This window comes from Methylobacterium sp. CM6246, from assembly GCF_054818005.1.
The window spans coordinates 2391037-2614269 of sequence record NZ_JBTXKY010000001.1 but is presented as its reverse complement, the minus strand read 5'-3'; the positions used below and the strand labels follow the sequence as shown (position 1 = coordinate 2614269).

218 protein-coding genes and 4 tRNA genes (2 of these 222 cut by a window edge) are annotated in these 223233 nt (G+C 69.6%); 116 read left to right on the top strand and 106 right to left on the bottom strand.

Annotation, left to right across the window (positions count from 1 at the left end; translation table 11 throughout):
- A protein-coding gene (locus ACYQPG_RS12835; RefSeq protein ID WP_147905822.1) for a DNA topoisomerase IB crosses the window boundary here: on the top strand, positions 1–106 show its final stretch. It extends 1118 nt beyond the left edge of the window; the window shows 106 of its 1224 coding nt (coding positions 1119–1224); its start codon lies off the left edge, out of view; the stop codon is at positions 104–106.
- Positions 107–410: 304 nt separating this feature from the next.
- Here the strand turns inward: ACYQPG_RS12835 and ACYQPG_RS12830 are convergent, their stop codons facing one another.
- Together ACYQPG_RS12830 and ACYQPG_RS12825 are read right to left on the bottom strand one after the other, a co-directional pair.
- A complete protein-coding gene (locus ACYQPG_RS12830; protein WP_147905795.1) occupies positions 411–1079 on the bottom strand; it encodes a LuxR C-terminal-related transcriptional regulator in 669 nt (222 codons plus the stop codon).
- A 214-nt stretch (positions 1080–1293) separates the two neighbouring features.
- The gene (locus ACYQPG_RS12825) at positions 1294–2190 is read right to left on the bottom strand and encodes a GGDEF domain-containing protein (protein WP_147938116.1); all 897 of its coding nucleotides are present in this window, start codon (positions 2188–2190) and stop codon (positions 1294–1296) included.
- A gap of 78 nt (positions 2191–2268) precedes the next feature.
- Here ACYQPG_RS12825 and ACYQPG_RS12820 point away from each other — a divergent pair, with 78 nt between their 5' ends.
- Positions 2269–2625, top strand: a complete 357-nt coding sequence (locus tag ACYQPG_RS12820; RefSeq protein ID WP_419829566.1) for a hypothetical protein — start codon at positions 2269–2271, stop codon at positions 2623–2625.
- On the opposite strand, the gene ACYQPG_RS12815 is transcribed toward ACYQPG_RS12820, so the two are convergent.
- Complete coding sequence (locus ACYQPG_RS12815; RefSeq protein WP_461231088.1) at positions 2597–2929, bottom strand: hypothetical protein; 333 nt, start codon at positions 2927–2929, stop codon at positions 2597–2599. The genes ACYQPG_RS12820 and ACYQPG_RS12815 overlap by 29 nt on opposite strands.
- A 110-nt stretch (positions 2930–3039) precedes the next feature.
- Positions 3040–3279, bottom strand: coding sequence for a hypothetical protein (locus ACYQPG_RS12810; RefSeq protein WP_419829565.1), 240 nt, complete (start codon positions 3277–3279; stop codon positions 3040–3042).
- Between the two features lie 269 nt (positions 3280–3548).
- Between ACYQPG_RS12810 and ruvB the strand changes: the two genes are divergently transcribed.
- The 3 genes from ruvB (at position 3549) to ybgC (ending at position 6279) form a co-directional block, all read left to right on the top strand.
- A complete protein-coding gene (gene ruvB, locus ACYQPG_RS12805) occupies positions 3549–4598 on the top strand; it encodes a Holliday junction branch migration DNA helicase RuvB (RefSeq protein ID WP_147854170.1) in 1050 nt (349 codons plus the stop codon).
- Between the two features lie 365 nt (positions 4599–4963).
- Positions 4964–5689: a DUF4142 domain-containing protein gene (locus ACYQPG_RS12800; RefSeq protein WP_147905790.1), complete on the top strand. Its 726-nt coding sequence runs from the start codon at positions 4964–4966 to the stop codon at positions 5687–5689.
- 143 nt (positions 5690–5832) lie between these two features.
- Positions 5833–6279, top strand: coding sequence for a tol-pal system-associated acyl-CoA thioesterase (gene ybgC / locus ACYQPG_RS12795; protein ID WP_461231087.1), 447 nt, complete (start codon positions 5833–5835; stop codon positions 6277–6279).
- A gap of 9 nt (positions 6280–6288) precedes the next feature.
- Here ybgC and ACYQPG_RS12790 read toward each other — a convergent pair whose 3' ends face one another.
- On the bottom strand, positions 6289–7077 hold the full coding sequence (locus ACYQPG_RS12790) for an HpcH/HpaI aldolase family protein (protein WP_147905788.1): 789 nt from the start codon (positions 7075–7077) through the stop codon (positions 6289–6291).
- Positions 7078–7405: 328 nt separating this feature from the next.
- Here ACYQPG_RS12790 and tolQ point away from each other — a divergent pair, with 328 nt between their 5' ends.
- The 4 genes from tolQ to tolB all read left to right on the top strand — a co-directional run bounded on the left by tolQ (position 7406) and on the right by tolB (position 11358).
- The gene (gene tolQ / locus ACYQPG_RS12785) at positions 7406–8122 is read left to right on the top strand and encodes a protein TolQ (RefSeq protein WP_147905787.1); all 717 of its coding nucleotides are present in this window, start codon (positions 7406–7408) and stop codon (positions 8120–8122) included.
- 25 nt (positions 8123–8147) lie between these two features.
- On the top strand, positions 8148–8594 hold the full coding sequence (locus tag ACYQPG_RS12780; protein WP_147905786.1) for an ExbD/TolR family protein: 447 nt from the start codon (positions 8148–8150) through the stop codon (positions 8592–8594).
- A 10-nt stretch (positions 8595–8604) separates the two neighbouring features.
- Entirely contained in the window at positions 8605–9918 is a 1314-nt protein-coding gene (gene tolA, locus ACYQPG_RS12775) for a cell envelope integrity protein TolA (protein ID WP_461231086.1), read from the top strand.
- Between the two features lie 81 nt (positions 9919–9999).
- Positions 10000–11358 carry a Tol-Pal system beta propeller repeat protein TolB gene (gene tolB / locus ACYQPG_RS12770; RefSeq protein ID WP_246692246.1) on the top strand — a complete coding sequence of 453 codons (1359 nt, stop codon included), beginning with the start codon at positions 10000–10002 and terminating at the stop codon, positions 11356–11358.
- Between the two features lie 24 nt (positions 11359–11382).
- Here tolB and ACYQPG_RS12765 read toward each other — a convergent pair whose 3' ends face one another.
- From ACYQPG_RS12765 to secA, 7 genes are all read right to left on the bottom strand, one after another.
- Positions 11383–12441 (bottom strand): GSU2403 family nucleotidyltransferase fold protein, encoded by a 1059-nt coding sequence (locus ACYQPG_RS12765; RefSeq protein ID WP_461231085.1) that lies wholly within the window; start codon positions 12439–12441, stop codon positions 11383–11385.
- A 131-nt stretch (positions 12442–12572) separates the two neighbouring features.
- The gene (locus tag ACYQPG_RS12760; RefSeq protein ID WP_147905783.1) at positions 12573–13805 is read right to left on the bottom strand and encodes an MFS transporter; all 1233 of its coding nucleotides are present in this window, start codon (positions 13803–13805) and stop codon (positions 12573–12575) included.
- A 294-nt stretch (positions 13806–14099) separates the two neighbouring features.
- Positions 14100–16649: a sensor histidine kinase gene (locus ACYQPG_RS12755; protein ID WP_461231084.1), complete on the bottom strand. Its 2550-nt coding sequence runs from the start codon at positions 16647–16649 to the stop codon at positions 14100–14102.
- 395 nt (positions 16650–17044) lie between these two features.
- Positions 17045–18445: an adenosylhomocysteinase gene (gene ahcY, locus ACYQPG_RS12750; protein ID WP_419829562.1), complete on the bottom strand. Its 1401-nt coding sequence runs from the start codon at positions 18443–18445 to the stop codon at positions 17045–17047.
- Between the two features lie 140 nt (positions 18446–18585).
- Positions 18586–20535 (bottom strand): potassium transporter Kup, encoded by a 1950-nt coding sequence (locus ACYQPG_RS12745; protein ID WP_147905780.1) that lies wholly within the window; start codon positions 20533–20535, stop codon positions 18586–18588.
- Between the two features lie 271 nt (positions 20536–20806).
- A complete protein-coding gene (gene bioD / locus ACYQPG_RS12740) occupies positions 20807–21478 on the bottom strand; it encodes a dethiobiotin synthase (protein ID WP_147938108.1) in 672 nt (223 codons plus the stop codon).
- 13 nt (positions 21479–21491) lie between these two features.
- Positions 21492–24389 (bottom strand): preprotein translocase subunit SecA, encoded by a 2898-nt coding sequence (gene secA / locus ACYQPG_RS12735; protein WP_461231083.1) that lies wholly within the window; start codon positions 24387–24389, stop codon positions 21492–21494.
- A 249-nt stretch (positions 24390–24638) separates the two neighbouring features.
- Between secA and ACYQPG_RS12730 the strand changes: the two genes are divergently transcribed.
- A complete protein-coding gene (locus ACYQPG_RS12730; RefSeq protein ID WP_147905777.1) occupies positions 24639–25553 on the top strand; it encodes a peptidylprolyl isomerase in 915 nt (304 codons plus the stop codon).
- Between the two features lie 245 nt (positions 25554–25798).
- On the opposite strand, the gene ACYQPG_RS12725 is transcribed toward ACYQPG_RS12730, so the two are convergent.
- Together ACYQPG_RS12725 and hemH are read right to left on the bottom strand one after the other, a co-directional pair.
- Entirely contained in the window at positions 25799–25957 is a 159-nt protein-coding gene (locus tag ACYQPG_RS12725; protein WP_461231082.1) for a hypothetical protein, read from the bottom strand.
- Between the two features lie 94 nt (positions 25958–26051).
- A complete protein-coding gene (gene hemH / locus ACYQPG_RS12720) occupies positions 26052–27134 on the bottom strand; it encodes a ferrochelatase (RefSeq protein ID WP_147938107.1) in 1083 nt (360 codons plus the stop codon).
- A 241-nt stretch (positions 27135–27375) separates the two neighbouring features.
- Here hemH and ACYQPG_RS12715 point away from each other — a divergent pair, with 241 nt between their 5' ends.
- Positions 27376–28065 carry a uracil-DNA glycosylase gene (locus tag ACYQPG_RS12715; RefSeq protein ID WP_147938106.1) on the top strand — a complete coding sequence of 230 codons (690 nt, stop codon included), beginning with the start codon at positions 27376–27378 and terminating at the stop codon, positions 28063–28065.
- Between the two features lie 4 nt (positions 28066–28069).
- Here the strand turns inward: ACYQPG_RS12715 and ACYQPG_RS12710 are convergent, their stop codons facing one another.
- On the bottom strand, positions 28070–28525 hold the full coding sequence (locus ACYQPG_RS12710) for a hypothetical protein (protein ID WP_187278328.1): 456 nt from the start codon (positions 28523–28525) through the stop codon (positions 28070–28072).
- A gap of 273 nt (positions 28526–28798) precedes the next feature.
- On the opposite strand from ACYQPG_RS12710, the gene ACYQPG_RS12705 reads away from it, so the two are divergent.
- Positions 28799–29281: an AMP-dependent synthetase gene (locus tag ACYQPG_RS12705; protein ID WP_147938105.1), complete on the top strand. Its 483-nt coding sequence runs from the start codon at positions 28799–28801 to the stop codon at positions 29279–29281.
- Between the two features lie 284 nt (positions 29282–29565).
- Entirely contained in the window at positions 29566–30030 is a 465-nt protein-coding gene (locus tag ACYQPG_RS12700) for a hypothetical protein (protein ID WP_419829559.1), read from the top strand.
- Positions 30031–30063: 33 nt separating this feature from the next.
- On the opposite strand, the gene ACYQPG_RS12695 is transcribed toward ACYQPG_RS12700, so the two are convergent.
- Positions 30064–30279, bottom strand: a complete 216-nt coding sequence (locus ACYQPG_RS12695; RefSeq protein WP_419829558.1) for a hypothetical protein — start codon at positions 30277–30279, stop codon at positions 30064–30066.
- A gap of 114 nt (positions 30280–30393) precedes the next feature.
- Between ACYQPG_RS12695 and ACYQPG_RS12690 the strand changes: the two genes are divergently transcribed.
- The 3 genes from ACYQPG_RS12690 (at position 30394) to ACYQPG_RS12680 (ending at position 33138) form a co-directional block, all read left to right on the top strand.
- Entirely contained in the window at positions 30394–31200 is an 807-nt protein-coding gene (locus tag ACYQPG_RS12690; protein WP_147938101.1) for an enoyl-CoA hydratase, read from the top strand.
- Between the two features lie 120 nt (positions 31201–31320).
- Positions 31321–31635: a hypothetical protein gene (locus tag ACYQPG_RS12685; protein ID WP_147905768.1), complete on the top strand. Its 315-nt coding sequence runs from the start codon at positions 31321–31323 to the stop codon at positions 31633–31635.
- 66 nt (positions 31636–31701) lie between these two features.
- Positions 31702–33138, top strand: coding sequence for a phospholipase D-like domain-containing protein (locus ACYQPG_RS12680; protein WP_461231081.1), 1437 nt, complete (start codon positions 31702–31704; stop codon positions 33136–33138).
- Here the strand turns inward: ACYQPG_RS12680 and ACYQPG_RS12675 are convergent.
- Positions 33056–33835: an endonuclease/exonuclease/phosphatase family protein gene (locus tag ACYQPG_RS12675; protein ID WP_246692489.1), complete on the bottom strand. Its 780-nt coding sequence runs from the start codon at positions 33833–33835 to the stop codon at positions 33056–33058. The genes ACYQPG_RS12680 and ACYQPG_RS12675 overlap by 83 nt on opposite strands.
- A gap of 438 nt (positions 33836–34273) precedes the next feature.
- On the opposite strand from ACYQPG_RS12675, the gene katG reads away from it, so the two are divergent.
- From katG to ACYQPG_RS12655, 4 genes are all read left to right on the top strand, one after another.
- Positions 34274–36595: a catalase/peroxidase HPI gene (gene katG, locus ACYQPG_RS12670; RefSeq protein ID WP_147938098.1), complete on the top strand. Its 2322-nt coding sequence runs from the start codon at positions 34274–34276 to the stop codon at positions 36593–36595.
- Between the two features lie 368 nt (positions 36596–36963).
- On the top strand, positions 36964–37983 hold the full coding sequence (locus ACYQPG_RS12665) for a helix-turn-helix domain-containing protein (protein WP_147938097.1): 1020 nt from the start codon (positions 36964–36966) through the stop codon (positions 37981–37983).
- A gap of 311 nt (positions 37984–38294) precedes the next feature.
- Positions 38295–39533, top strand: a complete 1239-nt coding sequence (locus tag ACYQPG_RS12660) for a metallophosphoesterase family protein (RefSeq protein WP_419829556.1) — start codon at positions 38295–38297, stop codon at positions 39531–39533.
- 10 nt (positions 39534–39543) lie between these two features.
- Positions 39544–43020: an ATP-binding protein gene (locus ACYQPG_RS12655; RefSeq protein ID WP_461231079.1), complete on the top strand. Its 3477-nt coding sequence runs from the start codon at positions 39544–39546 to the stop codon at positions 43018–43020.
- Positions 43021–43326: 306 nt separating this feature from the next.
- Here the strand turns inward: ACYQPG_RS12655 and ACYQPG_RS12650 are convergent, their stop codons facing one another.
- The 5 genes from ACYQPG_RS12650 to ACYQPG_RS12630 form a co-directional block, all read right to left on the bottom strand.
- On the bottom strand, positions 43327–44817 hold the full coding sequence (locus tag ACYQPG_RS12650) for a carboxypeptidase M32 (protein WP_461231078.1): 1491 nt from the start codon (positions 44815–44817) through the stop codon (positions 43327–43329).
- Positions 44818–44922: 105 nt separating this feature from the next.
- Positions 44923–46725: an ATP-binding cassette domain-containing protein gene (locus tag ACYQPG_RS12645; protein WP_147905761.1), complete on the bottom strand. Its 1803-nt coding sequence runs from the start codon at positions 46723–46725 to the stop codon at positions 44923–44925.
- Between the two features lie 71 nt (positions 46726–46796).
- Positions 46797–47033 carry a hypothetical protein gene (locus ACYQPG_RS12640; protein WP_147854970.1) on the bottom strand — a complete coding sequence of 79 codons (237 nt, stop codon included), beginning with the start codon at positions 47031–47033 and terminating at the stop codon, positions 46797–46799.
- Positions 47034–47114: 81 nt separating this feature from the next.
- Positions 47115–47429, bottom strand: a complete 315-nt coding sequence (locus tag ACYQPG_RS12635) for a polyhydroxyalkanoic acid system family protein (protein WP_147854969.1) — start codon at positions 47427–47429, stop codon at positions 47115–47117.
- Positions 47430–47548: 119 nt separating this feature from the next.
- Positions 47549–47899 (bottom strand): septal ring lytic transglycosylase RlpA family protein, encoded by a 351-nt coding sequence (locus tag ACYQPG_RS12630; protein ID WP_147896292.1) that lies wholly within the window; start codon positions 47897–47899, stop codon positions 47549–47551.
- Positions 47900–48557: 658 nt separating this feature from the next.
- Here ACYQPG_RS12630 and ACYQPG_RS12625 point away from each other — a divergent pair.
- Positions 48558–49664: a DNA methyltransferase gene (locus ACYQPG_RS12625; RefSeq protein WP_461231077.1), complete on the top strand. Its 1107-nt coding sequence runs from the start codon at positions 48558–48560 to the stop codon at positions 49662–49664.
- A gap of 66 nt (positions 49665–49730) precedes the next feature.
- Here the strand turns inward: ACYQPG_RS12625 and mutY are convergent, their stop codons facing one another.
- The gene (mutY, locus tag ACYQPG_RS12620; RefSeq protein WP_461231076.1) at positions 49731–51071 is read right to left on the bottom strand and encodes an A/G-specific adenine glycosylase; all 1341 of its coding nucleotides are present in this window, start codon (positions 51069–51071) and stop codon (positions 49731–49733) included.
- Between the two features lie 127 nt (positions 51072–51198).
- Here mutY and ACYQPG_RS12615 point away from each other — a divergent pair, with 127 nt between their 5' ends.
- The 7 genes from ACYQPG_RS12615 to ACYQPG_RS12585 all read left to right on the top strand — a co-directional run bounded on the left by ACYQPG_RS12615 (position 51199) and on the right by ACYQPG_RS12585 (position 55398).
- Positions 51199–51681, top strand: a complete 483-nt coding sequence (locus ACYQPG_RS12615) for a DUF721 domain-containing protein (protein ID WP_147905819.1) — start codon at positions 51199–51201, stop codon at positions 51679–51681.
- A 115-nt stretch (positions 51682–51796) separates the two neighbouring features.
- A complete protein-coding gene (locus ACYQPG_RS12610; RefSeq protein ID WP_147938092.1) occupies positions 51797–52441 on the top strand; it encodes a DsbA family protein in 645 nt (214 codons plus the stop codon).
- A 188-nt stretch (positions 52442–52629) separates the two neighbouring features.
- Complete coding sequence (locus ACYQPG_RS12605; protein WP_147938091.1) at positions 52630–53004, top strand: AtpZ/AtpI family protein; 375 nt, start codon at positions 52630–52632, stop codon at positions 53002–53004.
- A gap of 73 nt (positions 53005–53077) precedes the next feature.
- Complete coding sequence (locus ACYQPG_RS12600; RefSeq protein ID WP_147905754.1) at positions 53078–53833, top strand: F0F1 ATP synthase subunit A; 756 nt, start codon at positions 53078–53080, stop codon at positions 53831–53833.
- A 107-nt stretch (positions 53834–53940) separates the two neighbouring features.
- Positions 53941–54168, top strand: coding sequence for a F0F1 ATP synthase subunit C (locus ACYQPG_RS12595; protein WP_007566773.1), 228 nt, complete (start codon positions 53941–53943; stop codon positions 54166–54168).
- Between the two features lie 149 nt (positions 54169–54317).
- Positions 54318–54896, top strand: coding sequence for a F0F1 ATP synthase subunit B family protein (locus ACYQPG_RS12590; RefSeq protein WP_147938090.1), 579 nt, complete (start codon positions 54318–54320; stop codon positions 54894–54896).
- A gap of 16 nt (positions 54897–54912) precedes the next feature.
- A complete protein-coding gene (locus tag ACYQPG_RS12585; RefSeq protein ID WP_187193699.1) occupies positions 54913–55398 on the top strand; it encodes a F0F1 ATP synthase subunit B family protein in 486 nt (161 codons plus the stop codon).
- A 114-nt stretch (positions 55399–55512) separates the two neighbouring features.
- On the opposite strand, the gene ACYQPG_RS12580 is transcribed toward ACYQPG_RS12585, so the two are convergent.
- Positions 55513–55842: a hypothetical protein gene (locus tag ACYQPG_RS12580; protein WP_419829551.1), complete on the bottom strand. Its 330-nt coding sequence runs from the start codon at positions 55840–55842 to the stop codon at positions 55513–55515.
- Between the two features lie 17 nt (positions 55843–55859).
- Positions 55860–57782: a Hint domain-containing protein gene (locus tag ACYQPG_RS12575; RefSeq protein WP_461231075.1), complete on the bottom strand. Its 1923-nt coding sequence runs from the start codon at positions 57780–57782 to the stop codon at positions 55860–55862.
- A gap of 365 nt (positions 57783–58147) precedes the next feature.
- On the opposite strand from ACYQPG_RS12575, the gene ACYQPG_RS12570 reads away from it, so the two are divergent.
- On the top strand, positions 58148–59428 hold the full coding sequence (locus ACYQPG_RS12570; RefSeq protein WP_419829549.1) for an NAD(P)/FAD-dependent oxidoreductase: 1281 nt from the start codon (positions 58148–58150) through the stop codon (positions 59426–59428).
- Between the two features lie 53 nt (positions 59429–59481).
- On the opposite strand, the gene ACYQPG_RS12565 is transcribed toward ACYQPG_RS12570, so the two are convergent.
- Positions 59482–60351 (bottom strand): formate/nitrite transporter family protein, encoded by an 870-nt coding sequence (locus ACYQPG_RS12565; RefSeq protein WP_419829548.1) that lies wholly within the window; start codon positions 60349–60351, stop codon positions 59482–59484.
- Between the two features lie 41 nt (positions 60352–60392).
- Positions 60393–61133, bottom strand: a complete 741-nt coding sequence (locus tag ACYQPG_RS12560; protein ID WP_147938086.1) for a competence/damage-inducible protein A — start codon at positions 61131–61133, stop codon at positions 60393–60395.
- Between the two features lie 165 nt (positions 61134–61298).
- On the opposite strand from ACYQPG_RS12560, the gene sfsA reads away from it, so the two are divergent.
- Entirely contained in the window at positions 61299–62012 is a 714-nt protein-coding gene (sfsA, locus tag ACYQPG_RS12555; RefSeq protein ID WP_461231073.1) for a DNA/RNA nuclease SfsA, read from the top strand.
- On the opposite strand, the gene ACYQPG_RS12550 is transcribed toward sfsA, so the two are convergent.
- The gene (locus ACYQPG_RS12550) at positions 61999–62844 is read right to left on the bottom strand and encodes an FkbM family methyltransferase (RefSeq protein WP_419829546.1); all 846 of its coding nucleotides are present in this window, start codon (positions 62842–62844) and stop codon (positions 61999–62001) included. The two genes, sfsA and ACYQPG_RS12550, sit on opposite strands and share 14 nt — an antisense overlap.
- A gap of 116 nt (positions 62845–62960) precedes the next feature.
- Here ACYQPG_RS12550 and ACYQPG_RS12545 point away from each other — a divergent pair, with 116 nt between their 5' ends.
- Positions 62961–63725: an alpha/beta fold hydrolase gene (locus tag ACYQPG_RS12545; RefSeq protein ID WP_147938084.1), complete on the top strand. Its 765-nt coding sequence runs from the start codon at positions 62961–62963 to the stop codon at positions 63723–63725.
- Between the two features lie 3 nt (positions 63726–63728).
- Here ACYQPG_RS12545 and ACYQPG_RS12540 read toward each other — a convergent pair whose 3' ends face one another.
- From ACYQPG_RS12540 to ACYQPG_RS12490, 11 genes are all read right to left on the bottom strand, one after another.
- Positions 63729–64490 carry an ABC transporter permease gene (locus ACYQPG_RS12540; RefSeq protein ID WP_147905818.1) on the bottom strand — a complete coding sequence of 254 codons (762 nt, stop codon included), beginning with the start codon at positions 64488–64490 and terminating at the stop codon, positions 63729–63731.
- A gap of 14 nt (positions 64491–64504) precedes the next feature.
- Complete coding sequence (locus ACYQPG_RS12535) at positions 64505–65437, bottom strand: ABC transporter ATP-binding protein (protein WP_147905817.1); 933 nt, start codon at positions 65435–65437, stop codon at positions 64505–64507.
- Positions 65438–65628: 191 nt separating this feature from the next.
- A complete protein-coding gene (locus ACYQPG_RS12530) occupies positions 65629–65883 on the bottom strand; it encodes a hypothetical protein (RefSeq protein WP_147905743.1) in 255 nt (84 codons plus the stop codon).
- Positions 65884–66239: 356 nt separating this feature from the next.
- A complete protein-coding gene (locus tag ACYQPG_RS12525; RefSeq protein ID WP_147852898.1) occupies positions 66240–66551 on the bottom strand; it encodes a hypothetical protein in 312 nt (103 codons plus the stop codon).
- A 313-nt stretch (positions 66552–66864) separates the two neighbouring features.
- The gene (locus tag ACYQPG_RS12520) at positions 66865–67206 is read right to left on the bottom strand and encodes a hypothetical protein (protein WP_461231071.1); all 342 of its coding nucleotides are present in this window, start codon (positions 67204–67206) and stop codon (positions 66865–66867) included.
- A gap of 391 nt (positions 67207–67597) precedes the next feature.
- Positions 67598–67981 (bottom strand): SUF system Fe-S cluster assembly protein, encoded by a 384-nt coding sequence (locus ACYQPG_RS12515; protein ID WP_147852895.1) that lies wholly within the window; start codon positions 67979–67981, stop codon positions 67598–67600.
- A 92-nt stretch (positions 67982–68073) separates the two neighbouring features.
- Entirely contained in the window at positions 68074–69318 is a 1245-nt protein-coding gene (locus tag ACYQPG_RS12510; RefSeq protein WP_461231070.1) for a cysteine desulfurase, read from the bottom strand.
- Between the two features lie 177 nt (positions 69319–69495).
- Positions 69496–70818, bottom strand: a complete 1323-nt coding sequence (locus tag ACYQPG_RS12505) for a SufB/SufD family protein (RefSeq protein ID WP_147905739.1) — start codon at positions 70816–70818, stop codon at positions 69496–69498.
- 4 nt (positions 70819–70822) lie between these two features.
- Positions 70823–71575, bottom strand: coding sequence for a Fe-S cluster assembly ATPase SufC (gene sufC / locus ACYQPG_RS12500; RefSeq protein ID WP_461231069.1), 753 nt, complete (start codon positions 71573–71575; stop codon positions 70823–70825).
- 194 nt (positions 71576–71769) lie between these two features.
- Entirely contained in the window at positions 71770–73239 is a 1470-nt protein-coding gene (gene sufB / locus ACYQPG_RS12495) for a Fe-S cluster assembly protein SufB (protein WP_147905738.1), read from the bottom strand.
- A 70-nt stretch (positions 73240–73309) separates the two neighbouring features.
- On the bottom strand, positions 73310–74479 hold the full coding sequence (locus ACYQPG_RS12490) for a cysteine desulfurase family protein (protein ID WP_419829542.1): 1170 nt from the start codon (positions 74477–74479) through the stop codon (positions 73310–73312).
- A gap of 274 nt (positions 74480–74753) precedes the next feature.
- Between ACYQPG_RS12490 and ACYQPG_RS12485 the strand changes: the two genes are divergently transcribed.
- From ACYQPG_RS12485 to ACYQPG_RS12475, 3 genes are all read left to right on the top strand, one after another.
- The gene (locus tag ACYQPG_RS12485; protein ID WP_092045953.1) at positions 74754–75410 is read left to right on the top strand and encodes an alpha/beta hydrolase; all 657 of its coding nucleotides are present in this window, start codon (positions 74754–74756) and stop codon (positions 75408–75410) included.
- Between the two features lie 86 nt (positions 75411–75496).
- Entirely contained in the window at positions 75497–75883 is a 387-nt protein-coding gene (locus tag ACYQPG_RS12480; RefSeq protein WP_147852889.1) for a response regulator, read from the top strand.
- 58 nt (positions 75884–75941) lie between these two features.
- Positions 75942–77234 carry an O-acetylhomoserine aminocarboxypropyltransferase/cysteine synthase family protein gene (locus ACYQPG_RS12475; protein WP_419829541.1) on the top strand — a complete coding sequence of 431 codons (1293 nt, stop codon included), beginning with the start codon at positions 75942–75944 and terminating at the stop codon, positions 77232–77234.
- Positions 77235–77280: 46 nt separating this feature from the next.
- Here ACYQPG_RS12475 and ACYQPG_RS12470 read toward each other — a convergent pair whose 3' ends face one another.
- The 6 genes from ACYQPG_RS12470 to ACYQPG_RS12445 all read right to left on the bottom strand — a co-directional run bounded on the left by ACYQPG_RS12470 (position 77281) and on the right by ACYQPG_RS12445 (position 83106).
- A complete protein-coding gene (locus tag ACYQPG_RS12470; RefSeq protein ID WP_147938079.1) occupies positions 77281–78450 on the bottom strand; it encodes an acetyl-CoA acetyltransferase in 1170 nt (389 codons plus the stop codon).
- A gap of 69 nt (positions 78451–78519) precedes the next feature.
- Complete coding sequence (locus ACYQPG_RS12465; RefSeq protein ID WP_461231068.1) at positions 78520–80238, bottom strand: IlvD/Edd family dehydratase; 1719 nt, start codon at positions 80236–80238, stop codon at positions 78520–78522.
- A gap of 114 nt (positions 80239–80352) precedes the next feature.
- Positions 80353–80922, bottom strand: a complete 570-nt coding sequence (locus ACYQPG_RS12460; RefSeq protein ID WP_147905733.1) for an NUDIX domain-containing protein — start codon at positions 80920–80922, stop codon at positions 80353–80355.
- Positions 80923–81099: 177 nt separating this feature from the next.
- A tRNA-Thr gene (locus ACYQPG_RS12455) sits at positions 81100–81174 on the bottom strand.
- A 157-nt stretch (positions 81175–81331) separates the two neighbouring features.
- Positions 81332–82477 carry a 3-dehydroquinate synthase gene (aroB, locus tag ACYQPG_RS12450; RefSeq protein ID WP_419829539.1) on the bottom strand — a complete coding sequence of 382 codons (1146 nt, stop codon included), beginning with the start codon at positions 82475–82477 and terminating at the stop codon, positions 81332–81334.
- A gap of 29 nt (positions 82478–82506) precedes the next feature.
- Positions 82507–83106: a shikimate kinase gene (locus ACYQPG_RS12445; protein WP_246692242.1), complete on the bottom strand. Its 600-nt coding sequence runs from the start codon at positions 83104–83106 to the stop codon at positions 82507–82509.
- A gap of 256 nt (positions 83107–83362) precedes the next feature.
- On the opposite strand from ACYQPG_RS12445, the gene ACYQPG_RS12440 reads away from it, so the two are divergent.
- From ACYQPG_RS12440 to ACYQPG_RS12430, 3 genes are all read left to right on the top strand, one after another.
- Positions 83363–83515 (top strand): histidine kinase, encoded by a 153-nt coding sequence (locus ACYQPG_RS12440; RefSeq protein WP_147896272.1) that lies wholly within the window; start codon positions 83363–83365, stop codon positions 83513–83515.
- Entirely contained in the window at positions 83512–84453 is a 942-nt protein-coding gene (locus ACYQPG_RS12435; RefSeq protein WP_147896271.1) for a site-specific tyrosine recombinase XerD, read from the top strand. Before ACYQPG_RS12440 ends, ACYQPG_RS12435 begins: the two co-directional genes overlap by 4 nt.
- A gap of 124 nt (positions 84454–84577) precedes the next feature.
- A complete protein-coding gene (locus tag ACYQPG_RS12430; protein WP_187193579.1) occupies positions 84578–85099 on the top strand; it encodes a MarR family winged helix-turn-helix transcriptional regulator in 522 nt (173 codons plus the stop codon).
- Positions 85100–85208: 109 nt separating this feature from the next.
- On the opposite strand, the gene ACYQPG_RS12425 is transcribed toward ACYQPG_RS12430, so the two are convergent.
- Positions 85209–85574 (bottom strand): c-type cytochrome, encoded by a 366-nt coding sequence (locus tag ACYQPG_RS12425; RefSeq protein ID WP_147905729.1) that lies wholly within the window; start codon positions 85572–85574, stop codon positions 85209–85211.
- 305 nt (positions 85575–85879) lie between these two features.
- Between ACYQPG_RS12425 and ACYQPG_RS12420 the strand changes: the two genes are divergently transcribed.
- Positions 85880–86101 (top strand): hypothetical protein, encoded by a 222-nt coding sequence (locus tag ACYQPG_RS12420; RefSeq protein ID WP_147905728.1) that lies wholly within the window; start codon positions 85880–85882, stop codon positions 86099–86101.
- A gap of 16 nt (positions 86102–86117) precedes the next feature.
- Here ACYQPG_RS12420 and ACYQPG_RS12415 read toward each other — a convergent pair whose 3' ends face one another.
- Entirely contained in the window at positions 86118–87134 is a 1017-nt protein-coding gene (locus ACYQPG_RS12415; protein WP_147905727.1) for an NAD-dependent epimerase, read from the bottom strand.
- A 136-nt stretch (positions 87135–87270) separates the two neighbouring features.
- Between ACYQPG_RS12415 and ACYQPG_RS12410 the strand changes: the two genes are divergently transcribed.
- The 9 genes from ACYQPG_RS12410 to xseA all read left to right on the top strand — a co-directional run bounded on the left by ACYQPG_RS12410 (position 87271) and on the right by xseA (position 93958).
- Positions 87271–87504 carry a hypothetical protein gene (locus tag ACYQPG_RS12410; RefSeq protein ID WP_147938073.1) on the top strand — a complete coding sequence of 78 codons (234 nt, stop codon included), beginning with the start codon at positions 87271–87273 and terminating at the stop codon, positions 87502–87504.
- A gap of 165 nt (positions 87505–87669) precedes the next feature.
- A complete protein-coding gene (locus ACYQPG_RS12405; RefSeq protein ID WP_147905725.1) occupies positions 87670–87933 on the top strand; it encodes a hypothetical protein in 264 nt (87 codons plus the stop codon).
- 84 nt (positions 87934–88017) lie between these two features.
- Positions 88018–88275 carry a DUF6894 family protein gene (locus tag ACYQPG_RS12400; RefSeq protein WP_147852874.1) on the top strand — a complete coding sequence of 86 codons (258 nt, stop codon included), beginning with the start codon at positions 88018–88020 and terminating at the stop codon, positions 88273–88275.
- 58 nt (positions 88276–88333) lie between these two features.
- A complete protein-coding gene (locus tag ACYQPG_RS12395; protein ID WP_147852873.1) occupies positions 88334–88543 on the top strand; it encodes an Rmf/CrpP family protein in 210 nt (69 codons plus the stop codon).
- Entirely contained in the window at positions 88543–89862 is a 1320-nt protein-coding gene (locus ACYQPG_RS12390; RefSeq protein ID WP_461231067.1) for an MFS transporter, read from the top strand. The genes ACYQPG_RS12395 and ACYQPG_RS12390 overlap by 1 nt, the downstream gene beginning before the upstream one ends.
- Before the next feature lie 97 nt (positions 89863–89959).
- A complete protein-coding gene (locus ACYQPG_RS12385; protein WP_147938071.1) occupies positions 89960–91432 on the top strand; it encodes an MDR family MFS transporter in 1473 nt (490 codons plus the stop codon).
- 146 nt (positions 91433–91578) lie between these two features.
- A complete protein-coding gene (locus ACYQPG_RS12380; RefSeq protein WP_147905722.1) occupies positions 91579–91860 on the top strand; it encodes a type II toxin-antitoxin system ParD family antitoxin in 282 nt (93 codons plus the stop codon).
- A complete protein-coding gene (locus ACYQPG_RS12375; RefSeq protein ID WP_147852869.1) occupies positions 91857–92159 on the top strand; it encodes a type II toxin-antitoxin system RelE/ParE family toxin in 303 nt (100 codons plus the stop codon). The genes ACYQPG_RS12380 and ACYQPG_RS12375 overlap by 4 nt, the downstream gene beginning before the upstream one ends.
- Positions 92160–92272: 113 nt before the next feature.
- Positions 92273–93958 (top strand): exodeoxyribonuclease VII large subunit, encoded by a 1686-nt coding sequence (xseA, locus tag ACYQPG_RS12370; RefSeq protein ID WP_461231066.1) that lies wholly within the window; start codon positions 92273–92275, stop codon positions 93956–93958.
- A gap of 7 nt (positions 93959–93965) precedes the next feature.
- Here the strand turns inward: xseA and ACYQPG_RS12365 are convergent, their stop codons facing one another.
- On the bottom strand, positions 93966–94730 hold the full coding sequence (locus tag ACYQPG_RS12365; RefSeq protein ID WP_147905720.1) for a GNAT family N-acetyltransferase: 765 nt from the start codon (positions 94728–94730) through the stop codon (positions 93966–93968).
- A 120-nt stretch (positions 94731–94850) separates the two neighbouring features.
- Here ACYQPG_RS12365 and ACYQPG_RS12360 point away from each other — a divergent pair, with 120 nt between their 5' ends.
- Both ACYQPG_RS12360 and ACYQPG_RS12355 read left to right on the top strand, forming a co-directional pair.
- Complete coding sequence (locus tag ACYQPG_RS12360; protein WP_461231065.1) at positions 94851–96275, top strand: alpha/beta hydrolase; 1425 nt, start codon at positions 94851–94853, stop codon at positions 96273–96275.
- Entirely contained in the window at positions 96272–97819 is a 1548-nt protein-coding gene (locus ACYQPG_RS12355; RefSeq protein ID WP_461231064.1) for a GMC family oxidoreductase, read from the top strand. The genes ACYQPG_RS12360 and ACYQPG_RS12355 overlap by 4 nt, the downstream gene beginning before the upstream one ends.
- Positions 97820–97824: 5 nt before the next feature.
- Here the strand turns inward: ACYQPG_RS12355 and ACYQPG_RS12350 are convergent, their stop codons facing one another.
- Both ACYQPG_RS12350 and ACYQPG_RS12345 read right to left on the bottom strand, forming a co-directional pair.
- Positions 97825–98544 (bottom strand): GNAT family N-acetyltransferase, encoded by a 720-nt coding sequence (locus ACYQPG_RS12350; RefSeq protein WP_461231063.1) that lies wholly within the window; start codon positions 98542–98544, stop codon positions 97825–97827.
- A complete protein-coding gene (locus ACYQPG_RS12345) occupies positions 98541–99167 on the bottom strand; it encodes an FMN-binding negative transcriptional regulator (RefSeq protein WP_147905716.1) in 627 nt (208 codons plus the stop codon). The genes ACYQPG_RS12350 and ACYQPG_RS12345 overlap by 4 nt, the downstream gene beginning before the upstream one ends.
- A gap of 93 nt (positions 99168–99260) precedes the next feature.
- Here ACYQPG_RS12345 and pdxR point away from each other — a divergent pair, with 93 nt between their 5' ends.
- A complete protein-coding gene (gene pdxR / locus ACYQPG_RS12340) occupies positions 99261–100742 on the top strand; it encodes a MocR-like pyridoxine biosynthesis transcription factor PdxR (protein ID WP_461231062.1) in 1482 nt (493 codons plus the stop codon).
- A gap of 22 nt (positions 100743–100764) precedes the next feature.
- Here pdxR and ACYQPG_RS12335 read toward each other — a convergent pair whose 3' ends face one another.
- The 11 genes from ACYQPG_RS12335 to ACYQPG_RS12285 all read right to left on the bottom strand — a co-directional run bounded on the left by ACYQPG_RS12335 (position 100765) and on the right by ACYQPG_RS12285 (position 111294).
- On the bottom strand, positions 100765–101397 hold the full coding sequence (locus tag ACYQPG_RS12335; protein WP_461231061.1) for a hypothetical protein: 633 nt from the start codon (positions 101395–101397) through the stop codon (positions 100765–100767).
- Between the two features lie 13 nt (positions 101398–101410).
- Positions 101411–102658, bottom strand: a complete 1248-nt coding sequence (locus tag ACYQPG_RS12330) for a hypothetical protein (RefSeq protein WP_461231060.1) — start codon at positions 102656–102658, stop codon at positions 101411–101413.
- Positions 102659–102754: 96 nt separating this feature from the next.
- Complete coding sequence (locus ACYQPG_RS12325; protein ID WP_187193578.1) at positions 102755–103780, bottom strand: ABC transporter ATP-binding protein; 1026 nt, start codon at positions 103778–103780, stop codon at positions 102755–102757.
- Positions 103781–103788: 8 nt separating this feature from the next.
- The gene (locus ACYQPG_RS12320; RefSeq protein ID WP_461231059.1) at positions 103789–104844 is read right to left on the bottom strand and encodes an ABC transporter ATP-binding protein; all 1056 of its coding nucleotides are present in this window, start codon (positions 104842–104844) and stop codon (positions 103789–103791) included.
- Between the two features lie 13 nt (positions 104845–104857).
- Positions 104858–105787, bottom strand: a complete 930-nt coding sequence (locus tag ACYQPG_RS12315; RefSeq protein WP_147938059.1) for an ABC transporter permease — start codon at positions 105785–105787, stop codon at positions 104858–104860.
- 14 nt (positions 105788–105801) lie between these two features.
- Positions 105802–106755, bottom strand: a complete 954-nt coding sequence (locus tag ACYQPG_RS12310) for an ABC transporter permease (protein WP_147854882.1) — start codon at positions 106753–106755, stop codon at positions 105802–105804.
- Positions 106756–106952: 197 nt separating this feature from the next.
- Positions 106953–108575: an ABC transporter substrate-binding protein gene (locus tag ACYQPG_RS12305; protein ID WP_461231058.1), complete on the bottom strand. Its 1623-nt coding sequence runs from the start codon at positions 108573–108575 to the stop codon at positions 106953–106955.
- Between the two features lie 107 nt (positions 108576–108682).
- Positions 108683–109066, bottom strand: coding sequence for an oxalurate catabolism protein HpxZ (hpxZ, locus tag ACYQPG_RS12300; RefSeq protein ID WP_461231057.1), 384 nt, complete (start codon positions 109064–109066; stop codon positions 108683–108685).
- The gene (locus ACYQPG_RS12295; RefSeq protein WP_461231056.1) at positions 109066–110463 is read right to left on the bottom strand and encodes an AtzE family amidohydrolase; all 1398 of its coding nucleotides are present in this window, start codon (positions 110461–110463) and stop codon (positions 109066–109068) included. The genes hpxZ and ACYQPG_RS12295 overlap by 1 nt, the downstream gene beginning before the upstream one ends.
- Entirely contained in the window at positions 110460–110654 is a 195-nt protein-coding gene (locus tag ACYQPG_RS12290; RefSeq protein ID WP_147938055.1) for a DUF4089 domain-containing protein, read from the bottom strand. Before ACYQPG_RS12290 ends, ACYQPG_RS12295 begins: the two co-directional genes overlap by 4 nt.
- 169 nt (positions 110655–110823) lie before the next feature.
- Complete coding sequence (locus ACYQPG_RS12285) at positions 110824–111294, bottom strand: ureidoglycolate lyase (RefSeq protein ID WP_461231055.1); 471 nt, start codon at positions 111292–111294, stop codon at positions 110824–110826.
- A gap of 611 nt (positions 111295–111905) precedes the next feature.
- On the opposite strand from ACYQPG_RS12285, the gene ACYQPG_RS12280 reads away from it, so the two are divergent.
- From ACYQPG_RS12280 to ACYQPG_RS12270, 3 genes are all read left to right on the top strand, one after another.
- Entirely contained in the window at positions 111906–112280 is a 375-nt protein-coding gene (locus ACYQPG_RS12280) for a DUF6481 family protein (protein WP_461231054.1), read from the top strand.
- A gap of 307 nt (positions 112281–112587) precedes the next feature.
- Positions 112588–112869, top strand: coding sequence for a hypothetical protein (locus ACYQPG_RS12275; RefSeq protein WP_147905703.1), 282 nt, complete (start codon positions 112588–112590; stop codon positions 112867–112869).
- A gap of 199 nt (positions 112870–113068) precedes the next feature.
- Positions 113069–113305, top strand: a complete 237-nt coding sequence (locus tag ACYQPG_RS12270; RefSeq protein ID WP_461231053.1) for a hypothetical protein — start codon at positions 113069–113071, stop codon at positions 113303–113305.
- 24 nt (positions 113306–113329) lie between these two features.
- Here the strand turns inward: ACYQPG_RS12270 and ACYQPG_RS12265 are convergent, their stop codons facing one another.
- From ACYQPG_RS12265 to ACYQPG_RS12250, 4 genes are all read right to left on the bottom strand, one after another.
- Entirely contained in the window at positions 113330–113536 is a 207-nt protein-coding gene (locus tag ACYQPG_RS12265; RefSeq protein WP_147905701.1) for a hypothetical protein, read from the bottom strand.
- A gap of 190 nt (positions 113537–113726) precedes the next feature.
- On the bottom strand, positions 113727–114392 hold the full coding sequence (locus tag ACYQPG_RS12260) for an HAD family hydrolase (RefSeq protein ID WP_461231052.1): 666 nt from the start codon (positions 114390–114392) through the stop codon (positions 113727–113729).
- Between the two features lie 184 nt (positions 114393–114576).
- A complete protein-coding gene (locus ACYQPG_RS12255) occupies positions 114577–114975 on the bottom strand; it encodes a DUF2934 domain-containing protein (protein WP_461231051.1) in 399 nt (132 codons plus the stop codon).
- A gap of 177 nt (positions 114976–115152) precedes the next feature.
- Positions 115153–115623, bottom strand: coding sequence for an atp-dependent helicase (locus tag ACYQPG_RS12250; RefSeq protein ID WP_461231050.1), 471 nt, complete (start codon positions 115621–115623; stop codon positions 115153–115155).
- 158 nt (positions 115624–115781) lie between these two features.
- Between ACYQPG_RS12250 and ACYQPG_RS12245 the strand changes: the two genes are divergently transcribed.
- From ACYQPG_RS12245 to ACYQPG_RS12185, 13 genes are all read left to right on the top strand, one after another.
- Complete coding sequence (locus tag ACYQPG_RS12245) at positions 115782–116348, top strand: NifU family protein (RefSeq protein ID WP_147905697.1); 567 nt, start codon at positions 115782–115784, stop codon at positions 116346–116348.
- 378 nt (positions 116349–116726) lie between these two features.
- Positions 116727–118418, top strand: coding sequence for a methyl-accepting chemotaxis protein (locus tag ACYQPG_RS12240; protein WP_461231049.1), 1692 nt, complete (start codon positions 116727–116729; stop codon positions 118416–118418).
- A 275-nt stretch (positions 118419–118693) separates the two neighbouring features.
- Complete coding sequence (gene tsaB, locus ACYQPG_RS12235; RefSeq protein WP_147905695.1) at positions 118694–119368, top strand: tRNA (adenosine(37)-N6)-threonylcarbamoyltransferase complex dimerization subunit type 1 TsaB; 675 nt, start codon at positions 118694–118696, stop codon at positions 119366–119368.
- Entirely contained in the window at positions 119365–119880 is a 516-nt protein-coding gene (locus ACYQPG_RS12230) for a GNAT family N-acetyltransferase (RefSeq protein ID WP_147938047.1), read from the top strand. The genes tsaB and ACYQPG_RS12230 overlap by 4 nt, the downstream gene beginning before the upstream one ends.
- A 4-nt stretch (positions 119881–119884) precedes the next feature.
- A complete protein-coding gene (locus tag ACYQPG_RS12225) occupies positions 119885–120754 on the top strand; it encodes a lysophospholipid acyltransferase family protein (RefSeq protein WP_461231048.1) in 870 nt (289 codons plus the stop codon).
- A 273-nt stretch (positions 120755–121027) separates the two neighbouring features.
- Positions 121028–122761, top strand: a complete 1734-nt coding sequence (locus ACYQPG_RS12220; RefSeq protein WP_419829523.1) for an L-lactate permease — start codon at positions 121028–121030, stop codon at positions 122759–122761.
- A gap of 277 nt (positions 122762–123038) precedes the next feature.
- Positions 123039–124376, top strand: a complete 1338-nt coding sequence (gene miaB, locus ACYQPG_RS12215; protein WP_461231047.1) for a tRNA (N6-isopentenyl adenosine(37)-C2)-methylthiotransferase MiaB — start codon at positions 123039–123041, stop codon at positions 124374–124376.
- A gap of 37 nt (positions 124377–124413) precedes the next feature.
- Positions 124414–125520: a PhoH family protein gene (locus ACYQPG_RS12210; protein ID WP_147905690.1), complete on the top strand. Its 1107-nt coding sequence runs from the start codon at positions 124414–124416 to the stop codon at positions 125518–125520.
- Complete coding sequence (gene ybeY / locus ACYQPG_RS12205; protein ID WP_147905689.1) at positions 125517–126002, top strand: rRNA maturation RNase YbeY; 486 nt, start codon at positions 125517–125519, stop codon at positions 126000–126002. The genes ACYQPG_RS12210 and ybeY overlap by 4 nt, the downstream gene beginning before the upstream one ends.
- A gap of 36 nt (positions 126003–126038) precedes the next feature.
- A complete protein-coding gene (locus tag ACYQPG_RS12200) occupies positions 126039–127184 on the top strand; it encodes a hemolysin family protein (protein ID WP_147938043.1) in 1146 nt (381 codons plus the stop codon).
- A gap of 78 nt (positions 127185–127262) precedes the next feature.
- A complete protein-coding gene (gene lnt, locus ACYQPG_RS12195; RefSeq protein WP_461231046.1) occupies positions 127263–128879 on the top strand; it encodes an apolipoprotein N-acyltransferase in 1617 nt (538 codons plus the stop codon).
- Positions 128876–130120 (top strand): CynX/NimT family MFS transporter, encoded by a 1245-nt coding sequence (locus tag ACYQPG_RS12190; protein WP_147905686.1) that lies wholly within the window; start codon positions 128876–128878, stop codon positions 130118–130120. The genes lnt and ACYQPG_RS12190 overlap by 4 nt, the downstream gene beginning before the upstream one ends.
- A 112-nt stretch (positions 130121–130232) precedes the next feature.
- Entirely contained in the window at positions 130233–130793 is a 561-nt protein-coding gene (locus ACYQPG_RS12185; protein ID WP_461231045.1) for a hypothetical protein, read from the top strand.
- 101 nt (positions 130794–130894) lie between these two features.
- Here the strand turns inward: ACYQPG_RS12185 and ACYQPG_RS12180 are convergent, their stop codons facing one another.
- On the bottom strand, positions 130895–132484 hold the full coding sequence (locus tag ACYQPG_RS12180; RefSeq protein ID WP_461231044.1) for a catalase: 1590 nt from the start codon (positions 132482–132484) through the stop codon (positions 130895–130897).
- A gap of 137 nt (positions 132485–132621) precedes the next feature.
- Between ACYQPG_RS12180 and ACYQPG_RS12175 the strand changes: the two genes are divergently transcribed.
- The 5 genes from ACYQPG_RS12175 (at position 132622) to ilvA (ending at position 138999) form a co-directional block, all read left to right on the top strand.
- Positions 132622–133551, top strand: a complete 930-nt coding sequence (locus ACYQPG_RS12175; protein ID WP_461231043.1) for a LysR substrate-binding domain-containing protein — start codon at positions 132622–132624, stop codon at positions 133549–133551.
- A 331-nt stretch (positions 133552–133882) separates the two neighbouring features.
- Positions 133883–135373, top strand: coding sequence for an argininosuccinate lyase (locus ACYQPG_RS12170; RefSeq protein ID WP_461231042.1), 1491 nt, complete (start codon positions 133883–133885; stop codon positions 135371–135373).
- Between the two features lie 314 nt (positions 135374–135687).
- The gene (locus ACYQPG_RS12165) at positions 135688–136746 is read left to right on the top strand and encodes an AbrB family transcriptional regulator (protein ID WP_461232463.1); all 1059 of its coding nucleotides are present in this window, start codon (positions 135688–135690) and stop codon (positions 136744–136746) included.
- Positions 136743–137090, top strand: coding sequence for a diacylglycerol kinase (locus ACYQPG_RS12160; protein WP_147854338.1), 348 nt, complete (start codon positions 136743–136745; stop codon positions 137088–137090). The genes ACYQPG_RS12165 and ACYQPG_RS12160 overlap by 4 nt, the downstream gene beginning before the upstream one ends.
- Before the next feature lie 388 nt (positions 137091–137478).
- Positions 137479–138999, top strand: a complete 1521-nt coding sequence (ilvA, locus tag ACYQPG_RS12155; protein WP_461231041.1) for a threonine ammonia-lyase, biosynthetic — start codon at positions 137479–137481, stop codon at positions 138997–138999.
- Positions 139000–139003: 4 nt separating this feature from the next.
- Here ilvA and ACYQPG_RS12150 read toward each other — a convergent pair whose 3' ends face one another.
- From ACYQPG_RS12150 to ACYQPG_RS12140, 3 genes are all read right to left on the bottom strand, one after another.
- Positions 139004–139663: an MgtC/SapB family protein gene (locus tag ACYQPG_RS12150; RefSeq protein WP_147938121.1), complete on the bottom strand. Its 660-nt coding sequence runs from the start codon at positions 139661–139663 to the stop codon at positions 139004–139006.
- 215 nt (positions 139664–139878) lie between these two features.
- A complete protein-coding gene (locus ACYQPG_RS12145) occupies positions 139879–140817 on the bottom strand; it encodes an EcsC family protein (protein ID WP_461231040.1) in 939 nt (312 codons plus the stop codon).
- Between the two features lie 25 nt (positions 140818–140842).
- Positions 140843–142225: an AmpG family muropeptide MFS transporter gene (locus ACYQPG_RS12140; protein WP_147905679.1), complete on the bottom strand. Its 1383-nt coding sequence runs from the start codon at positions 142223–142225 to the stop codon at positions 140843–140845.
- Between the two features lie 240 nt (positions 142226–142465).
- Here ACYQPG_RS12140 and ACYQPG_RS12135 point away from each other — a divergent pair, with 240 nt between their 5' ends.
- Entirely contained in the window at positions 142466–143506 is a 1041-nt protein-coding gene (locus ACYQPG_RS12135) for a histidine kinase dimerization/phosphoacceptor domain -containing protein (protein ID WP_147938120.1), read from the top strand.
- Positions 143507–143661: 155 nt separating this feature from the next.
- A complete protein-coding gene (locus ACYQPG_RS12130) occupies positions 143662–144105 on the top strand; it encodes a response regulator (protein ID WP_147905678.1) in 444 nt (147 codons plus the stop codon).
- Positions 144106–144217: 112 nt separating this feature from the next.
- On the opposite strand, the gene mutS is transcribed toward ACYQPG_RS12130, so the two are convergent.
- The 4 genes from mutS to ACYQPG_RS12110 form a co-directional block, all read right to left on the bottom strand.
- Positions 144218–146932 carry a DNA mismatch repair protein MutS gene (gene mutS / locus ACYQPG_RS12125; RefSeq protein ID WP_461231039.1) on the bottom strand — a complete coding sequence of 905 codons (2715 nt, stop codon included), beginning with the start codon at positions 146930–146932 and terminating at the stop codon, positions 144218–144220.
- Between the two features lie 152 nt (positions 146933–147084).
- Positions 147085–147504 (bottom strand): hypothetical protein, encoded by a 420-nt coding sequence (locus tag ACYQPG_RS12120; RefSeq protein WP_461231038.1) that lies wholly within the window; start codon positions 147502–147504, stop codon positions 147085–147087.
- A 216-nt stretch (positions 147505–147720) separates the two neighbouring features.
- Entirely contained in the window at positions 147721–148581 is an 861-nt protein-coding gene (locus ACYQPG_RS12115; RefSeq protein ID WP_461231037.1) for an alpha/beta fold hydrolase, read from the bottom strand.
- A 402-nt stretch (positions 148582–148983) separates the two neighbouring features.
- Positions 148984–150717, bottom strand: coding sequence for a patatin-like phospholipase family protein (locus ACYQPG_RS12110; protein ID WP_461231036.1), 1734 nt, complete (start codon positions 150715–150717; stop codon positions 148984–148986).
- Between the two features lie 198 nt (positions 150718–150915).
- Between ACYQPG_RS12110 and ACYQPG_RS12105 the strand changes: the two genes are divergently transcribed.
- From ACYQPG_RS12105 to mmsB, 4 genes are all read left to right on the top strand, one after another.
- Positions 150916–151668, top strand: coding sequence for an SDR family oxidoreductase (locus tag ACYQPG_RS12105; protein ID WP_147905673.1), 753 nt, complete (start codon positions 150916–150918; stop codon positions 151666–151668).
- A 476-nt stretch (positions 151669–152144) separates the two neighbouring features.
- Positions 152145–153173, top strand: coding sequence for a multiple monosaccharide ABC transporter substrate-binding protein (gene chvE, locus ACYQPG_RS12100; protein ID WP_461232462.1), 1029 nt, complete (start codon positions 152145–152147; stop codon positions 153171–153173).
- Positions 153174–153272: 99 nt separating this feature from the next.
- Positions 153273–154808, top strand: coding sequence for a multiple monosaccharide ABC transporter ATP-binding protein (gene mmsA / locus ACYQPG_RS12095; protein ID WP_419829514.1), 1536 nt, complete (start codon positions 153273–153275; stop codon positions 154806–154808).
- Positions 154805–156034: a multiple monosaccharide ABC transporter permease gene (gene mmsB / locus ACYQPG_RS12090; RefSeq protein ID WP_461231035.1), complete on the top strand. Its 1230-nt coding sequence runs from the start codon at positions 154805–154807 to the stop codon at positions 156032–156034. Before mmsA ends, mmsB begins: the two co-directional genes overlap by 4 nt.
- A 34-nt stretch (positions 156035–156068) precedes the next feature.
- Here the strand turns inward: mmsB and ACYQPG_RS12085 are convergent, their stop codons facing one another.
- The gene (locus ACYQPG_RS12085) at positions 156069–156410 is read right to left on the bottom strand and encodes a hypothetical protein (protein WP_147937657.1); all 342 of its coding nucleotides are present in this window, start codon (positions 156408–156410) and stop codon (positions 156069–156071) included.
- A 114-nt stretch (positions 156411–156524) separates the two neighbouring features.
- A complete protein-coding gene (locus tag ACYQPG_RS12080; protein WP_461231034.1) occupies positions 156525–157496 on the bottom strand; it encodes a polyprenyl synthetase family protein in 972 nt (323 codons plus the stop codon).
- Positions 157497–157607: 111 nt separating this feature from the next.
- Between ACYQPG_RS12080 and mtgA the strand changes: the two genes are divergently transcribed.
- Positions 157608–158303: a monofunctional biosynthetic peptidoglycan transglycosylase gene (gene mtgA, locus ACYQPG_RS12075; RefSeq protein ID WP_419829512.1), complete on the top strand. Its 696-nt coding sequence runs from the start codon at positions 157608–157610 to the stop codon at positions 158301–158303.
- On the opposite strand, the gene ACYQPG_RS12070 is transcribed toward mtgA, so the two are convergent.
- A complete protein-coding gene (locus ACYQPG_RS12070) occupies positions 158281–158847 on the bottom strand; it encodes a hypothetical protein (protein WP_461231033.1) in 567 nt (188 codons plus the stop codon). The two genes, mtgA and ACYQPG_RS12070, sit on opposite strands and share 23 nt — an antisense overlap.
- A gap of 552 nt (positions 158848–159399) precedes the next feature.
- On the opposite strand from ACYQPG_RS12070, the gene ACYQPG_RS12065 reads away from it, so the two are divergent.
- Positions 159400–160020: a hypothetical protein gene (locus tag ACYQPG_RS12065; protein WP_461231032.1), complete on the top strand. Its 621-nt coding sequence runs from the start codon at positions 159400–159402 to the stop codon at positions 160018–160020.
- Between the two features lie 20 nt (positions 160021–160040).
- On the opposite strand, the gene ACYQPG_RS12060 is transcribed toward ACYQPG_RS12065, so the two are convergent.
- Positions 160041–161279 (bottom strand): argininosuccinate synthase, encoded by a 1239-nt coding sequence (locus ACYQPG_RS12060; protein ID WP_147937659.1) that lies wholly within the window; start codon positions 161277–161279, stop codon positions 160041–160043.
- Between the two features lie 203 nt (positions 161280–161482).
- Between ACYQPG_RS12060 and ACYQPG_RS12055 the strand changes: the two genes are divergently transcribed.
- The 7 genes from ACYQPG_RS12055 to ACYQPG_RS12025 all read left to right on the top strand — a co-directional run bounded on the left by ACYQPG_RS12055 (position 161483) and on the right by ACYQPG_RS12025 (position 168379).
- Positions 161483–162109, top strand: a complete 627-nt coding sequence (locus ACYQPG_RS12055; protein WP_147905665.1) for a 2-hydroxychromene-2-carboxylate isomerase — start codon at positions 161483–161485, stop codon at positions 162107–162109.
- A gap of 93 nt (positions 162110–162202) precedes the next feature.
- Entirely contained in the window at positions 162203–162895 is a 693-nt protein-coding gene (locus tag ACYQPG_RS12050; RefSeq protein WP_461231031.1) for a DsbA family protein, read from the top strand.
- A 216-nt stretch (positions 162896–163111) separates the two neighbouring features.
- Complete coding sequence (locus tag ACYQPG_RS12045) at positions 163112–163684, top strand: F0F1 ATP synthase subunit delta (protein WP_147937661.1); 573 nt, start codon at positions 163112–163114, stop codon at positions 163682–163684.
- Positions 163685–163739: 55 nt separating this feature from the next.
- On the top strand, positions 163740–165275 hold the full coding sequence (gene atpA / locus ACYQPG_RS12040; protein ID WP_147905662.1) for a F0F1 ATP synthase subunit alpha: 1536 nt from the start codon (positions 163740–163742) through the stop codon (positions 165273–165275).
- 162 nt (positions 165276–165437) lie between these two features.
- Positions 165438–166328, top strand: coding sequence for a F0F1 ATP synthase subunit gamma (locus ACYQPG_RS12035; RefSeq protein ID WP_147905661.1), 891 nt, complete (start codon positions 165438–165440; stop codon positions 166326–166328).
- Positions 166329–166370: 42 nt separating this feature from the next.
- Positions 166371–167831: a F0F1 ATP synthase subunit beta gene (gene atpD, locus ACYQPG_RS12030; protein WP_147854040.1), complete on the top strand. Its 1461-nt coding sequence runs from the start codon at positions 166371–166373 to the stop codon at positions 167829–167831.
- 146 nt (positions 167832–167977) lie between these two features.
- Positions 167978–168379, top strand: coding sequence for a F0F1 ATP synthase subunit epsilon (locus ACYQPG_RS12025; RefSeq protein ID WP_058190458.1), 402 nt, complete (start codon positions 167978–167980; stop codon positions 168377–168379).
- Here ACYQPG_RS12025 and ACYQPG_RS12020 read toward each other — a convergent pair.
- From ACYQPG_RS12020 to hrpB, 7 genes are all read right to left on the bottom strand, one after another.
- Entirely contained in the window at positions 168369–169628 is a 1260-nt protein-coding gene (locus ACYQPG_RS12020) for a CCA tRNA nucleotidyltransferase (protein WP_461231030.1), read from the bottom strand. The two genes, ACYQPG_RS12025 and ACYQPG_RS12020, sit on opposite strands and share 11 nt — an antisense overlap.
- The gene (locus ACYQPG_RS12015) at positions 169625–169882 is read right to left on the bottom strand and encodes a DUF6111 family protein (RefSeq protein ID WP_147905659.1); all 258 of its coding nucleotides are present in this window, start codon (positions 169880–169882) and stop codon (positions 169625–169627) included. Before ACYQPG_RS12015 ends, ACYQPG_RS12020 begins: the two co-directional genes overlap by 4 nt.
- 14 nt (positions 169883–169896) lie before the next feature.
- A complete protein-coding gene (locus tag ACYQPG_RS12010; RefSeq protein ID WP_461231029.1) occupies positions 169897–170556 on the bottom strand; it encodes a CoA pyrophosphatase in 660 nt (219 codons plus the stop codon).
- On the bottom strand, positions 170553–171137 hold the full coding sequence (locus ACYQPG_RS12005; RefSeq protein ID WP_461231027.1) for a DUF1285 domain-containing protein: 585 nt from the start codon (positions 171135–171137) through the stop codon (positions 170553–170555). Before ACYQPG_RS12005 ends, ACYQPG_RS12010 begins: the two co-directional genes overlap by 4 nt.
- 234 nt (positions 171138–171371) lie before the next feature.
- The gene (locus ACYQPG_RS12000; RefSeq protein ID WP_461231026.1) at positions 171372–172583 is read right to left on the bottom strand and encodes an SMP-30/gluconolactonase/LRE family protein; all 1212 of its coding nucleotides are present in this window, start codon (positions 172581–172583) and stop codon (positions 171372–171374) included.
- A 79-nt stretch (positions 172584–172662) separates the two neighbouring features.
- Entirely contained in the window at positions 172663–173088 is a 426-nt protein-coding gene (locus tag ACYQPG_RS11995) for a PaaI family thioesterase (protein WP_147905655.1), read from the bottom strand.
- A 47-nt stretch (positions 173089–173135) separates the two neighbouring features.
- On the bottom strand, positions 173136–175592 hold the full coding sequence (gene hrpB, locus ACYQPG_RS11990; RefSeq protein WP_461231025.1) for an ATP-dependent helicase HrpB: 2457 nt from the start codon (positions 175590–175592) through the stop codon (positions 173136–173138).
- A gap of 152 nt (positions 175593–175744) precedes the next feature.
- On the opposite strand from hrpB, the gene ACYQPG_RS11985 reads away from it, so the two are divergent.
- The 4 genes from ACYQPG_RS11985 to ACYQPG_RS11970 all read left to right on the top strand — a co-directional run bounded on the left by ACYQPG_RS11985 (position 175745) and on the right by ACYQPG_RS11970 (position 178210).
- Positions 175745–176371 carry a carboxymuconolactone decarboxylase family protein gene (locus ACYQPG_RS11985; protein WP_147905653.1) on the top strand — a complete coding sequence of 209 codons (627 nt, stop codon included), beginning with the start codon at positions 175745–175747 and terminating at the stop codon, positions 176369–176371.
- Between the two features lie 150 nt (positions 176372–176521).
- Positions 176522–176755 carry a hypothetical protein gene (locus ACYQPG_RS11980; protein ID WP_147905652.1) on the top strand — a complete coding sequence of 78 codons (234 nt, stop codon included), beginning with the start codon at positions 176522–176524 and terminating at the stop codon, positions 176753–176755.
- 107 nt (positions 176756–176862) lie between these two features.
- Positions 176863–177261 (top strand): hypothetical protein, encoded by a 399-nt coding sequence (locus tag ACYQPG_RS11975; protein WP_147937668.1) that lies wholly within the window; start codon positions 176863–176865, stop codon positions 177259–177261.
- 232 nt (positions 177262–177493) lie between these two features.
- Entirely contained in the window at positions 177494–178210 is a 717-nt protein-coding gene (locus ACYQPG_RS11970) for a YoaK family protein (protein WP_419829502.1), read from the top strand.
- A 19-nt stretch (positions 178211–178229) separates the two neighbouring features.
- Here the strand turns inward: ACYQPG_RS11970 and ACYQPG_RS11965 are convergent, their stop codons facing one another.
- The 5 genes from ACYQPG_RS11965 to ACYQPG_RS11945 all read right to left on the bottom strand — a co-directional run bounded on the left by ACYQPG_RS11965 (position 178230) and on the right by ACYQPG_RS11945 (position 181722).
- On the bottom strand, positions 178230–178478 hold the full coding sequence (locus ACYQPG_RS11965) for a flagellar protein (protein ID WP_461231024.1): 249 nt from the start codon (positions 178476–178478) through the stop codon (positions 178230–178232).
- A gap of 180 nt (positions 178479–178658) precedes the next feature.
- On the bottom strand, positions 178659–179039 hold the full coding sequence (locus ACYQPG_RS11960; protein WP_461231022.1) for a hypothetical protein: 381 nt from the start codon (positions 179037–179039) through the stop codon (positions 178659–178661).
- A 3-nt stretch (positions 179040–179042) separates the two neighbouring features.
- Positions 179043–179273 (bottom strand): hypothetical protein, encoded by a 231-nt coding sequence (locus ACYQPG_RS11955; RefSeq protein WP_147905648.1) that lies wholly within the window; start codon positions 179271–179273, stop codon positions 179043–179045.
- Positions 179274–179372: 99 nt separating this feature from the next.
- Positions 179373–180962, bottom strand: coding sequence for an OpgD/OpgG family glucan biosynthesis protein (locus ACYQPG_RS11950; protein WP_461231021.1), 1590 nt, complete (start codon positions 180960–180962; stop codon positions 179373–179375).
- A 94-nt stretch (positions 180963–181056) separates the two neighbouring features.
- Positions 181057–181722 (bottom strand): SCO family protein, encoded by a 666-nt coding sequence (locus tag ACYQPG_RS11945; RefSeq protein WP_461231020.1) that lies wholly within the window; start codon positions 181720–181722, stop codon positions 181057–181059.
- 258 nt (positions 181723–181980) lie between these two features.
- Here ACYQPG_RS11945 and ACYQPG_RS11940 point away from each other — a divergent pair, with 258 nt between their 5' ends.
- Positions 181981–182883: an MBL fold metallo-hydrolase gene (locus tag ACYQPG_RS11940; RefSeq protein ID WP_147905645.1), complete on the top strand. Its 903-nt coding sequence runs from the start codon at positions 181981–181983 to the stop codon at positions 182881–182883.
- A 94-nt stretch (positions 182884–182977) separates the two neighbouring features.
- Here ACYQPG_RS11940 and ACYQPG_RS11935 read toward each other — a convergent pair.
- Positions 182978–183054 (bottom strand) — tRNA-Pro (locus ACYQPG_RS11935).
- 158 nt (positions 183055–183212) lie between these two features.
- Here ACYQPG_RS11935 and ACYQPG_RS11930 point away from each other — a divergent pair.
- The 9 genes from ACYQPG_RS11930 (at position 183213) to ACYQPG_RS11890 (ending at position 193572) form a co-directional block, all read left to right on the top strand.
- Complete coding sequence (locus tag ACYQPG_RS11930; RefSeq protein WP_461231019.1) at positions 183213–184493, top strand: glycosyltransferase family 4 protein; 1281 nt, start codon at positions 183213–183215, stop codon at positions 184491–184493.
- Positions 184494–184599: 106 nt separating this feature from the next.
- A complete protein-coding gene (locus ACYQPG_RS11925; RefSeq protein ID WP_147906073.1) occupies positions 184600–184920 on the top strand; it encodes a rhodanese-like domain-containing protein in 321 nt (106 codons plus the stop codon).
- A 146-nt stretch (positions 184921–185066) separates the two neighbouring features.
- Positions 185067–186224 carry an efflux RND transporter periplasmic adaptor subunit gene (locus ACYQPG_RS11920; protein ID WP_461231018.1) on the top strand — a complete coding sequence of 386 codons (1158 nt, stop codon included), beginning with the start codon at positions 185067–185069 and terminating at the stop codon, positions 186222–186224.
- 107 nt (positions 186225–186331) lie between these two features.
- Positions 186332–189529 carry an efflux RND transporter permease subunit gene (locus ACYQPG_RS11915; protein ID WP_147853723.1) on the top strand — a complete coding sequence of 1066 codons (3198 nt, stop codon included), beginning with the start codon at positions 186332–186334 and terminating at the stop codon, positions 189527–189529.
- Positions 189530–189646: 117 nt separating this feature from the next.
- Positions 189647–190162, top strand: a complete 516-nt coding sequence (locus ACYQPG_RS11910; protein ID WP_461231017.1) for a hypothetical protein — start codon at positions 189647–189649, stop codon at positions 190160–190162.
- Positions 190163–190248: 86 nt separating this feature from the next.
- Positions 190249–191034 (top strand): lysophospholipid acyltransferase family protein, encoded by a 786-nt coding sequence (locus ACYQPG_RS11905; protein ID WP_147906076.1) that lies wholly within the window; start codon positions 190249–190251, stop codon positions 191032–191034.
- 151 nt (positions 191035–191185) lie between these two features.
- Positions 191186–191632, top strand: a complete 447-nt coding sequence (locus ACYQPG_RS11900) for a hypothetical protein (RefSeq protein WP_147906077.1) — start codon at positions 191186–191188, stop codon at positions 191630–191632.
- Positions 191633–191784: 152 nt separating this feature from the next.
- Positions 191785–192894 carry a DUF2125 domain-containing protein gene (locus tag ACYQPG_RS11895; protein ID WP_461231016.1) on the top strand — a complete coding sequence of 370 codons (1110 nt, stop codon included), beginning with the start codon at positions 191785–191787 and terminating at the stop codon, positions 192892–192894.
- An 18-nt stretch (positions 192895–192912) separates the two neighbouring features.
- On the top strand, positions 192913–193572 hold the full coding sequence (locus tag ACYQPG_RS11890; RefSeq protein WP_461231015.1) for a phosphoribosylanthranilate isomerase: 660 nt from the start codon (positions 192913–192915) through the stop codon (positions 193570–193572).
- Positions 193573–193582: 10 nt separating this feature from the next.
- On the opposite strand, the gene ACYQPG_RS11885 is transcribed toward ACYQPG_RS11890, so the two are convergent.
- From ACYQPG_RS11885 to rpsA, 7 genes are all read right to left on the bottom strand, one after another.
- Positions 193583–193954, bottom strand: coding sequence for a LapA family protein (locus ACYQPG_RS11885; RefSeq protein ID WP_461232461.1), 372 nt, complete (start codon positions 193952–193954; stop codon positions 193583–193585).
- Between the two features lie 19 nt (positions 193955–193973).
- Positions 193974–194285: an integration host factor subunit beta gene (locus ACYQPG_RS11880; RefSeq protein ID WP_091785957.1), complete on the bottom strand. Its 312-nt coding sequence runs from the start codon at positions 194283–194285 to the stop codon at positions 193974–193976.
- Between the two features lie 59 nt (positions 194286–194344).
- On the bottom strand, positions 194345–195307 hold the full coding sequence (gene sppA / locus ACYQPG_RS11875; protein WP_147937677.1) for a signal peptide peptidase SppA: 963 nt from the start codon (positions 195305–195307) through the stop codon (positions 194345–194347).
- 196 nt (positions 195308–195503) lie between these two features.
- Positions 195504–195698 carry a hypothetical protein gene (locus ACYQPG_RS11870; protein WP_461231014.1) on the bottom strand — a complete coding sequence of 65 codons (195 nt, stop codon included), beginning with the start codon at positions 195696–195698 and terminating at the stop codon, positions 195504–195506.
- A gap of 70 nt (positions 195699–195768) precedes the next feature.
- Positions 195769–196194, bottom strand: a complete 426-nt coding sequence (locus tag ACYQPG_RS11865; protein ID WP_461231013.1) for a PIN domain-containing protein — start codon at positions 196192–196194, stop codon at positions 195769–195771.
- Complete coding sequence (locus ACYQPG_RS11860; RefSeq protein ID WP_419829492.1) at positions 196191–196448, bottom strand: FitA-like ribbon-helix-helix domain-containing protein; 258 nt, start codon at positions 196446–196448, stop codon at positions 196191–196193. Before ACYQPG_RS11860 ends, ACYQPG_RS11865 begins: the two co-directional genes overlap by 4 nt.
- Before the next feature lie 219 nt (positions 196449–196667).
- Entirely contained in the window at positions 196668–198380 is a 1713-nt protein-coding gene (gene rpsA, locus ACYQPG_RS11855; protein ID WP_147853718.1) for a 30S ribosomal protein S1, read from the bottom strand.
- An 801-nt stretch (positions 198381–199181) separates the two neighbouring features.
- Between rpsA and serA the strand changes: the two genes are divergently transcribed.
- The gene (serA, locus tag ACYQPG_RS11850; RefSeq protein ID WP_461232460.1) at positions 199182–200432 is read left to right on the top strand and encodes a phosphoglycerate dehydrogenase; all 1251 of its coding nucleotides are present in this window, start codon (positions 199182–199184) and stop codon (positions 200430–200432) included.
- A 169-nt stretch (positions 200433–200601) separates the two neighbouring features.
- Positions 200602–201078 carry a hypothetical protein gene (locus tag ACYQPG_RS11845; protein WP_461231012.1) on the top strand — a complete coding sequence of 159 codons (477 nt, stop codon included), beginning with the start codon at positions 200602–200604 and terminating at the stop codon, positions 201076–201078.
- Positions 201079–201113: 35 nt separating this feature from the next.
- On the opposite strand, the gene ACYQPG_RS11840 is transcribed toward ACYQPG_RS11845, so the two are convergent.
- Positions 201114–201260 carry a hypothetical protein gene (locus ACYQPG_RS11840; protein WP_187193566.1) on the bottom strand — a complete coding sequence of 49 codons (147 nt, stop codon included), beginning with the start codon at positions 201258–201260 and terminating at the stop codon, positions 201114–201116.
- A gap of 325 nt (positions 201261–201585) precedes the next feature.
- On the opposite strand from ACYQPG_RS11840, the gene ACYQPG_RS11835 reads away from it, so the two are divergent.
- Entirely contained in the window at positions 201586–201801 is a 216-nt protein-coding gene (locus ACYQPG_RS11835) for a hypothetical protein (RefSeq protein WP_461231011.1), read from the top strand.
- Positions 201802–201996: 195 nt separating this feature from the next.
- On the opposite strand, the gene ACYQPG_RS11830 is transcribed toward ACYQPG_RS11835, so the two are convergent.
- From ACYQPG_RS11830 to ACYQPG_RS11820, 3 genes are all read right to left on the bottom strand, one after another.
- The gene (locus ACYQPG_RS11830; RefSeq protein WP_246692231.1) at positions 201997–202293 is read right to left on the bottom strand and encodes a hypothetical protein; all 297 of its coding nucleotides are present in this window, start codon (positions 202291–202293) and stop codon (positions 201997–201999) included.
- Between the two features lie 470 nt (positions 202294–202763).
- Positions 202764–203342 (bottom strand): NADPH-dependent FMN reductase, encoded by a 579-nt coding sequence (locus ACYQPG_RS11825; RefSeq protein ID WP_419829491.1) that lies wholly within the window; start codon positions 203340–203342, stop codon positions 202764–202766.
- A 197-nt stretch (positions 203343–203539) separates the two neighbouring features.
- Complete coding sequence (locus ACYQPG_RS11820) at positions 203540–204130, bottom strand: cell wall anchor protein (protein ID WP_461231010.1); 591 nt, start codon at positions 204128–204130, stop codon at positions 203540–203542.
- A 569-nt stretch (positions 204131–204699) separates the two neighbouring features.
- On the opposite strand from ACYQPG_RS11820, the gene ACYQPG_RS11815 reads away from it, so the two are divergent.
- The 9 genes from ACYQPG_RS11815 to ACYQPG_RS11775 all read left to right on the top strand — a co-directional run bounded on the left by ACYQPG_RS11815 (position 204700) and on the right by ACYQPG_RS11775 (position 213914).
- Positions 204700–204822 carry a hypothetical protein gene (locus ACYQPG_RS11815; protein ID WP_281408700.1) on the top strand — a complete coding sequence of 41 codons (123 nt, stop codon included), beginning with the start codon at positions 204700–204702 and terminating at the stop codon, positions 204820–204822.
- Positions 204823–204833: 11 nt separating this feature from the next.
- Entirely contained in the window at positions 204834–204935 is a 102-nt protein-coding gene (locus ACYQPG_RS11810; protein ID WP_210247817.1) for a K(+)-transporting ATPase subunit F, read from the top strand.
- Between the two features lie 22 nt (positions 204936–204957).
- The gene (kdpA, locus tag ACYQPG_RS11805) at positions 204958–206673 is read left to right on the top strand and encodes a potassium-transporting ATPase subunit KdpA (RefSeq protein WP_461231009.1); all 1716 of its coding nucleotides are present in this window, start codon (positions 204958–204960) and stop codon (positions 206671–206673) included.
- A gap of 1 nt (position 206674) precedes the next feature.
- Positions 206675–206872: a hypothetical protein gene (locus ACYQPG_RS11800; RefSeq protein ID WP_147937684.1), complete on the top strand. Its 198-nt coding sequence runs from the start codon at positions 206675–206677 to the stop codon at positions 206870–206872.
- A 55-nt stretch (positions 206873–206927) separates the two neighbouring features.
- Positions 206928–209018 carry a potassium-transporting ATPase subunit KdpB gene (kdpB, locus tag ACYQPG_RS11795; protein WP_147937685.1) on the top strand — a complete coding sequence of 697 codons (2091 nt, stop codon included), beginning with the start codon at positions 206928–206930 and terminating at the stop codon, positions 209016–209018.
- Positions 209019–209040: 22 nt separating this feature from the next.
- A complete protein-coding gene (locus ACYQPG_RS11790) occupies positions 209041–209646 on the top strand; it encodes a K(+)-transporting ATPase subunit C (protein ID WP_461231007.1) in 606 nt (201 codons plus the stop codon).
- A 291-nt stretch (positions 209647–209937) separates the two neighbouring features.
- Positions 209938–210321 (top strand): nuclear transport factor 2 family protein, encoded by a 384-nt coding sequence (locus ACYQPG_RS11785; protein ID WP_461231006.1) that lies wholly within the window; start codon positions 209938–209940, stop codon positions 210319–210321.
- A gap of 150 nt (positions 210322–210471) precedes the next feature.
- Entirely contained in the window at positions 210472–213189 is a 2718-nt protein-coding gene (locus ACYQPG_RS11780; RefSeq protein ID WP_461231005.1) for an ATP-binding protein, read from the top strand.
- Positions 213186–213914 (top strand): response regulator, encoded by a 729-nt coding sequence (locus ACYQPG_RS11775; RefSeq protein WP_147906093.1) that lies wholly within the window; start codon positions 213186–213188, stop codon positions 213912–213914. The genes ACYQPG_RS11780 and ACYQPG_RS11775 overlap by 4 nt, the downstream gene beginning before the upstream one ends.
- A 19-nt stretch (positions 213915–213933) precedes the next feature.
- Here ACYQPG_RS11775 and ACYQPG_RS11770 read toward each other — a convergent pair whose 3' ends face one another.
- Both ACYQPG_RS11770 and ACYQPG_RS11765 read right to left on the bottom strand, forming a co-directional pair.
- Positions 213934–214152, bottom strand: coding sequence for a hypothetical protein (locus ACYQPG_RS11770; RefSeq protein ID WP_461231004.1), 219 nt, complete (start codon positions 214150–214152; stop codon positions 213934–213936).
- Positions 214153–214465: 313 nt separating this feature from the next.
- A tRNA-Asn gene (locus tag ACYQPG_RS11765) sits at positions 214466–214541 on the bottom strand.
- Positions 214542–214958: 417 nt separating this feature from the next.
- On the opposite strand from ACYQPG_RS11765, the gene ACYQPG_RS11760 reads away from it, so the two are divergent.
- The 3 genes from ACYQPG_RS11760 to ACYQPG_RS11750 all read left to right on the top strand — a co-directional run bounded on the left by ACYQPG_RS11760 (position 214959) and on the right by ACYQPG_RS11750 (position 219603).
- The gene (locus ACYQPG_RS11760; RefSeq protein WP_419829481.1) at positions 214959–215105 is read left to right on the top strand and encodes a hypothetical protein; all 147 of its coding nucleotides are present in this window, start codon (positions 214959–214961) and stop codon (positions 215103–215105) included.
- 255 nt (positions 215106–215360) lie between these two features.
- Complete coding sequence (locus ACYQPG_RS11755; RefSeq protein WP_461231003.1) at positions 215361–217040, top strand: methyl-accepting chemotaxis protein; 1680 nt, start codon at positions 215361–215363, stop codon at positions 217038–217040.
- Positions 217041–217914: 874 nt separating this feature from the next.
- Entirely contained in the window at positions 217915–219603 is a 1689-nt protein-coding gene (locus ACYQPG_RS11750) for a methyl-accepting chemotaxis protein (RefSeq protein ID WP_461232459.1), read from the top strand.
- 152 nt (positions 219604–219755) lie between these two features.
- Here ACYQPG_RS11750 and ACYQPG_RS11745 read toward each other — a convergent pair.
- The 3 genes from ACYQPG_RS11745 to rocF all read right to left on the bottom strand — a co-directional run bounded on the left by ACYQPG_RS11745 (position 219756) and on the right by rocF (position 221826).
- Positions 219756–219829: transfer RNA gene (locus ACYQPG_RS11745), tRNA-Cys, on the bottom strand.
- Between the two features lie 165 nt (positions 219830–219994).
- Positions 219995–220858, bottom strand: coding sequence for an urease accessory protein UreD (locus ACYQPG_RS11740; RefSeq protein WP_419829479.1), 864 nt, complete (start codon positions 220856–220858; stop codon positions 219995–219997).
- Positions 220858–221826, bottom strand: a complete 969-nt coding sequence (rocF, locus tag ACYQPG_RS11735; RefSeq protein WP_419829478.1) for an arginase — start codon at positions 221824–221826, stop codon at positions 220858–220860. The genes ACYQPG_RS11740 and rocF overlap by 1 nt, the downstream gene beginning before the upstream one ends.
- Positions 221827–222263: 437 nt before the next feature.
- On the opposite strand from rocF, the gene ACYQPG_RS11730 reads away from it, so the two are divergent.
- Positions 222264–223233, top strand: partial view of a methyl-accepting chemotaxis protein gene (locus tag ACYQPG_RS11730; protein WP_147937694.1) — the start only. It continues 1178 nt past the right edge of the window; only the first 970 of its 2148 coding nucleotides appear in the window; it begins with the start codon at positions 222264–222266; its stop codon lies beyond the right edge, outside the window.

Sequence of the window (223233 nt, the reverse complement as noted above, 5' to 3'; positions counted from 1 at the left end):
TCCGGCCCGCAAACGGAGCAAGACGGCAGCCCGGGCCAAGGCGGCAGCCCTGGTCAAAAAAACCGCCGGGCGGTCCCGCACTGCGGCGCAAGCCGGTGCCACGTAAGCCGTTTTTGGTGTCGGACGGCGCGGCTTCGCTGTGAGGCCTGTGTCCGACCGATTCACGCGGTGGCGACACGCGTTGGCCGACTTCGCTGCCCCCGGTGTCTGACGCGCGCTCCTATCCCGGACGCCCGGAACGTTGATCCGGAACCCGGAAGAGAAAGGGCCGCGCGGCGGCACGATCAAGACCAAGGCGGACGCTTCGCATCGTCTCGTGCTGGGTCCCGAATCGCATTCCGGTCGCGCTGCAGGCGCCCGGGCAAGGACGTAGGGGGGCAGCCCCCGCATTGGGCTGCCCGGGATCCCGGTCAATGCCGGGACTGGTTGCCGCCGGACCCGCCGCGACGGTTCGGGTCGCTGTCGACCACCGGGGCCAGACCGAGCTGGCGCGCCAGCGAGACCAGGTCCTTGAGCCGTCCAGTCTGCGTCTTCCGGCGCAGGTTGAGCCGGTGCGTCTCCACGGTCCGCACGCTGAGCGCGAGGCGACGGGCAACCTCCTTGTTGCTGAAGCCCGAGCTGAGGAAGCGCAGCACCTCCGCCTCGCGCGGCGTGAGCCCGAGGCTGTCGCCCTGCTCCGCCGGCATCGCGGCCTGCTGCTCCGGGGGAACGAGACACTCCGATCCCTCGGCCAGGGCGAGCAGGGCGGCGCCCAGCTCCCGCGGTGACTTCGACCGGGCCACGAAGGCGTCGGCACCCGCCGCCAGCAGCGCCCGGAGGTCGTCGGCGGTGAGTGCCCCGAAAGCTACGAGGGTGCGCAGGTTCGGCTGCCGCTCCTTCAAGCCGACGAGACGCGCGATCCCATCGGCCAGCCGGATCTCGTCGAGGAAGATCAGCGCGACCGCGGATCCGGCATCGGCCCGGTCCAAGTCTTCTTCGCCGATCGTGTGAAACTCCGGCATATGCTCCAGAGTGGCGCGCACAGTCGCGCTCAGGTCCTGCGGTTCATCCAGGATCAGGACGCCAACGGCCGTACTCATGACCTCGCACCTTTCGTCTCCCGGCGATACAAAGGGGCCGGGATCGGATGCGTAGTTCCAAGATCCATTCCACGAGTTTGGGGCGAATATTAAGCTTTATATTCGCGGAATCGGGCGATTCCTGTCTTCGTGCTCCAAATTGGTGTGCCAATATGGGTTGCCGTCTTTAACCATGCCGCGGCGATGCGTCCCAGACTGGGGCGGCTCGGCCGTCTCAGCTCGCGACGGCCAAGGTGGCCTCGCCCTGGTACGGCACGACGCGGTTACGCCCGCCGCTCTTGGCCGCGTAGAGCGCGAGGTCGGCCCGCTTGAGCAGGGCGTTGACGTCGTCGCCTTCGACCCAGGTGCTCACGCCGAAGCTGCAGGTGAAGCCGATTGCATGCCGGCTGCCGCGGATACGCAGAGCCTGAACGGCTTCCCGCAGACGCTCGGCCCGGGCGGTCGCCTCCTCAAGGCTCAACCCCGGGAGGGCGATGCCGAATTCCTCGCCGCCCAGGCGGCCGCCGATGCCGGCCCCGGCGATGAGCTCGGCCATGGCCTTGATGGCGACGTCGCCGACATCGTGGCCGTGCTCGTCGTTGATCCGCTTGAAATGGTCGATGTCGGCCAGGATCGCCGAGATCCGGGCCGGGCGCCCGCTCTGCTCGGCGGCGAGGCGCGCCCGGTCGAAGAAGGCGCGCCGGTTGAAGACCCCGGTGAGCGGATCGGTCTCGGCGAGGCGGATCAGCTCCTCCTGCATGGTGATCATGCGCTCGGCCGCGCGCAAGCGTGCGTTCAGCTCCTCGGCGCTCGGCGGTTTCTCGATGAAGTCGTCGGCGCCGCTGTCGAGGGCCTCGGCCAGGCTGCGAACGTTGCGGGCGGACGACATGGTGATGACGTGCAGCGGCCTGCGCTCCTCGGCGAGCAGCCGCGCGGACCAGCAGAGTTCGAGGCCGCAGAGCGGCCGGACCTCGACGCTGGTGATCAGGACGCGGACCGACGGGGTGGCGGCGAGGTGTCGCAGCGCCTGTTCGGAATCCGTGAACGCGTGGACCTCGTGGCCGCGTGGCTCGATCAGGGATGCGATGATCTGGAGGACGACGCGGCTCGAATCGACGACGACGATCTGCATGGCATGACCCGGACCCGATCTCGGGTGTCTACCAGAGCAAGACTTAATTTCGACCGAACAGAGAGTGCGAATTCCAGCATGAGCGCCGTCATAACCACCCCTGACTTGCGCTATATCGTGGTCCGCGGTCGCCTGTGGCGGCGCGCCGACCCGCACCTGCCGGAGGCGCGTCGCGCAGCACTGGTGGCCGGGCTGATGGATGCGCGCCGGGCGGTGAAGGCGGCCAAGCGCGCCGAGCGCGAGGGCGAGCCCGATGCCGCCACCGCGATGGCCGCGGCCCGGGCCGCTGTCGACGAAGCCAAGACCGGGCTGGGCGAGCGCGGCCCGGTCTGGTGGCACGACGACGCCCCCGACCTGAACCGGCACCTGGTCCAGAATACGCCCTACGCCGACTGGTTCGCGGCGCTCAGCGCCGGGGAACCTGAACCGAGATGATCTGCGCGCCGGAAGCGCGGCGGGCCGCCGGCTGGGCAGCGTTAATGACCGTGAGGGTCGGCGGAAGGGCCGGCGCGGCCGCGATGCCGGTGACGGTCGGGACTCCGTAGGTCCCGTAGCTCCACGGCGCCGGCACGATCTGGCTCGGCCGCGGCACCCGGGTCAGGGGCGCGCCGATATAGGAGCCGCGCACGAACGGGCCTGCAAAGCCGTCCTGGCCCGACCCGTAGGCGTAGACGCCCTGCGCGGAGGCGGGTGCGGCCACGAGGGCGGCGAGGAGCGTGAGGGCTGTCCGGGTGATCATGCGGGCGGCTCCAGGACGCGGCGCTTCAGGAACGATCGTGGGGAACCGACACGATCACTGCCCGTTCCGGGCCGCAGCCCCGGCAGAATGCGTAACGCGGCGGCGCGATGTCAGCGGCAGGTGGTGATCCGGCGGACCACCCAGCCCTCGCCCTCGATCCAGAGACGCCGCCGGGCACGGCTGCAGGTCGCGTCGTCCTCGCGCTCGACGGCGGAGATGGGATGGACCTGCTGCGGGCTGGCCTCGGCGACCTTGGTCTCGGTGCCGGCCGGGGCGGCCTCAACCTGCGTCACGGCGGACAGGAGCAGGACGGCGCTGGCCGCACCAAAAGCCATCGATCGGAGATGCATGCGGATATTCATGGTGGAGCAGCGCCCTGCGGCCGAGTTTAAGGATTCGTCAGTGAAATGCGCGGCGCACCATTTCGGTTTCATCGAGGCCGCGCCTTCCCGGCCGGCGGCGGGCGTGACCGTGTGCTGCGGCACGGCGCCGGCCCGGCGCCGAGACGGCTCGGACGCTTAGACTTCGCAGCGCGCGCGTATTAGGAGGAACGGCCCGGACGCGACGGCTCCCGCGGACCCCTGAACCAGCGGGCGAGCCGGTCCACGAGCGAAGGTCCATGAGCAAGCCCAAGCCCCCGACCAACGTGCTCCTGACGCCGGAGAAGCGCGCCGAGGACGTGGATCAGACGATCCGGCCGCTGAGCCTGTCCGAATTCATCGGGCAGAAGGCCGCACGCGCCAACATGCAGATCTTCATCGAGGCGGCCAAGATGACCGGCCAGGCCCTCGATCACGTGCTGTTCGTCGGGCCGCCCGGGCTCGGCAAGACCACGCTGGCCCAGATCGTCGCCCGCGAACTCGGGGTGAACTTCCGCTCGACCTCGGGCCCGGTCATCGCGAAGGCCGGCGACCTCGCGGCGCAGCTGACCAACCTCGAGGAGCGCGACGTGCTCTTCATCGACGAGATCCACCGGCTCAACCCGGCCGTGGAGGAGATCCTCTACCCGGCCATGGAGGATTACCAGCTCGACCTGATCATCGGCGAGGGGCCGGCGGCGCGCTCGGTGAAGATCGAGCTGCCGAAGTTCACGCTCGTCGGCGCCACCACCCGGGCGGGCCTGCTGACGACGCCCCTGCGCGACCGGTTCGGCATCCCGATCCGGCTCGAGTTCTACGAGATCGACGAACTTGAGAAGATCGTCGCCCGCGGCGCCCGGGTGCTCGGGCTCGGCATGTCGCCGGAAGGTGCCAACGAGATCGCCCGGCGGGCCCGGGGCACGCCGCGCATCGCCGGCCGGCTGCTGCGGCGGGTGCGCGACTTCGCGATCGTGGCCGAGGCCGAGACGGTGACGCGCGCCATCGCCGACCGAGCGCTGAAGCTGCTCGACGTCGATTCGGTCGGCCTCGACGTGATGGACCGCAAGTACCTGACGTTGATCGCCACCTCGTTCGGCGGCGGCCCGGTGGGGATCGAGACGATCGGGGCCGCCCTGTCCGAGCCGCGCGACGCGATCGAGGACATCATCGAGCCCTATCTGATCCAACGCGGCTTCGTGCAGCGCACGCCCCGGGGCCGAGTGCTCACCAAGCACGCGTTCCGGCACATGGGCTTTGCCGAGCCGCGACGTCAGCAGGACGGCCTGTTCGACGACGGCGACGCCGCCTGAGCCGGATCTCCGTACCGTCCATGCGGTTGGGACGGGGCTGGTTCACGCCTCGTTCATAGGTTGCCCTCTGCACCCGCAACGGCGATCGGCGCGGCCTTGTGCGCCGCACCATGGCCAAGCGCCTCAACCGGCGGGTGTTTCTCCGCGGGCCAGCGGACACTATTGCCAAGCTTTTGCGTAATCCCGCTCCCTCCGGTTCACGCAAACGCGATCTTGGCGGCGGAACAGCTGCAAAACGCGGCAGTTGAGATGGCGACCGCGCCAGTCTGCGTGGCGCTGGCAGGATTGCGGGACTGTGGCTCTTGCCACGGTATCCCGGCCGATCCTTGAGCCATCAATAAGAACACCAGGGACTTCCTTCCTCCATGAAGACACTCACGCTCGCCGTCCTCGGCCTCTCCGCCGCCGCGCTCTCGACCCCGGCGCTCGCGCAGGATGCGCTCCCGATCCGGATTCTGCCCTTCGCCAACCAGCAGGGCGTCGGCGCCGCCGCGACCGAGACCCCGGCCTTCCGCGCCGAGGCGCTGCGTTCGGATGCGACCAGCATCGAGGCGAGCCGCATCGCCCTCGAGCGTTCGCGCAACCCGCGCGTTCGGAACTACGCCCATCGCGTTCTGGTCGAGCGTAAGGCCACCACCGACGCCCTCCTGCCGGCGAACACTTCGCTGTCGCGCAACGGCACGGTCGTCTCGGACAACCAGGGCATCAAGACGGACCTGAGCAATCCGGTCGGCTTCGTGCTGGCGCCCGTGACCATCGCGGCGAACCTCGGGACCAGCATCGTCGGCGGCGCGCTCGGCGCAGTCGGCATCGTCGACAACAGCCCGACCGAGCCCGGCCGTCGCGTCGCCCTCGGCGAGCGCGGTCAGGCCCGCCTGTCGCAGCTCCAGTCGGCCCGAAGCGGCCGCTCGTTCGACCGCGCCTACATCGACCAGCAGGCCCGTTCGGACGCCCAGACGCTGGCGCTCTACGACGCCTACGCCAAGTCGGGCGACAGCGCCCAGGGCCGCCGCTTCGCCAGCGAGGCGCTGCCCTACATCGCCGACGAGCACGCCCACTCGGCGAGCTTGGCCGCCCGCATCGGCGGCTGATCGTTCAGTCCAGACCCGATCACGCGAGGGCCGCCCCAGGGCGGCCCTCGTCGTGTCGGACGGGTACCGGTTTTATCCCACACACCCGGCGAGGCGCGACGGCTGCTTCCCCCGCTGCCGCATCGTGCCGTAGACGATGTTCGATGAGCGCACAGACCTCCCCCACCGGCGCGCCGACGGACGACGCCCTCCATCGCCTGGGCGTGCGCGTCTACTACGAGGACACCGACTTCTCGGGTTTCGTCTACCATGCCAGCTACCTGCGCTTCCTGGAGCGTGGCCGGACCGAGCTGCTCCGGAATCTGGCGGGCGATCAGTCCGATCTGCATCGAGAGGCCAGCGGCCTCGTCTTCGTGGTCCGGCGCATGGCGCTCGACTTCATCCGCCCCGCCCGCATGGACGACCAGCTCACCATCGTGACCCGGACCCGGCAGCTGCGCGGCGCCTCGATGCAGCTCGCCCAGGAGGTCCGGCGCGGCGACGATCTACTGGTCGCCGCCGACGTCCTGGTCGCCTGCGTGCGCGACGGACGCGCCATCCGGCTGCCGGAGGCCCTGCGCCGGCTCCTGGCCCCTTCCGGAGCCGCCTGACGCGTCCGGTCAGGCGACCCGCGTCGGGTCGGCGTCGCGCAGGAGTTTGGCGAAGGCGTTGACGATGGTCATCGCGTCGTACTCGACCGAGACCAGCTGGAAGCCCATCGCAACCATCTCCCGGGCCCGCACGGGCGACGGCGAGAACGCGCAGGGCAGCTTGCCGGCAGCCCGGGTCTTGCGCACGATCTCGCCGAGGGCGGTCGTGACCGCAGCGCCGGACGGGTCGATCGCCGTTCCCTTGGAAAGGGCGATCGACAGGTCGGCGGGGCCGACCAGGATGCCGTCGATGCCCGGCAGGGCCAGGATCTGCTCCAGCGCGTCGATCGCCTCCGCGGTCTCGCACATGGCGATGGTCAGCGCCCGGGCGTTGGCGCCGGCGAGGTATTCGGAGGCGTCGCTCAGGCCCGACATCCACATGGCGCGGTCGGGCCCCCAGCTCCGCTGCCCGACCGGCGGATACTTGGTGGCGGCCGCCAGCGCCTGTGCGTCCGCCACGCTGTTGATCATCGGCGCGACGATGCCCGCGGCGCCGGCATCCAGCATCCGCGACGCCATGGCAAAGTCGCCGACCGGGATCCGCACCAGGCTCGGCTTGCCGGCGAGCGCCACCTCGGTGATCGCCGCGCAGCACGACTGATAGCCGTGCGCCCCGTGCTGCTGGTCGAGCAGCACGGCGTCGAAGCCGGCGCGCGCCAGGGCTCCGGCGATGGTCGGGTCGGCGATGCAGGACCAGCCGAGAAATCGGGCCGGCCCCGCGGGCAGCAGGCCGTGGAGGCTCGGAACGGGCAGGGTCATGACACGTCCTGGACTGAGGCTCGCGGCGACGGGTTCGCCGTAGGGGTGAGGATAACGGGCCTGGTTTCGCGAGGTCCAGTCTCGGGCGGGCGCGTCGCGACCCATACTGCGGCCGATGTCCTGGAATGCCCTAGGATCGCCCCGATCGAAACCGATCCTTAACCCTGTCGCGCCCTTAACGAAGTCGGTGCGATGCCGCCCGATTACGGGGTGAAGACGGCCCTTACTTTCGACAGATTCGCGGACGATAGCATTGATATCGCTCACGGATCCGGCGGACGTGGGCCTCGCCCGGCGCATCTCGATCCGGAGCAGGAGATCTCGACGGATGAACCCAGCCGACGCGATGCAGGCCGCGCCTGTCGCCGACATGACGCTGCTCGGACTGTTCCTGCAGGCCCACTTCGTCGTGAAGATCGTGATGGTCGGGCTGCTCAGCGCCTCGGTCTGGTGCTGGTCGATCATCGTCGACAAGACGCTGCTGTTCCGCCGCACCAAAGCCGAGATGGACGCGTTCGAGGACGCGTTCTGGTCCGGCCGCTCCCTGGAGGAGCTGTTCCGCTCGTTCAACGACCGTCCGGCCACCGGGCTGGCGGCGGTGTTCGTGGCCGCCATGCGCGAGTGGAAGCGCTCGTTCGAGGGCTCGGGCCGTCAGGTCCAGTCCCTGTCGCAGCGCATCGAGAAGCAACTCGACGTCACCATCCAGCGCGAGGTCGAGCGGCTCGAATCGCGCCTGCTGTTCCTCGCCTCGATCGGCTCGGCCGGCCCGTATATCGGCCTGTTCGGCACCGTTTGGGGCATCATGACCGCGTTCACCTCGATCGCGGCCTCGAAGAACACCTCGCTGGCCGTCGTCGCCCCCGGCATCGCCGAGGCGCTGTTCGCCACCGCGATCGGCCTGTTCGCCGCGATCCCGGCGGTGCTCGCCTACAACAAGCTGCAGGCCGAGGTCTCGAAGTCGCAATCGCGGCTGGAGGGTTTCGCCGACGAGTTCTCCGCGATCCTCTCCCGCCAGATCGACGAGCGCCTGTCGCTCGCCGCCTGACCGGGCCGATCCAGGAGATTGATCCATGAGCATGGCGGCGGGTGCATCCCACGGCGGCAAGCGGCGGCGGCGCAGGGGCCGGCGCGGCGGGCCGATCAACGAGATCAACATGACGCCGTTCATCGACGTCGTGCTGGTGCTGCTGATCATCTTCATGGTCGCGGCGCCGATGATGACGGTGGGCGTTCCCCTCGATCTGCCGCAGTCGAAAGCCTCGCCGCTCAATTCCGACGTGAAGCCGGTGACGATCTCGATCCGGCAGACCGGCCAGGTCTTCCTGGGTGAGGACGAGCTGACCGACGACACGATCATCCCGAAGCTCCTCGAGACGTCGAAGTCCGGCACCGAGGAGCGTGTGTTCGTTCGCGGCGACAAGCGGGTCGATTACGGCCGCGTCGCCCAGGTGATGGCGATCGTGACCGGCGGCGGCTTCAAGAAGGTCGCCCTCGTGACCGAGCCAGAGCATCAGTAGGGTCCGGACCGTGGAGTTCCACTTCGACCGCAAGGAACCGGGTGTCTGGATCTCCGCCGGCACCCACGTGGCGCTGCTGGCCTTCGCGCTGTTCAGCGTGGCGGCTCCGGCCCTGCCGGAGGCCCAGGAGGGCGTCCCCGTCGAGGTGATCACCGAGAACCAGTTCTCCGAGATCACCAAGGGCGAGCGCCAGGCCGACAAGCCGATGCCGAATGCCCAGCCGCGGGCCGATCGCCAGGCCGAGAAGGTCGAGGATCGCGAGCCCGAGAACGCCAAGACCGACGCGCCGACCGCGCCCACCCGCACCGCCGACATGAAGCTCGCCAACGCGGAGGAGATGCCCCTGCGCGCCGAGCCGGATCCGCAGGAGGTGGCGAAAGCCGCCAAGGCTGCCGAGGAGAAGCGCGAGGCGGAGAAGTCTGCCGCCAAGGCCGCCGAGAAGGCCGCCGAGAAGGCGGCTGAGAAAGCTGCGGCCGACAAGGCTGCGGCGGCCGAGAAGGCCGCGGCGGCCAAGGCCGAGGCGAAGGCGGCTGCCAAGGCCGAAGCCGAGAAGCGCGAGCAACTCGACAAGCTGATCGAGCGGCAGGAGGCTGAAGCCGCGGCTGCGGCCGCGAAGGCCGCCGCCGCGAAGGCGGAGGCCAAGGCCAAGGCGGATGCTGCCAAGGCCGAGGCCGCCCGGGAAGCCGCCCGGAAGGCTGCCGAGGCCAAGGCCGAGGCGGAAGCCGAGCGCCAGAAGGAGGTGGCCGAGGCCAAGGCCGCGCACGAGAAGGCGGAAGCCGCCGCCAAGGCCGAGGCCGCCGCCAAGGCGAAGTCCAAGGCGATGGCGGACGCCAAGGCCAAGGCCGACGGCGAGGCCAAGGCGCGCAAGCAGGCCGAGCTCGCCGACAAGTTCAACGCCGGCGACATCCGCTCCGTGCTGGCCTCGAAGGCGCCGTCGCAATCCACCGGGGCCACCGGCCACACGGTGCAGAAGGTCGCGGCTCTGGGCGCCGCGACCGGCACGGCGCAGCGCCTGTCGCCGTCCCTGCGCGACGCCCTGGTCGGGCTGCTGCAGCAGCAGATCGAGCGCTGCTACTCCGCGCCTCCGGGCGCCGCCCAGGGGGTGGTTCTGCCGGTGCTCGACATCCGGCTGAACCCGAACGGCTCGCTGAGCACCGAACCGCGGATCATGCGGGGCGGCTCCAGCGGGGTGGACCAGTCGATCGCGCAAGCCGCGCTCCGGGCGGTGCGCCGCTGCGCGCCGTATAACATTCCGGCCACCTACGCGCCGTACTACAACGACTGGAAGGCCATCAACGCGGAGTTCGAGTTCACGGCGACCTGAGATCGCCCTCCGCGTCGCCTGCCGTCACCCGCCTCCCCGTCTGATCGCCACTTCGTCTGATCGCCACTTCGGGTCCGACCCATGCACAGCACTTCCTCCGCCGGGCGCCTTCTGGCGCCCTCAGCCGCGCACCTGATCGCGCCCATCGTCGCGTTGCTGGCGCTGCTGTCGGTCGCCGTCGGCTTCGCGGCCCCGGCCCAGGCGCAGCTGCAGCTGCGCATCGGCGGCGGCAACTTCCAGCCCTTGCCGATCGCCATCGCGGATTTCGGCGGCGACCCGAGCCTCGGCGGCCTCGTCTCCGGCGTGGTGACCAACAACCTGCGCCGCTCCGGCTACTTCACGCCCCTCGACCACGCCCGCTTCCCCGAACAGCCGAACTTCGACGCCGCGCCGAACTTCGAGAAATGGCGCGCCACCGGCATCCAGGGCCTGGTCACGGGGCGCGTGTCCCGGGACGCCGCGGGCAAGCTGAAGGTCGAGTTCCGCCTCTGGGACGTGAGCTCGGGCCAGCAGATGACCGGTCAGCAATACGGCACCGACACCGCCAACGCCCGGCGCACCGGCCACCTGATCTCGGACGCGGTCTACACGAAGATCACCGGCCTCGGCCCCTGGTTCGACAGCCGTATCGCCTTCGTGGACGAGAGCGGCCCCAAGGAGAACCGGCGCAAGCGCCTGATGGTGATGGACCAGGACGGCGCCAACGTCCGGGCGATCACCAGCGGCGAGATGTCGATCGTCGCGCCGCGCTACTCGCCGGCCACGCAGGACATCGCCTTCATGGCGCAGGCCACCGGGCATCAGCCGCGGGTGCAGGTGATCAACCTCGAGACCGGCGCCCGCCAAGCCCTCGGCAACGTCGATTCGATGAGCGCGAGCCCGCGCTTCTCGCCCGACGGCCGCAAGCTCGTCATGAGCGTGCAGCAGGGCGGCAACGCCGACATCGTGACCATGGACATCGCCTCGAAGGCCCAGCGCTCGATCACCAACGGCATGGCCATCGACACCTCGCCGACCTACGCCCCGGACGGCGCGCAGATCGCCTTCGAATCGGATCGCGGCGGCTCGCAGCAGGTCTACGTGATGGGCGCGGACGGCTCAAACCCGCACCGCATCACCTTCGGGGCGGGCTCAGCCTCCCAGCCGGCCTGGTCGCCCCGCGGCGACCTGATCGCCTACACCCGCCAGCGCAACGGCGGGTTCGCCATCTGCGTCTCGAAGCCCGACGGCACCGGCGAGCGCGTCCTCACCGAGGGCTATCACAACGAGGGGCCGACCTTCGCGCCGAACGGCCAGTACGTGCTGTTCTTCCGCGACCCGGGCGGCCAGGGCGGCGGCAAGCTGTTCATGGTCGACATCACCGGCAAGGTGGAGCAGTCGGTCCCGACGCCCTCCTACGCCTCCGACCCGACCTGGTCGCCGCTGCTGGCGGGACGCTGAGTCGTTTGGCATTATGGAGCCCGGCTACCAGTCGGGCTCCGACCGTTTAGCGTCGGCATCTTCGGGCGCCGGTGGCTTGCCGATCGTATCGGCCAGATCGCGCAGGGCGCGCGGTAGGGCTCTGAGCGCAGGGTCGTCGAACGGCAATCGGGGCAGCCGCGTCCGAATCAGGGATGCGACGAGACCCGCCTGTGCGGCATCGCGCGAACGTTTCAGCGGATCGCGGTCGCCCCTGGTCGAGAGCCATGCCTTGTGGAGCGCGAAGGCGCGCGGGTCGATGACCCACATCTGCACCGGATAGCCCCTGGCATCGATCGCCGTGACGGCGGTCTTCGGGCTGTTGACCGACCATGCGAGCCCCTCGATCTCGACCGCCTGCAATTCATCCGAGGCCGATCCGATGCGATTGAGAACCGGAGGCCGTATCGGATCCTTCCCGGCCGGCATGATCAGATCGACCAAGTAACCGTCGCGGTTGACGGCGCGGAAGCCGGGATTCCCGACGACGGTGAACGAGCGATCGACCTTTCGCAGTTCGGCCAGCAACCCGCCTGCCGCCGTCTCCGGCGCAACGAGGCGCAGGCTTTTTCGGGCATCGTACAGCAGATCGATGTCGCCCGTCGCGAGCTGCGGGCCTGCAATCTGAACGCCTCCGAGGCGTTCATAGGCGTATAGGGCGTTGGTACCGACGACCCCGAAGACGGGACCGTAGAGCCGCGTCTCAGTCAGGCGGCGCAGGACACGGGCCGCGATGATGGGCATTCTCCCGAGGCGGAGCGCGCGATTGACCGGGGCCATCGCGTCCATGCGGGCAGCGAGGTTTGCGATTCGATCCTGCAGATCCGCGCGGCCGTCATGGAAGCCGCGGTGGATCTCCTCCGTGTCGGACGAGCGGGCACCGAGAGATTTCCAGACGCCCTGTCGCTTCCGATACAGGTACGTATGCGAGCCCACCGTCTTCCAAGCCATCGAACCCGCATAGCGGTGATCGAGCTCGGTGCGGGCCGCAACGTAGGCGCCGAAGACCTGCTCCGTGTCGATCGTCTGTCGGGCTTGATCGCCATTCAAGTCGGTGAACAGCATGGCTCGATTCCGAGCCCTTTTCGACGAGCTTGGTTTGATAGCACACGTCGCGTCCGGCACAAGGTATTGAAAGGGAATGCATTATCCCTTTCTGATTGTGATACTGACCTCGAAGGGATAATGGCCGGCCGCTACCCCCGCACCAGCAACCGGTCCCGCGCCCGCAAGGCCGGGAAGAACCGGCCCCAGAGCAGCGCGACCGCGATCGTCGCGGCGCCGCCCGCCACCACCGCCGGGACCGCCCCGATCGCGGCCGCCAGTACGCCGGATTCGAACTCGCCGAGTTCGTTCGAGGCGCCGATGAACACCGTGTTTACCGCCGAGACCCGGCCCCGCATGGCATCCGGGGTCTCGCCCTGCACGAAGGTCTGGCGGACATAGACCGAGATCATGTCGGCGGCGCCGGTGACGAACAGGCAGGCCATCGACAGGGGCAGCGAGGTCGAGAGGCCGAACACGACGGTGGCCGCACCGAACAGCGCGCAGGCCCGCAGCATCCGCACGCCGGCATGGCGGCGCAGCGGGCGGTAGGCCAGCAGGACCGCCATGGCGACCGCCCCGAAGGCCGGCATGCTGCGGAGCGCGCCGAGCCCCAGCGGGCCGACATGCAGCACCTCGCCGGCATAGATCGGCAGGAGCGCGGTGGCGCCGCCCAGCAGGACGGTGAACAGGTCGAGGCTGATCGCACCCAGCACCACCGGCTGCGAGCGGATGTAGCCGATGCCGGCCGAGAGGGCCGCCCAGGTGATCGGCGGCCGCTCGGTCACGGCAGCAGGCCGGAACCGGATCAGCCCCGTCAGGACGCTCGCCAGCGCGAAGCTCGCCGCCGCGCCGCCGAACACGACCGACGGCCCGAGCGCGTAGAGCAGGCCGCCGAGCGCCGGGCCCATCACCGACGCGCTCTGCCAGAGCGAGGCGTTCCACGCGATGGCCGATCCGAATTGCGGCCCCGGCACCAGGGTCGGCAGCAGCGCCTGCAGGGCCGGGTTGGCGAAGGCCCGCGCGGTGCCGACGACGATCACCAGGGCGTAGATCGGCCAGATCGCCTGGAAGCCGGCCAGCGCGTAGGCGAGCAGGCCGAAGCTCGCGAAGCTCTGGAGCCCGAAGGCCGCAGCGCCGACCAGGCGGCGGTCATAGGCGTCGGCCACGTGGCCGGTGATCAGGGCGCAGATCACCGCGGGCAGGAAACCCGCCAGCCCGACGAGGCCCAGCGCCAGCGCAGAATGGGTCAGGTCGTAGACGAACCAGCCGATCGCCACCGCCTGCATCTGATACGCGAGGCCGGTGAGGAAGCGGGCCGAGCCGAACAGCCGGAAGTCCCCGATCCCGAAGACGGCCCAGCCGGAACGATCTTTTTCGGACATGCGCCCTGCTGAGCCCGGCGGGGGGATTAATCAAGCCCGGCGGAGGGCCCGCTCCGGCAAACGGAGCGTCCTGTTCGCCGCCCTGGTCAGGGTGCGTTCGACGGCACCCCCCGGCCGACCGAGCGCTCGAATCGACGGAGATCCCGATCCCGAGATCCTGAGGTACCGCGTCAGTGGCTGCGCAGGAGCCCTCCGGGGAGCGCCCGCCGGTTGGCGGCCCCCGTCGCGGTTTCCGCTTCGCTGCGTCCCGTCCGGACGAGGTGGGAGATCGGGAAGGACCGGTGAAACAGCGCCTCAGTGGACCGCCAGGCCCGGCTTGCGCGCGGCGATCACGGTCGGGGTCGTGGCGGGTCGTCGTTCGGGATGCTCGCGCTGCAACCCGTCAAAAGGGAAGAGCGGGAAGATGCAGGTCACCTGGGTGCCGGCCCCGGGTGCGGTCTCCAGGAGGACCCGCCCGCCATGGAGTTCGACGAAGGACCGCACGATCGACAGGCCGAGCCCGACCCCGCGATGGCGGGTGCCCAGGGTGTGGCTCTCGAAGCGGTTGAAGACCGAATCGGCGATCTCCGGCGGCATGCCGCGGCCGTGGTCGCGCACGCTCAGGATCAGCTCCTGGGCCTCCCGGCGGGCGCGGACCTCGACCCGCTGCCCGGCGTCCGAGAAGCCGACGGCGTTGGACAGCAGGTTGAACAGGATCTGGCGGATGCGCTTCCCGTCCGCGTGGACGCTGCCGATATCCTCGGGCACGTCGAGGGCCAGGGTGATGTGGGATTCGGCCAACCGGTCCTCGATGCCGCGCAGGGCGGCCTCGATCGTGGTCTGGACGTCGACCTCCTCCCGCTGAAGCTCCAGCGAGCCGGCATCGATCGAGGCGAGGTCGAGGATGTCGTTGATGATGACCAAGAGCGCCGCCGACGAGCGCATGATGTGGTCGGAATATTCGCGCTGACGGTCGTTGAGCGCCCCGACCGTCTCGTCGCCCAGCAGCTGCGTGAAGCCGATGATGTTGGTGAGCGGCGAGCGTAGCTCGTAGGAGACGTGGTGCACGAAGGTGTCGCGCAGCTGCGCGGCTTTCTCGAGCGCGTCGTTCTTCTCGGTCAGCGCCCGCTCGACGTTCACGCTGGCGGTGACGTCGATCAGGGTCAGCAGGGTCGCGCCCTCGGGCAGCGGCTGCGCGGCGCAGTCGAGAACCGTGCCGTCCACCACCTCCAGGCGGCAGGACTGGGCGGTGCGTGATTCGAGGCCGACCACCGCGTCGCGGATGTCGAGCCACGGCTCCTCGGCCGGCGCCAGCGACCGGCAGGCCGCGATGACGGCATCGACATGCGGCCGCTCCTCGACGGTCGCCGGATCGAGGCGCCAGACGGTGCAGAACGCCCGGTTGGCGAGCGTCATGCGCCCGTCGGCGCCGAACACCGCCACCGGCTCGGCCAGGGTGTCGAGGGTCTCGGCCTGGAGGCGGCGCAGGGCGATGTAGCGGGTCTCGGCGTTCAGGCTGTCGGAGACGTCGTCGAACAGGTAGGTCAGGCCGCCCTGCGGGTTGGGGTCGGCCACGACACGGAGCGTTCGTCCGTCGGGCAGGTACCACCAGCTCTGGTTGGCCTCGGCGGCCCGGTAGGCGGCGAGCACCCCGTGCTTCCAGCCGCGGAAATCGGCCTGCTCCTCCAGCTTCCGCTCGGCCCGGAGATGGTCGAGGATCTCGCCGTCGGAGGGGCGGCTGTCGAGGAAGGCCTGGTCGAGGTCCCAGAGCTGGCGGTAGGCGGCGTTGTGGAAGATCAGCCGCTGCGAGACGTCGAACATCGCCACCGCGGTCGGCAACTGGTCCAGGGTGCGGACGTTCGCATTCATCTGGCGCTGCAGGTCGGCGCGGACGCTCTCCAGTTCAGAGACGTCGATGGCGATCCCGACCCGGCCGCTGTCCAGGGTGGTCTCGAACACGTCCAGCATGCGCCGGCTGCCGGCCACCACGGCCGAGAGCCGCGGGACGGTCCGGGTCAGGCCGGCGGCGCGCGCCGCCTCGTCGCGGATGATCGCCTCGCGGGCCGGACGGTCGAACAGCTCGACGCCGCCGTCGAGAGCGGCCTCGCGGGTCTCGGCCTCGACGGCCGCCGCGTAGGCGGCGTTGACCCAGCTCAGGCCGCCGTCCCGGTGGCGCCGCCAGACGGGCTGCGGGATTGCGTCGAGGAGCCCGGCCAGCGCCGACAAGCCGCGGCGGGTCTCGTCCAGGGTCGCGCGCAGGTCGGCGATCTCGCAGCGCTCCTGGCTGGTCTCGCGCAGGCGCAGCAGCGCGCGGCCGGCCACCGCCTGCCCGTGGGCGTCGATGCTGCGCCCGGTCTGGGTGCGTAGGCTCAGGGAGAAGCTCGTGCCCCGCGCCCGCAGGGTCTCCACCGCAGCCTCGACCGCGGCGGCGTCGGAGGCGACCAGCCAGGTGCCGAAGGCGAGGACACGGCGGGCATAGCCCGAGGTCGGCCGCTCGCCGTAGATCGCGAGGCTGATATCGCCCTCGACCACCGGCTCGCTGCGCCGGTCCCAGGTGACGATGACCTGGCGCTCGGCGTTGAGCAGCATCTCGGCGCGATCGTGGGCGCCGCGGAGCACGTCGAGGGCGCCGGCCAGCTCCCGCTCCCGGCGGGTCCAACGTGCGCGCTCGTAGAGGTGGAGCAGCGAGAGAATCACCGCGAAGGCGACGAGGCCGCCGAAGATCGCCAGGGCGGCGACGCCGTGCATCTCACGCGGCGCGTGCGTGGTCGCGGTCTCGGGCAGTTCGGCGAGCGCAGCGCTCGCCGCCGTCAATGTGAGCGCACCCACGCAGATTCGAACGTGCGCGGCACGACCGACACCCATGATAGCCCTGCCCCCACCCCTGGCGATCCGACATGCGCGTGCAACCGCGCGGCGCGAAACGCACCGTCCCCGCGACGATTCTCTCGAACCCTCGCGGACCCACCGATCTAAGATTCGGCTGCACCTTACCGTGCGGCGGAATCCAGCCGGAAGGGGAACGAAGCGTGGCTATACGCCGGGGGCTCACAATCATCCGTTAACGACACTCAGAAGACACAGTGCGTTGGCGCTCAAACGGGTTGACAAACGAAAGGGCCCGACGCAGCGCGCCGGGCCCTATTTTGCTTGGTGATGGAGGCGTCGAACGCCGTCCCGGCCCTTATAGATCCGGTTAGGAATTCAACCTCCGGTTTGGCTCGCGCGCCGAACCGGAGGCGCCGCCGGCCGGAGCCGGCTCAGTAGCGGTAATGCTCGGACTTGAACGGGCCGGCCTCGGAGACGCCGATATAGGCGGCCTGGTCGGGGCGCAGCTTGGAGAGCTTCACGCCGATCTTCTCGAGGTGCAGGGCCGCGACCTTCTCGTCGAGGGTCTTGGGCAGGGTGTAGACCTGCTTCTGGTACTTGGACGTGTTGGTCCAGAGTTCGATCTGCGCCAGCGTCTGGTTGGTGAACGAGGCCGACATCACGAAGGACGGGTGACCCGTGGCGTTGCCGAGGTTCACCAAGCGGCCCTCCGACAGGAGGATGATGCGGTGGCCGTCCGCGAAGGTGATCTCGTCCACCTGCGGCTTGATGTTGGACCACTTGAGGTTCTTCAGGCCGGAGACCTGAATCTCGTTGTCGAAGTGGCCGATGTTGCAGACGATCGCCCGGTCCTTCATCGACCGCATGTGATCGAGGGTGATGATGTCCTTGTTGCCGGTGGCGGTGACGAAGATGTCGGCGCGCGGGGCGGCGTCCTCCATCGTCACGACCTCGTAGCCCTCCATGGCGGCCTGGAGCGCACAGATCGGATCGATCTCCGACACGAGCACGCGGCAGCCGGCATTGCGCAGCGAGGCGGCCGAACCCTTGCCGACATCGCCGAAGCCGGCGACCATCGCCACCTTGCCGGCCATCATCACGTCGGTGCCGCGGCGGATGCCGTCGACCAGCGACTCCTTGCAGCCGTAGAGGTTGTCGAACTTCGACTTGGTGACCGAGTCGTTCACGTTGATCGCCGGGAAGAGCAGCTTGCCCTCCTTGGCCAGCACGTACAGGCGGTGCACGCCCGTGGTGGTCTCCTCGGAGACGCCCTTGATGCTGTCGGCGAGGCCGGCGAACCAGCCCTTCGGCTTCTCGGCCAGCTTCTTCTTGAGCAGCGCGAAGAAGACCTCCTCCTCCTCGCTCTCCGGCTTGTCGAGGAAGGCGGTGTCGCCGCGCTCGGCGCGCAGGCCGAGATGGACGAACATGGTGGCATCGCCGCCATCGTCGAGGATCATGTTCGGCATGCCGCCGTCATGCCAGTCGAACAGGCGCGAGGTGTAGTCCCAGTACTCCTCCAGGGTCTCGCCCTTCACGGCGAAGACCGGGATGCCGGCGGCCGCGATGGCGGCGGCGGCGTGGTCCTGGGTCGAGTAGATGTTGCAGGAGACCCAGCGGATGTCGGCGCCGAGCGCCTTCAGGGTCTCGATCAGCACGGCGGTCTGGATCGTCATGTGCAGCGAGCCGGCGATCTTGGCGCCCTTCAGGGGCTGCGCAGCGCCGTATTCCTCGCGGACCGCCATCAGGCCCGGCATCTCCGTCTCGGCGATCGAGATCTCCTTGCGGCCGTAATCGGCCAGCCCGATGTCCTTGACGATATAATCCTTGGCCATGAGTCGGCGGCTCCGTGTGTTCGCGTTGCGGTTCGGGGCCAGCCCCTACCACTTCGAACGTTACGAAGCAATCAAGACATAAACATGTCTTTATGCGTTCCAGGCTGCGAGGGCGTTCGCCGCCGGTTCTTTTCGCCTGCTCAGATCTCGATCTCCGTGCCGACCTCGACCACCTGCCGGGTCGGCACGCCGAAGAAGGCGCCGGTGCGCTCGGCGTTGCGCTGCATGAAGGCGAACAGGTTCTCGCGCCACGGCGCCATGCCGAGATGGTCGTCCTTGGGGATGATCGTCTCGTGCCCGACGAACACGGTCATGTCGTCGACGACGTTCGCGGGCAGGTGGCGGGACGCGACCGCGCAGGCCAGCCCTTCCGGGATCGAGGCCTCCTCCATGAAGCCGTAGCGCAGGATCACCCGGTAGAAGTCCGGCGCCAGGATCGTCACGTGGGCGCGCTGCTCCACCGGGACCGTGGGAGTCTCCTCGTAGAGCGCGGTGATGATCAGGATGCGCTCCATCAGCGCGTGGTTGCGCTCGACGAAGCGCGACAGGTGGAGGGGGATCCCGTGCTCGGCCGCCGACAGGAAGGCCGCGGTGCCGGGCAGGCGCAGCAGGTCGCGGTGCTGGAGCCCGGCCAGGAACGCATCCTCCGGCAGGCGCAGCGCGACCCGGGCCTGCTCGACCAGCTCGTTGCCCTTCTTCCAGGTGAGCATCATCAGCGCGACGAAACCGGCGAGCACCAGGGGAAACCAGCCGCCCTCCAGGATCTTCACGCTGTTGGCCGCGAAGAACACGGCGTCGATGGCCAGGAAGATGCCGTTGACCGCGAAGACGAGGATCGGGTTGTAGCCCCACCGCAGCGCGATCAGCGCCGCGAGCAGCGTGGTGATGGCCATCAGCATCGAAACCGCGATGCCGTAGGCCCCGGCGAGCGCGTCGGAGGACCCGAACAGCACCACGGCCACCAGGGTCGCGGCGGCGAGTAGCCAGTTCACCATCGGGACGTAGATCTGGCCGCGCTCCTCCCGGGCGGTCTGGACGATGCGCATCGCCGGCAGGAAGCCGAGCTGCACCGATTGCTGGGTCAGGGAGAACACCCCGGAGATGATCGCCTGCGAGGCGATGATGGTGGCGAGTGTTGCCAGCGCGATCAGCGGGTAGTGGCCCCAATCCGGGCACAGGCGGAAGAACGGGTTCTCGATCGCGTCGGGCGCGGCGAGCAGCAGGGCGCCCTGCCCGAAATAGTTGAGCACCAGCGCCGGCAGGACCAGGACGAACCACGCGGCCCGGATCGGCATCGCGCCGAAATGGCCGAGATCGGCGTACATCGCCTCGCCGCCGGTGACCGCCAGGAAGGCCGCGCCCAGCATCGCGAAGCTCACGTGCCAGCCGGCATGCAGCATGAAATCGACGGCGCGCAGCGGGTTCAGCGCCGACAGGATCTCGGGCTTGCCCAGGATGCCGACGATCCCGAGGGCCGCCAGCACCACGAACCAGACCAGCATCACCGGGCCGAACACCCGGCCGATCACCGCGACGCCCTTGTGCTGGACGGCAAACAGCACGACCAGGATCGCAATCGTGATCGGCACGACGAAGTGCCCGAGCGACGGCGCGTCGACCTTCAGCCCCTCGATCGCCGAGAGCACCGAGATCGCCGGGGTGATCGCGCCGTCGCCGTAGAGCAGCGCGGCACCGATCAGCCCGACCACCAGCAGCACGGCCTTCAACGTTCCGGGCTGCGCCTGCCGGGCGCCGAGCAGCGCCAGCATGGCCACGATGCCGCCCTCGCCCTTGTTGTCGGCGCGCAGGATCAGCACCGCGTATTTCAGCGACACGATCAGGATCAGCGACCACAGGATCAGCGACACCGCGCCCGTCGCGGCGGCCGGGACCGTAGCGCCCCCGGCGGTGGCCGCCTTCACGGCCTCCTTGAAGGCGTAGAGCGGGCTGGTGCCGATATCCCCGTAGACGACGCCGAGCGCGCCGAAGACGAGGGCGGGCTTGAGCCGGCTTTTCTGGGAGGCATCGTCGTCGTCGCCCGCGCGAGTTCGCGCATCCGGAGCCGCCGCGGGTGCAAGGGACTGACTCAACGCACGTCTCCCGCGGGCTCAAACGCGCCGGCCCTGGCGGCAACAGGTAGAGCGCTGTCTGTCCGAGTGGAAGCGGTCGCGTTCGGATGGGCTCCCGGTCAAAGGGCTCGCCATGGGTCGAACGATCACCGGGAAGCCGTATCGCGTCTCCAACGGCGTGGTCGTCGCCGGCGAAGGGATCACGCCGCTTTTCCCGGACGGTCGGACCGTCAGCGGACTGCGACCCGGGAACGGGACGGCGCGCAACAGGCGCTTTCCGGCCCGTACCCGGTCATACCCGATCGGCCAGGGCGTCCGGGCACGGCTCGCCCCGCCGCAGGCCGAACACCGGCACGCCGGCATGCCGGGCGATCGACGCGGCGACGGTGGAGAGCGGCGCGGGCGCGCCCTCGCTTTCGCTGATGGCGACGGCCAGCAGCGGCACGCGGTGCAGCCGCAGGGTCTCGCAGGCGGTGAGCGCGTGGCTGATCGCCCCGAGATAGCTGCCGGAGACGAGCAGCGCCGGCACGGCCAGCTCCCGGAGCCAGTCGAGGCCGGTCGCGGCCCCGGTGACCGGGCTCATCAGCCCGCCGACCCCTTCGATCAGCAGCGTGCCCTCGGTGCGGGCGATCTGCGCCCGGCACCAGGCGACGAGCTCGGGCAGGTCCAGCGCCCGGCCCTCCAGGGCGGCCGCCTGATCGGGCGCAAGCGGGGCCGAGAACCGCCAGGGTGAGCAGGCCTCGACGGTCTCGGCTTCGACAGCGAGGCCCTGCGCGTCGAGGAGGTGCGCCGTGTCGCTCTCCGCGAAGGCCGGATCGCTCAACGGTGGCACGCCGCTCGCCAGGGGCTTCAGGGTCCGGACCTGCCGGCCCTGCGCCCGCAGGCGCCGGGTCAGCGCCGCGGTGACGTAGGTCTTGCCGATCTCGGTGCCGGCGCCGGCGACGAAGACCGTGCGGGCGGCCATGATGCCGGCCGCCTCAGGCCTGGAACGTGCCGTGGCAGTGCTTGTACTTCTTGCCCGAACCGCACGGGCACGGCTCGTTGCGCCCGACCCGGCCCCAGGTGGCGGAATCGTTCGGGTCGCGCTCGAGCACCGCGCCATCCACCGACAGGCCCTGGGCCGCGTAGCCGTAGGCGGGACCGCCGCCGCCGTCGCTACCCGAGCCGCGCTCGCCGTAATCCATCTCGTTCTCGCCGGTCACCGGGTCGAGATGCTGGGCGAACATCGGCGGCAGCTCCGGCGTGCCGCCCGGGAAGCCCTGCTGCTGATCGGGCTGCTGGTGCACGATCTCGACGCGGGAGAGCTGCGCCGTCACCTGCTCGCGCAGGGACGTCACCAGGCTGTTGAAGAGGTCGAACGCCTCGGACTTGTACTCGTTGAGCGGGTCGCGCTGGGCGAAGCCGCGCCATCCGATCACCTGCCGGAGGTGGTCGAGGGTCACAAGGTGCTCGCGCCAGAGGTGGTCCAGCGTCTGGAGCAGGACCTGCTTCTCGATGTAGGCGGTGATCTCGGTGCCGTTCTTCTCGGCCCGCTCGGCGTAGCCCGTCTCGGCGGCCTTGAGCAGGCGTTCGCGCATCTCCTCGTCCGCGATGCCCTCTTCCTTGGCCCAATCCTCCACCGGCGCGTCGAGGTTCAGCACGTCGCGGACCTGTTCGCGCAAGGCCGCGACGTCCCACTGCTCGGCGTAGGCGTTCTGCGGGATGTAGCGGGCGACGAAGTCGTCGATCACGCCCTCGCGCATCTCGTCGACGGTCTCGCGCACGCTCTCCTGGGCCATGAAGTCCCGGCGCTGCTCGAACACGACCTTGCGCTGGTCGTTCATGACGTTGTCGTATTTGAGCACGTTCTTGCGCATGTCGAAGTTGCGCGCCTCGACCTTCTGTTGCGCCTTCTCGATCGCCTTGTTGATCCAGGGGTGGATGATCGCCTCGCCCTGCTCCAGGCCGAGCTTCTGCAGCATCCCGTCCATGCGGTCGGAGCCGAAGATCCGCATCAGGTCGTCCTGAAGCGACAGGTAGAACTTCGAGCGGCCCGGATCGCCCTGGCGGCCGGAGCGGCCGCGGAGCTGGTTGTCGATGCGCCGGGATTCGTGGCGCTCGGTGCCGATGATGTAGAGGCCGCCCGGCAGGGCCTTCTTGCGGCCGGCCTCGGGGTCGGCCGGCTCGCCGGAGGCCAGGACCTTGGCGCGGTTGTCGGCGATCTCCGCCTTGATGGCGTCGATGGCGGCGTCGCGCTCCGGACCGTCGGCGAGCTGACCGAGCTCCTTCTCGATGCGCATCCCGAGGTTGCCGCCGAGTTTGATGTCGGTGCCGCGGCCGGCCATGTTGGTGGCGATGGTGATCGCGCCGGGCACACCGGCCTCGGCGACGATGTAGGCCTCCTGCTCGTGGAAGCGGGCGTTCAGCACGGCGAAGCGCTTGGTGACCCGGCCCTCGCGGGCGGCCTTGTAGACGTCGGTGAGCGCATTCGGATCGGAATAGTCGAGCAGGGTGTAGCCGGCCTTCTTCAGCATCTCGGCCAGGTGCTCGGACTTCTCGATCGAGCCGGTGCCGACCAGGATCGGCTGGTGGCGGCTATGCGCCTTGTCGATCTCCGCGATGATGCCTTCGTACTTCTCGCCCACCGTGCGGTAGACCTCGTCGTCCTCGTCGACGCGCTCGACCTCCTTGTTGGTCGGGATGTCGACCACGTCGAGCTTGTAGATCTCGGCGAACTCGTCGGCTTCGGTCGAGGCCGTACCGGTCATGCCGGCGAGCTTGCCGTAGAGGCGGAAGTAGTTCTGGAACGTGATCGAGGCCAGCGTCTGGTTCTCGGGCTGGATCGTCACGCGCTCCTTGGCCTCGAGGGCCTGGTGCAGTCCCTCAGAGTAGCGCCGCCCCTGCATCATGCGACCGGTGAACTCGTCGATGATCACCACCTCGTCGTTCTTGACGATGTAGTCCTTGTCCCGGGTGAACAGGGTGTTGGCGCGCAGGGCCTGGTTCACGTGGTGGACGAGGCTGACGTTGTGGGCGTCGTACAGGTCGCCGTCCTTGAGCAGGCCGACCTCGCGCAGGGTCTCCTCGACGAACTCGTTGCCGGCTTCCGTGAGCGAGACCGTGCGCTGCTTCTCGTCGAGGTCGTAATGCTCGCGCACCAGCCGGGGCATGATCGCGTCGACCGAGACGTACAGCTCGGAGCGGTCGTCCACCGGCCCGGAGATGATCAGCGGCGTCCGGGCCTCGTCGATCAGGATCGAATCGACCTCATCCACGATCGCGAAGTTGTGTCCCCGCTGGGCGAGCTGCGACAGCTCGTACTTCATGTTGTCGCGCAGGTAGTCGAAGCCGTACTCGTTGTTGGTACCGTACGTGATGTCGCAGGCATAGGCCGCCTTGCGCTGCTCGTCGTCGAGCCCGTGCACGATGGTCCCGACGGTGAGGCCGAGGAACCGGTAGAGCTGGCCCATCCACTCGGCATCGCGGGCGGCGAGGTAGTCGTTCACGGTGACGACGTGGACGCCCTTGCCCTCCAGGGCGTTCAGGTAGACCGGCAGGGTCGCCACCAGGGTCTTGCCCTCGCCGGTCTTCATCTCGGCGATGGCGCCCTCGTGCAGCACCATGCCGCCGATCAGCTGCACGTCGAAATGGCGCTGGCCGAAGACCCGCTTGGCCGCCTCGCGGACGGTGGCGAAGGCCGGGACCAGGATGTCGTCGAGGCTCTTGCCGGCGGCCAGCTCCGCCTTCAGCATGTCGGTCCGCGCCCGGAGCGCGTCGTCCGACAGGGCCTGGATCTCCGGTTCCAGCGCGTTGATCAGCGCCACCCGCGGGCGGTAGCCCTTGACGCGGCGGTCGTTGGAGGAGCCGAAAATCTTCTTGGCGATCGAGCCGAGCATCGTTGACCTGCAGACGCGCGAGCCCGCCGACGGGTGAGCGTGGCGGGCCGGCCTTGGCGGAGTTGGCCGGGCTTATAGAGGTAAACATCCGCCGACGCACCTGAAAGAGGCAGGCTCCGATAGGCTCGGCGCCGGAAGGCCGAAACGGCAGCGCTTGCCTTCTCGCGCGACGCGCGCCACCTGTGCCGCGGCCCGCCGCCCGGCCTCGACAGGGGCGGCAACGAGACGTCAGCCGAGGACCACGCCAGCATGCCGAACACCGCCCTCCTCCGGCGCGCGAGCGCGCTCGCCCTCATGCTCGCGATACCGGGATCCGCGCTGGCCCAGGCGCCCCAGGCGGCCCCGTCCTCGACATCGACGCCCGCGGCCAACACGGCGACTGCGCCGAGCCCCGACACCGTGGTGGCGAGCGTCAACGGCAAGCCGATCACCCAGGGCGACCTCGCCATCGCGTCCGACGACCCGGCCCTGTCGCTCCCGGGGGTGGACGAGGCGCAGAAGAAGTCCCTCCTGGTGGATTACATGGTCGACCTGCGGGTCGGCGCGCAGGCGGCCGAGGCCGCCAAGATCGGCGACACGCCGGAGTTCAAGCGCAAGCTCGCCTACTTCCGCGACAAGCTCCTGCTCGACGATTACCTGGAGCAGGAGGCCAAGCGGGCGGTGACCCCTGAGGCCGAGCACGCGATCTACGATCAGACCGTCAAGCTGATGAAGCCCGAGGAGGAGGTGCACGCGCGCCACATCCTGGTGGACAACGAGGGCGACGCGAAGAAGATCGCGGCCCGGATCAAGGGCGGCGAGGATTTCGCCAAGGTCGCGGCCGAGGCCTCGAAGGATCCCGGCTCCAAGGCAGAGGGCGGCGATCTCGGCTGGTTCACCAAGGAGCGGATGGTCCCGGACTTCGCCAACGCCGCCTTCGCGATGAAGCCCGGCCAGGTCTCCGATCCTGTGAAGAGCCAGTTCGGCTGGCATGTCATCAAGGTCGAGGAGAAGCGGACCAAGCCGCAGCCGACCTTCGACGAGCTGAAGGAACAGATCGACCAGCACATCGTCCGCAAGGCGCAGCAGGACATGATCCTGAAGCTGCGCGCCGAGGCCAAGATCGACCGGACCGACGCTGCGCCGGCCGCCGCGCAGCCGGCGCCGGATACGAAGAAGCCGTGAGCCGGTCGGGACGAAAGGTGTTCCCCATCCTCTCGTCAGGGAACGGGATCGGATAACAAATCGTGGCCTTCCGGGGCGCCGCAGGCGAACCCGGAGGCCAGATCCACCGACAGCGCTAGGCCGGATCGGTCTGCGTCTCTGGATCCCGGGCTTCGCTTCGCGGCCCCGGGATGACCAGGAGGGTGGTCGAACGACTAGCGAACGCTCACGCCTTCAGACGGTCAGTCCTTCCGCGCCCGGATGCCTCAATACGGCCGGTCGGGATGCAGGTAGGCGGAGTGGGTGGGCGCCACCGGTACGGTCACCCCGAGCGCGGCGAGTTCGGCCGTGCGGCGGCCTTCGGCGATCCGGTCGAGCACCGCGATCAGCAGCCAGGGACACGCGATCCCGATGAAGAAGCCCATGTGATCCTCCAACGCCGGATCTGCGAGGCGTCCAGCTTTGGAGGATGATAGGCCGGTCCGGGCCGTCCGCAAGCGGTGCGCGGACGCTTTCGCGTCAGAGCCAGCCCTGAAGCTCGCGGCGCACGACGTGCTCGATGACCTTCATGCCCAGGTCGGAATCGTTCAGGCACGGGATGTAGGCGAAGCGCTCGCCGCCGTTGCCCTCGAAATAGTGGCGGTTCTCGCCGTCGAGCTCCTCCAGCGTCTCCAGGCAATCGGCCGTGAAGCCCGGGGCGACGATGGCCATGCGCTTCACGCCGGATTTCGCCAGCTCCGTGACGGTCTCGTCGGTGTAGGGTTTGAGCCATTCCTCGTTGCCGAAGCGCGACTGGAACGTCACCCGCATGCGCTCGGGCGACATCCCCAGGGCCTCCCGGATCAGGCGCCCGGTCTTGTGGCACTGGCAATGGTAGGGGTCGCCCTTGAGCAGGTAGCTGCGCGGCACGCCGTGGAACGAGGTCAGGATCACCTCGGGCTCGAAATCGAGCTTTGCCAAGCCCTCGCGGATCGAATCGGCCATCGCGGCGATGTAGACCGGATCGTCGTGATAGGGCGGTGACACCCGTACGGTCGGCTGCCAGCGCATGTCCATCAGGGCGCGGAACGCCTGATCGCAGGCGGTGGCCGAGGTCGCGGCGGCATATTGCGGATAGAGCGGAACCAGCAGGATCCGGTCGCAGCCCTGGTCGAGCAGCGCCTGGAGCCGGTCGGCGACCTCCGGCTTGCCGTAGCGCATCGCCCAGTCGACCACGACGGAATCCCCCATCGCGGCCTGCAGGCGCTCGCTCTGGCCCCGGGTGGTGGTCTTGAGCGGGCCCTCGTTGCGGGTGTTGTTCCAGACGCTGGCGTAGTCGCGGCCCTTCGGCCCCGGTCGCTTGGTCAGGATGATCAGGTTGAGCAGCGGCCACCAGATCAGCCGCGGCACCTCGATCACCCGCCGGTCCGACAGGAACTCCTTGAGGTAGCGCCGCATCGGCCAGTAGCTGGTGCCCTCGGGGGTGCCGAGGTTCATCAGCAAGACGCCGACGCGGCCCCAGGCGACCTTCGGATGGTCGGCCGGCATGCCGCCCGCAGCGGGGACCATTGTGGAGAGGGGCCGGCCTTCCGCCAGCGCGGCGGGTTCGACGCGTTCGTTCATGGCAGCGTTCCGGCGCCGCGCGCCGAGTCCTTCTTCTGGCTTCAGATACCCGGCAGCCGGCGCACGCGCTTGGGCCGGAGGCTTCCCGGTGTCAGAGGCTTCCCGGTATGCGCTGCAATCCCATGTAGGGTGCCGCGCCGCCCAGCGAAGGCCGGCTGCGACATGCTGCACCGGACGTGCCATGCATGATCGACCGTTCCTCCCTAGCCACCGCCGTCCCGGCCCGCAACCGCGAGACCCGATGTCCGACACCCCCGTGGCCGCCGCACTGGCGGCTTTCCGCGCCTCCGGGTCGCCGTGGCTGGCGCTGCCGTTCTTCGTCGGCGACGCGGCCGACGCCGTCGCGGCCCGGGTCGATGCCCGGATCGCCGCGGGCGCGCGGGTTCTGCCGGCGCCGGCCGACATCTTCCGGGCGCTCGCCGAGACGCCGCTGCCGGCGGTCCGCGCCGTCATCCTCGGGCAGGATCCCTACCCGACGCCGGGCGACGCCAACGGCCTTGCCTTCTCGTATGTCGGATCCGGCCGCGTCCCGGCCTCGCTGCGGGTGATCCTGGCCGAGGCCGGCTCGGAACGGTCCGCCGGCGGCGACCTGACGGCCTGGGCCCGGCAGGGCGTGCTGCTCCTCAACAGCGCGCTCACCGTCGAGGCCGGCAAGGCCGGCGCGCATCTGCGCTATGGCTGGTCGGCGTTGACCGACGAGGCCGTCGCGGCGGTCTCGGCGCGTCCGGAACCGGCGGTTTTCCTACTGTGGGGCGCTCAGGCCCGCGCCCGGGTGCCGCTGATCGATGCGGCGCGCCACGGCGTGTTCGAGAGCGGGCACCCCTCGCCGCTCAACCGCGCCCGGGATTTCCCGGGCTCGGACCCGTTCGGCCGCGCCAACGGCTGGCTGGGTGAGCGCGGGGTGGCGCCGATCGACTGGCGCCTCGGCTGACCGGTTATTGCGCCGGCTTTGCGGGCTCTGCCGGCTTTACGGGCTCCGCCGGAGCCGGCGCGTCGGCGGCTTGGCCGGCCGGCAGCAGGACGTTCTTGGTGATGGAGCCCTCGGGCCCGTACTCGCCGGCCACCGCGATGCAGGCCTGATCCCGGTTCTGGGCCATCTGGTTCGACATCAGCGTGAACATGGTCTGGACGCGGTTGCCGAACGGGCCGCGCGGCTGGACGTCGTCCACCCGCACGTTCTGCTTCGCCAGCAGGCCCTCGAAGGCCGCGTTGCCGATGCGGTAGCCGCAGACGTTCGAGGCGGCGAAGATGTAGGCGGCGAATTCGAGCGCGCGCGGCGACGGGGCGTTCCGGATCTGCGCCTGCGCCGGCAAGGCGGCGAGCGTCGCGGCGGCGAGCGTCAGGGAGAGGGCTGTGGCGTTGGGGGCGACCCGGCGCGTGGGGCGGTTCATGGGACGGTGTTCCTCGGTCCGGGGCGACCTCTTCCGGGCCGCCCGCGTGGAGCCGGACATAGGCCGGACCGGGCACATCGCCAATGCGACCGAATTCGCATGCAAATTGCGGTCGGCCGTTCATCAACGATTCGGCATAGGCGCAGTCGCAGGGGTCCGCGGACCGGAAAACAGCCCAGTGTTCCGATGATCTGCGTTCGTGAGACAGAGTGTTAACCGGCTCGCGTCACGCCAAGGTCCACCGTTTAACCAGATCCAGGCGGTTCGCAGCGTATGTTTGGCGTGAACTCCACTGTCGCAGACATCTCCGTCCCGACGCCGGTTCCCAATCCGGCCACCCGTGATCCGGGCCGGCGCCTCCGCTCCGGCGGCGCTTCCGGGGATCGGCATCCGCACCACGCGCAGACCGCCCCGGCGATCTGCCCCAACCGGGTTGCGCATTGGGCTTACGGCGAAGGCCTCCGGGCCGGCGCGACCGTCGCGCTCCTCGTCCGCGACCTCGGCCAGGCGGAGGCGATGCGGCTCGGCCTGGCCCGGCTCGGGATCCGGGTCGTCGCCATCGACGGCAGCCGGCGCGGCGAGGCCCTCGCCGACAGCCTGGCCCTCTCGGCCGCGACGCTGGTAATCGCCGATACGGTCCTGGCCGAGGCCTATGCCGGCGTGATGGGCCGCCTCGCCTCCTATCCGTCCGTGTGGTGGAACGGTCCCGGCGCCGACTTCGCCAGCCTGGATCTCGCCCTGGCCGAGCAGGATTGAGGGGCGATTGGCTTCGGCGCCGTGAGGCATCTGCTGCGGATCGGTGATACGCGCATCACAGATCCGATCGAAGCGCTCACGCATGACGGCGACCGAGGCCACGAAGCCCGGTGATTCGAGCAACGCCCTCCGGCGAGATCTCCTGAGCGTCCGCGACGACGTTGGCTCCGCGGCTCGCGAACATCGGCAGGCCGGGTTTCCCGTCTGCTCCGTCGAGGACGATACGCCCGAAGACTTGCTCGTGAGGGAATACTCGGACGGACGGCCGCAACGGGTCCGGTTCGATGTCGCAGGCGACCAAGTCATCCGCGATCTATGACACCGCAGCGCCGGGGTTTTGCCGGGCCGACTGGTGCTGGCAAATCAATCCCGGCCCGCCGTTATGCAGTTGGACCAATCGCGGCTGTAAATCCGGACGCCTTCGCGTTGCTGCCGGTGCGAGCCGCCTCGCCATCGAGCATGGCCGGGCTTTGCGAGACGGGCGGCAGACTTTCGGCCTCGCAACGACCTCGGCCGGTCGACGCCAGCGCGCTTCCCCGGCCGAGACCCGCGCACCGGGCTTCCAGATCAACCTCGTCTTCGTCGGGATCGCGCGCCTCCTCCAATCGCGGACCCGCGTGGCCGAGCGCGTGAAGCGCGGCGGCCATCCTGTTCGGCCGGCCGACCTCGAGCGGCGTTGGGCCCGCAACTCGGAACATTTGCTGGACGCTCGGCGGGTCGCCCACCGTGTCTCGGTCTTCGACACTTGAGCGCTCGCCGCCGAAGTGGAGGCCGGTTCGGCGTTACCGAGCACGTTGAATCAAGGGCTTAGCGCTGTTTCCGATTGCAACGTGATCGGGAAAAGCTCGAGCGGCAAGCGAAGCAAACTGATCTTGAGCCGCGAAAATGATGATACGAAGCTGGCCAACCGCATCTTGCCGCTCTGGGCCATGACCGCCATCCCCGTCACCATGGGACACGTTGCCGGCGAGGAAACGCTCATAGACGATCGTGGCCATGCCGATCGCAACCGGATCCCAGGGGGCATCGGCCCCAGGCAACGATGACCCGCATCGGCCCCGGGAGCACATGTGCGCCCCTTCGCGCGACTCAGCTCAAGTGAGGATCCCGGAATGTCCGCAGCCCTGACCGCTCAAGCACCCGCAGACGCCCCCGTCCTGCTGCGCCACGATGCCGACGGCGTCGCCACCCTCACGCTGAACCGTCCCCAGGCGCGCAACGCCCTGTCGATGGCCCTGATGGGCGCCCTTCAAGCGCAACTCGACGCGATCCGGGAGGATGCCGGGGTGCGCGTGGTGATCCTGCGCGGCGCCGGCCCGGCCTTCTGCGCCGGCCACGACCTCAAGGAGATGCGCGCCGATCCTTCGCGAGCGGCGACCGAGGCGGTGTTCCGCACCTGCGCCCGCCTGATGCTGAGCCTCACGCGCCTGCCGCAGCCGGTGATCGCCCAGGTCCACGGCATCGCGACCGCAGCCGGCTGCCAGCTCGTCGCCACCTGCGACCTCGCGATCTGCGCCGAGGAGGCTCGGTTCGCCACGCCGGGCGTGCAGATCGGCTTGTTCTGCTCGACCCCGATGGTCGCCGTGTCGCGGGCGGTGTCGCGCAAGGCCGCCCTCGAGATGCTGCTGGTCGGCGAGCCGATCGACGCGCAGGAGGCGCACAGAATCGGCCTCGTCAACCGCGCCGTGCCGGCCGCGGATCTGGAAGACGCGGTGGCCGCCATGGCCCGGAAGATCGCCGGGAAGGCCCGGCGGGTTCTGGCGGTCGGCAAGGAGGCGTTCGGCCGCCAGATCGAGATGGGCCTGGAAGAGGCCTACGGCTACACCGCCGAGGTCATGACCCGGAACATGATGATGGCCGACGCCCAGGAAGGCATCGACGCGTTCCTGACCAAGCGGACGCCGCGCTGGGAGCCGTGAGCCCGGCGCGATACGACGCAGGCCCGGTGCCTCGCGACGCGTAGGCTCGAGCTCCGCCCTGCCCTAGGATCGGGGCACACCCTGTCCTGCCGGTCTCGGCACGTCCTCGCGGAACGGCTGATGAGCACCCTCGACCTGTTCGGACTGACGCTCGCCTTCGTCGGCGCGATGCCGCCGCCCCGGCCGCCGCGTCCGCGGCCCGACCGCGCGACCTGGGCCGCGGCCCTGCTGTTCGGCGGCGTCTGCCTGGGCACCGTCGGGCCGATGATTACGATCTGGAGCTTCCACCGGCCCTATGCCGAGGCCAAGGCGCGGTGCATCGCGGATGGTGGCCGGATCCTGTACGCGGCGCTGGACGGCAGCGGCCCCTATCGCTGTGCCCGCCCGCTCGGTGCCGCCGATGGCGGCGCGCAGCCACCCCTGCGAGCGTATTAAATCCGCTCGCCCACGTTTCCTTCGGTTATATCCGGCGGCGTCTGAAACGAACCGGATGCCGAGACCTTGGAAGACGCGCTGTATCGATGGCTGCAGTCCACCGCCCTGTTGCGGGCGGATGTCGCAGCGCTCATCGGCATTGCCCTGGCGCTCGGCGTCACCCTGCACGCCCTGCTGCGCAAGCGCCGGGTCAGCGTCGCGGTCGGGTGGATCGGGCTGGCCTGGCTCTCGCCGATTTTCGGCACCGCCCTCTACCTGACCTTCGGCATCAACCGCGTCTCCCGGCGGGCCCGGAAGCTGCGCACCAAGCCCACCGACGCGACGCAGCTCCCCGACACCGATGATGCCGTGGTGCCAGAGACGCTCTGGCCCCTCGACCGGGCGATCCGGCGCATCACCGGCCTGCCGGCCTTCTCGGGCAACCACGTCGAGATGTTCCGCAACGGCGACGCCGGATACCCGGCCATGCTGGCGGAGATCCGCGCGGCGAAGACCAGCATCGGGTTGTCGAGCTACATCTTCCGCGACGATCCCGTCGGCCGGGAATTCTGCACGGCGCTGGCGGAGGCGCAGGCCCGCGGCGTCAAGGTCCGGGTGATCATCGACGGGATCGGCGGCGGCTACTTCCGGGCACCGGTCTATCATCGCCTGACCAGCCTCGGGGTGCCGGCGGCCCTGTTCATGCACTCCGCCCTGCCCTGGCGGATGCCGTTCCTCAACCTGCGCTCGCACAAGAAGCTGCTGATCATCGACGGGCGCATCGCCTTCACGGGCGGGCTGAACATCTCACAGCCCAACCGCGTGGCGCTGAAGCCGGAGCACCCGATCCGCGACATGCATTACCGGCTCCGGGGGCCGGTGGTCGAGCAACTCGCCGTGGCGTTCGCGGCCGACTGGGCCTTCGTGGACGGCGAGATCCTCGATTCCGAGCCGTGGGTCGCCGACCTCGCGCCGGTCGGGACCAGCGTCGCCCGGGTCGTTACCTCGGGGCCGGATGCCGACGTCGAGAAGATCGAGCAGGTGATCCTCCAGGCGCTGTCCTGCGCCCGCCGGACCGTCCGGTTCGTCACCCCGTACTTCCTGCCCGACGAGCTGGTGACCGGCGCCCTCGCCCAGGCGGCGACCCGGGGCATCACCGTGGACCTGATCATCCCGCGGGTGAGCGACCATCCGTTCATCGACTGGGCGACCCGGGCGCATCTCGATCCGCTGCTCCGGGCCGGCGTGCGGGTCTGGCTCGACGAGCCGCCGTTCGATCACTCCAAGGTGATGGTCGTTGACGACGTCTGGTGCTTCATCGGAAGCGCCAACTGGGACATGCGCAGCTTCCGTCTCAATTTCGAGCTGAACGTCGAGATCATCGATGCCGACCTCGCGGCCCGGCTCGATACTTTCATGCGCGGCAAGATGGAGACGCGGCTCAGCCGTGAGGTTCTCGCCGCCCGCGCCCTGCCGATCCGTCTGCGCGACGCAGGCGTGCGACTGCTGCTGCCATACCTTTGAGGCGCGCGGGGGCGTGTGCCTCCGGCGCCGGCCCGAGATGGACCACGATCGGCTTATGGTCCGAGGGCCCGCGCGGCAGCACCGCGTGCTCGTGGCAGATCAGGCCGCGGGCCAGGCAGCGGTCGAGCCGCAGCGGCAGCACGTCGACCATCGCGTGGGTCGGTCTCCGCGGGCCGACGTCGCGAAAGCCCGGGATCAGCGCCGGGCCGACGATGTTGTAGTCGCCGAGCACCGCGGCCCGCGGCGGCAATTCGCCGACGATCCGGCGCAGCTGGCGGCGGTTGAGCATCTGCCCGTGCGACAGGTGGACGTTGGCCACACCGAACTCGCCGAGATCGAGCACCTGGCAGACCCGGTGCACCAGGGCGCCTGCCGGGAGCTCGATCACCCGGGGCGGCGTCGCGAACGGCTTCGGGCTCCACATGGCGAGCCCGTGGATCCGCCCCGGCAGCGGCGCCCAGGCGTAGTGACCGCCGATCCGGTCGCGCAGGAAGCCGATCGCCCGGGTCGCCTCCTGCATCAGCAGCAAGTCCGGCTTCTCCTGGGCGACCAGGGCGGCCACGTCGTCCACCGCGGCGCCGGTGCGCCGGAGCAGGTTCCAGCTCACGATCTTGAACGGCCGGCGGCTGCGCTCGGCCGGCCGGATCGGGAGGGCCGGGGCGAGGCCGGAGCGGTCCGGATGGGCGAAGCTGTTCATCGGGCCGGACTCGTACCTCACCGGCGGGCTCCGTCGCCACCGCCGCGCTTCAACGCGCCGGTGGCTTAGGCGTTCGCTCCGGTGCGAGGCCAATCGGCTTTTGCCACGGGCGGCTGCGCGGTTTCCCCACCGTCGGCACGCATGGCGTCCTGCCGGTCGGCAGCGTGGATCGGCCGAGTGATGGCCGACGCTTCCATTGTGCGCCATTGACTCGCGCAATCGTGAGGTGCGTCTTCCTGAGGAGTACGGCCAGCCGGCGTACCGGTATGGGTGGCGTCGGCACCTTGATTTTCGAGGCGGGCGGCTGATGTCGCTTGCGGTGCAGCATCGTTCCTGCGCGGCCGTTCGCGAGAGCGGCACGCCGATCGCTGCTGTCGGCGACAGGCTGGCGGACCGAGCGGTCCAGTGACGCCGGTCCTGCGCCAAGGGGGGACATTCATGACCACGACGACGATCGACAAGACCAATACCCAGTCGTACCCGATGGCGGGTCAATGCCCGTTCGGAGGCGACCGCGTCGGCGGGGCCTTCGGCAGCCGTCCCGCCCTGGAGAACTGGTATCCGCACCGGCTCAGGGTCGAGCTCCTGCACCAGAACGGGCTGGCGGCCGATCCGCTGGGGCCGGATTTCGACTACGCCGGCGCCTTCCGGACGATCGACCTGGACGCGCTGAAGAACGACATCAAGCAGTTCCTGACGTCGTCGGTGGCCTGGTGGCCGTCCGATTACGGCAATTACGGCCCGCAGATGATCCGCATGGCCTGGCACTCGGCCGGAACCTACCGCATCGCGGACGGGCGGGGCGGAGCCGGCACCGGGATGCAGCGCTTCGCGCCGATCTCGAGTTGGTGGGACAACGGCAATACCGACAAGTCGCGCCGCCTCCTGCAGCCGCTCAAGCACAAGTACGGCAACGCCCTGTCCTGGGCCGACTTGATGGTGCTCACCGGCAATTGCGCCCTGGAGATCATGGGCCTGCCGACCTACGGCTTTGCCGGCGGACGTCTCGACGCCTGGGAGGCGGACGACGCCACCTACTGGGGTCCCGAGGTGGTCGAGATGGGCTCGGTGTCGAGCTTCGACGAGATGGTCAACCGCGATCAGCGCTGGCGCGGCAAGAACGGCGACGCCGACTACGACCTGGAGAACCCACTCGCCGCCTCGCACCAGGCGCTGATCTACGTCAACCCCGAGGGGCCCTACGCGAACGGGGATCCGCAGGGCTCGGCCAACGATATCCGGGTGACGTTCACCCGCATGGCCATGAACGACGAGGAGACCGTGGCGCTGATCGCCGGCGGCCATGCCTTCGGCAAGAGCCACGGCATGACCCCCGCCAAGGAGATCGGGCCGCCGCCGGAGATGGCGCCGATGGAGGCGATGGGGCTCGGCTGGCACAACCCGAACGGCACGGGGGCCGGCAAGGACACGATGACCAACGGCATCGAGGGCAGCTGGACCCCCGACCCGACCCAGTGGGACAACGCCTACCTGGAGAACCTCTTCAAGTTCGACTGGGAGCAGACCAAGAGCCCGGCCGGCGCCCTGCAATGGACCCCGAAGGACCCGAATGCACCCAAAACCCCCGACGCCCATGTCGCGGGGCAGATGCACCCGCTCATGATGATGACCTCCGACATCGCCCTCAAGGTCGATCCGGAGTACCGCAAGGTCTGCGAGAAGTTCCTCAACGACTTCGACGCCTTCACGCAGGCCTTCTCGAAGGCGTGGTACAAGCTCACCCACCGCGACATGGGCCCCAAGCACCGCTACCTCGGCCCGGAGGTGACGATCGAGGACGGCCTGTTGTGGCAGGATCCGATTCCCGATGCCGCCTACGCCCCGGTGGGGGAAGCCGAGATCGCCGCCCTGAAGCAAGCGATCCTGGCCACGGGCGTCTCGGTCTCTGACTTGGCCTTCACCGCCTTCTCGGCGGCCTCGACCTACCGCGACAGCGACAAGCGCGGCGGCGCCAACGGCGGCCGTCTCGCCCTCGCCCCGCAGAAGGACTGGGCCGTCAATCGCCGGGCCGCACCCGTGGTCGAGGCGCTGCGCGGTGTCATGGCCACGTTCAACGGCGGGCGCGGAGACGGCAAGCAGGTTTCGCTGGCCGACCTCATCGTGCTCGCCGGCTGTACCGCCGTCGAGAAGGCTGCCCGGGATGCGGGCGTCGAGACGCGCGTGCCGTTTACGCCCGGCCGGGTCGACACCACGCAGGACCTCACCGACATCGAGATGTTCGAGTGGCTGAGGCCCCTCGTCGACGGCTTCCGCAACTACGTCGACGGCGGGTTCAGGGACATGGCACCGCGCCTGTCGCCGGAGGAGATGTTCCTCGACAAGGCCAACCTGCTGACGCTGACCGCCCCGGAATGGGTGGTGCTGACGGGCGGCCTACGGGCCCTCAACGCCAACCACGACGGATCGAACCAGGGCATCTTCACCGATCGGGTGGGCGTGCTGACGACGGACTTCTTCCGGACCCTGACCGACACGAACCTTGTCTGGGAGAAGGTCGATTCGGACGGGACGTCCTTCGTCCTCAAGGACCGCGAGACCGGGCAGGCCCGGTTCGAGGCGACGCGCAACGACCTCGTCTTCGGGGCGAACGCGCAACTGCGCAACATCGCCGACGCCTATGCCGGCCGCGACGGTCAGCAGCGGTTCGTAGCGGACTTCGTGCGGGTCTGGGACAAGGTGATGATGCTCGATCGCTACGACGTGAAGGGCCACCGCCGTTACGGGCCCATGGCGGCCTGAACGACGCGGCGCAACACTCCGTGCCCCCGTCGCACCGCCGGGTGTGACGGCGGCATCGCCAAACGGGTGACGGCAAAGCCGGTGTCACGGTACCGTTACGTCGTCGGTGCGATCGGACGGACGTGACACGCCCGGATCATGGTCTCAGGCGAGGATCGGAACAGTCAGCGGGGCGGATCCGGGGACGCCGCCGCCGTTTCTGGATCGGCGGACGAAAGGACGGGTCTTCGCGCCGGCCTCGAAGGGACGCCCTGCTTGCGACACTTTCGCGCTCCGCGGACTGCACACACGCATTTGAGTTGCCCCACCGAGGGCCGAATGATCAACCTCCGCCGTTGCACGGGTCGGATAGTGATGGATCGGGCCGCGTGAGTGCAGACGACACGACGGCTGAGCCGGGTCTGCCGCACTTCTTCCTGACGACCTCGGGCTTGCCGCCCGGGGAGGCCTTCGAGCGATGGCGCACCCTCCTGGCGCCGATGTACGCGGTCAGTCCGACGACGCCCTCGGCCCCGTTGCCGTTCGGCAGCAACATCGCGTACCCGATCGATGACCTCGTCGCGCATCGCACGCTGCTCTCGACCCAGCGGCTCCAGCGGGACCGCCGACGCGTCGAGGCCGGTCCCGACCACTACATCGTCCAGCTCTACCGATCCGGCCGTTTCCAGGGCACTGTCGGTGGCAAGCCGGTCTCGGCCTCGCCCGGCACCGTGACCCTCATCGGCCGCCGTCATCTGCTCGACGGGATGCTCGACCGAGCCGATGCGATCGGCATCGCCGTACCCTGCAACCGCCTCCACGGGCTGCCGCTCGAGGAGCACGGCCTGCTCTTCGATGCGACCCGCAACCGGTTGCTGGCCGCGCGCATCTCGGACATCTACCGCCGATTGCCGACCACGCGCGCCGACGAGGCCCCGGCTCTCGCCCATGAGTTCGTGGCCTTCCTGCACCGCCTTCTCGATCGCTCGCAGGCCGCGGACGTGCTGGAAGGTCGCGAGCTCAATGGCGCCCTGCTCGCGCTCGCCAGGGTCATCGTGCAGGAAAACCTGTCGCGGCCGACGCTGTCGCCCGAGTTCATCGCCGAGCAGATGCAGGTCTCGCGGTCCACGCTCTACCGGCTGTTCGAGCCGGAGGGCGGCGTGATGCATTTCGTGCAGGGCGAGCGCCTGCGGGCGGTGCGCGACGCCCTCGCCGATCCGATGGAGCGGCGCACCATCAGCCGGTTGGCCGAGGTGTTCGCGTTCAACACCATCTCGCAGCTCAGTCGCAGCTTCCGCAACCGCTACGGCGCCCCACCGCAGGCTTGGCGTGGCGAGCGCCGGGTGGCCCAACGGATCGGCGGCCAGGGGACGGAGCAACACGTCTGGAAGTGGCTGCGCGAAACGTGATGCCCGCACGGCGGCGTGCCGGATAGACCGACGCCGTGAGACGGCGCCCACTTGGCGCTCCCAATGATTCGGGCCGACCGGTCGGCGCCGGCGGAAGCCCCGGCCGATGTCCGGCACAGGCATTCCTTGCCCGGAAGCACCCGGTCAGGAATGTACCCCGCTGGGAGATCACGTTTGCCGGGCCGATCGTGCCCAGCCTCTCAGGACGGTCACCGGCTTTTCGTGCCTGTGCAGCAATCGGAGCGCCACGCTTGAGGCCGCACGCCCCGGCGGCCTAAGACCCCCGCTCACCGATTGCGCCTCGGAGACCGATGTCGGGCTTCAGCTTCATCCACGCGGCGGACCTGCATCTCGGCAGCCCGCTCTCAGGCCTCGCGACCCGGGACGCGGAGCTCGCCCGGCGTCTCGCCACGGCCGGGCGGCAGGCGTTCGAGGATCTGGTGACGCAGGCGATCGAGCGGCGGGTCGCCTTCGTGGTGGTCGCCGGGGATATCTACGATGGCGACTGGGCCGACAACACGATCGGGCTGTTCTTCGCCCGGCAGGTGGCGCGCCTCGACCGGGCCGGCATCCCGACCCTCCTGGTCCGCGGCAACCATGACGCCGAGAGCGTGATCACCCGCTCGATCACCCTGCCGCCCTCGGTGCACGTGTTCCCGGCGGCCCGAGCCGAGACCCTGCGTCTCGAGGCCGTGCGGGTCGCCGTGCATGGCCGCAGCTTCCAGGCCCGGGCCGTGGAGGAGAACCTGTCGCTCACCTACCCGGCCGCCCTGCCCGGCTGGTTCAACCTCGGGATCCTCCACACTTCCTGCACCGGCCACGCCGCCCACGAGACCTACGCGCCCTGCTCGATCGCCGACCTGGCCGGGCGGGGCTACGAGTACTGGGCGCTCGGCCACATCCACGAGTACGCCGAGCTGTCCCGGGATCCCTGGATCGTGTTCCCCGGCAATATACAGGGCCGTAGCGTGCGCGAATGCGGCGCGAAGGGCGCGGTCCTGGTCGAGGTCGCGGACGGGCGGGTCACCGGCCTCAGCCGCCTCCCCCTCGACAGGGCGCGCTTCGAGCAGGTCACCGTCGACCTGGGCGCGGCCGCCGACACGAGCGCGGCGCTGGACCTCGTCGAGGCCGCCCTGCGCCCCCTGGCGGAGGTGGCGGCGCGGCGCCTCGTGCTGGTGCGGGTCCACCTCGCCGGCACGACGCCGGCCCACGATGCGCTGTCGGCCGACCGCGAGGGCGTCACCGCCGAGATCCAGGCCGCCGCCCACCGGCTGCACGAGGACATCTGGCTGGAGCGCCTGAAGATCGAGACCCGCCGGCCGCGCGCTCCCGTGGACGCCTCCGGGGCGGCGATCGACCCGGCGGCTTTGCTGGCCGACCTCGACCGCGACCCGGATTTCCGCACCCGCGCCAAGGCCGCCCTCGCCGAGATCGGCGCGCGGATGCCCGCCACCGCGGCGGCCGAAGCCGACCTGGAGGCCGAGTTCGACGCGCTCTGCGCCGAGGCGGAGGCGCTGATCCTGGGCCGCCTCGGCGGCCGGCACTGCTGAGGCGCGTTCCATGCGGCTGATCCGCCTCGCCCTGGAGCGCTACGGCGCCTTCACCGACCGGACCATGAGCTTCCGGCCCGACGCCCGCCTGCACGTGGTGCTGGGCGCCAACGAGGCCGGCAAGAGCACGGCACTCGCGGCCGTGACCGACCTCCTGTTCGGCTTCGAGAAGACCACCCGGTACGCCTTCCTGCACGACATGCCGCTGCTGCGCCTCGGCGCGGAGGTCGAGGCCGCGGACGGGCGCCGCCTGGCGTTCCGCCGCCGCAAGGGCAACACCCGGACCCTGATCGACGCCGACGAGGCGCCGCTGGCGGACGACGCCCTGGCGCCATTCCTCGGCGGCATCTCCCGCACGGTGTTCTGCCGCGCGTTCGGGTTGGATGCCGGAAGCCTCCGGGCGGGCGGGCGCGAGATGGTGGATGTCGAGGGCGAGGTCGGCGCCAGCCTGTTCGCGGCGGGCTCGGGCCTGCGCGGCCTCACCGAGCTGCAATCCGCCCTGGACGCCGAGGCCGAAGGCATCTTCGCGCCCCGGCAGGCCAAGCACCGGACCTTCTACCAGGCACTGGAGCGTCACGAGACCGCCCGCAAGGCGATCCGCGAGAAGGGCCTACGGGCCGGGGACTGGCGCGCGCTCAACGACGAGATCGCCGCCGCCGCCGAGAAGCTCGATGGGCTCCGGGCCGAGACGCAGCGCATCGCGACCGAGCGCGCCCGGCTGGAGCGGCTGAAGCGCGCCCGGCCGATCGTCGCCGAGATCGACGTGCTGGATCACCGGATCGCCGCCGATTCCGGCCTCGCCGAGGCGGATGCCGCCTGGATCGAGCGCCTGGGCGCCGCCCTCGAAAGCTGCCGCAAAGCCGAGGCCGAGGCGGCCCGGACCGACGCCGCCCTCACCCGGGCACGCGGCGAGGCCGAGTCCGTGCCCGTAGAGGCGGCGCTGATCCTGCACACCGAAGAAATCCTGGCGGCGTTCAGCGGAACCAAGGAGTTCGAGAAGGGTGGCACAGACCTGCCCCGGATCGAGGGCGACGCTCACAAGGTCGGACTCGACTTGGAGCGCCTGCGCGCCCGGATCGGCGTCCCGGACCTTGCTTCCCTGGAGGCCGGCCAGCCCACCGACGCCGCCCGCGCCCGGGTCGAGCGCCTGATCCGCGACGGCCGGACGCTGGCTGCCGCCGAGGAGCAGATCGCCCGCGACGGCGCCGCCGCCCGGGCCGAGCGCGACCGGCTGGCCCGGGAGGTCGAGGCGGCCGGCGCCACCCACGATCCGACGCCGCTGCGCGAGGACCTGAAGCCACTCGCGAAGCTGCACGAGCGCATCGCCGCCCACGAGGCCCTGGAGACCGCGATCCGGCGGGAGGCGGCGCTCTTACGCAACCAGGCCGGCCGGTTGTCGCCGCCGGTGACCGACACCGCCGTTCTGGCCCGCCTGCCCCTGCCCGCCGCCGACACGGTGGCACGCTATCGCACCCTGCTCGACGGCAAGCGGCGCGAGCACGAGCGTGCTGCAGACCGCCGGGACGCGGCGCACAGCCAAGCTGCCTCCACCCGTGACCGCCTGCGCGAGCGCGAGGCCGGCCGGCCGATCGCCACCCAAGAGCGGCTCGACGCCGCCCGTACGGCCCGCGATGCCGCCTTCGCGCTCCTGCGCGACGCCCTCGCGGCCGGGCGCAGCGCCGGGCCCGGTGCGATCGCGGTCTACGAGCGCGCCCTGTTCGAGGCAGACCGCCTGGCCGACGCGCGCGCCGCCGACGCCGCCCGGGTCGCGGCCCACGCCGCCGACCTTGACCGGCTGGCCGCCGAGGACGCGGCCTGCGCGGCGGCGGATCGGGTGCTCGCCGGGATCGTCCAGGACGTCGCCGAGGGCGAGGCCGCCTGGCGCGAAGCGTGGCGGCCTGCCGGCCTCGTTCCCGGCCCGCCGGCCGAGATGGCGGCCTGGCTCACCGAGACCGAAAACCTGATCGAGGCCGAGCAGCGCCTGGCCGAGCAGCGGATCGAGCGGGACCGGCTCTCGGCCCGGATCGAGGCCGCCCGGGCGCCGCTCGCCGGCCTGTTCGCCCGCGCCGGCCTCGATCCCGCCCCCGATCTCGAGGTCGGGCAGGCGCTCGAGCGGGTGGAGACGCGGGTCGCCACCCTGGCGAGCCGGTGGGAGGCCAATCTTCAGACCGCCGGCCTCCTCCGCGCGGCTGCGGCGACCGCCCAGAGGCTCGATGCGGCCCTGGCCGAGACCGAGGCCCGCCGGGCCGCTTGGCAGGCCGAGTGGGCGGAGGCTCTGCGCCCCCTCGGTCTCGCCGCGGGCGCCCGTCCCGACGAGGCCGAGAGCGCCCTGGAGGCGTGGCGCGCCGTTCCGGATCGCCTCACGGCCCGCGCCGACCTGCAGCGCCGGGCGACGGGCCTGCGGCGCGACCGGGAGGCGTTCCGGGTCACGGCCGCGTCCCTGGTCGACGCCTTGGCCCCCGACCTCGCCGGCACGTCGCCGACCGCAGCCGTTCGCACGCTGCATGACCGCCTGGTCGCCACCCAGGCCCGGGCGGCCCGCCGTGCCGAGCTGGACCGGCGCCTGGCGGATTCGGAGGAGGCGGCACAGGCCGCAGCCGGGCTGCACGCCGCCGCCCGGGCCGAGCTGACCCGGCAGATTGCGCAGACCATGCCGGACCTCGCCGCCGCGCCCATCGCGGGGATCGAGGTGGTGTTCGGGCGGCTGAACACCCGGGAGTCGCTCCGGGCCGAGCGCCTGCGCCTGCGTGGCAGCCTCGCGGGCGCCGCCGACGGTTTGCCGGAAGCCGAGATCCGCGCCGGCCTCGACGCCTTGCCCCCGGAGGCGGTCGAGGCGGAACTCGCCCGCCTCGCCATGGAGGCCGAGGAGCAGGCGGAGCGCGGCCAGGTCATCTACGCCGACCGCGACCGCGCCGAGCGGCGCCGGGCGGAGCTGGAGGGCGGCAGCGGCGCCGAACTGGCCGCCGCCGAGCGCAAGGCCGCCGAGGCGGATCTGCAGGCGGCGTCCCGCTCCTGGGCGGTGCTGCGGCTCGCCGGCCTGATGCTCGGCCAAGCGGTGGCCCGGCACCGGGCCGGCCAGCAGGATCCGCTCGTCGCCCGAGCCGGAGACCTGTTCCGCGCCCTCACCGGCGGCGGCTTCGCGGGGCTGGCCCAGACCTACGACGAGGCCGACACCCCGAAGCTCGCCGGACAGCGCGCGGGGGGCGGGCTGGTCGGGATCGAGGGGATGAGCGAGGGTACCCGCGACCAGCTCTACCTCGCCCTGCGCCTCGCCTACCTGGAGGATTACGCCGGGCGCGCCGAGCCGGCCCCCTTCATCGGCGACGATCTGTTCTCGACGTTCGACGAAGCGCGAACCGGATACGGCCTCGACGCGCTGGCCGAGATCGGCACCAGCGTCCAGCCGATCCTGTTCACCCACCACCGTCACGTCGCCGAGATCGCCCAGGACCGGCTGGGGGACGCGGTGGATGTTTTGGAGTTGTAGGGGGCGGTTCCGACCGCGGAGCGCCGCCTCCCGTCATCTCTTGGGCGACAGCCGCCGCAACAGCGGTGGGATAGACCTGCCCGTCTTTCCAGGGCGCCGCAGGCGAGCCCCGAATCCAGAACCGCCAACGGTGCAAGTCCTTGAGCGGTCGGCGGTCATGGATCCCGGGCTCGCATGCGTGGCCCCGGGATGACGAGACGGGTGAGCGCGAGGTTCGCGAACCCTCGGCGGCCGCAGGAACAGCCTTTCACCAAGTCTGCGCGCCCTTCCGCTCGGGACAGACGCCCTGCTTTGGCCAGTCAGCCCTCACCTGCCCAGATACCGCGCTTCCAGATGCGCCCGGAACGCCGTCGTCCCGAGCGGCGCGCCCGTCGCCCGGATCAACAGCTCGTCCGTCCCGAGCAGGCTGCCGACCGCGTGGACGTTAGCGTGCAGCCAGGTCCGCAGCGGTGCGAAATCGCCCTCGGCCAGGCAGCCCGGCAGGGCGGGCTCAGCGGTGCGGGCCGCCCGGAACAGCTGGGCCGCCGCGAGCGCGCCGAGCGTGTAGGTCGGGAAGTAGCCGAACGCCCCGCTCGGCCAGTGGATGTCCTGCAGGCAGCCGAGGCGGTCGTCCGGGACCGTGAGGCCGAGGAGGTCGCGCAGGCCGTCGTTGAAGGCGCCCGGCAGGTCGGCCGCCGCGAGGTCGCCCGCGATCATCGCGGTCTCCAGCCGGTAGCGCAGCAGGATATGGGCCGGGTAGGTCGCCTCGTCGGCATCGACCCGGATGAAGCCCGGCCGGACCCGGGTGTTCAGCGCGTGCAGGTTCTCCGGCGACCATTCCGGCCCGGAGCGGCCGAACGCCTCCCGCAGCAGCGGCGCCAGATAGGTGAAGAAGTCGCGGCTGCGGCAGGCCTGCATCTCGACGATGAGCGACTGGCTCTCGTGAAGGCTCATGCCCCGGGCCGCCCCCACCGGCTGGTGCCGCCACGCGGCGGGACGGCCCTGCTCGTAGAGGGCGTGGCCGGTCTCGTGCAGCACGCCCATCAGGGCGCGGCCGAAATCGGCCTCGTCGTAGCGCGTGGTGATGCGCACGTCGTCGGTGGCGCCCCCGCAGAACGGATGCAGGCTGATGTCGAGCCGGCCGCGGCTGAAATCGAAGCCGAGCGCGCTCATCAGCTTGAGGCCGAGGGCGCGCTGCGTGCCGACGTCGAACGGGCCTTCCAGGGACAGCGGCGCCGGGCGGGAATCCTGAATCTCCCGGGCGCGGGCGATCAGGTCCGGCAGCCAGCTCGTGAGATCGGCAAACAGCGGGTCGATCACCGATCGGCGCATCCCGGGATCGTAGCTGTCGAGCAGCGCGTCGTAGGGATCGAGCCCGAGCGCCGCACCCTTGGCCTGCCCGATCTCGCGCTGGAGCCGCAGAACTTCTTCCAGATAGGGCGCCAGCCGGGCGAAGTCGGCGTCGCGCCGCGCCTCCCGCCAGACCATCTCCGACCGGGACACCGCCCGCGAGCTGGCCTCGACCAGATCCCGGGGCACGGCGGCGCCGTGGGCCTGGGTCCGCCGCATCTCCCGCAGGTTGGCGGCCGGCCACGGATCGAGGCCCCCCGCCGCCTCGGCCGCGTCGATCTCGCCACGCGTTTCGGGCGCCGTGAGGATCTCGTGTGCCAGCCCGCGCAGGATCGCCAACTGGTCGCCCCGCGCCTCGGCCGCCCCGTCGGGCATCAGCGTTTGCGCATCCCAACCAAGGATCCCGGCCGCCCCTTCCAGGGCCGCCAGGCGGGAGAAGCGCTGTTCGAGGATCTGGTAGGCGGTCATGCGATCATCCGTCCCGGTCGGTTCCCGATCGTCGCGCCTGCATGCTTACATCGGGCGTCGATCTCTAGGATATAATTCCTTGATCCTGTCAAGCGTAAGCGTCACTCACCCCGCCTGCAGCATCTCCAGCTCCAGCCACCGGTCCTCCGCCTGCGACAGCTCAGTCTCGGCCTGGGCGAGCATGGCGGTGGCCTTGTCGAACCGGGCCGGGTCGCGGGCGTAGAGGTTGGCATCGTCCAGGACCGCCTTGAGCTGCCCGATCGCCGCTTCCAGCTTCGCGATGCGGGCCGGGAGCGTCTTCAGCTCGTGCTGATCCTTGAAGCCGAGCTTCGGCTTGCCGGAGGCCTGCGGGGCCGGGGCTGCGGACTGGCGCTCGCGCGGCCCCTTCTTGGCCGTGACCGTGCGGGCCTCGACCCCCTGCCCGCGCTGGACCAGCATGTCGCTGTAGCCGCCGGCATATTCCATCCAACGGCCCGCCCCCTCGGAGACCAGCACGCTGCTGGCGACCCGGTCGAGGAAGTCGCGGTCGTGGCTGACCAGGATCAACGTGCCCTGGTAGTCGCCGAGCATCTCCTGGAGCAGGTCCAGGGTCTCGAGATCGAGGTCGTTGGTCGGCTCGTCCAGCACCAGCAGGTTGGCCGGTTGCGCCAGCGCGCGGGCGATCAACAGGCGGTTGCGCTCGCCGCCGGACAGCACCGAGACCGGGGTCCGGGCCTGCTCGGGGGTGAACAGGAAGTCCTTGAGGTAGCCGATGACGTGGCGGCTCTGGCCGTTCACCGTGACGCTGTCGCCCCGGCCGCCGGTCAGCACCTCGGTGACGGTCATCCCGGGCTCCAACGTGGCCCGCGCCTGATCGAGCACCACCGGCATCAGGTTGGTGCCGAGCACGATCTGCCCCGAATCGGGGGCGAGGCGGCCCATCAGCAGGTTGATCAGCGTCGACTTGCCGGCGCCGTTGGCCCCGACGATGCCGAGCCGGTCGCCGCGCATCACCCGCAGCGACAGCCCGTCCACGATGGTCCGCTCGCCGTAGGCCTTGGCGATATCCCGGGCCTCGACCACGAGGCTGCCGGACGATTCGGCCTCCGAGGCCTGCATGCTGACGCTGCCCACCGGGCGGCGGACCTCGCGGCGGTTCTGGCGAAGCTCGTGCAAGTTGCCGAGGCGGCGGACGTTTCGCTTGCGCCGCGCGGTGACGCCGTAGCGCAGCCAATGCTCCTCCGCGACGATCTTGCGGTCGAGCTTGTGCTGGTCGCGCTCCTCCTCTTCGAAGAAGGCGTCGCGCCAGGCCTCGAAATTCGAGAATCCCTGCTCGATCCGGCGCGTTTCCCCGCGGTCCAGCCAGATCGTGGCCCGGGACAGCGCGGAGAGAAACCGCCGGTCGTGGCTGATCAGGACCATGGCGGCGCGGGTGCCGCGCAGCTCCGCTTCGAGCCACTCGATCGCCGGAAGGTCGAGATGGTTGGTCGGCTCGTCGAGGAGCAGCACGTCGGGCTCCGGCGCCAGCGCCTGGGCCAGCGCCGTGCGCCGGCCCTCTCCGCCCGAGAGCTTGGCCGGATCCTCCGCCCCGGTCATCCCGAGGCTTTCCAGCAAGTACTTGGCGCGATAGGTCGATTCGCCCGGCGGCAACCCGGCCTCGACGAAATCGAGGGTGGTCGAGAAGCCCGAGAAATCCGGCTCCTGGGCCAGGTAGCGGATCGTGGTCCCGGGCTGCAGGAACAACCGCCCCTTGTCCGGCTCGACCAAGCCGGCGGCGATCTTCATCAGCGTCGACTTGCCGGAGCCGTTCCGCCCGACCAGGCAGGTCCGCTCGCCGGGGGAGATGGTCAGGTCGGCGCGGTTGATCAGCGGGGTGCCGCCGAAAGTGAGCGCGATATCCTGGAGGGTCAGAAGCGGGGGAGCGGCCATGCCGGGCTTATGGCAGCGCCGGGCTTCCGGTTCAAACGGTGCCGCCTTGCGGGGCGGGGCGGCACACGCGCTCAGGCGATCGGGTTGGCCGGCCCGGTGGGCGGGCTGATCTCCGGCGGGCCGGGATCGTTCACCGGGATCTCCGGCGGCTGGATGCCGGGCGCCTCGGCCGGGGTGTTCCCGGGGATCTCGGGACCGGGCGGCTGCGTCGGGGCCTGCGGCGGCTCGTAGGGAGCGTCCGGCACCGGCGTGGGCTGCGGCGGAACCTCCGGCACTTGACCGGGATCGGCGAGGGTGAAGTCTGGCACGGCTGTTCCTCCAGATGGCCCGCGGTGCTGGACTGCACCGTTCGGGCGGCAACGAGGGCCTGCCGCTCCGGTTCCGGCGTGCTACTTCTTGGTGAGGAGGAGATTGCCCTCCTTGCTCGCCACCTTCTGAATCTTCTCGGCGAACAACGCCAGCAGGAACGGCAGCTTCACCTCGAGGCGCACGCTCTCGGGGCCGACATCGATAGTGCCGCCGATCTTCTGGGTCATCGCCGAGACCCCGAAATCGAGGCGGTCGCCCGTCCAGGCGAGCTGGTCCACGCTGACGCCGCTCTTGGCCAGGAAGGCCCGCGCCTGATCGGTGCCGTGCTCGAGGCGCCGCTTGGCCTCGTCGCGGCCGAGGTCGTGCGGGATGTCGACGATCAGGGGTTTGGGCATGGGGCGGCTGGGTCCGGACTGCTTTCGCAGCACATGGGGCCTCCCGATGCCGCAGACAACGTCGGGAGGCCGCAGGGCTTCAGGACAGGCTCGTCCTGCAAGCCGTCAACGCCGGATCTTCAGTTCAGGACTTGAAGCGAGACGTAGCTCGTGCCGCCCATGCCGAGGGCACGCGCCGAGCCCCGCGAGAGATCGATGATCCGGCCGCGCACGAATGGGCCGCGGTCGTTGATGCGCACCACCACCGAGCGGCCGGTCCTGCGGTTCTCCACGCGGACTCGGGTTCCGAACGGCAGGCTGCGATGGGCAGCGGTCAGTCCGTTGGGGTTGAAACGCTCACCGTTCGCGGTGCGATGGCCGCTCCCGTACCAGGAGGCCCCGCCGCTCTGGGCGGCAGCCGGGAGGGTCGTTCCGACGATGGCAGACAGCATTCCAACGGTGGCCACGAACTTACCGAAACCAGATGTCATTCTTCCCGCATTCCCTTGTTGTTTCCGGGACGGCGCAAGTCGTTTCAGAAATCGACCGGAATAAGGCGGCCTTTCCGGCCTGCTGCGGGTCACATTTTAGCCGGTTTTCAGCTGGTCATGCAGATTACATTACGTTTTGTATCTCAATATTTCTCGGAGGTCTTCGATTTGTAGACACGACAGTCGTTCGCGGTAATCGGTAAGTTCTGATCGCGGATGCCGCAACGATCCTACGATGAGCTCGAATTCCTAAGCCCTGCGTGGGGTGTGACCCTGTATCCCGCTCAGTTGGACGCGAGCGTCATTCGGACGTGACAATTGTCGTTCGGAACGCCGGAGTAAGAATGGGCCGTTCGGTACCCGCACTCCGTCAGCAAAGCTCAGCCCCAGCAATTGACGACGCGCCTGTAGGCACGCGTCGATGGTTGGCTTTCTCTACTGAAAGACTGGCGGATCGGGCGCTAGGCAAAAAATGCAGCCCCAGAACGGGACGCGCGGCGGAAGAATCCGAAAACCCGCCCTTTACCGTGTCCGACGCATGGTCTGCCGGTCAGTCGCGTAACCGGTGTTTGCCATGGCTTCCCCGCGTACCGTGGCTGCCGATGCCGTCGCCCGGAAACAGGTCTCGCGTGCCGGGCGGCCCGCATCGGCGCCACGGATGGGTCTCGTACCCGCCCAGCGTCCCCTTCCCCTTGACCAAGTTCTGGTCGGGGATTGCATCTCGGCCATGAACGCGCTGCCGGCTTCGAGCGTCGACTGCGTGTTCGCCGACCCACCCTACAACCTGCAGCTCGGCGAGGCCGGCCTGCTGCGTCCGGACCAGAGCCGTGTCGACGCGGTCGACGACGACTGGGACAAGTTCGCGACCTTCGAAGCCTACGACAGCTTCACCCGCGAATGGCTCGCCGCCTGTCGCCGCGTGATGAAGCCGAACGCGACCCTCTGGGTGATCGGCTCGTACCACAACATCTTCCGGGTCGGGAGCGCGTTGCAGGATCTCGGTTACTGGATCCTCAACGACATCGTGTGGCGCAAGGCCAACCCGATGCCGAACTTCCGCGGCAAGCGCTTCACCAATGCCCACGAGACCCTGATCTGGGCCTCGCGCTCGGCGGATTCGAAAGGCTACACCTTCCACTACGACGCGCTGAAGGGAGGCAACGAAGACCTCCAGATGCGTTCGGACTGGTTCATCCCCCTCTGCACCGGCGAGGAGCGGCTGAAGGATGCGGAGGGCCACAAGGTCCATCCGACCCAGAAGCCCGAAGCGCTGCTCGCCCGCACCCTGATGGCGGCGACCAATCCCGGCGACGTGGTGCTCGACCCGTTCTTCGGCACCGGCACCACCGGTGCCGTCGCCAAGCGCCTCGGCCGCCGCTTCATCGGCATCGAGCGCGAGGCCACCTACGCGAAGGCCGCCATGGAGCGGATCGCCGCCGTCCAGCCGCTGTCGAAGGCCGCCCTGATGGTAGCGCCGACCAAGCGCGCCGAGCCGCGGGTGCCGTTCCTCTCGGTGATCGAGGCCGGGCATATCCGCCCGGGCGAGATCGTCACCGACGAGCGCCGCCGTTTCCGTGCCACGGTGCGTCCGGACGGCCAGCTCGACAACGGCCTGGTCATCGGCTCGATCCACAAGATCGGCGCCCTGGTCCAGGGTCTTCCGGCCTGCAACGGCTGGACCTTCTGGCACGTCGAGCGTTCGGGCAAGCCGTTGGTGATCGACAGCTACCGGGCCGGCCTGCGGCAGGCGATGGCGAACGGCTGAGCCCTCCCCGTATCGGTCCTGGGATCCCAAAGGGCCGAGCCCTCTGGGATCCCGCTTCCGTTGGAACTAGCGGCGCCGCGCGGCGCCCGGTCGGCGCGGCGTCGATCGCGCGCGCACCGGCGCAACAGGCGCCTCCGGCTCGCCATCCAAGAAGTCGTCCGTGTCCGGCGGTGGCTCCGGTGCCGGTTTCGGCCGGGGCTTGGGGACTGCGCGCACGCTCGGCCGGGGCTCCGGATCGGCCATCGAGATCGGCGCCTCCATGGCCGCGAGCAGCGGCATCGCCGGTGGCTCCTTCTTGGGGCGGCCGCGCGGCTTCTTCTCGGGCTCCGGCTTCGGGTCGAAGGCGTGGGCCAACACCTTGCGCATCAAGCCTGGCAGCGGCTCGTCGTCCAGCGCGCTGCGCGGGGTGAAGCGCATGCCCGGCGGCGTCGGGGTCGAGAGCGCGACCCGGGCCGCGAACACGGTCAACTCCAGCGGGAAGTGCGTGAAGCCGTGCCGCACCAGGCCCGGCAGCCGCTTCCAGCGGGCGTCGATCGGCGCGTCCAGCAGGGCCGCGGCGACGTCGTAATCCGGTTCCCAGGCGCTGCCAGGCGGCTCGGCCATGGTGCCGAGCAAACCCTCCGGCGGACGCGTCCGCAGCAGTACCGCCTCGTCGCCGCTGCGAATCGCCACGAAGGCTGCGCCGCGGCGCAGCGCCCCTTTCGCAACCTTGATCTTGCGCGGGAACGTGTCCTGCGTGCCGCGTGCCCGGGCCTCGCAGGGCCGCATCCACGGGCAGAGCGCGCATGCGGGGCGCCTGGGCGTGCAGATCGTCGCGCCGAGATCCATGAGCGCCTGCGCGAAGTCGCCGGGCCGGTCGTGCGGCACCAGGGCCTGGGTCAGCCGACGGATCTCCGGGCGGCTGCCGGGCAGCGGCGCCTCCACGGCGAACACCCGGCTCAGCACCCGCTCGACATTGCCGTCGACCGCGGCCTCCGCCCGCTCGAACGCGATCGCGGCGATCGCTCCGGCCGTGTAGGCGCCGATGCCCGGGAGCTTGCGGAGGCCCTCGGCCGTGTCGGGGAAGCGGCCCGCCGCCGCGACGGTTTTGGCGCAGGCGTGGAGGTTGCGGGCCCGGGAATAGTAGCCGAGCCCGGCCCAGGCCGACATCACCGCCTCCTCGGGGGCTCCGGCCAGCGCATTCACGTCGGGGAAGCGCGTCAGGAAGCGCTCGAAATACGGGCGCACCGCCGCGATCGTGGTCTGCTGCAGCATCACCTCGGAGAGCCAGACCCGGTAGGGATCGGGCACCTCGTCGGCGAGCGCGCGCCACGGCAGGACCCGCCGGTGCCGGTCGTACCAGGCGAGCAGGTCGTCGGCGCGTGGTCCGGGAGCGGACCCGGAATCCGTGGCTGAACAGGTCGGCATGGGCCAGGCTGCATACCCGGAGGGACCGGGCGATCATAGGCCCGCCCGGTGCCGGGGCGGTGCTCCCTTCTTAAACGAAGCTGCGCTACCGTGATGCGATTCATCCGGGGGCGAGGCCCAGAGCACCATGGCGCGCGTCAAACCGCTGGCCGAGCTGATCGAGAGCTGCATCGGGCCCGCTTTCGCGGCGCAGGGCTTCGCGTCCACCGATATCCTGGCGGCCTGGCCGGAAATCGTCGGCGAGCGGCTGGCCCGCTATTGCCGGCCCTCGAAGCTCGAATGGCCCAAGCGCCGCCGCAAGGAGGCCGACGCGCCGGAATCCGGCACGCTCGTGGTCCGGGTCGAGGGCGTCTTCGCGATCGAGCTCCAGCATCTCGCGCCTGTGGTGATCCAGCGCATCAACGCGCATTACGGCTGGGCCTGCGTCTCGCGCATCGTGCTGCAGCAGGACCGGGTCGGCCGCGGCGGCCGGCCGGCGCCGCGCACCGGTATCGACCCGTCCCGGGCCGTGGAGGTGAAGCGCGCGGTGGCCGGGATCGAGGATGACGGGTTACGCGCCGCCCTGGACCGCCTCGGGATCGCCGCGGTGGCCACGCGGCCGGAGCGCTGACCTGCCGGTTTCAGCGGCGATTGCGTCATCTTGCCAGGAAAGCCGCGCCCGAGTACCCGCATCGGGACGCCAAGATAAAAACGCCAAGACCAACCAGATCCGGCGGAGCCTGCCCATGACCACGCGACGCGACGCTCTCAAGTTCACCGGCCTCGCGCTCGGCGCCGGATTGGCCCTGCCTTACCTGGCCCGCTCGGCCTGGGCGCAGAACGCCGATCTGGCCGCCCTGATGCAGCCGGGCCCGCTCGGCGACGTCTGGCTCGGCCCGGCCGATGCCAAGTGCACGATCATCGAATACGCCTCGATGACCTGCTCGCACTGCGCCGCGTTCCATCGCACCACCTGGCCGGTGCTCAAGGAGCGCTACATCGATACCGGCAAGGTGCGCTTCACTCTGCGCGAATTCCCCCTCGACCCGCTGGCCACCGCAGCCTTCATGCTGGCGCGCTGCCAGGGCGAGGCCAAGTATTACCCGATCACCGACCTGCTGTTCGACCAGCAGCCGGCCTGGGCCTTCACCCAGAAGCCCGTCGACGCGCTCGAGCAGATGCTCCGTCAGGCCGGCTACACCAAGGAGACGTTCGAGGCCTGCCTGAAGGACCAGAAGGTCTACGGTGCGGTCAACGCCGTGAAGCAGCGCGGGCTGGACGTGATGAAGGTCGATTCCACGCCGACCTTCTTCATCAACGGCGAGCGCTACACCGGCGAGATGACGATCGACGGCATGGAGAAGGTCATCAAGCCGATCATCGGCGCCTGATCGTCGCGGCGGCCGATGCGCGAAGCACCACCGCAGAGCCAGGGCTAAAACCTGAAAACAACATAAAGATCAAGTACTTACTATGTATCGACGTCGCCTTGACACCCAAGATAGGCGAAACTATGGTGCGCCCGCTTGATGGGGGCGTCCAGCCGGTTTCAGATCCTCCCGCCCTGTGAGTTTCAGCCGTGAGCGGCGACGATTCCAGGGACGGGAAAGAGACCGCGGGAACGCCGACGGACAGCGAACTCTCCGCGAGGCTCAGACGTCTCGAGACGCAGATCGAACGGAAGCGTCCGCAGGCCGCTCCCGATCCTTCCTTGCGGCCTCGGGGTACCGGGCCCTCCTCGCTCGGTCAGGCCATGACGATCTCCACGGAGTTCGTCGCAGGCGTGATCGCGGGGGGCATACTCGGCTGGATCGTCGATCATGTCTTCGGGACGAAACCCTGGGGCCTGATCGTCCTCCTCATGCTGGGGTTCGTGGCGGGGATCTACAACGTGATGCGGGTGTCTGGTTTTGCCGGCGCGCGTCCCGGACGAGGCGATCGGCAGGAGCCATAAGGCGCGCCGGTCGATAGGGGTTTGAGGCGATCGACGCTGTCGATGCGCCGGATCAAGAGGGGCGGAAGCGGGAATGGCGGTCACGATCGACCCGATCCATCAGTTCGAGCTGAAGCCGCTCGTATCGCTCGGCCATATCGGCCATCAGCAACTCGCGTTCACGCAATCCGCCCTGTACATGTTCGCCGCCGTCGGCGTGATCGCCCTGATCACGATCGTGGCGACGGCATCGCGCTCGGTGGTTCCGGGGCGGATGCAGTCGCTGGCCGAGATCTTCTACGAGTTCATCGCCGACACGCTCCACCAGGCGACCGGCGACGGCGGCAAGCGGTTCATGCCGCTTGTGTTCTCCCTGTTCATGTTCGTGCTGATCCTGAACCTGTTCGGGATGATCCCGTACGCGTTCGCGGTGACCAGCCACCTGGTCATCACCTTCGGCCTCGCCGCCCTGGTGATCTCCGTCGTGGTGATCTTCGGCGTCATGAAGCACGGCACCCACTTCTTCGGGCTGTTCGTGCCGTCGGGCGTGCCGAAGCCGCTGCTGGCGATCCTGGTGCCGATCGAGATCATCTCGTTCATCTCGCGGCCGATCAGCCTGTCGGTGCGTCTGTTCGCGAACGTGCTCGCCGGCCACATCGCGATGAAGATCTTCGCGTTCTTCGTGGTCCAGCTTCTTCTCGCAGGGGCCTGGAGCGTGCTATCGCCCCTCCCGCTGTTCCTGACGATCGCGCTGACCGCTCTCGAGTTCCTCGTTGCGGCGCTTCAGGCCTACGTCTTCGCGACGCTGACGGCGATCTACCTCAACGACGCTCTCCACCCCGGCCACTAGGCGCACGCCCAGGCCGCTCAGCTTCACCCCGGCCTCCGGACTTGGCCGGCTCCACCCGCCGCGAACGTCACCGCACGTTTCGATCTGAAGAGACCTCAGGAGTTATCATGGATCCCGTCGCTGCGAAGTACATCGGCGCCGGCCTCGCCTGCCTTGGCATGGCGGGTGCAGGCATCGGCCTCGGCAACCTGTTCGGTCAGTTCCTCGCCGGCGCCCTTCGCAACCCCTCCGCGGCCGACGGCCAGCGCGCCACGCTGCTCCTGGGCTTCGCCCTGACCGAGGCGCTGGGCATCTTCTCGCTGCTCATCGCGCTGCTGCTGCTCTTCGCCGTCTGATCGACGCGCTCGGGGGCCGCGGACACCGCGGCCTCCACCGGGCTCTCACCGCCCGACCAACGGGTGGACGCTTCGCGAACGAGGCGTCCGCCTTCTTCCGTCACCGCGTCGGCGGTGACCTGTGCGAACGGTGTCAGTGTAGCGGTCTCATGGCGCAGCCGAATCCCCTCACCACGCCGCCCCCGGGCGCCGACACGCAGCTCGTGCCCGGCCATGTCGAGCACACGGAAGCACATAGCGGTGCCTTCCCGCCCTTCGAGACCTCCGGGTTCCTGTCGCAGCTGATCTGGCTCGCGCTGGCCTTCGGTCTCCTCTATTACCTCATGGATAAGGTTGCGCTGCCGCGGATCCAGGCGATCCTGCACGCCCGCGCCGAGCGCCTGCGGACCGATCTCGACCAGGCCCAGGCCATGAAGTCCGAGGCCGATGCCGCCGGTCTGGCCTACGAGACCGCGCTTCGCGATGCGCAGGGCAAAGCCCGCGACATCGCCCAGACCACCCGGAACGAGCTGGCCGCCGAGGCCGATGCCAAGCGCAAGGCGCTCGAAGCCGACCTGAACACGAAGCTCTCGTCCGCCGAGGCGACGATCCGCACGCGGACCGAGGCTGCGATGGGCAACGTCCGCAGCATCGCCGGCGAGACCGCGGTGGCGATCGTGGAGCGCCTGACGGGCCAGGCGCCCGATCCGGCGACCCTCGACCGCGCCCTCGACGCCACCGCACACTGAACGGGAACCCACGATGCTGCTCGAAGCCGAATTCTGGGTCGCCGTCGCGTTCGTGATCTTCATGGGGATCGCCTGGAAGGCCGGCGCCTTCTCGACCATGACGAAGGGCCTCGACGGTCGCGCCACCCGCGTCCGCCACGAGCTCGACGAGGCCAAGCGCCTGCGCGAGGAGGCCGCCACCGTGCTGGCCGACTACAAGCGCCGTCGCGCCGAGGCCGAGAAGGAGGCCGAGTCGATCATCGCCAGTGCCCGCGAGGAGGCCAAGCGCGCCGCCGAGGAAGGCCATCGCAAGCTGGACGACTTCCTGGCCCGGCGCACCAAGGCCGCCGAGACCAAGATCGCGCAGGCTGAGGTGCAGGCCGAAGCCCAGGTCCGGGCGGCGGCAGCCGATGCGGCCGTGAAGGTCTCCGAGACCATCCTGCGCGAGCGGATGCAGGGCGATGCCGCGCAGGGCCTGATTCGCGCCAGCCTCGGCGAAGTTCGGACCCGCCTGCGGTCCTGATTCCGAAAGGTCCACGCCGACGAGAAGCCGCCTCCGGGCGGCTTTTTTCGTTTGATTGCCACGGATGCCGGTTCCCGGCCGCGACCCGGTCCCGACGGCGGTGTGGCAGGGACGTCACGGCGTGGGGACGATCCGAAGCGTTGCCGGGAGCACGTAGGGTGAGCCCGGCAGGTGCGCGCCGTCGCCCTCCCGCCGCACGCTGATCGCGTAATCCTGGCGCGGAGAGAGCAGCCCGACCGGGAGGTCCAGCGCGAAACCGCATCGGCCCGTGCCGATACCTTCGATGGCGAGATCCTCGCGGAACAGGTCGGCCCGGCAGCGTCCGAGGATGCGCCGGTCGACCGCCACCAGGATGGCGACCGGAACGTCCGGAGCATCCATCTCCCACGCCCAGCCGACGATGCGGCGATGGCTGAGCACGTCGATACTGCCGCGCATCGTCATGGTGTCGCTTTCCGAAATCAGGCGACCTGCGCCCGACTCCATTCACCCGTTGCATCGAGCCGCATGGCCCCGATCTTGGCTCCGTCGGCCGAACGACGCACCGATACGGTTTGGAAGACGCCGACCGCGAGCGGCACGTCGAGACCCAGGTCGAACCCGTGCCGCCCCTCCCCGATCGCGGCCGCACCGAGATCGGGCCGATCGATCTCCGCCAGCGTCATGGCGACCACGACGCCGTCCAAGAGGACATCCAGGCAGACCGGTCCACTCGGATGCGTGGCATCCTGTGCCCAACCGGCGACGCGCAGGTCGCCGTTCCGGATCTCGCACAAATCCAGGCTGCCTCGGAGATCACCGAAACCCGGCTCGTTCACCGACAGGCCGGCCCGTTGGATCAGGCGACGGGCCAGCGCCGTGAGGGTCGGACCATCCTCCACGCGCTCGGCATAGGGCGCGGCTGTCGGACGCGTTCCCGGCCAGCCCATGCCGCCGTCGAACCGCGCGCGCAGGTCGGCTGCAGGGAAGAAACTCTCGGCCGGTGCTCCCTCGGCCAGCAGCAGGTCATGCGCGTCGAGTTCGACATGCCAGTAGGTCAGGTCGGCCACCGCCTCACCGCGCGTGATGGACCGGCCGTTGACGAGATGGCCCGCGGCGACGAGCAGGCCGTCCAGATGGAGCGCATGGTCCGGCGAGACCCAGAGGTCCCGGAACGGTATGCCGTCCGCCAGGGCACCCGCCGTGATGCGGACGGGCCGGTCCGCTCGCGGAGCGGTCGAGCCGGGATAGCGGCGCGTGCCGATCCAGCGGATCGGCCGAAGCGGCCCGGAGGCGGTCACCACCCGCTGCCCGACCCGGAGATTCTCGACTGCGACCTCACCGTGTTCGGTCAGGATGCGGGTGCCGGTGCAGTAGCACGGCGCCGGAGTGGCGGATGGCGACGATCCGGGCGTGGCCTCCGTGCCGGACGGCGCCGCGGCCGCACCTGTCGCGGGCGATGATGTCGCCGCGCCGGATGTCGGCGACGATGCTGCGGGACCTGACACGGATGACGACGCGGCTGCCCCTCCCCGGATGGGTGACGACCCGACCGCTATCGGGGCGACCGAACGGGCGGCGGCGGCTCCGTAGAGGCCCGGATCGTACCCATCCGGAGACGAAACCCGGCCCTGAGGGACCGCGACCGCGTTCGTGCTGTTGGAGTAGACCCGGATGTAATCGATGTTCGATGTGATCGGGCTTCCCGTGGCGGTCCCTTCGCTCCGGACCGCCAAATCGGCGAGCAGATACATCGGGCTGTGTAGATCCGACGGCGTGATCTGCGATCCGGTCAGCTGGCCGTCGACGTAGAAGCTGATCTTGTCCGCCTGCCAATTCATCCCGTAGGTGTGATAGCCGGATGGATTGTTGAGGCCGGTGACGACTTGCCGATTGGTCTGCCAAGGTATGCCGTTCTGCGGATCGGTCGTGTGGATCGTGCTGTAGACGCTCCGGTCGTCGTTGCCATAATGCTCGACGACGTCCAGTTCCTGGTGACCATTGGTTGCGCTCGACGTCGGACTCTGCTGGTTCGGCAGCAGCCAGAACGCGTCCCAGGCATTCGAATCGTTGGAGAAATCAGCCCGGATCTCGAAGTAGCCGTAGGTCTGCGAGAAGTTGCCCTGCGTGGTGATCAGGCCCGATTCCCAGCTGCCTGGAACGCCCGACGCGGTTCGGTCGGGCACGGCCGTGATCGAGAGCGTGCCGTTCTGGACGCTGAACGGATCGTAGCCTGACGACGGATCCACGAAGGATGAACGCCCGAAGCCGACATCAGCTTTGCCGTCGGCCGTTCGCCATTCGGCGCGGATGTCCGCGTAGGTGGTCCCGGCCCCGTTCGAAGAGATGCTGCGGCTGTTGAACTCGTCGTCGAACGTCAGCCGATAGCCGGACAGATCAACCATTCAGCCGCCCCTTTTAGTCAGATTGTGCGCTATTAAACGCTAATCTCGGCGTTAATCATTGGTCATTAACAATGATTAAATGGTAAACGAAGCGTTACACAATGTCTTCGGCGCGTCGATAAGAGGCGTCTGACGCCGGGCCGCGACCCGACCGGGGATCTGCGTTGGCGCGGCTGTTCCGGGTGGTGCCGCAATGATCCGGATGCCAACCGACGACACCGGGTTCGTCGATCCAACGCCGACGGTCTCTTGTCGACCGTGAAGTCCGCGCTGAGACGACTGACGGCATGGTATGTCCGGACAGCAGGTTGCGAACATCGACGCCGGGACTGCGTTCACCGGGAACGGAAGTTCCGGGAGACGGCATGGCGGACAAGGCGCGGATCGTGATCGTCGGTGGTGGGGTTGCGGGAATCGAGGTGGCCACCAGCCTCGGCCGCGGTGGCAAAGCCGAAATCGTGCTGGCCGATCGCAGCCTGTCACATGTCTGGAAGCCGATGCTTCATACCTTCGCCGCCGGCACCGCCCGGCCCGATCGGCAGAAGGTTGATTTCTTCGCGCAGGCGCGCCGGAACGGCTTCCGGTTCCAGCCCGGGACCCTGATTGGGATCGACCGTGCGACCCGCCGGGTGCGCCTCGCGGTCGAGGCGGCGCAGGGGCGGCCGGACGTCGATCTCGACTACGATCTCCTGGTCCTCGCCATCGGCAGCAGGGCCAACGATTTCGGAACCCCCGGCGTCGCCGAGCACTGCCTGACCATCGATGACCTCACCGAGGCGGAATCGTTCCACCGGCATCTGCGGCGCCACCTGCTGGCCCGGCTCGACAGTCCCGACCGGCTCGAGATCGCCATCGTGGGCGGCGGCGCCACCGGTGTCGAACTGGCCGCGGAGCTGAAGCACGCCATCAACCTGGCGTCGGATTACGGCTCGCCGGATCTGCCGCGCCGGCTGCGCCTGACCCTCATCGAGAGCGGTCCGCGCCTCCTGCCGGCGTTCCCGGAGCGGGTCTCCCGGGCCGCCGCCCGGACCCTGTCGGATCTTGCCGTGGAGGTACGGACCGGCGCCATGGTGACGGGCGCGGACGCATCTGGCTTCACCCTACAGGATGGCAGCCGCATCTCGGCTGGGTTGAAGGTCTGGGCCGCCGGCGTGAAGGCCCCGGACGTGCTCGGTGCCGTCGAGGGGCTGGAGCGGTCGCGGACCGGCCAGCTCACGGTCGGCCCCGACCTGCGCACGACCCGGGACTCGGCGATCGTCGCGCTCGGGGATTGCGCCAGCCTCGTTGACCGCAAGACCGGTAAACCCGTGCCGGCCACGGCCCAGGCGGCGCGCCAGCAGGCGCAGCACCTCGCGTCCCACCTCGGTCGGGCGCTGGCCCGGGGCGACACCGTCGCGACCGAGCTGCCGCCGTTCCAGTATGTCGAGAAGGGCGCCATCGTCTCGCTGGCCGATTTCAACGGATGGGGCACCCTGGGGCGCTACACGTTCGGTGGCGGCCGGCTGAACGGCCTCTCAGCGCGGCTCACGCACGACCTGCTGTACCGGCAGCACCAGATCGGCCTGTACGGCCCCCTCCGTGGGACGATGACCTGGATCCTCGATGACCTCGACCACCTGATCAGCCCGCCGGTGAGCCTCGATTAGCCCCCAGGCACGCGCGAACTGGAGACCGGTTCGGCGTCAGCAAGCGCGTCCGGTCAGTCGGGGCGGTCGCCCTCGACCTCTTTGGTCTCCTCGACCTGCGGGGCGACCTGGCCGTAGTTCAACACCGCCACCAGGGTGACGCCGCCGAAGACGTTGCCGAGCAGCGTCGGCAGGAAGAACCGGTACCCGTAATCCTCGAGCGAGGCCGCGCCGGTGATCAGCAGGTAGAAGGCTTCTACGGAGCCGGCGACGATGTGGGCGAGCCCGCAGAGCGAGACCAGCCAGGTCATCAGCAGGATCACGAACGGCGCCGCGCTGCCGGTGGCCGGCAGGAACCAGACCATCAGGGCGATCATCCAGCCGGCGAAGACCGCCTTCACGAAGGTGGCCCAGAACCCGTGCGCGATGGCGTCGTGGCTGATCTCCGCGAAGGCCTTGAGCACCGGCGGCTCGAACGCACCGGCGCCGGCGAGCACCGCGGCGATGGCCAGCGTCCCGAGGATGTTGCCGCATAGGACGATCAGCCAGAGCCGCACCACCCGGAAGGCGGTCTTCACCGTCCGGTCGTGCAGCAGCGGCAGGATCGGCGTGATGGTGTTCTCGGTGAACAGCTGCTGGCGCCCCAGCACCACGACCAGGAAGCCCACCGCGTAACCCATCGTAGTCACGATCTTGGCCCAGTCGGCCTCCGGCAGGTGGCTCTTGAGCACGCCCGGCACGATCAGCGACAGCGCGATGCTGAGGCCCGCGGCGAAGGCGGAGAGGAACAGGGCGATGCCGTGGCGGCGCAACTCCTCGTCGCCCTCCAGACGGATCACCTCGTGCAGCACGTAGGCGTCGGGGCGGCCGATCTCGGACACCTCCTTCAGCAACTCGTCGCGCCGCGCCTCCTTGTCGGCCCGGTCCCTCTGATCTTGGATCATCCGTTCAGCTCCCTGACGCCACGCGACCGAACGTAAGAGTGTCAGGTCGTGAGCCGCGCCACGAGCGCTTCGACCGCCGCCTTCGCCTCCGTCAGGGCCTGCGCATCCCGGCTGCGCACCACGATCCGGTTGCGGAATCCCTCCGGCGTCAGCGCCGGGTAGGAGCCGATCGACACGGCCGGCCGGGCCCGGGCGATCTCGCCGAGCTCGCTCGCGTACTGACCCTCGGGAAGCCCGACGGCCTCGATGGTCTCGGAGATCATCGCGGCACCGCCTTTCAGCGTCGGCGCGACGGCATCGAGCATGGCCTGCATGATGCTCGGCACCCCGGCCATGACGTGGACGTTGCCGATGCGGAAGCCCGGGGCCTTCGACACCGCGTTGGGGATCAGGTCGGCGCCGAACGGGATCCTCGCCATGCGCAGGCGGGCCTCGTTTAGGTCCTCGGGCTTGTGGCGTTCCAGCAGCATTGCCCGCGCCCGCTCGTCGATGTCGATGCCGACCCCGAAGGCCTGGGCGACGCAATCGGCGGTGATGTCGTCGTGGGTGGGCCCGATCCCCCCGGTGGTGAACAGGTAGGTGTAGCGCGCCCGCAGGACGTTCACCGCCTCCACGATCATCGCGGCCTCGTCGGGCACGATCCGCACCTCGCGCAGGTCGATCCCGGCGGCGGTGAGGAAATCGGCGATGGTGCCGATGTTCTTGTCCTTGGTACGCCCCGATAGGATCTCGTCGCCGATGACGAGGATCGCGGCCGTGATCGGATCGGAAGGCTGGTCCATGGAACTCTGTCGGCGAGGAGCAGGTCGAGGCCGGATCGCGGTCCGGCCGACGGTATCCCGCGCGCATCGGTCTCGCCGCCGCAGCGGTGACACCTTTGGCGGTGGATGTTCTGCAGATAGCGCGTCCGCCGGCCCGGACCACACGAACCCGGAGATATCCCCCCGATGCTGTTCGCCGCGCCGCTCGCGCCCGGTCTGCTGGTGCGGCGCTACAAGCGCTTCCTCGCCGACATCGAAACCGACGACGGCCTCGTCACCGCGCATTGCCCCAATCCCGGTGCGATGCTGGGCCTCAACGTGCCGGGACGGCCGGTCCTGCTCTCCCGCTCGAGCAATCCCGCGCGCAAGCTGCCGCTGACCTGGGAATTGGTGGAGGCCGACCTGCCGGGCGGCCCGCAATGGGTCGGCATCAACACCCTGCGCCCGAACGCCCTGGTGGCCGAGGCGTTTCGCGCCGGCGTGATCGCCTCACTCGCCGGGCACGACGTCTTCCGTCCGGAAGTCCGCTACGCGAAGGCCAGCCGCGTCGATTTCCTGGCGAGCGGCGCGGCCACCGGGCCCTGCCACGTCGAGGTCAAGAACTGCCACCTGATGCGCCGGGCGGGCCTCGCGGAATTTCCGGATTGCATCGCCGCCCGCAGCGCCCGGCACATGCGCGATTTGGCCCAGGTGGTCGTGGATGGCGGCCGGGCGATGGTGATCATCGTGGTGCAGATGCACGCGGAGGCGTTCGACGTCGCGCGGGACATCGACCTGGCCTTCGACCGGGCGTTCCGCGACGCCCGCGCGGCCGGCGTCGCGGTCCATGCCTATCGCTGCACGGTGAGCCCCGCGGGGGTCGCCGTGACCGACGAGATCCCGGTGATCACGCCGCCCTGACCGGTGCCTGGCGCTCGAACATCAGGTTCAGCCGGGAGCGCGAGATCTCGCGATAGCCCAACCTCTCCAGGTGCTTGGGCAGGTCGATCTGCCACTGGCCGGTGCCGTTCTCGATGAGCAGGATGCGGGGGAGCAGCGCTTCCGGCGCCTCGCGCAGGAACGGCTCCAGGATCAGGTCCTCGGCGCCCTCGACGTCGAGCTTGATGGCATCGACCCGGGTCAGGCCTTCGGTTCGCAGGAGGTCGATGAGCGGCACCGCCGGCACGGTGATCCGGGCGCCCTCGTTGGTGCCGACGATCCGCAAGCTCGACTCGCCGCGGTTGCGCGGGTCGATGAACAGGGTCAGCTCGCCCGCCTTGTCGGCCACCGCGCAGGCGACCGCCTTGACGGTGTGGAACGGGTTCTGGGCGATGTTGTAGGTGAGGCGCTCGAATACGTCGGGTTGGGGCTCGACTGCGACGATCCGGGCGGCCGGCCCCGAGAACGCCGCGACGCACAGGGCGTAGGCGCCGATGTTGGCGCCGATATCCAGGAAGACGCAGTCCTTCGGCAGGCGGTCCTGCAGCAGCGCACGCTCCTGCGGATCGAAGAATTGCGGCGTGAACAGCACCTTCTTCTCGCAGTTGTTGTTGTAGGGGTGCAGGCGCATCCGGGCGCCGTAGCGGGTCACGTCGAGGGGCTTGCCCCCCAGTCGCGAGATCGCGATCCGGCGCAGGAACAGCGCTAGGCGCCGCCCATACCAGGACTCGGCCGGGATCCGGTTGGTCCGGCGGGTGATCGCCGCCACGAGGCCGGCCGGTTCGTAGGTGCCGTAGGGCTTGGGATCGGTCATAGCCGGGGCGGTGTGCCAGCCGGCGCCCTCCCCCGCAAGCGGAGCGATCCGCGTTGCCCCCGCGCGGCCCTGTGGTCTAAGCGGAGGCCGAGCTTCGACGGCACGGGTTGCACGGCATGGATTCCTTCGATTCGGACGGCGTGCGGATCGCGTATATCGACGTCCCGCCGGCGGAGGGGGCCGGCACGCCGATCCTGCTGATCCATGGTTTCGCCTCCAACCACGCGGTCAACTGGGTCAACACCCAGTGGGTGCGCGCGCTGACGCAGGCCGGATACCGGGCGATCGCCCTCGACAATCGCGGGCACGGCGAGAGCCAGAAGCTCTACGACCCGGCGGAATACAGCTCGGAGGCCATGGCGGGCGACGCGATACGGCTGCTCGACCATATCGGCATCGAACGCGCGCACGTGATGGGCTACTCGATGGGCGGGCGGATCACCGCCCACATCGCCCTCGACCATGCCGACCGGGTCCGGTCCGCGCTGATCGGCGGGCTCGGCATGCACCTCGTCGAGGGCAAGGGCTTGCCGTCCGGGATCTCGGAGGCGCTGGAGGCGCCCCCCGGCACCCCCGCTCCGAACCCGACCGCCGCGGCGTTCCGCACCTTCGCCGAGCAGACCCGCAGCGACCTTCGCGCGCTCGCGGCCTGCATGCGCGGCTCGCGCCAGACGCTGAGCCGGGCGGAACTCTCACAGATCGAGGTGCCGGTGCTGGTCTCGGTCGGCACCCTCGATACGGTCGCGGGCTCGGGCCCCGCGCTGGCTGCCCTGATGCCGGATGCCCGGGCGCTCGAGATCGAGGGCAAGGACCACTCCACCGCGGTGGGGGCCAAGCCGCACCGGGACGGCGTATTGGCCTTCCTCGCCGCGCAGCCCTGACCGTCAGCTCTTCAGGCGGTAGCCGGTGCGGAAGATGTAGGTCACGAGGCCGAGGCAGATCACCAGAAACAGCATCGTCATCCCGAGGCTGATTGCGATGCTGACATCCGCCTTGCCGAAGAACGCCCAGCGGAAGGCGCTGATCAGGTAGACCACCGGGTTGACGAGGCTCACCGCGTGCCAGAACGGCGGCAGCATGTCGATGGCGTAGAAGCTGCCGCCCAGGAACGTCAGGGGCGTCACCACGAGGAGCGGCACCAGCTGCAGCTTCTCGAACCCGTCCGCCCAGAGCCCGATGACGAAGCCGAACAGGCTGAACGTCACCGCGGTGAGCAGCAGGAAGCCGATCATCCAGACCGGATGGTCGATCCGCAGCGGCACGAACAGCGCCGAGGTCGCCAGGATGATCAGGCCGATCAGGATCGACTTGGACGCAGCCGCGCCGACGAAGCCCAACACCACCTCCAGCGGTGAGATCGGGGCCGAGAGGATCTCGTAGATCGTGCCGGCGAAGCGCGGGAAGTAGATGCCGAACGAGGCGTTCGAGATGCTCTGCGTCAGCAGCGAGAGCATGATCAGGCCGGGCACGATGAACAGCCCGTAGGGCACGTCGTCCACCGCCGAGACCCGCGAGCCGATCGCGGCCCCGAACACCACGAAGTACAGGGTCGTCGAGATCACCGGGGCCAGGATGCTCTGCCCGGCGGTACGCCAGAAGCGGCCCATCTCGAAGCGGTAGATGGCGCGGACGGCCGGCCAGTTCATGCTCATGGTCGCGTTCATATCCGTGCCTCTCCCTCGCGCACCAAGCCGACGAAGATGTCCTCCAGGGAACTCTGCTCCGTCTGAAGATCGCTGAACCGGATGCCGGCAGCGGCGAGGCCGGTGAGCAGGCCGGTGATCCCGGTCCGCTCCGCGCGGGTGTCGTAGGTGTAGACCAGTTCACGGCCGTCGCCGGCGAGCGCCAGCTCGTACTCCGCAAGCTCGGGCGGGATCGCGGTGATCGGGGTCTGGAGCTGCAGGGTCAGCTGCTTGCGCCCAAGCTTGCGCATCAGCGCGGCCTTCTCCTCGACCAGGATGATCTGGCCCCGCCGGATCACGCCGATCCGGTCCGCCATCTCCTCCGCCTCCTCGATGTAGTGGGTGGTCAGGATCACGGTGACGCCCTGCTGGCGCAGGTCGCGCACGAGCCGCCACATGTCCTGGCGCAACTCCACATCGACGCCGGCGGTCGGCTCGTCGAGGAACAGCACCCGGGGTTCGTGCGAGAGGGCCTTGGCGATCAGAACCCGGCGCTTCATCCCGCCCGAGAGGGTCATCAGGCGGCTGTCGCGCTTGTCCCAGAGCGACAGCGCCCGCAGGATCCGCTCGATATGGCCGGGATCGGGCTGCAGTCCGAACAGGCCGCGGGAGAAGCTCACGGTGTTCAGCACCGTCTCGAAGGCGTCGGTGGTGAGTTCCTGCGGGACGAGCCCGATCGCCCGGCGCGCGGCGCGGTAGTCCACGGCGATGTCGTGGCCGTCGACCACCACCGTTCCGGAACTCGCGGTGACGATGCCGCAGACGATATTGATCAATGTCGACTTGCCGGCCCCGTTCGGGCCCAGCAGCGCGAAGATCTCGCCCCGCTCGATGGTGAGGTCGATGCCGCTCAACGCGGTGAAGCCGGACTGATAGGTTTTCGAGAGCTTCGAAATGGAGATGATCGGCATCGGGGCCTGAATGGAATGCGGGGCGTCGTGCACCGGCGACCGCCGGCTCGGCTCTGGGCCCGTCTGCCGCCGCGACGTTCCGCACGGCCTGACGATCGGGTGGGCCTCTGGCGGAAGCGGGCGCCCCTATAGCACGGCGTCTATACGGTTCTCACGCCACCCACGTGCGCAAGCGCACAGCGAGACCGGCGTCATTCCTGAGCGTCGGCGCAGCGAGAGACCAGCGCCAGGCAGTGCCGCCGGGCCTCCGGATCGCGGATGCGCGAAAAGGTCGCCAGGATCGCGTCGCATTCGGCGGCCGTCGGGCCGTCATCGCCTTGCGCGGTGCGGCGGCGAAAGAGCGATACCGGAAGGTCCAGGGTATCGGCGATGTAGCGGAGGAGCTGCGCCCGCTCATCGAGCCGCTCTGCAGCTTCGGAGGATTCGAAGGCGCCTGGCGTGGTCATCGTGCGGTCCAGCTTAAACGGCAGCCGAGCAGGGGTCTGCGCAGCTCGAAAGGCCGACGCTGCTCGGGACGGAATTCGACCCGACCATTCATGAGTTTTCGCGACGCTGCAATCAACCGTTACGCTTCTCGGTAGTCACATGGACCGGAGACGCAGGATTGGTTTTGAGCCGGCCGGTAACGACCGGCTGCGGAGATTGAATACCGCGGTCGATTGAATTGCGCGCCGTCGCCGCTCTTGCATGCCGAAACGCACCGCCGATCGCGAAGATCAGTAGAGGCGTGCTCCCGCTGAGGTCCGGCTGTCGATCCCGGGGCACGGGTTCGTGTGCGGCTGCTGACGCGCCTACGACGAGCCTATCCACCGTGCCGGAGCAAGACGAGCGCGGCCAGTCCGACCAGCGTCGCGAGGCCGAGCATCCTGCGCCATGGGTTGACGCCGCGGACGAGTTCATCGACTGCCCACCAGCCCAGGGCGACATCGGCGCCGATGGCGAGCCAAGATCCCAGGGGCTCGGCGCCGCTTGCCAGCCATGCCGCCAGCGTCAGCGCGAGGAACAACCAGAGCGGCAGGTTCGGCCATTGCGCAATCGTGATGGCGCCGGTCTGCCGGTCCCGGAAAAGCCAGTCGCGCACCCGCAGGAGGGGACTGGTCGATGGCTGCATCATGGTCCGGCGCCCTTCCTGTTGCCGCGCGATCGTGCGGCGGCGCACCGCCGGTCGGCCGAAGCCCCGTTAAGACGAACTCAACAGGCCGGATCGAACTTAACCTTATATCAACCTTACTAATTGGAAAGCGCGGTCCAATCCCTAACAGTTCCTGAAACGACTCGCGAAACAGTCGTTAATCAGACGATAATGCATCGACGGAACGGCGACGAACCGCACCAAGAGGACGGATCCACCATGTGCACTCGCTTCGAAGACCTGAAGTTCATGCTCCTCCTCAGCGCCGTCACGCTGCTCGGCAGCGGCCTGGACGTCATCCTGCGCTGATCGAGGCCGCCACCATCCCGCCCATCTCCGTCGAACCGTGTCTCGCGAAGGCGCGTCCCAAGGCTGATCGTGCCGCCGTTTCCTGAGGCCGCCCGTCACGGCGTTGCTGGGTAGCGACGGGGACATTCACGACACGGGGCGTGGGCGAAAACCATCGGTTCTGCGCGACCGGGGTGGGAACCGCCACCGAAGTCTGGCCGGAGAGGAGGAAACTGCGCAATTCGGCCACCCGCGCCTTCCGCTCCGTACGCATTACGAACGCGGCCACGACGATACCGCTCAGCCCGGCCACTTCGAGAAGCACCGCGACCACGTAACCCGGACCCATTCGTCCCCACCATGTGCGATCCGCGACGCCGAATAAACCGGCGGCCACCTACCCCAGTGGACACTCTTGATTACTAAAATCTTAAAATCTACATCAATTGATAGACTGCCTGGCCGTTTCTGTACTCGTTTCACAGTAGCTGTCGAATTGAAGCTCATCGGCCGGTCGAGCGCTGCTTCCATCGCGCCCGTCGGCGTGCAGGCCTATAGCGCGATCGACGCTCTCTCGACCCGGGCGGGTGGCCTTAATATTAGCCCTGCCCGTGGAAGTTGCTCGTGTCGTGGCCGATGCGAACGATTGAAACGTTTGGCACGGGTAAAGGGGCGCGTGTGGAGCATGCGCCCTCCCGATAGCCGGCGTCGGTGTTGAGCGTCGGCCGTTCGGGGCTGCGCTACCACATATCCAGGGCGACGCGAGCCTCGTCCGACATCCGGCTCTGATCCCACGGCGGGTCGAACACCATCGTGACGGCGCACGATTGAATGCCCGGCACGGCGCTGACGGCGTTCTCGACCCAGCCCGGCATCTCACCGGCGACGGGACAGCCGGGAGCGGTCAGGGTCATGTCGATCGCGACCTTCCGGTCGTCGCCGATATCGACCTTGTAGATCAGGCCGAGCTCGTAGATGTCCGCCGGGATCTCCGGATCGTAGACGGATTTCAGCGCCGCGACGATGTCGTCGGTCAGCCGGTCCAGCTCGGCCGGCGGGATCGCCGATGCGGCTTCGACCGCGGGGGCGTTCGCGCCGCCGGTGATTGTGGCGTCGGTGCTCATGGTTTCACTCTCCCCCGGGCCCGTCCAGACGGCCCCGGTTTCCTCGCGGCACGCGCATCGTCCTCACGATCGTGTTCGGAACGCTGCGCCGATCAGGCGAACATCATCTCGGCTTTGCCGAGCGCCTCGGCAAGGGCATCGATCTCGGCCGGCGTCGTGTAAAGCCCGAACGAGGCCCTGCAGGTCGAGGTGACGCCGAAGCGCGTCAGCAGCGGCATAGCGCAATGCGTGCCGGCCCGCACCGCGACGCCCTGTCGGTCGATCACCGTGGCGATGTCGTGCGCGTGGGCGCCCTTCATCTCGAAGCTGACCACGCCGCCCTTGCCCTTGGCGGTGCCGATGATCCGCAGGGCGTTCATGGCGCCCAGGCGCTCGTGCGCGTAGCGCGTCAGCATCGCTTCGTGGGCCGCGATGTTCTCCCGGCCCAGGCCCAGCATGTATTCCAGCGCCGCCCCGAGCCCGACCGCCTCGACGATCGCCGGGGTCCCGGCTTCGAAGCGATGCGGCGGGTCGTTGTACGTGACCGTGTCCTGGCTGACGGCCCGGATCATCTCGCCGCCTCCCTGGTACGGGGGCAGGCGCTCCAGCCATTCCTTCTTGCCGTAGAGCACGCCGATACCGGTCGGCCCGTAGACCTTGTGGCCGGTGAAGATGAAGAAGTCGCAATCCAGCGCCCGCACGTCGATCGGCTGGTGAACGGCGCTCTGCGCGCCGTCGAGCAGCACCGGAACGCCGTGCGCATGCGCGATGCGGACGATCTCCTCCGCAGGCGTCACCGTACCCAGCACGTTCGACATGTGGGTGATCGCCACCATCCTGGTGCGCGGCGTGAACAGCTTCTCGTATTCCTCGACGAGGAAGTTGCCGTCCTCGTCCACCGGCGCCCACTTGATCACGGCCCCGCGCCGCTCGCGCAGGAAGTGCCAGGGCACGATGTTGGAGTGGTGCTCCATGATCGACAGGATGATCTCGTCACCCTCGCCGATCAGCCCGGCCCAGCCCATGCTGGAGGCCACGAGGTTGTAGGCCTCGGTGGCGTTGCGGGTGAAGATGATCTCGTCGGTGGAGGCGGCGTTGAGGAACTGGCGCGTGGTCTCCCGGGCGCCCTCAAACCCTTCCGTGGCGGCGTTCGCCATGAAGTGCAGGCCGCGGTGGACGTTGGCGTAGCCGGTCTCCATGCAGGAGACCATCGCGTCGATGACCTGTCTGGGCTTCTGGGCCGAGGCCGCGTTGTCAAGATAGACCAGCGGCTTGCCGTAGACTGTCTGCGACAGGATCGGGAAGTCCTTCCGGACCGCCTCGACATCGTAGCCGGTGGTGAGGACGGGTGCGTTCATTGTCGCGACCTTCTGGGACCTCGAGTCCGTCCCATGGGCCACCTCGATCCGAGGGGCCGAAGCGAAGCGAAGGTCTCGAAGGAGGCCTCCGGAAAGGGCGTCGCGACCCCGATGACCCGCGAACGGGGCTCGGGATTCGCGGAGCCGGCCGATCCTGCGGGAGGACCGGCCGATCGTTCAAGCGCGTGCAGCGAGCCAGGCTTCGATCTCGCCGATCAGCGCCGCGCGGGCACCCTCGTGCGTGACCGATTCGATCGCCTCGCCGACGAAGGCCTGTACCAGGAGGCTCTCGGCCACCGAGCGCGGCAGGCCACGGGCCATCAGGTAGAACAGCAGGTCCTCGTCCGGGGCGCCACAGGTTGCACCATGGCCGCAGGCGACGTCGTCGGCGAAGATCTCCAGCTCCGGCTTGTTCATCATCTGCCCCTCGTCGTTGAGGAGCAGGCAGTCCGACTTCATCTTGCCGTCGGTCTGCTGCGCAGCCTGTCGGACGATGATCTTGCCCTGGAATACCCCGGTGGCATCCCCGTCGATCACCGTCTTGAACATCTCGCGGCCGATGCCGCCCACGGCCGCGTGGTCGGCCAACAGGGTCGAGTCGGCCAGCTGCCCGTTGCCCAGCATCGCCGCGCCGTTGACCACGGCGTTCACGTTTTCACCGGCGACGTGCATGTAGATCTGGTGGCGCGACAGGACGGCACCGGTGACCAGGTTGACCGTCTCCAGCCGGGACTCGTCGTCGAGGCGCACGCTGATCGTCGAGAGTGCGATGGCGGCGTTACCCTCCCGGTTGAGCCGGGCATGGCGGAAGACGGCCTGCTTGCCGACCCGCACGTCGAGCGCATCGTTCGGCTGGTAGGTCAGGCCGTCCGGACCCTCGTGGCTCTCCAGCATGGTTATCTCGGCGCCGTCGCCGAGATCGACCAGGACCCGCGTCGCCGTGGAGAAACCCTCGGAGCCGCTGCCGATGAAGCGCAGATGCAGGGCCCGCTCGATCTTGGTACCAGGAGCGACCGAAATCAGCGCGCCGTCGGCCAGGAAGGCGGTGTTGAGCTGGTAGATCGGGTTCTCACGAGCCTGCTCCACCGGCGCGAGCAGCCGGAGGCGGGTGTCGCTCTTGCCCATCGCATCGTTGAGCGGCGTTACGGTGAGGCCGGCCGGCAGCCCGTCGAGGTCCGACAGCGGACGGACGAGATGGCCGTTGACGAAGGTCAGATGCGCCGCGTCGAGGCCGGCAAAGCCCTTGGCGGATGCCGCGGCGGCCTGGGCGGCTTCCGCAGACGGGGCCTCGGCCGGCGGTACGGCCTCCTTCATGGCGGCGCGCAGGTCGGTGTACTTGAACGCCTCCACCCGCCGGCTGGGAAGGCCGGCGGCCTCGAAGAAGCGGAACGCCTCCTCGCGGGCGATCGCCTCTTCCGAGGCGAAGCCCTTGCGAGCAGCCTCGAACAGGCTCGACAGCCCGGTCTCGGCGCTGGTGCGCAGGTTCTGGATCTCGGCCATGGGCTTACGCGGCCTCGTTGGTGCGGTACTCGGCGTAGCCAGACGCCTCGAGTTCGAGCGCCAGTTCCTTGCCGCCGGTCTTCACGATCAGGCCCTTCGACATGACGTGCACGGTATCGGGCACGATGTGGTTGAGCAGGCGCTGGTAGTGGGTGATCACCAGGAACGAGCGGCCCTGGGCCCGGAGCGCGTTGACGCCCTCGGAGACGATGCGCAGGGCGTCGATGTCGAGGCCGGAATCGGTCTCGTCGAGCACGCAGAACTTCGGCTCCAGCAGCGCCATCTGGAGGATCTCCATGCGCTTCTTCTCACCGCCGGAGAAGCCGACGTTGAGGGCGCGCTTGAGCATCTCCTTGTTGATCTCGAGCTTGTCGGCGGCGGTGTTGACCTTGCGGATGAAGTCCGGCGTCGAAATCTCGCCCTCTCCGCGGGCGCGGCGCTGGGCGTTGAGGCAGGCCTTGAGGAAGGTCATGGTGCCGACGCCGGGAATCTCCAGCGGGTACTGGAACGCCAGGAAGACGCCGGCCGCGGCGCGCTCGTCGGCGGCCATCTCCAGCACGTTCTGCCCGTCGAGCAGGATCTCGCCGTCGAGGACCTCGTAGTCCTCCTTGCCGGCGATGACGTAGGACAGGGTCGACTTGCCCGACCCGTTCGGCCCCATGATCGCCGCGACCTCGCCGTCGTTCACGGTCAGGTTCAGGCCGTTCAGGATGCGGTTGTCCTCGATCTGCACGACGAGGTTCTTGATTTCCAGCATGTTAGTTCAAGTCCTATCGAACGGCGGATCGGGTTGATGCACCGACCGCGTGCCGTCAGTTCCTTATCGCCGTCACCGAGACGGCCATTTCGAAGGCCTTCAGCTCCGGATGCGGCGCATGAACACCTTCGCGCAATCCGGTCGGCGACCGCGGGGATGCCGCGATCGCCATGGGTATCGACGCCCGTCGGACCTTAGCCGACCGAGCCTTCGAGGCTGATCGAGATCAGCTTCTGGGCCTCGACGGCGAACTCCATCGGAAGCTGCTGCAGTACGTCCCGGACGAAGCCGTTGACGATGAGCGCGGTCGCCTCCTCCTCGGAGAGGCCGCGCTGCAGGCAGTAGAACTTCTGGTCCTCGGAGATCTTCGAGGTGGTCGCCTCGTGCTCGAACACCGCGGACGCGTTCTTCGACTCGATGTAGGGCACGGTGTGCGCCCCGCACTGGTCGCCGATCAGCAGCGAGTCGCAGTTGGTGAAGTTGCGGGCGTTCTTGGCCTTCTTGTGGGCCGAGACCAAGCCCCGGTAGGTGTTCTGCGAACGCCCGGCGGAGATGCCCTTCGAGATGATCCGGCTGGTGGTGTTCTTGCCGAGGTGGATCATCTTGGTGCCGGAATCGACCTGCTGCATGCCGTTCGATACTGCGATCGAGTAGAACTCGCCGCGGGATTCGTCGCCACGCAGGATACAGGACGGGTACTTCCAGGTGATCGCCGAGCCGGTCTCGACCTGGGTCCAGGAGATCTTGGAGCGGGCGCCGCGGCAATCACCGCGCTTGGTGACGAAGTTGTAGATGCCACCCTTACCTTCGTTGTCGCCCGGGTACCAGTTCTGGACCGTCGAGTACTTGATCTCGGCGTCGTCCAAAGCGACCAGCTCGACCACCGCGGCGTGGAGCTGGTTGTCGTCGCGCTTCGGGGCGGTGCAGCCCTCGAGGTACGAGACGTACGAGCCCTTGTCGGCGATGATCAGCGTGCGCTCGAACTGGCCGGTGTCGCGCTCGTTGATGCGGAAGTAGGTCGACAGCTCCATCGGGCAGCGGACGCCCGGCGGGATGTAGACGAACGAGCCGTCGGAGAAGACCGCAGAGTTCAGCGTCGCGAAGAAGTTGTCGGTCGAGGGCACCACCGTGCCCAGGTACTTCTTCACCAGCTCGGGATATTCCTGCACGGCCTCGGAAATCGGCATGAAGATCACGCCGGCCTTCGAGAGTTCCTTCTTGAAGGTCGTGGCCACTGAAACCGAATCGAACACGGCGTCGACTGCGACGCGGCGCTCCGGCGCGATGCCTTCCAGCACCTCGACCTCACGCAGCGGGATGCCGAGCTTCTCGTAGGTCTTCAGGATCTCCGGATCGATCTCGTCGAGCGACATCGCCGCCGGGCGCTTGGGCGCGGCGTAGTAGTAGATGTCGCTATAGTCGACCTTGTCGTACGCGACCCGCGCCCACTCCGGCTCCTTCATGGTGAGCCAGCGGCGATAGGCGTCGAGGCGCCATTCGAGCAGCCATGCCGGCTCGTTCTTCTTGGCCGAGATGAAGCGCACGACGTCCTCGGAGATGCCCTTGGCGGACTTCTCCATCTCGATGGTGGTCTCGAACCCGTACTTGTACTGGTCGAGGTCGATCGAGCGGACCCGGTCGATTGTTTCCTGCACGGCAGGCATGAGCATCTCCTGGCAAGCCCGGTTTCAAGGACCGGGAAGCGTCTTTCGGAAAGCGTGGGACGCGGCTGATTCAGGCCGCGTACCCTCGCCGCTTATATAGGGGCTGCAAGACCCGTTCGAAGGCGTCGAGAAAGCATGACGCATCCTCGTCCACCGTGTTCCAGCCGAGGCTGACGCGCAGCGCGCGCCCGGCAAGCTCGGGCGCGACGCCCATCGCCGACAGTGTCGCCGAACGTGCGACTTTGCCCGACGAGCAGGCCGAGCCCGACGACACCGCCACGCCGGCGAGGTCGAAGGCGATCAGGGCGGCGGGCGCGTCGAGGCCCGGAACCGCGAAGCTCAGCGTGTTCGGCAGTCGCGGCGCGCCGGCCGCGAACACCACGGCCTCCGGGGCGCGGACGCGCAGGCCGGCTTCGATCCGGTCGCGCAAGCCGGCGAGGCGAACGCCCTCCGGCACGAGGGCTTCGGTCGCGATCCGGGCGGCCTCGCCCATACCAACGATCGCCGGCAGGCACTCGGTTCCGCAGCGCTGGCGCCGCTCCTGCCCGCCACCGCGGAGGAACGCCGCGTCCAGGGCGACATCGTCGGCCAGGATCATCGCGCCGACCCCCTTGGGGGCCGCGAATTTGTGCCCCGACAGCGTGAGCGCGTCGATTCCCAGGGTCGCCATGTCGAAGGCGACCTTGCCGACCGCCTGAACGGCATCGGTGTGGACCAGGGCCCGGCCATGCGCGCGGGCCAGGGCGACGACGTCGGACAGGGGCTGGATCGCGCCGGTCTCGTTGTTGGCCGCATGGACCGAGATCAGCACGCTCTCGTCCGCGAGCGCGCCGAGGCGTCGTTGGAGGACGAGGAGATCGATCACGCCCTCGGGTGTGACCGGTATTTCCTCGACCGCCCCATGAGAGAATCGGTGGCCTGCGGCAACGCAGGGGTGCTCGGTGGCGGAATGGAGCAGCCGCGTCGGCTTCGGCTGGCCGCGCCGGCCGAGGGCGCCGGACAGAACCGCATTCGCGGCCTCCGTCCCGCCGCTGGTGAACACCACCTGCGCCGGCCGGGCATTCACGAGGGCCGCGACCTGACCGCGGGCCGCTTCCAGCGCGGCGCGGGCAGCGCGGCCCTCTTGATGGATCGAGGACGGGTTGCCGGGCAGCATCAGCGCGCGCGCCACCGCTTCCGCCACGGCGGGGCGGACGGGGGCGGTCGCGTTGTGATCGAGATAGGCGCGGGCCCGGCTCATGCTGATTCCGTGTGGTCCCCTGCATACGGCGCGTGACAATTCCTTGCCCGCGGGCCGGCTCGCCGTGCTAAGGCGCGCCGACAAATGAGATGTCGCCAACCGAACGGCTGGTGCAGAGAACTGGCACCGCGTGCCCGCTCACCTACATTAGAATAGTTCTAATCGCCTAGAACTGTTCTAAGAGCGTTTGTATGGTGTGCGTGCGGCGAGTCAAGGCTGCCTCTTCACTGCCCGAGATCGCGCGGCCGGCGACCGCTGAAACGAGAGTTGAACGATGCCTGAAGTCATCTTCACCGGCCCGGCCGGACGTCTGGAAGGCCGCTATCAGGCCCCCAAGAAGCGCGGCGCGCCGATTGCCATCGTCCTGCACCCGCACCCCCAGTTCGGGGGTACGATGAACAATCAAATTGTGTACAATCTTTTCTACACCTTCGCCAATCGCGGCTTCGCAGCCCTGCGTTTCAATTTTCGCGGGGTCGGCCGCAGCCAGGGCGCGTTCGACCACGGTTCGGGTGAGCTCTCCGACGCGGCCGCGGCCCTCGACTGGGTGCAGTCGGTCAACCCGGAGGCGAAGTCGTGCTGGATCGCCGGCGTGTCGTTCGGCGCCTGGATTGGCATGCAGCTGCTGATGCGGCGTCCCGAGATCGAGGGCTTCATCTCGATCGCCGCGATGGCCAACCGCTTCGACTTCACCTTCCTGGCCCCCTGCCCCTCCTCCGGCCTGTTCGTGCACGGCTCCGAGGATCGCGTCGCGCCGGCCCGGGACGTCATGCCGGTGATCGAGAAGGTGAAGGTGCAGAAGGGCGTGATCATCGAGCACCAGATGGTCGAGGGCGCCAACCACTTCTTCGACGGCAAGGTCGACGAACTGACTCAGACGGTGGACACTTACCTCGACAAGCGCCTGGGGAAGCGTGAGGAGGCCGCCTGACGCCGCAGGTCCCGCGCCTTGACGGGGGCAGGCCCGGGGAATACGGCGCGGGCTTCGAACGTCGCGACTGAACCTTTGCAGGTCTGATGACTGAAAGCTTGTCCGACCAACCCGTGGTGCTGCTGGTGGAGGATGACGGCCTCCTGCTCATGGAGGCGTCCGATACCCTGGCGGATGCCGGCTTCACCGTGCTGGAGGCCAGCCACGCCGACAAGGCGCTGAAGGTCCTGGAAAACCGCGACGATGTCGGCGTCCTGATGACGGATGTCGACATGCCGCAGGGCTCGATGGACGGGTTCGCCCTGGCCCGCCTCGTGGCGCATCGCTGGCCGACCATCCCCGTCCTCGTCGTATCCGGCATGGGCACCCCCGGCCCCAACGACATGCCGGAGGGGGCCCGCTTCATTCCGAAGCCCTACGAGCCCACGACCCTGGTCCGAACCCTGCAGGCCTTCATCCGTCGCGCGGCGTGAAGCCTCCTCCGGCTCGGGCGCGTCGACGATCCGGGCGCCGTACAGCCGACCGAGAGCCATGACGGATACCAGCCGACAGCACCGCTTCGCGACCCGGGCCATCCATGCCGGCGCGGCGCCCGATCCCGCCACCGGCGCGCGGGTCCAGCCGATCTACTTCACCAACGGCTTCGTGTTCGATTCCACCGAGCAGGCGGCGGACATCTTCGCGGGCCGCCGGTCCGGGTTCTCGTACTCGCGCGGGTCGAACCCGACGGTGGCCGCCCTGGAGCGCCGGGTCGCCGACTTGGAGGGCGCCAAGGCCGGCGTCGCGGTCTCCTCCGGGCAGTCGGCGATGATGCTGGTGCTGATGACCCTGATGAAGAGCGGCGACGCCTACGTGGCCTCGCCGCGGCTGTTCGGCGGCTCGCTGGGCCTGATGCGCCGACTCGACGGCCGCTACGACCTGAAGCCCCGCTTCGCCGCCGGCATGCGGCCGGAGGATTTCGAGGCGGCGATCACGCCAGAATGCCGGGCCATCTTCTGCGAGTCGATCGTGAACCCGTGCGCCTCGGTGGTGGACCTCGACGGGATCGCCGCGGTAGCCCGTCGCCACGGCCTGCCCCTCGTGGTCGACAACACCCTGGCCTCGCCGGCCCTGATCCGGCCGATCGAGCACGGTGCGGACATCGTCTGGCACTCGACCTCGAAGTTCTTGAGCGGTTCGGGCCAGACCATCGGCGGCATGATCTGCGATGCCGGCTCCTTCGACTGGACCCGGACCACCGGCTACAACCTGATCACCGACCCCTGGCCGGACTACGACGGCTTGGTCCTGACCAAGAGCTTCCCCGAGACACCCTTCGCGGCAGCCTGCCGGTTCTTCGGCCTGCGCGATCTCGGCCCCGGTCTGTCGCCGATGAACGCCTTCCTGACCCTGATGGGCATCGAGACCCTGCCGTTGCGCATGGAACGCCACTGCGCCAACGCGCGGGCCGTGGCAGCCTTCCTGAAGGACCACCCGGCGGTGGCCTGGGTGAGCTATCCCGGACTGCCGGGGCAGATTGGGGAAGACCTCGCCCGGCGCTACACCCCGCAGGGACCGGGCTCGATCTTCACCTTCGCGCTGAAGGGCGGTGAGCCGGCGGCCCTGGCGTTCATCGCCGGGCTCGAACTGATCTCGCACTTGGTCAACATCGGCGAGATCAAGTCGCTGGCGATCCACCCGTCCTCGACGACGCACCGGCAATTGCCCGAGGGCGAGAAGGCCGCCGCGCAGGTCGGCCCCGAGACCGTGCGTCTCTCGATCGGCCTGGAGAACGAGGCCGACCTGATCGCCGACCTCAGCCAAGCCCTCGACAAGCTCGGCTGAGAGGGGATCGCTCCCCTCCCCTCTGTTGGCCCGATGTGGAGCGGTGCTACCGCCGCCGCTCCAGGATCGACACGTAGTTGGCCACCGCGGCCCCGCCCATGTTGAAGATCCCTGCCAGGTTCGCGCCTGGGACCTGCATCTCGCCCGCCTCGCCCATGAGCTGGAGGCAGGCCATCACGTGCATCGAGACGCCGGTGGCGCCGACCGGATGGCCTTTGGACTTCAGCCCGCCCGACGGATTGATCGGCAGCCGGCCGCCCTTCTCGGTCAGCCCCTCGCGGACGACGCGATAACCCTGGCCGGGTTCGGCCAGCCCCATCGCCTCGTACTCGATGAGTTCGGCGATGGTGAAGCAATCGTGCGTCTCCACGAACGACAGGTCGTCGTTGCCGATCCCGGCCTGCGCGCGCGCCTTCTCCCAGGCGAGCCGAGCGCCCTTGAACGCGGTCGGGTCCCGGCGCGACAGGGGGAGGATGTCGTTGACGTGCGCACGGGCGCGGAAGCCGACGGCGCGGGCCAACCCTTCCGCCGTCTCGGCATCGGCCACCACCAGGGCGGCGGCGCCGTCGGAGATCAGCGAGCAGTCGGTGCGCCGCAGCGGTGCCGCCACGTAGGGGTTCTTCTCGGAGACTTTGTTGCAGAACTCGAAGCCCAGGTCTTTCCTGAGCTGCGCGTAGGGGTTGCCTACACCGTTGCGGTGGTTCTTGGCGGCGATCCGGGCCAGTTCCTCGCTGCGGTCGCCGTAGCGCTGGAAGTAGCCGGCCGCGATCCGCCCGAACACGCCCGCGAAGCCGCCCTCGATGTCGGCCTCCTCTTTCCGGTAGGAGGCGCCGAGCAGGATGTCGCCGGTCTCGGCCACGGATTTCGCCGTCATCTTCTCGGCGCCGACCACCAGGGCGATCCGCCCGCGGCCGCTATCGACGAAATCGAGGGCCGCGTAGAGCGCCGCCGAACCGGTGGCGCAGGCGTTCTCCAGATGCGTCGCCGGTGCATGGGCGAGGCCCGGCCGAGTGAGCGCGACCTGCGACCCCTCGAAGCCCTGCTTCGAGAAGCCGGTGTTCATGACGCCCACATAGATCCCGTCGACCTGGGAATCCTCGACGCCGGCATGAGCCAACGCCTCGCCGGACACCCGCGCGATCAGGCCCTCGACATCCGGCTCCTCGAGCTTGCCGAACGGTGTGTGGGCCCAGCCCACGATACAGGCGCGCGTCATGCTCTTCGACTCCTCCCGATTCTTCACCGAACGATGGCCCCGGCGTGCCCGGGGATCAAGCGGCCGGCCTCAGCCCGGCTCGCCCTCCCCGATCAGGAAGTCGAAGTCGCATCCCTCCGGCGCTTGCGTGACGGTGCGCCGGTAGAGTGCCTTGTAGCCACGCTTGGGAGCGGGCGGCGGTTGATGGCCGGCGAGGCGGCGGGCGATCTCGGCCTCGTCCACCAGCAGGTCGATCCGCTTGTCGCGGATCGACAGGCGGACCCGGTCGCCGTCGCGCACGGCTCCGAGCGGACCGCCGATGGCCGCCTCCGGGGCGATGTGCAGCACGATCGACCCGAAGGCGGTGCCGGACATCCGGGCGTCCGAGATCCGCACCATGTCCTTCACCCCCGCCCTGGCGAGTTTCTTGGGGATCGGCAGGTAGCCCGCCTCGGGCATGCCGGCGGCGTGCGGCCCGGCATTCTGCAGCACCAGCACATCCCCCGGCGCCACGTCGAGGTCCGGGTCGTCGATTCGGCGGCTCAGGTCTTCGAGGCCGGTGAACACCACCGCTCGCCCCTCGGATTCGAACAGCCCCGGCGTCGCGGCGGCGCGCTTGAAGATCGCTCCGTCCGGGGCCAGGTTGCCGCTGAGCGCCACTAGGCCGCCTACCGGGGAGACCGGATCGTCGATGGCTCGGATCACCGCGCGGTCGACCCAGCCGGCCGGTTCGTCCAGACGCTCGGCCAGGGTGCGGCCCTCCACGTCCACGGTGTCGAGATGCAGGAGCGGGCGCAGCTCTCGCAGCAGCGCACCCATGCCGCCCGCGGCGTGGAAATCCTCCATGTAGCCCTCGCCCACGGGCTTCAGGTCGACCAGCACCGGGGTCTCGTCCGAGATTTCGTTGAAGCGCCCGGACGGGATGCGGATTCCGAGGCGCCCGGCGATGGCCGTGAGGTGCACGATGGCGTTGGTGGAGCCCGATACCGCCATCAGGACCCGGATCGCGTTCTCGACCGATCTCTGCGTGATGACCTGCGCCGGCGTGATCTTGGTCTGGATCAGCCGCACCGCGGCGCGTCCGGTCTCTTCGGCGGCCACCAGCCGGTCCGAATGCACGGCCGGGATCGCGGCGGTCCCGGGCAGCGACATGCCGAGCGCCTCGGCGATGCAGGCCATGGTCGAGGCCGTGCCCATCACCGCGCAGGTGCCGGCCGTGACCGAGAGCCGGCCCTCGACCTCGGCGATTTCCTCCGAATCCACCGTTCCAGCCCGGTACTTGGCCCAGAAGCCCCGGCAATCCGTGCAGGCGCCGAGCCGCTGGCCGCGATGACGGCCGGTGGACATCGGGCCGGTCACGACCTGGATCGCGGGCAGGCCGGCCGAGGCCGCCCCCATGAGCTGAGCCGGCACGGTCTTGTCGCAGCCGCCGATCAGGACCACCGCATCCATCGGCTGGGCCTGGATCATCTCCTCCGTGTCCATGGCCATGAGGTTGCGGTACATCATGCTGGTCGGGTTGAGGAAAACCTCTCCGAGCGACACGGTCGGGAACGGCAGCGGCAGGGCCCCGGCAGCCAGCACCCCGCGCGAGACCGCCTCGACCAGTTCCGGCATGCCGCGATGGCAGTTGTTGAACCCGGACGGCGTCATGGCGATGCCGACCACCGGCTTGTCGAGGAGCGTGCGCGAGATGCCCATGGACCGGGCGAAGGAGCGGCGCAGGTAGCGAGCGAAATCGCGGTCGCCGTAATTGGTCAGACCCCGGTCGAGGCCGTGGGGTTCGGCGGTGACGGCGTCTTCGCTCATCGCTTCGATTCCTGAGACGGGTTTCTGCTCAGCGCAGGTGAAACGCGATCCAGGCGACCGCGCCGAATACCATGGCGGTGATCAACCATTGTGCGAATACGCGATAGCGGATTCTCACGCCGCGAAAAGCTCCGGATGGCGGGCGCGCAGCGCCAGGACCAGCGTCAACGTCTTGAGATCGGTGAGTTCGGCCCGGTCCGCCATCCCGGCGAGGTCAGCGAGCGGCATTTCCACAATCCGGATGTTCTCGTGCTCGCCCTCGGCGCCGCCGCCGTCCTCGGCGCGGTCGGCCTTGCCGTAGGGGGCGAGGTAGAGATGCAGCTTTTCGGTGGTCAAGCTGGCGCAGGAATAGGTCGCGCCGACGAATTCGAGCGCGTGCAGGCGCAAGCCGACCTCCTCCAGCACCTCCCGGCGGCCGTTCTCCTCCGGGCTGCCGTCGTCGATGAGGCCGGCCGGCGCCTCCAGTTGGACCTGCTCGCCGGCCGCGAACAGGGGTGGCACCCGCAGCTCCCGCACCAGCGTGGCGACCCGCCGCTCCGGATCGTAGGGTAGAACACCAACCGAATTGCCGTGATCCTCGATCTCGCGCTCGACCACGGCGCCGTCTGCGAGACGCACCTTGGCGATCCCGAATCGGCTCCAGCCCTCGTGGACGAACCGGACGTCCAGGATCTCGGCTTTCATGACGTATCCCCGCCCGTGGGCCGCCGCGCGGCACAGAAGGCCCTACACCAGGATGGGCAATCCGGTTCCGAAGAAGGTGCTGCGCATGTAACGCTCAGGCACGGCGGCTTTCGGCCGACACGCGCTCCGGCCGCTCGCGGCTCGACCTGGTTCGCTAGGGCTGTTTAGGGAGGAAAGTGGTGCCGGAGGAGGGATTTGAACCCCCGACCTTCGCTTTACGAAAGCGCTGCTCTACCACTGAGCTACACCGGCAACCGGCGAGATCGGCGCACCGATCTCGAACCTCTGCCCCGAGCGCCCCGAGGGCCGTTCGAGCCAGACCTCCGTGACGGTTTGCGCCGTCCCGGACGTGGCAGGCTCATAGCGGTCCGACCGGCGCAAGGCAAGGCCGATGGTCGGATGAAGACCCTCAGGCCTGACGATCGGCAGCCAGTTCGTCCAGCAGGAACGCCCGCACCTCCCCCCGGTCGATCCCTGGAGCGATGAAGCTCTGGCCGATGCCGCGGGCAAGGATGAAGGTCAGGGCGCCGTTGCGGACCTTCTTGTCTTGGGCCATCGCTTCGAGGATGGCGTCGGCGTCGCCGCATCCGCCCGGAACCGCCTGGAGGCGGGTCGGCAGGCCGGCGAGCGCCAGGTGGTTGGCGACGCGGCCGGCATCCTGCCCGGCGCAGAGCCCGAGCCGGGCCGAGAACCGGAAGGCCAGGGCGAGACCGATCGCGACGCCCTCTCCATGGACCAGCCGAGCCGACTCGTAGCCCGTGAGCCGCTCCAGGGCGTGCCCGAACGTGTGTCCGAGGTTGAGCAGCGCGCGCTCGCCGTCCTCGCGTTCGTCCCGGGTCACCACGCTGGCCTTGGCCCGGCAGCATGCGGCCACGGCCTCGTCACGCTCCGGTCCGCCCGCGAAAATCCCGCGCCAGTTGGCCTCGCACCAGTCGAAGAAGCCGGCATCGGCGATCAGCCCGTACTTGGCGACCTCGGCGTAGCCGGCACGCATCTCGCGCTCGGACAGGGTGTCGAGGGCCCCCGTGTCGGCCAGCACCAGGCGCGGCTGATGGAAGGCGCCGATCAGGTTCTTGCCGAGCGGCGCGTTGATCCCGGTCTTGCCGCCCACCGAGGAATCGACCTGGGCGAGCAGGCTGGTTGGGACCTGCACGAAGCGTACGCCCCGGCGCAGGGTGGCAGCCGCGAAACCGGCGAGATCCCCGACCACGCCGCCCCCGAGGGCGACCACGAGATCGCCGCGTTCGACCTTCAGCGCCAGCAGGCCGTCGCAGACCTGCGCGTAACCCGCGTAGGATTTCGAGCTTTCGCCGGGCGCCACCGTGACGAAACCCGCGTTCAGGCCCGCCCGCTCCAGGCTGTCGCGCAGCCGCTCGCCATAAAGCGCCCCGACATTCTCGTCGGTGACGATCGCCGCCCGCCGGCCCCCGAGGGCCGCCACCTGAGCGCCGGCCATCTCGATCAGGCCACGCCCGATCAGGATGTCGTAGTCGCGCCCGGCATCGAGGGGCACGTGGACCGTCAGGGGAACCGGTTGGGTCGATGGCTCGGTCACGGACAGGCTCGCTTGGGCGTCACTGGGCGTCACTGGGCGGCGATGGGGCGCGGGGCGGCGGCATTCATGTGGGCGTCCAGCGCCTCCAGCACGTCCTGGACGACCCGGTCGTGCGAGACCTCCCGGGAGATCACCACCACGTCGGCGGCCGCGTAGACCGGGTGGCGGACCGCCATCAGGTCGCGCATCGTCGCCTCGGGATCGTCGGTGTGGAGCAGGGGCCTGTTGCCGCGCTTGCGCACCCGCCGCATCAGCACGTCGAGATCGGCCTTCAACCAGACCGAGATGGCGGATTCCCGGATGCGCACCCGCGTCGCCTCGCGCAGGTAGGCGCCGCCGCCGGTGGCCAGCACGAGGGGGCCGGCACGCAGGAGGCGCGAGATCACGCGCTCTTCGCCGTCGCGGAAGCTCGGCTCGCCGTAGATCGCGAAGATATCGGGGATGGTCAGGCCGGCCGCCGCCTCGATCTCGCTGTCGGCATCCTTGAAGATCAGTCCGAGCCGACTGGCCAAGCGCCGGCCGACCGTGCTCTTGCCCGCCCCCATCAAGCCGACGAGCACGATCGAGCGCAGGCCCAGCGCCCGGCGCAGGCGCGCCTCGATCGGTTCCCCGACGTCCTCTTCGTTCATCGACGGCAGCATCGCATGATCGTGGCGTCTCCGGCTCCCTATCGCCGCCCCGTACGCGCCTCGCCGGGGGGCTTCCAATCCTGTGCCAGGCTCTTAGCGCGATTCAAGCGGCCTGCGAAACGCATCGCTGTGTCCTTCCAGGCCTTGTCAGCGCCGTGATCGCATGTTCGAAACCGAGCCTTCGTGACATTTCGGGGGAGATTTCCGCGCGCTCCCTCCCCGTCGACTGCGCTCGTCTGCCCGAGGTTCGACCGACGTGCCGACCCTGTTCCGTTTCTTCGCTACCCTCGCGATCCTGGCCGGCCTCGTCTTCGCGGCGATGTTCGCGCTGGCGAACTTCGTGGTGCCGACCCCCCGGGAGATGACCGTGACCATCCCGGCCTCGAAGCTCCAACCGGGCAGCCGTTGAGCGCGGCCGTCGCCGGCGGCGCGGCTCCGCCCCCGTCCCCGGAGGTCGCCGCCTATCTCGACATGCTGGCCGCCGAGCGCGGTGCCGGCGCCAACACGCTGGCCGCCTACAGGCGCGACCTCGACGATTACCTCGCCTATCTCAAGCGCGCGGGCATCCCGCTCGAAGAGGCCGACACCCACAGCCTCCGGGCCTTCGTCGCCGACCTGGAGACACGGGGGTTGATGGCGTCGTCGGCGGCGCGGCGCCTGTCGTGCGTGCGCGGCTTCCACAAGTTTCTCTACGCCGAGGGATACGCCGAAGCCGATCCGAGCGTCGCGGTCTCGGGACCGCGCCGGGGCCGCACGCTCCCGAAAGTGCTGTCGATCGCCGAGGTGGACGGGCTTCTTGCCACCGCCCACGCGGCGGCATCCGCTGACGAGCAGCCCGGTCCGGCGCGCCGGGCCCGCCGGATGGTCTGCCTGCTCGAGCTTCTCTACGCGACGGGCCTGCGCGTCTCGGAACTCGTCGCCCTCCCGCGCACCGCGGGCGCCACCCGTGAGCGCTACCTGTTCATCAAGGGCAAGGGCGGCCGAGAACGGCTCGTCCCGCTGACGGAGGCGTCCAGGGCCGCGATGACCGCCCACCTCGCTGCGGTGCCGGAGGAGTCCCCCTGGCTGTTTCCCGCCGACAGCGACAGCGGCCACCTCACCCGGCAGGCCTTCGCCCGCGACCTCAAGGCCGTCGCGCTGGCCGCGGGCTTGCGCCCCGACCGCGTCAGCCCGCACGTCCTGCGCCACGCCTTCGCCAGTCATCTGCTGCAGAACGGGGCCGACCTACGCATCGTTCAGGAGTTGCTCGGCCACGCCGATATCTCGACGACGCAGATCTACACGCACGTCCTCGATGAACGCCTGAAAGCGATGGTACGAGATCTGCACCCGTTGATGGATGGCTGAACGTCGCAGAGGATCTGTGGCACGTCCGCGGTCCACGAGAATTGTACAGGTTTGACGAACTGACTAAGAGTGCCCTTCGGCATACCGGTACGATAGGCCGCCTTTACCAGAGAGAGTCCACCCCATGTCAGGCCCGACTGCTCCGCAGAGCGGCGCTGCGCCAACCACCGAGGCGGGTCAGGCGTCCGTCGACCAGCTATCGCAGCGGGACCGGCAGCGTCTCGACAACCAATTGTGCTTCGCGGTCTACGCCGCCGCGCACGCCTTCGGCCGTGCCTATCGCAACCTCCTCGGCCAGCACGAGCTGACATACCCGCAATATCTCGTCCTGCTGGTCCTGTGGGAAGAGGACGGCCTGTCGGTCAAGGAGATCGGCAACCGCCTGTTCCTCGATTCCGGGACCCTGACGCCGTTGCTCAAGCGCCTGGAAGCCTCCGGTCGCGTGCGGCGCGCTCGCGACCGGGCCGACGAGCGGCAGGTCAGCATCTTCCTCACGCCCGCCGGAGCCAAGCTGCGCGACGTGCTTGCCTGCCTCCCCGACGAGGCGGGCGACAGGACCGGCCTGAACGTGCAGGGCCGGAAGGATCTGCTGAACGATCTGGTGACCCTGCGGCTCGGGCTTCAAGCCGGGCTGATCCCGGAATAGCACGCCGTCTCGAGCCTCGATCCGCTCATCGGGCGGTCCTGAACGACGGAAGGCACCCGCGCGGCTGCGCGGATGCCTTCGTTTGGAGGTCAGACCTTGGAGCGAGGGCTCAGGACTGCGTCTTGAGGTAGGCGATCACGTCGTTGATCTTCTTGTCGTCGGGGTAGCCCTGGAAGATCATCTTGGTGCCGGGCACCTTGGTCTTCGGGTTCTTCAGCCACTCGTGAAGGTTGGCCTCGTCCCAGGTGATGCCGGAATTCTTCAGCGCGGCGGAGTAGTTGTAGCCCTCGTAGGTGCCGGCCTTGCGCCCGACGACGCCCTTCAGGTCCGGACCGACGCCGTTCTTCTGAAAGTTGTGGCAGGCCTTGCACGGGGCGAACGCCTTCTCGCCGGCAGCCGCGTCACCGGCCTCCTGGGCCTGCGCGGAGAACGGGAGCAAGGCAGCGAGAACGGCGCCGAGAATGAGTGAACGCATGGATTTCCTCCTTTTGGCCGCTGTCGCGGCAGCGTTTAAAGCAGAGCTTTCCTGCCTGGAACAGCTCTAAATGATTACACGCAGATGGTGCAACGGCCTAGCCTCGCGAGGTCGTCGTCCCGCCGCATGCGCTGGCGACCAAACCTTCAACGGCGGGGCCCGCCCTCCGCGGCCTGCGGCCGATGGAAGCTGGATCGGGATGGGGCGACAGCGCCCGGTGTCGGCTGGGCGGTTGCACTCCGCTTGGGCGAAGTCATAGACAAGGCCGTCGCCTCGCGTCCTTCGCGGCGCCGGGAGTGCCCACGATGACCTTCCGCGTCCTGGCGATCTTTGTGACGCTCTGCGGTCTTGTCGGAATCGTGATCGCGCTCGTCGACGAGCCGGATCGCTTGTCGGTCGCGGTGGGCAAGCTCGGCGAGGGCGGCATGTGGACGGCGCTGGCCGCCTTCGTGGGGATCGCGGCCTTGCTCGGCTACCGGCGACGCGACACGGGACGACCGCATCGACCTTTGGAACGTCGTCGCTGAGGCGCAGTCTCCCCGCTCAAAGTCCGTAGAAACCGCGATACCAGGCGGCGAAACGCGCGATGCCGAGATTCAGCGGTGTCGCCGGCCGGAAGCCGGTGTCGCGGGCTAGGTCGTCGATATCCGCGAAGGTGGCCGGCACGTCGCCGGGTTGCATCGGCAGCAGGATCGTCTCGGCCTTGCGTCCGAGCGCCTCCTCGAGAAGCGCGATCATCTGCATCAGCTCCACCGGCTCGTTGTTGCCGATGTTGTAGATCCGATACGGCGCCGTGCTGGTGCCCGGATCCGGATCCGCTCCGCTCCAGTCCGGGTTGGCCGCGGCCGGTCTTTCGGCTAGGGCGACGATCCCCTCGACGATGTCGTCGATATAGGTGAAGTCGCGCCGCATCCGGCCCTCGTTGAACACCTGGATCGGTTCCCCGGCCAGGATCGCGCGGGCGAACAGGGACATCGCCATGTCCGGTCGGCCCCAGGGTCCGTACACGGTGAAGAAGCGCAGGCCGGTGGTCGGCAGCCGGTAGAGGTGGCTGTAGCTGTGGGCCATCAGCTCGTTGGCCTTCTTGGTGGCCGCGTAGAGGCTCACCGGATGGTCGACGTTCTGGTGGATCGAGAACGGCATCGTCGTGACCGCCCCGTAGACCGAGCTCGATGACGCGTAGAGCAGGTGCTCGACGCCGCCGTGGCGGCAGGCCTCGAGGATATTGAGGAAGCCGACGAGGTTGCTCGCCGCGTAGGCCTGCGGGTTCGTCAGCGAGTAGCGCACGCCGGCCTGCGCGGCGAGGTGGACGACGGTTCGAAAGCCGTGCCGGACGAACAGCGCATCGAGGCCGGCCGTGTCGGTCAGGTCGAGGCGCGCGAAGCTGTAACCCGGGAACGGATCGAGGCGCCGGAGCCGCGCCTCCTTCAGGCCGACATCGTAATAAGCGTTGACGTTATCGAGGCCCACGACCTGCCGGCCAGCCTCCAGGAATCGCAGCGCGAGCGCGTTGCCGATGAAGCCGGCGACGCCCGTGATCAGGACAGGGGGCAGGGACATGATCGGACGCCGAGGGCGGGCCGTCCCGCAGGGGTCGGCGCTCTCTATCACGGGCAGGCCGACGATTCACCCGCGCCGGCTTCCTCAATGGAGGTGTCTTGTGACGCGAGCCCGGCGGCGCCTATCCTTCCGATCCGTGACGACCCACCACAGACCACTGCCGGACAGCCTGACCCGCATTCTCGCTGCCCCTCCCGGCGGTGCGCGCGGCGCGGCGCGGTCATCCGCGGAGTCTCGCGCCGACGGACCTGGGCAGGTCTCGGCGCACCATGCGCTGGAATCCGCGCTCCTACGCGGCTTCGTCTACGTGACCTCGGGGCTGGTCTGGCTCCTCGTCCTCGGCCTGGTCGTGCGTCACGTCATGCGCTGAGCGCCGGAATGCCGGGTGGTGGCCTGTGGATATCGAGCGACTAACAATTGTTCGGCTGCGAAGACTGGTAAGTCCACGGCCAAGTCGGGTATTGGGCGACGCGAGAGCGGGGCGCCGTGATCCCGGCCCATCGTACCGGGCGGGACAGTTGACGAGGATCGGACGATGTCTCTGACGGGGCGATTCTGGTTCCGCAAATCCTGGACGGGGCGGCTCGTCCTGCTGGTCGAGGAGGTGCGGCCGCGCTGGTTCGGTCGTGGCGCCGGAAAGCCGCGCTGGCGCAACGCCCGACTGATGGACTTCGCGGAGCCCGAATTGCGGCCGCTGATGGCCATGGAGAAGCTCCACCGCACGGGGGGCGCCTCCGCCACCGTGCACACCCTCCGACCGGTCGCCGCCGCTCCGGCGCGGAGCGCCGCCAACGGCTGAGTCCGGTTGCTGATTGCGGCCACCTCGATCCCCATCTGGTGCCTGCCGCCCCGCGGGGGCGGTCGACACCCGGGGTTGAAGGCCATGCCGCGCTACTTCTTCCACACGCAGATCGGCGACGACGTAATCACCGATGCGACCGGCGTCGCTCTGCGCGATCCGGATCAGGCCTGGGAGAAGGCCCAGGACACGATCCGTGCGGCCCTGGCCGAGGCCCGGGATCAGGCCAGGCTCCTGACCGCCTGCCTGGTGGTCACCGACGAAGCCGGCGACGTCGTTCTAGAATTCCCGTTCAGCGAGGTCGTATCGCTGCCGCCGGACGCGGATCCGACCCTGCATTGAGCGCCCCGCCCCGCGCGCCCTACATCGCGGCGGCCGCCACACGAGGAGCGCCGCCCGAATGGATTCGCCACCGAACGACCTCGACACGCATGCGCTCGGCAAGGCCGCGCCCGGAAAGGGCCTGGCCCGCGAGGCCTGCCCCTATGCGGAAGGCACCGAAGCCCGAGACCGGTGGCTTGCGGGCTACGACGAAGCCGTCTCCGATGGCGCCGAGCCGGTGACGGGGGGAATCGCCAAGCATCCGCCGGCCGGGGAGCCGACTCGCTGATGGATGCCACGACGCAGGTACGCGCCGCCGCCCCGGCCCACCCCGCCCTCGACCGCAAGGCGGTCGGGGCCGTGGTGCTCGGCAACGCCCTCGAATTCTACGATTTCACGGTCTACGCGTTCTTCGCGAAATCGATCGGCGAAGCATTCTTTCCGGCCACCGACCCGACGCACAGCCTGCTGGCGTCGCTCGCCCTGTTCGGCGTCGGCTACGTGATGCGGCCGATCGGCGGCGTGCTGATCGGCGCCTTCGCGGATCGGGCCGGGCGAAAGCCGGCGATGCTGATCACCATCGCGCTGATGGCGGTCGGCATGCTGATGCTGGCCGCATGCCCGTCCTACGCGGCGATCGGCGGCTGGGCACAGGTGATCGTCATCGCGGGCCGTCTCATCCAGGGCCTCGCGCTCGGCGGCGAGGTCGGCCCGTCCACCGCCTACCTGCTCGAGGCGGCGCCGCCGGCCAAGCGAGGTTTCGTGACCAGCTGGCAGATCGCCAGCCAGGGCTGCGCGGCCCTGTTCGCCGGCATCATCGCGACCATCCTGGCCCTCGTGGTCGGCGATCAGGCGATGTCGGCCTGGGGCTGGCGGCTGATGTTCGCGCTCGGCCTCTGCGTCGTTCCGGTCGGCTTGGTGATCCGCAGCCACCTGCCCGAGACCGCCGGCGCCGAGGAGGATCCCCACGCTGCCCCCTCGACCCTCGCGGTGGTCGGGCGTCTCCTGCGCGAGCACGGCCGCCTGCTGGGCCTGACCTTCCTGGTCATTGCTGCCTCCACGGTGTCGAACGCCGTCGGCACCAACATGCCGGTCTATGCCGGCGCGACCCTGGGCCTGAGCGAGACCGCCGCGACCGCGGTGCCGATCGCGCTGGGTCTCGCCTCGGTGATCTTCCCGCTGCTGGGCGGCTGGCTGGCGGACCGGGTCGGACGGCGCCCGGTGATGATCTGGCCGCGGGCGCTCATCCTGATCCTGGCGGTCCCGGCCTTCGCCTGGGTGGTGCGATCCCCGAGCGCCATGAGCGTCTACGCCGTGACCTTCCTGCTCTCGGCCCTCTCCTCCATCAACGCCGCGGCGGTGATCGTCGGGATTCCGGAGGCGCTGCCGCGGGCGGTGCGCAGCGCCGGGCTGTCGATCGTTTACGCGCTCTCGGTCTCGGTCTTCGGCGGCAGCACCAACTACGTGATCAACTGGCTGATCGCCGCCACCGGCGACCGGCTCGCCCCGGCCTATTACCTGGCGGCCTTCAGCTTGGTCGGGACGATCGCGGCCTTCCTGCTGCCCGAGACCCGCGGCCGGGACCTAGACGCCGACGTGGAAGCGTAGCCGCAGATGTGCGCTCCCGCACGGCCCGGAAGCGGGGCCGCGCGGGAGCCCGTCTTCGGCGCTAGGTCTCGGCCGGAGCCGGGCCTAGACCGCGCCCATGCCCAGTCCTTCCGAGACGCGCCGCCCGCTGGTCCTCGCCGCGGTGATGGCGGCGATGTTCATGATCGCCATCGAGGCGACCATCGTCTCGACCGCGATGCCGCAGATCGCCGGCCAGCTTGGCGACCTCCATCTGTATGCCTGGGTGTTCGGCTCGTTCCTGCTGACCCAAACTGCCACCACGGTGGTGTTCGGCAAGCTGTCTGATCTTTACGGGCGCCGCCCGGTCCTGCTGTTCGGCATCGCCGTGTTCCTGGCCGGCTCGCTGCTGTGCGGGCTCGCCTGGTCGATGCCGTCGCTGATCCTGTTCCGCCTCGTCCAGGGCGTCGGGGCCGGCGCGATCCAGCCGGTGAGCCTGACGGTCATCGGCGATCTCTATCCGGCCCGGGAACGCGGCAAGGTCCAGGGTTATCTCGCGAGCGTGTGGGGCATCTCGTCGGTGGCGGGCCCCCTGGTCGGCGGCTTGATCATCGGCCATCTGAGCTGGCCGTGGATCTTCTGGATCAACCTGCCCGTGGGGCTCGTCGCGGCGAGCCTGTTCCTGGTCTACCTGCGGGAAAGCGTCGAGCGGCGCAGCCGGCCGATCGACGCGTTGGGTGCCGCCCTGTTCACCGCGGCCATCGCCGCGCTGATGATGGCGCTGACGGAGGCCGGCACGTCGGCTTCGGCGGCCCTGTGGCCGGCACTCGGCTTTGCGGTGGCGGCCATCCTGTTCGTGCTCCAGGAGCGCCGCGCCGCCGACCCGATGCTCGATGTCCGCCTGTGGATGCAGCGCCCGATCGCGACCACCAACGCCGCGACGCTGCTCTCCGGCATGACCGTGATCGGGCTCACCGCGTTCCTGCCGATGTACGTCCAGGGCGTCCTTCGGCAGTCGCCCCTGATCGCCGGATTGACCCTCACGCTGATGGTGCTCGGCTGGCCGATCGGGGCCACCACGGCAGCCCGCAACTTCGTGCGCTTCGGCCTGCGCCCGACGCTGCTGGTCGGCGCGACGCTGCTGCCGCTGGGCGCCACCGCGTTCGTCGCCCTGGGTTCGGAGTCCTCGCCGATCGTGGCCGCCTGCGGCTCGATCGTGATGGGGCTCGGCATGGGCTTCCTGTCCACCGCCGCCATCGTGATCATCCAGGACAGCGTAGCCTGGGCGCAGCGCGGCGCCGCCACCGCGTCGAACATCTTCGCGCGCAACCTCGGCTCGACCCTGGGCGCCACGGCGCTCGGCGCGGTGCTGAACTACCGGCTGGCCCATCCGGCAGACGGCTCACCGGTCGATTCCGGCCAGCTCCGGAGCCTCCTGGAGGATCCGGGCAGCCTTGGCGCCGGCGGCGACGCCATCCGGCACGGACTCCAGCATGCCCTCCACGGCACGTTCTGGACGGTCTTCGCGGTGGCTCTGCTGACCCTGGTGCTGGCGCTGTTCGTGCCGCGGATCACGATCTCGGACGCGCCGCGCGAACTGGCCGTGGAATAGGGATCCGACGCGTTGCCGCGACCGGCGCTCAGCCCGACATCGCGTGGATAGGCGTCTCCGGCACGACCAGCTGAAGACGCTTCAGAGGTTGCGGCGTGTCCCGAAGATGGTATGATACTTTCATACCCATCGACGCGAGAATCCGCATGGCTGCGTCCGAGAAGCGAACCTTCAGCCTTCCTGCCGAGCAGGCCGCGTTCATCGATGCACAGGTCAAGACCGGTGCGTTTGCGAGCGCCAGCGAGGTGGTGCGGGCCGGATTGCGTGCCCTTCAGGAGCGTGACGCCGCCGTCGAGCGCTGGCTGCGCGAGGAAGTGGTTGCGACCTACGACGCGATGAGAGCGCATCCCGAGCGCGCCATCTCGTCGGAGGGCATGGCCGAGCGGATGCGCCTTCGTCATGAAGCGCGGATTCGGCCTGGGACGTGAAGCGGCGGAGCATTATCTACGCGCCTGCGGCCGGTGACGACCTCGATTGGATCTACGACACCATCGCGCAGGCCGGCACGCCCGCCATCGCGTCGGGCTTCGAACAGAGCATCCGTGCCTTCTGCGAGGGGCTTGAATACGGCGCCGAGCGCGGGACCTTGCACAGCGAACTTCGCCCAGGCCTGCGCACGATCGGCTTCGCACGGCGTGTCACGGTTGCCTTCACGGTCGAGGATCGCCGCGTCGTGATCCTGCGCATTTTCTACGGCGGCCGCGATTGGGAAGCGGATTTCGGCTGACCGGAGATGCCACCGGCAAAAGGCGCCGCGCGCCGCAGCCCCGCCCAAGCGTCGGATTCGACGGGCCGGAAATCCGGTTTCCAGTTTTCAGCCTCTTGCTCTACCGTCCGTCCATGCCCCTCGTGCCGCCTCCGCGCCCCGCAGCCTCGCCTGCGGCGGATATTCCGCCGACCAGCGTGCTCACCGCCAACCAGCCGGAATGGTCGGTCGGCGAGCTCGCGGGCGCGCTCAAGCGGACCCTGGAGGACGCGTTCGGCCATGTGCGCCTGCGTGGCGAAATCTCCGGCTATCGCGGCCAGCACGGCTCCGGCCACGCCTACTTCTCCCTGAAGGACGGCCAAGCGCGGATCGATGCCGTGGTCTGGAAGGGCGTGTTCGGGCGCCTGCGCCAGAAGCCCCAGGAGGGGTTGGAGGTCGTCGCGACGGGCCGCATCACCACCTTCGCGGGAAAATCCTCGTACCAGATCGTGGTCGAGAGCCTCGAGCCGGCGGGTCTCGGCGCCTGGATGGCCCTGCTGGAGGAGCGCAAGAAGCTGCTCACCGCCGAGGGGCTGTTCGCTCCGGAGCACAAGCGGGCCATCCCTTACCTGCCGCGCGTGGTCGGCGTCGTCACTTCGCCCACCGGGGCGGTGATCCGGGACATCCTGCATCGGTTGGAGGACCGCTTCCCGCGCCCCGTGCTGGTCTGGCCGGTACGGGTCCAGGGTGACGGTGCGGCCGAGGAGGTCGCGGCCGCGATCCGCGGGTTCAATGCCCTGGCCCCGGACGGCCCCCTGCCCCGGCCGGACGTGCTGATCGTCGCCCGCGGCGGCGGCTCCATCGAGGATCTGTGGGCGTTCAACGAGGAATGCGTGGTCCGCGCCGCATTCGAGAGCGCGATCCCGCTGATCTCGGCGGTTGGGCACGAGACCGACACCACGCTGATCGACTACGTCTCCGACCGCCGGGCGCCGACGCCGACGGGGGCCGCCGAGATGGCCGTCCCCGTCCGGGCCGACCTGATCGCCACGGTGGCCGACCTGTCCGCCCGGGCGGTCGGGGCGGTCGGCCGGCGGGTCGAGCGCGACCGGTCGGATCTGCGGGCCCTCGCGCGTGCGCTGCCGAGCGCCGATGCGTTGCTGGCGGCCAAGCGCCAGCGCCTCGACCTTGCCGAGGCACGGCTCGCTCCGGCCCTTGCGGCCGGGGCCAGCCGCCATCGCGCGCGCCTGCAGCTCCTCCTCGACCGGATGGCCCGGCGCTCGCCCGACGTGGCGCTGGCGAATGCCCGGGCCCGGCTGGCGCGGATCGACCACCGGCCGCTCACCGCCCTCCGCAACGACGTCCAGCGCAAGGGCGAGGCTCTGGCCCAGCTCGGTCGGCGCCTGGTCGTCGCCCGGGATGCCAGCCTCGAGCGGGCGCGGGCGCTTCAGGCACGCCGGGCCGATCGCCTCGTCGCCCTGTCCGATCGCCTGACGCAGGCCGGCCTGCGCGGGGTCGAGCGCCGCCGCGACCGGCTCGAAGGCCTCGCCCATCTCCTCGGATCGCTCAGCTACCGGGCCGTGCTGGAGCGGGGCTACGTCCTCGTCCGCGACGCCGCCGGCCTTCCGGTCCGCCACGCGGCCGATGCCGCCGCCGCCAGCCGCCTCAGCCTGCAATTCGCCGACGGGACGGTGAACGCCGTGCCGGACGGGACGCCGGACCCGTCCGTATCCGCAAAGCCGGCGCGGCGGTCCGCACGGACGGAGTCGGCCGCGACGGGAAAGCGCGCGCAAGCGGGCGCCCCCGCGGTGACCCGGCAGGGTTCGCTGTTCGACGCCTGAGGCTGTTTCAGGCCGGCTCCGGCCCGACCCGGTAGTGATACCGGTACAGCTCCCGCTCGAAACCCAGCCCCCGGTACAGTGATCGGGCCGGCGTGTTGGCCGCCACCACCTGCAGACAAGCCGCGCGGGCGCCCTGCGAGCGGGCCCAGCGCAGCAGCGCGCCCACGGCCCGCCGGGCATGGCCCCGTCCCCGCAGCCTCTCGGGGGTCGCCACGGACTCGATCACCAGCAGGTCGCCGTCGCACACGCCGAAGGCCAAGGCCCCGATCTCACCCCCGATCTCACCCTCGTTCGCCACGGCCGCGAAGGCCCGAGGGAGGATCAGCGCCTCGACGGTGGTGCGAAAAGCCTGGGCGGCGGCGGGATCCGCCCGGTTCATGGCGTCCCGGAGGGCCAGCCATGCAGCATCGGGATTGCGCGCGAGCGTGACCGCCGGGTCCGGCTCGTCACAGAATCCGTCGAGTTCCCGGAACAGCGTGCAGGTCTCGTCGACGACGGCGTAAGGGCCGCCTGACAGCAGCGGCTCCATCTGCGGCGCGATCCCCGGAATCCGGAAGATCGCCCGGCGTCCGAGCGCGGCGTAGACGGCCTCTCCGGCCCGGATCGCCAGCTCGGGCCGGCCGCTGCCGCGCATCGGATTCATGGAGTTCTGCCGCTTCGAGGTGCCGCCGGCTGCGCGCAGCAGATAGCCGTGAACCAGGAGCTGGCGCGGGCTCGGCCAGGCGTTGAGGCAGGCCTCCTCGACCCGCCAGGCCAGATCGATCTTCGACATCGTGTGAGTCTCCGCGGGCTTGATCCCACGGGGTTCGGGACCGCACCACCCCCGCGGCAACCGGAGCCGTGCGGCGTCGCGTACGCTTGAAGCATTCCAGGCTCGCGCGATGTCGTCGTCATGCCCGATCCTGAAAGCCTCTTCTGCCTCCATTTCCTGGGCGGCAGCGCCCGCACCTGGGAGCCCGTCTCGCGCGCGCTGGGCGGAACGCCGGCCTGCCTGCCCGTGGATCTGCCGGGCTTCGGCGACGCCGCCGCGGGGACGGGATTTTCCGTTGATGCGATGGCGGACCATGTGGCGGCGGCGATCCGCGCCCGGGCGCCGAAGCGTTTCGCGATCGCCGGCCACAGCATGGGCGCGAAGGTCGCGCTCGCCCTGGCGCGCCGATCCGAAGATGGAGAGCCGGGCCTGGACGGTCTCACGGACCTGATTCTGGTCTCGGGCTCGCCGCCGAGCCCGGAACCGATTCCCGAGGATCGCCGGTCCAAGATGATCGCCTGGATCGATGCCGATCCGGAGACGCGGCTGCGCGAGGCGCAGGCTTTCGTCTCGGAGAATGTCGGCAGCCCCTTGGACCCGGAGACCGGGGCGCGTGCGGTCGCCGACGTGTTGCAGGCGGCCCCCGCGGCCTGGAAGGCTTGGCTCGAATCGGGTTCGCGCGAGGATCTGTGCCGCGGGATCGGTGTCCTGCGCACCCCGGCGCTGATCCTGGCCGGATCCGAAGATGCCGATCTCGGCGCCGATGCGCAGTGGGCGCTGATGGCGCCGCATCTCGCCCACCATCGCGTCGTCACCGTGGACGGCGTCGGCCATCTTCTGCCGCTGGAGCGTCCCGGGGAGATGGCGGATCGCCTGCGCGATCACTGGCGCGACCGCCCGAACGCCGAGGCGACGCGGGCTGCTCCGGTACCGTCGGCCTACGCAGCGCTGATCGCGTCCGAGCGGGTCAACAGCCGCCTGCGCGGCGCCTTGGAAACACGTGGGGAGCGCGACGACCCCGCCTATGCCCCTCAGGCCCTCGACCCGGTGGAACTCGCGATCCTGCGCGCCGCCTGCGGTCGTGTGTTGCCGGAGATCACCGTCGACCTCGCCGCCCGGCTCGATGCGCGTCTGGCGTCCGGGTCGGGCGACGGCTGGCGGTTCGTGGCCCTGCCGCCGGATCCGGAGGCGTATCGCGCCGGTCTGCGCACCCTCGACGCCGCCTCGCGCGCCGCCTACGGCCGTCCGTTCGTCGCCCTGGAGGCGCGAGACCAGGACGCGTTGCTGACGTTGGCCGAGCGCGCCGATCTGGCGGTGCCGGACTCCCTCGGCGGCCGGCTGGACGGCGACCGGATGCGGTTCTGGTTCGAGGACCTGCGCGCCGACGCGGTGCGCCTGTGGCTCGCCCATCCGGCGGCCCTGGCCCGTGTCGGCTTTTCGGGGATCGGTGCCGGCGGCGACCGGCCGGGCCCGATCGCAGACGGGTTGCCGGGCTTCCACGAGGTCGGGCTCGATCGGGCGGAATCCTGGGAAATCCGGCCCGCGCAAGGGGAGATGGTCCGATGAACCTCGACGGGATGCGGACCTACCGCACGGATGAGACCGTCGATGCGGTCATCGTCGGGACCGGGGCCGGCGGCGCGCCGCTCCTCGCCCGGCTGGCTGCGGCAGGCCTCAAGGTCGTGGCCCTGGAGGCCGGACCCAACTTCACCCCCGAGCAGTTCGCCTTCGACGAGACGCTGGCCGACGAGATCTACTGGACCGAGGAGCGTCTCAGCGGCGGTTCCACGCCGGAGGCGTTCGGGGCCAACAACAGCGGCACCGGCGTCGGCGGCTCGACGCTCCATTGGGGCGCCTTCGTGCCCCGGGCCGATGCCCGCGACCTCCGGCTTCACACCGAGAGCGGCGAGGGCGTCGACTGGCCGCTCGACTACGACGAGCTGGTGCCGTTCTACGAACGGGTCGAGCGCTTCATCGGCGTCTCGGGGCCGCAATCGTATCCCTGGGATCCCGACCGGCGCTATCCGCTGCCCCCGGTGCCGCGCAACGGCCCGGCACAGATCATGGCCGGAGCCTGCGATACGCTGGGGATCCGCTGGGCCGACGCGCCCGCGGCGGTGGTCTCGCGCGATTTCGAATCCGAGGGCGGACCCCGGCGCAACGCCTGCATCAATTGCGGCTTCTGCCACCAGGGCTGCCGCAACGGCGCCAAGACCAGCATGGACGTCACCTACCTGCCCCTGGCCGTCACGCACGGGGCGGAGATCAGGGCGGGCGCCTTCGTGCATGGACTCGAGCGCGGCGTCGATGGCCGGGTCACCGCAGTGGTCTACACGCAGGACGGTCAGGAACGGCGCCAAAGCTGCGGGGCGGTGTTCCTCTGTGCCGGTGCCGTCGAGACGCCGCGGCTGCTGCTGCATCTCGGGCTTGCCAACTCCAGCGATCAGGTCGGCCGCAACTACATGGGCCACGTCGCCACCCAGGTCTGGGGCACCTTCGCCAACGAGGTGCGGATGAACCGCGGCTACCCCTCGTCGCTGATCACGGAGGACTTCATCCGGGCCGGTGCCGACTTCGCCGGCGGCTACCTGATCCAGAGCCTCGGTGTGGTGCCGCTGACCTTCGGCAACGCGGTGGCGCGCGGCCGCGGATTGTGGGGCAAGCCGCTGCTCGATTACCTCGACCGCTACAATCACCTTGCCGGCATCGGCATCAACGGCGAGACGCTGCCCTGCGACGCGAACGTGCTCACCCTGTCCGACGAGACCGACGCGCGCGGGATGCGCAAGGCGCAGATCAGCTTCGGCTACAGTCGCAACGAGGAACGCCTCAACGCGCACGCCACCAAGGTGATGCGCGACCTCTGGGCGGCGGCGGGCGCCGAGGACATCTGGGTGATGGAGCGCGTCGCCCACACGATCGGCACCTGCCGGATGGGGCGCGACGGGTCGAGCGCCGTGGTCGATCCGGTCGGCCGCAGCTTTGACATCGACAACCTCTGGATCTGCGACGGCTCGACCTTCCCGAGTTCCCTCGCCGCGAACCCGGCCTTGACCATCATGGCGCTGAGCTTGCGCACCGCGGAGGCGTTCTTGGCCGCCGGACGCTGAGACGATCAGCCGGTGCCGGTGCGCAGCTCCGCCAGCCCGCGGCGCTGCCGGCCCTCGGCGTCGAAGTTCGCCGGGTCGAGCCACGCCGCTAAGCCGGCGCGGATGCGCGGCCACTCGGCATCGGTGATCGAGAACCACGCCGTGTCGCGGGAGCGGCCCTTCACGACGACCGCGTTGCGGAAGAGGCCCTCGAAGGTGAAGCCCAGGCGGAGCGCAGCCGCCCGGGACGGGACGTTGAGGCTGTCGCATTTCCACTCGTATCGGCGGTAGCCGAGGTCGTCGAAGGCCCGGGCCATCATCAGCGCCATCGCCTCGGTGGACGCGGGAGAACGCTGAAGGCTCGGGCCGAAATGCAGATGGCCGACCTCGATGACGCCGTTGCCCGGATCGATCCGCAGGTAGGCGGTGATCCCCAGCGGCGCTCCGGTCGCCCGGTCGAGGACGGCGTGGAACAGCGGGTCCTCGCTCGCCGCTCTCGCATCGATCCGTGCGCGAAACGCCGCTTCACTCTCGGGCATCTCGTCGGGCAGGTAGGTCCAACCGCGGACGTCCGGGGCCGCGCTGTAGGCGGCGAACAACCCCGCGGCATGCGCTTCGGCATCCAGCGGCACGACACGGCAAGTCCGGCCCTCCATGGGCGTCCGCGGCGGGCGCGGACGCGGGGTCCAGTCCGGAAGGTCGGGGCCGATCGGCTGGTCGAAGGCGTTGAGGCGGTGGTCGGTCATGATCCGCTCCGCTCGGCGACGATCTCCGCCAGGGCGGCCTCGCCATCCGCCCGCATCCCGGCGATCACCCCGGCCCGATCGGCCTCCGATCTGTTCTGGCTCATCTTCCATTTCCCCTCGATGCGGCTGATCGGAATCTCGATGCCGACGATGGCCCTCATCTGGGCCGCTACGAACGGCGCGGGCGCGTCGTCCACCGCCCAGGGCGCGGCGCGCGGCGCCTCGCGCAGGGCGGTGAGGTCGACGATCTGGCGCCGGAGCCAGTCCGCATCCTCAATCACCCGCGCCCGCCCCCAGACGTGGACCGTGGCGTAATTCCAGGTCGGCACCACCCGCCCGTGTTCCCGCTTGCTCGCGTACCAGTCCGGGGTGACGTAGCCCTGTGGTCCCTGGAACACGACGAGGCAGTCCTGCGCCTCGGCGAGCGCCTGCCATTGCGGGTTGGCGCGGGCGAGATGGGCGCGCAAGGTGCCGTGCGCGCCCGTCTCGTCCAGCAGGAACGGGATCAGGTTGGCGATCAGGCCGTCCGCGCCGCCGGTGATCAGCAGGCCGAGCGGATAGGTCCGGATCAGCCCGTGCTGCGCCGTGCGCGTGTCATCCCGGAAGTGTGGCGGCTGGTACATCGAGCCCGGTCCCTGTTGCGGCCTCCTGCTTGACCGTATGGCGGACCAGGCGAAAGGTCCGGTTTCCGAAATACGACTGGACCGCTTGTCGCCATGGCCCGGGACCCGCTGCCGCTGCCCGTCAGCCTCGATCCAGCGTCGCCGACACCCCTGCACGTCCAGCTGCGCGAGGGGTTGCGCGGGGCGATCCTCGACCGCCGCCTGCCGCGTGGAACCCGGCTGCCCGCGTCGCGCATGATGGCCGCCGATCTCGGCTGCGCCCGCGGCACCGTGGTCCTCGCCCTGGAGCAGCTGATCGCCGAGGGTTACCTCACAGCGCGGACCGGGTCGGCCACCCGGGTCGCCGCGACCCTCCCGGACGACACCCTGCCGCGGCCGGATGGGACGGCACGGCCGGCTCTTGCGGCCGCTCCGAACCTGTCGCGGCGGGGCGGCCGTCTGATCGCGGCGCCGGCCCGCCGGTTCATGGCCGGTCCCGGCGTGCCCGACGCCTTCGCGCTGGGCCGGCCCGCGCTGGATGCGTTCCCGTACGCGGTCTGGGCGCGGCTGCTCCAGGCCGAGTGGCGTCACGGACCGGCCGAGCGGCCCGATCCCCGCGGCTCACTGGCGCTCCGGGCTTCCATCGCGGCCTATCTGGCGCAGGCGCGGGGCGTGGCCTGCGAGGCCCACGACGTGATCGTCACGGCAGGCATCCGCCAGAGCCTGCGCCTGCTGGCCGAGCTGCTGCTCGATCCCGGGGAGCGGGCCCTCGTGGAAGAGCCGGGCTTCCCCGGTATCGCCCTGGCCCTCGCGAGCGGCGGCCTGGTTCCGGTGCCGATCCCGGTCGGACCGGGTGGGCTATCGGTGAGCGCCGCCGGGCCGCACCTGCAGGGTGCACGCCTCGCCGTGGTGACGCCGGCGCAGCATTACCCGCTGGGCCACGCCATGAGCTTGGAGAACCGCCTCGACCTCCTGGCCTGGGCAGAATCCGTATCAGGCTGGATCGTCGAGGACGATTACGACGGCGCCTACCGGTATGCGGGGCGGCCGTTGGCGCCGCTGCGGGCGCTCGATCGTGGCGGACGGGTGATCTACGTCGGCAGCTTTTCCAAGCTGCTGCTGCCCGCGCTTGGCCTCAGCTACCTGGTCCTGCCGCGGGGGCTCGTGGCGCCGGTGCATCAGGCGCTCGCCGAGACCGGCCCGGCACCCCCGGGTATCGGCCAATGGGCGCTGGCGCGCTTCATCGAGGAAGGGCATCTCGCCGGCCACCTGCGGCGGACTCGGCGGCTCTACGCCCTGCGCCAGGAAGCCCTGGTCGAGGCGGCCCACCGCCATGCCGCCGACGTGGTCTCGGTCGCCGCCATGGAGGGCGGGATGCACCTCATCGCGCGGCCCGGTCCGGGCTGGCCGGCGGCACTCGGCGATGCCGAAGCCGCCGCGCGGCTCGACGGAGCCGGGATCTCGACGGTCGCGCTCTCGGCCTACCATGTCGGCAAGTCCGAGACCGGGCTGCTGCTCGGATACGCGGCTGTGCCGGAACGGGCGATCGAGCCGGCGTTGCGGCGCTTGGCCGAGACCTTGCGGGCCGCCCGGTAAGACGGGCGCGTGGCCCGTCCCGTCACTCGCCCCGCGGCGTCAGCGTCACGGTGATCGGGCCGCGGCCGGCGCGCAGCTCCAGGCTCCGGAGGGTCTTGGGTCGGACGGTCGCGCCGCTCGTTGGGCTGACGCGTTGCACGCGCTCGCCGTCGAGCCGCAGGCTGAACGCGCCGTCCGCGGTCAGGCGCAGCAGCGGGACGGCCCGGAACGACTTCAGCGCCACACTGGTCCAGGCCGAGCCGACCTCGATGCGTGTCGGAGCCGGGACGACGTCGCGGCGCGCCAGCGCGAGGGCCGCGAGACCGATGATCGCCGCGAGTGCCAGGACGACCTGGCGGAGGCGGACGAGTCTCCCGGGCCGACGCGGGGCCCGGCGTACCGTCCAGACCGGTTTCGAAGGCGCCGGGTCCGGCTTGGCCGGCGGCTGAGACGATTCCTCCGGCGGCGCAGGTTCCGGGGGGATCTTCGCCAGCGGCGCCTCGTGCACCGCTGGCGGCGGCGGCGGCGGTGGCGGCGGTGGCGAAGGGGGGATCGGCGATTGGGCCTTCGGGCGGCGCTGCTCGGCGCCGCAGAACGGGCAGAACCGCACCGGAACGTACAGGCCCCGGTCGCAAGCGGAGCAGCGCGCGGGCGCAGTCGGAAGGTCGGCGGTCACGGCGGGGCGCGGGTCAGTGCACGAGCGCGCCCGTTTCCATGAACCGGGCTAGGCGCTCCACCAGCGGCGCCACCATCACCCGGTCGAGCTGCCGGAGCAGCCCGTGGCGCGCATGCGCGACGTTCGTCTCGGCTTGCTCGCGTGCCCGGCGATGCCAGGCGGCGCGGTCGCGCGTGCACGCGTCCCAGGCCGCCGTGATCGACTGGAACACCTGGGGCAGCCGCTCGATCGGGTCGGCGATCACGTCGTAATGGTGGTCGATCAGGCCGCCGAAGGTCTGGAAGCCGAGTTCCGACAGGAGCGCGACGGCCCGCGGTGCGCCCACCGTCACGAACGGCACGCCCATCGCGGCGGCCTTCAGCGATTTCTCCGTGATGCGCTCGACGCCCAGCTCGAAGAAATCCGTTTCGGAGATGATTGTGAGGTCGCTGGCGGCGTAGGCCCGGGTATCGAGGGTCAGGACCATGTCGCCACCGGGGGCCGGGGTGTCGATCCGCCGGGCCTGCCGGGGGATCCAGGTGCCGACATCGGCCAGCAGCGGCCCGAAGGCCGCGGCGATCTCCGGCGGCGCGTGGAAGACGTCGATGCCGCCCGCCTTCGGGTTGTCGGCGCCGATCCCGTGGAACGAGATCAGGCCGTCGCGGTCCAGGCCGTTGAGCTGGAACCAGCGGTAGAGCAGCATCCGGTGCCAGCGCAGGGCCGCGTTCTGGCACAGGAACCGGGCGGGGCCGGTGTCCTGGGTGAGCGGTGCGTAGCCGGCCCGGTCGAGCGGATGCTGCGGGAAGAGTCTCGGGCCTGCCTCCGCGTCTAGCCAGAGCGCGACCTGGAGCGGGAAGAAATCGAAGGTCCAGAACCGCAGGCCCTCGCCGTAGAGCCGCTCGTAATCCAGCCGCAGCAGCCGGTTCTGGGTGACCAGGGTGACCCGCTCCCGGGGGATCCCGAGGCCCTCGAGGTTGCGGTGGAGCGCCTCGAAGGTGGGCGCGTGCAGCCCCGGCCCCTCGTTCGACAGGTCGAGGAGCAGGGCCGCCCGGCCGGACCGCAGGTTCTCGGCATCGCCCGGCTCCAGCAGATCGAGCCGCCCGTTCAGGTCCGGGAAGCCGAGGCGGACGAAATCGAGCACCGGCAGGCAGAGCACGTGGTTGGCCGCGCCCGGATGGGCCGTGACGCTGATCCGCTTCCCCAGCCAGCCCAAAGCCGCCGGCAGGAAATGGCCGGCCTCCCCGCGGGGGACCAGGACGATCTCGGAGGGGGATGGGCTCATCGCGATGCTCGGGCGGCCGGTCGCACGGTGATCCGCCGCCTGAAAGCCGCGCGATGCCGGATAAAGCCTTCGCGCGGATGCGTCGATCCCCGGGGGTCAGGCCGGGACAAGCTCGGCCGCACGCACGGGCGTCGGTCCCGCCCGGTAGGCCGCCGCGGCCTCGTCGGTCCGCCAGCAGGCCACCTTGTGACCGGGGGCGATCTCGGCGACCGGGGGCATCTCCCGGCGGCACTGCTCCGCGGCTAGGAAGCAGCGCGGCGCGAACGGGCAGCCCGGCGGCCGGTTGGCGAGGTCCGGCGGGCTCCCCGGGATGGTCTGCAGCCGGGAGCCCTTCGCCAGCGCACCCTCCGCCCGGCTGCGCAGCAGGCCGATCGTGTAGGGATGATGCGGATCGAGCACGACCTGATGCGCGGTCCCGGTCTCGACGATCTTGCCCGCGTACATCACGGCGATCCGGTCGGCGACCTCGACGGCCGCGCCGAGATCGTGGGTCACGATGATGATCGACAGGCCGAGGTCACGCTGCAATTCGCGCAGGAGCAGCAGCACCTGGATCTGCACGGTGGCGTCGAGCGCGGTGGTCGGCTCGTCGGCCAGCAGCACCTGCGGCCGGCACGCGAGCGCGAGCGCGATCATGGCGCGTTGGCGCATGCCGCCCGACATCTCGTGCGGGTAGTTGTCCAGCCGCCGCTCCGGACTCGGGATCCGCACGCGCTCGAACAGGGCGAGCGCGCGCTTGCGGGCATCGTCCTTCGTGATCGTCTCGTGGCGCCGGATCGCCTCGGTGATCTGCCGGCCCACCGTGTAGACCGGGTCGAAGGCGAGCAGCGGCTCCTGGAAGATCATCGAGACGTCGCCGCCGCGGAAGTCGGCGAGCTGGCGCTTGCTGAGCGCCTGCACGTCCCGGCCGGCTGCCAGGATCTTGCCCTCGATCCGGCTGCGCCCCTCGTGGAACAGGCGCAGGATCGCCCGCAGGGTCACGCTCTTGCCCGAGCCGGACTCGCCGATCAGCGCCATCGCCTGACCGCGCTCCACGGTGAGGTCGACGCCGTCCACGACCTGCACCTTGCCGAAGGCGACGCGCAGGTTCTCGAGGGTGACGGCGGGTTCGGGGTTCGACATCGGGGCGCTCATGCCGCCAGCGCCCGGGCCGGGGCGGCGGAATGGCCGGAGCCGGGCTGGCGGGCGAGACACGAGACCCGATGCAGCGGATCGACCTTATCGAGGGGCGGCTCCTTCTCGCTGCAGATCGGCTCGGCCAAGCTGCAACGGGGGTGGAACCGGCAGCCGAGGGGCGGATCGATCGGGTTCGGCGGATCGCCCTGCAGGAGTGCCGTCTGCGTGCGGTTGTCCGGGTCCAGCGACGGCATCGAGGCCAGCAGCGCCTCGGTGTAGGGGTGGGCCGGGGCGTCCAGCACCGTGTCGGACGGGCCGATCTCGGAGACCCGGCCGAGATACATCACCATCACCCGATCGGAGATGAAGCGGACGACGTTCAGGTCGTGGCTGATGAAGATGTAGGTGAGGCCGAACTCGGATTTCAGGTCGAGGAGGAGGTTCAGCACCTGCGCCTCCACGGACTTGTCGAGCGCCGAGACCGCCTCGTCCAGCAGAACCAGCCGCGGCTCCAGGGCGAGCGACCGGGCGATGTTGACCCGCTGCCGCTGGCCGCCCGAGATCTCGTGCGGATAGCGGCCGGCAAAGCGCTTCGGCTCGAGGCCGACCCGGGCCAGCAGGGCCCGGGCGCGCTCCACCGCCTCTCGACCGGGCACGCCGTTGACCTTCGGGCCGAAGGCGATCGACTGCTCGACCGTCATGCGCGGGTTGAGCGAAGCGTAGCTGTCCTGGAACACCATCTGGACCTGGCGGCGGTAGGAGCGCCACGGCATCGCCCGCTCGCCGACCGCCTGACCGTCATACAGGAGGCTGCCGGAATCGCGCTCGATCAAGCCCATCAGCAGCTTGGCGGTGGTGGACTTGCCGCAGCCGGACTCCCCGACGATCCCTAAGGTCTCGCCCTTCAGGACGTCGAAGTCGACGCCGTCGACGGCCCGCACGACCTGCTTCTTTCCGCCGGCCTTGCGGACCGGGAAGTGCTTGTACAGGCCCGAGACCGACAGGAGCGGCTGGGCGGGTCCGCCGCGGTCGCGGGCGAACGGATCGGGGGCATCCGGGATGACGCTCACGGGCGAATCTCCGTCATTGGCGGATTTCCATGGCGGCGCGCAGGCCGTCCGAGAACAGGTTGAAGGCGATCGAGACGACGAAGATGCACACGCCCGGCAGGGCCGCGACGACCGGGTTGGCGTAGATCGCGGTGCGCAGGGTGTTGAGCATCAGGCCCCATTCCGGCTCCGGCGGGCGCACGCCGAGACCCAGGAACGACAGGCCCGAGGCCAGGATCATCGAGACCGAGATCAGGCTGGTGGCGTAGACGAAGATCGGCCCGACCACGTTGCCGAGCACCTGCACCCGCATGATCGTCAGCGCCGAGGCCCCCGAGAGCTTCGCCGCGTCGATGTAGTCGCGCTTGCGGATGCCCGTCGTGACACTCTCGGCGACCCGGGCGATCTGGGGCACGAACACACAGGTCAGCGACACGATCGAGTTGAAGATGCCGGCCCCGAGCGCCCCGGACAGCGCGATCGCCAGCAGGACGGACGGGAACGCGAAGAACACGTCGATGGTGCGCATCAGGATCGTGTTGGTCCAGCCGCCGACATAGCCGGCCAGGATGCCGATGCTCGAGCCGATCACGAAGGCGATCAGCACCGGGGTGACGCCGATGAACAGCGACAGCCGCGAGCCCAGCATCAGCCGGCTGATCATGTCGCGCCCGAGTTCGTCCGAGCCGAGCCAGTAGGTGGCGTCGCCGACATGCTTCAGGCGGCGCAGCATGGAGCCCTTGTACGGGTCCATCGGGGTGATCCAGGGCGCCAGGACGGCGATGGCCACCACCAGGAGGATCAAGGCGCCCGCCCCCATGGCCACGGGATCGCGCACCAGTCGGTGGCCGACATGGCCCCAGAAGCCGCGGGACGGAACGAACGCGGCCTCCGGGGCGGCCTCGCTGGCGGAGAGCACGCCGCCGTCGAGGGCCATCGAGGCGGCGGTGATCGGTGCGGTCATGATCGGCCTCCGGGTCAGGCGCGTTCGATGCGCGGGTCGAGGGCGGTCTGCATCACGTCGACCAGCAGGTTGAGGACGACGAAGAACATCGCCAGCACCAGGATCGAGCCCTGGAGCAGGGGCAGGTCGCGCTGGAAGATCGCGGCGTTGAGAAGGAAGCCGGTGCCGGGCCACGCGAACACGGTCTCGACCAGGATCGAGCCGCCGAGCAGGTAGCCGAGCTGCAGGCCCATGATCGCCAGCGCGGTCGGGGCGGCGTTGCGCACGACGTGTTTGAACACGCCGAACTCATCCATGCCCTTGGCGCGCAGGGCCTCGACGAAGTCCTGGGACAGGATGTCGGCCACCAGCGCGCGCACGGTGCGGGCGATGATGCCGGTGGGGATCACCGACATCGTCACCGCCGGGAGGATCAGGTAGCGCAGGTGGTCGAAATCGGGCCGCCAGTTGCCCGAGCCGTCCGGTCCGGCGCCGGTGGGCGGCAGCCAGCCAAGGGTCGCCGAGAACACGATCACCAGGACCATGCCGAGCCAGTAATGCGGCACGCTCACGCCGAAGACCGAGAGCGCGGACGCCGCCCGGTCGGCCAGCGAGTTGCGGTGGTAGCCGGCGACGAAGCCGAACAGCGTGCCGAACGTGAAGCCCAGCAGGGTCGCCACGGAGGCGAGGATCAGCGAGTTGATCACCGCCCGGGTGACTTCGCCCAGCACCGGCCGACCGGTGGCGATGGACGTGCCGAGATCACCGTGCAGCACGTGCCACAGCCAGATCAGGTACTGCATCGGCAGCGGCTTATCGAACCCGTAGGCGGCCCGCATGCTGTCGATGGTCTCCTGGGTGGCATCCGCCGGCAGGACCGCGCTCAGGGCGTCGCCGGGCGCCAGATGGACCAGCAGGAAGCAGACCAGGCTGACCCCGAACGCCACGGGCGTCACGTAGACCAGTCGTTTAAGGATGTAGATCAGCATCGGATGCCTTGCCGTGGCCGATGAAAGTCCCCTCCCCCTGTGCGGGGGAGGATGACCCCTGCGTCAGCAGGGGGCGGGAAAGGGCAGCGACGCATCCGGAGAAGTTATGCCGGGAGCCGAAACCCGCACCGTCGCGCTGCCCCGTTCGCGCTTCGCTCCGCTCGGTCCCCTCCCCCGTAGAGGGAGGGAGCCGGGTGTCACCGCCCCGCCGTCGCGATGGTGATCTTGGAAAAATCCTGGAACCAGTTCTGGGCCTGGACGAAGCCCTTCACCTTCGGGCTCATCGCCCGCGGGTTCACGTCGTGCGTGATCATGACGAACAGCGCGTCGTCCACGTACTTCTCGTGGACCTTCTCCAGGACCTGGGTCTGTGCGGCCTTGTCAAAGGTGGTCCGCACCTGGTCGAACAGCTTGTCCATCGCCGGATCGCTGTAATAGCCCCAGTTCGTACCGTTCGGCGGGGCGAAGTTGCTCTGGAGGTGGCGGATGAACCCGGTGAACGGGTCCTGGATGAAGTACGAGTAGTTGATCGCCGACACGCCGCGGGAGATATCGGCCTTGGCGCCGGCCCGCCAGATGTTGATAAGCGTGTTCCACTCGACCACCTCGTAGTCGACCTGGATGCCGACCTCGGAGAGGTTCTGCTGGACGAACTCGTTCATCGGCAGCGGCTGCATCTGGCCCGAGCCCGAGGCCGAAATTGCGACCTTCAGCTTCAGGGGCTTGGCCGGGCTGTAGCCGGCCTCGGCCATCAGCTTCTTGGCGGCCTCCGGATCGTACTTAACGTCGAAGGTCGGGTGGCCGAACCACTGGTGGCCGGGCGGCATGAAGCCCTTGGCCGGGATCGCGAGGCCGCCGAGCAGCTCCTTCAGGCCGTCGCGGTCGATGGCGAGGTTGGCCGCCTTGCGGACCCGGGTGTCGTTCCAGGGCGAGCCCTCGACCCGGGACAGGTGCCAGGTCCAGTTGTGCGGATAGGCGTTGGTGACGATGGTGAAGCCGGCACCCTTGAGCGAGGCCACGGCGTCCGGCGCGGGCGCCTCGATCCAGTCGACCTGGCCGGAGCGGAGCGCCGCGACCCGGGCGTTGGCCTCCGGCAGCGGAACCAGCACGAGCTTGTCGAGCTTCGGGACCCTGTCCTTGTCCCAGTATTCCTTGAACGGCACCATCTCGGCGCGCTCGCGGGGGGCGAACAGCGTGAGCTTCCACGGACCGGTCCCGGAGGGCTGCTTGGCGAAGGCGTCCCAGGACTTGCCGACCTTCTCCCACTGTGCCGGGGAGGACATCATGATCCAGGCGATCTGGTAGGGCAGCGTCGCGTCCGGGGCCTTGGTGACGATCTCGACCGTCAGCGGGTCCACCACCTTGTAGGAGGCGACCGCCGGAATGCGGGTCTTGCCCTGCGCGGATTGGCGCGGATCGTATTGCGGCGCGTCGGCCTTCAGGAGCTTGTCGAGGTTCCACACCACGGCGTCGGCGTTGAAGTCGGAGCCGTCGTGGAATTTCACCCCCGGCCGCAGCTTGAAAGTCCACTTGGTCTTGTCGGTGGCGTCGACCGCCCAGCTAGTCGCGAGGCCTGGCACGAGGTCGGAGGCGAGTTCGGCGCTCGACAGATCCCAGTTAATCAGGCCGTCATAGACCGTGTAGCCCAGGAACCGCATGCCCTCGCCGCCATTGTCGGTCTGGCCGGTGGTCAGCGGGATGTCCGATGCGGTCATCCCGATCCGCAGCGTTCCCTGTGCGAGGGCGGCGGTGCTGACGGTGAGTGCCAGGGCGCCGGCGAGCGCCGCACGGGCGCCGAAGGTTTTCAGACGAGACAGCATGTCGGATCGGACACTCACGTTGGTCCGGGAGGGCGGGCCCGGAATACGTCCGACCGTATGCAAGCCCGCGGCCACTCGCCCCCGGACCCTGCGCCGACCCGTCGATCCTATGGGGTTTCGATGAGGCTCACGTGGGCGGCGACCACCCGCCATCCCTCCGGAAACCGCACCCAGGTCTGGCTCTGGCGGCCGGTCCTCCCGGGGGCGTTGTCCCGGGTGAACAGGGTCATGGCGGTGGCGAAGTCGCGGCCGTAGGTCGTGATCACCGTCTCGGCGAGCACCCGCTCGAGGCCCAATGGCGAGCGTGCCCGCCGGAACGCCCGGATCGCGTCCATCCCGTAGAGATTCTCCCCGGCGCCGTAGCGGATCGTGCGAGGATCGTCCCGGAAGAGCGCCTCCAGGGTGGCGACGTCGTTGGTGGTCAGCGCCGTCTCGTAGGTCCGGAACGAGGCCTCGACTTCGGCTTTCACGGCGGGATCGTCGATAATCATCAGGCGATCTCCACCACCGGGGCCGTGCAGATCCCATCCCGTTCGAGCTGGCGCGCGACCCGGAGGGCCAAGTCCTCGCGCCAGGGGGCTGCGATCACCTGGACCCCGAGCGGCAGCCCGGCATCGATCCTGACCGGAACGGCCACCACGGGCAGGCCGATGAAAGAGATCGGCTGCGTGAACACGCCGATGTTGGCCCGGATCGGCAGGGTCACGCCGTCGAGCACGAAGTGGGTCAGGCCGCCCTTCGGAGCCCGGCAGGGGGTGGCCGGCGCCAGGATCACGTCGACGCCGCCGAACAGGTCCAGCACGGCTTCGCGGTACCAGCGGCGGAAGCGCTGTGCCCGCTCGACGAAGGGCGCCGGGATCATCGCACCCGCGATCAGGCGGTCGCGCACGGCCGGGTCGAAATCCTGCGGCCGGGTGCGCAGGCGGTCGAGGTGGAGGGTTGCGCCCTCGGCCGCCGTGATCAGGTAGGCCGCCGCCCGGGCGCGCTGGGCCTCCGGGAGCTCGACCGTGCGGCTCGCCCCCAGGGCCTCCGCGACGCGGGCGACGGCCGCGAACGCCTCCGGATGCCCGTTGCGGGCGAAGTAGCCGCCGGCCACCGCGATGCGCAGGCCGCCGATGCCGGTTTCCAGGCCGGGATACGCAGGCTCGGGCGCCCGGGTCGTGGCCACCGGATCGTCCGGGTCGGGCCCCTGCATCGCGTCGTAGGCCAGGGCGAGGTCCGCGACGCTCCGGGCCATCGGGCCGAGATGGTCGAGGCTGCCCACGAACGGGAAGCTGCCGGCCCGGCTGATCCGCCCGTAGGTCGGCTTCATCCCGAAGCAGCCGCAGAACGCGGCGGGCACCCGGATCGAGCCGTTGGTGTCCGAGCCCAGCGTCAGCGGCACCAGCCCGGCCGCCACGGCCGCGCCCGACCCACCGGAGGAACCGCCGGTCATGTGGTCGAGGGCGTGGGGATTGTGGGCGTCGCCGTCGTGGACGTTCTCGCCGGTGAAGTCGTAGGCGTATTCGCCCATGTTGAGCGCGCCGACCAGGATCGCCCCGGCCGCCTCCAGGCGCCGCACCACCGCGCCGTCGCGCGCGGCCGGCGGGCGATCCCGGTTGATCTTCGAGCCGGCGCGGGTCGGTAGACCGGTGACGTCGATCAGGTTCTTCACCGCGAAGGGCACGCCGGCGAGCGGACCCGCAGGCTCGCCGCGCGCAAGGGCGGCATCGAGCGCCTCGGCCCGTGCCAGCGCCCGCTCGGGCAGCACATCCGTGAAGGCGCCGACGCGCCCATCGATCCCGGCAATCCGCTCCAATGTGGCCGCCACAGTGGCGCGGGCGGTCGAACGGCCCAGCGTGATCGCGGCGGCGATGGTCGCGGCATCGGACGGCGTCGGCGCGCTCATGCCTCGAACCTCGGCGCAGCCTCAACCTCGTCGGGGAGCGGAAAGCCCGCCACCAGTTCGGCGGCGGAGGCCAGGACGCGCAGGTTCAACGTGATCGGCAGCACCCAGGCCGGATCGATCGCGAGGCCGAGAAGCGGCGCAGCCACCGCAGCGTATGTGTCCGGGTCGAACGGAGGGAGTGTCTCAGGCATCGCGTTCCTCACACCGGTATTCAGGCGCCGGCTTCCCGGCGGTGCAGGCATCGTGCCGGGTCGCCGGCCAAGCCCCGATCTGCGCGCGATGCACAATTATCGGGCATCTGTCGTCGTTACCCCGGAGTGGTTCCAGGACGCGACGATCGGTGCATAATTTCTGGGCAGATTAGCGCAGCGAGATCGTCATGGGCGCGATCGTGGCGAAGCTGCAATCCGTTTCGGTACCGTCCTCGTGGACCAGCATGGCGAAACAGCCGGGCTCGTCGAGTGTCATCATGTGTGCGTGCCAGGTTCCCGCGCGGTAATTGATCCCGAAATGGCCCGGCACACGGAAGCCGAGGATCCCGGATTCGTCGGGGCGGCCGTCGCGATCGGGGGCCACGATGACGGCGTAGGAGTCCACCGAGAGCGGCAGGAAGGCCTGGTTGGAATGCAGATGCCGCTCGAGGCGACGCAGCGGCATCAGGCCGGATATCGGCTCGCTCCGCACCAGCGCGAGGTTGGCGCGCGCCGCTTGCCGGGTGTTCTGCATCTGCCCGGCCTGGTCCTGCCGGGGCGGGGTGGCGGGGTCATCCAGGATCTCGCCGTAGGGCGCGAACGCCTTGGCCGTGATGTCGGACAGGATCAGGGTACGCATCGCGACTCCTCGTGCCCACGCGTCCGCGTGTCCGTCCCCGGACGCGGCGCCGCCGGACGCCACCATCCGAGCGGGCCAAAACCCAGGATGCGCCACGGGGAAGCCCGTGGCGAGTCGCGGTAGGCCCCGCCTTCCGGGAGACGGGAGGCGCTGCCCCGCCGGTCTGCGGCAATCGTGCCGGGCCCCCGGTCTTGCCGGATCGGCGGGCGCGACCTACCTCGTTCGCATTAGATCGAGCCTCCGGCTCGTCCCACCCGGCGACCGACGAAACTCCGCTCGCGATCGTTGAGTCGGTTTGAGGCTTTTGGGCATCGCCCGGACAAACTTTTACTAAGTTCACCTGGATTGTCGTCTAGCCGGCGACCTCAGCACGCAGACGCGATTGCGTCCTCGGGGGAGCACGGTCTAAGGGCTGTCCCGCTTTTTCAGACATGGTCCGACCCGAGCGCTCCTGCGTGAGCCGAGCGCTCGGGTCGGACCATCGGCAGCGCCGATGGATCGGTGCGGTTCCGGGGCCCGGGGACGGTTCTGGAACCCGTAGTCTCAGTACGTGGCCGGTTCAGCCGGTCGTCCCCGCGAAACGCGTGACGTACCCAACCGAGAAAGGTCAGATGAGCGCATTCGACTACCGGAATTTCGACGACCGTCGCCAGCATTCGCAGAGCGCCAAGGCCGCACTGCTGGCCAAGTTCAAGGCCCGTCCGCCGGCCGACGCCCCCGAGGTCATCGCCAAGGCGAAGGCCCGGGCCGAGATCGCCCAGGCTCGTGAGGAACGCGCGCGCGAGCGCGAGACCGCCCGGATCGCCGCCGAGCGGAAGGCTGCCGAAGAGAAGCGTCTGCGCGAGGAGGCCGAGCTCTCTGCCCGGCTCGCCCGCGAAGCCGCCGAACTCGCTGCCGCGCAAGAGCGCAAGTCTGCCGAACTCGCATTGAAGAAGGCGCAGCGCGACGCCCGCTACGCCGCCCGCAAGGCCAAAGCCAAGCGCTGACCCGCGTCGCCGAGCGCGGCACGCACCCGTATTAAAGCGCTCGAACGCCGTCCGCCCCCAGGCGGGCGGCGTTGCCGTATCCGGGAATGAGATCTGCCGGACCGCTCGCCCCGGCTGCGCAACGCGCTCGGAGCCCGACCGGGCGTCGGTTCAGCCGTCGGCCCGGTGGCGCGATCGCTGGTACGGCCGGCGTCGGTCGGATGCGCGGCAACCATCACGCGCCGATCCGTGTTGAAAGCCGCCGTCGTCACGCGCGTGCGCGAGATGATCGGATGCCCCTGAGCATGACGCGAATGGCGAGGAAGCGATGCGGTCTCGAACCCTGTTGGCGGCGCTGCCGTTCGTCCTCTTGGGATCGGATTATGCCGCCGCGCAGGATCCATCCACGGTCACGGCCTGCGATACGCTGATCGCCACACGCCGGATCGATGCCGCCAGCGGGCCGGCCCGTGAGGCGCCGGAGCCGGGATGCCGCCGGATCCCACGCGGGGAAATCGGCCCTGTGGAGCAGCGGGCGCTGATCGGTGGCGCACCCTACGAGTGCATGACGATTACGGGATCCAGCCGCTGCCTGTGGGTCGTGCCCTGACACGTCGGGCGCAGACTGCGCCCGACGCACAGGCGGTGCTGCCTGACGGCCATCTCGCCGGAACCAGCAGTCTGACGAAGCTTCACGGGAGGACGATCCGCACTATCTCGGCGTTTCTGTCCAGCGAGGAACACGCTCCGGTATGTTGAGTATTCAAGCCAGGATGCGGATTCCCTTATGGGTTTCGGCTGTGGTTCTGATGACGATCCTCGGTGGTGAGGCAGCCCGGGCCGAGCCGCCGATCCGCAGCCCGGAAGACGCGGCCTGCCGCAACGAGGCGCGTGCGAAGGTTTTCTCCGCACCCAATCCCCAGGGACTGGAGTTGGAGGATATCGGCCGGCAGATCTACTTTGCCTGCATGGCCCGCACGACCCAGGCTGCCGTCCAGCCGCCGAAGCGCACGGGCAAACGCAAGCATCGTCACAGGCGGCGCTGACGCGCCGCCGGGGACGCGCCGGGTTCAGGCGTCGAGCGGTGCTCCGATCCGCGCCCGGAGTTCATGACGCAGGGCTTCGTCGCCGCCTTCCGCGTTGAGTGCCGACATCAGGCGCAGCAGATGGCTGAGCGGGGTCGACCGACAGGCGATCGCCTCGGCGATCTGCTCCGGCAGGGGCTTGGCCACCGGCACGAAGCGCGGTGCGGGGCTTGACTGGTGAGTCTGGGGCATGCGCGGGGCTCGTGCGTGGAGACGTTCCAGATGGCGGCCGGGTGGCTACCCCTTCCCGCCCCACCGCGCCAGCCCCATTCGCACTTTTACGTAGCCGGCATCACGCTCCGTTACTGCACTGCAACACCGGATGCGGGAAACCGTGGAGGGCTTGAGCCGCCCCGACGATTTCCCTTGCTTCCGTCGCGGTTCATCCCATCGCGAGCGGGGAGGAATCGAAACCGTCGAGGAGATCCTGCGGGTCGCGATAGATCGCGATACAGCCCGCAGCCGACAGGTCGGCCTCCGGAAAACCACCGCACAGCAGGCCTACGGTGCGTAGGCCGGCCTTCGACGCGGCCTCCGCGTCATAGGGTGTGTCGCCGATCACGATCATCTCGTCTTTGCCGAGACCGTCGAGCTTCTTCACCGCGGCCTCGAAGATATCGGGATGCGGCTTCGAGCGATCCGCGTCGTCGGAGCTGGTGGCGACGTCGACGAGGTCGGCGATGCCGAGGATCTCCTGATAGCGCTCGACTTCGGGGCCCTTGCCCGAAGAGGCCAGCGCGATCTTCAGACCGGCCTCACGCAGTCGCTCGAACAGCGGCCGGACCGCCGGAAACGGCCGGACCTCCGGAAGATACTTTTTCTTGAAGAGATCCGACCGGAAGACCTCAATCTCCTCGCCCTCGCGCGCGATCCGCTCGGCCGGCAGGAATTCCGGCATGAGCTCGTCGCCGCCCTTGCCGATCTGACTGCGAACCTTCGCCTCGTCGGTCTCGACGCCGAAATGGGCGAACGCCTCGACCCAGGCGCGGGCATGCAGGTCGACGCTGTCGAGCAGGGTCCCGTCGATATCGAAGATCACGGCGCGCATCGCGGCCCCTCCTTACGGCGCACGGCGTATGCGTCAGGCCGGACAACGATGCCGGAGCCGGCCTGTTCCGGAGGGCGGAAACGGCAGGAGCCCGCCCCTCGGTGGAGGGGCGGGCTCCTGAAAAGCCGGAGCGCACGGGTGGTGTGCGACACGTGGTTCGATGGCGCCGCAACGCGCCGTCGGCTCAGTGCATCGAGGCCGGAGCGCGGGCCGGCTTGGCCTTCGCGGCGAGTCCGGCGGTCACGGCAGCCTTCGAAGCCTTGGCGGTCTTCGCGGCGACCGGCTTGGCCAGGGCGACCTTGGGCGTCGCGGTCTTGGCGGCGGCCTTCGCCGGAGCCTTCGGAGCGGCGGCCTTGGCGGCGGCAGGTTTAGCGGACGCGGCCTTCGGCGCGGCGACCTTGGCGGTCTGGGCCTTCACGGCGACCGGGGCGGCCGCGCGGGCCTTGCCGTCCGCCAGCACCACGCCGGCGCGCAGCTCGGCTTCGGCGCGCATCCAATGGGCGACGGCATGACCGTGAATCCGGCCTTCCTTCTCCCAGATGTAATAGGCGCATTCGCGCACGTGCTGCTCGCTGATCTGCATGCGTTCGATCTCCTGTCCGTCCCGGGATCGACGATGCGAGCGTGTGGTTAAAGCGCGGTTAACCCTGCCGGGTGGGCGATCGGCTGCCCGAGATCCGTTTTCGATCGCGAACTCGGCGACGACGATCGGCTCGCGGCGGCGCTTGCTCCGAACCGGTGACCCCTTCCGCGGCGCGCGCTAGCCTGGGATGCCCAGAACCCGCCGCGCCTCGGTCAGCAGCACGGCGTGCCGGGCCGCCCCGGGGCCGTCGGTCGGCGCCTCGCGCCCGGCCCGCGCGATGATCTCCTGGAAGCGGCGTCGGTCGAGGGCACGGCTGCCGATGCTGTCGAGCACGGCGCCCAGCACCGTGCGGACGGCCTCGGTGCGCTCGTCCGCCTCGGCCGCGGAGGCTGCGCCGGCCTGACCCTCGGCGCGCTCGGTCTCAAGGTCGCTCGACCGGGTGCGAGCGTTCTCAAGCTCGGCCGCGAGGCGTTGCGCCTCCTGCCAGGCCAGGTCGTGCTGGTGCGTCCGCAGGGCGAGCAGAACCTTAAGCGAGGCTGCATCCTCGCGCGCGGCCTCCAGCCTGGCCTGCGCCGCACGCAGGTCGTTCAGCAACTCCTGCGCGAGCATCGCATCCCCGGTTACATCCACCGCCGGCTCCGTCAGCATCCCGTTCGCGCCTGTCCTGAAGGGGCGTCTCGCGAATGTCCACTCTCCAGGCGCCCGGGCCCGGTTGAGAAAATCCACCCGCCGGTCCACATGGGAGGCGGTGCCTCACGGTGCCTGTCCCGGCCGGCCTTGAACCGGCGCAGCGGAGTTCGCCGACAATGTTCATCCAGACCGAAGCCACGCCGAACCCGGCGACCCTCAAGTTCCTCCCCGGCCGCGTCGTCCTGCCCGAATCCACGTTCGAGGCCCGGGACGCCGAGACCGCCGGCCGTTCGCCCCTCGCCTCCGCGCTGTTCGACGTTCCCGGCGTCGCGGGCGTCTACTTCGGCCACGACTTCGTCTCCGTCACCAAGGCGGAGGACGGCTCGGAATGGGCCCAGGTGAAGCCCGCCGTGCTCGGCGCGATCATGGAGCACTTCCAGTCCGGCGTCCCCGTGATGGCCGAAGGCGGCCTCGACAACCAGGACGGCGAGGAAGAGTTCTACGACGCCGCCGACCACGATACGGTCGTGACGATCAAGGATTTGCTCGAGACGCGTGTCCGCCCGGCGGTGGCCGGCGACGGCGGCGACATCACCTTCCGCGGCTACAAGGAGGGTGTCGTCTACCTGGAGATGAAGGGCGCCTGCTCGGGCTGCCCCTCCTCCACCGCCACCCTGCGCCACGGCGTGCAGAACCTGTTCCGGCACTTCCTGCCGGAGATCCGCGAGGTCCAGGCGATCTGATCTCACGCCGACGTTCACGCCACGACCAGCGCCGACGGCCACGAGCCGCCGGCGATTTCTTTGGCATCCCTCGGTCTGGCCGGCCCGCGTCGGTGTCAGAGCCGTCGGCTCGTCCAAGCGTATCCTACGCCGATCGACAGATTGTAACGTGCTGGATGTCGGCACGGTAAATCGTTTGATGATAATACTGGCGGTATCTTTCTGGCTTGATGCCCCGCATAGATTTAATATCTATATTTCATAACCCGCTTTGTGGTTTAATGTTTAATCGAATACGATCTGTGCAATTGTTATGAGCGTCGCTTCAGATCTCTATCGGAGATCTTGACGCAAGGTTTCATCCTATCTCTCGTGTCCCACGGTTTTCCGGGGATTCGCATGAACCTTCTCAGCCGCACGAACATCGCCACCAAGCTGCTCGCAATCAATCTGATCATCGCGGTGATCGTGGGCGGCTGCATCTGGTTCGCAGAGTCCCGGATGACGATGATCGATGAGGTCTACACGAGCCTGATTGCCCGGGAGGCGAAGGCGGTGTCGAACGTGCGGCGGACCAATCGCCTGCACAACACTATGAACTACCTCCTGTACCGGACGATCGCCGAGACCGATCCCGAGCAGATCCGCCAGGCGGGCACGCAGTTCGAGAGCATCATCGGGCAGGCCGACAAGACCTTGTCCGTTCTCGCGCAGCAGGTGCCGGCCTTCAACGACTTGATCCAGGCCCAGCGTGATCGCACCGCGCGGTTCGTGGCCGAGGCGTCGGAGGCGCGGCGCCTCGCCATCTCGGGCGAGGTCAGCGCCGCGCTGAAGCAGGCCCACGAGAAGAGCGAGCCGATCTTCGTGTCCCTCGGGGTCGAAGGGACCAAGCTCGGCGACGCGATCGAGGACTACATGCGCAAGCGCTCCCGCGACCTTACCGACGAGACCAACGCCACGCGCTGGAACCTGATCGGCTTCGGCGCGCTCGGCATGCTGGTCGGCATCCTCTGCTCCCTGCTGGTCTCGACGATCGGCATCACGCGGCCCCTCGGTCGCCTGGTCGCGGTGCTCCAGCGCATGGCGAAGGGCGAGATCGAGGCGGAGATCGTGGAAGCCCGCCGGGGTGACGAGATCGGTACGGTCGGACGGGCCGTCGAGGCTATCAAGGCCATGGTCGTGCAGAAGGCCGCCGCGGAGGCCGAGTTCAAGCGGACGGCGGACGCAGCCACGGCCGCGGAGCGGCGGCGCGCGATGGTCGATCTGGCCGACCATTTCGAGGAGGCGGTCGGCGGTATCGTCGGCCAGGTCTCGTCCTCGGCCACGGAGCTTCAGGCCACCGCGCAGACCATGACCTCCACCGCAACCCGGACTGCCGGCCAGACCACCCATGTGGCGTCCGCGGCCGAGGAGGCTGCCGCCAACGTCAACACCGTGGCTGCGGCCGCCGAGGAACTCGGCGTCTCGATCTCCGAGATCGGCCGGCAGGTCGAAGGGTCGGCCGATCTGGCCCAGCGCGCGGTGGGTGAGGCCGACCAGACCGGTTCGCTGATGCAGGACCTGAGCGGTGCCGTCGCGCGGATCGGCGACGTGGTCGGGCTGATCGCGTCGATCGCCAGCCAGACCAACCTGCTGGCGCTCAACGCCACCATCGAGGCGGCCCGCGCCGGCGAGGCGGGACGCGGCTTCGCGGTGGTCGCCGCCGAGGTGAAGGAACTGGCCGAGCAGACCGCCAAGGCCACCGACGAGATCGCCGCACAGATCGACCGGGTCCAGGGAGCCACCGGCCAGGCGGCCTCGGCGATCGGCTCGATCACGGGCCTGATCCGGGAGATCAGCGGCGTGGCGACGAGCATCGCCGCCGCGGTGGAGGAGCAGGGCGCCGCGACCCAAGAGATCGTGCGCAACGTCGCCCAGGCCGCCACCGGCACCGGCGCGGTCACGCACAACATCGTCGATGTGGCACGGGCCTCGGAGGCGACCGGGTCGGCGGCCAACCTGGTGCTGGCCTCCGCCTCGGTGCTGACCGGGCAGTCCGAGCAGCTCAACGTCGAGGTGCGAAGCTTCCTCTCCGCCGTCCGCGCCGGCTGAGGTTCTCACCGAGGGGCCGACCGGCGCAAGCCGGCAACACTCCACCGTCAACGCGGTTCTGGCCGGCGACCCGCGCTGACGAGGCGGTGGTTTTGTTCTAACGCTGAAGCTTCGTCCCGAAAGGTGGTTGCTGGCTTTCGGGACACGACGATGCACACCAGAATGCTAGGACCTCGTCGAGGATATCGGTATCCTGGACGAGGTCCTGGGGTGTTCGCGCTCTTCGGGACCGAATGGGCGCGGTCGTCGGTCCGATCCGGCATTCGGGAGTGGGCGTGCGTATCCTAGCCATCGACACAGCGCTGGACCTGTGCGCCGCCTGCGTCGCCTCGGACGATGCCGACGCGCCGCTCTCGGCCGAGTCGCTGCCCATGCTGCGCGGTCACGCGGAAGCCCTGCTGCCGCTGGTCGAGCGGGTGATCGCCCGCGTCGAGGGTGGCTTCGAGGCGATCGACCGGATCGCCGTCACGGTCGGGCCCGGCAGCTACACCGGTCTGCGGGTCGGCCTCTCGGCGGCCCGGGCGATCGGGCTCGCCACCGGCAAGCCCGTGGTCGGCGTCGGCACGCTCTCGGCCCTGCTGGCGCCGCTGCTGGCGGAGTCCGTCGAGGGCACGATCGCCGCTGTGGTCGATGCCCGGCACGGTGCCGTCTACGTCCAAGCCCTCGGTCCGAACGACGGGCTGGCCCCGGCCCATCTGTCGGTGGAGGTGGCCGCGGAACGGCTGGGCGCCGGCCCCGTGGTGCTCACCGGCTCCGGGGCGCCCCTGGTGGCGGCGGCCCTGGCCGCCCGCGGCGTGAGCGCGCGGGTCGCCGGTCTCGGTGCCCCCGACATCACCGCCGTGGCGTCGCTCGGTCTCGTGGCCGACCCGGCCCAGGCCCTGCCGCGGCCGCTCTACCTCCGCGGGGCCGATGCGCGGCCTCAGGATCACGCGAGGATCGCGCGGCAATGACGCGTCCCATCCCGTTCTGGCCGCTCGACTGGTGGGCCGCGTGGTGGGATGCCCTCACGCCGCAGCCCTACGTCACTCCGCTGGCCGACGCCGCGCAGGCCCCGACCCTGGCCCGGCTCCACGCCACGGCGTTCGCCCGGCCCTGGGAGGCCCACGAATTCGAGCGCATGCTGTGCGAGCGCTCCACGCAGGCGCATGCCCTGTGGCGGACCGGGACGCTCCAGGGGTTCGTCCTGTCGCGCCGCGCGGCCGACGAGGCCGAGATCCTCACCGTCGTGCTGTCCCCGACGCTGCGCGGCGGCGGCCATAGCCGCCGGCTCCTGCGCGATCATCTGTCGAGCCTGGCGCATTCCGGGGTCGCCCGGGTGCATCTGGAGGTCGACGAGGGCAACGTGCCGGCGCTCAAGCTCTACGCCCGCCACGGGTTCCGGAAGGTCGGCGAGCGCACCGGCTACTACCTCAAGGCCGACGGCAGCCGGGCGACCGCGCTGACCATGAGCGCCGACCTGTGACGGCGTGAGCCGCGCCGGCCTCACCATACGGGTCGCGGTCCTCGCCCTCGCCTTCCTGGTGCTGGGCCCGCCGCACTGGGTCGCGATGCGGCTGCTCGGCCGACGCTCGACCGTGGCGCCGCTGCTGTTCCACCGCACCTTCCTGTGGCTGTTCTCCGTCCGGGTGACGCAGTCGGGGACGCCACCGGATTCCGGCGAGGCCGCCCTGGTCCTGGCCAACCACGTGTCGTGGCTCGATATCGTGGTGATCGGGTCGCTGCGCCCACTCTCGTTCGTCGCGAAGTCTGAGATCGCCGGCTGGCCGGTGATCAGCCTGCTCGCGGCCCTGCAGCGCACGATCTACATCGACCGGCAGCGGCGGGGCGCGACCGCCACGGTGAGCGCCACGATGGGCCACCGCTTGGCCGGGGGCGAGCTGGTCGTGCTGTTCGCCGAGGGCACCACCGGCGACGGCAACCGGCTCCTGCCGTTCCGCTCCGCGCTGGTCGGGGCGGCGCGGGCGGCCCTGCGGGGGGAGGCCGGACGCGGCCGCGTGCGCCTCCAGCCGATGGCCATCGCCTATCCCCGACGCAACGGCCTCCCGGTGGTGCGCTCCGAACGTTCCGAGATCGCTTGGTACGGCGACATGGAGCTGGCGCCGCATCTCGCGGCCTTCGTCAACGGCGGGCCGATCGACGTCCATGTGGCCTGGGGCCAGCCGATCGCCTTCGAGGCGACGACCGATCGCAAGGCCGCAACCGCGGCCGCGGAGGCCGAGGTCCGGGCCGCGCTTCAGGGGATCGCCACCGGTCGGGGCGAAATCAGGCCGGCGCCCGGGCCTCGGCCGGCCTCGCCGGGGCTCGACCTCGGCGGCCCCGAGATCGCGGCGGTGTAAGGTCTTTCGGAACCCCGGACCGGGCCATCACGATGCGGTTTCCCGTGATCGCACAGGCGGCGAAGCAGCCCGCGGAGGCGCCACGTCCCTCCGTCGCCTACAGGTCCTGAGTTGCTCCGCCGCGCGCGATCACCGCTTGGATAGATCCGACCCGCGAACGCCATATCCCGGTAGAACCACCCAATGAATACATGATGCATATCTGTTGAGGGTCTGGTGAGCCTCTGATAGGTGGGCCGAAACCCCTGAAGTTGGGGTATCGGAGGACGCCCCTTGCAACCCTGGAACCAAGTCTACGATCCGTTCGGGAGCCCCTGGCTCTCGACGCTGGCGGCCTCCGTGCCGGTCATCGCCCTCCTCGCCATGATCGCCAGCGGGCGCGTGAAGGCCCACATCGCGGCGGTCATCGCCCTGGGCCTCGCCCTGCTGGTCGCAATCGTGGGCTTCGGCATGCCGGCCGGGCTCGCGTCCCGGGCCGCGATCCTCGGCATGGTCACGGGCTTCTTCCCGATCGGGTGGATCATCCTCAACGTCATTTTCCTCTACCGGCTGACGGTGGAGAAGGGCTGGTTCTCGGTGCTGCAGCAATCGGTGGCCGGCATCACGGCCGACCGGCGGTTGCAGCTGCTCCTGGTGGCCTTCGCGTTCGGCGCCTTCTTCGAGGGCGCGGGCGGCTTCGGCACGCCGGTGGCGGTTACCGGGGCGATCCTGATCGGCCTGGGCTTCTCGCCGCTGGCGGCTTCGGGCCTGTCGCTGATCGCCAACACGGCGCCCGTGGCCTTCGGGGCGCTCGGCGCGCCGATCCAGGGCCTGGCCTCGGTCACCGGCTACCCGCCCGAGATCCTCGGCGCCATGATCGGGCGGCAGCTTCCGCTGTTCTCGCTGATCGTGCCGTTCTGGCTGATCTGGGTGTTCGCGGGCTTCCGCGGCATGGTCCGGGTCTGGCCGCCGATCCTGGTCTGCGCCGGATCGTTCGCGACCGCGCAGTTCCTGATCTCGAACTACGTCAATCCGTGGATCGTCGACATCGGCGCCTCGATCGCCTCGATGCTCGCCCTCGTGCTCTTCCTCAAGGTCTGGCAGCCGCGGGAGATCTGGACCTCCCCGGCCCTGCGCGGCCACGACCCGTCCCTGGCGCTGGCCACCCCGCGTCCGTCGCCGCTGGGCGCCGGCGTTCCGGGCACGCCCCCGGTCCACACCGGCACGCGCACGGCCTCGCAGCGCGAGATCCTGCTGGCCTGGCTGCCGTGGATCATTCTCTCGGTGGTGGTGGCGATCTGGGGCACGGGCTGGTTCAAGGGCATCGTGAACCCGCTCTTCACCTGGAAATACGAGGTGCCCGGCCTGCACAACGCGATCATGAAGGTGCCGCCGGTGGTGTCCAAGCCGGTGCCCGAGGGCGCGGTCTTCCTGTTCACCTACATGTCCTACACCGGGACCGGGGTGCTGATCGCGGCGATCATCTCCGGTCTGATCATGCGGTTCTCGCCGGTCCGCCTGGTCACGGCCTATGTCGAGACCATCTGGGCGCTGCGGTTCTCGCTGATCACCATCGCGGCGATGCTGGCGCTGGGCGTGCTCACCCGCTACGCCGGCGTCGACGCCACGCTAGGGCTCGCCTTCGCGGGCACCGGCATCCTGTACCCGTTCTTCGGCACCCTGCTCGGCTGGCTGGGCGTCGCGCTGACCGGGTCGGACACGGCCTCGAACGTCCTGTTCGGCGGATTGCAGCGGATCACCGCCGAGCAGCTCGGCCTCTCGGGCGTGCTGATGGCGGCGGCGAACTCGTCGGGCGGCGTGATGGGCAAGATGATCGACGCCCAGTCGATCGTCGTCGCCTCCACGGCCACCGGCTATTTCGGCCAGGAGGGCAAGATCCTGCGCTTCGTGTTCTGGCACTCGATCGCGCTCGCCTGCCTGGTCGGCCTGTTCGTGATGCTCCAGGCCTACGTGCCGTTCTTCCAGCAGATGGTCATCGACGTCCCGGCCGCGGCCGCAGCCCACTGACAACGAGGCGGCGGGCACGCCCCGCCGCCTCCCCTGCCCTGCGCGCCAGAACCTGGATCCGGAAGGGTCCGTGACCTTTTGCGGGTCCAGGGCACGGCCCTGGTGCCTCGGGGACCTTGGGCCCGAACCCCGCCAAAGGGCGCGCCATTCGGAAACCCCGTCCTGCCGTGGGTGTCGCGACGGCCCGTGCGATCCGTGCTACAGGCTCCCGCCCGCCGGTCCGCGCAGGATCGGCCCGGGACAATGGACGAGCGGACGGTTTTTGGGGCGGCACGCGTTGAAGAAGGCCTTCGTCAAATCCTACGGTTGCCAGATGAACGCCTACGACGCGGCCCGCATGGCCGACGTGCTGGGCGCTGAAGGATATGCGTCGACCGATTCGGTGGAGGAGGCCGACGTCGTCGTCCTCAACACCTGCCACATCCGCGAGAAGGCTGCCGAGAAGGTCTATTCCGAACTCGGCCGCCTGCGCGTCCTGAAGGGCGAGCGGCAGGCCCGCGGCCTCGATACCCGCATCGTCGTCGCCGGCTGCGTCGCCCAGGCCGAGGGCGCCGAGATCCAGACGCGCCAGCCCGCGGTGGACGTGGTGGTCGGCCCGCAGAGCTACCATCGCCTGCCGGACCTCCTGGCCCGCTCCCGCGAGCGCCGGGTGGTCGACACCGAATTCCCGGTCGAGCACAAGTTCGCGCACTTGCCCCGGCGCCGCAGCTCCGCGCCGACGGCCTTCCTCACCGTGCAGGAAGGCTGCGACAAGTTCTGCGCCTTCTGCGTGGTGCCCTACACCCGCGGCGCCGAGGTCTCGCGTCCCGTCGCTGCGGTGCTGGCCGAAGCGGAGACTTTGGCGCAGGGGGGCGCCCGCGAGGTCACGCTGATCGGCCAGAACGTCAACGGCTATCACGGCCTGGGCCCGGACGGTGCCCCGGTCGGGCTCGCCGATCTCATCCGGGCCGTCGCAAAGATCCCCGGCCTCGCCCGGGTCCGCTACACGACGAGCCACCCGAACGATTTCGACGACGCGCTCGTGCGGGCCCATGGCGAGGTGCCGGCGCTGATGCCGTACCTGCACCTCCCGGTTCAGTCGGGCTCGGACCGGATCCTTGCGGCCATGAACCGCAAGCACACCGGCGACCAGTACCGGCGCCTGATCGGCCGGGTGCGCGCCGCCCGGCCGGACGTCGCCCTGTCTTCCGATTTCATCGTCGGCTTCCCGGGCGAGACCGACGCCGACTTCGCCGACACCCTGCGGTTGGTGCGCGAGATCGGGTTCGAGAGCGCGTTCTCGTTCAAGTACAGCCCCCGCCCCGGCACGCCGGCCGCCGAGCGTGACGATGGGGTGCCCGAACCCGTGATGGCGGCGCGGCTCGCCGAGCTTCAGGCGCTCCTCGACGAGCAGCGCTACGTCTACCAACGGGCGGCGGTCGGACAGGTGTTCGACGTCCTGGTCGAGAAGGCCGGCCGGCTTCCGGGGCAGCTCGCGGGCAAGACGCCGCACCTGCTGGCTGTGCAGTTCGACGCCCCGCTCCACCATATCGGGTCGATCGTGCCGGTCCGGATCGTCCGGGCCGGGACGAACAGCCTGTTCGGGCAACTGGCTTCCGAGGCTGTGGCGGCTTGAGGATCGAAGCGATGGGGATGGCGGTGAGGATCACAGGTTGAGCGCGTCGGACGGGTCTGGCGTGCGCGGCCCCCTGCGGGGTCGCGGGCCGGCGGCGCGGCCGGCCGAATCGGAGGAAGCGGTGGAGGTGCCGCTGACCTTCGACGACAACCGCCTCGCGAGCCTCGTCTTCGGTCAGTACGATCAGAACGTCGCCCATATCGAGCGCCGGCTCGACGTCACCGCCACGGCGCTCGGCAACCACCTCGTCATCAAGGGGTCGCCCGACGCCGCCGAGAAGGCCCGGCGGGTATTCCTCAAGCTCTACGCCCGGGTGCGGACCGGCGGCAGCACCCTGACGCTGGGCGATGTCGACGGTGCGATCCGCGAAGCCACCGCGCAGGCGAGCCTGTTCCCCGCCGAGGCGATCGCCGCCGAGGCCGACACGCCGCATTTCGAGCAGATCGCCACCCGCCGCCGCGGCGCGGTACGGGCGCGCAACCAGGCGCAGGACCAGTACATCAAGCTGCTGCGGACCAACGAGCTGGTCTTCGCGGAAGGTCCGGCCGGAACTGGCAAGACCTGGCTCGCCGTCGGCCACGCCGTGTCGCTGCTCGAGCAGGGCCACGCCGAGCGGCTGATCCTGTCGCGCCCGGCGGTCGAGGCCGGCGAGCGCCTGGGCTTCCTGCCCGGCGACATGCGCGACAAGGTCGATCCGTACCTGCGCCCGATCTACGACGCCCTCTACGACTTCATGGAGGCGCGCCACGTGGACCGCGGCCTCCAAACCGGCATCATCGAGATCGCACCGCTGGCCTTCATGCGCGGGCGGACGCTCACCAACGCCGTGGTGCTCCTCGACGAGGCGCAGAACACCACCTCCATGCAGATGAAGATGTTCCTGACCCGCCTCGGCGAGGGCTCGCGCATGATCATCACCGGCGACCCCAGCCAGGTCGACCTGCCGCCGGGCCAGAAGTCCGGGCTCGTGGAGGCGGTGAACGTGCTCGACGGCGTGGAGGGCATCGGCCGCGTGACCTTCAAGGACGTGGACGTGGTCCGCCACGACCTCGTGCGCCGGATCGTCACCGCCTACGAGCGCGCCACCCACGGCGACGGCGATGCCGACCGCAATCCCAACCCCCGGCGCCGGCCCCTGGCGTGAGCACGCCGCACGACATCGACGTCGCGATCGAGGACGATCGCTGGGAAGCCGCGATCCCGGAGCTCGAATCGCTCGTCACCCGCGCCGTCGAGGCGGGGCTGGCGGCTGCGCCCGCGCCGCCGGACGGACCCGTGGAAGTCAGCGTCATGTTGACCGACGACGTCACCGTCCAGGAGCTCAACCGCACCTGGCGTGGCAAGGACAAGCCCACCAACGTGCTGTCCTTCCCGGCGGCCCCGCAGCCCCGGCATGCGGGCGCCGCGCTGCCGCTCGGCGACGTGGTCCTTGCCTACGAGACCCTTGTGCGCGAGAGTGCCGAGCAGTCGAAGCCGCTCCAGAATCACCTCGCGCACCTCCTCGTCCATGGCACCCTGCATTGTCTCGGTCAGGACCACGAGAACGGCGAGGCCGAGGCCGAGGCCATGGAGGCGCTCGAAGTCGCGGCCCTCGCGACGTTGGGCATCCCAGATCCCTATGCCTGAGCGGCCGATTCCCCACCGCCCCCAGATCCGAGAGACATGAGCAACGATCGAAGTCGCGGCGCGGCCCTGGCTGCGCCCAGTTCCACCGAGGGCGAATCCCAGACCCGGGAGCCTTGGTACGACCGCCTGCTTCAGGCGCTCCACCTCAAGCCGCGCGATTCGCTGCGTGAGGGCCTTGAGGAGGCGCTCGCCGAGCCCGATGCCGGCGAGAGCGGTCTCACCCCCCTCGAGCGGGTGATGCTCAAGAACGTGCTCGGCCTGCACAAGGTGCGGGTCGACGACGTGATGGTCCCCCGGGCCGACATCGTCGCGGTCTCGAACGACACCAACATCGGCGATCTGCTCAAGCTGTTCCGCAACGCCGGCCATTCCCGCCTGCCAGTCTACGGCGAGACGCTGGACGACCCCCGCGGCATGGTTCACATCCGCGACCTCGTCGATCACATCGCCGCCAAGGCCGAGCCGACCCGGCGCAGCGTCGCCGCGGCTGCGGCCCGGCCTCCCCTGGCCGCCGAGGGCGAGGTCGTGGCCGATCCGACTGTTGTGGTCCCGCGGCCGGCCCGACGGCCGCCGGTTCGGCTGCCCCGGGCGCTGGATCTCGGCAAGGTCGATCTCAGCACGACGCTGGCTGCCGCCCGCATCCAGCGGCCCGTTCTGTTCGTGCCGCCCTCCATGCCGGCCATCGACCTGCTGGTGCGGATGCAGGCGACACGCACCCATATGGCGCTCGTCATCGACGAGTATGGCGGCACCGACGGGCTGATCTCCATCGAGGATCTGATCGAGGTCGTGGTCGGCGATATCGAGGACGAGCACGACGTCGCCGAGGCCAAGCAGGTCCAGCGGGTCGACGGCGAGGACGACGTGTTCGTGGCCGACGCCCGCACGCCCCTGGCCGAGGTCTCCGAGGCCACCGGGGTCGACCTGGTGGCGGCGGTCGGCGACATGGCCGAGGAGATCGACACCCTGGGCGGCATGATCGTCACCCTGGCCGGCCGGGTCCCGTCCCGCGGCGAGCTGATCGTGGGGCCGGGCGACCTCGAGTTCGAGGTGCTCGACGCCGACCCCCGCCGCCTGAAGCGCCTGCGCTTCCACAAGGGTCCGGCGCGGATCAGCACCGTGGTGCCGCTCGCCCTGCCGCCACCGACCCCGACGCCGGCTCCCGAGACGCCGCATCCATGAGGATCTTCGCGTGACGGGTGCTGCGTGGCGGTCCTGACCGCGCGGCATGCCCGGGACTCGGCCGCCCCGAGGGGGCCCATGGGCCGTCCGTCCCCGGGCTTCCTGCTGGCGATCACCCGGCTGACCGGTTGGCGGCGGCTCGGACTGGCCTGGCTCGCCGGTGCGGTGGGCGCCCTGGCGATGCCGCCCTATGGGCTCCTGCCAGCCCTGGCCGTGTCCCTCTCGGTGGCGGTCTGGCTCATCGACGGTGCGGCTGCGGAGCGGACTGCGCTGCGGCGACTCTGGCCCTGCTTCCTGATCGGCTGGGCCTGGGGCTTCGGCTACCTCACCGCCGGCCTGTGGTGGCTCGGCCAGGCCTTCCTGGTGGAGGCCGACGAGTTCCTGTGGGCGATGCCGCTCGGCGTCATCGGCCTACCCTTCGCTCTGGGCCTGTTCTACGGCGCCGGGTTCGGCACAGCCGGCCTGCTCTGGGCTCGCGGCCCGGCCCGGATCGCCGCCCTGGCGTTCGGGGTCGGCGCGGCCGAGTGGCTGCGCGGCCACCTGTTCACGGGTTTCCCCTGGAACACCCTCGGGATGGCGCTCGCCCAGAACGTCTGGACGCTGCAATGGGGCGCCGCGATCGGCCTCTATGGCCTGACCATCCTGGCGGTCCTGATCTGCGCTGCGCCCGCGACCCTGGCCACGGGCTCGCACCCGCGCAGCCGGTTCGGCCCGAGCGCGGCCGCTGCGATCGTCCTCGTCGGGATGGCGCTCTACGGGGCCGTGCAACTCGGGCCGCCCGACCCGGTGGTGGCGGGCGTCCGCCTGCGCCTCGTCCAGCCGAACCTGCCGCAGGATGCCAAGTTCCGGCCCGAGAACCGTGCCGACATCGTCGACCGCTATATCGAGCTGAGCCAGCGGCCGACCGAGGCGGGTGAGCCTGAGCCGACCCATATCGTCTGGCCGGAATCGGCCTTCCCGTTCCTGATCCAGCGCGATCCCGACGCCCTGGCCAAGGTCGCGGCCGGCCTCAAGCCCGGGCAGCACCTGATCACCGGGGCGGCCCGCGCGGAGGAACCGCTACCCGGCGAGCGCCTGCGCTACTACAACGCCGTGATGGTGATCGGGCCGGACGGCAAGATGTCCGACAGCTACGACAAGGTCCATCTCGTCCCGTTCGGCGAGTACCTGCCGGCGCCCCTTGATGCGGCGCTCCGGGCGTTGGGACTGCGCCAGTTCGTGGCGATTCCCGGGGGCTTCTCCGCCGGCACCCTCGCGGCCCAGCGGATCCTGACGGTGCCGGGCCTGCCCCCGGTGGCGGCGACGATCTGCTACGAGGCGATCTTCCCGCACGCGATCCTGCCGGCGACGGCCGCCTCGGTACCGCGTCCGCCCGGGCTGATCCTGAACGTCACCAACGATGCTTGGTTCGGCGATACGCCCGGGCCCCGCCAGCATCTGGCTCAGGCTCGGCTGCGTGCCGTGGAGGAAGGACTGCCGCTGGTGCGCGATGCCAACACCGGAATCTCCGCGGTGATCGACCCGCACGGCCGTATCGTCGCGCAGACGACCCTCGACACGGAAACCTGGCTCGATGCCGATCTGCCCGCCCGCATCGTGGGCGGCACCCTGTATGGCCGGTTCGGGGACGCCGCCTTCGCGTTGATGCTCGCCGCCTGCCTGAGTGGCGCCCTCACCGCCCGGCTGCGGGCATGAGCCCCGAGCGCACGGCTCCGGGCCGGATCCTCCTCGGCCTCGCGCTGATGCTGGTGGCGTTCAACCTGCGCCCGGCGCTCAGCACGATCGGGCCGCTGCTGGCGACGATCCGGGAGAGCACCGGGCTCAGCGCCGGCGGCGCGGCAATCCTCACCACCCTGCCGGTCCTGTGCCTCGGCATCGCCTGCGCGCTGGCGGCGCCGCTGATCCGCCGGATCGGGCCCGACCTCGCCGTGCTGGTAGGCGCCACGATCCTGGCCGCGGGCCTGACGCTTCGGGGCCTCGGCGGCCTCGTGCCGTTGTTCGCCGGGACGGCGCTCGCCGCCATCGGGATCGGCCTCGACAACGTGCTGCTGCCGGCCCTGGTCAAGCGCGACTTCTCCGGCAGCGGCGGGCTGATGACCGGCCTCTACACCATGACCCTGTGCCTCGGCGCTGCGGCCGGCGCGGGCGCGGCGGTCCCCGTGGAGCACGCCCTCGGCGGCGGCTGGCCCTCGGCGCTCGCGGTCTGGGCGCTGCCGGCCCTGGTGGCGGCCTTCCTGTGGATTCCCTTCGCCCGCCGCACGGCCTCGACCCGGGCGCCCTCTGCCGGGCGGCTTCTGCGCGACCCGCTGGCCTGGTGGGTCACGGGCTTCATGGGCCTGCAATCCTCCCTGGCCTACACGCTGTTCGGCTGGCTGCCGCTGCTGCTCCAGGCGCGCGGCCTCTCAGCCCTGGATGCCGGCCTCTACGCTTCGCTGATGACCTTGGTCCAGGCGCCCGGTGCGCTGATCACCGCCATGCTGGCAGCCCGCGCGCGGGACCAGCGCGCCTGGATCGTCGCGATCCCGGGGCTCACCGCGGCGGCGTTCCTGGTGCTGGCCTTCGGACCCGAGACCCTGCGGATCCCGGCGGCCTGCGTCCTCGGCTTCGGCATCGGCGGCTGCTTCGGCCTGGGGCTGACCCTGATCGTCCTGCGCTCCGCCGATGCCGCCAGCGCGGCCGGCCTCTCCGCCATGGCGCAGGGCATCGGCTATACCGGCGCCTGCCTCGGGCCCCTCGCCTTCGGGCTCGCCCACGAGGCGACCGGCGGTTGGGGTCTCGCCGGAGGGCTGTTCGTCACGATCGCGGTCGCCGCGATTCTGGTCGGCCAGGCCGCCGGCCGCGATCGCAAGGTCAGCGCCGCCGCGCCGGAGGCCGCACGCACGCCACTCCAACCGGTGACCGTGCTCAACAGCTCGGATCCCGCGCGCAGCGCCTGAGCGCATCCGCCGGAACCTCCTTGACGGGCGGGTCCGTCGCCGCTCGATTACGCAGAGTATTGCGACTCGGGCGCCCGTCCTTTCGGCCGGCGTCACGCGCTGGGTGGACGGCATGTCAGGTATCGAACGCTCCGGGATTCGGCTGGCTGCTGCTGCCATGACGGTGCTCGCCGTGTTGGCGACAGCTGCGGAGGCGCGCGGGTTCAGTGGCGGCTACCGGGGTGGCGCGATCGGGCCGCGGACCGGAGCGTTGGGGCGACCACTCGGACCGGTGCGGCCGGGCCCCGGATTCGGCGGGCGCGGCCCCGGCTCGGCTATCCGGCATCCCGGATTTCGCCGGCACTGGCGCGGCGGCTACGGGGGCGCTTACGGTTACGGACTCGGCGGCCTGGGGCTGGGCCTGGGCCTCGGCTTCGGGCTCGGTGGCCTGTGGGGCGGCTACGGCGACCCGCTCTTCGACGGCGGCTATGTCGACACGCCTCCGATCTATGCGCCCCCGGCCTACGCGGCTCCGGTCGACGAGGCGCCCGCCGATGTCCCGCCCGTCGTCGAGGCGGACGACCCGGCCGACCTCTCCGCGGCCGTCGCGGCCTGTGCCCGCCGCTTCACGACCTACGATCCGATCACGCAGACCTATATCGGCAAGGGCTACGTCCGGCGCGCCTGCCCTTGAGCGCGGATCGCGCTTTGGGTCGAGGCCAAGAGAAAGGCCCCGCGGGTTCTCGCCCGCGGGGCCTTCATTCGCTCAGGGTCGGCTCGATGCGACCTGCAAAACTACTCGGCGGCGACCCGGTGGGCCTGCGAGCCGTCCGTGTAGGTCTCGGACTGCAGGCGCTTGCCCGGGGCGGCGCGGCCCGGCAGCGGCGGCAGGGCCTTGGCCTTCTCCAGATCGATGCCCGCACCCTCGGCGACGCGGCGGCCGTAATCTTCGTCGGCGTGCCAGAAGTGCCAGACCATCCGCAACTGGATGGCTTCCGGGCACTGCTTCATGTCGCCCACGAGATTGGCGATCAGGTCCTCACGCTCCCAGTCCTGGAACGAGCGGTACCGGACTCCGGCCTGGGTGTAGTCGTCCTCGGTGCGCGAGGTCTGATAGCGGCCGAGCTTGCCGTCCACCGGCTGGTGATAGTCCTTGGCCGGCTTCGGGGCCTCGCGCAGGCCCTCGGAGAGCGTCGAGGGCTCGTAGTTGATGTGCTTGTTCGGTCCGGTCCCGTCGACCCCATAGGTCATCTGGCCGTCCCGCTGGTTCGAGTAGACCTTCACGCCCGGCTGCGGCGCGTTGATCGGCAGCTGGAGGTAGTTGGCGCCGACGCGGTAGCGCTGCGTGTCCGAGTAGGACAGCGTCCGGCCCTGCAGCATCTTGTCGTCCGAGAAGTCGATGCCGTCGACCAGGACGCCGGTGCCGAACGCCGACTGCTCGACCTCGGCGAAGAAGTTGTCCGGCACCCGATCCAGCACCATGCGGCCCACCGGCAGCAGCGGGAACTGGTCCACCGGCCACAGCTTCGTGTCGTCCAGCGGATCGAACGACAGGTGGTCGTTCGGGCCGTCCGGCATGATCTGCACGCAGAACTCCCACTCCGGGAAGTTGCCAGCCTTGATGTTGTCGTAGAGGTCGCGGGTCGCGTGGCCGACGTCCTTGCCCTGGATCTCCGCGGCCTGCGCGGAGGTCAGGTTGCGCACGCCCTGCTTCGGCTCCCAATGGAACTTGCAGAGCACGGCCTCACCCTGGTCGTTGACCAGCTTGTAGGTGTTGACGCCGGAGCCCTCCATCTCGCGATAGTTGGCCGGGATGCCCCAGGGCGACTTGAGGTGCGTCACCATGTGGATCGCTTCGGGGTGCTGGGCCACGAAGTCGAAGAAGCGCCACGCTTCCTGGCGGTTGGTCACCGGGTCCGGCTTGAAGGCGTGGATCATGTCGGGGAACTTGATCGCGTCCCGGATGAAGAACACCTTCAGGTTGTTGCCGACCAGGTCCCAATTGCCGTCGACGGTCTTGAACTTCACCGCGAAACCGCGCGGGTCGCGCTCGGTCTCCGGGCTCTCCTTGGCGCCGGCCACCGTCGAGAAGCGCACGAACATCGGCGTCTTCACGCCGGTCTCGTTCAGCACGCGGGCGCGGGTGTACTTGGAGGCCGGCTCGTTGCCGATCTTGCCGTAGGCCTCGAAGTAGCCGTGGGCGCCGGCGCCGCGGGCATGGACCACGCGCTCCGGGATCCGCTCACGGTCGAAATGCGTGATCTTCTCGATGAACTGGTAGTTCTCGAGCGTCGCCGGGCCGCGCTCGCCGACCGTCCGGGTGCTCTGGTTGTCGCGGACCGGATGGCCCTGGCGTGTAGTCAGGATCGGGCGTTGATCGCTCATGCGTCTCATCTCTCCGTGATGCCTGTCATCGGCATATGGGGCCGCCGCAGCAGACTGGAACCGTTCCGACGAGGTTATGGACCTCCGATGTGGCGTTGGCTAATGCATCGTCCCAAACGCCGTGATAGACGCCGCCTATGAACCTGTCGGGCCTGTCGCTGCGCGATCTGGAATATGTGGTGGCCATCGCCGACGAGGGCCATTTCGGCCGGGCGGCTGAGCGCTGCAACGTCAGCCAGCCGACCTTGAGCGTCCAGGTCCGCAAGCTCGAGGCCTCCCTGGGCGTGACCCTGTTCGAGCGCTCGAACCGCCGTGTCCTCCTCACGGAGGCCGGACAGGGGATTGTCCGGCAATCGCGCGTCGTCCTGGCCGAGGCCCAGAGGCTCCTGGCGCTGGCGACCGAGGGGCGCGGCTCGCCGCTCACCGGGCGGCTGGTGCTGGCGGCGATCCAGACGCTGGGACCCTACTTCTTCCCGCTCGTGCTGCGGCCGCTGCGCCAGCAATACCCGCTGCTGACACTGTCGCTGTCGGAATCCCGCACCGCCGAGATCGTCGAGGGCCTGCGCGACGGGCGCATCGACGCCGCCCTGGTCTCCCTGCCCCTGCCTCCGGTCGGGCTGGCGGTGGCGCCGCTCTTCGTCGAGCCGTTCTGGCTGGCCTGCCCGGCCGAGCATGCGCTGGCCCGCAGCGGCGCCCTGTCGGCCACGGAGATCGCCGGGCCGGACCTGCTGCTGCTCGACGAGGGCAACTGCCTGCGCGACCAGGCGATCGCGGCCTGCGGCGCCGGTTCCTCCATGGGGCGCCACGCCACCAGCCTGGAGACCCTCCGCTCGATGGTGGCGGCGGGGACCGGGTACACCCTGCTGCCGGCGCTCGCCGTGCCCGCCGGCCCCGACCCGACCGGCTTGACCGTCACGCGCGCCTTCGACGTCGACGGGCCCGGCCGCACCATCGCGTTGGCTTGGCGGGCGAGCGATCCCCGCGCCCCCGGGCTGGCAAACCTGGCGGCGTTTTTTCGGGCGCACGCACCGGCCGGCACGGCTGCGTGCCGGGATGGGGCGGCATAGGTTTTCGGAATGCGGGCTTTCAGGCACGGCCTTCCCTTCACCCGCCCGTCATCATGGGGCGCCGCAGGCGAGCAGGGGATCCAGATCCGCCGCCAACGCATGCTCTTGGCGCGAATTGCGTTTCTGGATTCTGGGCTCCGCGACGCGGCCCCGAAATGACCGAATGTTTCACGAGGCAGCGGGTTGGTTCGCTCAACCGTGCTGCCGGCACGCCGAGGAGCTTTCAATCCGGGCCGCCGCGAACACGATTCGCATTGTGACGTGTGAAGACCCGCCGGATCGGACAGAATGCCCCGGCCGGCGCGAGACGGCGACCCCCTGGAGCACGTGCATGCGGCGCAGACTGATCGCGACCCTCTTCGCCCTCCTCGCCCCCGCGGCGGCCCGCGCCGAGCCGCACGACAGCTTCGCCCGCATCGACGCCATAGACCGCGCCTCCCTGGTAATGACCGTAGAGGCCGGCATCGTGCCGCACGATCTCGGCGCGCGGATCGCCCGCGCGCTCGATCAGGTCGCGGCGGATGCCGCCAGGCCGGGGGCCGAGCGGCCCGACGACTACCTGCGGATCGAGCCGCTGATCACCGCCATCGCCGGACCGGACGCCACCCGGATGCATTCCGGCCGCAGCCGTCAGGACATCATCCCGACCGTGCTGAAGCTCGACCAGCGCGACCGGCTGCTCGACCTCGCCGAAGCCCTGGACAAGACCCGCGCCGCCCTCCTGGATGTCGCCGGGCGGGAAGCCGATACGATCGTCCCGGCCTACACCAACGGCGTGCAGGCCCAGCCGACGACGCTGGGTCATTACCTGCTCGGCTATGCGGGAGCGCTGGCCCGCGACGGGGATCGCCTGCGCGAGACCTGGGCGCGCGTGAACCTCTCGCCATTGGGGGCCGCGGCGCTCGGCACGTCGAGTTTCCCGGTCGATCGCGTCCGCCTCGCCGGGCTGCTGGGCTTCGATGCGGCGGTGGAGAACAGCTACGATGCCGGACAGCTGGCGCCCATGGATCTCGGCCTGGAGCTGACCGGCCTGTCGGCCAACCTCGCCACCACGGCCGGCAGCTTCGCGCAGGACCTCTACGCCCAGTACCACCAAACCCGGCCGTGGATCCTGCTGCGTGAGGGCGCGCTGACGGGGCCGAGCAGCATCATGCCGCAGAAGCGCAACCCAGTGGCGCTGTACAGCCTGCGCATGAAGGCAAGCGACGTGGTCGGCGCCGCGCAGGCCTTCGTCATCATGTCCCACAACGTCGATTCCGGCATGCCGGACTACAAGCGCAACCAGGCCGAGCCCCCAGGTCGGACCGTCTCCGAGGCGGCCGAGACCTGCCGGCGCTGGACCCGGGTCCTCGATGGGCTGGTGATCGACCGGGAACGGGCCGCCGACGAGGTCGCGGCCGATTATTCCACCACCACGGAGCTTGCCGACACGCTCCAGCGCGAGGCCGACGTGCCGTTCCGGCTCGGGCACCATTTCGCCTCCGAACTGGTGAGCTACGGCCGCAGCCACGACCTGCGCCCAGCCGACCTGCCGTTCACCGAGGTGAAGCGGATCTACGCGGAGGCCGCGGCCAGCTCGGGCCTCAAGCCCGACCTGGCCCTGGACGAGGCCCGGTTCCGGGCCGCCCTGTCGGCCCGAGGCATGATCGACGCCGCGAAGGGGCTCGGCGGACCGCAAGCCCCGGAGGTTCGACGCATGCTGGCGGCCGCCCGGACGCGGCTCGATGCCGACCGGACCTGGCTGGCGGATCGGCGCACCGCGCTCAAGGAGGCGCGCACCCGGCTCGACGCGGCCTTCGCGGATCTCAGCCGGGGGCCGTAGGATCGGCCCCGACGATCGCCGGTCCGGGCCGCCCATCCCGAGGAGCCTGCCGCGCGATCCCCGACGATTCCGGGGGCCTCCGCTTCGCTCCGGTGCCTCAGGATGTGGGCGGGGGCGGAAGAGGCCCCGGGGCGAGCCTGCGCTCGCGAGATGCCTCCGCTTCAGAAAAACGCGCCACCACGATCCCTGTGAAGACCGTAGCTCGCCAGCCCCGACATCGGCATTGCAAAAATCTTTGCCGTGACAGGGCCCATATTGCAGTGTAGCGGGCCTCCGCCCGGCAATCCGTACGGGTGAACCCGCCCCCGGTCGCCTTGCCCTCCTCCCGCAGCCTCGGCCTCTGGGCCGCCCTCGCCGTCGCGTCGGCGGCCGTCTCGCTCGGCCTGCTGCACGCGGGGTTCCCCGCCGCGCTCCTGCTCGGGCCGATGATCGCGGCGATCGCCTTCGGGGTCGGTGGCTCCCGCCTGCACGTGCCGCGCTTCGCCTTCAACGCCGCGCAGGCGATGATCGGCTGTCTGGTGGCCCATGCCGTGACCGGGCAGATCGCCCAGACCTTGTTCGAGGACGGGCCGCTGATCGTCGCCGTGGTGCTGGTGACGGTGGCGGCGAGCGGCTTCGTCGGCTGGATCCTCACGCGGTTGCGGGTGCTGCCCGGGACCACGGCGGCCTGGGGTTCCTCCCCCGGCGGCGCCTCCGCCATGGTGGCGATGGCCGAGGATTTCGGCGCCGATCCGCGGCTCGTGGCCTTCATGCAGTATGTACGGGTCGCCGCCGTGGTGTTCTCGGCCTCGCTGGCCGCCCGGTTCCTGATGGAGGCGCCGGTCCCGGGCGCCGCCGCCGGGGCGGCCGAGGTGACCGGAGCGCTCTCGCTGCTGGCGACGCTGGCGGTCGCGGTGGTCGGGGCCGGCGTCGCCCTGTCCCTCCGGGTCCCGGCCGGCGCGCAGATCGGCCCGATGGTGCTCGGCAGTCTGCTCCATGCCAGCGGCCTGGTGCGGATGTCCCTGCCGGCACCGATCCTCGAACTCGCCTACGCCTGCATCGGCATCTATGTCGGCCTGCGCTTCACCCGCGAAACCCTGCGGCTGACCTTTTCCGCCCTGCCCGGCATCCTGGCCGCGACCTTCTCGGTGATCGCCCTGTGCGGCGCCTGGGGCTGGGGCCTGACCTTCCTGTTGCCGATCGACCTGCTCACCGCCGTGTTGGCCACCAGTCCGGGCGGGCTCGATTCCGTGGCGATCATCGCGGTCGGCTCGAAGGCGGACGTGTCCTTCGTGCTGGCCGTGCAGACGCTGCGCCTGTTCGTGGTGCTGCTGACCGGGCCGCTTCTGGCCAAGTGGATCAGCCGGTCGGTGCCGGAGGGCGCCGCCCGATGAACGCCCTCGTCCTCGCCTTCCTCAATTCCTGGCGCGGCCTGCGCCACGGCGCCCGCACCGAGCGGGCGGTGCGGCAGGAGCTGGTGCTGCTGGCGCTCGGCGTGCCGGTGGCCCTGCTGCTGGGCGCGACCCTCTGGGTCCGGGTCGCCCTGATGGTGAGCCTGCTGCTGATGCTGGCCGCCGAGTTCCTCAACACCGCCGTGGAGAAGCTCTGCGACCACGTCCACCCCGGCCACCACCCGATGATCGGCACCGTGAAGGATCTGGCCTCGGCCGGGACCTTTATGGCCCAGATGGCGGCGCTGCTGGTGTGGGTGGCGGCGCTCGTGGAGCGGGTGGGGTGACCTGACCGGGATGTCCCGCGCGCAGCTGCTGCGTGCGAACTGGTAAGACCGTCAGATCTTTGACCGGCTGGGTGTTGGTGGTGTCTGGTTCCGCCACCTTCGGCCGCGACCAAGCCGAGCGGTCTTACGCTGGGCTGACGGCGCTGTTCGCCAAGAACCCCGCTGCTGGCCTTCTTCCGGGATGACCTCGTGCCTCCGGTGCGGCTGTATCCGTACCGCGCGCATGTCGTCGGGTATGTCGAGCACGCGGCCGGCATCTTGATCGTCCGCGTCCTGCACGGCTGCCAGGACTGGGCCCGGCCTCTGACCTGAGCGAGCCTCCGCTCGCATCTCGCCGCGCGAGGGTCTATCTCGGCCCATCCGCGCCGCGCGCCGAAGTCCCAAAAACATGACCGACTACATCCGCAAGATCCTGACCGCCCGCGTCTACGACGTGGCGATCGAGAGCCCGCTCGATCCGATGCCCCGGATGACGAAGCGGCTCGGCCGGCCCGTGCTGCTCAAGCGCGAGGACCTGCAGCCCGTCTTCTCGTTCAAGCTGCGCGGCGCCTACAACAAGATGTCGGGCCTGAGCCCGGACCAGATCGCCCGGGGCGTGGTCTGCGCCTCCGCGGGCAACCATGCGCAGGGCGTGGCGCTGGCGTCGGCCAAGCTCGGGGCCCGGGCGGTGATCGTGATGCCGCGCACCACCCCGTCGATCAAGGTCGATGCCTGCCGGGCCCGCGGCGCCGAGGTGGTGCTGCACGGTGACGCGTTCGACGAGGCCCTGGCCCACGCCAAGATCCTGGAGGCCGAGCAGGGGCTGACCTTCCTGCACCCGTTCGACGATCCCGAGGTCATCGCCGGCCAGGGGACCATCGGCAAGGAGATCCTGGAGCAGCATACCGGGCCGATCGAGGCGATCTTCGTGCCGGTGGGCGGCGGCGGGCTGGCCGCCGGGATCGCGACCTTCGTGAAGTACCTGCGGCCCGGCACCAAGGTGATCGGCGTCGAGCCTGAGGATGCTGCCTGCATGGCGGCTGCGCTCGCCGCCGGCACCCGGGTCAGCCTGCCCTCGGTCGGGCTGTTCGCCGACGGCGTCGCCGTGCGCCAAGCCGGCGAGGAGACCTTCCGGCTCTGCCGGGAGCATCTCGACGAAGTCATCACGGTGGACACCGACGCCATGTGCGCGGCGGTGAAGGACATCTTCGACGACACCCGGGCGGTGTCGGAGCCGTCCGGGGCGCTGAGCCTCGCCGGGGCCAAGCTCTACGCCGAGCGCGAGGGCGGCGACGGCACCCTGATCGCGATCTCGTCGGGGGCGAACCTCAACTTCGACCGCCTGCGCCATATCGCCGAGCGGGCGGAGATCGGCGAGCAGCGCGAGGTCCTGCTCGGCGTCTCCATCCCGGAGCAGCCCGGCGCCTACCGGGCGTTCATCAGGGCGCTCGGGCCGCGGGCGATCACCGAGTTCAACTACCGCCACGCCCCGGGCTCCGAGGCGCAGATCTTCGTGGGCATCAACATCGCCGGCGGCAAGCGCGAGAAGCAGGGACTGATCGGCGACCTGCGCGAGGCCGGCTACCGCGTGCTCGACATGAGCGACAACGAGATGGCGAAGGTCCATGTCCGCTACATGGTCGGCGGCCGGGCCGTCGGGGTCGCGCATGAGCGGCTGTTCCGCTTCCAGTTCCCGGAGCGGCCGGGCGCGCTGATGAAGTTCCTGGACGCGCTGGGGCCCGGCTTCGACATCACCCTGTTCCACTACCGCAACCACGGCGCCGATTACGGCCGGGTCCTCGCCGGCATCGCGGTGCCGGCGGCCGAGCGCACACGGTTCGATGCTGCAATCGAGGCGTTGGGCTACCCGGCCACCGACGAGACCGAGAATCCGGCCTATCGCCTCTTCCTGGACGGCGAGGCGGCCTGAGACGTCAGCTGTCGACGGTATCGACCGAGACCACCTCGGCGGTCTCGCGCAGCTTGGCGGCGATCGCTTCGAAGCTCGTGCGCGACAGCCGGACGAAGGTGACGGTGACCTCGTCGAGGTCCGGGTCTGAAGCCGGCCGGGTGCTGAACTGGCGCACCCGCGAGGCGCGCTCGCCGGTCACCGCATGGAGGGTGTCGATCGACATCCCGCCCTTGCGGACGGTCATGCGCAGGGTCTGGGACCGCATCCGCTCGCGCCAGCGTTCCTCGAACGGCTTGATCCCCGCCAGGATGCCGACCACCAGGACCGTCGTCGCCAAAGCCGGCACATAAAGCCCGCTGCCGATCGCGAGCCCGATCGCCGCCACGCCCCACAGGCTTGCCGCCGTGGTGAGCCCCTTCACGACCTCGCCGCGCAGCAGGATCGTGCCCGCGCCGAGGAACCCGATTCCCGAGACGACCTGCGCGGCGATGCGCGAGGGATCGAGCACGACGTTCTTGGTGCCGAGCACGTCGCTGAAGCCGAAGGCCGAGACGATCATGATCAGGCAGGAGCCGACGCAGACGAGCATGTGCGTCCGCAGGCCCGCCGCCCAGAGCAGCCGCTCGCGCTCCAGCCCGATGACGCTGCCGGCCAGCGCCGCCAAGGCGAGCCGCATCACCATCTCCGCGTTGCTGATCAGGATCGCCTCCATCGCTGCGCGTCAGACGGATCGTTTCTGGCGGGACCGGGAAGGCGGATCAAGGCGGATCCGGGATTCGATCGCCGTTCCGCTCGGCGTGCCTCTCGGGGCCACAGGCGAACCCGGAATGCCGAGGCGGTCCGTCCCGACGACAGCGAGGCTGCCGACCGCAAGACCGTTCAGGCGGCGACGCGCGTTCAGGCCGCCGCCAGCGCCGCCTTCTCCACCTCGTAGGCCGCCCGCACGGCGGCCGGACCGTAGGCCCGCTCGAGCCGCCGGACCGTGAAATGCGCCCGGGCGGTCGATTGGAAATGGCTCATGAAGGCGGTGTTTACCGCAGCCCCCCCGAAGGCGCCCAGCACGGGGACGGCCTGCGCGGCGACCTTCTGCGAGACGACCAAGCCGAATCGGGCCGCGATCTGCGCCGTGAACCGGATCAGGGCCGGAGCCGACTGGTCGAGCAGGGTCTTGCTGCCGGCGTAGCGCGCGGCCTCCGCCAGGGTCTTGGCCAGGGCCGCCCGGACCGCGAAATAGCCGCTCTCGGTCAATGCCGAGCCCGCCTCCGTCTCGGCCGCGGTGCGTCCGCCCAGGGCGAAGACCTGGACGCAGGCCAAGGCACCCTCTGGCGTTTCCAGGTCCTCGCCTTCGTCGCGGGCGATTTCGGCGATCGAGCGGAGCATCAGCGTGGTCGAAACCGGCAGCTCGACGGCCAGCGTCGCCAGCCCGAACGCGCCGCCCAGCGCCCCGGACAGCGCCGCGAACGCCTTGTGCTTGGTGTCGCCCGAGCCGAGCAGACGGGTCAGCCGGCTGTCCGCCTTGGCGGCGACTGCCTCGATCTCGGTACCCGCGGTGGGAACGACGTCCCTGCGCGGCAGCGTCGCCAGGGCGACCCGCAGCGCCCCGCGCATCGCCGCCTCGGTGGAGCGGCCGACGGCCTCCGTCACCGGGGCGGGCAGCGAGCGGCCGATGATGTCGAGCGGGGCGCCGGCCGCCGAGGACAGGCGGGCGGCCAGGCTCGGCCGCTCCAGTACCGCCACGGCCCGGCGCAGGGCGGCGAGGTCCGCCTCGCTCAAGGCGATTTCGGGGATCGGCGCCGGCATCGTCGCGTCGGCGCGAGTGAGATCGCTCGTGCTCATCCGTGAATTCCTGGATCTGATCGCATCACGCGGTGCCGGAAGCCCGCGCCGTGGAAGGAAGCTCGGGCGCCGGGATGCGGTTCCCCGCCTCGTCCGCCGCCCGCGCCGCAGCCTCGTCCTGACGCTGCCCGCGCCGCCCGACCGCGAGGCAGAGGATCAGCACCGGGATCCCGACCAGGGAGGTCATCACGAAGAAGGCCGGATAGCCGATCGCCGCCACGACGAAGCCGGACGACCCCGCGACCAGCTTGCCCGGCAGGGCGTAGAGCGAGGAGAACAGTGCGTACTGCGTCGCCGCGTAGGCCGGGCTGGTGAGGCTCGACATGTAGGCGATCAGCACGATGCCGGCGAAGGAGCCGCAGAAGTTCTCGATCGAGATCGCCACCGTCAGGCGCCAGATCTCGGGAGCGCCGGCCGACAGCCAGGCGAAGGACAGGTGCGAGGAGGCGGCCAGGAAGGCGCCGAGCAGCAACGTCGGGAACAGGCCGAGCCGCGCCAGGGCCCAGCCGCCCGCGAAGCCCCCCGCGATGCCGACCCAGATGCCGTACAGCTTGGTGACGGTTGCGATCTCTTTGAGGTCGAAGCCCAGCGTCCGATAGAGCGGGCTCGCCATCACGCCCGAGAGGAAATCCGGCAGACGGTAGAGCGCCACCAGCAGCAGGATGCCCCAGAGCGCGCCGCCGAAGCGGCCGTGCAGCTCGGTCAGCGGCTCCAGCACGGCCCGGCGCATGGACCAGAACCGGGAATGCCCGGCCGCGTCGGCCTGCACCCGCGCGGGTGCGTCGAAGGCCGGCGCCAGCAGCGCGGCGATCATCCCGACCAGCATCAGGGCCGCCATGATCAGGTAGGCCAGCGTCCAGCCCCCGGACGAGGCGATGAACAGGGCCCCGGCGCCGGCCGCGATCAGCCCGAGCCGGTAGCCGAGGTTCGAGGTCGCCGCCAGGATGCCCTGGAAGTCGCTGCCGGCGGCGTCGATGCGCCAGCCGTCCACGACCACATCCTGGCTCGCCGCGCAGAAGGCCACCAGGAAGGCCCCGAAGCCGAGCAGCGCCAGGTTGGTCTTCGGGTCCGAGAAGGCCATCAGGATCAGGCACAGGGCGACGGCGGCCTGCGTGGTTACCATCCAGGCCCGCCGCCGGCCGAGCAGCCTGCTCAGCACCGGCACGTTCAGCCGGTCGATCGCCGGGGCCCACAGGAACTTCAGCGAGTACGGCAGCGCGACGTAGCTGAACAGGCCGATCGCCCGCACGTCGATATCCGAGAAGGCGAGCCGGAGCGTGAAGGTCCCGAGCACCAGCAGGAGCGGCAGCCCGGAGGAGAATCCGAGCGCCAGCATCAGCAGGATTCGGCGATCCTCGACGATATCGCGCAGGTGAAAGCGGCGCGCAGCCTGTGGCGGGTTGGCCATGGCATGGAACTCCTGAGCCGTAATGGCCTTGATCCCGCGAAATCGTGGCAGCCTTGCGCCGTTCGGGTCTTGGCTGAATCGGGGGGCCGTGCGCCTAAATCATGGTCGATGCCTGCTTAACGTGGTCTCCACGTCCTGCATGCGCGGGGCGTGATCGGCGTTGCCGTATCCTAAAGCCGGGTCGATCGAGTGTGGAATGATGCGTTGAGTGCCCGCCCCGAGCCCAGTCCGCCAAACGCGATGCTGGTCGATGCCTTTGCCCGTTCGCCGTCCCCGATGGTGATCACCGACGCGCGTGCGCCCGACAACCCGATCTCCTGGGTCAACGACGCGTTCCTGGCATTGAGCGGCTTCGCCGTCCATGAACTGGTCGGACGCAACTGCCGCATGCTCCAGGGGCCTGGAACCGACAAGGCCGAGGTGGCCCGGATCCGGGCCGCCGTCCAAGCCGGTGATTCGATCAGCTCCGAGCTGCTGAACTATCGCAAGGACGGCTCTCCCTACTGGAGCGCCATGACGATCACACCGGTCCACGACGCGGCCGGCCTCGCGTATTTCTACGCGGCGCAATCCGACATGACCCACACCCGCGAACGCGAGTTCACCATGCGGGTGAACAACGACGAGTTGGAGCGCCTGGTCGCGGCCCGCACCCATGACCTCAGTGCGGCTCTGGAGCAGAAGACCGCTCTGCTTCACGAGGTCGACCACCGGGTGAAGAACAATCTTCAGGTCATCTCCTCGCTGATGCTGCTGAAGGCCCGGCGCACGCCGGAGGGCGAGGCCCGGGACGCGCTCCAGGGCATGGCCGAGCGGATCGGAGCGCTCTCGACCGCGCACCGGATGCTCTATTCCGAGGGTGACTGCACCCACTTCAACCTCGGCGATTTCGCGGCCGAGTTCCTGTCCGACGTGAATGCCGGCCTCGATCACGAGACGCGACGCGTCGAGGCGGAGGTCGAGCCGATCTCGGTGGCGGCCGCCATGGCGGCACCGCTCGCCCTGCTCATCCACGAGCTGACCGCGAACGCCCTGCGTCACGCCTTCCCGGATGCGCGTGAGGGCCGCGTCTCGATCACTGCCCGTCGCACCGAGTCCGGGATGCGCCTGACGATCCGCGACGACGGCGTCGGCATCGCGGCGGCGGCCCCGAACCCCGCCGGTTTCGGTCGTAATCTCGTGGAGATGGTGGTGCGCCAGCTGCGAGGCACCATCGCCTGGGTCGATGCCGGACCCGGCACCCATGTCCAGATCGATATCCCGCTCCTGGCGCCGGCTTGAGTCTTCGGCCCAAAGGCCTCAAGCTCAGTGCCCCTGAACACCATCCCGAAGGCCGGATGCTGGCTCTCGGACCGCGTCGATGCTCGATGAAGAACCTGGAGCCTCCCCGGATCCGCGATCCGCTGGTGGGCCCTGCAACGGGATGGGGACAGCGCATGAGGGGCGGGAATGCCGGCACGGACGCTGCGCTCCGCATCCTCGTGGTCGAGGATGAGGTGCTGATCGCCCTCGAACTCGAATGCCTGCTCGACGATCTCGGGCACGTCACGGTCGGCATCGCGGGGAGTTCGACCGAGGCGATCGCGCTGGGGCGCTCCGCCACTCCGGACGTCGCCTTCGTGGACATCCACCTGGTCGACGGCCCCACCGGCGTCGAGGTCGCCCGGGCGCTCTCGGCGGATCCGCGGATCACCGTGGTGTTCATGACCGCCAACGCGAAGCGCATCCCGGACGACTTCGCGGGTGCCATCGGGGTGATCGCCAAGCCCTATAGCGAGCGCGTTGTCGCCAGCATCCTGGACTGGGTCGGCGACCGCCGGGCCGGCCGTGCGCCGGAGCATGGCGCGCCGGACGGCTTTCATTTTGCTCCGGCGCCGTAAATCTGCAGACCCAACGCTCCTATCAAATCCCCCAAGTCGAGGCGACGGCGCGAGGCTGCTGCGCAGCACTCCAGGATGAGGAGGCTTGGCGGGAACCCCTCTTACGCCGCGATCACCGCTTCTCCGCCCGCTCGCGTTTGAGCCGATAGAGCGCGTCCAGCGCCTCCCGGGGCGTCAGCGCGTCCGGATCGATGGTGTCGAGCAGCGTGCCGATCGGATCCTCGGCCGGCGGTTCCGGCGGCGGTGGCGGGGCGAGGGCTGCGAACAGCGGCAGGTCGTCGATCCTGGCCCGGGCCGGACGCCCGCGCTCCGCCTTCTCCAGGCTCTTCAGGATCGCCCCGGCGCGGGTGACCACGCTGGCCGGCAGCCCGGCCAGACGCGCCACCTGGAGGCCGTAACTGCGCTCGGCGATGCCCGGCACCACCTCGTGCAAGAAGACCACGCCGTCGCGGTGCTCGGCCACCTTCAGGGTCGCGTTGTCGAGCCGCGCCAGCCGGTCGCCGAGCGCCGTCAACTCGTGGAAGTGCGTGGCGAACAGTGCCCGGCAGGCATTGGCCTCGTGGAGGTGCTCGAGGCAGGCCCAGGCGATCGACAGCCCGTCGAAGGTCGCGGTGCCGCGCCCGATCTCGTCCAGGATCACCAGGGAGCGCCGGCTCGCCTGATTGAGGATCGCGGCGGTCTCGACCATCTCGACCATGAAGGTCGATTGCCCGCGCGCCAGGTCGTCGGCGGCGCCCACTCTGGAGAACAGGCGGTCGACCCGCCCGATCTGCGCCGACGCCGCCGGAACGAACGCGCCCATCTGGGCCAGCACGGCGATCAGGGCGTTCTGGCGTAGAAAGGTCGACTTCCCGCCCATGTTCGGGCCGGTGATCAGTCGGATCCGGCCGCGCGTCTCGCCCGACAGGTCGCAATCGTTGGCGATGAACGGCTCGCCCGCCCGGCGCAACGCGGCCTCAACCACCGGGTGACGACCGCCGATGATCGCGAAGGCCAGGGTATCGTCCACCTCGGGCCGCCGCCAGTCCAACTCGACCGCGAGTTCGGCGTTGCTGGCCGCGACGTCGAGCGACGCCAGGGCTTCGGCGACCCGCGCAGTCTGCGAAGACTGTTCGACGATACGGCCGGCCAATTCTTCGAAGATCGCGGATTCGAGCGCCAGCGCGCGGTCCGAAGCGCCGGAGATCCTTCGCTCCAGGTCGCCCAATTCGACGCTCGTGAAGCGCATCGCATCGACCATGGTCTGGCGATGCACGAAGTCCCGCTGAAGGCCCTTGAGGCAGGCCTCACCCACCGATTGCGGAACCTCGATGAAATATCCGAGCAGGTTGTTGTGCTTGATCCGCAGCGTCCGGCAGCCGGTCTCCTCGGCGTAGCGGGCCTGGAGTGCCGCGACGACCTTGCGCGAATCCTGGCCGAGCAGCCGGGCCTCGTCCACCGCCGCGGAAAACCCCGCTTTGACGAAGCCGCCGTCCCGCCGGGACAGGGGCAGCTCGTCGGCCAACGCGGCCTGCAGCGACGTCGCCAGGGCCGGATCGGCCGCCCCCAGGGCCTCGGCGACCTCCGCAAGCTCCGGTGTGCCTACGCCGGCCTGCGTCAGGACCGCCCCGAGGCCGGCGGCGGCCGACAGCCCGTCCCGGATCGCGGCCAGGTCCCGGGGGCCGCTGCGCCCCAACCCGACCCGGGAGAGCGCCCGCGCCAGATCGGGGGCCCGGGCCAGCGTCTCGCGGATCGCTTTCCGGAGGCCGTGGTCCTCGACGAGATACGCGACGGTCTCGTGCCGGCGGGCGATCCGCTCCAGGTCGGTGAGCGGCCCCGCCAGGCGCTCGGCCAGCAGGCGGGCGCCGTTGGCGGTGACGGTCCGGTCGATCGTGTCCAGCAGGCTGCCGGTGCGCTCGCCCGAGAGCGTGCGGGTCAGCTCCAGGTTGGCGCGGGTGGCGGCATCGATGGCGAGCGTCGACCCCGCCGCCTCGCGGCTCGGCACCGAGAGGGGCGCCCGGGCGGCGAGCTGCGTGCGGGCGATGTACAGGAGCCCGGTCCCGGCGGCCTGGATCTCGGCCCGGGTGAAATTGCCGAAGCCGTCGAGGGTCGAGACGCCGTATTGCTCGCGCACCCGCCGCTCGGCCGCGGCGGGCTCCAGTTCGGCTTGGGCCAGGGGGACGATCGCGGCCCGGCTCTCCTGCCAGATCCGCGCCAGCGCCGGATCGGCGTGGATCGCCTCCGACAGGACGATCTCCCGGGGATCGTACCGGGCGATGGCGCCGGCGAGATCGCCACCCGAGACCTCGCTCAGGGAGAAGCGGCCGGTGGAGATGTCGATGGCGGCGAGGCCGTACGCCGTGGCCCCCTCCCCGGTCTTGCGTCGGCCGATCGCCAGCAGGAGGTTGGCGCTGGCCGGATCGAGGAGGCGATCCTCCGTGATCGTGCCCGGCGTGACGAGGCGGACCACCTCGCGTCGCACCACCGATTTCGGGCCGCGCCGCTTGGCTTCGGCGGGATCCTCGGTCTGCTCGCAGACCGCGACCCGGTTGCCCAGCGCGATCAGGCGGCTGAGGTAGTCGTCGGCGCGGTCGACCGGCACGCCGCACATCGGGATCTCGGCGCCACCGTGCCGGCCGCGCTTGGTCAGCACGATCCCGAGAGCCCGCGACGCGATCTCAGCGTCGCCGAAGAACAGCTCGTAGAAATCCCCCATCCGGTAGAACAGAAGGCAGTCGGGGTTGGCCGCCTTGATCTCGATGTACTGCGCCATCATCGGCGTTGCGCCGGCCGGATCCAGGCTGGCGGCGGGCGGTGTGTCGGCGATGCGGACGGCGGTTCGGGCCATGGCGCCTCTTAGCAGAGTGCGTCTGCCGAATCAGGCCGTCCCGGGCTACGCGCCTGGGGAGAAGCCGTCATCGTCGGTGGATGCCGTCGCTCCGACATAGAAAAACCCGGCGCTTGCGGCGCCGGGCTGTCATTCGAACTGGGAGTGCCGGCTCAGTAACGCGGGCCGCCGGTGGTGCTGCCCAGGTTCTGCTGGTAGCCCGGCCGCGACGGGTTCTTCGAGTTCGGGTTGCCGTGGTGCATCGTATTCATGCGGCGCATCCGGCGCTGATGGCGCGTGGAATGATGGCGGTGCATCCGGTGATCGTGGCGGTGATGCATCGCGACCTGATCGATCATGTCGTGACCCGTCAGGCCCGATTGCGGCAGCGCCGGGGCCGCCTGAACCGCCGCCGTTCCGGCGACGAGACCGCCCAAGACCAAGCTTGCGGTCAGCAGTGAACGAAAAGACATTTTTAAAATACTCCATCCGACTTCGAGAAGGCGATCCACAATGATCTGCGGCTGGCGAAGTTCCCAAGACTCTGCTGAAAAAGATTCAGTCCCATCGATGGAAAAATCGGATCGTCCCAAGGTCCAGAGCGTGTTTCGTCGATAGACCTACCTTGAGCAAAATCGAGGTCATGATAGTACAACTTCTGAGATGAATTAAGCGCTCGACTGCCGAAACCGTGAGACTTTCGTCGGCTCGACACGTACGAGACCGGGCCGGATGCAGTCTTTCCGGGATCGGCACTGAACGCAGACAGCCCGTCGAAGAGATGAGCGGGGTCGGCCCGGGATCGTGATTCAGACCAGAAACGCTTGCAACGCGCTGTTGACGGCCACCGGCTCCTCGTAAGCGAGCCAGTGGCTCGCGCTTGGGAACCACGCGATCCGCCCGTCCTCGCAGAGATCCAGGCTCGCCTCCGCGAGGCCGGATTGCAGGGCGGTGTCCTGCTTGCCCCAGAGGATCAGGGTCGGCACGCGGACCCGCGGCGGCGCCGTCCGCGGCAACTGCGCCAAGGCACGGTACCAGTTCAGCATGGCGGTCATCGCGCCCGGCTGCAGCCAGGCCTCGACATAGCGATCGAGGTCCGAAGCCGCGAAGGCCCCGGGCCGGCTCGTGCGGGTCAGGGCCCGCCGCAAGGCCCGGCACCGATCCGCCGTCAGCAGCCGCTCGGGCAGCACGGGGATCTGGAACAGGCCGACATAGGAGCTCCGCAGCCACTGCCCCGGGTGGCGGCGGATGTAGGATCCGACAATGCCCGGATGCGGCGCGTTGAGGATCGCGAGCCGGTCGATGCGGTCGGGATACAGGCTGGCGACCCACCACGCGACCAGCCCACCCCAATCGTGGCCGACGAGGCGGATAGTCCGGAAGCCGCAGGCGTCGGCCAGGGCGATCACGTCACCGGCCAGCCGGTCGAGATGGTAGGCGGCGATGCCGTGCGGCTTGTCGCTGAGGCCGTAACCGCGCTGATCGGGCACGACCAGCCGCAAGCCTGCCTCCGAGAGCGCTCCGATCTGATGGCGCCAGCCGTACCAGGATTCGGGAAAGCCGTGCAGGAGGATGGTCGGCGGACCCGCCTGCGGACCGGCCTCGGCCACGTGCAGGGTCACCTCCGGCAGGACGACCCGGCGCATCGCAACGCCCGCTACATCGTTCATCCGATCCCGTGCTCCGTCAGGCCCGACGGCTCACGTGGGCCGCCGGCCGTGCATCCATCCCGTCAGAAGCCAAGGGCGGAACAGGCGCTCGCCTCGGCCGCGAGTTGGTCCCTGAGCCGATCCGGAGATGTCCGCGTCCAGAGACAGAGCAGGACGAAGGCGGCACCGTGCAGCAGGGCTCCCGAGGCGGGGACATAGGGTGCGCCATCGCCATCCCGTAGGCTTGATGCCCGCGCGCTATCGGTCCGGTTGCGTGGTCCTGAAGAATTCGTAGTCATCGTCTTCGAGCTCAGCGTGTCTTCGTCTCAGGGAAGATCGTTGACCGGGGCATCTGGTTACCCCCTGCTCGTCGCCACGGTGTGCTGGCACACGCGCGACCGCCCTGCGCAATCCGGCGATCGGTCAGCGCATCGGATCGAGCCACTGCGCCAGATGTCCGGCCTCGATGTTCGCGCGGGTGTCCCGGTAACCGAGCTCGGCCGATTCCCGGAAGCTCGACCACGCGCGCAGATCGATGCCGGCGAGCGGCGGTCTGAGCAGGGCCGTGGCGTGGGCCGCGGCCATCATGGTTTGCGCGTCGCTCGACACGGTGGCCGCGCGCAACAAGAGCGGCGCCAGGCCCGGCATCGCGGCCGGCGAGCCGATCAACCTGCGCAGGAGCCGGCCGCGCCAGCCCCGGATGGGCATGTCCTGGAACGCGCGGTCGCTGCCGACATCGACGGCCAGGACCGGACCACGCTCCAGTTCGGCGGCGACGTCCGCGGGCACGTTGTTCATCATGCCCCCGTCGACCAGCACGCCCGCCTCGCACAGGACTGGGGGCAGCAGTCCCGGGATCGCGATGCTCGCCCGCAAGGCCTTGGGCAGGTCCCCGGCGCGGTGGATCATCGCCCGCCCGGTCGTCAGGTTCGACGACACGCAGAAATACGGCAGCCACAGGTCCTCGATCCGCGCGCCGCCGTAGCGTTCGGCGAGACCTGCGTCGACCTTGGAACCCCGCGTCAGGGCGTGGATGGGCAAAGTGTAATCGTTGATCAGGCTGCGGCCGGCGAACGAGGCCTCGGTCTGCGCCTGGATCTCGGCGAGGCTCCAGCCCATGGCGAGGCTGGCGGCGATGATCGCTCCCATGCTGGTGCCGCCCACGAAGTCCGGCGGGCAGCCGGCCTCGTCCAGGGCCTGGAGCACGCCGAGATGGGCAAAGGCGCGCGCGCCGCCGCCGCCGAGCACCAGTCCCCGCCCGACCCCGCTGGCCAGCCGTGCAAGCCGACGGACGTCGAGGTGCCGGCCGGGGCGGACCTGGACCCGCATCGCAACGGGCAGGCCGGCGACCTGCGGGTGCAGGGCCTTCGGGCGCGATGCCGCGGGGTCCTGGCGCACCACCAGGTCCATGCGGATCCAGTCGGACCGCACCCGCTCCAGATAGGCGGTCACGCCGGGGCGCGGCGGCGCGCCGGGCTCGGCAAGCAACAGAACATGGTCGCCGAGGCGCTGACTCAGCCGCGACCACGCGTCGCCGATGTCCCGCGCAACGAACACCGTCCGCGCATGCCGGGCCTCGAAGGCGTGAACCCAGTCCTCGTCGGCCCCATCCGGCCACCGGCTCAGGCAAGCCGTTTTCCCCGGCAGGATCGCGTCGAGGGCGGCGGCGAAATCGTGGGCGAGCGGCTCCGGGTCCGGGCCATCCGTCACCGCCAGAACCACGAAGGTGCGCGGCGCGTGATGCACCGAATGGCCGTCGTAGAGCGTGCGCAGGCGCTCGGCGAGCATGCGGGCGAAGTAGAGGAGCGTGTGTGGATGCTCCGTGATCACGGTCTCGAAGGCGGCGCGGGTCAGGCACAGGAACTGCGAATCCCGCAGTGCCATGACGGTCGCGGCGCGCGGCGCCTCGGACAGGAGCGCCATCTCGCCGAAGGTCTCGGGTGGGCGCAGCCGGGCGATCCGGGTGAAGATCCCGTGGCGATCGCGCGTCGAGACGCCGACCGCGCCGGAAACCAGCGTGTAGAGCGCGTCGCCGACATCGCCCTGCTCAAACAGGGTCCGGCCGGCTGGCACCGCCATCGAGACCATGCGGCCACGGACGGCCGAGACCGCCGCCGCGTCAAGTCCGGCCAGGAACGGGATCTCGGGTGCGCTCATGTGCGCTCCGCTGCGGCCGCGATCGCACCTGTTTCCCGAAAGGCCCGCATCCCGCCGCTCCCGATCCCGCGTACCGTCATCTCCACCATAGCGTGTTGCCGGTCGCTACGGTCCCCATGCATCTGAAACGGATCGCCCTTCGCGCCGCCACGGCGGTCCGGTACAGCCGGGGCAACGTCATGGAACAGGGAGGCGGCGATGTCGGTAGCTGGTCGGATCGCGATCGTGACCGGAGCGGGGACGGGGGTCGGCAAGGCTTCGGCCCTGGCGCTCGCCGGGGCCGGATGGACCGTCGTGCTGTCCGGGCGGCGGCAGGCGCCGCTCGACGAGGTCGCGGCGCGGATCGAGCCCGGCCGCGCCCTCGTGGTGCCCACCGATGTGACCGACCCGGAGTCGATCGCCAACCTGTTCGCGCAGACCAAAGGCCGGTTCGGCCGTCTCGACCTGCTGTTCAACAATGCCGGGATCGGTGCCCCGGCTGTCCCGCTGGAGGATCTGCCGCTCGAGACCTGGCGCCAAGTGATCGACACCAACCTGACGGCGCTGTTCCTGTGCACCCAGCACGCCTTCCGGATCATGCGCGACCAGGATCCCCGCGGCGGCCGGATCATCAACAATGGTTCGATCTCGGCCCATGCCCCGCGGCCGAATTCGATCGCCTACACGGCGACGAAGCACGCCGTGACCGGCCTGACCAAGGCGACTTCGCTGGATGGGCGCGCCTACGACATCGCCTGCGGCCAGATCGATATCGGCAACGCCGACACCCCGATGGGCGGCAAGATGAAGGCCGGCGTCGCGCAGCCCGATGGCTCGACGCGGCCTGAGGCGGTGATGGACCCGGACCATGTCGGCGACGCGGTGCTAATGATGGCGAACCTTCCCCTGGAGGCGAACGTCCAGTTCATGACCGTGATGGCGACCAAGATGCCGTTCGTCGGACGCGGCTGAAATCCCGGGCCGTCGCCTGCCGGCGCGGCCTCGCCCACACGGCGCAACCGCCTTCAACAGCATCCACGCTTTTTCCGTGTGCTCTGCGCGGCGCCGATTGACGCACCGTTTTATAACTCATACAAATCGCTCAACAAAAACGGCCGAGTTACGAACTCGGTCGCGCGCGGGGCGAGGGCCCTCGTAAGCCGTGCGCCGCCTTCGCCAGTTCCGTCACCGGGCGTCCGTCGGACGACCGGGCCGCCGGTGCCGGTGCCGAAGACTGGTAACCGTCCCAACACGTCGGGATCGGCTCGCCGAGGAAGTTCTCGCGCAGAGTTGGCTATAGGGCGCCGATCTGCCGACGACGTCCGTCAATCAAAAAAAGCATTCGCTCAACGCGGCGTGCGCCGATCCGGCGCGCGGGACGACAATACGACCGGGGGGACTTGATGATCACCAAGCAGTCATTCTTGAGGCTCGCGCTCGCTGCCACGATGCTGGCCGGCATCGCCGTGCCGGAGGCGCTCGCCGCCGGCGGCGACCTGATCGGTGTCGCCATGCCGACCAAGTCGTCTCAGCGCTGGATCGACGACGGCAACAACATCGTGAAGCAGCTGTCCGCCAAGGGCTACAAGCCGGACCTGCAATACGCCGACGACGACATCCCGAATCAGCTCGCCCAGATCGAGAACATGCTCACCAAAGGGGCAAAAGTCCTCGTGATCGCGTCGATCGACGGCACGACGCTCAGTGACGTGCTGTTGAAAGCCAAGGATGCCGGCGTCAAGGTCATCGCGTACGACCGCTTGATCAAGGGAACCCCGAACGTCGATTTCTACGCCACGTTCGACAACTTCCAGGTTGGCGTGCAGCAGGCCAACTCGATTGTCGACGCGCTCGGGCTGAAGGACGGCAAGGGCCCGTTCAACATCGAGCTGTTCGGCGGCTCGCCGGACGACAACAACGCCTACTTCTTCTACGACGGCGCGCTGTCGGTGCTGAAGCCGTATATCGACGCGAAGAAACTGGTCGTGCGCTCTGGCCAGGCCGGAATGGACAAGGTCTCGACCCTGCGCTGGGATCCGGCCACCGCCCAGGCACGCATGGATAACCTGCTCTCGGCCTATTACGGCAGTGCCAAGCTCGATGCGGTCCTGTCGCCCTACGATGGCATCTCGATCGGCATCATCTCGTCGCTCAAAGGCGTCGGCTACGGCTCCGGCAGCCTGAAGATGCCGGTGGTCAGCGGCCAGGATGCCGAGCTGCAATCGGTCAAGTCCATCATCGCCGGCGAACAATACTCGACCGTGTTCAAGGATACGCGCGAGCTGGCCAAGGTGACTGTGGCGATGATCGACGCCATCGAGAACGGCAAACAGCCCGAGGTGAACGACACCAAGACCTACAACAACGGCAAGAAGATCGTCCCGTCCTTCCTGCTGAAGCCGGTCGTCGTCACCAAGGACAACTGGAAGCCGGTCCTCGTGGAAACCGGCTACTACACGCTCGACCAGCTGAAATAAGCGCGGCGGGGCCGGGGTCCGGTCCCGATCGATCCTGGCCGATGCCGGCATCCCCGGCATCGGCTGCCGACATCTGAACGACGAGCCGGAATTGGTCGCATGCAGCCCGTCCTCGAAATGCGAGGGATTACGAAGACATTTCCCGGCGTCAAGGCGCTCTCCGACGTCAACTTGACGATCCGGCCGGCCGAGATCCATGCCCTGGTCGGGGAAAACGGCGCCGGAAAGTCGACGCTGATGAAGGTCCTGAGCGGGGTCTACCCGCACGGAACCTACGAGGGCGAGATCCATTACGAGGGCCGCCTCAGCGCGTTTCGGGACATCTCGGACAGCGAGCGCGTCGGGATCGTCATCATCCACCAGGAACTCGCGCTGGTTCCGTTCCTGTCGATCGCCGAGAACATCTTCCTCGGCAACGAGCCGGCCCGGTTCGGCATCATCGACCGGGACCGGATGTTCAGCCGGGCGGTCGACCTCCTGAGGACCGTGGGGCTCGAGGAGAACCCCGAAACGCTGGTCACCCATCTCGGCGTCGGCAAGCAGCAGCTCGTGGAGATCGCCAAGGCGCTCTCGAAGAAGGTGAAGCTGCTCATCCTCGATGAGCCGACCGCGAGCCTGAGCGAAAAGGACAGTGACGCGCTCCTGCGCCTGCTTGTCAGCTTTCGGGAACAGGGTATCGCGTCGATCCTGATCTCCCACAAGCTCAACGAGATCTCCAAGGTCGCCGACCGGATCACGGTTCTGCGCGACGGCACCACGGTCGAGACGCTGGATTGCCGTGACGGCACCGTCGATGAGGACCGAATCATCCGGGGCATGGTCGGCCGCGAGATGGCGAACCGGTATCCGGCCCGCGAGCCGCGGCTCGGCGACGTGATGCTGGAGGTGCGCAACTGGACGGTGCACCACGCCGTCCACGCCGACCGGGCGGTGGTGCGCAACGTCAGCCTCACCGTCCGCAAGGGCGAGATCGTCGGGATCGCCGGCCTGATGGGCTCGGGCCGCACCGAACTCGCCATGAGCCTGTTCGGCCGCGCCTACGGCCAGGGCATCTCGGGCCAAGTCCGGATCGAAGGCCGGGACGCCGACGTCTCGTCCATCGGCAAGGCGATCGCGGCGGGCATCGCCTACGTCACCGAGGACCGCAAGCAGCTCGGCCTCGTGCTCGACGAGACCATCACCAAGAACACCACGCTGGCGAACCTGCCGGGCGTGTCCAGGGCCGCGGTGATCGACGAGGACAAGGAGCGCGGCGTCGCCACCGACTATCGCGCGAAGATGCGCATCCGCTCCTTCGGAGTCGCGCAGCAGACCGTAAACCTGTCCGGCGGCAACCAGCAGAAGGTCGTGCTGAGCAAGTGGCTGTTCACGCACCCCAAGGTGCTGATCCTGGACGAGCCGACTCGGGGCATCGACGTCGGCGCCAAGTACGAAATCTACGCGATCATCAACGAGCTGGCCGAGGGCGGCAAGGGCGTGCTGATGATCTCGTCCGAGATGCCTGAGCTACTCGGCATGTGCGACCGCATCTACGTGATGAACGAGGGGCGTTTCGTGGGTGAGTTCCAGCGCTCGGAGGCGAGCCAGGAGGCGATTATGCGCGCGATCATGCGCTCGAAGGAACTGAACGGATGACCGAGACCTCTGCGGCCAAGACGATGCCCCCCGGTCCCGAGTCCGTCCCGGACGCCAAGCCCGCTGCCGATGCGCGCGCCAAGCGCGGCTTCCTGGGAACCTCGCAGTTCCGGGATTACGGGCTGGTGATCGCCCTGCTGCTGATCACGCTGTTCTTCGAGTACACGACGAACGGCGTGCTGTTCCAGCCGCTCAACCTGACCAACCTGATCCTGCAGAACAGCTACGTCGTCGTGATGGCGCTGGGCATGCTGCTGGTCATCGTGGCCGGCCATATCGACCTGTCGATCGGCTCGATCGTCGGCTTCGTCGGCGCCCTGGCGGCCCTGCTCATGGTGCATTACGGCATCGACCCGTTCACCGCGACCATCGTGTGCCTCGCGGTCGGCGCCGCCATCGGCGGCCTGCAGGGCGCGTTCGTGGCGTATCTCGGGATCCCGAGCTTCATCGTCACCCTCGCCGGCATGCTGGTGTTCCGGGGCCTGACGCTCGCGCTGTTGCAGGGCGCCTCGATCGGGCCGTTCCCGGAGGTGTTCCAGCTCCTTTCCAAAGGCTTCCTGGTCAACTTCGCCGGGCCCTGGACCGCGATGCTGATGGGGCTCGTGCTCGCGCTCCTCCTGCTCGGCATGAACTGGCAGCGCCGCGCCGTTCAGGTCCGCCACGGAAGCTCGCCGGACAGCCTGGCCTCGTTCATCGCCCGCAACGGCATTATCACCGCGGTGATCCTGGCCTTCGCGTACCAGATGAGTTCGTATCGCGGCCTGCCGAACGTGTTGCTGGTCATGTTCGTGCTGGTGATGATCTACCGCTTCGTCACCACCCGCACGACGATCGGGCGGCGCATCTGCGCGCTGGGCGGCAACATCAAGGCCGCACGCCTGTCGGGCATCAAGACCGAGCGGCTCACCTTCCTGACCTTCGCCAACATGGGCGCCCTCGCCGGGCTCGCCGGCATGATCTTCGCCGCGCGCCTCAACACCGCGACCCCGAAGGCCGGCGTCGGGTTCGAGCTCGACGTGATCGCGGCCTGCTTCATCGGCGGCGCCTCGGCCGCGGGCGGCATCGGCAAGGTTTCGGGGGTCGTCATCGGGGCGTTCATCATCGGCGTGATGAACAACGGCATGTCGATCCTCGGGATCGGCATCGACTACCAGCAAGTCATCAAGGGTATCGTGCTGCTCGCGGCTGTCTGCCTCGACGTCTACAACAAGAAGAACCGGGCCTGACGCGACAAGGCTGCTGCTCCCCGGCGGCAAGGGCTCAAGACGTCCGCCCAGGCTGCAGGTCGTCGCTGCGCTCCGGCTGGGTTGGCGGCGCGGGGGGCTGCACGACCTGGGCCATGAGCAGCCGGTGGGGCTGCGGTCCCGACAGCGGGTCGATGGTTCGCGGCTCGGGCACCGGCGGACGCAACGGCGGCGCGGGTGTACGCCGCGCCGGCCTCTTCGGAGCCGGCAGCGCGGAGAAGCCGACACACAGGACGAGGCACGACAGACCGGTCAGGACACCCTCCACGGAGGGGTCCGTGCGAGTCATCAGATAGCCAAGGCCGCCGAGACCCGAGCCGGCGGCCAGGATGCGGGAGAGCGACGGGTAGGCGGGCATGCCCGACGGTCGCGTCCGCGTCCTTGCCGGGCGGTCAAACCGATCCGTTCAATTGTCGCGAGCCGGCCGGCCCTGCGCCGAGCGCATGCGCAGCACCGGTTTGCGGGAAGCGGTTCAGGTCTTGCGCGCCACCGTGAAGCGAGCGGCGTCCCGCAAGGTCCGGGCGCCCTCGCCCCAGAGCGCCACAGCATCCTCGCAGACGCCGACCAGACGGTCGCACTCGGCCCGGGCGCCGTCCAGGCCCAGGCGATCCACCAGGGTCGCCTTGCCGGCGTCCTTGTCCTTGCCGGTGGCCTTGCCCATCGCCTCGGGCGAGGCTTCCCGGTCGAGGATGTCGTCGGCAATCTGGAACGCCTGGCCCAGTGCCAGACCATAGCGCAGCAGCGCCGCCTGCTGACCCTCGTCGGCCCCGCCGACGATCGCGCCGGCTTCCACCGAGAAGGCCAGGATTGCGCCGGTCTTCATCGCCTGCATCCGCAGGGTGTCGTCCACGTCCATGGTGGCGGCGCCGAACCGCCCTTCGGCGGTGAGGTCGAGGAGCTGGCCGCCGACCATTCCGCCGAGGCCTGAGGCGCGGGCGAGCCCGAGCACGAGGTCGGCGCGGATTCGCGCGTCCGGCTGCCAGGTCGGGTCGGCGACGATCTCGAAGGCGAGCGTCTGCAGCGCGTCGCCCACCAAGATGGCGGTCGCCTCGTCGTAGGCCTTGTGCACCGTCGGCTTGCCGCGGCGCATGTCGTCGTCGTCCATGGCCGGGAGGTCGTCGTGCACGAGGCTGTAGCAATGCACCAGTTCGATACCGGCGCCGGCCGCGAGCGCTGCGGCCTCCGAGCCACCGAGCATCCGGGCGGTCTCGATGGCCAGGAACGGGCGCAGGCGCTTGCCGCCGCCCAGCACCGCGTGCCGCATCGCCTCCATCAGGCGCGGCGGCCGGGCGATCTCGCCGGGGCCGACCTCTGGTCCGAGGCGCTCGACCAGGAAGGTCTCGACCGTCTCGGCGACCTGCGTCAGCCTGTGGGAAAACCCGGCGGCGGGAGTGGCCGTCTTGACCGAACCGGTCTGAGCCTGCGTTGAGGGTATCGAGGTCATCGGGCGCTGCGTCCGGTCTTGGCCTGGCGAAATCAATCGGGCGTCGCTTTGCGCGGAGATGAAATCAAGATCAACCGAACCGGACCCAGGCGGATCGCGGCGGAGCGCGCCTTGCCACGCGCTCGCCCAAGGCGGTCCCGCCGTGTGCGCCGGATCGTGGGAGCGCTCCTGCTGCTCCCCGCCGTCGGATTCATCTCCACGCTCACGCTGGCGCTCGTCTATAGCGCGGTGACGCCGCCGTCGACTCTGATGCTCGGACGCTGGTTGACGCTTCAGCCCGTGAGCCGGGACGCGGTGCCGCTCTCGGCGATCGCGCCGGCGCTGCCCCAAGCGGTGATCGCCTCGGAGGACCAGCGTTTCTGCCTCGATTACGGCGTCGATTTCGGGGCCATCCGCGAGGTCGTGGAGGACGAGGATTCGCCGAGCCGAGGCGCCTCGACCATCGCCATGCAGACGGTGAAGAACGTCTTCCTGTGGCCGGGCCGGTCCTACATCCGCAAGGCGTTCGAGATCCCGCTCGCGCTGGCGCTGGACGCCCTCTGGGGCAAACGGCGGATGATGGAAATCTATCTCAACATCGCCGAATGGGGCGACGGCATCTACGGCGCGCAGGCGGCGAGCCGCCACTGGTTCGGCAAGGACGCGAGCCGGCTGAGCCGGGGAGAAGCCGCCCTTCTGGCCGCCGTGCTGCCGAACCCGATCACCCGCAGCGCCGGCCGCCCCTCCCCCGGGGTCCGCCGCCGCGCCGCGCAGATCCAGGCCATGATGGGACAGATCGAAGGGCTTACGGGCTGTCTCCGGCGATGACGGTCTCCCGTGCTTCGGTGCTGGTCCTGATCGACGCAAGCATGCGCCGTCGCAAGAAACCGCTGACGGGGCGGATCAGCAGCCAATACGGCATGAACATCAGCCGCGCGGCGCGGCTCGCGCAGAAGACGCGGGTCTCGGTGACGAGCCGGGTCCGGCCGTCGGGGTCACGCCGGGTTTGGAAGGCAAGGGCGAGTTTCGCGATGTGCGTCGCATCGCAGGCCACGAACGCGGCGTCGTCGGCGATCGTCTCGAGCCCGTAATCCGGTCGCCAGAACCGGCCGACCAACCCATAGACGATCTCGCTCTCGCTCCGGCCGAGGAGCGTGAAGTCGTCGAAGCCGAATTGCGGACGCACCGCATCCGGCTTGCCAAGGACGCGCATCGGCCATTCCCGCAGGCCGATCATGAGCCGAAAGAATCGATCCGAATCCGGTCGATAGGCGGCAACGCGGTCGAGGATCGCGGCAGGTTCGGCAGCCACCAGGCAGGCATGCATCTCGCTGAACTGGTAGGTCGGCAGGTATCGGTCGAGGAGGCGCATGCCGGTGTCAGGTAGGTTCCGCTGAATGTGTTTGAGCCGATCGTCCCGCACAGTCATCGCGAGTGCAGCGAAGCGACCAAGTACAGCGCGCGCTCCCCGAACGAGGCGCTATCCTCGCTTGCTTCGCTGCGCTCGCGATGACCGCGTCGGTCGCCTCAAGCCTATCAATCGGAGACCACATTGGCCGCCAATCCTGTGCGTCCGGCTGGTTGCGTTCGACCATACAATCGTCGCTGACGCGTGGCCAATTCAAGAAAAAATTATCCCGGCGCCCGCCCTGCGGCACCAGTACGCGGCTGCGGCCGATCTTGAGGATATCGACACGCCGTACGTCGACTGGAAAGGCCACAGCTTCAGGAAGCAACACCAACGGATCGTGATCGCAGGTGTGGACGGTCGAACCGGCCATGTGCATCCCCGATTCGCGAAATCAAACCCCATCTATGAGTGATCGGACGCAATGCGGGAACAAGGCCGTACCGGGCGGTAGCAGCCTCCGAATCGGCTCTGTAAGAGAGGCGCCAGAACCACGACATCTGGGACCGACCGACCATGAACGACGCCGTCTACGACCTCACCCTCGAGCGCATCGCCCTGATTCGCCGGATGGTGGTCGCCTGGAACGGCGCCGAGCCCGGCGCGCCGATGATTCACCCGGAGGCGCCCTACGGCAGCCACGACCGGGACGGCGACATCGCCAACGTCACCGGGGACGACGACGGCGCCGAGGAGGAGCATCGGGCGCTCGAGGATGGGATTGCGGTTTTCTCGCAGAACGCGAAGCTCAAGCCCGGCCGCTACCAATATCACAACCCGCTCGCCAAGCTGGATTGCGCGGCGATCACCGACGTATTCCGGGATGCCGCCACCGGCGAGACGCCGGAGCACATCACCTTCGCGGTGACGGACGCGCATCTCGCGCTGATCCCGCAGCTCAACCACGTCTGGGACGCGGAACACGGCGTGCCGCGCATCGACCTGGAGCGGCCCTATGGCGGGACGGGACCGTACACGCACGCCATGGGGCAGCACATCGGCGGCGCCACCAATGACGACAGCCTGGCCCGGCTTCACCGCGAGATGCAGCCGGCCTTCCAGATCTTCCTGCGCTACGCCGATCTCGGGCCCGGCCCGTTCCGCAGGAATGCCGCATCGGTCTGGGAGCCCGCCTGAGCGAGGCCCCCGGGGGCCGCTCAGGCGTCCCGCTTCTTGCGCTGCGCCAGGGTGCGCAGCCGGAGCGCGTTCAGCTTGATGAAGCCCGCGGCGTCGCGGTGATCATAGGCCACGGCGCCTTCCTCGAACGTCACGAGGTCCTGATCGTAGAGCGAGTGCGGGCTCTCGCGGCCGATCACGTGGACGCCGCCCTTGTAGAGCTTCAGCCGCACCGTGCCCGTGACCTTCTCCTGGCTCTTGTCGATCAGCGCCTGGATCATCTCGCGCTCAGGCGAGAACCAGAAGCCGTTGTAGATCAGCTCCGCGTATTGCGGCATCAGCTGGTCCTTGAGGTGGGCCGCGCCACGGTCGAGCGTGATCGATTCGATCGCCCGGTGGGCCGGCAGCAGGATCGTGCCGCCCGGCGTCTCGTACATGCCGCGGCTCTTCATGCCGACGAAGCGGTTCTCCACGAGGTCGAGCCGGCCGATGCCGTTGTCGTGGCCGAGCTGGTTGAGCTTGGCCAGCAGGCTCGCGGGCGACAGGGCCTCGCCGTCGATCGAGACCGCGTCACCCCTCTCGAACCCGATGGTGATGATGGTCGGCGTGTCCGGCGCCTGCTCCGGGGAGATCGTCCGGGAGAAGACGTAGTCCGGCACCTCGACGGCCGGATCCTCTAGCACCTTGCCCTCCGAGGAGGCGTGCAGAAGGTTGGCATCCACCGAGAACGGGCTCTCGCCGCGCTTGTCCTTGGCGATCGGGATCTGGTGCTGCTCGGCGAAGGCGATCAGCTGCTCGCGCGAGCGCAGGTCCCACTCGCGCCAGGGGGCGATCACCGTGACGTCGGGCTTCAGCGCGTAGTAGCCGAGCTCGAACCGGACCTGATCGTTACCCTTGCCGGTGGCGCCGTGGCAGACCGCGTCGGCCCCGACCTTCTCGGCGATCTCGATCTGCTTCTTGGCGATCAGCGGCCGCGCGATCGAGGTGCCCAGCAGGTACACCCCCTCGTAGACCGCGTTGGCCCGGAACATCGGGAACACGTAGTCCCGTACGAACTCCTCGCGCAGGTCCTCGATGTAGATGTTCTCGGGCTTGATGCCGAGCAGCTCCGCCTTGCGGCGGGCGGGCTCCAGTTCCTCGCCCTGGCCGAGATCGGCCGTGAAGGTGATGACCTCGCAGCCGTAGGTGGTCTGCAGCCACTTCAGGATGATGGAGGTGTCGAGGCCGCCGGAATAGGCCAGCACCACCTTCTTCACGGGGCTCTTCGCGGGATCGGACATGCTGGTTCCGGAACTGGTGCAGGGTGTCGGCGGCTTATCGCGGGCATCATCGGCCTGCAACCGGCGTGCCGCCTCGCGCGTAGCCTGTTGCCGGACGATCGACAGCGTTTCGCCTCATGACGGCCTTGCGGCCGTGTGAGGCACGGCGCGGCGCGGGCATTGCCTGATCCCGGCCGCACGAGAGCATCGGAGAAGCGAAATCTATGGCGCGCCAGCCAACCTTGGAGTTCTGGTACGAATTCGCCTCCTCGTATTCCTATCTGGCGGCGATGCGGATCGAGGCGGCCGCCGCCGATGCGGGCGTGACCGTGCGCTGGCGGCCGTTCCTGGTCGGGCCGCTCTTCGCGGCGCAGGGCTGGACGACGTCGCCGTTCAACCTCTATCCGGCCAAGGGCAAGAACATGTGGCGCGACGTGGAGCGCGAGGCCGCCCGACTCGGCCTGCCGCCGCTCACCCGTCCGGCCCAGTTTCCGCAGAACAGCCTCAGCGCGGTGCGCGCCGCGGTCTACGGGCACGACCAGGATTGGCTGGTGCCGTTCTCGAAGGCGGTCTTCACCGCGAGCTTCGCCGAAGGGCGTTCCATCGCCGAGCCGTCCGCGGTGGTCGAGATCCTCGATTCGCTCGGTCTCGACGGCACCCAGACGGTGCGTGCCGCCGCCGGCGAGGCCAACAAGACCCGGCTCCGGGTCAGCGTCGAGGAGGCGCGGTCCCGCGGCATCTACGGCGCCCCGACCTTCCTGGCCGATGACGGCGAGCTGTTCTGGGGCAACGACCGTCTGGACCAGGCCCTGGCCTGGGCGGTTGGCGACCGCCCGGCCGGGATCCGGTAGGGCGGCGTTCACGAACCGGCATCATCTGTCGGCGCAAGTTCCTGTTCCGGCCCCGCTCCGGCCGAACGATCCCCTCTGTCCCGCACGGATTCCATGGCGCTGTCCCGTCGTCACCTCATCGCCGCCGCGGCCGGCGCGTCCCTGGGCGCCGGGCTCGGGCACGCGGCCGCGCAATCCTACGGCCAGCGCGTCGCGGTGACCGGCGATGATGGCCGGCCGGTCGCGAACTCGATCCTGCCGGGTGAGATCACCGGGCAGATCCCGGGCCTGCGCGGGGTCACCTATGCGGGGCCGCGCGAGGCCCAGACCACGCTCTACGAGTTCTTCGACTTCAACTGCCCGTACTGCCGAAAGGCCGCGGCCGATGTGGTGGCGCTGCACGAATCGGATCCGGACCTGCGTGTCGGCCTGGTCAACAATCCGATCCTGTCGCCGCAATCCGCTCAGGCCGCAAAGGTGATGCTGGCCGTCCAGCGCAAGCTCGGCGCTGCGGCGGCCTGGGGATTCTACCGGACGCTGCTGAGCAAGCCCGGTCGCATCGACGGACCCGGCGCCCTGACGGCCGCGGCCGCGCTCGGCATCCCGCAGGCGGACGTCGAGGCGATCGCCGACAGGGAGGAGGTCCGGCTGGCGCTCAAGAGCCAGATGCGGATGGCGGCCGACCTCGGCCTCTACGCGACGCCCTCGTACGTCCTGGGCAACAGCGGGATCCTCGGTCACCCCGGCGCCAACGCCATGGCGAAGATGATCGCCAGCACGCGGCGGTGTGATCGCCTGGCCTGCTGAGGCCGGCTGCGTCACACTTCCGCCGCCGTAGCGCGCAGAGCCGCGCCGGTCCGTGTTGCGTGCGGCCATGCTGGCATGCTAGGCGGTCGCCGCGCCACAAGGGCTGGTCCTGGACCGTTCCCATTGCTGGCGCGATCCCACGTCCCGAACGGTATCCGCACCGTGCTCCCGGCCGGAGCGCGCGGATCGGGCGGGCAACAGAGAAGAGAGCGACGGGTGGCGCAGAACGGTTCCGAGGCTGGTCCCCTGGTCGCAGGCGTGGCGGGCCGGTACGCTTCCGCCCTCTTCGAGCTCGCGCGTGACGAGCGCCAGGTCGACGCAGTCGCCGAAGCACTCAATCAATTCGATGGCCTGCTGAAGGAGAGCGCGGACCTGCGTCGCCTCGTCCGCAGCCCGGCCTTCACCCCCAACGAGCAGGTCGCCGCCATCGGTGCCGTGCTCGACCGCGCCGGGATCGGCGGACTGGCCGGCAACTTCATCCGGCTCGCGGCCTCGAACCGGCGCCTCTTCGCCCTGCCGGGCATGATCCGCGCCTTCCGGTCTCTGGTCCAGGACTCGAGGGGCGTCGTGCGCGCCGAGGTGCGAGTGGCCGAACGGCCGTCCGACGCGCTGATCGAGGAGATCAAGGCGTCCCTGCGCGACATCGCCAAGTCCGACGTGGACGTCGATCTGGTCATCGATCCGAGCCTGATCGGCGGCCTCGTCGTCCGGATGGGCTCGCGCATGATCGACGCGTCCCTGAAGACCAAGCTCAACGGTATCCGCCTCGCGATGCGGGCCGCGCGGTAAGCGCGCCCCCATCCGATCCGAACATGCACTGACGATTTAGCGACAGAGGCCGAGTATGGACATCCGCGCCGCCGAGATCTCCGCGATCCTGAAGGACCAGATCAAGAACTTCGGCGAAGAGGCCGAGGTCTCCGAGGTTGGGCAGGTCCTGTCCGTTGGTGACGGCATCGCCCGCGCCTACGGCCTCGACAACGTCCAGGCCGGTGAGATGGTTGAGTTCGAGTCGGGCGTGCGCGGCATGGCGCTCAACCTCGAGCAGGACAACGTCGGCATCGTGATCTTCGGCTCCGACCGTGAGATCAAGGAAGGCCAGACCGTCAAGCGTACCGGCGCCATCGTGGACGTGCCGGTCGGCAAGGGCCTGCTCGGCCGCGTGGTCGACGGCCTCGGCAACCCGATCGACGGCAAGGGCCCGATCGAGTCCACCGAGCGTCGCCGCGTCGACGTGAAGGCGCCGGGCATTATTCCGCGCAAGTCGGTGCACGAGCCGATGGCCACGGGCCTGAAGGCGATCGACGCCCTCATCCCGGTCGGCCGCGGCCAGCGCGAGCTGATCATCGGCGATCGCCAGACCGGCAAGACCGCCATCGCCCTCGACACCATCCTGAACCAGAAGCCCGGCCACGCCGCCGGCGGCGACGAGAAGGCCAAGCTCTTCTGCATCTACGTGGCCATCGGACAGAAGCGCTCCACGGTCGCCCAGTTCGTGAAGGTGCTCGAGGACCAGGGCGCCCTGGAATACTCGATCGTCATCGCCGCCACCGCCTCGGACGCCGCGCCGATGCAGTTCATCGCGCCGTTCGCCGGCTGCGCCATGGGCGAGTATTTCCGCGACAACGGCATGCACGCCGTGATCGTGTATGACGATCTGTCCAAGCAGGCCGTCGCCTACCGCCAGATGTCGCTGCTGCTGCGCCGCCCGCCGGGCCGTGAGGCTTATCCGGGCGACGTGTTCTACCTCCACAGCCGCCTGCTTGAGCGCGCCGCCAAGATGGGCGACGCCGCCGGCAACGGCTCGCTGACCGCGCTCCCGGTCATCGAGACCCAGGCCAACGACGTCTCGGCCTACATCCCGACCAACGTGATCTCGATCACCGACGGCCAGATCTTCCTCGAGACCGACCTGTTCTACCAGGGCATCCGCCCGGCGGTGAACGTCGGCCTCTCGGTGTCGCGGGTGGGCTCCTCGGCCCAGACCAAGGCGATGAAAAAGGTCGCCGGCAAGATCAAGGGCGAGCTGGCGCAGTACCGCGAGATGGCGGCCTTCGCGCAGTTCGGCTCCGATCTCGACGCCTCGACCCAGCAGCTCCTGAACCGCGGCTCGCGGCTCACCGAGCTCCTGAAGCAGCCGCAATTCTCGCCGCTGAAGATGGAAGAGCAGGTTGCGGTGATCTACGCCGGCGTGAACGGCTACCTGGACAAGCTGCCGGTCAACAAAATCCGCGCGTTCGAGGACAGCCTGCTCAGCACGCTGCGCACGAAGCATCAGGACCTGCTCGGCGCCATCGCCACCTCGAAGGACCTGTCGGACGAGAGCGCCGGCAAGCTGAAGAGCGTGGTCGAGGGCGTGGCCAAGTCGATCGGCAACTGATCCGACACGAACCTTGCGACCTCCCCGCGTACGGTGGGGAGGGACGGGGTTGGACGCCGGTGCTGACCGCACCGTCGGGCGCTTGACCCGGCACCACCCCCACCTTCGGCTCCTTCCCACATGGGGGAGGAGAGGCCCTGGAACGGATCTGGACGCGGCCCGATGGCGAGTTTGAAGGACCTGCGCAACCGCATCACCTCGGTGAAGGCGACGCAGAAGATCACCAAGGCCATGCAGATGGTCGCGGCCGCCAAGCTGCGCCGGGCGCAGATGGCCGCCGAGGCCGGCCGTCCCTTCGCGGAAAAGATGGCCCAGGTGCTCGGCAACCTGGCGGGCAACCTGGTCGGTGGCGTGGGCGCCCCGAAGCTGCTCTCCGGGACCGGCGCCGATCAGACCCATCTTCTGGTCGTCTGCACCGGCGATCGCGGCCTCTGCGGCGCGTTCAACTCCTCGATCGTCCGCTTGGCGGTCCGGGAATACATTCTGAAGCTCACCGCCGAGGGCAAGACCGTCAAGATCATGACGGTCGGCAAGAAGGGCAACGACCAGCTGCGGCGCCTGTATCGCGACCAGATCGTCGAGAGCATGGATATCCGCGGCAACCGCCCGGTGGACTACGAGTTCGCCGCCGAGATCGCCAGCAAGATCCTGACGCGCTTCGAAGCCGGCGAGTTCGACGTCGCGACCCTGTTCTACTCCGAATTCCGGTCGGTGATCTCGCAGATCCCCACCGCGCAGCGGCTGATCCCGGCGGAACTGCCGGCGGTCGATACCTCTGCGAAGGCTGGGATCGGCAACGCCGCGCTGGAATTCGAGCCGTCCGAGGAGGCGATCCTGGAGACGCTCCTGCCGAAGAACCTCACCGTGCAGGTCTATCGGGCGCTCCTGGAGAACGCGGCATCCGAGCAGGGGGCGCGCATGAGCGCCATGGACTCGGCAACCCGCAACGCCGGCGAGATGATCAAGAAGCAGACGCTGATCTACAACCGTACGCGTCAGGCCATGATCACCAAAGAACTCATCGAGATCATCTCGGGCGCGGAAGCTCTCTGAGGCACCGCGACCTGAACGCACAGCTTGAAGGGTAGGTTTACAATGGCGAACACCGCAATCCCCGGCGCCGGCTCCAACAAGGTCGGCAAGATCATCCAGGTCATCGGCCCCGTGGTCGACGTGCAGTTCAGCGACGGCCACCTGCCGGAGATCCTGAACGCCCTGGAAACCAAGAACAACGGCGCCCGCCTCGTTCTCGAAGTCGCCCAGCAGCTCGGCGAGAGCACCGTCCGCTGCGTCGCCATGGACACGTCCGAGGGCCTCACCCGCGGTCAGGAGTGCACGGACACCGGCGAGCCGATCAAGGTTCCGGTGGGCATGAACACCCTCGGCCGGATCATGAACGTCATCGGCGAGCCCATCGACGAGGCTGGCCCGGTGGTGTGTGACACCTACCGCGCCATCCACCAGCCGGCCCCGTCCTACGCCGACCAGTCGACCGAGGCGCAGATCCTGGTGACCGGCATCAAGGTCGTCGACCTGCTCGCCCCCTACGCGAAGGGCGGAAAGATCGGCCTGTTCGGCGGCGCCGGCGTCGGCAAGACCGTGCTGATCATGGAGCTGATCAACAACATCGCGAAGGTGCACTCGGGCTACTCGGTGTTCGCCGGCGTCGGTGAGCGTACGCGTGAGGGCAACGATCTCTACCACGAGATGATCGAGTCCAAGGTGAACCTGGACCCGAAGGAGAATGGCGGCTCGGCCGCGGGCTCCAAGTGCGCCCTGGTCTACGGTCAGATGAACGAGTCGCCCGGCGCCCGCTCGCGGGTCGCGCTCACCGGCCTGACCATCGCGGAGCAGTTCCGCGACGAAGGCCAGGACGTGCTGTTCTTCGTGGACAACATCTTCCGCTTCACGCAGGCCGGTTCCGAGGTGTCGGCGCTTCTCGGCCGCATCCCGTCGGCCGTCGGCTATCAGCCGACGCTCGCCACGGACATGGGCGCGCTGCAGGAGCGCATCACCACCACCAACAAGGGTTCGATCACCTCGGTGCAGGCGATCTACGTGCCGGCCGACGATCTGACCGACCCGGCGCCCGCCGCCTCGTTCGCCCACCTCGACGCCACGACGGTGCTGTCGCGCTCGATCGCCGAGAAGGGCATCTACCCGGCCGTGGATCCGCTGGATTCGACCTCGCGCATGCTGTCGCCGGCCATCCTCGGTGAGGAGCACTACGACGTCGCCCGCCGGGTGCAGCAGACCCTGCAGCGCTACAAGGCGCTCCAGGACATCATCGCGATCCTGGGCATGGACGAGCTGTCCGAGGAGGATAAGCTCACTGTCGCCCGCGCCCGCAAGATCGAGCGCTTCTTCTCGCAGCCCTTCTCGGTGGCCGAGGTGTTCACCGGCTCGCCGGGCGTGCAGGTACAGTTGGAAGACACCATCAAGGGCTTCAAGGGCCTGGTGAACGGCGACTACGACGACCTGCCGGAGGCTGCCTTCTACATGGTTGGCACGATCGAGCAGGCTCAGGAGAAGGCCAAGAAGCTCAAGGCCGCGTAAGGCCCGCCAACCCCCTCCCCCTCGCGGGGAGGGGCCGGGGTGGGATGGCCGCGGCGAGGCTCGCCGGTGCTGTCCGAACCACCCCACTTCCACCTGCGCCCCACGATGGGGCGGAGAGCGCGTTGCGGTTCCGGGATCGTCCTGAGATGGCCACCTTCCACTTCGATTTCGTCGGCCCCGAGCGGACGCTGTATTCCGGCGAGGTGACGGCCGTTCAGCTCCCCGGCACCGAGGGCGAGATGACCGTGATGCCGGGCCACGCCCCGGTCCTGACGTCCTTGCGGGTCGGCGTCATCGTGATCACCGAGAGCCAGGGCAGCGGCAAACGGATCTACGTCCGCGGCGGCTTCGCGGATATCGGCCCGACCGCCGTGACCGTCCTCGCCGAGCGCGCCGCGCCGATCGAGGAGCTCACCCACGAATCCCTTGACCGGGATATCGAGGCGGCCGAGTTGCAGCGCGACGCCACCGAAGATCTGCAGAAGCGCGAAGATCTGAACGGCCAGATCGTCCAGCTCCAGGAGACCAAGGCGCTCCTCAAGCTCTGAGAGAGAACGCGCGGGCACTCGCCAGCGCGCGCTCCAGCAGCTCGGCCCTCGCCTCGGTATCGGCCGGGCAGCCGCGCTCCAACCAGAGTTCCCGGGCCGCTGCCAATCCACGGCCGATGGCCGGACCTGCCGGGAGGCCCGCGGCCACGAGATCCGCCCCCGCGAGCGGGAAGCGCGGCGCACCGCCTGCACCGCTCAGCGAATCCAGCGCTTGCCGCGCCTCATCCTCCATGACAGGCCGGGGCTCGCCCGACACGATCGTCAGCGTTTCCTTGAGGAGCGGCAGGCCGTGCTCGGCCACGAGCGCCCGGGCCGTGAGTGGGTCGATGTCGGCGCGACCGTGGAGGTCTGCCAGCGCATCCGCGTAGCCGCTGAGCAGCGCGTACTCCTGCTTTGACAGGCGCAGCCGTTCGCGCAGCCTGTCGGCATCGTGCCGCCCGCCGACCGAGAGGGCGGCGAGACGCATCACCGGCGAGAGCGCTGCGGCGAACGCCCGATCCAGGCGCCCCAGTTCTGCGACGCCGCCGGTGATACGCTGAAGGAGCCCGGTGGCGCTCAGGACTGCGACCATTTGAGTGCCGTTGCGGGCAGCCAGCAGTTTCACGAATTCGGCCCGGACCCGCTCGCGGGATAGCCGGTCGAGGGCGTCCCGTGCGGCGACGCAAGCGGCGAGCCCCGCCTGATCGGGAGGGCCGGCGCCAAATCGGGCGTGGAAGCGGAAGAAGCGCAGGATCCGGAGCGCATCCTCGTGGATCCGGGTCCCGGGATCGCCGATGAAGCGCACCCGCCCGGCCTTCAGATCGGCGAGACCGCCGACCGTATCGTGCAGGCGCCCGTCGGCTCCCAGGGAGAGGGCGTTGACGGTGAAGTCGCGCCGCTCGGCATCCCGGGCGAAATCGCCACCGAACCGGACCACCGCATGGCGGCCATCGGTCTCGACATCCTCGCGCAGGGTCGTGACCTCGACCGGCCCGTCCTCGGTCACCAGGGTGACCGTGCCGTGCTCGATCCCGGTGGGCACCGCCTTGAGGCCTTGCGCCTTCCGGGCGGCATCCATCACGGCGTCCGGCAACAGCGTGGTCGTGAGGTCGATGTCGGCGGACGGGCTGCCCAGCAGCGCGTCGCGCACGCAGCCGCCGACCAGGCGGGTCTCGGCGTGCGGAACATCGAGGGCAGCGAGTGCCCGGCGTACGCCCGGCTGGCCCAGCAGGGCCGCGAGCGCGCCGTAATCGAGGGCGGCCTGGCTCACTTGAAGCCGCCCGGCACCAGACGGCCGTTCTCCATATGGGTCGGCACGTAGCCGCCGGCCCTGCGCTCCGAGAACAAGCCCTCGTAGACCAGCGTCCCGATGACGATGGCGAGGCCGGCGAGGACCAGACGGACGAGGTGTGGGTCCCAGTGCACCCGGCGCATCGGGTTGCGGCCCACGAGCACCAGGTAGGCCATGAACAGCACGAACGGGATGAGGAAGAGGCCGAACTCTTCGATGAGGCGGCGCAGCATGATGGTCGGTTGCCTTATCCCGCGGGGTGGGGGCCGGTTTCCGGGTAGAGGCGCTCCCGGAGGTTGTTCAGGATCCCGGCGGTGACGCCCCAGATCAGCCGGTCCTCGAAGGTCAGGGCATAGTACCGGCGGGTGCGTCCCTGCCAGACCCGCGCCTGCAGAACATAGCGGTCCCGGTCCATCAGCACCGGCATCGGCACCTCGAACACGTCCGCGACCTCGCTGGGGTTCGGCGTGAAGACGGCGTCGGCCGGGACCACGCCGATCACCGGCGTGACGAGGAACCCTGTGCCGGACAGGTAGGGGTCGAGATAGCCGAGCAGGCGGACCGAGTCGGGTGCGAGCCCGATCTCCTCGTGGGCCTCCCGCAAGGCTGCGTCCGCGGGTCCGGGATCGGCCGGGTCGATCTTGCCGCCCGGCAGCGCGACCTGCCCGGAATGGTCGCGCAGGTTGGCCGCCCGCTGGGTCAGGACCAGCCTCAGGCCGTCCGTCCGGAACACCACCGGCACAAGGACTGCCGCCCGCCGGTGCGGCGGCGGCGGGATCACCGCGCTGCCGTCCGGGTCGAGACTGTGGTCCCCCCGGGGATTCGAGGTCGGGTCGTCCGGGCCTGGCGGGTCCGGGGAGAGGTGGGACGCGGCGCGGGCGAGGAATTCGGCGAGCGGGTCGCTCACGCGGCCTCGGCCGGGGCGATCGTGTGGAAGGTGCCGCCGGCCCAGAGGCCGAGCCAAGGCCGCCCGTCGATCACGCGCTCCTCGGCGAGTTCCACCAGATCGTAGGTGAGCGCGCGGGTGACCAGGGCCGAGAGTCCGCGCCGGACATGAAGATAGGGCTTCAGAGCCCCATCGGGCTCCTGCTCGAAGCGCAAGGCATGTTCCGAGTCGACGCTCACGAGATCGTCGACATTGGTCCGGAACGAGATCCGCCGGTCCTCCCCGCCTCCGTCCACCGCCATCTCGACGGCCACGAAGGCGGCGTCTTCCACGGTGATGCCGACGCTCTCCACGGGGGTCACCAGCACCGTCCGCCCATCCGGCTCGCGCCGCAGGATGGAGGCGAACAGCTTCACCATCTTATCCCGGCGGATCGGCGAGCCGTTGTGGTGCCAGGTGCCGTCCGCGGCGATGCGGATGTCGATGGGCCCGCAATAGGGCGGGTTCCATGTCTCGACCGGCGGCAGCCCACGCTTGGGCAGGTCGCCCAAGGCGGCGCCGAGGCGGCTCAAGGTCGGGTCGGGGGCGGGATCCTCACTCATGCCGGTTACAGATAGCGTCCCGGGGGCCCGGCAACCACGGGTGCTTTCCTGCCATCTGCCGCCGTTCGTCGCCGTCATCATTCATGCGGGCGCCAGGATCCACAGGGCCGAGGGATTTCGATCCGTCGGCCGCATCCCGACGTACGCCGGGGCGTGCGCATCAGGCTCAGGTGGAGAAGGGACATCCAGCCTCATGCGGTTCCGCATCTGGTTGGCGTCGGCCCTCACCCGTGTTCAGGCCGGCCCCGCCCCCTGCGTGTTCACATAGACCGCGTAGAGCGACTGGCTCGCGGTCATGAACAGGCGGTTCCGCTTCGGGCCGCCGAAGGTGAGGTTGCCGCAGACCTCGGGCAGGCGGATGCGGCCGATCAGCTTGCCCTGCGGCGACCACACCGTGACACCGTTGTAGCCGACCGCCCGGCCCGCGTTGCTCGCGACCCAGAGGTTGCCATCGACATCGGCCCGCATGCCGTCCGGTCCGCACTTCACGCCGTCCACGACGCAATCCGAGAACAGCCGCTGGTTCGACAGCTTGGGGCCGTCCCCGACATCGAAGGCGTAGATCTCGCCCTTGCCGCCGGCTCCGGTATCGCCGGGGCCTTTCCCGGTGGAGGACAGGTAGAGCGTCTTGTGGTCGGGCGAGAAGCACAGCCCGTTCGGATTCGGCACCTGCGCGTCCGTCAGGATCTGGTCGATCCGGCCGGTCGGGTCGATGCGGTAGAGCGCGTTGGGGAGCGCGCGCTTGCCGACGGCGATCCCGGCCGCCTGGCCGAGCCGTGGATTGATCCGGCCCTGCGGGTTCGAGGGGCCGCCCGCCTCGTCCGGCATCCCCTCGTACAGGAGACCGCCATAGGGCGGATCCGTGAACCAGTACGATCCGTCGGCGTGCTGCTCGACGTCGTTGGGTGAATTGAACGGCTTGCCGTCGAAGCGGTCGGCCAGGATCGTGGCTGAGCCATCGAGCTCGTAGCGCACCACCCGCCGGGTGATGTGCTCGCAGGAGATCTGGCGGCCCTGGCGATCGAAGGTGTTGCCGTTCGAGTTGTTGCTGCGGCTGCGGAAGACGCCGACATGCCCGTCCTCCTCGAGCCACCGCATCTGGCGGTCGTTCGGGATGTCGCTCCAGATCAGGAAGCGGCCGAGGCTGTTCCATGCCGGCCCCTCCGCCCAAAGTGCGCCGGTCCAGAGGCGGCGGATGGCGCTGTTGAGGACCACGTAGGGGCCGAAGGCCGGATCGACCGTGATGACGTCGGGATCGGTGAAGTAGGTGGTCGGGGCCGCGCCGGGACGAAAGTCGCGGGGCGGGTCGGTCACGGTGCTCGGCGGCTCCGGCTGACCGAGAGCCGCCGTGGTCGAGGCAAGGGCTGCGCCAGCACCGACGAGCATCGCGCGACGGGACGGTCGCGCGAGTCCAGTTCTGACAGCGTCATCCTGTGATTGCCGCATGATAGTCCTCCCCGTACGCCGACCGGTCGTCGATCTAACTCTTGTCGATCTCGGCAGTATGACTGGGACCGCGTTTCGATCAACCGGGCTTGCGGCGCAGGATCTTCCAAACACCGTCTGCTGTCGCCACCAGGCGCGGGCCTTCGCGTATCTCCCCGCGCATGAAGACCAGGGAGCCGGTGCGCTTCACCACCCCGGGGTGCACGGTGAGCCAGTCGCCGAGGCGGCCGACATCGATGAACTTCATCTCGAGCTGGATCGTCACGCAGTTGGCGCCGTCGGCGGCCCGCATCGCGGTCTCGCCCAGCGCGCGGTCGGCGAAGCTCATCAGCATGCCGCCATGGACCACCCCGATCAGGTTGGCGTGCTTCTGCTCCGCACGGAACGCGTAGGCGCCGTCCGCGGCGCGGACATGGAGCGGGCCGACATGGGCGATGAAACCCTCGTCCTCCACCAGCGCCCAGCCCTCGGATGCAGGATCGAAGGGTGTCGGGTCAGTCGCCATTGCGTCTCGTCCCTCGTGTCGTTGACGGGTATCGGGCCTGCCGAAACTCAGGTGCCACGGGGCTTTGCCCGCCGGGTCGGCGCCTCGGCCAACGGGTCTTCCGGCCAGGGATGGCGCAGGTAGCGCCCGCGCATCTCTGCACGCACCGCCGCCCAGGAACCGCGCCAGAAGCCCGGCAGATCCCGGGTGATCTGAATCGGGCGATGCGCCGGCGACAACAGGTGCAGCACGAGGGGACGGCCGCCCGCGGTGGGATGGCGGTCCAGGCCGAACAATTCCTGCACCCGGACCGCCAGCACAGGCTCGGCCTCGGTGTAGTCGACCGGGATGCGCGAGCCGGTCGGCACCTCGACATGGGTCGGCGCCTCCACGTCGAGCCGGCCGCGGAGCTGCCAGGGCAGCAGGCCCTGGAGGGCGCCGCCGAGGTCGTCCGGGGTGATCGCCGCGAGGGAGTTGCGTCCGACGAGCGCCGGCGCCAGCCAAGCTGCGGCACTGGCCCCGAGGGCGGCGTCGGAGAGATCCGGCCAGGTCGTATCGCCCTCGGCGGCGTGCAGGAACTGCACGCGGGCCCGCCATTGCGACAGTCCCGGCGTCCAGGGCAGCCGATCGATCCCGAGGCCGACGATGCCGCTGGCGAGGATCTCCGCGGACGCGGTGTCGGCCGGGACAGGCAGCGGCCGCTCTCCGAGGCTGACCGCACCCAGGCGCCGGACCGCTCTGGCCCGCAGGGCGGCGGCCTGCGAATCGAAGGTCACCTCGGTGCGCGCCTCGATCCGGTCGGAGAACAGCCTCTCGATCGCGTCGGCACCGATGGAAGCCGCCGCCAGGATGCGAGCGTTGCCGGCGGCGCCGGCCAAGTCGGCGATGACCAGGTAGGTCTCCCGGGCGAGTGGACTCGCCGGATCGAGTCGGCCGGCGCGGCCGCTCGCCATCACGAACTCGCCCTCCCGTCCCCGGGCGCGGGCGACCCGGTCCGGATAGGCCCGGGCGAGCAGCAGGCCGGCGGCTTCTGGGGCGTAATGTTGCGCGCCGCCAGCGATCCGCGCCCAATTCTCGGCCAGGCGGCGCATATCCGCGGCCCGGGCTCCTCGGTCTCGCCGGAAGCGCTCGACCCGCTCGTCGAGGTCGATGCCGTCGCCGCCCAGCCCACGTTCGACCAGAACTGCCGCGAGATCTGCGGCGGCGCGGGCGTGGCCGGTTCCGGCCGCCGCCGTCACCATCCGGGCGAGCCGGGGCGGCAACGGCAGGGCGCGCAGTCGCGTGCCGACCTCGGTCAGGCGACCGTCGGCGTCGAGCGCCCCGAGGGCGGCCAGCATGGTGCGGGCCTCCGTGAGCGCCGGGGCGGGCGGTGGATCCAGAAAGGCGAGCCTGCCCGGATCGGTCACGCCCCAGGCTGCGCAGTCGAGCAGCAGGCCGGCGAGGTCCGCCGAAAGGATCTCCGGGCGGGTGAACGGCTCCAGCGCGTTGGTGCCGGCCTCCGACCACAGCCGCCAACACAGCCCCGGCTCGGTCCGCCCGGCCCGCCCCCGGCGCTGGTCGACCGAGGCGCGCGACGCCCGGGCGGTGACCAGCCGGGTCAGGCCGAGGCCCGGCTCGTAAACCGGCACGCGGGCCAAGCCGGAATCGACCACGATCCGGACGCCCTCGATGGTCAGCGAGGTCTCGGCGATGCTGGTGGCCAGCACCACCTTGCGGGTACCGGCCGGCGCCGGCGCGACGGCGCGGTCCTGCTCTGCCGGGGTGAGCGCGCCGTAGAGCGGGGCGAGCTGGACCTCCGGCCCGACCTTCGCGGCCAGGATGTCGTGCGTCCGCCGGATCTCGGCCTGTCCCGGAAGGAACACCAGCACCGACCCGGGATCGGCCCGGAGCGCCCGCAGCGTGACCTCGGTCACCGAATCCTCGATCCGCCGGTTCGGGTCGCGCTCGGCGTACCGGGTCTCCACCGGGAAAGCCCGGCCCTCGGACGCGACCACGGGGGCGTCGCCGAGCAGCCGTGCGACGCGGGCGTCATCCAGGGTCGCGGACATGACCAGGATCCGCAGATCCTCGCGCAAGCCGCCCTGTGCATCGCACGCGAAGGCTAAGCCCAGATCGGCGTCGAGGGACCGTTCGTGGAATTCGTCGAACAGCACAGCCCCGATGCCCGCGAGCTCCGGATCGTCGAGGATCATGCGGGTGAACACGCCCTCGGTCACCACCTCGATCCGGGTCCGCGCCGAAATCTTCGAGCCGAGCCGCACCCGCAGGCCGACCCGTTCGCCGACCGGCTCGCCCAGGGTCTGCGCCATCCGGGCGGCGGCGGCCCGGGCCGCCAGGCGGCGCGGCTCAAGGAGGATGATCTTGCGTCCCTCAAGCCAGGGGGCGTCGAGCAGGTCGAGGGGGACGCGCGTGGTCTTGCCGGCGCCGGGGGGCGCTACCAGCACGGCGGCATTCCGGGCGGATAGCACCCGACGCAGTTCGGGGAGTGCGGCCTCGATCGGCAGCGCGGAGGTTGGACCGGCCATCGCCTCCGCTGATGGCCCGGCCCGGCGCGGGGCGCAACCGCCCGGCGCTCCCCCGTGACGCCGAGGCGCGATCGAAACCGATCGGCCGCCCCTGCCCTGGCCGGCGCCGCAGGCCGAGGCGAACGTACGCGTAACGATTTGGGAGTGAAACGATGCGCATCCGCCTCGCCGCCCGCGCCCTGGCGCTCGCGGCCCTGTTCCCCACCCTCTCGATCGCGGCCGAAGAGCGCCTGCCGACCATCCCGCCGCAGGTTTATACGCCCGAGCAGAAGCAGGCCGCCGAGGCGTTCGAGCAGGCCCGCGGCAAGCCGCCGTTCGGCCCGTTCCAGCCGCTGATGCACTCGCCCGAGGTGATGACCCTCGCCCGCGCGATGGGCGACTATCTGCGCTTCAAGCCCAAGATCGGCACGACGCTCTCGGAACTGGTGATCCTGCTCACGGCCCGGCGCTGGACCCAGGATTACGAATGGTATGTCCACGCCCCCATCGCCGAGAAGGCGGGCATCGTCCCCGAGATCGTCGCGGCGATCCGCGATGGGCGCCGGCCGGCCCGGATGAGCGAGGACGAGACGATCGTGTACGACTTTACGACCGAACTGCAGGATACGCGGCGCGTCTCGGATACCACCTACGCCCGGGCGGAGGCCCGGTTCGGGAAGGCTGGTATCGTCGATCTGGCCGCCATCTCGGGCTACTACACCTTGCTCGCCATGGAGCTGAACACGGCACGCTATCCGATTCCCCAGGACGGTCAGCGCCTCCCGAGGCTTCCAGAGTAAACAGGGTTCTCCACAGCGCTCCGGCATCCGGATCCCCGTTATCCACAGGGTTTGCCGACGCCCTCGCGCGTTGGCGGCCATGCGTTGACGAAGCGTTAATCCTTCTGAATTGTTCTCTCTTCGTTCCGACGTGTGACGAAGGAGACCCCGATGCTGACCCAGGCCCTCGCTGCACAGGCGGATCATGCCTGTCCGGTCGACGCGATCAGCCGCGCCTATCTCAGCTTCACCGGCGGCGATGCCGGCATCGCGCTCCGCTGCGCCATCGCCGACGCCCTGTCCGACCTGATGGAGGCCGAGCGGCGCACGCGCGAGCGCAGCCGCCTGATTTCCCGGGGCTACGTCCGAGAGGCGCCGATGGTCGCCGTCGGGACTGAAAGCTGAACGGTGGCTGCAGGCGGACTTCAGAGCCGATGCAGCGACGCCCAGGCATCCTGTCTCCTGTGATCGGGATCGTCCTGGTGATCCCGCGCTTCATTCGGAGTCAGGCCATGAAACGGATCGCTGTGCTTTCGGCCGCCGCGCTGATCGGCGCGGGGACCCTCGCATCCACGACCGCCGAGGCACGCGGCGGTGGCGCCGTGGTGGCCGGCATCATCGGTGGCTTGGCGGCCGGTGCCCTGATCGGTGCTGCCGCCCAGGCCGCGCCGGGCTACGGCCACGCGTACGGCATCCAGGACGACGGCTACGCCCCGATCCCCGTGGTCGTCCGGCCGCGGCCGGCCTACCGCGCCTACGACGCCGTCGAGCCGGTCTACGCGACGCGACGCGTGGTCACCTACGAGCGAGTCCCGGTGGGCTACGGTCACCGCCGCTGGCGCGACGATGCGGATTACGACGACGAAGGCGGCTACGGTCGCCACCTCGGTGGCGACGATCGCGGCTGGTGAGGACGGGACGGCGCGACGATCCCGGCAGGCGACCCGAACGGTGATGTCCGGATCGGCCCGGGTGCCGTGGCACCGGAACGGTCTGGTCCCGCGCGCCCGTCCGTCGATGGCTACGCCTGGTCCACGGAACCGATGCAGGGCACCGCTGCGCCGTGGTCGCGTACCCGATCGGGGGCGGGTCGGGTACGAGTACCGACTCAATCCGGACTGACCCAACGGCATCGGCGATTCCATGCTTGTCCATGAAGGCGAGACGCGCACCCGCGATGCCGACCTGACCCTGTCCTGGTCCCTGGCGGCGGTGGCCGGCGCCCTGAACACGGCGGGCTTCTACGCCGTTGGGTTCTACGCCTCGAACATGACCGGCAACGTGTCGGCGATCTCGGACCGAGCCGGGACCGGCGACCTGATCCTCGCCGCCCAGGCGCTGCTCCTCGTCATCCTGTTCGTGCTGGGCGCCGCGACCTCGACTCTGCTGATCCGCCGGCGCCGGCGCCACGCCCCCTCCGGGGCTTACGCCTACGGCATCCGGGCCGAGGCCCTCCTGCTAGCGGCGATCGGTCTGGTCGCACTCCCCATGGCCGAGCCGGCGCGGGGCGAGGCTCTGGTGTTCGGCCTGAGCTTCGTCCTGGGCCTGCAGAACGCCGTGGCGACGAAGATCACGGATGCCCGGGTGCGGACCACGCACGTCACCGGGATGATCACCGATATCGGGATCGAACTCGCGCGCTGGCTCGATCGCAAAGCCGGCGATCCCCTGGCGAAACGCCACGACCCCGACAAGCTGCGGCTTCACCTGATGACGGTCGGCGCGTTCCTCGGCGGGGGCCTCCTGGGTGTGGTCGCGTACCGCGCGATCGGCGTCGGGCTGCTGTTCGCCGCCGCCGCGATCCTGGCGCTCCTGGCGGCCCCCACGATCGGCCCGCGCCGGTCGGCCCCGGCCGAGTGAGCGCGTCGTCGCGCGGGCCTCAGGCGGTGATGTCGAGAAGCCGGCCGCTCATGCGGTCGGCGGTGCGCGCCACCGCGGCGTTCAGGGCGAAGGATGTCCGCGACCCGATCAGATCCGCGACGGTGCTCGACAGATCGACCTGCGCGGCGGGCGGCAGCGCCGCATCGCCGACCGGTACGCCGATCTCCGCGATGCGCTGCGCCGCAGTCCCAAGCCGGTCGGTGGCCCGGGTCATCCCGGTGGTCGCGGTCTGAAGCGCGTCGATCATCGTGGGCTCTCCTCCCACCGATCCTCGCACGGACTCGAGAGACAAGGGTTTCGCGGATCGATCAAATGCAACGGATTGCGCCGATCTCATCCGCGCAAAGTCGACGGTCGATCGGCGTTGGTATGCGGGTTGCCCGTGCAAGTTCGTACGGAATCGGCCGACCCGAGCCGAACCGCCCTGTCACCATCCGCAATTGGGCATGGGCGGCTGCGGCTTGGCCAAGGCCGCCTTCTCGATCGCCACCACCGGCCCCCAGGCGTATTTCTGCGCGTGCGGCGTGACGTTGGCGAACAAGCAGCCGAGCTGGAAGTGGCTGGCGCCCATCTCGCCCGAGAAGCCCATGCAGTCCAGGAAGGTCCAGGTTTTCGGGGCCGGAATCATCGAGCGCCAACGCGGCATCGCCACAGGCGCGCAGACCTTTACGGCCCCGGTGCCATCGTCGGCGTTCAGGGCGCTCTCGGGCGTCTGCCCCCGGGCCGGGGCGGCGGCCAGACTCGCGACGAGCAGGGCGGCCAGGATGGCACGGCGTGATCCGGGCCGGGTCCATAGGGGTGCGTTCATCGGTCAGTGCATCGTCCGCCACAGGGTCGCGAGGATCGCGAAGCCGATCACGTTGTACAGGATCGCCCAGATCCAGACGCCCATCACGGCGCGGCTCGGCTGCCGGGGGCGCTGACGACCGAGGCGCAGGCGATCCCGATCCTCGGGCGTCGGCCAGATCGCGCTCTTGGGCGCTCTCAACAGCCGGGTCAGGGCGTCGGGCAGATCGGTGCCGGGCGGTCGTTCGCCGTTCATGACGGCCTCCGATGCGGCGGTGGGACAACCGGCACCTGCGGCCGGGGCTCGACCTTCTAAGGGCAGCCGGCCGGCGTCGGCAATGCGCCCGGTCGCCGCCTACAGCACCGTCCCGGGCGCCTCGGGATAATACTGGTAGGCCCAGGTCTCCGAGAGAAGGCGGTCTCCATCCTTGAGTTGCAGCCGCATCTCGATCGGCTGCGGCCCTTCGGCGTAGACCTTCAGGAAGACGCGCCAGGGACTCGGTTTGCCGTAGGGCGCCCAGGTCGCCCCGACCTCCTCCGCGGTGCCGCGGGACAGCGTGAGTGCCACCTGCGCCTTCTCCGGGTCGCGGCCGGCCAAGGCCGCGCCCTCGAACGCCAGCACGAATTGACGCACGAGGTTCGCCCGGCCAGGCCGCCGGTCCGCGTCGGACAGCCAGGACGCCTTGGTCGCCCGGGTCGCGACGCAGCGGGCGAGATCGGTGGCGACCGGCTCGGCCACCGGCCAGTGCAGGCGATAGGCAAAGCTGCGCTCGGCACCCGCGGCGGGCGGGTCGGCCGGGACCCACATGGCGCCGATGTTGTCGTCGGTCTCCTGGTGCGTCGGGATCTCGACCAGCTGCACGCTGCCCTGTCCCCAATCGCCCTGGGGCTCCACCCAGATGTGGGGGCGGTTCTCCTCGAAGCCGTCGTCGATGTAGTTGTCGAACGCCCGGTCGCGCTGGAGCAGGCCGAACCCCTTCGGCGACGTGTCCGCGAAGGCGCTGACGCTGAGGCGCGGCGGGTTGTTGAGCGGGCGCCAGATCAGCTCGCCGGTGCCGGTCTGCATCAGCAGGCCATCGGAATCGTGCACCTCGGGCCGCCAGTCGCTGGCGAGGAACCGGCTCATCCCCTCCGAATACCACAGCATCGAGGTCAGGGGCGCGACGCCGAACCGCTCGACGGCCTTGCGGATATACAATGTGCAGGCGACGTCGATCACCACGTGCGGCTCCTTCCGCGCGGTGAACCGGTAGGCGCCGGTCAGGCTCTGCCCTTCGAGGAGCGCCAGCACCGAGACCGCCCCGTCCGCGGCGGGGGAGACGTAGAAGCGGGTGAAGACTGGGAATTCTTCCGGTTTCCCCGGCCCCGCCGCCGTATCGATGGCGATGCCCCGAGCCGAGGCGCCGTACTGTGCCCCGTCACCGGCGGCGCGAAAATAGGAGGCGCCGAGGAATGCCAGCCAGTCGCCGTCGTCACCGAGCCGGCCGGCCGGGACCTTCTGGAAGCGTACGCCGGCAAAGCCCGAGCCGTCCGGCAGATCCTGGCCGGGATTGCCGGGGGGGTAGGCGAAGAGATCGCGCGAATACAGTACCTCCCGGGCCTGGCCGCCTTCCACGGCGAAGATCTTCACCGGGTGACGGAAGAAGTTGCCGAGGTGGAAGAAGGTGACCGGGTACGGGCTCTCCGGGAACAATGCGTGCGCTGGCGGGTAGCGGATCTCCTGAAGCGGCCCGTAGGTCAGCGCGTCGAGGGTCGGCGACGGGGGTGCCTCGTGGGGCGGCATGTAGGGACGATCGCGCAGTGTGCGCGCCAGATCCTTCAGGCGTTCGAAATCCATCGGCTCCGGCGGCGCCAGGCGCGGACCGCCGGATGCGGCCTCGGCTGATCGCGCGAGCGGCGAGAGGGCCAGCAGGCCTACGGCTGTCAGGGCGCGTCGCGTGATCAAGCTGAAACCTCCGGGAATCGCCCCTCCGACGACCCGCCGCGTCCTCTAGCCACGCTGGAATGAGCGCGCCATTGACGGCTCAGCCGGCTGAGGTTCAGCTTCGCGGGCCGCAGGCGTTGGTCGGACCGTTGGTCTCCCAGAGCGCCGCGCCGCCGCCGGGCGCGCATTGGCCCGGCAGCGCCAGCGTGATCAGCTTGGACAGCGTGCGGTCCTCATCCTCCCCGTAGCCGATCTCCCCGACCATGCGGCCTGTCTTGTCGAACAGGCCGACCGTGGCGGAATGCTCCATCGTGTAGTCGCCGCCCGGGACCGGCACGCGCTTGTAGGCGACGTGGTAGGCATCGGCCATGCGGGCGACCTGATCGGGCGTCCCGACGAAGCCGCGAATCCTCGGATCGAACGCGGTCAGATAGTCCCGCAGGCTGTCGGGGGTGTCCCGCTCCGGGTCGAGGGTGACGAAGACCACGTTCAGCCGGTCTGCGTCACGCCCCATGCGGCCGAGTGCGCCGGACAGGGTGGACAGCGTCGTCGGGCAGACCTCCGGACAATGGGTGAAGCCGAAGAACAGGGCCGACGGCTTGCCAAGCAGGTCAGCCTGGCTCACCGGGCGCCCGTCGAGATCCGCCATCGCGAAGGACCCGCCGACCCGGCGCGGATGGCTGAACCGCGATCCCTGCTGCAGGACGATCGCCCCCGTCCCGGTAACGACCAGGGTGACGATGGCGGCGGAGGCGATGAGGGCGACGGGACTCGGTGCCATGCTCGAACCTGCGACGGGTGCGTCGGTCGTCGCAATATGGGGTCTGCCACACCGCGCGCGAAGACTCTGCGGCGAGGCGGACGTCATCGCCGAGCGGGAACCCGCCTCGGGAAGCCCGGTTTGCGGTACAGGGGCGGCCAACGCGCCTCACGCCCGGACCGCAGAGGGCCGCGGCGTTGAAATCCTCACGGTCGCAATGACTTGAGCGGGTCCCTCGATGCCGGCCTGCTCGGGCACCTGGCAGGAGAGCCGCCCGACATGGCCCAGCAGATCCCGGTCGATCCGAAGGCCCGCGCCGATGATCCGGCCCGTGACGCAGAGCGGGACGATTCCACGCACGCCATCACGGCCGACGTCGCGTATCGGCGGCTCGTGCTGGTCAACACCGTGTTCGTCGGCGCGCCCGGGGCGGGCGATCGCGGGTGGGTGCTGGTGGATGCGGGCGTGCTGGGCGCGAAGGGCGCGATCAAGGCCGCCGCGGAAGCACGGTTCGGCGCGGGCGCGCGGCCGGCCGCGATCGTGCTGACACACGGCCATTTCGACCATGTCGGCGTGCTGGAGGATCTCGCCGCGGAGTGGGACGTCCCGGTCTTCGCGCATGCGCTGGAGCGTCCGTATCTGGACGGCAGCGCCTCCTACCCGACCCCCGATCCGAGCGTCGGCGGGGGATTGCTGGGGCGCCTGTCGCCTCTGTACCCGACGCGGCCGGTCGACGTGTCCGATCGGTTGCAGGATCTGCCGGCCGACGGGTCCGTTCCGCCGATGGCTGGCTGGCGCTGGATCCACACGCCCGGGCACGCGCCGGGTCACGTCTCGTTCTGGCGCGAGGCCGACCGCACCCTCATCGCCGGCGATGCCTTCGTCACCACGGCGCAGGAATCGGCCTATGCGGTGGCGACACAGGAGCCGGAACTGCATGGGCCGCCCATGTACCTGACCCTCGATTGGACAGCTGCGCGCGACTCGGTCCGGACCCTCGCCGCTCTCGAACCGGAGCGCGTCATCACAGGTCACGGCCGTCCCCTGGAGGGACCCGAGATGCGGCGGGCGCTCCACGCCCTGGCCGACACGTTCGACGCTGTCGCCGTTCCGAAGCAGGGTCGCTACGTGGAAGAGCCGGTCAGGGCCGCGGACGGCTCGGCCTACGCCCCGCCGGACTAACTCGCCCCGCACGCGCGCGAACGAAACTGCCGACGATCCCGATGCTAGAAGATGTCGCCCCGCGTGCTCGTGTTCGCGATGGGCGGAACAGATATGGTCGGAGTGGCCGGACTTGAACCGACGACCCCCTGTCCCCCAGACAGGTGCGCTACCGGGCTGCGCTACACTCCGACGCCACATGGGCACGGCGCTCTTAGCCGTCGCGCTCCGCCCGCGCAAGCCCTCCGTGCCGGATCGTCGGCCCTGGCCCTCCCCGGCCGGGGCGGTTACGGGGAGCCTCCGCTCCGCGTCTCACCACGCCGAACGCTCGCGCCACGCCCTCGAGGACCATGACGGACCGACCGATCGCCTTCGATCTCACGCGCCTCGTCACACGCCTGCGCCATGCCAGCCCGTCGGGAATCGACCGGGTCGACCTCGCCTACGCGCGCTTCTATCTGGGGCGGCCCGGACCGGCCGTCGGCATAGTCTCCACGGCCTACGGAACGCGGGTGCTCGACCGGGAGCGTGCCCTCGCCATCGTCGACGCGGTGGCGGCGGGCTGGGTCGAAGACCGGGACGCGCTCTCGGATCCGGTCTATCGCGGTCTCGCAGCGAGGCTCGGCGCCCCGCTGGCCTCCGCCCCGCCTGCGCAGGCCACCCCGGTCGAGGGTGTGCAGCGCCGTCGGATCCAGGCCCGGACCGCGGCCGACATCGCCGCGCGCGGCCGGTCGCTCGCCGCCCTGCCCCGCGACGCGCTTTACCTGCACACATCGCACCTGCGCCTCGACAACCCGCGCCGATTCGATTGGCTCTACGACCGGCGCGACGTGCGCGCGGCGTTCTTCGTCCACGACCTCATCCCGATCACCCATCCGGAATACGGGCGTGCCGGCGAGGCCGACCGGCACCGGCTCCGGATGCGCACGATCGGCCGGCACGCCGCCGCGATCCTGGTCAACTCCGCCGATACCGGCGCCCGCACCCTCGACCATCTCACCACCGAGGGCTTCGGACGCCCGCCCGTGGCGGTGGGGCATCTCGGCGTCGAGCCCGCCTTCGGGCGCGCGGGGCCGCGCCTCCAGCCCGACCGGCCGACCTTCCTGGTCTGCGGGACGATCGAATCCCGCAAGAACCACCTGCTGCTGTTCCAGATCTGGCGGCGGCTCGCCGAGCTGCACGGCGCCGCGACGCCCCGCCTCGTCGTCGTCGGGCGCCGGGGCTGGGAGGCCGAGAGCGCGATCGACATGCTGGATCGCTGCCCCGGCGTGCGCGCCCACACGGTCGAAGTCACGGGCCTTTCCACACACGGCCTGGCAGCACTGTCCCGCAGCTGCACCGCGCTGCTGATGCCCTCGTTCACCGAAGGCTACGGCATCCCGATCGTCGAGGCGGCGGCCTCCGGTCTCCCGGTGGTGGCCTCCGATATCCCCGTGCACAGGGAGATTGCCGACGGCTTCGCGCTGTTCCGCGATCCCCTCGACGGGCCGGGCTGGGCCGACGCCATCGAGAACCTCGCCCGACCCGACGCCCCCCTGCGCGCGGAACTCGCCGGGCGCCTCGACGGCTACGTGCCGCCGACCTGGGACGCGCATTTCGCGGCGGTCGGCCCGACGCTCGCGGCGATCTGACGGGAGCGAGCCGGTCACCGCGAGTTGCGCGGCCCCGCCCTGACGAATAAGGGAAAGCGTCAGTCCATAGGGCTGGCCCTAGGGTGGACGGAACGGAGATCCGCCGATGCAGGTGGTCGACCTCGATCGTGAAACGGTCAAACGCGGGTTGAGCGACGGCACGATGCTGGTCATCGACGTGCGCGAAGACCACGAATACGAGGCCGGGCACATCCCCGGCGCCGTCCTGCATCCGCTGTCCACGTTCGATCCCCAGGCCGTGGCCGCCCTCATCGCGGCGGACGGCCGGCGGCCGGTCCTGTCGTGCGGGTCCGGCGTTCGTTCGGTCCACGCGCTGATGGCTGCCCAGCAGGCGGGCGTCGACATCTCCGAGCACTACAAGGGCGGCTTCAAGGATTGGTACGCCGCAGGCGAAGCAATCGAGTAGCTCGCCGAAACAATCCGGCCGTCCCGGGCCGTGATGTGCGCTCTCGCACAATAAGCAATCGGGCGCGTAGGTTACGGCGCGTCTGACAAGGACACGTCGTCAAGCTCGGTTCGACCGACGGGTCGGCCAACGGACAGCAGGACCCGATGCGCAGCCGGCTTTCCAGCCTCTTCCCCGTGCTCTCCGGTCTCGCGGCCGGCTTCCTGTTCGCGGGGCCGCTCGCCCCGATTGCGTACGCCCAGGCACCCGGCGGTCCGCCGCCGAAGGTCACCGTGGCCAAGCCGGTGGTGCGCGAGATCGTCGAGCAGGATCAGTATACCGGCCGCTTCGATGCGATCGATTACGTCGAGGTCCGGGCCCGGGTGACCGGCTACCTGGAGAAGATCAACTTCATGGACGGCCAGACCGTGAAGAAGGGTGATCTGCTGTTCGTGATCGACCGTCGCCCCTACAAGGCGGCCCTCGAGCAGGCCCAGGCCGCCCTGGCGTCCGCCAAGGCGCGCCAGACGTTCTCGCAGACCGATCTCGAGCGCGCCCAGACCCTGTCGCGGAGCGGCAACATCTCCGAGCAGGTCACCGATCAGCGCCGGCAGGCGTCGCTGACCGCCCAGGCCGACGTCGACAGCGCCCAGGCGGCACTGAACAACGCGCAGCTCAACTATGACTTCAGCGAGGTGAAGGCCCCGGTCAACGGCCGGATCAGCCGCCGGCTGGTCACCGAGGGCAACATCGTCAGCGCCGACCAGACCATGCTGACGTCGATCGTGTCCCTCGACCCGATCTGGTTCAGCTTCACGGTCGATGAGAAGTCGTTCCTCAAGTACCAGAACAGCCTCGGCATCGGCATGGGCCAGACCCAGCAGGGCAAGGGCGTGCCGATCATGATCGCGCTGTCGGGCGAGGCGAAGCCGACCCGCAAGGGCACCCTCGACTTCGTCGACAACCGCGTCGACAACGCCACCGGCACGATCCTGCTGCGCGCCACCGTCCCCAACGCCGACCAGTTCATCAAGCCCGGCCTGTTCGGCATCGTCGCGATGCCGGCGACCAAACCGTTCCAGGGCGTGATGATCCCCGACGAGGCGGTCGCGGCCAACCAGGACAAGCGCATCGTCTACGTGATCGGGCCGGAGAACGTGGTCCAGCAGAAGGACGTGGTGCTGGGCCCCAAGGTCGATGGTTACCGGGTGATCCGCAGCGGCCTGAAGGGCGACGAGACCGTGGTGGTCAACGGAGTCGCCCGCATCCGTCCGGGGGCCAAAGTCACCCCGGAGACGGTCGAGTTGCCCCCGAGCAAGACGTGAGCCTGACCGGCTCAACACGACTGCATTCGTGCGCGCCGCGCCGCGTGCGCCGCACCGACGACGCAGGGCCCCGACCGGGTGACCGGCGGGCCTCAGAGGTTTGACCGATGCGTTTCGCCCACTTCTTCGTCGACAGGCCGATCTTCGCGTCCGTCACGTCGATCATCTTCCTGATCCTCGGCTTCGTGGCCTACGAGAGCCTGCCGGTCTCGCAATATCCCGAGATCGTGCCGCCGACCGTGACCGTGCGCGCCTCCTATCCGGGCGCCAACGCCGAGACCGTGGCCGCTACGATCGCGACGCCGATCGAGCAGGAGGTCAACGGCGTCGACAACATGCTGTACATGACGTCGTTGTCGACCAACGACGGCAACATGCTGCTGACCGTGACCTTTAAGGTCGGCACCAACCTCGATATCGCCAACGTGCTGGTGCAGAACCGGCTTTCGGTGGCGCAGCCGCGCCTGCCGCCGGACGTGCGCAACCTCGGCGTTACGGTGCGCAAGGCCTCGCCCGACCTGATGCTGGTCGTGCACCTGCTCTCGCCGAACAAGACCTACGACCAGAACTACCTGGCGAACTACATCTACCTGAACATCCGCGACGAGCTGCTGCGCCTCGACGGCGTCGGCGACATCACGGTGTTCGGCGGTAACGAGTACGCCGAGCGCATCTGGGTCGATCCGAACAAGCTCGCCGCCTACGGCCTCTCGGTCACCGACGTCACCACGGCCCTGCAGGAGCAGAACGTGCAGGTGGCGGCCGGCCAGCTCAACGGCCCGCCCGCCGCCAAGGGCGAGGCGTTCCAGCTCGTGGTCCAGTCTCAGGCGCGCTTCAAGACGCCTGAACAATTCGCCGAGGTGATCATCAAGGCCCAGGACGGGCGCCTCGTCCGGGTCAAGGACATCGCCCGCGTGGAGATGGGCCAGAAGGATTACACCACCAACTCGTACCTCAACGACACGCCCGCGGTCGGCATCGGCGCGTTCCAGCGGCCCGGCACCAACGCCCTGGAGGCCGCAAGCTCGGTCAAGCAGGTGATGGAGGTCGTCAAGAAGAACTTCCCGCCGGACGTCGAGTACCGCATCGCCTACAACCCCACCGAGTTCATCGAGGAGTCGATCCAGGAGGTCTACAAGACCCTGTTCGAGGCGGTCGGCCTCGTGGTCATCGTGGTGCTGGTGTTCCTGCAGAGCTGGCGCACGGCGCTGATCCCGGTGATCGCGATCCCCGTGTCCCTCATCGGTACCTTCGCGGCGATGGCGGCTTTCGGCTTCTCGCTCAACAACCTGACCCTGTTCGGGCTGGTGCTGGCCATCGGTATCGTAGTCGACGACGCCATCGTCGTGGTGGAGAACGTCGAGCGCAACATGGCCGAAGGGCTTTCGCCCGGCGATGCCGCCCACAAGACCATGGACGAGGTCGGCGGCGCCGTCATCGCCATCGCGCTCGTGCTGGCGGCGGTGTTCGTGCCGACGGCGTTCATCCCGGGCATCTCGGGCCAGTTCTACAAGCAGTTCGCGCTCACGATCGCGGCCTCGACCCTGATCTCCGCGTTCAACTCGCTGACCCTGTCCCCGGCGCTGTGTAAGCTGCTGCTCGTGCCGCATCACGCGCGCAAGGAGCCGAAGTTCTTCCTGACCCGGTTCGTGAACTGGCTCGCCAACGGCTTCAACCGCGCCTTCGACGCCACGTCGAACGCCTACGGCCGCTCGATCCGTGTCTTGACCGGCGGGATCGTCGGGCTCGGGGCGATGCTTCTGGTCTACGCGGCGGTGATCGCCGGCACCCTGCACCTGGCGCAGACGACGCCAACGGGCTTCATCCCGGACCAGGACCAGGGCTACCTGATAGGCGTCGTCCAGCTTCCCTCCGGCTCGTCGCTTGACCGCACCACGGACGTGATGCTGCGCGCCGCCAAGCAGGCCCGGACGGTCAAAGGCATCGCCAACGCCGTCATCATCGCGGGCTTCGACGGGGCGACCTTCACCAACACCACCAATGCCGGCGTGATGTTCCTGACGCTCACCGGAGCCAAGGAACGCGCCGGCGAGGGGCGCAGCGCCGCGGTGCTCACCGGCGAGGTGCTCAAGGCGACGTCCGACATCCAGGAAGCCCGGGTGATCGTGATCCCGCCGCCGCCGGTCCGCGGCCTCGGCAACGGCGGCGGTTTCAAGCTGCAGATCGAGAGCCGCCAATCCTCGGAGATCGGGCCGCTTATGGCCGCGGCCGGCGAGGTGATCGCCCAGGCGAACCAGAGCGCGGACGTGCAGCGGGTGTTCACGACCTTCGACAACGCGACGCCGCAGCTCTTCCTCGACATCGACCGCACCATCGCGCGGATGCTGAACGTACCGCTCGCCAACGTGTTCTCGTCGGTCCAGGCGGATCTTGGCGGCACCTATGTGAACGACTTCAACACCCTCGGCCGCATCTACCAGGTGCGCCTGCAGGGCGATGCCGCCTATCGTTCGTCGATCCAGGACATCTCGCAGATCAAGGTGCGCTCCTCGACGGGGGCACTGGTGCCGATGGGTACCCTCGCCTCGGTGCGCGACGTGACCGGTCCGCAGATCGTCCAGCGCTTCAACCTGTACTACTCGGTCCCGATCCAGGGCGTGGCCAAGCCCGGCGTTTCGACCGGTCAGGCGCTGACCGCCATGGAGGAGATCGCCAAGAAGGCGCTCCCCGACGGTTATTCCTACGACTGGACCGAGATCGCCTACCAGCAGAAGGCCGCGAGCGGGACCGCCGGCGCCGTCTTCGCCCTGGGCGTGCTCCTCGTCTTCCTGGTGTTGGCCGCGCAGTACGAATCGTGGGCCCTGCCGCTGGCGATCCTGCTGGTGGTGCCAACCGGCGTGCTCGCGGCGCTCGCCGGTGTGCAGTTCCGGGGGCAGGACAACAACATCCTGACCCAGATCGGCCTGATCGTGCTGATCGGCCTCGCGGCCAAGAACGCGATCCTGATCGTCGAGTTCGCGCACGACATCGAACTGCGTGAGCGCCGGGGCCCGGTCGAGGCGGCGGTGGAAGCCTGCCGGCTTCGCCTGCGCCCGATCCTGATGACCGCCTTCGCGTTCATCCTCGGCACCCTGCCGCTGGTGATCGCCACCGGCCCCGGCGCCGAGATGCGCCAGGCCCTGGGCACCGCGGTGTTCTTCGGGATGATCGGTGCGACCTTCTTCGGCTTGTTCCTCACCCCGGTCTTCTACGTCGTGATCCGCCACTTCTCGCTCTGGCTCGGCCGCCTGCGGGGCAAGTCCTCGCACGGTGACCACGGCGGGGCTGCCCCCGCCCACGGCTGAGGCGTCCCGCCGGCCGTCGGATCGAGAGAGCCGCGCATCCCACAGCCGCGCCCGACCCTGACCGGTCGGGCGCGGCTTCTTTTACGAGGGCCCTACGCTTCGGTGTATGAGCTTGCCATGCACCTCCTCGGCCGCCTGATTCTCGGAGCCTTCGCCCTTCTCCTGGCCGTACCGGCCGGCGCGGGGATCCTCGTACTGGCGCTGCTGATCGATCCGACCGCGAATGCCTGGCTCACCGGCGGTGCGCTCGCGGGCGTCGACATGGCCCTGTCGGACCTTTCGGCGGGCCTGCCGCCGGAGGCGCTGGTTCTCCTGGTCGCCGGTCTCGCTCAGGCGCTGTTCGTCGTGCTGTTCGTGCCGCCGGCCGTGGTCGGGTTTGCAGGCGAGGCGTTCGGGCGCCGCAGCCTGCTCTGGTACGGCGCCGGAACCGGACTGCTGACCGCCGCCCTCCCCTGGCTCGCCCGCGGCGGCGTGCGTCCGGCGAACAGCTCGGATCCGGGGCTTCTCGCCGCAGAAGCGCGCCTGACGCTGATCCTGTTCGTCGTCGGCGCGAGCGCGGGCCTCGTCTACTGGCTGGTTGCAGGACGCGGCGCAGGGTTCTCCCGGCGCCCCGCACAGGCCGCAGGCGGATGATCGTTCGGGGCAGGTTGCCTAACCGGGCGCGCTTGGCCGCTGACGCCTCTGCGCGCTAGAGGAGGACCGCCACGAAGCGGATTCCGATGCTCGCCCTGCGCTCCCTCGCCTTCAACGTCTGCTTCTACGCCATGACGACGCTTCTGGCGTTCGGCGGCCTGCCCACGCTGGTCTCCCGCCGCGCTGTGTTACGGCTGGCCCGCCTTTGGGGCCGGCTGACGCTGTGGCTGCTGCGCGTGGTCGCCGGCATGAAGGTCGAGTTTCGCGGGCTGGAGAACATCCCGGAGGGGCCGCTTTTGATCGCGGCCAAGCACCAGTCGGCCCTGGAGACCCTGGCGCTCTGCACCGTGTTCCCGGAATTCGCCTACATCCTGAAGCGTGAGCTACTGCTGATCCCGCTGATCGGCTGGTACCTGTCCCGCAGTGGCATGGTGGCGATCGACCGCTCCAAGGGCGCCCGGGCGATGAGCCTCATGAATGCGGCTGCCGCCACGGCGATCCAGGAGGGCCGCCAGCTCATCATCTTCCCCGAAGGCACCCGCCGTGCCGTCGGAGCGCCCCCCGCCTACAAGCAGGGCCTGTCGCACCTCTACATGGCCCTGAAGGTGCCGTGCGTGCCCGTGGCGTTGAACACGGGCCGGTTCTGGTCTCGCAACAGCCTCATCCGCCGGCCCGGAACCGCCGTGATCCACTTCCTCGAACCCATCCCGCCGGGCATGGGTCGCCCGGAGTTCCAGGCCCTCGCCCAAGAGCGGCTGGAGGCCGCCTCGAACGCCCTCCTGGAGCCAGACGCCGCGGCATCGACCATGGGGGCGGAGCAGCCCGCCTCCGCGGCTGCCGGGCACACCGCGGCGGCGGCCCAAAGACGCTGACGAGCCCGGCCTCGACGGACCGGCTCAATCGGCCTTGAGCCGGTGCTTCGGTCGATCTGCGTCGCTTGTGGATAACGTCGCCCGATACCACATTCCTCCTCAGGAACGTTGTGCTTGACGCCTGTGGATATCGCGCGGTAGGTTGGAACAAATGGCGAACAGAAGAGCCCTGTCCTGGTCGGCCGCGCTACGCGACCTGAAGGACGATCGCACGCGGAGACAGGATGTGCGTGAAGAGCGCCTCAAGACGACCGCAGGCCTGCGCGGCACGCCGGCCCTTCCGCTCTCGGCATGGCGCGGGCATTCCGGCCGTCGCTACGTGGTCGGGATCCATTCGGCCGGTGCCTTCGACCTCGACGAGATGGCGGAGGCGGTCGTGATCGCGGTGCGTCGCGACGATACTGGCATCGCCGAGATGGTCTCGGTGGCGACCTCCAACGAGAGCCCGCGCGACCACCTCCGGAGGACCTGGCTCGACCGGGTTCGGAGAAGCGGCGCCACCGAGCTGCACGTGCATCGCCTCGCCGAGGGTGAAGCCGAGCGGGCGGCGATCGTCAGCGACCTGCGGTTCGACACGATCGAGCCGGCCCAAGTCTGAAGCGGGATCTGCCCCGGAAGCGGCATTCCCCGCGGCGGATCGGTGGTCGACTGGTCGATCGATGCCGGCGCTGCCCCAGTTTTGCCCCGTGCATGGCTTCAAGGCGGAGCCTGCAAGCCCTCTGAGCGGTGCGGAGACGGGAAACAGGACGCATGACGCAGGATCGGACGCGGCCGGACGGTGCGGCGCAGGCTTCCCTGACACGAACCGCACGACGGTTCCGGCTCAGATTGTTCCTGCCCTACGTCCTGCTCGCCCTGATCGTCGTCGCGTGGTCGGTTGGCTGGTTCTGGCTGCGGGGACGCGCGGCGACGGAGATCGACGGCTGGATGACCCGCGAGGCGGCGGCAGGGCGCACCTGGACCTGCGCCGACCGATCCCTCACCGGTTACCCGTTCCGGATCGAGCTGCGCTGCAACGCGGTCACGCTGGAGCGGTCGGACGGCCGGTTCCGCCTCGGTCCCTCGACCGCGGTCGCGCAGGTCTACCAGCCGCGCCTGGTCCTGTTCGAGAGCGCCGGGCCGTTCCATGTCGAGCAGGGTGCGCTGACCGGCGATGCTGCCTGGAGCAAGCTTCAGGGCAGCGTCCATGGAGCATCGGACGGCTTCACCCGTGCCTCGTTGGTGGTGGATAGCCCGAACGTCACGGTCACCGGTGCCGATCCGGGCCCGATCGCGGTATCGGGCCAGCACCTCGAACTGCATGCGCGGCCGACCCCCGGCCGCTTCGACTCCGAAGGCGCGGTCGACGTGAGCCTGCGGCTCGCCCAGGCCGCCGTACCGCAGCTCGACGCGCTCACCGGCAACCCGGCCCCCGCCGACCTGTCGCTCGATGCGACGCTGACCCAGGCGACGGTGCTGCGCACCGGGCCGGTGCCGCGGGAACTCGAGCGCTGGCGCCAGGCCGGCGGCACCCTCGACCTGACGGCGCTCTCGTTGGCCAAGGGCGCCCAGCGCGTCCAGGCGAAGGGCACGCTCGCCCTCGACGACGCGCACCGCCCCGTCGGACAGCTCGACCTGCGGGCGGCCGGCGTCGATGCCCTGGTGGGCAGTGTGGTGGGCCAGCGCTTCGGTTCGGAGAAGGGCGCGCTGGTCGGCCAGCTCGTGGGCGGCCTCCTGGGCCTGGGCCGGCGGCCTGAGCCGGGCGAGGCGCAGGGCGAGTCCGCGCCGCTCAAGGCTCTGCCGCCGTTGAAGCTCGTCAACGGGCGGGTGGTGTTCAGTGGGTTCCCGATCCCGAACGTCTCCCTGCCGACCCTGTACTAGATCGGCTATACAACGCCCATGTCCGCTCCGATTTCACCGGCCCGCGTCAAGATCTGCGGGCTCAGCACGCCAGCTACCCTCGACGTTGCGCTGAAGGCTGGCGCGGATTGGATCGGACTCGTCCACTTTCTTCGCAGTCCCCGCCACGTAGACTTCGCGCAGGCTTCGCGTTTATCGGCGCAAGCCCGCGGCCGGGCCCACCGCGTGATCCTTCTCGTCGATCCGGACGACACCCTCGTGCGGGCTGCGGTCGAGGCCGTCGATCCGGATCTGATCCAGCTGCACGGTCGCGGGAGTCCGGAGCGGGTGGCGGCGATCCGGGCGCTCGCCGGCCGGCCGGTGATGAAGGCGATCGGCGTCGCGACCCGGGCCGACCTGGCGCCGATCGCGGCCTATGCCGGCGTGGCCGACCGGATCCTGCTCGATGCCAAGCCGGCGCCGGACGCCGCGCTCCCCGGGGGCAACGGACACCGATTCGACTGGACGATCCTGGAGGGGGCCGATCTGCCCGACGGGACCATGCTGTCCGGGGGACTGGACGCCGGCAATGTCCGGGATGCACTGGCCCGAACCGGCCTCGGTGCCGTTGACGTGTCGTCGGGCGTCGAATCGGCGCCCGGGCAGAAGGATCCGGACAAGATCGCGGCCTTCCTGGCCGCGGCGCGGTCCGCCTCCTGAACGCTTCCGCTCAGCGTGGCGCCGGCAGGGCGGTACGGCCCGTATTGGGGACCGTGTAGGCGCCGTTTTGCGTCTCGCTATCCGGGGCGTAGGCGCGCAGCCGGTTCGCCTCACGCTCGTACCGGGTCGCCTCGCGGCGGTGGTGGCGCACGTTCGCGCGGGTCTTGCCCTGGCCGAGCCACGTGAAGACCCCGCCGACCACGATGCCCAACGCCACGGCGCCGAACAGGATCGCGTAGAGCGGCAGGTTCACGCTGAAGACGGGCGCCTCCGCGTTGAACGGATCGAACGAGAGCAGCACCGGCGCCCGGTTGGCGACCGCCAGCAGGATCACCAAGGCCGCGATCGGCAGCAGCACGAGGCTCTTCAGGAAACGGATCATCGTGCTCACAGACCTCTTCCTACTCGGCGGCCGACGCACTCTCGCCGATGCCGGCGGCGTTGAGACGCTGGCGCATCTCCTTCCCGGTCTTGAACACGGGAATCGCCTTCTCGGACACGGCAACGGCTGCGCCTGTGCGCGGGTTGCGTCCCCGCCGCGCTTCTCGACGCTTGACCGAGAAGGCGCCGAAGCCGCGCAGCTCCACCCGGTCGCCCCGGGCCAGCGCATCCGAGATGGTGTCGAGGATCGCGTTGACCAGGATCTCGACGTCGCGCTGGTAGAGATGCGGGTTCTGCTCGGCGATCTTGAGGACGAGCTCCGACTTGATCATGGCGTCTGGTCTTCTCGGGGGATCGGGGCGGGCGACTGGACGGCCTTGTCCGGCGGCGCTCAGGGCTCCGGGCGCCACAGGACCAAGAGGCCGCCGCCGGCGGTCTCGGCCTGGGCGCCGGCGACGCGGAGCCGTCCGGCGAGACCGTCGAGGCCGAGCAGGTCCGCGCCGATGCCGGCGGCCGACCAGAGGGAAAAGTCACTCTCCTTGCTGGGCTTCCAATCCTTGATCGGCAGGTCCTTGGGGACGCCCTTGTCGTTCTCGAGCCAGACGACGGCCTGCCGCTCGCCGCCCAGCTCGTCCACCAGCTTCAGGGGCACGCTCTGGCGGCCGCTGAAGACCCGCCCGTCCGAGACCACGGCGAGCTGGCCGGCATCCATGCCCCGGCGCTCGGCCACCAGGTTCTTGAACCAAGCGTAGGTGTCGCCGACCACGGCGGCCAGAGCTGCGCGGGCCTCCGGGGTCGTCGGCGTGAAGCCCGACGGCTCTGCCTTGAGCGGCGAAGACTTCACCGACTCGACCTTGACCCCGACCTTGTCGAGCAGGCCCGAGAGGTCCGGATACTGGAACAGCACGCCGATGGAACCGACCAGGCTGGTCTCGCGCGCGACGATATGATCGGCCGCGATGGCGGTGATGTAGGCGCCCGAGGCTGCCGTGCCGTCCACGAAGGCGACCATCGGCTTCTTGGCGGCGAGCGCGCGCAGGTTGCGGAAGATCTCCTCCGAACCCGTGGTGGTGCCACCCGGTGAGTTGATCGAGACGATCACGCCCTTCACGGCGTCGGACTCGCCGACCCGCTTCATCAGCTTGGCCGTCGACTCGCTGCCGGCGATGAAGCCCGAAACCGAGATGCGGGCGATCTGCGGCCGCACCGCGAAGGCGCCGTCGGCCCCGGCCCGGGCCCGGTAGCCCAGCGCACCCACCGCTACGATCAGGCCGCCGATCCCGAGTACCCGCCACAGGGACAATCTGCGGCGCAGGCGCCGGCGGTCGATCAGCAGTTCGGCGTCGGCTGCCATACGGTCACTTCCCCTAGCCTGCCCCGAGATGGCGTGCGGGGGCGAGGTCCCGCACCGGGCAAGTCCTTGGTTTCCTTCGCCTCGCGCGGCTGGAGCCGCCCGAGGCCGGTGTTCTAGAGCATTTTCCGCGGACCTGGATATGGGCCACGCGAAGAAAATGCGGTGGCACCCCGCAGACCCTCAAGCCGGGCCGTCGTCAGGTGGCCAGCAGCGTCGGGATCCCGGCGAGTTCCTCGGCCACCTGAGCTTCCAGGCGCCGCAGATCGTTGGCCCGCTGCCGGTTCTGCCAGAACGCGGTCTCGTTCCTGAACAGCTTGCCGAGGCGCAGCGCCATGGCGGCCTTCGCTGGCTGCCCCTCGGCCATCAAATCGTGGAGCGCCCGGCGCGACACGCCGAGCCGTCGGGCGATTGAGCAAAATGTGCGGGCATGAAGCCTCTCGCGAACTGTCGGCGACTTCGCCTCACGGCGTCCCCTTCCAAGGATTGATGACGGTCGGGCCGGCCGCTTCGAACGGACCGAGGTAGCGGGCGGCGACCGTCATTCCGTGCGCGGCGGCCGTGGCGGCGATGTAGCCGTCCGCCCGGCCGATGCCTCTGCCGGCCGCCCTCGCCCGCGCCATCAGGGCCGCGTACGCCTGGGAGGCGGCCAGATCGAAGGACAGGATCCGCCCCGAGAAGACGGGCAGGACCTTGCCTTCCAGACGCTCCTGATAAATCCGGCGCTGATTGCCGTCCGGCATCGTCGCCAAGCCGAAGCGCACTTCAGCGACGGTGATCGTGGACGGGTAGAGAGTCTCGACCATCTGCGCATCGGTCCAGGCGATCACCGTGTGGTCCGGCTGGGACTTCCAGGGTTCCGCGATCACATTGGTATCGAGGACGATCATTCGAAGCGCATCGGCTCGACCGGTGTCCGTTGGCACAAAGCCTCGATGTGCTCCGCTTCGGCTTCGGTCATCCCGCCGGCGTCGCGCGCGATGGACGCCAGCAGCGATCCGAGCTTCAGGCGGCCCTCGGGCTTAGCGGCCTGTTCGGGGGTGCTGCGGATTTCAGCCTCGGTGCTGCGACCGCGCAATGCGGCCCGCGCACGCAGGGCGCGATGCTCCGCGTCGAGAACGTTATGGATCGTGATGGCCGGCATCGACCCAACCTCCGACGCCGGACGGTAATGATTGCATTCCATCATGATGCAATCACGTCGCGCGACCCAGCGGCCTGGGAGCCATGCGGATCAGCTGGATGATGACTTCGCCGCCGGCGACGGCATGAAAAAGCCTGCGTGGGACTGGTGTCCCGCGCAGGCTTTTTTATTGATCCGAAGCCGCCGCCCGGTTGAACCGGGCGGCGAAACCATCGGGTCTCACTCGTCGTCGGTGCGGGCCTTCTTGAAGGCCGCGCCGAGGATGTCGCCCAGCGAGGCACCGGAATCGGCGGAGCCGAACTGGGCCATCGCCTCCTTCTCCTCAGCCACTTCCAGAGCCTTGATCGAGACCTGGACGCGGTGGGCCTTGCGGTCGAACTGCACGACGCGGGCATCGAACTTCTCGCCGGCGGCGAAACGCTCGGGCCGCTGGTCGCCGCGGTCGCGGGCGAGTTCGGCGCGGCGGACGAAGGTGGTCATGTCGGTGTCGACGATCTTCACCTCGACGCCCGAATCCTTCACCTCGACGACTTCGCAGGTGACGATCTGACCCTTCTTGATCTCGCCGGCCTCGGCGAAGGGGTCACCGCCGAGCTGCTTCACGCCCAGCGAGATCCGCTCCTTCTCGACGTCGACGTCGAGAACCTGGGCGCGGACCATGTCGCCCTTCTTGAACTCCTCGATGACCTGCTCGCCGGGACGGTTCCAGTCGAGATCCGACAGGTGGACCATGCCGTCGACATCGCCTTCGAGGCCGATGAACAGGCCGAACTCGGTCTTGTTCTTGACCTCGCCCTCGACCTCGGAGCCGACCGGGTGCTTCTCGGAGAAGGCCTCCCAGGGGTTCTGCAGGGTCTGCTTGAGGCCCAGCGAGATGCGGCGCTTGACCGGATCGACTTCCAGGATCTGGACCTCGACCTCCTGAGAGGTGGAGACGATCTTGCCCGGATGGACGTTTTTCTTGGTCCAGCTCATCTCGGAGACGTGGATCAGACCCTCGATCCCCGGCTCCAGCTCCACGAAGGCGCCGTAATCGGTGATGTTGGTCACGCGGCCCTTGAGCTTGGCGCCCTCCGGGTAGCGGGCGGCGATGCCCTCCCACGGATCGGCGAGCAGCTGCTTGATACCGAGCGAGATCCGGTGCGTCTCGTGGTTGATCTTGATGATCTTGACCTTGACCGTCTGGCCGATGGTCACGACCTCGGACGGATGGTTCACGCGGCGCCACGCCATGTCGGTGACGTGGAGCAGGCCGTCGATGCCGCCGAGATCGACGAAGGCGCCGTACTCGGTGATGTTCTTGACGACGCCGTCGATGACCTGACCTTCCTCGAGGTTGGCCACCAGCTCCGAGCGCTGCTCGGCGCGGCTCTCTTCGAGCACGGTGCGGCGCGACACGACGATGTTGCCGCGGCGGCGATCCATCTTGAGGATCTGGAACGGCTGCGGGGTGCCGAGCAGCGGGGTGACGTCGCGAACCGGACGGATGTCGACCTGCGAGCGCGGCAGGAACGCCACGGCGCCGTCGAGGTCGACGGTGTAGCCGCCCTTGACCTGGTTGAAGATCGTGCCGGTGACGCGGTCGTTGTTCTCGAACGACTTCTCGAGCTTGACCCAGCTCTCCTCGCGGCGCGCCTTGTCGCGCGAGATCACGGCTTCGCCGAGCGCGTTCTCGATCCGGTCGACGTAGACCTCGACCTCGTCGCCGACCTTCAGCTCGCCTTCCCGGCCGGGGCCGGTGAATTCCTTGAGTGCGACACGGCCTTCCGTCTTGGCGCCGATGTCGATGACGGCCACGTCCTTCTCGATCGCGACGACGCGACCCTTGACGACGGACCCTTCGGTGATCTCGTGCTCGAGGAAGCTCTCCTCGAGGAGGGCGGCGAAATCATCGCGGCTCGGGCCACGCCCCAGAGCGGTACCTGCGGTCATTCTCTCTCCTGAACGGCCCCCATCGGAGGCCCTTTGCGTCGGCGGCTCGCGTTGCACGCACCCCCGGTTCGCCGCGGCCGCTCCCGAAACCTTGAGGGAGAGGCGGCCGGTCCCGCGGGATCCGGCTTGCCGACGCGTCGATACGGATGACGAGGGCGATCCAGCCGGCGACGCGGCGGGCGCACAGAAAATGAGCGCGCGCGAGCGGAATCCGGGAGGACGCGCGCTCCATACAGCATCGGCTTAACGACTTCAACCGAGCGGGATTTCCTGCTCGCGACCGCTCCGGTCAGGCCGCCTGCGCCAAGACCGCCTGGGTCTCCTCGACCGCGTCGGTATGGGCGTCGAACCGAACCGGACAGGCCGTCCCGAAACGGGGTCAGCGCTCAATCGGTAGCGTCGCGGCCCCGGGCCATCACGATCCGGGCGATCCGCGGCTGGTCGGCCGGGCGTCGTACATGTACCGGCGGCCGCCCTCGGGGCCTTCCAGATAGACGTCGCGCGGTAGACCTCGAACAACGCAGCGAAATCCATCGGCGCCGGGTCCTTCGGCACGTCGATCTGTCAGTGGTTTCGTTCGCTCGACTGTTGTCGTCCATCGACGGTGCTTGAATATGCAGCACGCGATGCCGTCCGTCCGGGTGGTCTGCTCCGGATGCACATCCGCGGCGCAGACCTGCCGTGCCCGGCACCATGTTGCGTCGCACAGGGCAGAACCGTAACGCTGCCCGCGATGCAGATCTGCGGATCGGCCCCGGCGCTGCGGCGCGCGACCGTACCGCCGCCGGACGAACGATGCCTATGACGCTCGACAAGCTCTCCCTGCCCAAGGACAAGATCCGGATCCTGCTGCTCGAAGGCATCAACGACAGCGCCGTCGCGCTGATGCAGGCGGCCGGCTACACCAACCTCACCCGGCTGCCGAAGGCGCTGGACCGCGAGGCGCTGCACCAGGCCCTCCAGGGCGTGCACATGGTGGGCATCCGCTCGCGCACGCAGCTCGACGCGGCGGCCTTCGAGGTCGCGGACCGGCTGCTGGCGGTGGGCTGCTTCTCGGTCGGCACCAATCAGGTCGAACTGGAGGCCGCGCGCCATCGCGGCATCCCGGTGTTCAACGCGCCGTTCTCCAACACCCGCTCGGTGGCGGAGCTGACGATCGGCGAGATCGTGATGCTCCTGCGCCGGATCGTGCCGCGCTCCGTCGGCGCCCATGCCGGCCGCTGGGACAAGTCGGCGGTGGGCTCGCTGGAGGTTCGCGGCAAGACGCTGGGCATCGTCGGCTACGGCAATATCGGCACGCAGCTCTCGACGCTCGCCGAGGCGATGGGCATGCGGGTACTGTTCTACGACCACACCGACAAGCTGCGCCACGGCAACACCGAGCCGACCAAGACGCTGCACGATCTGCTCGCCCAGTGCGACGTGATCTCGCTCCACGTGCCCGAGACGGAGGCGACCGCCAACATGATCGGCGCGGCCGAGATCCGGGCGATGAAACCCGGCGCCTTCCTGATCAACAACGCCCGCGGTACCGTGGTCGACCTCGACGCCCTCGCGGCGGCCCTGCGCGACGGCCATCTCAAAGGCGCGGCCATCGACGTGTTCCCGGTGGAGCCCGGCTCCAACACGGAAACCTTCGACAGCCCGCTGCAGGGCATCGAGAACGTGATCCTCACGCCCCATATCGGCGGATCGACCGAGGAGGCCCAGGAGCGCATCGGCGCCGAGGTCGCCCGTAAGCTGGTGGATTACTCCGATATCGGCTCGACGGTGGGGGCGGTGAACTTCCCGCAGGTCCAGCTTCCGGCCCGGCCGACCGGCACCCGGTTCATCCACGTGCAGCGCAACCTTCCGGGTATGCTCGGCCGCCTGAACGACGTGTTCTCCCGCAGCCACGTGAACATCGCCGCGCAGTTCTACCAGACCGACGGCGAGGTCGGCTACGTGGTGCTGGAGACCGACGCCACCAATGCCGACGCCGAGACGCTGCTCACCGAGATCCGCGCCATCCCGGGCACGATCCGGGCGCGCCTGCTCTACGAGCGCCGCTGAACCCAAGCCGATTTCATCCCAAGCCGATTTCGCGCCAAGCCGATATTGCGCCGGCCGCATCGAACGCGGCCGCTGTTGCCGCGTTCGCCTTGCGCGGCGATGCCGGGCGTTGTTCAAGTCACGCCCGGCCGCGTTGCTGATGGATCGGCCGATCGGCGGAGGATGTGCGGTGACGAAGCGTATTGGATGCGGATTGACCGGCGTCGCGCTCGGTCTGGTCGGACTGGTGGTGACCGTCTCCGATGCGTCCGCCGATTGCCTGCGCCGGATCTACAACCGCTCGACCTACGTGCTGGTCGCCCGCCAGGACGGCTCACCGCCCGCGACCCTGCTGCCGGGCCGGTCCCTGCCGGTGCGGCTGTCGCGGCCCGGCCAGATTGCGATCTCGGCGTATTGCGGGCTTCCGGAGGCCGGGGGCAGCCCGGTCACCCAGGCGACCTTCGATTACGAGGCCGTGCTCGATCGCTGCTTCGTCCGGTTCGGCAGCGACGAGTTCTTCGCGACGCAGCTCGGCCGGGGCTTCTTCGGGACGCAGGAGACCGCCCCGTTCACGGTCAACAACCCGCAGCAGGGCGACATCGTCCTCGGTCCCTCGGCCCTGCCCGCCTGCACGGTGCCGCGCGTGGTGCTCGACCGGCGCGGCTGAACCCGCGGCCGGCTCCCGCCCGCCGGGTCGATGCGTCAGAGGTAGTGCCGGAAGACGACCCGCCGGTCCTCGGCGGCGCCGGGCGGCGGAGCCGGCGTCAGGAACGGGCTGGCGAGCCGCAGCGCGATCAGGCTGAGCCCTGCAAGCACCGGGGCGACGTATCGGAACGGGCGAGCGAGCATGTGCGCCTCCGCCGCGACGTTGACGACTCAGGCGGAGACCTGAGTGCAGCCCTGACGCGTGCCGAAAGCATTGCACTCAACCGCCCGATCCGGCGTGCCGAAGCGCACATGCGGCGTCACGGGCGCGCACACGATCACCTGCGTGCCCTGGCTGCGTCCCGTGCGCGACGTTCATCCCTACGGTGACGGTCATCCGTTTGCGTCGGCGGCATCGCTGGCGCGTATCGCGGTGCCCTCCTATGGTAGCCCGATGCGGGGACTTCGCCGCGCGCGCCGCGACGATGCTCCCCTGCGCCGAACCAACAGCGTGAACGAGGACGCGCGTATGCTGACCCAGACTGGCAACACGATCCTGCGTGGGGATCTCGGCGTCGAGGAGACCATCGAATCCGACAACATCGTCCGGTGGGATGGCGAGCGGCTCTACGTCGAGCAGGACGTATTCCACAACGGCCAGCTCGTTCACCGCAAGTACCGCCGCACCGTGTCGGAGCCGGTGGCTCAAGCGCTCTGGGCGATCATCAACCGCGCCAAGCAGTGAGCGTCCGCCGGTAAGGCCAGCGCCGCGGGCGCAAGCATTCCGGGGCGGGCGCGCCACACGACTGCGCCCGCTCTCCCCTGCTTCCGACCACGCACGCAGCGTCGCCGTGCGGGACTTGGTGTCCTGGTAGACGTCGCGACGATCAGGCGTCTTGGAAGCGACTTGCCGTCTGGATCGGCGCTCGCGCAGTCCTGCTTACGCAGCGACCACGTTCAGGGGCGCAGCCGCGGAGAGCACGTCCGTCTGACGGGCGTCGAGGCGGCTGTGGGCGTTGTCGAACGCACTCCGCACCGTCGCGCTGGCATCCTCCACCGCGACCAGCACGGCCAGCTTCTGGGCGCTGGCACGATCCGCGAGGCTGCGGGCCGCCGAGAGCAGCGAGTGTTCCAGGCTCTGGAATTCAGCCGTCGCCTCTTTTCCAGCCTCGCGGGTCGCCGCTGCCAGACGCTCGAGCGCCGCCTCTAGGGCATGACGCAGGACAAGCGTTCGCACGCGCTCCTGAAGGAGCGCCCTCTCGTCGAGTTTCATTGGGCCAAGTCCGCGACTGGGAACAGAAAGAAGATCTCACATTTTCCCGAACCGCGCAGCCACCTTTTTGCAACAGCGAAATACAGTTCCTCTTTTCGAGAATCGATCAGTGCGGGACACGATCGCTTCAGGGTCGAATTTGATATTGTCGATTGATCGATATCTTATCAGTCAAAGACGAAAAAATAGGCTTATGAGAAGGATTCGTCCCTAAGATCTTTGGGCGCTCGGCGCATTCGCCCCGCAGAAAGTCAATGGCGAACGGGGGCCGATGGCTTTGGTGCCCGGCCGGTTCGGGCCCCGTCCTGTCGGATGCGAGCCCGCGGAGATGACCCGTTCGCTACAGGAACAGGCCACCTGTGTTCGGACCGGATTTTCGGATTTGTGTAGGTCGCGCGACGACCTTCGAAGGCCGCGTATTGCGCGATGGACGTTCAGTAAGGAGTCCCGCGCAGACGCCGCGCATGCAGGGCCTCGGCATACCATTCCAACTCGTCGAGGAACCGTCCGGCCGCCTTCTCGATCCAGTCATCCGCCGGCGTCCCGTCCTCCCCGATCACCTTCTGCAGTCGCGGGATCGGCAGCAGCGATGGAATGCTGGGCATTCCCAACTCGGCGAGCATGGCGCGGAGCGGCATCGCCGCCCGGACTCCACCGAACTGTCCGGCCGAGTAGCAGCAGATCGCCGACGGCCGCCAGTAATACTCTTCGAGGAAGTGGTCGAGAGTGTTCGAGAGAGCCGGCGGAACGCCGTGATTGTACTCGGCCGAGACCATCAGGAGGGCGTCCGCTTGGCGATAGAGGGTGGCGAGACGCTCCAACGGCTCCGGGGCGGTGCCGGCTGGATATTCCTTGTACATCCGGTCGAGCAGCGGGAGCTTGAGTTCGGCGGGATCGACCAGCGGGGCGCTGTGGCCGCGCGCTTCGAGCCGGGCGATCAGGAACCTTGCCGCACGGATGCCGATGCGGTCGGTGCGGACGCTGCCGAGGATGACGGGAACGGTGAGAGGCATGGCGATCTCCGGGCCGGCCGACGATGCCTGAAACCTAGTTCACCATCCCGGATGCCGCATCCCCGCTGCTGCGATGCGGTATCGATCGTCCCGGGGAGGCGTCTTGGCGAACTGCCGCTCCGCTTCGAGGCGATGCTTGCGTCGTCTCCGGTTTGCGATCCAGACCGGGGACGTCACGGAGCGCGCGGCCCGTCCGATCAGGTCTTCGACGTGGTCGAGAGGGCGGAGGCCGCGAGGCCGACCGGCCCGGCTGCGGTGTAGGCGGCAATCGCCTTCGTCACCTGCTGCAGCAAAGCCTGCAGGCCATCCTGGATTCCGCCGGACGCATCGGTCTCGCCTGTCGCCGCACCGGAATTCGCCGCGACCGCGGCGCTGCTGGACGCCGCGGAGCCGGAGCCATCGGGGCCGGCGGCGCGGGCATGATGCCCGTGATGGCGATGGGCTGGCGCGGCATCGCCCTGGCTTTGGCCTCCATCCGAACCGTCGCTCGATGCCTCGGTGATGCTCTGCGCGGACGTGGGTGCCGCGAAGCCGCCCTGCGCGCTGATCTGGCTGAAGTCGGACTGCACCTTCAGCAGCGACGCCATCAGGTCGTTCGACAGCCCCGGGCTGGACGCCGTGCTGCCGGAAGCGGTCGTGGCCGCCGTGCCGGCTGACGGGCTCGCGCCGTCGCTCGGCACCGCGAACGCGCTCGCGTCGGTCTGCTGGGCCGACGCACCGCGCGTCTGACGCAGGGCGCTGATGAGGTCCCGCTGGAGGCTGCTGCTCGTGACCGAACCGACCGACATAATACGTCCTCGTGAAATCCTTTCTCGGGACGATGCACGCCGCGGTCCAGATATTTGCCTGTGATTTCAACGATTGAGACGGGCGGTGGGCCGGCAGGATTCGCCACGCGGCAGCTTTTGCCGGCTCGGGGGCAGCGGCTTGGCTCGGGCGGACCGCCCAGCGCGCGTCCCCTCTCCCTGCAAACACGCGGCTTCACAGAACGCGGGCCGGATGATTCTGCACCGGGAGAGAAGTGGTTCCGAAGGGGGCACGCCCCCTCCCCCTTTGCGGGGAAGGATGCCCTTGGGGCCACCGGGACGAAATCCCGCAAGTGGGGAGCGACGGCGCAGACCCCCCGCAGAGGGTGGGGGGAGACGCGCCCGCGGTTAACCTTGGCCCCCTCCGGCAGCGATGGGTGAACCCGACGGCCCGCACGGGAGAGCGGGCCATCCGCGGCCTGCGGGCCCGATGAAGGCACGGCCCCACCCCGCCGATCCTCATGCGATCCTAATAAGATCGCCCGCCTCTCCATCTCGAACCCTAACGCGGTTCCCGCCCACATTCCGGGTCGGCCGGGATCGGTCGCGGCATGGCCGCCGACCGCCCGCAGAACCGAAACGGACCCGTCATGCTCGACCTCATCTTCATCGCCGCGGGACTGGCCTTCTTCGCCCTCAGCGAAGGCTACGCCGTCCTCTGCGACCGCCTCTGACGAGGCGCCCAATGACCTTTGCCATGACCCTCGACCTGACCCTCGGCGCGCTCGTGACCCTCGGTCTGCTCGGTTACCTCACCTACGCCCTCGTCCGCCCCGAGCGGTTCTGAACGGCACGGACGGACCCCTCCCATGACCCTCAACGGCTGGATGCAGATCGCGCTGTACTGCGCGGTCGTCTTGGCGCTCGTGAAGCCCCTCGGCCTCTACATGACGCGCGTCTTCAACGGGGAGCGTACGCTCCTGTCGCCGATCGTTGCGCCGGTGGAGCGCGCCCTCTACCGCGTCGCCGGCATCGACGCCCGGCAGGAGCAGCACTGGCTCGCCTATGCGGGCGGGGTGATCCTGTTCCACCTGCTTGGATTCGCGGTGCTGTACGCGATCCTGCGGCTGCAGGCGTTCCTGCCGCTCAACCCGGCCGAGCAGGCCGCCGTGGCGCCGGACCTCGCCTTCAACACGGCCACGAGCTTCGTCACCAACACCAACTGGCAGGCCTACGGGGGCGAGACCACGCTCTCGTACCTAGCCCAGATGCTCGGGCTCACGCACCAGAACTTCCTGTCGGCGGCCACCGGCATCGCCGTCGCGGTGGCGCTGATCCGCGGCTTCGCCCGGGCCTCCACCGGCACCATCGGGTCGTTCTGGGTCGACGTCACCCGGGCGACCCTCTACGTCCTCGTGCCGCTCTGCATCCCGTACGCGCTGTTCCTGGTCTGGCAGGGCGTCCCGCAGACGCTCGGCGCCTCGGTCGACGCGACCACGCTGGAAGGGGCAAGGCAGACCATCGCGATCGGCCCGGTGGCGAGCCAGGTCGCGATCAAGATGCTCGGCACCAACGGCGGCGGCTTCTTCAACGCCAACGCCGCGCACCCGTTCGAGAACCCGACCGCGCTGTCGAACTTCGTCCAGATGGTGTCGATCTTCGCGATCGGGGCCGCCCTGACCAACGTGTTCGGCCGCATGGTCGGGGACGAGCGCCAGGGCTGGGCGATCCTCGCCGCGATGGGGATCCTGTTCCTCGCGGGCGTCCTCGTTACCTACTGGGCGGAGGCTCAGGGCAGCCCGGTGCTCAACAGCCTCGGCTTCGCGGGCGGGAACTTGGAGGGCAAGGAGATCCGCTTCGGCATCGCTGCCTCGGCGCTGTTCGCGGTGGTGACCACGGCGGCGTCCTGCGGCGCGGTCAACGCCATGCACGACAGCTTCACGGCGCTCGGCGGCATGATCCCGCTGATCAACATGCAGCTCGGCGAAGTCGTCATCGGCGGCGTCGGGGCCGGCCTCTACGGCATGCTGGTCTTCGTCATCGTGGCGATCTTCGTGGCCGGCCTGATGGTCGGGCGCACCCCCGAATATCTCGGCAAGAAGATCGAGGCGCGGGAGGTGAAGATGGCCATGCTCGGCATCCTGTGTCTGCCGCTGATGATGCTCGGCGGCACCGCCCTGGCGACCGTGCTGCCGGCGGGCCTCGCCGGGCCGGCCAATGCCGGGCCGCACGGCTTCACCGAGATCCTCTACGCCTACACCTCGGCTTCGGCCAACAACGGCTCGGCCTTCGGCGGGCTCACGGCCAACACGCTGTTCTACAACAGCACCCTGGGCCTCGCGATGCTGGTCGGCCGGTTCTTCGTGAAGATCCCGGTGCTCGCCATCGCAGGCTCTCTCGCCGCCAAGAAGACGCTCCCGGCCTCGGCGGGCACGTTCCCGACCCATGGCGGGCTGTTCATCGGGCTGCTGGTCGGCGTGATCCTGATCGTCGGCGGACTGACCTTCTTCCCCTCCCTGGCGCTCGGACCGGTGGTCGAGCACCTCGCCGGTTCGGCCGGCCAGACCTTCGCCAGCGGAGGCTGAAATGCCGCGCACGCTCCCGACCCGGCGGATGCCGCGCCATCACCGCCTGCTTCACCGGACACCCCCGCTCCGGCACCGGGCCGGTGCGCCGCCGCCGCGGACCTCCGACCTCGTCCTGGCGCTGCTCGGCACCCTCCTGCTCGCCGCCTTCGCCCTGATGGCTGCCTGCGCGCTGACCGCCGGCACCCCCGCCCCCTGACGCATCCCGAGGCCCGCGCGACGGGCCTGCCCGCCCCGCTTCGGACACCCGACCCATGTCCCGCCAGACCGCATCCCTGTTCAGCCCCGCCCTCGTCGGGCCGGCGCTCATCGGCTCCGTCAAGAAACTCGATCCCCGCGCCATGATCCGCAACCCGGTCATGTTCGTGGTCGAGGTCGTGGCCGCGCTCACCTCCGTGTTGTTCGTCCGCGATGTCGCCACTGGCGCCGGCGACCTGCTGTTCTCCGGCCAGATCATCCTGTGGCTGTGGTTCACCCTGGTCTTCGCCAACTTCGCCGAGGCCCTGGCCGAGGGGCGCGGCAAGGCCCAGGCCGACAGCCTGCGGCGCACCCGCACCGAGACGATGGCCAAGCGCCTCACCGGTCCGGGCGGTCGCTACGAGACCGTCCCGGGCACCAGCCTCCGGGTCGGCGACGTGGTGCTGGTCGAGGCCGGCGACCTGATCCCCTCCGACGGCGAAGTCATCCAGGGTGTCGCCTCGGTCAACGAGGCGGCGATCACCGGCGAGTCCGCCCCGGTCATCCGCGAATCCGGCGGCGACCGCTCGGCGGTGACCGGCGGCACGCAGGTGCTCTCCGACGAGATCCGGGTCCGGATCACCGCGGCGGCGGGCTCGACCTTCGTCGACCGGATGATCGCCCTGGTCGAGGGCGCTTCGCGGCAGAAGACCCCGAACGAGATCGCCCTGAACATCCTGCTCGCCGGGCTCACCCTCGTGTTCGTCTTCGCCGTGGCCTCGATCCCGAGCTTCGCGTCCTATGCCGGCGGTGCGATCCCGCTGATCGTGCTCGTGGCACTGTTCGTCACCCTGATCCCGACCACGATCGGCGCCCTGCTCTCGGCCATCGGCATCGCCGGCATGGACCGGCTGGTGCGCTTCAACGTGCTCGCCCTGTCGGGCCGCGCCGTCGAGGCGGCGGGCGACGTCGACACCCTGCTGCTGGACAAGACCGGCACGATCACTCTGGGCAACCGCCAGGCGACCGCGTTCCGGCCCGTGGCCGGCGTCACCGAGCAGGACCTGGCAGACGCGGCCCAGCTCGCCTCGCTGGCCGACGAGACCCCGGAGGGCCGCTCGATCGTGGTGCTGGCCAAGGACGCCTACGGCATCCGTGCCCGCGACATGGCCGGCCTCAACGCCAGCTTCGTGCCGTTCACCGCGCAGTCCCGCATGAGCGGTGTCGATCTCGACGGAATCTCCATCCGCAAGGGCGCGGTCGAGGCGGTGATCGCAGCGGTCTCGGCGCAGCCGATGGCGAGCCGTGGCTCGAACGCCGCTCTGGCCTATCGGCCGGAGGCGGAACCCGAAGCCGTCGCCGAGATCCGCGCCATCGCCGAGACGATCGCCAAGGCCGGCGGGACGCCGCTCGCGGTCGCCCGCGACGGCCGGCTCCTGGGTGTTGTCTACCTGAAGGACATCGTGAAGGGCGGCATCCGCGAGCGCTTCGCCGAGCTGCGCCGGATGGGCATCCGCACGGTGATGATCACCGGCGACAACCCGATGACCGCCGCCGCCATCGCCGCGGAGGCGGGCGTGGACGACTTCCTGGCCCAGGCCACCCCGGAGGACAAGCTGGCGCTGATCCGCCAGGAGCAGGCGCAGGGCAAGCTCGTCGCCATGTGCGGCGACGGCACCAACGATGCCCCTGCCCTCGCCCAGGCCGATGTCGGCGTCGCCATGAACACCGGCACGGTGGCGGCCCGCGAGGCCGGCAACATGGTCGATCTCGACAGCGACCCGACCAAGCTCATCGAGATCGTCGGCATCGGCAAGCAGTTGCTGATGACCCGCGGTGCCCTGACCACCTTCTCCATCGCCAACGACGTGGCGAAGTACTTCGCGATCATCCCGGCGATGTTCCTCGGGCTCTACCCGCAGCTCCAGGCGCTCAACGTCATGGGCCTCGCCTCGCCGCAGAGCGCGATCCTGTCGGCGATCATCTTCAACGCGCTGATCATCGTGGCGCTGATCCCCCTGGCGCTACGGGGTGTGACCTACCGGGCCGTCGGCGCCGCCGCGCTGCTGCGCCGGAACCTGCTGATCTACGGGCTCGGCGGCGTCCTGGTGCCGTTCGCCGCCATCAAGGCCATCGACCTCGCCGTCACCGCCCTGCACCTCGCCTGAACCGGTCCATCGGAGACCCGCCATGCTCAGCCAGCTTCGCCCCGCCCTCGTGCTCCTCACCATCCTGACGGCGATCACCGGCCTCGCCTACCCGCTCGCCGTGACCGGCCTCGCCGGCCTCATCTTCCCGGCCCGTGCCGCCGGCAGCCTGATCGCACGCGACGGTCAGGTGATCGGCTCGGCCCTGATCGGCCAGAGTTTTACCGGCGCCGCCTACTTCCACGGCCGCCCCTCGGCCACCAGCGCGCCGGACCCGGCCGACCCGTCCAAGACCGTGTCGGCGCCCTACAACGCGTCCAACTCCTCCGGATCCAACCTCGGCCCGACCAGCGCGGCGCTGGCCGGGCGGGTCAAGAGCGACCGGGATGCGCTGACTTCGGAGAATCCGGGCCACCCTGTCCCAGTCGATCTCGCCACGGCAAGCGGTTCGGGCCTCGACCCGGATATCTCGCCCGACGCCGCCCTGTTCCAGGTGCCGCGGGTCGCCAAGGCCCGCAACCAGCCCGAGGACCGCCTGCGCCAGCTCGTCGCCGCGCTGATCGAGGGCCGCACGCTCGGGCTGCTCGGCGAGCCACGGGTGAACGTGCTGGCGCTGAACCTCGCGCTGGATGAGTTGGGTCGGCGCTGAACGGCCATCCAGGACGCTCGGCATCGTCCCCGATCCATCCCCGCGGGACGATGCATCTGCTTCGACGGCCGTCGGCCTGACGGATCGGATGGCCGAGACAGCTCGAGAGGCGACATCTCGTGAGCCGGTTTCTCGAAGCGACCTCACTCCAACCCTCGGGCTGAACGGTATTTACAGGCGACCCACATTGGTATCGTGGTCGATGGACGGGCGCCCCAGGCCTTCCCGCCCGGATGCGCGTACGGGTGCCTGGCGCGTATCCGCCGTGATCGTCAGCACTCTCGGGGTGTCATGAGCGACCTTGTGCAGAGAAAGGCGGACGTGATCGCCTTCTACGAGCTGATGTTCAACGATTGCCGGCCGCGGGAGGCGATCGAGCGTTACGCTGGGGCCGAGTACGTTCAGCACAATCCGCATGTGGCCACCGGCAAAGATGGGTTCATCACCTATTTCGAACGCATGGCGCGGGAATGGCCTGGCAAGCGCGTCGCGATCAAGCGCGCCGTCGCCGAGGGCGAGTTCGTGGTTCTCCACTGCCTCCAGCAGTGGCCGGGTGGGGATGACTACGCCACCATGGATATGTTCCGGCTCGATGCTGGTGGGAAGATCGTCGAGCACTGGGACGTGCTGCAAATCCTGCCGGAAACCGCCGCCAATCCCAATGGCATGTTCTGACGAGGCGACAGGACTTTTTACCCCACCTCCACCTGCCCTACGACCTGCAACGTGGAAGGGGTTGTCGGGTGCGAGACCGGAGCGGCGGCAATCCGGCCCGTTGCGGACCCCATACGCGTTGCGCTGACCGCGGTCACGCCTGAAGGAACCATGCCCGAGACCGGCCGAGACCCGTCCCGTCCCACCCCCGAGGCGCTGCTGGAGACGGCGCGCCGGGAGACTCCGACTCGCGGACGGCTGAAGGTTTTCCTGGGGGCCGCCCCCGGGGTCGGCAAGACCTACGAGATGCTCACCATCGGCCGCGCTCGGCGCGAAGCCGGCATCGACGTGGTGGTGGGCGTCGTCGAGACCCACGGCCGGGCCGAGACCGAGGCGCTGCTCGACGGGTTTACGATCGTGCCGCGCCGCACCGTGCCCTACCACGGCACCACCCTCGACGAGATGGACCTCGACGCCCTGCTGGCCCTCAGGCCGGCCCTCGCGCTGGTGGACGAGCTTGCCCACACCAACGCCCCCGGCTCGCGCCACCCGAAGCGCTATCAGGATGTCGAGGAACTGCTCGACGCCGGCATCGACGTCTACACGACGCTCAACATCCAGCACGTCGAGAGCCTGAACGACGTGGTGGCGCAGATCACCCGCATCCGCGTGCGCGAGACCGTGCCGGACGGCATTCTGGACCGGGCGGACGACATCGAGGTGGTCGACCTCAACCCGGACGACCTGATCCAGCGGCTCAAGGACGGCAAGGTCTACGTGCCGACCAACGCCGAGCGCGCCCTGAAGCACTACTTCTCCCGGGGCAACCTCACGGCCCTGCGCGAGCTCGCCCTGCGCCGCACCGCCGACCGGGTCGACGACGAACTCGTCAGCCACATGCAGGCCAACGCCATCGCGGGGCCCTGGAGCGCCGGCGAGCGGGTGCTGGTCTGCATCAGCGCCGATCCGCGCTCGGCCGGCCTGGTGCGCTACGCCAAGCGCGTCGCCGACCGGCTGCACGCGCCTTGGACAGCCCTGTTCATCGAGGCACCGCGCGGCGGCTCCGGCAGCGAGGCGGCGCGCGACCGGATCGCCGAGACCCTGCGGCTAGCCGACCGGCTCGGTGGCGATGCCGTCACGCTACCGGGCGGCCGGCGCGTCGCCGACGACATCCTGGCCTATGCCCGCTCGGCCAACGTCAACCACATCGTGGTCGGCAAGGCGGCGCGCTCCTGGATCTTCGAGCTGGTCAACGGCTCGGTGGTCCACGACCTCGTGCGCCGCAGCGGCAACATCAGCGTCCACGTGGTGCCGGGCGAAGCCGTGCCGGCCGAGGCTCCGGCGCGCCGGCCGGTCGCCACCGCCGCCCCGGCCGCGACCTTCGAGCCCGGCCCCTACGGGATGGCTGTCCTCGCTTCCGCGGTGGCGCTCGGGGCGGCACTCGTGCTCCAGCCCTATACCGGCATCGAGAATGCCGACCTGATGCTGCTCACCGCCGTGGTCGCGGTCGCCGTGCGCTGGGGGCTCGGGCCGTCGCTCGCCGCGGTGGTCACGGCCTCGCTGGCCTACAACTTCTTCTTCCTGCCGCCGGTCTACACCTTCACCATCGCCGACCCGACCAACGTCGCGGCGTTCCTGCTGTTCACGCTGGTGGCCGTGCTGGTCTCGAACCTCGCCGCCCGGGCCCGCCGCATCGCCATGATCAGCCAGGGTCGGGCCACCTCAACGGAGCGGTTGTTCGGCTTCTCGCGCAAGCTCGCGGGGTGCGGCACCCTGGACGACGTCCTCTGGGCCACCTGCGCGCAGGTGGCCGCCATGCTCAAGGTGCGGGTGGTCCTGCTGCTGCCGGACGGCAAGCCCGTCACCGTCCGGGCCGGCTACCCGCCCGAGGACCGGCTCGATGCCGCCGACCTCGCGGCGGCCCAATGGGCCTTCGACAACGACCGCCCGGCCGGGCGCGGTGCCGACACCCTGCCGGGCGCCAAGCGGCTGTTCCTGCCGATGCGTACCGGGCGCGGCACGATCGGGGTTATTGGTCTCGACGCGGACGGCAACGGCCCGATCCTGACCCAGGAGGGGCGCCGGCTGCTCGATGCCCTGGCCGATATGGGCGCCCTCGCCATCGAGCGGGTGCGGCTGGTGGAGGATCTCGACCGGGCCGAGCGCGCCGCCGAGACCGACCGCCTGCGCCAGGCGCTCCTGACCTCGATCAGCCATGATCTGCGGACCCCGCTGGCCTCCGTCCTCGGAGCTGCCAGCACGCTGCGCGACCTCGACGCCGACCTCGGCTCCGAGGCCAAGGCGGAGCTGCTGGCGACGATCATCGCGGAATCCGAGCGGCTGAACCGTTTCATCGCCAACCTGCTCGATATGACCCGATTGGAGGCGGGCGCGGTGGCCCCGAACCTCGCCCCCCAGGACGTCGCCGAGACCGTCGACACCGCCCTGCGCCGGGTCGAGCCGGTGCTGGCCGACCATCGGGTCACGGTCGACCTCGCGCCCGATCTGCCGGTGCTCCGCTTCGATCCGGTCCTGTTCGAGCAGGTGCTGGTCAACCTGCTCGACAACGCCGCCAAATATGCACCGGCCGGCTCGACCGTGACGGTCCGGGCCCGCCGAGAGGCCGACCGGGTGCGGCTGGACATCATCGACGAGGGCGACGGCCTGCCCGAGACGGAGGTCGAGCGGGTGTTCGACAAGTTCTACCGGGTGCGCAAGAGCGACCGGGTCCGGGCCGGCACCGGGCTCGGGCTGGCCATCGCGCGCGGCTTCGTCGAGGCGATGGGCGGCACCGTCACGGCCGCCAACCGGCGCGACCGCCTTGGGGCGGTCTTCACCGTGACGCTGCCGGTCCCGGCCCGGACCACGCCGAAGGACATCGCCGCATGAGCCCGACCATCCTGGTCATCGACGACGAGCCGCCGATCCGGAAGTTGCTGCGCACGGGGCTGTCCACGCAGGGCTATGCGATCCTGGAGGCGCCGAACGCCGCGACCGCCCTCGACGTGCTGGGGCGCGAGCGAGTGGATCTCGTCATCCTCGATCTCGGGCTCCCCGACATGCGCGGCCACGACCTGCTGCGGGCGATCCGGGCCCGCCATCCCGAGCTGCCCGTGGTGGTGCTGTCGAGCCGCACCGACGAGGGCGGCAAGGTCGACGCCCTCGACCTCGGCGCGGACGACTACGTGACCAAGCCGTTCGGCATGGCGGAGTTGCTGGCTCGGCTGCGCGCCGCCCTGCGCCACCAACTCGCCGTCCAGGGCGAGCGGCCGATCTTCCGGGTCGACCGGCTCTCGATCGACCTCGTGCGGCGGATCGTGAAGGTCGACGATGCCGAGGTGAAGCTCACCCCGCGCGAGTACGATTTCCTGCGCGTGCTGGTGTTGCATGCCGGCAAGGTGCTGACCCACGCGCAGCTGATGCAGGCGGTCTCGGTCTCCTCCGATCCGCAATACCTGCGCGTCTACATGCGCCAGCTCCGGCAAAAGCTGGAGGCCGACCCCGAACGCCCGCGCATCCTGCTGACCGAGACCGGTGTCGGCTACCGCCTGCGCGCGCCGGAGGACGAGCCGACCGTCTCTGAGAGCGGGCGGTCGCGCAACGGCGGCGCCTGAGAACGGGGCTTCGACCGGCTCAGAGCCGAAGCGCGATCCGTTCCGCCGAGACCTGCACGGCATCGGGGCGGTGATCGGTCTCCGCCGCCGCGTAGTCGTACGCCGACTCTCGGCTGCGGAACAGGCCACCGGCCCGCCCGTGGATCTCGATGGCGACCCAGCGCCCCTCCGGGTCCTGGCCGACGATGAACCGGGCGGTGTCCCCCGCGGGGGCGACGATGGGGATGGTGGGCGACATCGGCTGACTGGGGTTCCCGCGATCCTCCAGGGATCGCACCCGGACGGTGGACCCGAACGCATGAGGGATCGAGCGGGACGCCCGGCCGATCTCATAAGGGTCGCGTTAAGATTCCGGGATGGGCCCGCCTGCGCCGCCCGTTGAGGGCGCGATCGGGGCCTCAGGTGACTCCGCCCGGAGCGGCGCCGGTCACAGTATGCGGCTTCCGGGTGGTCGTCTCGCGCGGTCCTGACAGCAAAGACGCGGCATCGCCTGCCGCAGTAAAGCCGTCGAAAGCTATTCGCGCAACGTCTTCAAGAGGTTAACTGGGTGATGGCTCCCCGAGCAGGACTCGAACCTGCGACAAGGCGATTAACAGTCGCCTGCTCTACCAACTGAGCTATCGGGGATCACGAGCGGGTCTCTACACACCAAGATCGCGGGACGCAAGACCCTGAATGACGCGATCGGCACCGATCGTCTGGGCGCCCCCTGAGCGCCCCTGGAGAAAGGTGGTTTGCCGGCGCTCGACCGGGCGCGGCGTGGCATTTTTACAACGGACATTTCGGGGGCGACGCAGCGGGAGGTGCCGGCAGAAGGTGCGGCGGCGGCAGCATGCCGAGGCCCATGGGAATTCGCGGGGTCATCCCATCGTCATGGCGGCCGCCTAGACGATGGGGCCGTCGCCATGCGCGCCTCGATGCCGATCCCGCGCCGTCCCGAACCGCAAGGCGCCTGTGCCGTGCCGTCCGGTGATGCCGCGTTCGCCCCGACTTCCGGCTTCCGTCGCGTGCGGGCCTGCCTGTCACGTACTGAGAGTTCTCACGATGTTTCGGGATCCCGACGGCCTTCCAACAGGCGACGCCCTCCGCCCGAAGCGTGACAGCCGCATGCCCGACTACATCGGCGTCGCCGTGATCGGTTTTCTGATCGTCGCTGCTGCCGCGCGCGTGATCCTGGCGCACACCGTTTGAGGTGTCTTCCGCACAATCCGACGACCAGGCCGTCCCGCCGGGAACAGGTTCTGGTGCTGGGCATCGATGGCAAGACCGAAGATTTTTCCCTGAGTTCAATGATTGTAGCCTCTCGTATGTACTGAGCGGTTTGAATATATCGAGGCAAGAGTACATTTAAATTCGTGGGGTTTGCCGGCTATATTTAGTGTCGGCGCAAGCTTTGCTATCGTAAGGCTCTCCCCCACGATTCTCGCGGACAGCGGTTCTCTCCTCATGCGCATTTCTCTCGGCTTCAAGCTGGCGGCGGTCGTCGGCCTGCTGGGCTTCGTGGCGGTCGGCATCTCGGCCTTCGCCATCCGGCAATCGCTGTGGGAGCAGGAGCGCGCCGCCGCCACGGACAGGATCTGGAATGCCGGGCTTCAGGCGGGCGCCCTTGGGCAGGCGATCGAGCACGCGGTCGTCCAGGCCACCGCCCTCTACACCGCCGAGGACACCAAGGAAGCGCGCACGCGGCTGTCGGCGCTGCACGACGCCCTGGCGGCGGTGGAACAGGTCCGGGGCCCGTTCCTGGTGGCGATGGAGGATCAGCTGCCGTCGGACCGGCGCCGCCGGTTCGATCTGTTCGTGAAGGAGTTCATCGCCTACCAGAACGACACCGCTGAGCTCGGCCTGACCATCTCGCCCAAGGCCGCCCTGATCCAGGCCACCGACGAGGCGACGGTGAGAAACCGGGAGCACATGATCGCGGAGATCGGCCTGCTTGGCCGCGAGGTGCTCACCCGGCTCAACGAGCGGCGCGCCGCTGACGCCGCGGATCGCAGCACCGCCCGCCTGGCGCTGATCGTCGTGCCCGCCGTGGCCCTCGCCTTCGGGCTGCTCGCCGCGATCTGGATCATAATCAGCCAGGTCCAGAAGCCGCTCGGCCGGTTGAAATCCAGCATGACCGCGCTGGCGGCCAACGACCTCGGCCGTACGATCCCGTTCACCCACCGCCAGGACGAGATCGGCGAGATGGCCAGCGCCATCGCGGGCTTCCAGACGGCCCTGATCGAGAAGCGGAAGCTCGATACCGAGGCGCAGGCCCGCCGTGATCGCGACCGGGTCCGGGCCGAGCAACTGGCGGAGGCGACCCGCGCCTTCGAGGGGGAGACCCACCGCGCCGTGGCGGATCTCGCCGGATCGGCCGATTCGATGCAGGATGCTGCCGCGACGCTCACCGGAACGGCCGGCGACATGGCGTCCCGGGCCGCCGTGGTGGCGGGTGCCTCGAGCCAGACCGCCGACATCGTCGACAGCATCGCCGGCGCGGCCGAAGAGTTCGCAGCCTCCGCCCGGGAGATCGAGGGGCGGGTCCGCCACACCAGCGAGATCGCGGCCTCCGCGCTGACCGACACCAAGCAGCTGGAGATCACGGTCTCGAGCCTGTCGCAGGCGGCTGCCGAGATCGATGCCGTCGTCACCCTGATCCGCACGGTGGCGGAGCAGACCAACCTGCTCGCCTTGAACGCCACCATCGAGGCGGCCCGCGCCGGCGCGGCCGGGCGCGGCTTTGCCGTGGTCGCCGCCGAGGTGAAAGCGCTCGCCGGCCAGACCGCGCTCGCGACCGACCGGATCACCGGCCAGGTCGGGTCGATCCAGGGGGCAGCCGCCAACACGGTCGGCGCCATCGCGTCGATCGGCGAGACGATCGCCCGGATGAGCGTGATCGCCTCAGAGGTTGCCCAGGCGGCAGACCAGCAGGGCGCGGCCAGCCAGGAGATCGCCCGGGCCATCGCGGATGCGGCGGCGGACTCGCACAAGGTCTCCGAGAGCGTTGGAGGCGTGCGCGCCGCGGCCGCCTCCAACGAGGTGCAGGCCGAGCAGGTGCGCGGCAGCGCCTCCCGGGTGAGCACCGGGACCCGGACCCTGCAACAGGCGATCGAGACCTTCCTGGGGCAGGTCCACGCCGCGTAGCGTTCGACCAGGCGCACGAAACGGCCTTTCGCGCGCCTGGCGGAACAGCCAGAGTGCGCGCGGCCGTCCGGGAGGCCGGTCTGCGAACGGACCGGCTCGCGGCTCGTAACGGATCCGGACCGCTCCCACGCCGACCGGCAGAGACTGGCGCTTCTGCAGCGCGCGATGGAAACGCCCGGCGATGTCCGGGACCTACCGGCGTTTCCGACCTCGTCGTTCAGCTCAAGCGGGCCAGCGCGCGAACGGCATCGCCCAGGGTAGCGGAACAGGCCTGCCGCCAAGGCATGATTTCGTCTGCGCGCGTTCTGGATGCGAGCGCAGGCGGTCGCGTTGCCGATAGTTTCATAGCCGGGTGCACAAGCACGGGGTTGTTTCCGAATGCAATAAATAACATCCCGCGAGTTCTAACTTTCGGCTTCTATCTACCGTATATTTGAGCATGATCATTGAATAAACTCAGTATTGACAACTTTGGCTTGTATTGACGGATAGATCCTTCGGCCCGTATCTTTATCCGAGCAGCTGAAGAAACGTCGTCGAACCGTCCCGCCATTCCATGTTTGCAGCGTCGATTTTTGATCCGGCGGGCTCGCGCCGTCACGGCCGCGCGTCGCCATACCGAAGGCGCTGAGGTTCGGCCCGGCGATGCGGCGGCGCTGAGGCTGCCGCACGTCGATGCAACGCTTGGCGCATCGTCCCGAGCGCCGGATTCGCCCCGAACTGGCTTCGCCCCGTACTCGGCCACATGCCCCGCGCTCTCGATCGCCCAATGGTCTCCTCGACCCTTTCGACTTCCAAGCTTCCGCCTTCGACAAGGCACCTTGCCGCGACGCGATCGTGCGTCGGTCCAGAAGAGAACAGTATCGTGCTTCAGATGCGCAATTCCTTCGGCTTCAAGCTGGCGGCGGTCGTCGGCCTGCTGGGCTTCGTGGCGGTCGGCATCTCGGCCTTCGCCGTGCGGCAATCCCTGTGGGAGCAGGAGCGCGCCGCAGCCACGGACAGGAGCTGGAATGCCGGGCTTCAGGCCGGCGCCTTGAGCCAGGCGATCGAGCATGCGGTCGTCCAGGCCACCGCCCTCTACACCGCCGAGGATACGCAGGAAGCGCGGACGCGTCTCTCCGGGCTGCAGGACGCCCTGGCGGCGGTGGAACACGTCCGGGGGCCGTTCCTGGTGGCGATGGAAGATCAGCTGCCGTCGGACCGGCGCCGCCGGTTCGACCTGTTCGTGAAGGAGTTCATCGCCTACCAGAACGACACCGCTGAGCTCGGCCTGACCATCTCGCCCAAGGCCGCCCTCATCCAGGCCACCGACGAGGCGACGGTGAAGAACCGCGAACGCATCATCGCGGAGATCAGCCGACTCGGGGGCGAGGTGTTGGCCCGGCTCAACGACCAGCGCGCAGCAGGCGTCATCGAGCAGCGCCATGCGATCGTCGCGCTGATCGTGGCGCCGGCGGTTGCGCTCGCCCTGGCATTGGCCGCCGCGATCTGGATCGTCCTCTCCCAGATCCAGAAGCCCCTGAAGCGCCTGAAGGCCGCCATGCAAGCTCTTGCGGCGGACCGGCTCGACGACGCGATCCCGTTCACGCAGCGCCAGGACGCGATCGGCCAGATGGCGCATGCCATCGCGGCGTTCCAGGCGGCGATGATCGAGCGGCGGACGCTCGACCACGACGCCCGGGCGCGGACGGCGCGCGACCTCGTCCGGGCCGAGCGCCTGGCCGCGGCGACCCAGGCCTTCGACGACGAGATGCAGCGGACGGTGGCGGATCTCGCCGCCTCCGCGGACGCCATGCAGGCCTCGGCCGACGCGCTATCGGGTCTCGCGGGCGAGACGACCACGCAGGTCGCCGTCGTGGCGGAGGCCTCCGATCAGACCGCCGGTGTCGTAGTGAGCATCGCCAGCGCTGCCGAGGAGCTGTCGGTTGCGGCCCGGGAGATCGAGAGCCAGGTCCGGCATACGAGCGAGATCGCCTCGACGGCCCTGTCGGATACGCAAGGGCTGGTGGCGACGGTGACGACCCTCTCGCAAGCCGCGGACGACGCCGGCGCCGTGATCGCGCTGATCCGCGCCGTCGCTCAGCAGACCAACATGCTGGCGCTGAACGCCACCATCGAGGCCGCGCGGGCCGGTGCGGCGGGACGGGGGTTCGCCGTGGTCGCCACCGAGGTCAAGGATCTGGCGGCGCAGACCGCGCAGGCGACCGACCGCATCGCCCATCATATCGGGGCGATTCAAGCCGCCGCCGCCGACACGGTCGGAGCGATCGGCTCGATCGGCACGGTGGGCCAGACGATCGCGCAGATGAGCTCCATCGCCGCCGAGGTTGCGGTCGCAGCGGACCAGCAGGGCCAGTCGAGCCAGATGATTGCCCGTGCCATCACCAGCGCGGCGACGGATTCCCGGAAGGTCTCCGACAGCGTGGCGGGCGTGCGCGCCACTGCGGCCTCCAACGAGGTGCAGGCCAAGCATGTCCGGACAAGCGCCCTGCAGGTGAATGCCGGGACTCATAGCCTTCAGCGGGCGATCGAGACGTTTCTGGCCCAGGTCGCCGCGGCCTGACGGCATCGTCCTGGAAGGCAGGGCCTTCGAGAGGGTCTAGGGAATCGTGGGTGCCGGCCGCCATGCCGGCGCCTGCGACGCGGGACATCCGCCGTATCGACGGCATCGAGACCGGTCGGCGGAAGCGTGCGCGCTGTATCTCGGATGATCGATGGAGGCCTCGCCCGGAATCGAACCGGGGTGCAAGGATTTGCAGTCCTCTGCGTAACCACTCCGCCACGAGGCCCCTCGTCGCGACGCCGCGGCGTCGCCATCGGAGCCTGGCGGCCGGCTCCGGGTGGGGGTCTCTAGCAGAGGTGGGCGGCGACAGGCAACGGTCGCGATGCGGCTTCCGCGCAGGAATATGCAGGTCGGTCGGCGCTGGACCGGCCCGCGGCCCGAAAGCAGCCGGTCAGCTCTGCCAGACCCGGGGCATCGGCCGATCGCGATAGCCGGCCAGGACCTGGCTCACGAGGCCGCGCAGGGGCCCGACCCCATCGGCCAGGGCGCGGATGACGAGGTGTCCGTTCCAGGCACTCGCCGCCGCCTCGATTCCGGGGACGACGGCCTGTTCGAGCAGGGCGCGGGCTTCCTCCAGACGCCCCTCCGCGTTTGCTGAGACGTCCAGCAGGGTCGCGCAGGCCCGGGCACCGCCGCCGATCGCCGGTCGCGTGAGAAGATCCGAGATCGGGCCTTCCAGGACGAGGCTGTCGGCATAGACGAGCCGCCCGGCCCGGCGCACGCGCCAGGTATCCGCGAACAACCCCGCCGCGATCCGCTCGCCCCGGGCGGCTCGGCCGAAGGCCACGATCTCGACGGCCAGCAAAGCGGCGCCCTCCGCGAGGTCGGCCTCGAAGCGCCGCCGGACCCGGGCGCGATCGAACAGGATCGTCTCCTGCGGCAGCCAGGCCAGCCGGGCGTGCGCCGCCAGGGTTATCCGGTTCTCGATCCGGCTGACCGGGCCATCCGAGCGGTAGATCTTTTCCGCTGCCGTGGTCGTCAGCACGAGGTCGGCCGACGGGGCGAGGTCCAGCGCGATCGTGAAGGCGTCGCCGCACGCGACACCGCCGGCGGTGTTGACCAGCACCGCCTCAAGCGCCCCCTCCCCGCGTGGGAAGCGCAGCCGCGACGGGCCGGATTCAGCGAGGTCGAGGATGCGGGTCGGGCCCGTTCCCCCGGCCGGACCGGCCCACAGGTGGACGCGCCCCTCCGAGCGCTGGCGCGCGGGCGCCCCGGCCGCCGGAAGATCCTGAACCTGCGTCGCGCCGTCCGGCATTAGCGGCGGCCGCCGTGATCGCTCGAGACCGCCTCGATCGCGGGCGTCGGCCGGTCCAGGATGCGCCGGCCGAACAGGCTCGCCACCAGTTCCACCAGCACCCGGGCGCTGCGGCCCCTTTCGTCGAGGAACGGGTTCAGCTCGACCACGTCGAGGGATCGCACCAGGTCGGAATCGTGCAGCATCTCCATGATCAGGTGCGCTTCCCGGAAGGTCGCGCCCCCCGGCACGGTCGTGCCGACGCCGGGTGCGATCGATGGGTCGAGGAAATCGACGTCGAGACTGACATGAAGATGCGCACCGTCGCGTGCGACGCGGTCGAGGACGCGGCGCAGGGGCGCGACGACGCCGAACTCGTCGATGGTGCGCATGTCGGTGACGCCGACCCGCCGGGCCGTCACGAGGGCGCGCTCGCCGGCATCGATCGAGCGCAGGCCGAACAGGTGGACGTTGGCCGGCGGCAGCGGCGCCGGCGCCGGATCGGCGAACAGGCTCGGGAAGCCCGGCTCGCCGCACAGGGCCGCCAGCGGCATGCCGTGGACGTTGCCCGACGGCGAGGTTTCCGGGGTGTTGAAGTCGGCGTGGGCGTCGAGCCAGAGCACGAAGAGCGGCCGACCCTCCCGGGCGCAGTGGCGCATCGCCCCATCCACCGAGCCGAGCGACAGGCTGTGATCGCCCCCGGCGGCGAGCGGCAGGGCGCCCGCCCCCAGAGCAGCCTCGACCGACCGCGACAGGGCGCGGGTCCAGGCCGTGACGGCGGGCAGGCCCCGCGCATCCGCCGGCCCGTCGGGGACGACGTCCCCCTGATCGACGACCGCGTGGCCGAGATCGGACAGGGTCCGGACCAGTCCGGCGGTGCGCAGGGCCGCAGGCCCCATGAGCGCGCCGGGCTCGCTGGTCCCGACCTCGATCGGCGCCCCGATCAGCGCGATCCGGCGCGCATCCCCTCGGCTGGTGTCGCTCGTCATCCGGTCCCCTCGAGTGCAGGTGGAGGCTCGTGCGCCCGTTCGATGCTCTAGGCGCACTCGAAGGGCCGGCCAACGATTCGCTTGCGCTTCGCCCGCACGCCCGCAAGCCGCGGGCCGCGCTTGCGTCGGCGCGGTGGTGCCCCGCACGCGGGCAGGTTCCAGACCGGTCGGCTCACGGGACAATCCGGCATGGCGGATGCTAAATCGCCTCGTTGACCCTGGTATTGCCTGGCAGTTCTGGTGTGGATTTAAGTGTCCGGGAGGATCCGAATGTCTCTACGTAGATACTTAGTTCCTCAAAATATTGAATATCTCGATGTTACGATAGATTGAGTTTTGCGCCATAATGCCCGGCTTTGCCGCCGAAGTTTACCGGATCTTAGTGCCATTGCTCTAAGGTTGCGGCGCTCTCTCTAAGAAAACGATGTAGGATAGCCATGGTGGTGCTTTCGCGGCTGAGTTCTCGCCTGCCGGCGATGACGATCGGCTTGGCCCTGCTCAGCGCCACCGCGATGGGCGGCTTCAGCTGGTATTCCGCCAGGTCCGGCCTGATCGACGCGGCGAATGAGCGCCTGCAGCTCGCCGCCGCGGCCCGCCGCGACGGGATCGAGCTGGTGGCGGACCGGATGCAGGCCGACTTCCTGGCCGCGTCCGCGCATCCGCAGATCGTCTCGAACTTCCCAGACCTGATCGAGAACCTCGATCCGGCCAAGCCGGACACCGCCGCGGTCATCGCGGCGTTCCAGGCGCCGCCGACCGTCGAGGCTCGGGTCGCCCTCGACGGCACCGGCATGTATGGGCGCCGGCACGTGAAGGTGCAGGAGACGGCGCGCAAGCTCATCGCGCAGGCCGGCTACGCCGACTTGCTGTTCCTCGATGATGCCGGCCGCGTCGTCTACACGACCACGAAGGGCAAGGATTTCGGCCAGTCGGTGACCGAGGACGGGCTGAAGGATACGGCCCTCGCCCGCCTCGTCCAGCGTCTCAAGGCCGCCGACCCGAGCGCCGTACTCTACGAGGATTTCGCGGCCTATCCCGTGGACGGTGTCCCGGCCGCCTTCATCGGCCGCGCCATGACCAAGCGGGCGAACGTCGCCATGGGCACGGCCCAGGCCGCGGAGCGGATCGGCTTCATCGCCCTGCGGGTGACGCCGACGCTGTTCGATCAGGCCCTGGCCAAGCGGACCGGCCTCGGCGAGACCGGCCAGGTCATGGCCGCCGGCGCGGACGGGCGCCTGCGCAGCAACCCGCCCCTCAACGCGACCGTGAAGGCCGGCAACGAACTCACGCCGCTCGGGATCGAGGCGGCCCAACTCAAGGCGGGCGGAAGCTTCGACTTCACCGCCGCGGACGGCCCGCACATGGCGGCGGCCTCTCCGGTCAGCGTGCTCGGCGCCCCCTGGACCG

What these genes read in the sequence shown, in the direction of transcription:
- ACYQPG_RS11910 (WP_461231017.1), top strand. Translation starts at nt 189,647, where the DNA reads ATGCACCTCCTCGGCCGCCTGATTCTCGGAGCCTTCGCCCTTCTCCTG.
- ACYQPG_RS11900 (WP_147906077.1), top strand. Translation starts at nt 191,186, where the DNA reads ATGGCGAACAGAAGAGCCCTGTCCTGGTCGGCCGCGCTACGCGACCTG.
- ACYQPG_RS12830 (WP_147905795.1), bottom strand. Translation starts at nt 1,079, where the DNA reads ATGAGTACGGCCGTTGGCGTCCTGATCCTGGATGAACCGCAGGACCTG.
- ACYQPG_RS12700 (WP_419829559.1), top strand. Translation starts at nt 29,566, where the DNA reads ATGTCGCAGGCGACCAAGTCATCCGCGATCTATGACACCGCAGCGCCG.
- ACYQPG_RS12560 (WP_147938086.1), bottom strand. Translation starts at nt 61,133, where the DNA reads ATGGACCAGCCTTCCGATCCGATCACGGCCGCGATCCTCGTCATCGGC.
- ACYQPG_RS12200 (WP_147938043.1), top strand. Translation starts at nt 126,039, where the DNA reads ATGAGCAACGATCGAAGTCGCGGCGCGGCCCTGGCTGCGCCCAGTTCC.
- ACYQPG_RS12000 (WP_461231026.1), bottom strand. Translation starts at nt 172,583, where the DNA reads ATGCGGCAATCACAGGATGACGCTGTCAGAACTGGACTCGCGCGACCG.
- ACYQPG_RS12470 (WP_147938079.1), bottom strand. Translation starts at nt 78,450, where the DNA reads ATGACGCGCGCCTGTATCGTGGGCTGGGCCCACACACCGTTCGGCAAG.
- ACYQPG_RS11740 (WP_419829479.1), bottom strand. Translation starts at nt 220,858, where the DNA reads ATGCCGGACGGCGCGACGCAGGTTCAGGATCTTCCGGCGGCCGGGGCG.
- ACYQPG_RS12755 (WP_461231084.1), bottom strand. Translation starts at nt 16,649, where the DNA reads ATGGGTGTCGGTCGTGCCGCGCACGTTCGAATCTGCGTGGGTGCGCTC.
- ACYQPG_RS11775 (WP_147906093.1), top strand. Translation starts at nt 213,186, where the DNA reads ATGAGCCCGACCATCCTGGTCATCGACGACGAGCCGCCGATCCGGAAG.
- rocF (WP_419829478.1), bottom strand. Translation starts at nt 221,826, where the DNA reads ATGACGAGCGACACCAGCCGAGGGGATGCGCGCCGGATCGCGCTGATC.
- ACYQPG_RS12820 (WP_419829566.1), top strand. Translation starts at nt 2,269, where the DNA reads ATGAGCGCCGTCATAACCACCCCTGACTTGCGCTATATCGTGGTCCGC.
- ACYQPG_RS12140 (WP_147905679.1), bottom strand. Translation starts at nt 142,225, where the DNA reads ATGGCCAACCCGCCACAGGCTGCGCGCCGCTTTCACCTGCGCGATATC.
- ACYQPG_RS11825 (WP_419829491.1), bottom strand. Translation starts at nt 203,342, where the DNA reads ATGCCTCTCACCGTTCCCGTCATCCTCGGCAGCGTCCGCACCGACCGC.
- hpxZ (WP_461231057.1), bottom strand. Translation starts at nt 109,066, where the DNA reads ATGATTATCGACGATCCCGCCGTGAAAGCCGAAGTCGAGGCCTCGTTC.
- ACYQPG_RS12395 (WP_147852873.1), top strand. Translation starts at nt 88,334, where the DNA reads ATGGATTCGCCACCGAACGACCTCGACACGCATGCGCTCGGCAAGGCC.
- ACYQPG_RS12240 (WP_461231049.1), top strand. Translation starts at nt 116,727, where the DNA reads ATGAACCTTCTCAGCCGCACGAACATCGCCACCAAGCTGCTCGCAATC.
- ACYQPG_RS12080 (WP_461231034.1), bottom strand. Translation starts at nt 157,496, where the DNA reads ATGACCTCGATACCCTCAACGCAGGCTCAGACCGGTTCGGTCAAGACG.
- ACYQPG_RS12065 (WP_461231032.1), top strand. Translation starts at nt 159,400, where the DNA reads ATGAACGACGCCGTCTACGACCTCACCCTCGAGCGCATCGCCCTGATT.
- xseA (WP_461231066.1), top strand. Translation starts at nt 92,273, where the DNA reads ATGCCCCTCGTGCCGCCTCCGCGCCCCGCAGCCTCGCCTGCGGCGGAT.
- ACYQPG_RS12675 (WP_246692489.1), bottom strand. Translation starts at nt 33,835, where the DNA reads ATGAACAGCTTCGCCCATCCGGACCGCTCCGGCCTCGCCCCGGCCCTC.
- sppA (WP_147937677.1), bottom strand. Translation starts at nt 195,307, where the DNA reads ATGGCAGCCGACGCCGAACTGCTGATCGACCGCCGGCGCCTGCGCCGC.
- ACYQPG_RS12630 (WP_147896292.1), bottom strand. Translation starts at nt 47,899, where the DNA reads ATGACATCTGGTTTCGGTAAGTTCGTGGCCACCGTTGGAATGCTGTCT.
- sufB (WP_147905738.1), bottom strand. Translation starts at nt 73,239, where the DNA reads ATGCCTGCCGTGCAGGAAACAATCGACCGGGTCCGCTCGATCGACCTC.
- ACYQPG_RS11890 (WP_461231015.1), top strand. Translation starts at nt 192,913, where the DNA reads ATGTCCGCTCCGATTTCACCGGCCCGCGTCAAGATCTGCGGGCTCAGC.
- ACYQPG_RS12145 (WP_461231040.1), bottom strand. Translation starts at nt 140,817, where the DNA reads ATGAGCACGAGCGATCTCACTCGCGCCGACGCGACGATGCCGGCGCCG.
- ACYQPG_RS12270 (WP_461231053.1), top strand. Translation starts at nt 113,069, where the DNA reads ATGACGATCCTCGGTGGTGAGGCAGCCCGGGCCGAGCCGCCGATCCGC.
- pdxR (WP_461231062.1), top strand. Translation starts at nt 99,261, where the DNA reads ATGGCCCGGGACCCGCTGCCGCTGCCCGTCAGCCTCGATCCAGCGTCG.
- ACYQPG_RS12810 (WP_419829565.1), bottom strand. Translation starts at nt 3,279, where the DNA reads ATGCATCTCCGATCGATGGCTTTTGGTGCGGCCAGCGCCGTCCTGCTC.
- ACYQPG_RS12260 (WP_461231052.1), bottom strand. Translation starts at nt 114,392, where the DNA reads ATGCGCGCCGTGATCTTCGATATCGACGGGACCCTGCTCGACAGCGTC.
- ACYQPG_RS12760 (WP_147905783.1), bottom strand. Translation starts at nt 13,805, where the DNA reads ATGTCCGAAAAAGATCGTTCCGGCTGGGCCGTCTTCGGGATCGGGGAC.
- ACYQPG_RS11970 (WP_419829502.1), top strand. Translation starts at nt 177,494, where the DNA reads ATGCTTGTCCATGAAGGCGAGACGCGCACCCGCGATGCCGACCTGACC.
- chvE (WP_461232462.1), top strand. Translation starts at nt 152,145, where the DNA reads ATGCTGGCCGGCATCGCCGTGCCGGAGGCGCTCGCCGCCGGCGGCGAC.
- kdpA (WP_461231009.1), top strand. Translation starts at nt 204,958, where the DNA reads ATGACCCTCAACGGCTGGATGCAGATCGCGCTGTACTGCGCGGTCGTC.
- ACYQPG_RS12160 (WP_147854338.1), top strand. Translation starts at nt 136,743, where the DNA reads ATGAACGCCCTCGTCCTCGCCTTCCTCAATTCCTGGCGCGGCCTGCGC.
- rpsA (WP_147853718.1), bottom strand. Translation starts at nt 198,380, where the DNA reads ATGACCGCAGGTACCGCTCTGGGGCGTGGCCCGAGCCGCGATGATTTC.
- ACYQPG_RS12250 (WP_461231050.1), bottom strand. Translation starts at nt 115,623, where the DNA reads ATGCTGACGGAGCCGGCGGTGGATGTAACCGGGGATGCGATGCTCGCG.
- atpD (WP_147854040.1), top strand. Translation starts at nt 166,371, where the DNA reads ATGGCGAACACCGCAATCCCCGGCGCCGGCTCCAACAAGGTCGGCAAG.
- ACYQPG_RS11930 (WP_461231019.1), top strand. Translation starts at nt 183,213, where the DNA reads ATGACGGACCGACCGATCGCCTTCGATCTCACGCGCCTCGTCACACGC.
- ACYQPG_RS12505 (WP_147905739.1), bottom strand. Translation starts at nt 70,818, where the DNA reads ATGGCCGAGATCCAGAACCTGCGCACCAGCGCCGAGACCGGGCTGTCG.
- ACYQPG_RS12815 (WP_461231088.1), bottom strand. Translation starts at nt 2,929, where the DNA reads ATGATCACCCGGACAGCCCTCACGCTCCTCGCCGCCCTCGTGGCCGCA.
- sfsA (WP_461231073.1), top strand. Translation starts at nt 61,299, where the DNA reads ATGCTGTTCGCCGCGCCGCTCGCGCCCGGTCTGCTGGTGCGGCGCTAC.
- ACYQPG_RS12650 (WP_461231078.1), bottom strand. Translation starts at nt 44,817, where the DNA reads ATGACCGCCTACCAGATCCTCGAACAGCGCTTCTCCCGCCTGGCGGCC.
- ACYQPG_RS11945 (WP_461231020.1), bottom strand. Translation starts at nt 181,722, where the DNA reads ATGGCACCGAGTCCCGTCGCCCTCATCGCCTCCGCCGCCATCGTCACC.
- ACYQPG_RS12475 (WP_419829541.1), top strand. Translation starts at nt 75,942, where the DNA reads ATGACGGATACCAGCCGACAGCACCGCTTCGCGACCCGGGCCATCCAT.
- ACYQPG_RS12190 (WP_147905686.1), top strand. Translation starts at nt 128,876, where the DNA reads ATGAGCCCCGAGCGCACGGCTCCGGGCCGGATCCTCCTCGGCCTCGCG.
- ACYQPG_RS12425 (WP_147905729.1), bottom strand. Translation starts at nt 85,574, where the DNA reads ATGCGTTCACTCATTCTCGGCGCCGTTCTCGCTGCCTTGCTCCCGTTC.
- ACYQPG_RS12625 (WP_461231077.1), top strand. Translation starts at nt 48,558, where the DNA reads ATGGGTCTCGTACCCGCCCAGCGTCCCCTTCCCCTTGACCAAGTTCTG.
- ACYQPG_RS12600 (WP_147905754.1), top strand. Translation starts at nt 53,078, where the DNA reads ATGGCGGTCACGATCGACCCGATCCATCAGTTCGAGCTGAAGCCGCTC.
- ACYQPG_RS12295 (WP_461231056.1), bottom strand. Translation starts at nt 110,463, where the DNA reads ATGAGCGCGCCGACGCCGTCCGATGCCGCGACCATCGCCGCCGCGATC.
- ACYQPG_RS11840 (WP_187193566.1), bottom strand. Translation starts at nt 201,260, where the DNA reads ATGCTCGCTCGCCCGTTCCGATACGTCGCCCCGGTGCTTGCAGGGCTC.
- ACYQPG_RS12265 (WP_147905701.1), bottom strand. Translation starts at nt 113,536, where the DNA reads ATGCCCCAGACTCACCAGTCAAGCCCCGCACCGCGCTTCGTGCCGGTG.
- ACYQPG_RS12355 (WP_461231064.1), top strand. Translation starts at nt 96,272, where the DNA reads ATGAACCTCGACGGGATGCGGACCTACCGCACGGATGAGACCGTCGAT.
- katG (WP_147938098.1), top strand. Translation starts at nt 34,274, where the DNA reads ATGACCACGACGACGATCGACAAGACCAATACCCAGTCGTACCCGATG.
- ACYQPG_RS12350 (WP_461231063.1), bottom strand. Translation starts at nt 98,544, where the DNA reads ATGACCGACCACCGCCTCAACGCCTTCGACCAGCCGATCGGCCCCGAC.
- ACYQPG_RS12540 (WP_147905818.1), bottom strand. Translation starts at nt 64,490, where the DNA reads ATGAACTGGCCGGCCGTCCGCGCCATCTACCGCTTCGAGATGGGCCGC.
- tolQ (WP_147905787.1), top strand. Translation starts at nt 7,406, where the DNA reads ATGAACCCAGCCGACGCGATGCAGGCCGCGCCTGTCGCCGACATGACG.
- ruvB (WP_147854170.1), top strand. Translation starts at nt 3,549, where the DNA reads ATGAGCAAGCCCAAGCCCCCGACCAACGTGCTCCTGACGCCGGAGAAG.
- ACYQPG_RS12800 (WP_147905790.1), top strand. Translation starts at nt 4,964, where the DNA reads ATGAAGACACTCACGCTCGCCGTCCTCGGCCTCTCCGCCGCCGCGCTC.
- bioD (WP_147938108.1), bottom strand. Translation starts at nt 21,478, where the DNA reads ATGGCCGCCCGCACGGTCTTCGTCGCCGGCGCCGGCACCGAGATCGGC.
- ACYQPG_RS11920 (WP_461231018.1), top strand. Translation starts at nt 185,067, where the DNA reads ATGCGCAGCCGGCTTTCCAGCCTCTTCCCCGTGCTCTCCGGTCTCGCG.
- ACYQPG_RS12170 (WP_461231042.1), top strand. Translation starts at nt 133,883, where the DNA reads ATGCGGCGCAGACTGATCGCGACCCTCTTCGCCCTCCTCGCCCCCGCG.
- ACYQPG_RS11915 (WP_147853723.1), top strand. Translation starts at nt 186,332, where the DNA reads ATGCGTTTCGCCCACTTCTTCGTCGACAGGCCGATCTTCGCGTCCGTC.
- ACYQPG_RS12565 (WP_419829548.1), bottom strand. Translation starts at nt 60,351, where the DNA reads ATGATCCAAGATCAGAGGGACCGGGCCGACAAGGAGGCGCGGCGCGAC.
- ACYQPG_RS12025 (WP_058190458.1), top strand. Translation starts at nt 167,978, where the DNA reads ATGGCCACCTTCCACTTCGATTTCGTCGGCCCCGAGCGGACGCTGTAT.
- ACYQPG_RS12520 (WP_461231071.1), bottom strand. Translation starts at nt 67,206, where the DNA reads ATGGGTCCGGGTTACGTGGTCGCGGTGCTTCTCGAAGTGGCCGGGCTG.
- ACYQPG_RS12530 (WP_147905743.1), bottom strand. Translation starts at nt 65,883, where the DNA reads ATGACCACGCCAGGCGCCTTCGAATCCTCCGAAGCTGCAGAGCGGCTC.
- ACYQPG_RS12765 (WP_461231085.1), bottom strand. Translation starts at nt 12,441, where the DNA reads ATGCTGTTCACCGACTTGAATGGCGATCAAGCCCGACAGACGATCGAC.
- atpA (WP_147905662.1), top strand. Translation starts at nt 163,740, where the DNA reads ATGGACATCCGCGCCGCCGAGATCTCCGCGATCCTGAAGGACCAGATC.
- ACYQPG_RS12610 (WP_147938092.1), top strand. Translation starts at nt 51,797, where the DNA reads ATGACCACGCGACGCGACGCTCTCAAGTTCACCGGCCTCGCGCTCGGC.
- ACYQPG_RS12380 (WP_147905722.1), top strand. Translation starts at nt 91,579, where the DNA reads ATGGCTGCGTCCGAGAAGCGAACCTTCAGCCTTCCTGCCGAGCAGGCC.
- ACYQPG_RS11810 (WP_210247817.1), top strand. Translation starts at nt 204,834, where the DNA reads ATGACCTTTGCCATGACCCTCGACCTGACCCTCGGCGCGCTCGTGACC.
- mutY (WP_461231076.1), bottom strand. Translation starts at nt 51,071, where the DNA reads ATGCCGACCTGTTCAGCCACGGATTCCGGGTCCGCTCCCGGACCACGC.
- ACYQPG_RS12310 (WP_147854882.1), bottom strand. Translation starts at nt 106,755, where the DNA reads ATGCTGATCTACATCCTTAAACGACTGGTCTACGTGACGCCCGTGGCG.
- ACYQPG_RS12510 (WP_461231070.1), bottom strand. Translation starts at nt 69,318, where the DNA reads ATGAACGCACCCGTCCTCACCACCGGCTACGATGTCGAGGCGGTCCGG.
- ACYQPG_RS11820 (WP_461231010.1), bottom strand. Translation starts at nt 204,130, where the DNA reads ATGTCGGTCGGTTCGGTCACGAGCAGCAGCCTCCAGCGGGACCTCATC.
- ACYQPG_RS12780 (WP_147905786.1), top strand. Translation starts at nt 8,148, where the DNA reads ATGAGCATGGCGGCGGGTGCATCCCACGGCGGCAAGCGGCGGCGGCGC.
- ybgC (WP_461231087.1), top strand. Translation starts at nt 5,833, where the DNA reads ATGAGCGCACAGACCTCCCCCACCGGCGCGCCGACGGACGACGCCCTC.
- ACYQPG_RS12085 (WP_147937657.1), bottom strand. Translation starts at nt 156,410, where the DNA reads ATGCCCGCCTACCCGTCGCTCTCCCGCATCCTGGCCGCCGGCTCGGGT.
- ACYQPG_RS12710 (WP_187278328.1), bottom strand. Translation starts at nt 28,525, where the DNA reads ATGAACCGCCCCACGCGCCGGGTCGCCCCCAACGCCACAGCCCTCTCC.
- ACYQPG_RS12385 (WP_147938071.1), top strand. Translation starts at nt 89,960, where the DNA reads ATGCCCAGTCCTTCCGAGACGCGCCGCCCGCTGGTCCTCGCCGCGGTG.
- tolB (WP_246692246.1), top strand. Translation starts at nt 10,000, where the DNA reads ATGCACAGCACTTCCTCCGCCGGGCGCCTTCTGGCGCCCTCAGCCGCG.
- ACYQPG_RS12415 (WP_147905727.1), bottom strand. Translation starts at nt 87,134, where the DNA reads ATGTCCCTGCCCCCTGTCCTGATCACGGGCGTCGCCGGCTTCATCGGC.
- ACYQPG_RS11955 (WP_147905648.1), bottom strand. Translation starts at nt 179,273, where the DNA reads ATGAACGGCGAACGACCGCCCGGCACCGATCTGCCCGACGCCCTGACC.
- ACYQPG_RS12180 (WP_461231044.1), bottom strand. Translation starts at nt 132,484, where the DNA reads ATGAGCGATCAACGCCCGATCCTGACTACACGCCAGGGCCATCCGGTC.
- ACYQPG_RS11980 (WP_147905652.1), top strand. Translation starts at nt 176,522, where the DNA reads ATGCTGACCCAGGCCCTCGCTGCACAGGCGGATCATGCCTGTCCGGTC.
- ACYQPG_RS12245 (WP_147905697.1), top strand. Translation starts at nt 115,782, where the DNA reads ATGTTCATCCAGACCGAAGCCACGCCGAACCCGGCGACCCTCAAGTTC.
- ACYQPG_RS11995 (WP_147905655.1), bottom strand. Translation starts at nt 173,088, where the DNA reads ATGGCGACTGACCCGACACCCTTCGATCCTGCATCCGAGGGCTGGGCG.
- ACYQPG_RS12465 (WP_461231068.1), bottom strand. Translation starts at nt 80,238, where the DNA reads ATGAGCGAAGACGCCGTCACCGCCGAACCCCACGGCCTCGACCGGGGT.
- ACYQPG_RS12365 (WP_147905720.1), bottom strand. Translation starts at nt 94,730, where the DNA reads ATGTCGAAGATCGATCTGGCCTGGCGGGTCGAGGAGGCCTGCCTCAAC.
- ilvA (WP_461231041.1), top strand. Translation starts at nt 137,479, where the DNA reads ATGACCGACTACATCCGCAAGATCCTGACCGCCCGCGTCTACGACGTG.
- ACYQPG_RS11925 (WP_147906073.1), top strand. Translation starts at nt 184,600, where the DNA reads ATGCAGGTGGTCGACCTCGATCGTGAAACGGTCAAACGCGGGTTGAGC.
- ACYQPG_RS11895 (WP_461231016.1), top strand. Translation starts at nt 191,785, where the DNA reads ATGACGCAGGATCGGACGCGGCCGGACGGTGCGGCGCAGGCTTCCCTG.
- ACYQPG_RS12360 (WP_461231065.1), top strand. Translation starts at nt 94,851, where the DNA reads ATGCCCGATCCTGAAAGCCTCTTCTGCCTCCATTTCCTGGGCGGCAGC.
- ACYQPG_RS11880 (WP_091785957.1), bottom strand. Translation starts at nt 194,285, where the DNA reads ATGATCAAGTCGGAGCTCGTCCTCAAGATCGCCGAGCAGAACCCGCAT.
- mutS (WP_461231039.1), bottom strand. Translation starts at nt 146,932, where the DNA reads ATGGCCCGAACCGCCGTCCGCATCGCCGACACACCGCCCGCCGCCAGC.
- ACYQPG_RS12580 (WP_419829551.1), bottom strand. Translation starts at nt 55,842, where the DNA reads ATGACGATGCGCGGCAGTATCGACGTGCTCAGCCATCGCCGCATCGTC.
- ACYQPG_RS12305 (WP_461231058.1), bottom strand. Translation starts at nt 108,575, where the DNA reads ATGCTGTCTCGTCTGAAAACCTTCGGCGCCCGTGCGGCGCTCGCCGGC.
- ACYQPG_RS12255 (WP_461231051.1), bottom strand. Translation starts at nt 114,975, where the DNA reads ATGCAGATCAGCGAGCAGCACGTGCGCGAATGCGCCTATTACATCTGG.
- ACYQPG_RS11755 (WP_461231003.1), top strand. Translation starts at nt 215,361, where the DNA reads ATGCGCATTTCTCTCGGCTTCAAGCTGGCGGCGGTCGTCGGCCTGCTG.
- ACYQPG_RS12315 (WP_147938059.1), bottom strand. Translation starts at nt 105,787, where the DNA reads ATGACCGCACCGATCACCGCCGCCTCGATGGCCCTCGACGGCGGCGTG.
- ACYQPG_RS11750 (WP_461232459.1), top strand. Translation starts at nt 217,915, where the DNA reads ATGCGCAATTCCTTCGGCTTCAAGCTGGCGGCGGTCGTCGGCCTGCTG.
- ACYQPG_RS11790 (WP_461231007.1), top strand. Translation starts at nt 209,041, where the DNA reads ATGCTCAGCCAGCTTCGCCCCGCCCTCGTGCTCCTCACCATCCTGACG.
- ACYQPG_RS12325 (WP_187193578.1), bottom strand. Translation starts at nt 103,780, where the DNA reads ATGTCGAACCCCGAACCCGCCGTCACCCTCGAGAACCTGCGCGTCGCC.
- ACYQPG_RS12615 (WP_147905819.1), top strand. Translation starts at nt 51,199, where the DNA reads ATGGCGCGCGTCAAACCGCTGGCCGAGCTGATCGAGAGCTGCATCGGG.
- ACYQPG_RS11815 (WP_281408700.1), top strand. Translation starts at nt 204,700, where the DNA reads ATGGCCGCCGACCGCCCGCAGAACCGAAACGGACCCGTCATGCTCGAC.
- ACYQPG_RS12390 (WP_461231067.1), top strand. Translation starts at nt 88,543, where the DNA reads ATGGATGCCACGACGCAGGTACGCGCCGCCGCCCCGGCCCACCCCGCC.
- ACYQPG_RS11885 (WP_461232461.1), bottom strand. Translation starts at nt 193,954, where the DNA reads ATGATCCGTTTCCTGAAGAGCCTCGTGCTGCTGCCGATCGCGGCCTTG.
- ACYQPG_RS11780 (WP_461231005.1), top strand. Translation starts at nt 210,472, where the DNA reads ATGCCCGAGACCGGCCGAGACCCGTCCCGTCCCACCCCCGAGGCGCTG.
- ACYQPG_RS12290 (WP_147938055.1), bottom strand. Translation starts at nt 110,654, where the DNA reads ATGCCTGAGACACTCCCTCCGTTCGACCCGGACACATACGCTGCGGTG.
- ACYQPG_RS12050 (WP_461231031.1), top strand. Translation starts at nt 162,203, where the DNA reads ATGGCGCTGTCCCGTCGTCACCTCATCGCCGCCGCGGCCGGCGCGTCC.
- hrpB (WP_461231025.1), bottom strand. Translation starts at nt 175,592, where the DNA reads ATGGCCGGTCCAACCTCCGCGCTGCCGATCGAGGCCGCACTCCCCGAA.
- ACYQPG_RS11905 (WP_147906076.1), top strand. Translation starts at nt 190,249, where the DNA reads ATGCTCGCCCTGCGCTCCCTCGCCTTCAACGTCTGCTTCTACGCCATG.
- ACYQPG_RS12825 (WP_147938116.1), bottom strand. Translation starts at nt 2,190, where the DNA reads ATGCAGATCGTCGTCGTCGATTCGAGCCGCGTCGTCCTCCAGATCATC.
- ACYQPG_RS11785 (WP_461231006.1), top strand. Translation starts at nt 209,938, where the DNA reads ATGAGCGACCTTGTGCAGAGAAAGGCGGACGTGATCGCCTTCTACGAG.
- ACYQPG_RS12430 (WP_187193579.1), top strand. Translation starts at nt 84,578, where the DNA reads ATGTCAGGCCCGACTGCTCCGCAGAGCGGCGCTGCGCCAACCACCGAG.
- ACYQPG_RS12055 (WP_147905665.1), top strand. Translation starts at nt 161,483, where the DNA reads ATGGCGCGCCAGCCAACCTTGGAGTTCTGGTACGAATTCGCCTCCTCG.
- ACYQPG_RS12515 (WP_147852895.1), bottom strand. Translation starts at nt 67,981, where the DNA reads ATGAGCACCGACGCCACAATCACCGGCGGCGCGAACGCCCCCGCGGTC.
- ACYQPG_RS12570 (WP_419829549.1), top strand. Translation starts at nt 58,148, where the DNA reads ATGGCGGACAAGGCGCGGATCGTGATCGTCGGTGGTGGGGTTGCGGGA.
- ACYQPG_RS12535 (WP_147905817.1), bottom strand. Translation starts at nt 65,437, where the DNA reads ATGCCGATCATCTCCATTTCGAAGCTCTCGAAAACCTATCAGTCCGGC.
- ACYQPG_RS12005 (WP_461231027.1), bottom strand. Translation starts at nt 171,137, where the DNA reads ATGAGTGAGGATCCCGCCCCCGACCCGACCTTGAGCCGCCTCGGCGCC.
- ACYQPG_RS11985 (WP_147905653.1), top strand. Translation starts at nt 175,745, where the DNA reads ATGCGCATCCGCCTCGCCGCCCGCGCCCTGGCGCTCGCGGCCCTGTTC.
- ACYQPG_RS12705 (WP_147938105.1), top strand. Translation starts at nt 28,799, where the DNA reads ATGTTTGGCGTGAACTCCACTGTCGCAGACATCTCCGTCCCGACGCCG.
- ACYQPG_RS12490 (WP_419829542.1), bottom strand. Translation starts at nt 74,479, where the DNA reads ATGAGCCGGGCCCGCGCCTATCTCGATCACAACGCGACCGCCCCCGTC.
- ACYQPG_RS11975 (WP_147937668.1), top strand. Translation starts at nt 176,863, where the DNA reads ATGAAACGGATCGCTGTGCTTTCGGCCGCCGCGCTGATCGGCGCGGGG.
- ACYQPG_RS12420 (WP_147905728.1), top strand. Translation starts at nt 85,880, where the DNA reads ATGACCTTCCGCGTCCTGGCGATCTTTGTGACGCTCTGCGGTCTTGTC.
- ACYQPG_RS12035 (WP_147905661.1), top strand. Translation starts at nt 165,438, where the DNA reads ATGGCGAGTTTGAAGGACCTGCGCAACCGCATCACCTCGGTGAAGGCG.
- ACYQPG_RS12635 (WP_147854969.1), bottom strand. Translation starts at nt 47,429, where the DNA reads ATGCCCAAACCCCTGATCGTCGACATCCCGCACGACCTCGGCCGCGAC.
- ACYQPG_RS11860 (WP_419829492.1), bottom strand. Translation starts at nt 196,448, where the DNA reads ATGCCGGCCATCACGATCCATAACGTTCTCGACGCGGAGCATCGCGCC.
- ACYQPG_RS12285 (WP_461231055.1), bottom strand. Translation starts at nt 111,294, where the DNA reads ATGCGTACCCTGATCCTGTCCGACATCACGGCCAAGGCGTTCGCGCCC.
- ACYQPG_RS12575 (WP_461231075.1), bottom strand. Translation starts at nt 57,782, where the DNA reads ATGGTTGATCTGTCCGGCTATCGGCTGACGTTCGACGACGAGTTCAAC.
- ACYQPG_RS12130 (WP_147905678.1), top strand. Translation starts at nt 143,662, where the DNA reads ATGAGGGGCGGGAATGCCGGCACGGACGCTGCGCTCCGCATCCTCGTG.
- ACYQPG_RS12230 (WP_147938047.1), top strand. Translation starts at nt 119,365, where the DNA reads ATGACGCGTCCCATCCCGTTCTGGCCGCTCGACTGGTGGGCCGCGTGG.
- ACYQPG_RS12715 (WP_147938106.1), top strand. Translation starts at nt 27,376, where the DNA reads ATGTCCGACACCCCCGTGGCCGCCGCACTGGCGGCTTTCCGCGCCTCC.
- ahcY (WP_419829562.1), bottom strand. Translation starts at nt 18,445, where the DNA reads ATGGCCAAGGATTATATCGTCAAGGACATCGGGCTGGCCGATTACGGC.
- ACYQPG_RS12280 (WP_461231054.1), top strand. Translation starts at nt 111,906, where the DNA reads ATGAGCGCATTCGACTACCGGAATTTCGACGACCGTCGCCAGCATTCG.
- ACYQPG_RS12110 (WP_461231036.1), bottom strand. Translation starts at nt 150,717, where the DNA reads ATGAGCGCACCCGAGATCCCGTTCCTGGCCGGACTTGACGCGGCGGCG.
- ACYQPG_RS11835 (WP_461231011.1), top strand. Translation starts at nt 201,586, where the DNA reads ATGCTGACCCAGACTGGCAACACGATCCTGCGTGGGGATCTCGGCGTC.
- ACYQPG_RS12175 (WP_461231043.1), top strand. Translation starts at nt 132,622, where the DNA reads ATGAACCTGTCGGGCCTGTCGCTGCGCGATCTGGAATATGTGGTGGCC.
- ACYQPG_RS12105 (WP_147905673.1), top strand. Translation starts at nt 150,916, where the DNA reads ATGTCGGTAGCTGGTCGGATCGCGATCGTGACCGGAGCGGGGACGGGG.
- ACYQPG_RS11960 (WP_461231022.1), bottom strand. Translation starts at nt 179,039, where the DNA reads ATGAACGCACCCCTATGGACCCGGCCCGGATCACGCCGTGCCATCCTG.
- ACYQPG_RS12400 (WP_147852874.1), top strand. Translation starts at nt 88,018, where the DNA reads ATGCCGCGCTACTTCTTCCACACGCAGATCGGCGACGACGTAATCACC.
- ACYQPG_RS11800 (WP_147937684.1), top strand. Translation starts at nt 206,675, where the DNA reads ATGCCGCGCACGCTCCCGACCCGGCGGATGCCGCGCCATCACCGCCTG.
- ACYQPG_RS12660 (WP_419829556.1), top strand. Translation starts at nt 38,295, where the DNA reads ATGTCGGGCTTCAGCTTCATCCACGCGGCGGACCTGCATCTCGGCAGC.
- ACYQPG_RS11940 (WP_147905645.1), top strand. Translation starts at nt 181,981, where the DNA reads ATGGCCCAGCAGATCCCGGTCGATCCGAAGGCCCGCGCCGATGATCCG.
- ACYQPG_RS11760 (WP_419829481.1), top strand. Translation starts at nt 214,959, where the DNA reads ATGTTTCGGGATCCCGACGGCCTTCCAACAGGCGACGCCCTCCGCCCG.
- ACYQPG_RS12460 (WP_147905733.1), bottom strand. Translation starts at nt 80,922, where the DNA reads ATGAAAGCCGAGATCCTGGACGTCCGGTTCGTCCACGAGGGCTGGAGC.
- ACYQPG_RS12685 (WP_147905768.1), top strand. Translation starts at nt 31,321, where the DNA reads ATGAGCACCCTCGACCTGTTCGGACTGACGCTCGCCTTCGTCGGCGCG.
- ACYQPG_RS12185 (WP_461231045.1), top strand. Translation starts at nt 130,233, where the DNA reads ATGTCAGGTATCGAACGCTCCGGGATTCGGCTGGCTGCTGCTGCCATG.
- ACYQPG_RS12725 (WP_461231082.1), bottom strand. Translation starts at nt 25,957, where the DNA reads ATGGGCTTCTTCATCGGGATCGCGTGTCCCTGGCTGCTGATCGCGGTG.
- ACYQPG_RS12690 (WP_147938101.1), top strand. Translation starts at nt 30,394, where the DNA reads ATGTCCGCAGCCCTGACCGCTCAAGCACCCGCAGACGCCCCCGTCCTG.
- ACYQPG_RS12070 (WP_461231033.1), bottom strand. Translation starts at nt 158,847, where the DNA reads ATGCGCCTCCTCGACCGATACCTGCCGACCTACCAGTTCAGCGAGATG.
- ACYQPG_RS12345 (WP_147905716.1), bottom strand. Translation starts at nt 99,167, where the DNA reads ATGTACCAGCCGCCACACTTCCGGGATGACACGCGCACGGCGCAGCAC.
- ACYQPG_RS12135 (WP_147938120.1), top strand. Translation starts at nt 142,466, where the DNA reads ATGCTGGTCGATGCCTTTGCCCGTTCGCCGTCCCCGATGGTGATCACC.
- ACYQPG_RS12695 (WP_419829558.1), bottom strand. Translation starts at nt 30,279, where the DNA reads ATGGCCACGATCGTCTATGAGCGTTTCCTCGCCGGCAACGTGTCCCAT.
- mmsA (WP_419829514.1), top strand. Translation starts at nt 153,273, where the DNA reads ATGCAGCCCGTCCTCGAAATGCGAGGGATTACGAAGACATTTCCCGGC.
- ACYQPG_RS12330 (WP_461231060.1), bottom strand. Translation starts at nt 102,658, where the DNA reads ATGAGCCCATCCCCCTCCGAGATCGTCCTGGTCCCCCGCGGGGAGGCC.
- ACYQPG_RS12595 (WP_007566773.1), top strand. Translation starts at nt 53,941, where the DNA reads ATGGATCCCGTCGCTGCGAAGTACATCGGCGCCGGCCTCGCCTGCCTT.
- kdpB (WP_147937685.1), top strand. Translation starts at nt 206,928, where the DNA reads ATGTCCCGCCAGACCGCATCCCTGTTCAGCCCCGCCCTCGTCGGGCCG.
- ACYQPG_RS11965 (WP_461231024.1), bottom strand. Translation starts at nt 178,478, where the DNA reads ATGATCGACGCGCTTCAGACCGCGACCACCGGGATGACCCGGGCCACC.
- ACYQPG_RS12545 (WP_147938084.1), top strand. Translation starts at nt 62,961, where the DNA reads ATGGATTCCTTCGATTCGGACGGCGTGCGGATCGCGTATATCGACGTC.
- ACYQPG_RS12550 (WP_419829546.1), bottom strand. Translation starts at nt 62,844, where the DNA reads ATGACCGATCCCAAGCCCTACGGCACCTACGAACCGGCCGGCCTCGTG.
- ACYQPG_RS12790 (WP_147905788.1), bottom strand. Translation starts at nt 7,077, where the DNA reads ATGACCCTGCCCGTTCCGAGCCTCCACGGCCTGCTGCCCGCGGGGCCG.
- ACYQPG_RS12405 (WP_147905725.1), top strand. Translation starts at nt 87,670, where the DNA reads ATGTCTCTGACGGGGCGATTCTGGTTCCGCAAATCCTGGACGGGGCGG.
- ACYQPG_RS12590 (WP_147938090.1), top strand. Translation starts at nt 54,318, where the DNA reads ATGGCGCAGCCGAATCCCCTCACCACGCCGCCCCCGGGCGCCGACACG.
- ACYQPG_RS12115 (WP_461231037.1), bottom strand. Translation starts at nt 148,581, where the DNA reads ATGAACGATGTAGCGGGCGTTGCGATGCGCCGGGTCGTCCTGCCGGAG.
- serA (WP_461232460.1), top strand. Translation starts at nt 199,182, where the DNA reads ATGACGCTCGACAAGCTCTCCCTGCCCAAGGACAAGATCCGGATCCTG.
- ACYQPG_RS12150 (WP_147938121.1), bottom strand. Translation starts at nt 139,663, where the DNA reads ATGGTGATGCGGCTCGCCTTGGCGGCGCTGGCCGGCAGCGTCATCGGG.
- ACYQPG_RS11770 (WP_461231004.1), bottom strand. Translation starts at nt 214,152, where the DNA reads ATGTCGCCCACCATCCCCATCGTCGCCCCCGCGGGGGACACCGCCCGG.
- mmsB (WP_461231035.1), top strand. Translation starts at nt 154,805, where the DNA reads ATGACCGAGACCTCTGCGGCCAAGACGATGCCCCCCGGTCCCGAGTCC.
- ACYQPG_RS12655 (WP_461231079.1), top strand. Translation starts at nt 39,544, where the DNA reads ATGCGGCTGATCCGCCTCGCCCTGGAGCGCTACGGCGCCTTCACCGAC.
- ACYQPG_RS12275 (WP_147905703.1), top strand. Translation starts at nt 112,588, where the DNA reads ATGCGGTCTCGAACCCTGTTGGCGGCGCTGCCGTTCGTCCTCTTGGGA.
- ACYQPG_RS12015 (WP_147905659.1), bottom strand. Translation starts at nt 169,882, where the DNA reads ATGCTGCGCCGCCTCATCGAAGAGTTCGGCCTCTTCCTCATCCCGTTC.
- ACYQPG_RS12645 (WP_147905761.1), bottom strand. Translation starts at nt 46,725, where the DNA reads ATGGCCGCTCCCCCGCTTCTGACCCTCCAGGATATCGCGCTCACTTTC.
- ACYQPG_RS11865 (WP_461231013.1), bottom strand. Translation starts at nt 196,194, where the DNA reads ATGATCGTCCTCGATACCAATGTGATCGCGGAACCCTGGAAGTCCCAG.
- ACYQPG_RS12060 (WP_147937659.1), bottom strand. Translation starts at nt 161,279, where the DNA reads ATGTCCGATCCCGCGAAGAGCCCCGTGAAGAAGGTGGTGCTGGCCTAT.
- lnt (WP_461231046.1), top strand. Translation starts at nt 127,263, where the DNA reads ATGGGCCGTCCGTCCCCGGGCTTCCTGCTGGCGATCACCCGGCTGACC.
- hemH (WP_147938107.1), bottom strand. Translation starts at nt 27,134, where the DNA reads ATGAACGAACGCGTCGAACCCGCCGCGCTGGCGGAAGGCCGGCCCCTC.
- ACYQPG_RS12730 (WP_147905777.1), top strand. Translation starts at nt 24,639, where the DNA reads ATGCCGAACACCGCCCTCCTCCGGCGCGCGAGCGCGCTCGCCCTCATG.
- ACYQPG_RS12445 (WP_246692242.1), bottom strand. Translation starts at nt 83,106, where the DNA reads ATGAACGAAGAGGACGTCGGGGAACCGATCGAGGCGCGCCTGCGCCGG.
- ACYQPG_RS12485 (WP_092045953.1), top strand. Translation starts at nt 74,754, where the DNA reads ATGCCTGAAGTCATCTTCACCGGCCCGGCCGGACGTCTGGAAGGCCGC.
- ACYQPG_RS12480 (WP_147852889.1), top strand. Translation starts at nt 75,497, where the DNA reads ATGACTGAAAGCTTGTCCGACCAACCCGTGGTGCTGCTGGTGGAGGAT.
- ACYQPG_RS12525 (WP_147852898.1), bottom strand. Translation starts at nt 66,551, where the DNA reads ATGATGCAGCCATCGACCAGTCCCCTCCTGCGGGTGCGCGACTGGCTT.
- sufC (WP_461231069.1), bottom strand. Translation starts at nt 71,575, where the DNA reads ATGCTGGAAATCAAGAACCTCGTCGTGCAGATCGAGGACAACCGCATC.
- secA (WP_461231083.1), bottom strand. Translation starts at nt 24,389, where the DNA reads ATGCTCGGCTCGATCGCCAAGAAGATTTTCGGCTCCTCCAACGACCGC.